Source organism: Bradyrhizobium huanghuaihaiense (assembly GCF_007830635.1).
Classification (GTDB): Bacteria; Pseudomonadota; Alphaproteobacteria; order Rhizobiales; family Xanthobacteraceae; genus Bradyrhizobium; species Bradyrhizobium huanghuaihaiense.
On record NZ_VLLA01000009.1, the window covers coordinates 54,173 to 274,664 of the forward strand.

The 220,492-nt window shown below is 65.0% G+C and carries 193 protein-coding genes and 3 tRNA genes (1 of these 196 only partly in view); 88 read left to right on the forward strand and 108 right to left on the reverse strand.

Features of this window, described 5'->3' with window-relative positions; translation table 11 throughout:
- On the forward strand, window positions 1-401 hold the end of the coding sequence (gene glmU / locus IQ16_RS19515) for a bifunctional UDP-N-acetylglucosamine diphosphorylase/glucosamine-1-phosphate N-acetyltransferase GlmU (RefSeq protein WP_018642071.1). 967 nt of this gene lie to the left of the window's left edge; 401 of the gene's 1,368 nt are visible here — the last part of the coding sequence; its start codon lies beyond the left edge, outside the window; its stop codon occupies window positions 399-401.
- Window positions 402-640: 239 nt separating this feature from the next.
- Here glmU and IQ16_RS19520 read toward each other — a convergent pair whose 3' ends face one another.
- Window positions 641-859 carry a hypothetical protein gene (locus IQ16_RS19520; protein WP_018642070.1) on the reverse strand — a complete coding sequence of 73 codons (219 nt, stop codon included), beginning with the start codon at window positions 857-859 and terminating at the stop codon, window positions 641-643.
- Window positions 860-1,080: 221 nt separating this feature from the next.
- On the opposite strand from IQ16_RS19520, the gene glmS reads away from it, so the two are divergent.
- The 4 genes from glmS to panE all read left to right on the forward strand — a co-directional run bounded on the left by glmS (window position 1,081) and on the right by panE (window position 5,839).
- Window positions 1,081-2,907 carry a glutamine--fructose-6-phosphate transaminase (isomerizing) gene (gene glmS, locus IQ16_RS19525; protein ID WP_018642069.1) on the forward strand — a complete coding sequence of 609 codons (1,827 nt, stop codon included), beginning with the start codon at window positions 1,081-1,083 and terminating at the stop codon, window positions 2,905-2,907.
- Window positions 2,908-2,986: 79 nt separating this feature from the next.
- Window positions 2,987-3,757: a DUF502 domain-containing protein gene (locus tag IQ16_RS19530; protein ID WP_018642068.1), complete on the forward strand. Its 771-nt coding sequence runs from the start codon at window positions 2,987-2,989 to the stop codon at window positions 3,755-3,757.
- 104 nt (window positions 3,758-3,861) lie between these two features.
- Window positions 3,862-4,719 carry an NAD(P)-dependent oxidoreductase gene (locus IQ16_RS19535; RefSeq protein ID WP_018642067.1) on the forward strand — a complete coding sequence of 286 codons (858 nt, stop codon included), beginning with the start codon at window positions 3,862-3,864 and terminating at the stop codon, window positions 4,717-4,719.
- A 187-nt stretch (window positions 4,720-4,906) separates the two neighbouring features.
- The gene (gene panE / locus IQ16_RS19540) at window positions 4,907-5,839 is read left to right on the forward strand and encodes a 2-dehydropantoate 2-reductase (protein ID WP_018642065.1); all 933 of its coding nucleotides are present in this window, start codon (window positions 4,907-4,909) and stop codon (window positions 5,837-5,839) included.
- Here the strand turns inward: panE and recG are convergent.
- Window positions 5,836-7,944, reverse strand: a complete 2,109-nt coding sequence (gene recG / locus IQ16_RS19545; protein WP_018642064.1) for an ATP-dependent DNA helicase RecG — start codon at window positions 7,942-7,944, stop codon at window positions 5,836-5,838. The genes panE and recG overlap by 4 nt on opposite strands.
- Window positions 7,945-8,140: 196 nt before the next feature.
- Between recG and IQ16_RS19550 the strand changes: the two genes are divergently transcribed.
- Window positions 8,141-8,431 carry an FAD assembly factor SdhE gene (locus IQ16_RS19550; RefSeq protein ID WP_018642063.1) on the forward strand — a complete coding sequence of 97 codons (291 nt, stop codon included), beginning with the start codon at window positions 8,141-8,143 and terminating at the stop codon, window positions 8,429-8,431.
- Window positions 8,428-11,946, forward strand: coding sequence for a transcription-repair coupling factor (gene mfd, locus IQ16_RS19555; RefSeq protein ID WP_018642062.1), 3,519 nt, complete (start codon window positions 8,428-8,430; stop codon window positions 11,944-11,946). Before IQ16_RS19550 ends, mfd begins: the two co-directional genes overlap by 4 nt.
- A gap of 122 nt (window positions 11,947-12,068) precedes the next feature.
- On the opposite strand, the gene IQ16_RS19565 is transcribed toward mfd, so the two are convergent.
- The 3 genes from IQ16_RS19565 to IQ16_RS19575 all read right to left on the reverse strand — a co-directional run bounded on the left by IQ16_RS19565 (window position 12,069) and on the right by IQ16_RS19575 (window position 16,741).
- Window positions 12,069-13,292 (reverse strand): hypothetical protein, encoded by a 1,224-nt coding sequence (locus IQ16_RS19565; protein ID WP_018642061.1) that lies wholly within the window; start codon window positions 13,290-13,292, stop codon window positions 12,069-12,071.
- Window positions 13,293-13,377: 85 nt separating this feature from the next.
- Window positions 13,378-14,880 carry a class I adenylate-forming enzyme family protein gene (locus IQ16_RS19570; RefSeq protein WP_026311849.1) on the reverse strand — a complete coding sequence of 501 codons (1,503 nt, stop codon included), beginning with the start codon at window positions 14,878-14,880 and terminating at the stop codon, window positions 13,378-13,380.
- A gap of 4 nt (window positions 14,881-14,884) precedes the next feature.
- The gene (locus IQ16_RS19575) at window positions 14,885-16,741 is read right to left on the reverse strand and encodes an extracellular solute-binding protein (protein ID WP_026311848.1); all 1,857 of its coding nucleotides are present in this window, start codon (window positions 16,739-16,741) and stop codon (window positions 14,885-14,887) included.
- 259 nt (window positions 16,742-17,000) lie between these two features.
- Here IQ16_RS19575 and IQ16_RS19580 point away from each other — a divergent pair, with 259 nt between their 5' ends.
- Window positions 17,001-17,828, forward strand: coding sequence for an invasion associated locus B family protein (locus IQ16_RS19580; protein WP_018642058.1), 828 nt, complete (start codon window positions 17,001-17,003; stop codon window positions 17,826-17,828).
- Window positions 17,829-17,905: 77 nt separating this feature from the next.
- Here IQ16_RS19580 and hspQ read toward each other — a convergent pair whose 3' ends face one another.
- A complete protein-coding gene (gene hspQ, locus IQ16_RS19585; protein WP_018642057.1) occupies window positions 17,906-18,238 on the reverse strand; it encodes a heat shock protein HspQ in 333 nt (110 codons plus the stop codon).
- A gap of 106 nt (window positions 18,239-18,344) precedes the next feature.
- Between hspQ and IQ16_RS19590 the strand changes: the two genes are divergently transcribed.
- Window positions 18,345-19,298 carry an AEC family transporter gene (locus IQ16_RS19590; protein WP_018642056.1) on the forward strand — a complete coding sequence of 318 codons (954 nt, stop codon included), beginning with the start codon at window positions 18,345-18,347 and terminating at the stop codon, window positions 19,296-19,298.
- Window positions 19,299-19,547: 249 nt separating this feature from the next.
- Here IQ16_RS19590 and IQ16_RS19600 read toward each other — a convergent pair whose 3' ends face one another.
- On the reverse strand, window positions 19,548-20,732 hold the full coding sequence (locus tag IQ16_RS19600; protein WP_018642055.1) for a UbiH/UbiF family hydroxylase: 1,185 nt from the start codon (window positions 20,730-20,732) through the stop codon (window positions 19,548-19,550).
- Window positions 20,733-20,819: 87 nt separating this feature from the next.
- On the opposite strand from IQ16_RS19600, the gene pcsA reads away from it, so the two are divergent.
- From pcsA to IQ16_RS19615, 3 genes are all read left to right on the forward strand, one after another.
- Window positions 20,820-21,587 carry a phosphatidylcholine synthase gene (gene pcsA / locus IQ16_RS19605; RefSeq protein ID WP_026311847.1) on the forward strand — a complete coding sequence of 256 codons (768 nt, stop codon included), beginning with the start codon at window positions 20,820-20,822 and terminating at the stop codon, window positions 21,585-21,587.
- Window positions 21,584-22,318, forward strand: a complete 735-nt coding sequence (locus tag IQ16_RS19610; RefSeq protein ID WP_018642053.1) for a TerC family protein — start codon at window positions 21,584-21,586, stop codon at window positions 22,316-22,318. The genes pcsA and IQ16_RS19610 overlap by 4 nt, the downstream gene beginning before the upstream one ends.
- Window positions 22,319-22,394: 76 nt before the next feature.
- Window positions 22,395-23,369, forward strand: a complete 975-nt coding sequence (locus tag IQ16_RS19615) for a quinone oxidoreductase family protein (RefSeq protein WP_018642052.1) — start codon at window positions 22,395-22,397, stop codon at window positions 23,367-23,369.
- Between the two features lie 171 nt (window positions 23,370-23,540).
- On the opposite strand, the gene IQ16_RS19620 is transcribed toward IQ16_RS19615, so the two are convergent.
- Window positions 23,541-24,737 (reverse strand): acetylornithine transaminase, encoded by a 1,197-nt coding sequence (locus tag IQ16_RS19620; protein ID WP_018642051.1) that lies wholly within the window; start codon window positions 24,735-24,737, stop codon window positions 23,541-23,543.
- A 282-nt stretch (window positions 24,738-25,019) separates the two neighbouring features.
- Window positions 25,020-26,168, reverse strand: a complete 1,149-nt coding sequence (locus IQ16_RS19625) for a tetratricopeptide repeat protein (protein ID WP_145831688.1) — start codon at window positions 26,166-26,168, stop codon at window positions 25,020-25,022.
- 124 nt (window positions 26,169-26,292) lie between these two features.
- On the opposite strand from IQ16_RS19625, the gene IQ16_RS19630 reads away from it, so the two are divergent.
- From IQ16_RS19630 to IQ16_RS19640, 3 genes are all read left to right on the forward strand, one after another.
- Window positions 26,293-27,240: a hypothetical protein gene (locus IQ16_RS19630; RefSeq protein WP_018642050.1), complete on the forward strand. Its 948-nt coding sequence runs from the start codon at window positions 26,293-26,295 to the stop codon at window positions 27,238-27,240.
- Window positions 27,241-27,396: 156 nt separating this feature from the next.
- Complete coding sequence (locus IQ16_RS19635; protein ID WP_018642049.1) at window positions 27,397-27,828, forward strand: MerR family transcriptional regulator; 432 nt, start codon at window positions 27,397-27,399, stop codon at window positions 27,826-27,828.
- Window positions 27,761-28,180, forward strand: a complete 420-nt coding sequence (locus IQ16_RS19640) for a carboxymuconolactone decarboxylase family protein (RefSeq protein WP_026311846.1) — start codon at window positions 27,761-27,763, stop codon at window positions 28,178-28,180. The genes IQ16_RS19635 and IQ16_RS19640 overlap by 68 nt, the downstream gene beginning before the upstream one ends.
- A 224-nt stretch (window positions 28,181-28,404) precedes the next feature.
- Here IQ16_RS19640 and rimO read toward each other — a convergent pair whose 3' ends face one another.
- Entirely contained in the window at window positions 28,405-29,724 is a 1,320-nt protein-coding gene (rimO, locus tag IQ16_RS19645) for a 30S ribosomal protein S12 methylthiotransferase RimO (RefSeq protein ID WP_018642047.1), read from the reverse strand.
- Window positions 29,725-29,913: 189 nt separating this feature from the next.
- Between rimO and IQ16_RS19650 the strand changes: the two genes are divergently transcribed.
- The 6 genes from IQ16_RS19650 (at window position 29,914) to IQ16_RS19675 (ending at window position 36,686) form a co-directional block, all read left to right on the forward strand.
- Complete coding sequence (locus IQ16_RS19650) at window positions 29,914-30,477, forward strand: hypothetical protein (protein ID WP_018642046.1); 564 nt, start codon at window positions 29,914-29,916, stop codon at window positions 30,475-30,477.
- Between the two features lie 246 nt (window positions 30,478-30,723).
- Window positions 30,724-31,314, forward strand: a complete 591-nt coding sequence (locus tag IQ16_RS19655) for an ANTAR domain-containing response regulator (RefSeq protein WP_008564898.1) — start codon at window positions 30,724-30,726, stop codon at window positions 31,312-31,314.
- Window positions 31,311-32,474, forward strand: a complete 1,164-nt coding sequence (locus tag IQ16_RS19660) for a CmpA/NrtA family ABC transporter substrate-binding protein (RefSeq protein WP_018642045.1) — start codon at window positions 31,311-31,313, stop codon at window positions 32,472-32,474. Before IQ16_RS19655 ends, IQ16_RS19660 begins: the two co-directional genes overlap by 4 nt.
- Window positions 32,475-32,811: 337 nt before the next feature.
- Complete coding sequence (locus IQ16_RS19665; RefSeq protein WP_018642044.1) at window positions 32,812-34,593, forward strand: NirA family protein; 1,782 nt, start codon at window positions 32,812-32,814, stop codon at window positions 34,591-34,593.
- Complete coding sequence (locus IQ16_RS19670) at window positions 34,590-36,197, forward strand: sulfite reductase subunit alpha (protein WP_018642043.1); 1,608 nt, start codon at window positions 34,590-34,592, stop codon at window positions 36,195-36,197. Before IQ16_RS19665 ends, IQ16_RS19670 begins: the two co-directional genes overlap by 4 nt.
- A gap of 336 nt (window positions 36,198-36,533) precedes the next feature.
- Window positions 36,534-36,686, forward strand: a complete 153-nt coding sequence (locus IQ16_RS19675) for a hypothetical protein (protein ID WP_035666020.1) — start codon at window positions 36,534-36,536, stop codon at window positions 36,684-36,686.
- A gap of 120 nt (window positions 36,687-36,806) precedes the next feature.
- Here the strand turns inward: IQ16_RS19675 and IQ16_RS19680 are convergent, their stop codons facing one another.
- From IQ16_RS19680 to pxpB, 3 genes are read right to left on the reverse strand one after another with little or no spacing between them, the layout of a single operon-like run.
- A complete protein-coding gene (locus IQ16_RS19680; RefSeq protein WP_145831690.1) occupies window positions 36,807-37,577 on the reverse strand; it encodes a LamB/YcsF family protein in 771 nt (256 codons plus the stop codon).
- Between the two features lie 32 nt (window positions 37,578-37,609).
- The gene (locus IQ16_RS19685; protein WP_018642040.1) at window positions 37,610-38,647 is read right to left on the reverse strand and encodes a 5-oxoprolinase subunit C family protein; all 1,038 of its coding nucleotides are present in this window, start codon (window positions 38,645-38,647) and stop codon (window positions 37,610-37,612) included.
- Complete coding sequence (gene pxpB / locus IQ16_RS19690; RefSeq protein WP_018642039.1) at window positions 38,644-39,375, reverse strand: 5-oxoprolinase subunit PxpB; 732 nt, start codon at window positions 39,373-39,375, stop codon at window positions 38,644-38,646. The genes IQ16_RS19685 and pxpB overlap by 4 nt, the downstream gene beginning before the upstream one ends.
- A 259-nt stretch (window positions 39,376-39,634) precedes the next feature.
- On the opposite strand from pxpB, the gene IQ16_RS19695 reads away from it, so the two are divergent.
- On the forward strand, window positions 39,635-40,333 hold the full coding sequence (locus tag IQ16_RS19695; RefSeq protein ID WP_011087336.1) for a ribonuclease activity regulator RraA: 699 nt from the start codon (window positions 39,635-39,637) through the stop codon (window positions 40,331-40,333).
- 17 nt (window positions 40,334-40,350) lie between these two features.
- Window positions 40,351-40,755 carry a (R)-mandelonitrile lyase gene (locus tag IQ16_RS19700; RefSeq protein WP_018642038.1) on the forward strand — a complete coding sequence of 135 codons (405 nt, stop codon included), beginning with the start codon at window positions 40,351-40,353 and terminating at the stop codon, window positions 40,753-40,755.
- 139 nt (window positions 40,756-40,894) lie between these two features.
- Here the strand turns inward: IQ16_RS19700 and IQ16_RS19705 are convergent, their stop codons facing one another.
- The 4 genes from IQ16_RS19705 to IQ16_RS19720 all read right to left on the reverse strand — a co-directional run bounded on the left by IQ16_RS19705 (window position 40,895) and on the right by IQ16_RS19720 (window position 43,848).
- The gene (locus tag IQ16_RS19705) at window positions 40,895-41,254 is read right to left on the reverse strand and encodes a hypothetical protein (RefSeq protein WP_018642037.1); all 360 of its coding nucleotides are present in this window, start codon (window positions 41,252-41,254) and stop codon (window positions 40,895-40,897) included.
- A gap of 181 nt (window positions 41,255-41,435) precedes the next feature.
- Window positions 41,436-42,353, reverse strand: a complete 918-nt coding sequence (locus IQ16_RS19710) for a DUF2147 domain-containing protein (RefSeq protein WP_018642036.1) — start codon at window positions 42,351-42,353, stop codon at window positions 41,436-41,438.
- 198 nt (window positions 42,354-42,551) lie between these two features.
- Window positions 42,552-43,052, reverse strand: coding sequence for a hypothetical protein (locus tag IQ16_RS19715; protein ID WP_063710344.1), 501 nt, complete (start codon window positions 43,050-43,052; stop codon window positions 42,552-42,554).
- Between the two features lies 1 nt (window position 43,053).
- Window positions 43,054-43,848, reverse strand: coding sequence for a transporter substrate-binding domain-containing protein (locus IQ16_RS19720; RefSeq protein WP_018642034.1), 795 nt, complete (start codon window positions 43,846-43,848; stop codon window positions 43,054-43,056).
- Window positions 43,849-43,962: 114 nt separating this feature from the next.
- Here IQ16_RS19720 and IQ16_RS19725 point away from each other — a divergent pair, with 114 nt between their 5' ends.
- On the forward strand, window positions 43,963-44,460 hold the full coding sequence (locus IQ16_RS19725; RefSeq protein ID WP_018642033.1) for a DUF1993 domain-containing protein: 498 nt from the start codon (window positions 43,963-43,965) through the stop codon (window positions 44,458-44,460).
- Window positions 44,461-44,517: 57 nt separating this feature from the next.
- On the opposite strand, the gene IQ16_RS45690 is transcribed toward IQ16_RS19725, so the two are convergent.
- From IQ16_RS45690 to IQ16_RS19755, 6 genes are all read right to left on the reverse strand, one after another.
- Complete coding sequence (locus IQ16_RS45690) at window positions 44,518-45,006, reverse strand: hypothetical protein (protein ID WP_018642032.1); 489 nt, start codon at window positions 45,004-45,006, stop codon at window positions 44,518-44,520.
- A 169-nt stretch (window positions 45,007-45,175) separates the two neighbouring features.
- Complete coding sequence (locus IQ16_RS19735; protein WP_018642031.1) at window positions 45,176-46,165, reverse strand: hydroxyacid dehydrogenase; 990 nt, start codon at window positions 46,163-46,165, stop codon at window positions 45,176-45,178.
- A 36-nt stretch (window positions 46,166-46,201) separates the two neighbouring features.
- Entirely contained in the window at window positions 46,202-47,302 is a 1,101-nt protein-coding gene (locus tag IQ16_RS19740) for an ABC transporter ATP-binding protein (protein WP_018642030.1), read from the reverse strand.
- Between the two features lie 6 nt (window positions 47,303-47,308).
- Complete coding sequence (locus tag IQ16_RS19745; protein WP_018642029.1) at window positions 47,309-48,220, reverse strand: carbohydrate ABC transporter permease; 912 nt, start codon at window positions 48,218-48,220, stop codon at window positions 47,309-47,311.
- Window positions 48,220-49,158, reverse strand: a complete 939-nt coding sequence (locus IQ16_RS19750) for a carbohydrate ABC transporter permease (protein ID WP_018642028.1) — start codon at window positions 49,156-49,158, stop codon at window positions 48,220-48,222. The genes IQ16_RS19745 and IQ16_RS19750 overlap by 1 nt, the downstream gene beginning before the upstream one ends.
- Before the next feature lie 140 nt (window positions 49,159-49,298).
- On the reverse strand, window positions 49,299-50,639 hold the full coding sequence (locus IQ16_RS19755; RefSeq protein WP_018642027.1) for an ABC transporter substrate-binding protein: 1,341 nt from the start codon (window positions 50,637-50,639) through the stop codon (window positions 49,299-49,301).
- 505 nt (window positions 50,640-51,144) lie between these two features.
- Here IQ16_RS19755 and IQ16_RS19760 point away from each other — a divergent pair.
- A complete protein-coding gene (locus tag IQ16_RS19760) occupies window positions 51,145-51,957 on the forward strand; it encodes a Spy/CpxP family protein refolding chaperone (RefSeq protein WP_018642026.1) in 813 nt (270 codons plus the stop codon).
- Window positions 51,958-52,069: 112 nt separating this feature from the next.
- Window positions 52,070-52,447: a response regulator gene (locus tag IQ16_RS19765; RefSeq protein ID WP_018642025.1), complete on the forward strand. Its 378-nt coding sequence runs from the start codon at window positions 52,070-52,072 to the stop codon at window positions 52,445-52,447.
- An 85-nt stretch (window positions 52,448-52,532) separates the two neighbouring features.
- On the opposite strand, the gene IQ16_RS45695 is transcribed toward IQ16_RS19765, so the two are convergent.
- The 3 genes from IQ16_RS45695 to glk all read right to left on the reverse strand — a co-directional run bounded on the left by IQ16_RS45695 (window position 52,533) and on the right by glk (window position 54,164).
- Entirely contained in the window at window positions 52,533-52,688 is a 156-nt protein-coding gene (locus IQ16_RS45695; protein WP_167526338.1) for a hypothetical protein, read from the reverse strand.
- Between the two features lie 144 nt (window positions 52,689-52,832).
- Entirely contained in the window at window positions 52,833-53,036 is a 204-nt protein-coding gene (locus IQ16_RS19770) for a hypothetical protein (protein WP_018642023.1), read from the reverse strand.
- 150 nt (window positions 53,037-53,186) lie between these two features.
- Window positions 53,187-54,164: a glucokinase gene (glk, locus tag IQ16_RS19775; protein ID WP_018642022.1), complete on the reverse strand. Its 978-nt coding sequence runs from the start codon at window positions 54,162-54,164 to the stop codon at window positions 53,187-53,189.
- A gap of 268 nt (window positions 54,165-54,432) precedes the next feature.
- Between glk and pncA the strand changes: the two genes are divergently transcribed.
- The 10 genes from pncA to IQ16_RS19825 all read left to right on the forward strand — a co-directional run bounded on the left by pncA (window position 54,433) and on the right by IQ16_RS19825 (window position 65,480).
- Entirely contained in the window at window positions 54,433-55,059 is a 627-nt protein-coding gene (pncA, locus tag IQ16_RS19780) for a bifunctional nicotinamidase/pyrazinamidase (protein WP_035666130.1), read from the forward strand.
- Between the two features lie 16 nt (window positions 55,060-55,075).
- Window positions 55,076-56,191, forward strand: coding sequence for an alpha/beta fold hydrolase (locus tag IQ16_RS19785; protein ID WP_018642019.1), 1,116 nt, complete (start codon window positions 55,076-55,078; stop codon window positions 56,189-56,191).
- A 137-nt stretch (window positions 56,192-56,328) separates the two neighbouring features.
- On the forward strand, window positions 56,329-58,362 hold the full coding sequence (locus IQ16_RS19790) for an NAD(+) synthase (RefSeq protein ID WP_018642018.1): 2,034 nt from the start codon (window positions 56,329-56,331) through the stop codon (window positions 58,360-58,362).
- A gap of 36 nt (window positions 58,363-58,398) precedes the next feature.
- Window positions 58,399-58,782 (forward strand): GrlR family regulatory protein, encoded by a 384-nt coding sequence (locus IQ16_RS19795; RefSeq protein WP_026311843.1) that lies wholly within the window; start codon window positions 58,399-58,401, stop codon window positions 58,780-58,782.
- A gap of 459 nt (window positions 58,783-59,241) precedes the next feature.
- On the forward strand, window positions 59,242-60,057 hold the full coding sequence (locus IQ16_RS19800; protein ID WP_018642017.1) for a sugar phosphate isomerase/epimerase family protein: 816 nt from the start codon (window positions 59,242-59,244) through the stop codon (window positions 60,055-60,057).
- Between the two features lie 30 nt (window positions 60,058-60,087).
- Window positions 60,088-61,725: an ABC transporter substrate-binding protein gene (locus tag IQ16_RS19805; protein WP_018642016.1), complete on the forward strand. Its 1,638-nt coding sequence runs from the start codon at window positions 60,088-60,090 to the stop codon at window positions 61,723-61,725.
- Window positions 61,726-61,727: 2 nt separating this feature from the next.
- Complete coding sequence (locus IQ16_RS19810; protein ID WP_018642015.1) at window positions 61,728-62,711, forward strand: ABC transporter ATP-binding protein; 984 nt, start codon at window positions 61,728-61,730, stop codon at window positions 62,709-62,711.
- The gene (locus tag IQ16_RS19815; RefSeq protein ID WP_018642014.1) at window positions 62,708-63,694 is read left to right on the forward strand and encodes an ABC transporter ATP-binding protein; all 987 of its coding nucleotides are present in this window, start codon (window positions 62,708-62,710) and stop codon (window positions 63,692-63,694) included. Before IQ16_RS19810 ends, IQ16_RS19815 begins: the two co-directional genes overlap by 4 nt.
- A complete protein-coding gene (locus IQ16_RS19820; RefSeq protein ID WP_018642013.1) occupies window positions 63,694-64,623 on the forward strand; it encodes an ABC transporter permease in 930 nt (309 codons plus the stop codon). Before IQ16_RS19815 ends, IQ16_RS19820 begins: the two co-directional genes overlap by 1 nt.
- On the forward strand, window positions 64,620-65,480 hold the full coding sequence (locus IQ16_RS19825) for an ABC transporter permease (protein ID WP_018642012.1): 861 nt from the start codon (window positions 64,620-64,622) through the stop codon (window positions 65,478-65,480). Before IQ16_RS19820 ends, IQ16_RS19825 begins: the two co-directional genes overlap by 4 nt.
- 61 nt (window positions 65,481-65,541) lie before the next feature.
- Here the strand turns inward: IQ16_RS19825 and IQ16_RS19830 are convergent, their stop codons facing one another.
- A complete protein-coding gene (locus tag IQ16_RS19830; RefSeq protein ID WP_018642011.1) occupies window positions 65,542-66,966 on the reverse strand; it encodes a SagB/ThcOx family dehydrogenase in 1,425 nt (474 codons plus the stop codon).
- 45 nt (window positions 66,967-67,011) lie between these two features.
- Window positions 67,012-68,913 (reverse strand): TOMM precursor leader peptide-binding protein, encoded by a 1,902-nt coding sequence (locus tag IQ16_RS19835; protein ID WP_244635752.1) that lies wholly within the window; start codon window positions 68,911-68,913, stop codon window positions 67,012-67,014.
- On the opposite strand from IQ16_RS19835, the gene IQ16_RS46595 reads away from it, so the two are divergent.
- The 6 genes from IQ16_RS46595 to IQ16_RS19865 all read left to right on the forward strand — a co-directional run bounded on the left by IQ16_RS46595 (window position 68,896) and on the right by IQ16_RS19865 (window position 75,496).
- Entirely contained in the window at window positions 68,896-69,261 is a 366-nt protein-coding gene (locus IQ16_RS46595) for a hypothetical protein (protein WP_244635755.1), read from the forward strand. The genes IQ16_RS19835 and IQ16_RS46595 overlap by 18 nt on opposite strands.
- An 842-nt stretch (window positions 69,262-70,103) precedes the next feature.
- A complete protein-coding gene (locus IQ16_RS19845) occupies window positions 70,104-71,033 on the forward strand; it encodes a VOC family protein (protein WP_018642009.1) in 930 nt (309 codons plus the stop codon).
- A 198-nt stretch (window positions 71,034-71,231) separates the two neighbouring features.
- The gene (gene ilvD / locus IQ16_RS19850; protein WP_018642008.1) at window positions 71,232-73,082 is read left to right on the forward strand and encodes a dihydroxy-acid dehydratase; all 1,851 of its coding nucleotides are present in this window, start codon (window positions 71,232-71,234) and stop codon (window positions 73,080-73,082) included.
- A 220-nt stretch (window positions 73,083-73,302) separates the two neighbouring features.
- Entirely contained in the window at window positions 73,303-73,626 is a 324-nt protein-coding gene (locus tag IQ16_RS19855; protein WP_018642007.1) for a hypothetical protein, read from the forward strand.
- Between the two features lie 525 nt (window positions 73,627-74,151).
- On the forward strand, window positions 74,152-74,337 hold the full coding sequence (locus IQ16_RS19860) for a hypothetical protein (RefSeq protein WP_018642006.1): 186 nt from the start codon (window positions 74,152-74,154) through the stop codon (window positions 74,335-74,337).
- A 376-nt stretch (window positions 74,338-74,713) separates the two neighbouring features.
- Window positions 74,714-75,496 (forward strand): hypothetical protein, encoded by a 783-nt coding sequence (locus tag IQ16_RS19865; RefSeq protein ID WP_018642005.1) that lies wholly within the window; start codon window positions 74,714-74,716, stop codon window positions 75,494-75,496.
- Window positions 75,497-75,542: 46 nt separating this feature from the next.
- Here the strand turns inward: IQ16_RS19865 and IQ16_RS19870 are convergent.
- Both IQ16_RS19870 and IQ16_RS19880 read right to left on the reverse strand, forming a co-directional pair.
- A tRNA-Ser gene (locus IQ16_RS19870) sits at window positions 75,543-75,632 on the reverse strand.
- Between the two features lie 476 nt (window positions 75,633-76,108).
- A complete protein-coding gene (locus IQ16_RS19880; RefSeq protein WP_145831694.1) occupies window positions 76,109-76,615 on the reverse strand; it encodes a hypothetical protein in 507 nt (168 codons plus the stop codon).
- Between the two features lie 448 nt (window positions 76,616-77,063).
- Between IQ16_RS19880 and IQ16_RS19885 the strand changes: the two genes are divergently transcribed.
- Window positions 77,064-77,342, forward strand: coding sequence for a hypothetical protein (locus IQ16_RS19885; protein ID WP_145831695.1), 279 nt, complete (start codon window positions 77,064-77,066; stop codon window positions 77,340-77,342).
- A 2,398-nt stretch (window positions 77,343-79,740) separates the two neighbouring features.
- Entirely contained in the window at window positions 79,741-79,932 is a 192-nt protein-coding gene (locus IQ16_RS19890) for a hypothetical protein (protein WP_018641976.1), read from the forward strand.
- 50 nt (window positions 79,933-79,982) lie between these two features.
- Here the strand turns inward: IQ16_RS19890 and IQ16_RS19895 are convergent, their stop codons facing one another.
- Window positions 79,983-80,207 (reverse strand): hypothetical protein, encoded by a 225-nt coding sequence (locus IQ16_RS19895; protein ID WP_018641975.1) that lies wholly within the window; start codon window positions 80,205-80,207, stop codon window positions 79,983-79,985.
- A 253-nt stretch (window positions 80,208-80,460) separates the two neighbouring features.
- Between IQ16_RS19895 and IQ16_RS19900 the strand changes: the two genes are divergently transcribed.
- Window positions 80,461-80,781: a DUF1476 domain-containing protein gene (locus IQ16_RS19900; RefSeq protein WP_035666119.1), complete on the forward strand. Its 321-nt coding sequence runs from the start codon at window positions 80,461-80,463 to the stop codon at window positions 80,779-80,781.
- Between the two features lie 17 nt (window positions 80,782-80,798).
- On the opposite strand, the gene IQ16_RS19905 is transcribed toward IQ16_RS19900, so the two are convergent.
- Both IQ16_RS19905 and IQ16_RS19910 read right to left on the reverse strand, forming a co-directional pair.
- The gene (locus IQ16_RS19905; RefSeq protein WP_018641973.1) at window positions 80,799-81,269 is read right to left on the reverse strand and encodes a GNAT family N-acetyltransferase; all 471 of its coding nucleotides are present in this window, start codon (window positions 81,267-81,269) and stop codon (window positions 80,799-80,801) included.
- Between the two features lie 42 nt (window positions 81,270-81,311).
- Window positions 81,312-81,890, reverse strand: coding sequence for a TIGR00645 family protein (locus IQ16_RS19910; RefSeq protein ID WP_018641972.1), 579 nt, complete (start codon window positions 81,888-81,890; stop codon window positions 81,312-81,314).
- A 217-nt stretch (window positions 81,891-82,107) separates the two neighbouring features.
- Here IQ16_RS19910 and IQ16_RS19915 point away from each other — a divergent pair, with 217 nt between their 5' ends.
- Together IQ16_RS19915 and IQ16_RS19925 are read left to right on the forward strand one after the other, a co-directional pair.
- Window positions 82,108-82,338 (forward strand): hypothetical protein, encoded by a 231-nt coding sequence (locus tag IQ16_RS19915; RefSeq protein ID WP_145831707.1) that lies wholly within the window; start codon window positions 82,108-82,110, stop codon window positions 82,336-82,338.
- A gap of 963 nt (window positions 82,339-83,301) precedes the next feature.
- Window positions 83,302-84,237, forward strand: coding sequence for a septal ring lytic transglycosylase RlpA family protein (locus tag IQ16_RS19925; RefSeq protein ID WP_051122954.1), 936 nt, complete (start codon window positions 83,302-83,304; stop codon window positions 84,235-84,237).
- Between the two features lie 45 nt (window positions 84,238-84,282).
- On the opposite strand, the gene IQ16_RS19930 is transcribed toward IQ16_RS19925, so the two are convergent.
- Window positions 84,283-88,764 carry a beta strand repeat-containing protein gene (locus IQ16_RS19930; protein ID WP_018641969.1) on the reverse strand — a complete coding sequence of 1,494 codons (4,482 nt, stop codon included), beginning with the start codon at window positions 88,762-88,764 and terminating at the stop codon, window positions 84,283-84,285.
- Between the two features lie 519 nt (window positions 88,765-89,283).
- On the opposite strand from IQ16_RS19930, the gene IQ16_RS19935 reads away from it, so the two are divergent.
- The 4 genes from IQ16_RS19935 to IQ16_RS19950 all read left to right on the forward strand — a co-directional run bounded on the left by IQ16_RS19935 (window position 89,284) and on the right by IQ16_RS19950 (window position 91,580).
- Entirely contained in the window at window positions 89,284-89,826 is a 543-nt protein-coding gene (locus tag IQ16_RS19935; protein ID WP_018641968.1) for a phage tail protein, read from the forward strand.
- A gap of 107 nt (window positions 89,827-89,933) precedes the next feature.
- Window positions 89,934-90,461, forward strand: a complete 528-nt coding sequence (locus IQ16_RS19940) for a phage tail protein (RefSeq protein ID WP_018641967.1) — start codon at window positions 89,934-89,936, stop codon at window positions 90,459-90,461.
- A gap of 36 nt (window positions 90,462-90,497) precedes the next feature.
- Complete coding sequence (locus tag IQ16_RS19945; RefSeq protein ID WP_018641966.1) at window positions 90,498-91,040, forward strand: phage tail protein; 543 nt, start codon at window positions 90,498-90,500, stop codon at window positions 91,038-91,040.
- 21 nt (window positions 91,041-91,061) lie between these two features.
- Window positions 91,062-91,580, forward strand: a complete 519-nt coding sequence (locus tag IQ16_RS19950; protein ID WP_018641965.1) for a GNAT family N-acetyltransferase — start codon at window positions 91,062-91,064, stop codon at window positions 91,578-91,580.
- Between the two features lie 76 nt (window positions 91,581-91,656).
- Here IQ16_RS19950 and IQ16_RS19955 read toward each other — a convergent pair whose 3' ends face one another.
- On the reverse strand, window positions 91,657-92,613 hold the full coding sequence (locus tag IQ16_RS19955; protein ID WP_018641964.1) for an alpha/beta fold hydrolase: 957 nt from the start codon (window positions 92,611-92,613) through the stop codon (window positions 91,657-91,659).
- A 152-nt stretch (window positions 92,614-92,765) separates the two neighbouring features.
- Here IQ16_RS19955 and IQ16_RS19960 point away from each other — a divergent pair, with 152 nt between their 5' ends.
- The 6 genes from IQ16_RS19960 to IQ16_RS19985 all read left to right on the forward strand — a co-directional run bounded on the left by IQ16_RS19960 (window position 92,766) and on the right by IQ16_RS19985 (window position 99,475).
- Entirely contained in the window at window positions 92,766-94,028 is a 1,263-nt protein-coding gene (locus tag IQ16_RS19960) for a D-alanyl-D-alanine carboxypeptidase family protein (protein ID WP_026311835.1), read from the forward strand.
- Between the two features lie 2 nt (window positions 94,029-94,030).
- Window positions 94,031-94,717: a dTMP kinase gene (gene tmk / locus IQ16_RS19965; RefSeq protein ID WP_018641962.1), complete on the forward strand. Its 687-nt coding sequence runs from the start codon at window positions 94,031-94,033 to the stop codon at window positions 94,715-94,717.
- On the forward strand, window positions 94,714-95,760 hold the full coding sequence (locus IQ16_RS19970; protein WP_018641961.1) for a DNA polymerase III subunit delta': 1,047 nt from the start codon (window positions 94,714-94,716) through the stop codon (window positions 95,758-95,760). The genes tmk and IQ16_RS19970 overlap by 4 nt, the downstream gene beginning before the upstream one ends.
- Before the next feature lie 111 nt (window positions 95,761-95,871).
- Window positions 95,872-97,875, forward strand: coding sequence for a methionine--tRNA ligase (gene metG / locus IQ16_RS19975; RefSeq protein WP_020607821.1), 2,004 nt, complete (start codon window positions 95,872-95,874; stop codon window positions 97,873-97,875).
- A 12-nt stretch (window positions 97,876-97,887) separates the two neighbouring features.
- Window positions 97,888-98,664 carry a TatD family hydrolase gene (locus IQ16_RS19980; RefSeq protein WP_018641960.1) on the forward strand — a complete coding sequence of 259 codons (777 nt, stop codon included), beginning with the start codon at window positions 97,888-97,890 and terminating at the stop codon, window positions 98,662-98,664.
- A gap of 13 nt (window positions 98,665-98,677) precedes the next feature.
- On the forward strand, window positions 98,678-99,475 hold the full coding sequence (locus IQ16_RS19985) for an MBL fold metallo-hydrolase (protein WP_018641959.1): 798 nt from the start codon (window positions 98,678-98,680) through the stop codon (window positions 99,473-99,475).
- 66 nt (window positions 99,476-99,541) lie between these two features.
- On the opposite strand, the gene IQ16_RS19990 is transcribed toward IQ16_RS19985, so the two are convergent.
- From IQ16_RS19990 to IQ16_RS20010, 5 genes are all read right to left on the reverse strand, one after another.
- Entirely contained in the window at window positions 99,542-100,915 is a 1,374-nt protein-coding gene (locus IQ16_RS19990; RefSeq protein WP_145831696.1) for an autotransporter outer membrane beta-barrel domain-containing protein, read from the reverse strand.
- Between the two features lie 241 nt (window positions 100,916-101,156).
- On the reverse strand, window positions 101,157-102,806 hold the full coding sequence (locus tag IQ16_RS19995; RefSeq protein WP_167526339.1) for an acyl-CoA synthetase: 1,650 nt from the start codon (window positions 102,804-102,806) through the stop codon (window positions 101,157-101,159).
- 21 nt (window positions 102,807-102,827) lie between these two features.
- Window positions 102,828-104,717 carry a TRAP transporter large permease gene (locus IQ16_RS20000; protein WP_018641956.1) on the reverse strand — a complete coding sequence of 630 codons (1,890 nt, stop codon included), beginning with the start codon at window positions 104,715-104,717 and terminating at the stop codon, window positions 102,828-102,830.
- Window positions 104,718-104,732: 15 nt separating this feature from the next.
- Window positions 104,733-105,764 carry a TRAP transporter substrate-binding protein gene (locus tag IQ16_RS20005; protein ID WP_018641955.1) on the reverse strand — a complete coding sequence of 344 codons (1,032 nt, stop codon included), beginning with the start codon at window positions 105,762-105,764 and terminating at the stop codon, window positions 104,733-104,735.
- A gap of 376 nt (window positions 105,765-106,140) precedes the next feature.
- Complete coding sequence (locus tag IQ16_RS20010) at window positions 106,141-109,041, reverse strand: ATP-dependent Clp protease ATP-binding subunit (protein WP_035666011.1); 2,901 nt, start codon at window positions 109,039-109,041, stop codon at window positions 106,141-106,143.
- Window positions 109,042-109,735: 694 nt separating this feature from the next.
- On the opposite strand from IQ16_RS20010, the gene IQ16_RS20015 reads away from it, so the two are divergent.
- Complete coding sequence (locus IQ16_RS20015; RefSeq protein ID WP_035666110.1) at window positions 109,736-110,218, forward strand: phosphate-starvation-inducible PsiE family protein; 483 nt, start codon at window positions 109,736-109,738, stop codon at window positions 110,216-110,218.
- Window positions 110,219-110,467: 249 nt separating this feature from the next.
- Here IQ16_RS20015 and IQ16_RS47660 read toward each other — a convergent pair whose 3' ends face one another.
- From IQ16_RS47660 to IQ16_RS20035, 4 genes are all read right to left on the reverse strand, one after another.
- The gene (locus IQ16_RS47660) at window positions 110,468-110,725 is read right to left on the reverse strand and encodes a Lar family restriction alleviation protein (RefSeq protein WP_080648031.1); all 258 of its coding nucleotides are present in this window, start codon (window positions 110,723-110,725) and stop codon (window positions 110,468-110,470) included.
- 262 nt (window positions 110,726-110,987) lie between these two features.
- Window positions 110,988-111,527: a 4-hydroxylaminobenzoate lyase gene (locus tag IQ16_RS20025; protein ID WP_018641952.1), complete on the reverse strand. Its 540-nt coding sequence runs from the start codon at window positions 111,525-111,527 to the stop codon at window positions 110,988-110,990.
- Entirely contained in the window at window positions 111,506-112,276 is a 771-nt protein-coding gene (locus IQ16_RS20030; RefSeq protein WP_026311908.1) for a nitroreductase, read from the reverse strand. The genes IQ16_RS20025 and IQ16_RS20030 overlap by 22 nt, the downstream gene beginning before the upstream one ends.
- Window positions 112,252-113,460, reverse strand: a complete 1,209-nt coding sequence (locus IQ16_RS20035) for an ABC transporter substrate-binding protein (RefSeq protein ID WP_018641950.1) — start codon at window positions 113,458-113,460, stop codon at window positions 112,252-112,254. The genes IQ16_RS20030 and IQ16_RS20035 overlap by 25 nt, the downstream gene beginning before the upstream one ends.
- A gap of 222 nt (window positions 113,461-113,682) precedes the next feature.
- Here IQ16_RS20035 and IQ16_RS20040 point away from each other — a divergent pair, with 222 nt between their 5' ends.
- A complete protein-coding gene (locus IQ16_RS20040) occupies window positions 113,683-114,660 on the forward strand; it encodes a LysR family transcriptional regulator (protein ID WP_035666108.1) in 978 nt (325 codons plus the stop codon).
- 29 nt (window positions 114,661-114,689) lie between these two features.
- Here IQ16_RS20040 and IQ16_RS20045 read toward each other — a convergent pair whose 3' ends face one another.
- On the reverse strand, window positions 114,690-115,616 hold the full coding sequence (locus tag IQ16_RS20045) for a helix-turn-helix domain-containing protein (protein WP_018641948.1): 927 nt from the start codon (window positions 115,614-115,616) through the stop codon (window positions 114,690-114,692).
- 201 nt (window positions 115,617-115,817) lie between these two features.
- On the opposite strand from IQ16_RS20045, the gene IQ16_RS20050 reads away from it, so the two are divergent.
- From IQ16_RS20050 to IQ16_RS20070, 5 genes are read left to right on the forward strand one after another with little or no spacing between them, the layout of a single operon-like run.
- Window positions 115,818-117,038 (forward strand): amino acid ABC transporter substrate-binding protein, encoded by a 1,221-nt coding sequence (locus IQ16_RS20050; protein ID WP_026311831.1) that lies wholly within the window; start codon window positions 115,818-115,820, stop codon window positions 117,036-117,038.
- 57 nt (window positions 117,039-117,095) lie between these two features.
- Window positions 117,096-117,971 carry a branched-chain amino acid ABC transporter permease gene (locus tag IQ16_RS20055; protein WP_018641946.1) on the forward strand — a complete coding sequence of 292 codons (876 nt, stop codon included), beginning with the start codon at window positions 117,096-117,098 and terminating at the stop codon, window positions 117,969-117,971.
- Entirely contained in the window at window positions 117,968-119,638 is a 1,671-nt protein-coding gene (locus IQ16_RS20060; protein ID WP_244635757.1) for a branched-chain amino acid ABC transporter ATP-binding protein/permease, read from the forward strand. Before IQ16_RS20055 ends, IQ16_RS20060 begins: the two co-directional genes overlap by 4 nt.
- Entirely contained in the window at window positions 119,631-120,362 is a 732-nt protein-coding gene (locus tag IQ16_RS20065) for an ABC transporter ATP-binding protein (protein WP_018641944.1), read from the forward strand. Before IQ16_RS20060 ends, IQ16_RS20065 begins: the two co-directional genes overlap by 8 nt.
- Before the next feature lie 19 nt (window positions 120,363-120,381).
- Window positions 120,382-121,833 carry an aldehyde dehydrogenase gene (locus tag IQ16_RS20070; protein WP_026311830.1) on the forward strand — a complete coding sequence of 484 codons (1,452 nt, stop codon included), beginning with the start codon at window positions 120,382-120,384 and terminating at the stop codon, window positions 121,831-121,833.
- Between the two features lie 19 nt (window positions 121,834-121,852).
- On the opposite strand, the gene IQ16_RS20075 is transcribed toward IQ16_RS20070, so the two are convergent.
- From IQ16_RS20075 to IQ16_RS20095, 4 genes are all read right to left on the reverse strand, one after another.
- Window positions 121,853-122,668, reverse strand: a complete 816-nt coding sequence (locus IQ16_RS20075) for a hypothetical protein (protein WP_018641942.1) — start codon at window positions 122,666-122,668, stop codon at window positions 121,853-121,855.
- Between the two features lie 221 nt (window positions 122,669-122,889).
- On the reverse strand, window positions 122,890-123,963 hold the full coding sequence (locus tag IQ16_RS45205; protein WP_158646942.1) for a hypothetical protein: 1,074 nt from the start codon (window positions 123,961-123,963) through the stop codon (window positions 122,890-122,892).
- Between the two features lie 132 nt (window positions 123,964-124,095).
- On the reverse strand, window positions 124,096-125,385 hold the full coding sequence (gene fsrB, locus IQ16_RS20090) for a siderophore utilization protein FsrB (protein WP_018641940.1): 1,290 nt from the start codon (window positions 125,383-125,385) through the stop codon (window positions 124,096-124,098).
- 58 nt (window positions 125,386-125,443) lie between these two features.
- Window positions 125,444-127,435 carry a TonB-dependent siderophore receptor gene (locus tag IQ16_RS20095; protein WP_018641939.1) on the reverse strand — a complete coding sequence of 664 codons (1,992 nt, stop codon included), beginning with the start codon at window positions 127,433-127,435 and terminating at the stop codon, window positions 125,444-125,446.
- Window positions 127,436-128,113: 678 nt separating this feature from the next.
- Between IQ16_RS20095 and IQ16_RS20100 the strand changes: the two genes are divergently transcribed.
- The gene (locus tag IQ16_RS20100) at window positions 128,114-128,671 is read left to right on the forward strand and encodes a helix-turn-helix domain-containing protein (protein ID WP_018641938.1); all 558 of its coding nucleotides are present in this window, start codon (window positions 128,114-128,116) and stop codon (window positions 128,669-128,671) included.
- Between the two features lie 11 nt (window positions 128,672-128,682).
- On the opposite strand, the gene IQ16_RS20105 is transcribed toward IQ16_RS20100, so the two are convergent.
- Together IQ16_RS20105 and IQ16_RS20110 are read right to left on the reverse strand one after the other, a co-directional pair.
- On the reverse strand, window positions 128,683-130,671 hold the full coding sequence (locus tag IQ16_RS20105; RefSeq protein WP_035666101.1) for a primary-amine oxidase: 1,989 nt from the start codon (window positions 130,669-130,671) through the stop codon (window positions 128,683-128,685).
- 15 nt (window positions 130,672-130,686) lie between these two features.
- Entirely contained in the window at window positions 130,687-131,877 is a 1,191-nt protein-coding gene (locus IQ16_RS20110) for a serine hydrolase domain-containing protein (protein ID WP_018641936.1), read from the reverse strand.
- Window positions 131,878-132,053: 176 nt separating this feature from the next.
- On the opposite strand from IQ16_RS20110, the gene IQ16_RS20115 reads away from it, so the two are divergent.
- Complete coding sequence (locus tag IQ16_RS20115; RefSeq protein WP_018641935.1) at window positions 132,054-133,046, forward strand: helix-turn-helix domain-containing protein; 993 nt, start codon at window positions 132,054-132,056, stop codon at window positions 133,044-133,046.
- Between the two features lie 12 nt (window positions 133,047-133,058).
- On the opposite strand, the gene IQ16_RS20120 is transcribed toward IQ16_RS20115, so the two are convergent.
- The 5 genes from IQ16_RS20120 to IQ16_RS20140 form a co-directional block, all read right to left on the reverse strand.
- Window positions 133,059-133,832: a MetQ/NlpA family ABC transporter substrate-binding protein gene (locus tag IQ16_RS20120; protein ID WP_018641934.1), complete on the reverse strand. Its 774-nt coding sequence runs from the start codon at window positions 133,830-133,832 to the stop codon at window positions 133,059-133,061.
- Between the two features lie 29 nt (window positions 133,833-133,861).
- Window positions 133,862-134,527: a methionine ABC transporter permease gene (locus IQ16_RS20125; RefSeq protein WP_018641933.1), complete on the reverse strand. Its 666-nt coding sequence runs from the start codon at window positions 134,525-134,527 to the stop codon at window positions 133,862-133,864.
- Window positions 134,517-135,641: a methionine ABC transporter ATP-binding protein gene (locus tag IQ16_RS20130; RefSeq protein ID WP_035666098.1), complete on the reverse strand. Its 1,125-nt coding sequence runs from the start codon at window positions 135,639-135,641 to the stop codon at window positions 134,517-134,519. The genes IQ16_RS20125 and IQ16_RS20130 overlap by 11 nt, the downstream gene beginning before the upstream one ends.
- 243 nt (window positions 135,642-135,884) lie before the next feature.
- Complete coding sequence (locus IQ16_RS20135) at window positions 135,885-137,357, reverse strand: DASS family sodium-coupled anion symporter (RefSeq protein WP_018641931.1); 1,473 nt, start codon at window positions 137,355-137,357, stop codon at window positions 135,885-135,887.
- A gap of 141 nt (window positions 137,358-137,498) precedes the next feature.
- On the reverse strand, window positions 137,499-138,257 hold the full coding sequence (locus IQ16_RS20140; protein ID WP_018641930.1) for a hypothetical protein: 759 nt from the start codon (window positions 138,255-138,257) through the stop codon (window positions 137,499-137,501).
- Between the two features lie 62 nt (window positions 138,258-138,319).
- On the opposite strand from IQ16_RS20140, the gene nthA reads away from it, so the two are divergent.
- The 3 genes from nthA to IQ16_RS20155 are packed head-to-tail and all read left to right on the forward strand — an operon-like array spanning window position 138,320 to window position 139,979.
- Window positions 138,320-138,946 carry a nitrile hydratase subunit alpha gene (nthA, locus tag IQ16_RS20145; protein ID WP_026311828.1) on the forward strand — a complete coding sequence of 209 codons (627 nt, stop codon included), beginning with the start codon at window positions 138,320-138,322 and terminating at the stop codon, window positions 138,944-138,946.
- On the forward strand, window positions 138,943-139,602 hold the full coding sequence (gene nthB / locus IQ16_RS20150) for a nitrile hydratase subunit beta (protein ID WP_018641929.1): 660 nt from the start codon (window positions 138,943-138,945) through the stop codon (window positions 139,600-139,602). The genes nthA and nthB overlap by 4 nt, the downstream gene beginning before the upstream one ends.
- Complete coding sequence (locus IQ16_RS20155) at window positions 139,602-139,979, forward strand: nitrile hydratase accessory protein (protein ID WP_018641928.1); 378 nt, start codon at window positions 139,602-139,604, stop codon at window positions 139,977-139,979. The genes nthB and IQ16_RS20155 overlap by 1 nt, the downstream gene beginning before the upstream one ends.
- A gap of 181 nt (window positions 139,980-140,160) precedes the next feature.
- On the opposite strand, the gene queC is transcribed toward IQ16_RS20155, so the two are convergent.
- Complete coding sequence (gene queC, locus IQ16_RS20160; RefSeq protein ID WP_018641927.1) at window positions 140,161-140,874, reverse strand: 7-cyano-7-deazaguanine synthase QueC; 714 nt, start codon at window positions 140,872-140,874, stop codon at window positions 140,161-140,163.
- Window positions 140,875-141,000: 126 nt separating this feature from the next.
- Here queC and mazG point away from each other — a divergent pair, with 126 nt between their 5' ends.
- Entirely contained in the window at window positions 141,001-141,855 is an 855-nt protein-coding gene (mazG, locus tag IQ16_RS20165; RefSeq protein WP_018641926.1) for a nucleoside triphosphate pyrophosphohydrolase, read from the forward strand.
- A 44-nt stretch (window positions 141,856-141,899) separates the two neighbouring features.
- Here mazG and hflX read toward each other — a convergent pair whose 3' ends face one another.
- The 12 genes from hflX to IQ16_RS20230 form a co-directional block, all read right to left on the reverse strand.
- A complete protein-coding gene (gene hflX / locus IQ16_RS20175; protein ID WP_244635761.1) occupies window positions 141,900-143,384 on the reverse strand; it encodes a GTPase HflX in 1,485 nt (494 codons plus the stop codon).
- 11 nt (window positions 143,385-143,395) lie between these two features.
- A complete protein-coding gene (hfq, locus tag IQ16_RS20180; protein WP_007591126.1) occupies window positions 143,396-143,644 on the reverse strand; it encodes an RNA chaperone Hfq in 249 nt (82 codons plus the stop codon).
- A gap of 289 nt (window positions 143,645-143,933) precedes the next feature.
- Complete coding sequence (gene ntrX, locus IQ16_RS20185) at window positions 143,934-145,304, reverse strand: nitrogen assimilation response regulator NtrX (protein ID WP_018641924.1); 1,371 nt, start codon at window positions 145,302-145,304, stop codon at window positions 143,934-143,936.
- 17 nt (window positions 145,305-145,321) lie between these two features.
- Entirely contained in the window at window positions 145,322-147,766 is a 2,445-nt protein-coding gene (locus tag IQ16_RS20190; protein ID WP_018641923.1) for a sensor histidine kinase NtrY-like, read from the reverse strand.
- Window positions 147,767-147,963: 197 nt separating this feature from the next.
- The gene (locus IQ16_RS20195; RefSeq protein ID WP_018641922.1) at window positions 147,964-148,428 is read right to left on the reverse strand and encodes a hypothetical protein; all 465 of its coding nucleotides are present in this window, start codon (window positions 148,426-148,428) and stop codon (window positions 147,964-147,966) included.
- Entirely contained in the window at window positions 148,412-149,332 is a 921-nt protein-coding gene (locus IQ16_RS20200) for a DUF2950 domain-containing protein (protein WP_018641921.1), read from the reverse strand. Before IQ16_RS20200 ends, IQ16_RS20195 begins: the two co-directional genes overlap by 17 nt.
- Complete coding sequence (locus IQ16_RS20205; protein WP_018641920.1) at window positions 149,329-151,011, reverse strand: DUF3300 domain-containing protein; 1,683 nt, start codon at window positions 151,009-151,011, stop codon at window positions 149,329-149,331. The genes IQ16_RS20200 and IQ16_RS20205 overlap by 4 nt, the downstream gene beginning before the upstream one ends.
- Window positions 151,012-151,126: 115 nt before the next feature.
- The gene (locus IQ16_RS20210) at window positions 151,127-152,122 is read right to left on the reverse strand and encodes an ABC transporter substrate-binding protein (protein ID WP_020607819.1); all 996 of its coding nucleotides are present in this window, start codon (window positions 152,120-152,122) and stop codon (window positions 151,127-151,129) included.
- 109 nt (window positions 152,123-152,231) lie between these two features.
- A complete protein-coding gene (locus IQ16_RS20215; RefSeq protein ID WP_018641918.1) occupies window positions 152,232-154,109 on the reverse strand; it encodes a sensor histidine kinase in 1,878 nt (625 codons plus the stop codon).
- Between the two features lie 237 nt (window positions 154,110-154,346).
- Window positions 154,347-154,757, reverse strand: coding sequence for a hypothetical protein (locus IQ16_RS20220; protein ID WP_018641917.1), 411 nt, complete (start codon window positions 154,755-154,757; stop codon window positions 154,347-154,349).
- Between the two features lie 23 nt (window positions 154,758-154,780).
- Window positions 154,781-156,013 carry an HlyD family secretion protein gene (locus IQ16_RS20225; protein WP_018641916.1) on the reverse strand — a complete coding sequence of 411 codons (1,233 nt, stop codon included), beginning with the start codon at window positions 156,011-156,013 and terminating at the stop codon, window positions 154,781-154,783.
- Window positions 156,006-156,431, reverse strand: a complete 426-nt coding sequence (locus IQ16_RS20230) for a hypothetical protein (protein WP_035666095.1) — start codon at window positions 156,429-156,431, stop codon at window positions 156,006-156,008. Before IQ16_RS20230 ends, IQ16_RS20225 begins: the two co-directional genes overlap by 8 nt.
- A 162-nt stretch (window positions 156,432-156,593) precedes the next feature.
- Here IQ16_RS20230 and IQ16_RS20235 point away from each other — a divergent pair, with 162 nt between their 5' ends.
- Window positions 156,594-157,049, forward strand: coding sequence for a hypothetical protein (locus IQ16_RS20235; RefSeq protein ID WP_018641914.1), 456 nt, complete (start codon window positions 156,594-156,596; stop codon window positions 157,047-157,049).
- Between the two features lie 24 nt (window positions 157,050-157,073).
- Window positions 157,074-157,874 carry a polyphosphate kinase 2 gene (gene ppk2, locus IQ16_RS20240; protein WP_018641913.1) on the forward strand — a complete coding sequence of 267 codons (801 nt, stop codon included), beginning with the start codon at window positions 157,074-157,076 and terminating at the stop codon, window positions 157,872-157,874.
- Between the two features lie 70 nt (window positions 157,875-157,944).
- On the opposite strand, the gene IQ16_RS20245 is transcribed toward ppk2, so the two are convergent.
- The 5 genes from IQ16_RS20245 to IQ16_RS20265 form a co-directional block, all read right to left on the reverse strand.
- Window positions 157,945-158,379, reverse strand: a complete 435-nt coding sequence (locus IQ16_RS20245) for a hypothetical protein (RefSeq protein WP_018641912.1) — start codon at window positions 158,377-158,379, stop codon at window positions 157,945-157,947.
- A 15-nt stretch (window positions 158,380-158,394) separates the two neighbouring features.
- A complete protein-coding gene (locus IQ16_RS20250) occupies window positions 158,395-160,095 on the reverse strand; it encodes an aspartate:alanine exchanger family transporter (RefSeq protein ID WP_145831702.1) in 1,701 nt (566 codons plus the stop codon).
- 18 nt (window positions 160,096-160,113) lie between these two features.
- Window positions 160,114-162,867: a decarboxylase gene (locus tag IQ16_RS20255; RefSeq protein ID WP_018641910.1), complete on the reverse strand. Its 2,754-nt coding sequence runs from the start codon at window positions 162,865-162,867 to the stop codon at window positions 160,114-160,116.
- Window positions 162,868-163,015: 148 nt separating this feature from the next.
- Entirely contained in the window at window positions 163,016-164,719 is a 1,704-nt protein-coding gene (locus tag IQ16_RS20260) for a SulP family inorganic anion transporter (RefSeq protein WP_018641909.1), read from the reverse strand.
- The gene (locus IQ16_RS20265; protein WP_018641908.1) at window positions 164,719-165,396 is read right to left on the reverse strand and encodes a YoaK family protein; all 678 of its coding nucleotides are present in this window, start codon (window positions 165,394-165,396) and stop codon (window positions 164,719-164,721) included. The genes IQ16_RS20260 and IQ16_RS20265 overlap by 1 nt, the downstream gene beginning before the upstream one ends.
- A 136-nt stretch (window positions 165,397-165,532) precedes the next feature.
- Between IQ16_RS20265 and IQ16_RS20270 the strand changes: the two genes are divergently transcribed.
- From IQ16_RS20270 to IQ16_RS20280, 3 genes are read left to right on the forward strand one after another with little or no spacing between them, the layout of a single operon-like run.
- Window positions 165,533-167,221, forward strand: a complete 1,689-nt coding sequence (locus IQ16_RS20270) for an aspartate:alanine exchanger family transporter (protein ID WP_018641907.1) — start codon at window positions 165,533-165,535, stop codon at window positions 167,219-167,221.
- 10 nt (window positions 167,222-167,231) lie between these two features.
- Entirely contained in the window at window positions 167,232-168,119 is an 888-nt protein-coding gene (locus IQ16_RS20275; protein WP_018641906.1) for an alpha/beta hydrolase family protein, read from the forward strand.
- A 22-nt stretch (window positions 168,120-168,141) separates the two neighbouring features.
- The gene (locus IQ16_RS20280; RefSeq protein WP_018641905.1) at window positions 168,142-168,726 is read left to right on the forward strand and encodes an invasion associated locus B family protein; all 585 of its coding nucleotides are present in this window, start codon (window positions 168,142-168,144) and stop codon (window positions 168,724-168,726) included.
- A 14-nt stretch (window positions 168,727-168,740) separates the two neighbouring features.
- On the opposite strand, the gene IQ16_RS20285 is transcribed toward IQ16_RS20280, so the two are convergent.
- Complete coding sequence (locus IQ16_RS20285) at window positions 168,741-169,103, reverse strand: response regulator transcription factor (RefSeq protein WP_035666090.1); 363 nt, start codon at window positions 169,101-169,103, stop codon at window positions 168,741-168,743.
- A gap of 156 nt (window positions 169,104-169,259) precedes the next feature.
- Window positions 169,260-169,883: a response regulator transcription factor gene (locus IQ16_RS20290; RefSeq protein WP_026311825.1), complete on the reverse strand. Its 624-nt coding sequence runs from the start codon at window positions 169,881-169,883 to the stop codon at window positions 169,260-169,262.
- Window positions 169,884-170,188: 305 nt separating this feature from the next.
- On the opposite strand from IQ16_RS20290, the gene IQ16_RS20295 reads away from it, so the two are divergent.
- Window positions 170,189-170,872 (forward strand): helix-turn-helix domain-containing protein, encoded by a 684-nt coding sequence (locus IQ16_RS20295; RefSeq protein WP_018641902.1) that lies wholly within the window; start codon window positions 170,189-170,191, stop codon window positions 170,870-170,872.
- 9 nt (window positions 170,873-170,881) lie between these two features.
- Here IQ16_RS20295 and IQ16_RS20300 read toward each other — a convergent pair whose 3' ends face one another.
- The gene (locus IQ16_RS20300) at window positions 170,882-171,334 is read right to left on the reverse strand and encodes a potassium channel family protein (RefSeq protein ID WP_018641901.1); all 453 of its coding nucleotides are present in this window, start codon (window positions 171,332-171,334) and stop codon (window positions 170,882-170,884) included.
- A complete protein-coding gene (locus tag IQ16_RS20305; RefSeq protein ID WP_051122959.1) occupies window positions 171,334-172,410 on the reverse strand; it encodes an AI-2E family transporter in 1,077 nt (358 codons plus the stop codon). Before IQ16_RS20305 ends, IQ16_RS20300 begins: the two co-directional genes overlap by 1 nt.
- Before the next feature lie 341 nt (window positions 172,411-172,751).
- Here IQ16_RS20305 and IQ16_RS45210 point away from each other — a divergent pair, with 341 nt between their 5' ends.
- Window positions 172,752-172,916 carry a hypothetical protein gene (locus tag IQ16_RS45210; RefSeq protein ID WP_158646943.1) on the forward strand — a complete coding sequence of 55 codons (165 nt, stop codon included), beginning with the start codon at window positions 172,752-172,754 and terminating at the stop codon, window positions 172,914-172,916.
- A gap of 168 nt (window positions 172,917-173,084) precedes the next feature.
- Here the strand turns inward: IQ16_RS45210 and ntrC are convergent, their stop codons facing one another.
- Genes ntrC through dusB form a run of 3 tightly spaced genes read right to left on the reverse strand, consistent with a single transcriptional unit; the run spans window position 173,085 to window position 176,710 of the window.
- Window positions 173,085-174,527 carry a nitrogen regulation protein NR(I) gene (ntrC, locus tag IQ16_RS20310; protein ID WP_018641898.1) on the reverse strand — a complete coding sequence of 481 codons (1,443 nt, stop codon included), beginning with the start codon at window positions 174,525-174,527 and terminating at the stop codon, window positions 173,085-173,087.
- A gap of 9 nt (window positions 174,528-174,536) precedes the next feature.
- Window positions 174,537-175,712 (reverse strand): two-component system sensor histidine kinase NtrB, encoded by a 1,176-nt coding sequence (locus IQ16_RS20315; RefSeq protein ID WP_018641897.1) that lies wholly within the window; start codon window positions 175,710-175,712, stop codon window positions 174,537-174,539.
- Window positions 175,709-176,710, reverse strand: a complete 1,002-nt coding sequence (gene dusB / locus IQ16_RS20320) for a tRNA dihydrouridine synthase DusB (protein ID WP_018641896.1) — start codon at window positions 176,708-176,710, stop codon at window positions 175,709-175,711. Before dusB ends, IQ16_RS20315 begins: the two co-directional genes overlap by 4 nt.
- Before the next feature lie 277 nt (window positions 176,711-176,987).
- Here dusB and IQ16_RS20325 point away from each other — a divergent pair, with 277 nt between their 5' ends.
- Window positions 176,988-178,169, forward strand: coding sequence for a bifunctional 2-C-methyl-D-erythritol 4-phosphate cytidylyltransferase/2-C-methyl-D-erythritol 2,4-cyclodiphosphate synthase (locus tag IQ16_RS20325; protein ID WP_018641895.1), 1,182 nt, complete (start codon window positions 176,988-176,990; stop codon window positions 178,167-178,169).
- 3 nt (window positions 178,170-178,172) lie between these two features.
- On the forward strand, window positions 178,173-178,781 hold the full coding sequence (locus IQ16_RS20330; protein WP_018641894.1) for a CinA family protein: 609 nt from the start codon (window positions 178,173-178,175) through the stop codon (window positions 178,779-178,781).
- A gap of 133 nt (window positions 178,782-178,914) precedes the next feature.
- Here the strand turns inward: IQ16_RS20330 and IQ16_RS20335 are convergent, their stop codons facing one another.
- A complete protein-coding gene (locus IQ16_RS20335; RefSeq protein ID WP_018641893.1) occupies window positions 178,915-179,094 on the reverse strand; it encodes a hypothetical protein in 180 nt (59 codons plus the stop codon).
- Between the two features lie 987 nt (window positions 179,095-180,081).
- Between IQ16_RS20335 and IQ16_RS20350 the strand changes: the two genes are divergently transcribed.
- Genes IQ16_RS20350 through IQ16_RS20370 form a run of 6 tightly spaced genes read left to right on the forward strand, consistent with a single transcriptional unit; the run spans window position 180,082 to window position 185,238 of the window.
- Complete coding sequence (locus tag IQ16_RS20350; protein ID WP_018641892.1) at window positions 180,082-180,789, forward strand: c-type cytochrome; 708 nt, start codon at window positions 180,082-180,084, stop codon at window positions 180,787-180,789.
- A gap of 11 nt (window positions 180,790-180,800) precedes the next feature.
- The gene (locus IQ16_RS20355; RefSeq protein ID WP_167526340.1) at window positions 180,801-182,057 is read left to right on the forward strand and encodes a cytochrome c; all 1,257 of its coding nucleotides are present in this window, start codon (window positions 180,801-180,803) and stop codon (window positions 182,055-182,057) included.
- A gap of 8 nt (window positions 182,058-182,065) precedes the next feature.
- Window positions 182,066-182,242, forward strand: coding sequence for a hypothetical protein (locus tag IQ16_RS45700; RefSeq protein ID WP_018641890.1), 177 nt, complete (start codon window positions 182,066-182,068; stop codon window positions 182,240-182,242).
- On the forward strand, window positions 182,239-182,814 hold the full coding sequence (locus tag IQ16_RS20360) for a cupredoxin domain-containing protein (protein ID WP_018641889.1): 576 nt from the start codon (window positions 182,239-182,241) through the stop codon (window positions 182,812-182,814). The genes IQ16_RS45700 and IQ16_RS20360 overlap by 4 nt, the downstream gene beginning before the upstream one ends.
- The gene (locus tag IQ16_RS20365; RefSeq protein WP_018641888.1) at window positions 182,801-184,423 is read left to right on the forward strand and encodes a b(o/a)3-type cytochrome-c oxidase subunit 1; all 1,623 of its coding nucleotides are present in this window, start codon (window positions 182,801-182,803) and stop codon (window positions 184,421-184,423) included. The genes IQ16_RS20360 and IQ16_RS20365 overlap by 14 nt, the downstream gene beginning before the upstream one ends.
- The gene (locus tag IQ16_RS20370) at window positions 184,423-185,238 is read left to right on the forward strand and encodes a c-type cytochrome (protein ID WP_018641887.1); all 816 of its coding nucleotides are present in this window, start codon (window positions 184,423-184,425) and stop codon (window positions 185,236-185,238) included. The genes IQ16_RS20365 and IQ16_RS20370 overlap by 1 nt, the downstream gene beginning before the upstream one ends.
- Window positions 185,239-185,408: 170 nt before the next feature.
- Here IQ16_RS20370 and IQ16_RS20375 read toward each other — a convergent pair whose 3' ends face one another.
- Window positions 185,409-185,891, reverse strand: coding sequence for a type II toxin-antitoxin system RatA family toxin (locus IQ16_RS20375; protein ID WP_018641886.1), 483 nt, complete (start codon window positions 185,889-185,891; stop codon window positions 185,409-185,411).
- A gap of 6 nt (window positions 185,892-185,897) precedes the next feature.
- Window positions 185,898-186,854, reverse strand: coding sequence for a lipoyl synthase (lipA, locus tag IQ16_RS20380; RefSeq protein WP_018641885.1), 957 nt, complete (start codon window positions 186,852-186,854; stop codon window positions 185,898-185,900).
- A gap of 130 nt (window positions 186,855-186,984) precedes the next feature.
- Between lipA and IQ16_RS20385 the strand changes: the two genes are divergently transcribed.
- Window positions 186,985-187,587 (forward strand): DNA-3-methyladenine glycosylase, encoded by a 603-nt coding sequence (locus tag IQ16_RS20385; RefSeq protein WP_018641884.1) that lies wholly within the window; start codon window positions 186,985-186,987, stop codon window positions 187,585-187,587.
- 131 nt (window positions 187,588-187,718) lie between these two features.
- Here IQ16_RS20385 and IQ16_RS20390 read toward each other — a convergent pair whose 3' ends face one another.
- The 16 genes from IQ16_RS20390 to IQ16_RS20465 form a co-directional block, all read right to left on the reverse strand.
- Window positions 187,719-190,595, reverse strand: a complete 2,877-nt coding sequence (locus tag IQ16_RS20390; RefSeq protein ID WP_018641883.1) for a valine--tRNA ligase — start codon at window positions 190,593-190,595, stop codon at window positions 187,719-187,721.
- 140 nt (window positions 190,596-190,735) lie between these two features.
- A complete protein-coding gene (locus IQ16_RS20395) occupies window positions 190,736-191,512 on the reverse strand; it encodes a PopZ family protein (protein ID WP_026311823.1) in 777 nt (258 codons plus the stop codon).
- A gap of 303 nt (window positions 191,513-191,815) precedes the next feature.
- A complete protein-coding gene (locus IQ16_RS20400; RefSeq protein WP_018641881.1) occupies window positions 191,816-193,201 on the reverse strand; it encodes a TolC family outer membrane protein in 1,386 nt (461 codons plus the stop codon).
- A gap of 207 nt (window positions 193,202-193,408) precedes the next feature.
- Entirely contained in the window at window positions 193,409-194,071 is a 663-nt protein-coding gene (locus tag IQ16_RS20405) for a protein-L-isoaspartate O-methyltransferase family protein (protein WP_026311822.1), read from the reverse strand.
- Between the two features lie 141 nt (window positions 194,072-194,212).
- Entirely contained in the window at window positions 194,213-194,392 is a 180-nt protein-coding gene (locus IQ16_RS20410) for a hypothetical protein (RefSeq protein WP_018641879.1), read from the reverse strand.
- A 224-nt stretch (window positions 194,393-194,616) separates the two neighbouring features.
- Window positions 194,617-194,691: transfer RNA gene (locus tag IQ16_RS20415), tRNA-Asn, on the reverse strand.
- A 133-nt stretch (window positions 194,692-194,824) separates the two neighbouring features.
- On the reverse strand, window positions 194,825-195,193 hold the full coding sequence (locus IQ16_RS20420) for a hypothetical protein (protein WP_018641878.1): 369 nt from the start codon (window positions 195,191-195,193) through the stop codon (window positions 194,825-194,827).
- Window positions 195,194-195,406: 213 nt separating this feature from the next.
- Window positions 195,407-197,101, reverse strand: a complete 1,695-nt coding sequence (locus IQ16_RS20425) for a flotillin family protein (protein WP_018641877.1) — start codon at window positions 197,099-197,101, stop codon at window positions 195,407-195,409.
- A gap of 22 nt (window positions 197,102-197,123) precedes the next feature.
- Window positions 197,124-197,783, reverse strand: a complete 660-nt coding sequence (locus IQ16_RS20430) for an OB-fold-containig protein (RefSeq protein ID WP_018641876.1) — start codon at window positions 197,781-197,783, stop codon at window positions 197,124-197,126.
- Between the two features lie 10 nt (window positions 197,784-197,793).
- Window positions 197,794-198,957 carry a PspA/IM30 family protein gene (locus tag IQ16_RS20435; protein ID WP_018641875.1) on the reverse strand — a complete coding sequence of 388 codons (1,164 nt, stop codon included), beginning with the start codon at window positions 198,955-198,957 and terminating at the stop codon, window positions 197,794-197,796.
- A gap of 401 nt (window positions 198,958-199,358) precedes the next feature.
- Window positions 199,359-199,742 carry a RidA family protein gene (locus IQ16_RS20440; protein ID WP_018641874.1) on the reverse strand — a complete coding sequence of 128 codons (384 nt, stop codon included), beginning with the start codon at window positions 199,740-199,742 and terminating at the stop codon, window positions 199,359-199,361.
- Between the two features lie 14 nt (window positions 199,743-199,756).
- Complete coding sequence (locus tag IQ16_RS20445; RefSeq protein ID WP_026311821.1) at window positions 199,757-202,087, reverse strand: acetamidase/formamidase family protein; 2,331 nt, start codon at window positions 202,085-202,087, stop codon at window positions 199,757-199,759.
- Between the two features lie 262 nt (window positions 202,088-202,349).
- Window positions 202,350-203,591 carry an acetamidase/formamidase family protein gene (locus IQ16_RS20450; RefSeq protein ID WP_018641872.1) on the reverse strand — a complete coding sequence of 414 codons (1,242 nt, stop codon included), beginning with the start codon at window positions 203,589-203,591 and terminating at the stop codon, window positions 202,350-202,352.
- Between the two features lie 43 nt (window positions 203,592-203,634).
- Complete coding sequence (locus IQ16_RS20455) at window positions 203,635-205,257, reverse strand: amino acid ABC transporter permease/ATP-binding protein (RefSeq protein ID WP_145831704.1); 1,623 nt, start codon at window positions 205,255-205,257, stop codon at window positions 203,635-203,637.
- Window positions 205,257-206,171, reverse strand: coding sequence for an ABC transporter substrate-binding protein (locus IQ16_RS20460; protein WP_018641870.1), 915 nt, complete (start codon window positions 206,169-206,171; stop codon window positions 205,257-205,259). The genes IQ16_RS20455 and IQ16_RS20460 overlap by 1 nt, the downstream gene beginning before the upstream one ends.
- Before the next feature lie 444 nt (window positions 206,172-206,615).
- Complete coding sequence (locus tag IQ16_RS20465) at window positions 206,616-206,867, reverse strand: hypothetical protein (RefSeq protein ID WP_026311820.1); 252 nt, start codon at window positions 206,865-206,867, stop codon at window positions 206,616-206,618.
- A gap of 263 nt (window positions 206,868-207,130) precedes the next feature.
- On the opposite strand from IQ16_RS20465, the gene IQ16_RS20470 reads away from it, so the two are divergent.
- Window positions 207,131-207,325, forward strand: a complete 195-nt coding sequence (locus tag IQ16_RS20470; RefSeq protein WP_018641869.1) for a hypothetical protein — start codon at window positions 207,131-207,133, stop codon at window positions 207,323-207,325.
- Window positions 207,326-207,406: 81 nt separating this feature from the next.
- Here IQ16_RS20470 and IQ16_RS45705 read toward each other — a convergent pair whose 3' ends face one another.
- The 7 genes from IQ16_RS45705 to IQ16_RS20505 form a co-directional block, all read right to left on the reverse strand.
- Window positions 207,407-207,553 (reverse strand): hypothetical protein, encoded by a 147-nt coding sequence (locus tag IQ16_RS45705; RefSeq protein ID WP_018641868.1) that lies wholly within the window; start codon window positions 207,551-207,553, stop codon window positions 207,407-207,409.
- 177 nt (window positions 207,554-207,730) lie between these two features.
- A tRNA-Cys gene (locus IQ16_RS20480) sits at window positions 207,731-207,804 on the reverse strand.
- Between the two features lie 93 nt (window positions 207,805-207,897).
- On the reverse strand, window positions 207,898-208,632 hold the full coding sequence (locus IQ16_RS20485; protein WP_018641867.1) for a tRNA-uridine aminocarboxypropyltransferase: 735 nt from the start codon (window positions 208,630-208,632) through the stop codon (window positions 207,898-207,900).
- A gap of 41 nt (window positions 208,633-208,673) precedes the next feature.
- Entirely contained in the window at window positions 208,674-211,781 is a 3,108-nt protein-coding gene (locus tag IQ16_RS20490; RefSeq protein WP_018641866.1) for an efflux RND transporter permease subunit, read from the reverse strand.
- Window positions 211,781-214,930 (reverse strand): efflux RND transporter permease subunit, encoded by a 3,150-nt coding sequence (locus IQ16_RS20495; protein WP_018641865.1) that lies wholly within the window; start codon window positions 214,928-214,930, stop codon window positions 211,781-211,783. The genes IQ16_RS20490 and IQ16_RS20495 overlap by 1 nt, the downstream gene beginning before the upstream one ends.
- 36 nt (window positions 214,931-214,966) lie before the next feature.
- Window positions 214,967-216,358: an efflux RND transporter periplasmic adaptor subunit gene (locus IQ16_RS20500; RefSeq protein ID WP_018641864.1), complete on the reverse strand. Its 1,392-nt coding sequence runs from the start codon at window positions 216,356-216,358 to the stop codon at window positions 214,967-214,969.
- Window positions 216,348-217,832 carry an efflux transporter outer membrane subunit gene (locus tag IQ16_RS20505; RefSeq protein WP_018641863.1) on the reverse strand — a complete coding sequence of 495 codons (1,485 nt, stop codon included), beginning with the start codon at window positions 217,830-217,832 and terminating at the stop codon, window positions 216,348-216,350. The genes IQ16_RS20500 and IQ16_RS20505 overlap by 11 nt, the downstream gene beginning before the upstream one ends.
- Before the next feature lie 766 nt (window positions 217,833-218,598).
- Here IQ16_RS20505 and IQ16_RS20510 point away from each other — a divergent pair.
- Window positions 218,599-219,633, forward strand: coding sequence for a cysteine synthase A (locus IQ16_RS20510; protein WP_018641862.1), 1,035 nt, complete (start codon window positions 218,599-218,601; stop codon window positions 219,631-219,633).
- 13 nt (window positions 219,634-219,646) lie between these two features.
- Here the strand turns inward: IQ16_RS20510 and IQ16_RS20515 are convergent, their stop codons facing one another.
- Window positions 219,647-220,180 carry a DUF805 domain-containing protein gene (locus IQ16_RS20515; RefSeq protein ID WP_018641861.1) on the reverse strand — a complete coding sequence of 178 codons (534 nt, stop codon included), beginning with the start codon at window positions 220,178-220,180 and terminating at the stop codon, window positions 219,647-219,649.
- Between the last annotated feature and the right edge of the window lie 312 nt (window positions 220,181-220,492).

Genomic DNA, 220,492 nt, shown 5'->3' on the forward strand with positions numbered 1-220,492 from the left:
CGCTCGGCGACGGCGCGCGCATCGGCAATTTCGTGGAGACCAAGGCGGCGACGCTGGAGGCCGGCGTCAAGGTCAACCATCTCTCCTACATTGGCGATGCCACGGTCGGTGCCAATTCCAACATCGGCGCCGGCACCATCACCTGCAACTACGACGGCTTCAAGAAGCACAAGACCATCATCGGGCAGGGCGCCTTCGTCGGCACCAATTCCTCGCTGGTCGCGCCGGTCAAGATCGGCAACGGCGCCTATATCGGCTCGGGCTCGGTGATCACGCGCGACGTGCCCGACGATGCCATGGCGCTGGAGCGCAACCAGCAGACCATCCGCGAAGGCGGTGCGGCGCGCTATCGCGAGATGAAGACCGGCGGCAAGAAACTGGAAAAGAAGCCGGAGAAGTGAGCGGCCGAGTGCCGGCGCCCGATCGGTGTTGCCAGGGCTGCGCTCATGGACGACGACCTCGTCGACGATACGATCTCATTCCTCGTCAAGCGCGTCGTCACACCGCCGGGAAGATGGGTGCTGGAACAGGTCGGCGATCCCCGCCCGACCGAGACCGCGTCGCTGGTCACCGGACTGGCGTTCTGGGCGTTCGTCGTTTTCTCGTCTTCGCCCTGGTGCTGGGATGGTGAGGCGCGCCGCTATTCGTCGTCGGCGAATTCCGAGAAGATCGCGCGGGTCAGGCGCCAGCCGCGCGGCTTGGCGCGCTTGGCCGGCTCGCCTTGCTTATGCTTGATGAAGACCGGCTTGCTTTCCTTGCCGCGCTGGGGCGGCGGCCAATGGGCGAGGTGCGTGCCCGAGGTCTCGCTGGCACGCAGATACGACGACGACAGACCTTTGCGGTCGGATGAGCCTTTCATGGCCTTGTTCTCCTACCCCGGAATCGTTGGTCAAACTTGTTGACAACAAGTTAACGTGCGGGGTTAAAGGCCGGCCACATCGACGCAGACAGAGCAATGGTGCCGGCGAATGCTGTCTCAATCAGCAATAATTATTGAGTATATGGTTCCCTCGGAATTTCGCTAAAAACTGAGCGCGTCGTTTTGGCGATTTTTCGACGATTTGGGGGATATTGATCCGCATGTGCGGGATTGTCGGCATTCTCGGGCGCGAGCCGGTTGCAGAGCAATTGGTGGATTCGCTCAAACGTCTTGAATATCGCGGCTACGACTCCGCGGGCGTCGCCACGCTCGAGGGCAAGCATCTCGAGCGCCGCCGCGCCGAGGGCAAGCTGAAGAATCTGGAGAAGCGGCTGGAAGCCGAGCCGCTCAAGGGCACGACCGGCATCGGTCACACCCGCTGGGCCACTCACGGCAAGCCGACCGTCAACAACGCGCACCCGCATGCGACCGAGCGCGTCGCCGTGGTCCACAACGGCATCATCGAGAATTTCCGCGAGCTGCGCGAGGAGCTCGAGAAGAAGGGCACGGTGTTCCACACCGAGACCGACACCGAGATCGTGCTGCATCTCGTCGACGATCTGCTCACCCGCGGCAACAAGCCCGTGGAAGCGGTGAAGCTCGCGCTGGGACGCCTGCGCGGCGCCTTCGCGCTCGGCTTCATCTTCGCCGGCGACGACGACCTCATGATCGGCGCCCGCAACGGCCCGCCGCTCGCGATCGGTTACGGCGACGGCGAGATGTATCTCGGCTCCGATGCCATCGCGCTCGGCCCGTTCACCGACACGATCAGCTATCTCGAGGACGGCGACTGGGTCGTGCTGACCCGCAAGAGCGCCACCATCTTCGACAAGGATGGCAACGCCGTCCAGCGCGAGAAGATCAGGCATGCGGCCTCGACCTCGCTGGTCGACAAGGCCAATTACCGCCACTTCATGGCCAAGGAGATCCACGAGCAGCCGGAAGTGGTCGGCCACACTCTGGCGCGCTATGTCGACATGGCGACCGAGCGGGTCGCGCTGCCGGTCAAGCTGCCGTTCGACTTCAAGACCATTCAGCGCATCAACATCACGGCCTGCGGCACCGCGAGCTATGCCGGCTTCGTCGCAAAGTACTGGTTCGAGCGCTTTGCGCGCGTGCCGGTCGAGGTCGATGTCGCCTCCGAATTCCGCTACCGCGAAGCGCCCTTGCGCAAGGGTGATCTCGCCATCTTCATCTCGCAGTCCGGCGAGACCGCCGACACGCTGGCGGCGCTGCGCTACGCCAAGGGCGAGGGCGTGCACACGATCGCGGTCGTCAACGTGCCGACCTCGACCATCGCGCGCGAGAGCGAGACCGTGCTGCCAACGCTGGCCGGACCCGAGATCGGCGTCGCCTCGACCAAGGCCTTCACCTGCCAGCTCATGGTGCTCGCCAATCTCGCGATCGCGGCCGGCAAGGCCAGAGGCGAATTGTCCGACGAGGACGAGACCAAGCTGGTCCATGGCCTCGTCGAGGTCCCGCGACTGATGTCGGATGCGCTCACCACCGAGCTGCAGATCGAGAAGCTCTCGCGCGAGATCGCGAAATCGCGCGACGTGCTTTATCTCGGCCGCGGCACCAGCTTCCCGCTCGCGCTCGAAGGCGCGCTGAAGTTGAAGGAAATCTCCTACATCCACGCCGAGGGCTATGCCGCCGGCGAGCTCAAGCACGGCCCGATCGCGCTGATCGACGAGACCATGCCGGTCGTCGTCATCGCGCCCTATGACCGGGTGTTCGAGAAGACCGTCTCGAACATGCAGGAGGTCGCCGCGCGCGGCGGCAGGATCATCCTGATGACCGACGCCAAGGGCGCGGAGGAGGCGACTGTCGACTCGCTCGTCACCATCGTCATGCCCGACATGGCGGCGGCGTTCACGCCGATGGTCTATGCCGTCCCGGTGCAGCTGCTCGCCTATCATACGGCTGTCATCATGGGCACCGACGTCGACCAGCCGCGCAATCTCGCGAAATCGGTGACCGTGGAATAGGCAGAAGGGACCGGGCTGCACTCTTCCAAAACCTGCTAGAAGACCCTAGCTTGAGTGCAGCGACTGACCTGGAACCCGAATGACCACCCGCGACGACGTCCCCGCGCCGCTTGATCCCGCTCCGGAACCGCATACCGGCCTGATGGGCCGCTTCCGCAATTACTTCCTGACCGGCCTCGTCGTGACGGGGCCGATCGCAATCACTCTTTATCTCGTCTGGTGGTTCGTCACCTGGGTCGATGGCGTGGTGCGGCCGTTCGTCCCGCTGGCCTATCGGCCCGAGACCTATCTGCCCTACGGCGTTCCCGGCTGGGGACTGATTGTCGCATTCTTCACGCTGACGCTGGTCGGCTTCCTCGCCGCGAACCTGATCGGCCGCACGCTGGTCGACGTCGGCGAGACCTTCCTCGGCCGCATCCCGGCGGTGCGCGCCATCTATCGCGGGCTGAAGCAGGTGTTCGAGACGCTGTTCTCGGGCAAGGGCTCGAGCTTCCGGAAAGTGGGCCTCGTCGAGTTTCCTTCGCCGGGGATGTGGTCGATCGTGCTGATCTCGCAATCGCCGAGCGAGGACATCGCCCGCAGCCTGCCGGGGCAGGAGGAGCACGTCTCGGTGTTCCTGCCGTGCTCGCCGAACCCGACCACCGGCTTCTTCTTCTACGTGCCCAAGAGCAAGATCATCGAGGTCGACCTCAGCGCCGAAGATGCCGCAACCCTGATCATGTCGGCCGGCGTGGTGCAGCCGGGCTCGGCGCCCGACCCGAAGAAGGCGGCTGCGCTCGCGGGCATGGCCAATGCCGCGCGCATCGCCAACGCCTCGACGCTCCAGCCTCAGCCTGCGAAGGTGGAGTAGGGCCATTCCGCTGCGGGATGGCCGCGTTCACGCAAGGACTCGCATCCTCTGCTAGTCTCCGGTCGATCTGAGCGACTCGCTCGGAATTCGACCTGGAGTGCACGATGTCCAAAACGATCGCGATCCTCGCCCCCGGCGCCATGGGCAGCGCCGTGGCCCGCCGCCTCGGCGAAAACGGCGCGCGCGTGCTGACCTCCCTGAAAGGCCGCAGCGAGGCGACGCTGAAACGGGCTGCCGACGCCGGCATGATCGGCGCCGAGGACGATGCGATTGCGGAGGCCGACATCATCCTCTCGATCGTGCCGCCGGGCGAAGCTGTTGCACTCGCCGAACGCCTGGCCGCGCTGATCGTCCGGCGCGCCAAGAAGCCGGTCGTGGTCGACTGCAACGCCGTCAATGTCGACACCGTGCAGCGGATCGAGGAGATCATCGGCTCGGCGCAGGCGCCCTTCGTCGACGGCGGCATCATCGGCTTTCCGCCGCAGCGAGGTGGCAAAAGCCCGGCCTTCTACATGTCCGGCGAGCACGCCGGCGAAGTCGCGGTGCTGAAGGATCTCGGGCTCGACGTGCGGATCGTCGAAGGACCGGTCGGCGCTGCGTCGGCTCTCAAGATGTCCTACGCCGGCATCGTCAAGGGCCTCGCCGGCATCGGCTCGGCCATGGTGATTGCGGCAACGAAAGCGGGCGCGGCGGATGCACTGCGCGACGAGCTCGCACTGAGCCAGCCGGCGATCCTGGCCCGCCTCGAAGTGGCGCTGCCCGACATGATCCCGAAAGCCTATCGCTGGGTCGCGGAGATGCGGGAGATTTCCGGCTTTCTCGGTGACGATCATCCGGCCAGCCAGATCTATGAGGGTTTTGCGCGCTGGTTCGAGCACCTCGCGGAGGATGCGAATGGCGAGGCTGTGGATGCGGAGCTGATGAAGGCATTCGCTGCAAGCGTCGCGCAGAAGAAGACCTAGTCGTCGTCATTGCGAGCCAACGGGTCCGTGCGAAGCGCGGCCCGATGACAGGCTCCGCGAAGCAATCCAGAATCTTTCCACTGAGGCAGTCTGGATTGCTTCGCGGCGCTCGCAACGACGAGGAGAAGACGTCGCGGAGGCTATCTGCTATTGTTCTGCGGACGCAGTCCCTGCAACGGGAGTTCGAATGAGAGTGCTTGTCATCGGTGCGGGGGCGCTCGGGGGCTATTATGGAGCTTGCCTCGTCCGCGCGGGCGGCGACGTGACCTTTCTGGTGCGCGAGAAGCGGGCCGAGCAATTGCGGCGGGATGGACTACAGGTCGTGAGCCCGCACGGCGACTTCGCCGTGCAGCCGAAGCTTCTTGCAGCTGGCGATCTCAGGGAGCCGTTCGACGTCGTCCTCGTCGGCGTGAAAGCCTATTCGCTCGACGATGCCATGAGCCAGTTTGCTCCTGCCGTTGGCGCAGATACGATGATTCTGCCGATCCTCAACGGCTTGAAACACATCGACGCCTTGACCACAAAGTTCGGCGCCGCGCACGTTCTCGGCGGACTCGCGAACGTCAGCGCCGGGCTCGATGCGGATGGCCGTGTCGTCCAGTTCATGGCCAATCAGACTATCGTCTTCGGCGAGACCAACGGGTCGCTAAGCGAGCGTGCGCTCGCGCTGGAGACATTGCTCCAGGTCCCCGGTATCGACGTGCGCGCCAGCGAAGCGATCATGCAGGACATGTGGGAGAAATTCGTTCAGCTCAGCACGCTCGCTGGCATTACCTGCCTGATGCGCGCGAGCATCGGCGACATCCTGGCCGTGCCGAACGGCGAGCAGTCGATTTTCCGGCTGTTTGCGGAATGCTGCACCGTTGCGACGGCTTCAGGTTTCGAGCCACGTGCGCCGTTCATCGAGTTTGACCGGAAGCTGTTCACCACGCTGGATTCGCCGCTAAAAGCCTCGATGCTGCGCGACATCGAGCGCGGCTCGATCACCGAGGCGGAGCATATTCTGGGCGATATGGCCAATCGGGCCCGTACGCTCGGCATCGACACGCCGCTGCTGGATCTGGCCCGCGCGCATGTGGCGGCGTACGAGATCGGGCGGCGAAGGGCAGGGGCTAACTAGCCCGCGCCGATCAGCGGGATCGCCTCGTCCCGCTCATAGAGATACAGCAGGCAGCGGAGCGCCTCGCCGCGCTCGCCCTTGAGCTTGGGATCATCCTTCAGGATTCGCAGTGCTTCGTCGCGGGCCTGGGTGATGAGCTGGCCGTGCACTTCCGAGCGCGCGATGCGGTAGCCGGGCAGGCCGCTCTGGCGGACGCCGAGCACGTCGCCTTCGCCGCGCAGCTTCAGATCCTCCTCGGCGATGCGGAAGCCGTCGGTGGTCTCGCGGATCACTTTCAGCCGTGCCTTCGACATCTCGCCGAGCGGCTCGCCATAGAGCAGGATGCAGGTCGAGGCTTCCGAGCCGCGCCCGATGCGGCCGCGCAGCTGGTGCAGCTGGGCAAGGCCGAAACGCTCGGCATTCTCGATCACCATGATGGTGGCGGCGGGCACGTCGACGCCGACCTCGACGACGGTGGTCGCGACGAGCAGGCCGATCTCGTGGGCGGCGAACTGGCCCATGACACGGTCCTTTTCCGTGCCCTTCATCTGGCCGTGAACGAGGCCGACGCGGTCGCCGAAGCGCTTTTGCAGGCTTTCGAAACGCTTGGTCGCGTTGGTCAGATGCTCGGTGCCCTCGGCCTCGGATTCCTCGACCAGTGGGCAGATCCAGTAGACCAGCTTGCCGGCGTCGAGCGCGCGCCCGACACCTTCCATGACCTCCTCGATCCGACTCATCGGCACCGCCCGGGTGTCGATCGGCTGGCGGCCGGCGGGTTTTTCGCGCAATTCGCTGATGTCCATGTCGCCGAAATAGGTCAGCACCAGCGTGCGCGGGATCGGCGTCGCGCTCAGCACCAGCACGTCGACGGCTTCGCCCTTGGATGTCAGCGCGAGGCGCTCGCGCACGCCAAAGCGGTGCTGCTCGTCGACGATGGCGAGCGCGAGGTCCCTGAAGATCACGTCGTCCTGGATCAGTGCATGGGTGCCGACGAGCAGGTCGATTTCGCCCTCGGCAAGCTGGGCAATGATCTCGCGCCGCTCCTTGCCCTTTTCGCGGCCGGTGAGGATGGCGACCTGCAGGCCGGCGCGCTCGGCGAGCGGGGCGATGGTCTTGATGTGCTGGCGCGCCAGGATTTCGGTCGGCGCCATCAGCGCGGCCTGCTTGCCGACCTCGGCCACAGCCGCGGCCGCGAGCAGCGCCACGACCGTTTTGCCCGAGCCGACGTCGCCCTGGAGCAGCCGCAGCATGCGCACCGGCTGCTTCAGATCCTCGGCGATGGCGGCGACGGCGTTGCGCTGGGAGGGCGTCAGCGCGTAAGGAAGGGCGTCGATGATCTTGTTGCGCAGATGGCCGTCACCGGCATTGCGCACGCCGGCGGGGCGGCGCAGCTGGGCGCGGATCAGCGCGAGTGCAAGCTGGCCGGCCAGGAGCTCATCGAAGGCGAGGCGCGACCAGAACGGCTGGTCCGGCAATATGTCGGTCAGCTCGACCGGCTGGTGCACGCGCGTGAGGGCTTCCGCGATTGGCGGGAAGTGGCAGCGGCGCAGCACCTCGGGGCTGATCCATTCCGGCAGAGCCGGAAGCTTCTGCAGCGCCTGCGCGATCGCGCGGCGCAGCGAGCCGAGCGCGAGCCCCTCGGTCAGCGGATAGACTGGATCGATGCCGGAGAGCTTTGAGATCGCCTCCTCGTCCAGCACGCGATCGGGATGCACGATCTGCGGGATGCCGTCATACATCTGCAGCGTGCCGGAGACGTAGCGCTTCTCCCCCATTGGCAGCAGCTTTTCGACATAGCCGGGTTTTGCCCGGAAGAACGTCAGCACGACGTCGCCGGTATCGTCGCTGGCATAGACCAGGTACGGCGCGCGCGCGTTGCGCGGCGGAGGCGGGCGGTGGCGATCGACGGTGACTTCCAGCGTCACCATGGTTCCAACGGCCGCGTCGCGGATTTTTGGCCGCGCCCGGCGGTCGATGACCTGGCTCGGCAGGTGCAGCAGCAGGTCGACCAGCCGCGGCGTCTCATTGCGGCTGAGCAGGTACTGCAGCAGCTTGTCCTGCTTCGGACCGACGCCGGGCAGGCTGGTCACGGGAGCAAACAGCGGATTGAGCAGGCTGGGGCGCATCAGGCGAATCTAGGATCGTTTCGGCTCGTCATGCCCGGCTTTGTGCCGGGCATCCACGGCTTTTTTCGCGTCCCGATGCGGGCGGAGGGCCAAAACAAATCAGGGCTCAAATCGAGGGCTGACATGGGCACCTCGAGTGGCTATATCACCCCCGCCCGGCACGTCCGGGCTTTCTGCGTTTGACTGGATTTGCAACATGACGGGAACGACACGATCGAGCAGCGGGCTGGATGACCGCCGCAAGCGGCTTCTGTTCCGCTGCTGGCACCGCGGCACGCGCGAGATGGACCTGATCCTCGGCCGCTTTGCGGATGCGGAGATCGGCAACCTGTCCGAGGCCGAGCTCGGTGAGCTCGAGACCCTGCTCGAGGTCAACGATCCCGATCTCTATGCCGCCATCACCGGCGACAAGGTGCTGCCGGCCGATGTCGCCGGCGCGCTGTTCGCCCGCATCAAGGCGTTTCCGATCGCGGACGGCAACGCATGAAGCAGGGGATGAAATCGCCGGCCGAGCTGCTCACGCCCGGCCGCGCGCTGACGCTCGCCAATGTCGCCGAGGGCGCCGAAGGCCTTGTCGTCTCCGATCTCGCCCGCGCCATCGCGGCGCGGCCGAAGAAGCCGGCCGTCAGCCTCGCCGTGGTCTGCCGCGACGGCGGGCGCATGCAGCAGCTCGAGCGCGCGCTCAGATTCTTTGCGCCGGATCTTCCGTTGCTGACCTTTCCGGCCTGGGACTGTCAGCCCTATGACCGGGTCTCGCCGCATGGCGGCATTCTCGCGCAGCGCCTGACCACGCTGGCGCGGCTCGCCTCGCTCACCGGCAGCGACAAGCCGCTGATCGTGCTGACCACGGTGAACGCCGTGGTGCAGCGCGTGCCTGCGCGCGAGCTCGTTGCGGCGCAGGCGCTGTCGGTCGCGCCGGGCAATGTCGTGCCGATGGACGCCGTCGTCGCCTGGCTCGAGCATAACGGCTACAATCGCTCCTCCACCGTGCGCGAGCCCGGCGAATATGCCGTGCGCGGCGGCATCCTGGACCTGTTTCCGGCCGGCCTCGAGCAGCCGGTCCGCTTCGACTTCTTCGGCGACAGCCTGGAATCGATCCGCTCGTTCGACGCGGAGACCCAGCGCACGCTGCTCGACATGCGCTCGCTCGACCTCGTGCCGGTCTCCGAGTTCCAGCTCGTCACCGACACCATCCGTCGTTTCCGTATGGGCTATGTCTCCGAGTTCGGCGCGCCCGAGCGCGACGATGCACTGTACGAGGCCGTCAGCGAGGGCCGCCGCCATCCCGGCATGGAGCACTGGCTGCCGCTGTTCCAGGACCGGATGGACACGCTGTTCGATTATCTGCAAGGGGCAGCCATCGCGATCGAGCCGCAGGCCGAGGACGCCGTCCGCGAGCGCTTCAAGCAGATCCTCGACTACTATCAGGCCCGCCGCGAGGCGATGGAGCATCCCGGCGGCGGCGCCATCTACAAGCCGCTGCCGCCCGATCGGCTGTACCTGACCGATGAGGAATGGGCCAAGCGTCTCGGCGATATCCCGCTGGCGCGTCTGACGCCGTTCTCGGTGCCGACGGACGGAACGAGCGTCGTCGATGCCGGCGCACGCAAGGGCCGCGACTTCGCGCCGGAGCGCAACGACACCACCGTCAACGTGTTCGAGTCCGTCGTCAGCCACGTCATGGCGCTGCAGGCCCAGCGCAAGAAGATCGTGATCGCGCTGTGGACCGAAGGCTCGCGCGACCGCATGACCTCGATGCTGCGCGATCACAAGCTCGCCCATACCACCAGCGTCAACAGCTGGCGCACGGTGCAGGCAACCCCGCGCAACGAGACCATGCTCGCCGTGCTCGGCCTCGAGAGCGGTTTCGAGACCGACGAGATCGCCATCATCAGCGAGCAGGACATTCTTGGCGACCGCTTGGTGCGGCCGCGCAAGGCGAGCCGCAAGCTCGATAATTTCATCTCGGAGGTGACGAGCCTTGCCGCCGGCGACATCGTCGTCCATGTCGAGCACGGCATCGGCCGCTTCATCGGCCTGCAGACCCTGGATGTTGCCGGCGCGCCGCATGACTGCCTCGAGCTGCATTATGCGGCCGAGACCAAGCTGTTCCTGCCCGTCGAGAACATCGAGCTGCTGTCGCGCTACGGCTCGGACCAGACCACGGTCGAGCTGGATCGTCTGGGTGGCTCGGGCTGGCAGACCCGCAAGGCGAAACTCAAGAACCGCATCCGCGAGATCGCGGGTGAGCTGATCAAGATCGCTGCCGCGCGTCATCTGCACGAGGCGCCCAAGCTGCCGGTGCAGCAGGGCCTCTATGACGAGTTCTGCGCGCGCTTCCCCTATGACGAGACCGAGGACCAGTTAGGGGCGATCGAATCGACCCTGAAGGACCTCGAGCTCGGCCGTCCCATGGATCGGCTGATCTGCGGCGACGTCGGCTTCGGCAAGACCGAGGTGGCGTTGCGCGCGGCGTTTGCCGTTGCGCTCGAAGGCAAGCAGGTCGCTGTCGTGGTGCCGACCACGCTGCTGGCGCGCCAGCACGCCAAAACCTTCACCGAGCGTTTCAAGGGCTTTCCGGTGAACGTGGCGCAGGCGTCACGCCTGATCGCGACCAAGGAGCTGAACCAGGTCAAGAAGGGCATCGCCGACGGCTCCGTCGACATCGTCGTCGGCACCCACGCGCTGCTCGGCAAGGCCATCAAATTCCGCGATCTCGGCCTCGTCATCGTCGACGAGGAGCAGCATTTTGGCGTTACCCATAAGGAACGGCTGAAGGCGCTTCGTTCCGAGGTGCACGTGCTGACGCTGTCGGCGACGCCGATCCCGCGCACGCTTCAATTGGCGCTGACCGGCGTCCGCGAGCTCTCGATCATCGCTTCGCCCCCAGTCGATCGCCTCGCGGTCCGCACCTTCGTCGCCCCGCACGATCCGCTGATGATCCGCGAGGCGCTCTTGCGCGAGCGCTACCGCGGCGGCCAGGCGTTCTACGTGGTGCCGCGCATCGACGATCTCGCCGAGGTCAAGGATTTCCTCGACAAGAACGTGCCGGAGATGAAGGTCGCGGTCGCGCACGGGCAGATGCCGCCCGCCGTGATCGAGGACATCATGACCGCGTTCTACGACGGCAAGTTCGACATCCTGCTGTCGACCACGATCGTCGAATCCGGCCTCGACATTCCCAACGCCAACACGCTGATCGTGCATCGCGCCGACATGTTCGGCCTGGCCCAGCTCTATCAGCTTCGCGGCCGCGTCGGCCGCTCCAAGCTGCGGGCGTACGCGCTGTTCACGCTGCCGGCGCAGCAGAAGATCACGGTGCAGGCCGAGCGCCGGCTCACCGTGCTGCAATCGCTGGAGACGCTGGGTGCGGGTTTCCAGCTCGCCTCGCACGATCTCGACATCCGCGGCGCCGGCAATTTGCTCGGCGAAGAGCAGTCCGGCCACATCAAGGAGGTCGGCTTCGAGCTCTACCAATCGATGCTGGAGGAGGCGATCGTCAACCTCAAGGCCGGCGTCTCCGAGCCTGCCGCCGACCGCTGGTCGCCGTCGATCACGATCGGCATGCCCGTGCTCATCCCCGAGGATTACGTCAGCGATCTCTCGGTGCGGCTGTCGCTGTACCGGCGCCTCGCCGATCTCGACACCGAGGAGGAGATCGAGAATTTTGGCGCCGAGATGCGCGACCGCTTCGGCGTGCTGCCGGACGAGGTGCGCTACCTGTTCAAGGTCGCCGCGATCAAGGCGTTCTGCCGCAGGGCCAATGTCGAGAAGATCGACGCCGGCCCGAAGGGCGCCGTCATCGTCTTCCGCGACAATTCCTTCGCCTATCCCGATCGCCTCGTGACCTTCATCCGCAGCTACGGCCAGGCCGCCAAGGTGCGGCCCGACATGAAGGTGGTGTTCCTGCAGGATTGGGAGACGCCGGAAGACCGTCTCGCCGGCACCACCGAGATCATGCGCCAGCTCGCGCAGCTCGCGGAAAGCAAGAAGGCGGCGTAGGCGCGAAGCGAGATCTCGTAGGGTGGGCAAAGCGAAGCGTGCCCACCGCTTCCGTCATGGCGGAGAGATGGTGGGCACGGCGCAAGCGCGCCTTTGCCCACCCTACGGCAGCGAGGTCGTGACTACGACGCCGCCCTCGACGCATCGGCCGACAGCCGCGCCAGCAGCGACCTTGCCGTATCCGACGGCGACAGCGAGTCCACGCTGACCACGGGATCACTGCGCATCTCGTGCTTGCCGTTCGACGTGTGCCGCATCACCGCCGAGAGGCGGCGCGCGATCATATGCGCGGTGCGGAAGTCGGTCTCGGCGAATACGACGATGACCGAGCCGTCCTTCTGGGCCGCACCGAAATCCATCTGCCGCATCAGGCGGCTGAGGATGCGTGCGGCATCGAGCTGGGCGCGGGGATTGTTGGGATCGAAGGCGAAGCGCGCCACCGACAGGCCGCCGCCGCGGGCCAGCGCCTGCTCGACCGCCTTGGCAAAGTCGCGGGCGAAGGCTTCCGTCGTGAGCAGGCCGCTGCGCGGGTCGAGCCAGCCGCCGGCGTCGATCGAGCGCAGCGTGCGGCTCAACTGCGCTTCCATCGCGTGCTGGCGGATCAGCGGCAGCGCGTTGGCGGCGACCTTCGCCGGCTCGCCAGCGATCAGTTCGAGATTGGGCAGGTCGTAGCTTTGCACGAGCTGGTGCGCGGTGACGACTACGGGCAGGGTGCGGAAGCGGGTGTCCTCGGCGAGCACGGTGAGGAAGGCGTCGGTCACGCGCGCGGTAAACCCTTCGGCGAGCACGACGCCGTCGATGTCGCGGGTGTTGAGATGTTTCGCCGCCGCCTCGATCGAGAGCGCGCCGACCACGCCGACGCGCTCGCCGAGTGCGACGGACAGCGCGGGATAGGCCGCTCCGCGGCCGATCAGCAGCACAGTGGCATCGCGCGACGGATCGCCCGCGGGCAGCGCAATCTTCGTCTCGGGCAGTCGGCGCAGCACCGTCGAATGCAACGTGCGGACGCGCAGCGCAGCGCGTAAACGCGCACTCAGGCGATCGGGATGGCCGGCGCGCGAAGCAAAGGGCAGGGCGTTGTGCGGCAGTGTGCCCGCCGCATCGAGGGCCACGAAGGGAAGGTAGGGCGATTGGTCGGCGATCTTCCTGGCGAGCAGTGCCAGATGCGGCTCATGTCCGCTGTGCATCGCGGCGAGGACCGCAGCCGGCTGCACCTGCTCGACCGCCCGCGTCGCGCTGGCCCAGTCGGTGTCGACCACGGGGAAGAGCCGGGCCTCGTCCAGCGCCGCAACGAAGGCGGGGCGCTCGGCATTGGACACAAACAGGATCGGGCCCGCCTGGGACATCGAACAACTCTGATCACGCAACAGCTGCCGCGCAATCTAGTTTGGCCGCCTTAATGCGGCGTCAACGGAAGCACCGAAACTGTGCTCAGCCCGGCCCGGAGCGGTCGCGAAATGCCTCGACCATCAGGGGGTTAAGCCCGAGCTCGCTGAGCGCCTCGCGGGCGCGGGCATTGTCCAGGGCGCGCCCTGCCAGCCGGTGGCCGGAGAGGCGGTCGGGCAGCGCGGTGAGCAGGGCGCCCTGGCCGAGCCGGCGCGCCCATTCCTGGAGGTCGTTGGAGAGGAAGCGGTACCCGCCGACAGCCATGATGCCGGAGGGTGGTGCGGTGATACAGATCGCGCCGCTCGCCCGGTCGAGCCGCGCCGCATAGCCGGTATCGACATAATCGCGCGGCGGCTGCGCGATCAGCGTCTCGCCGACCGGTTGCGGCGGGGCATAGGCCGCGATCGGCACCATCGCCCCGCGCAGGCCGAGCGTGCCCTTCGGCGTCAGCAGGATCTCGCCGGCGATGGAGGAGCCGGCCTGCTCGCGCGGCGCGCCGTGCGGCCCGGGCATCACCGGCACAGGCATGCCGTCCTCGCCGCGGCGGGCGCCGAACAGTCCGGCCTCGCCGAACAGATAGACGTCGGTGAGCGGAGCATGCGGCGCGATCCAGGCATCGCTCGCCGCCACCTGCTCCGGAGCGCGCCACAGGCCGACGACGTTGCGTAACGTCGGCATTCGCGCCGCGAGGTCGGCATCGCCCAGCCGCAGCGCGAGCTGCGCCGGCGCGATCAGCACCTCGCATTCGTGCTCGTTGATCTGCTGCTCCAGCACGTCGTTCTCGAACGGATGATGCAGCGCCAGCGTGCCGCCCGATAACAGCCACACCGCCAGCGAAGAGGCGAGGCCCGCAAACGACATCGGCGTGAACGCCGCCATCACGGTTGCGCCCTGCTTGATGTCGGCTTCGAGCGACATCGCGAGAGCGCCGGCGATCAGGCTGAAATGCGGCCGCGGCACAGGGCGAAAGCCCTCCGCCGTGACGTCGAAGGAGATCATCGCCGCCTTGCGGCCGTCCTGGATCACGGCGCGCGAGGTGCCGGGCGGTCGGGCCAGGACGTCGTCGAGCGAGGCCATGCCTTCGGGCAGGTCGCGTCCGAATCCGTAGACATGACGGATCGAGAACGCCTCGGCGGCGGCGTGCATCGCGAGGTCGGCATAGCCGACGCCGTCGACCGTGCTCATGGTGACGATGGCGCGCGCCGCGGTGCGGTTGAGCGCTGCGGTCAGCTCCGCATGCCGCCACAGCAGCGGCAGCACGGCAACGACGAGGCCGGCGCGATGGGCGGCGAGCACGGTGAGCACGAACTCGACCGTGTTGGGCAACTGGATCGCGATGACGGAATTGGCCGGCAGGCCCGATTCGACGAAATGGGCCGACAGTGCCTCGATGGCGGTGTCGGCCTCGGTGTAGGTCATCCGCCGCGGCTGATGTCCGGTGATGCGCGCCTTGTTGAGCGGATCGAGCAGAGCGGTGGCGTGCGGCTGCCGCATCAGCGTGCGCTGAAACAGCGTGTCGAGCGTCGGCGATACGGCTGGCTGGTTCACGGCGTCACTTCGCTTGCGTCGCTTGAGGCTCACCCTTCGACCACCAGGTTTCCGGCAAATAGCCGGACAGCGCGGTGGCCTTTGGCCGTTCTATCCGATTCCAGCGCGCGATCCATTGCTCGGATACGTTAAACAGCGGGATTGTGTAGCAGCCCGCGATCAGGGCGCGGTCGAGTGCGCGCACCGCCGAGACGAATTCCGTATGTTCACGGGCCTCCAGCAGGGCGCCGATCATGGCGTCGACGGCGGGATCCCTGGCGCCCATGTAGTTGCGGGTGCCCGGATTGTCGGCGGCAGCGCTGCCCCAATAGAAATACTGCTCGTTGCCGGGCGACAGCGACTGGTCCCAGCGGTTCTGGATCATGTCGAACTCGTAAGCGAGCCGGCGCTGGTCGAATTGCACGGGATCGACCGCGCGCACGCTGGCCTCGATGCCCGCGCGCCTGAGGTCGCGCTGGAAGGCGAGCGCGATGCGCTCCTGGTCGCGGGTCGTGACCATGATCTCGAAGGTGAAGGGCGCCCTGGTCGTGCGGTTGCGCAGCACCGTGCCGTCGAGATCGTAGCCGGCTTCCGACAGCAGTTTCAGCGCGGCGCGCAGCGTGGTGCGGTCGCGGCCCGAACCATCGGTCACGGGCAGGCGGTAGCTGCCGTCCATGATCTCGGGCGGGATCTGCGCGGCGAACGGCTTGAGCAGTTCGCGCTCGCGCGCATCCGCAGGCCTGCCATAGGCCGACAGCTCCGAGCCGGCGAAATAGCCGGCGACGCGCGAGTAGAGGCCAAAGAAGTAGTTGCGGTTGACCAGCTCGAAATCGAACAGCAGCGTCAGGGCTCGGCGCACGCGGATGTCGGCAAAGATCGGACGGCGGGTGTTGAAGACCAGGAATTCGGAAGGCTGCGGCACGCCGGGCTTGACGGTGTCGCGGATCACCTCGCCGCTTCTGGCGGCCGGAAAGTCGTAGCCGTCGTGCCAGCGCAGCGGCTCGTTCTCGACGCGGAAATCGTAGAGGCCGCGCTTGAAAGCCTCGAACTGTCCGTTGGCCTCGCGGAAATAATCGAGCCTGATCTCATCGAAATTGTAGAGCCCGCGATTGATGGCGAGGTCGCGGCCCCAATAGTCGGGATTGCGCGTGAGCGTCACGCTGGCGCCGGCTTTCACCGCCGTGACGCGGTAGGGGCCGGAGCCAACCGGCCCCGTTAGCGTCGTCTCCTCGAAGGTCGCGACATCGACCGCATGCTTCGGCAGGATCGGCATCAGGCCGAGGATCAGCGGCAGCTCCCGGTCATTGGCCCCGGTGAGATCGAAGCGGACGGTGAGGGGATCGGTTGCCTCAGCCTTGGTGGCCTTGGCGTAGTATTGCCGCAGGTTCGGGCGGCCGCGGTCGCGCAGCAGCTGCCAGGAGAACAGCACGTCCTCGGCCGTTACCGGCTTGCCGTCGGAGAATCGGGCGCGGGGATCGAGGCGGAACGTCACGAAGGTCCGGTCGTCGTCGGTCTCGACGGACCTGGCGAGGAGGCCGTAGAGCGTGAACGGCTCGTCCTGGCCGCGCGCAAGCAGGCTCTCGACGACGTAGCTACGCATCTGATGCACGGGCAATCCCTTCACGATGAAGGGATTGAGACTGTCGAAGGTTCCGAGAATGCCCCAGGTCAGCCGGCCGCCCTTGCGGGCATCGGGATTGGCGTAGGGCATATGGGTGAAATCGGCGGGCATCGCCGGCTTGCCGTGCATGGCGATGGCATGGGCCTCCTCGGCCCGTACGGCGCCCGCCGACAGGCCCCAAGTGAGCGCCGAACTGAGCGCAAGGGCAAGCATGCAGAGGCGGAGACCGGGGCCCTCGAAGAGGCGCTGGAACATGAACATCGGCACACGTTGATTCGAGGACCGGCAGGCCTGAATCCTATCACAGGGAATTTCACTGGGCGTAGCTGCGGATGTGGTCAAAGACGCTTGTCGGCATTGATCTTTTCGTCGGCCACGCTAAGAAGGCACCCAATCGCGCAAGAGCGCCGAGCCCGTCACGTATCCGCCTCATTTGACGGGGAGAGAGCCGCGCCCAAAGCGGCTTGTTCGGCGCTTCGGAGCGGTTCGGGCGCTTCCCGTTCAGAAAGGGTTTTCTGCAATGAATTTCCGTTATTTGGCCGCGTCCGTCCGGCCGCGCGGGCGACTTCTCGCCTTGTTGACGGCGACGGCATTGGTCGTCCCGTTTGCCGCCGAAGCCCAGACCCCGGCGCCGGCTCCCGGTGCGCCCGCCGCGCCCAAGGCGGCTCCGGCGGCTCCTAAGGCCGCTCCGAAGGCGGCCCCCAAGGCTCCGGCCCCAGCGGCCCAGGCGCCCGCCCAAGCTCCTGCCCAGGGCGCTCCGGCGCAGCAGGGCGCAGCCCAGCCCGCGGACCAGCAGATCCAGCTGATCTATGCCCCCTGGACCAAGTTCTGCCTCAAGGGCCAGGACGCCAACGCCAAGCAGGTCTGCTTCACCGGCAAGGACGGCCGCATCGAATCGGGCCAGCCGGTCATCGCCGCCGTGATCATCGAGCCGGAAGGCGAGCCCAAGAAGATCCTGCGCGTGACGCTGCCGCTCGGCATGCAGCTGGTCCACGGCACCCGGATCATCGTGGATAGCAACGCACCGCTGCAGCAGCCCTATGTGATCTGCTTCCAGAACGGCTGCATGTCCGATTACGAGGCCACGCCCGAGCTCATCGCCAGCATGAAGAAGGGCCAGAATCTGGTTGTCCAGGCGATCAACGCCAACGGCGCGCCGCTGACCCTGCCGCTGCCGCTCGCCGGCGAATTCCAGAAGGCCTATGACGGTCCGCCGACCGATCCGAAGGTGTTCGAGGAAACCCAGAAGAAACTCCAGGAAGAGCTTCAGAAGAAGGCTGACGAGCAGCGCAAGAAGCTCGAGCAGCAGGGTGGCGCGCCCGGCGCTCCTCCGACCGCCCAGAAGTAATTGGGATCAAATCCCGGACATGAAAAAGGCGCTCATTCGAGCGCCTTTTTTGCTGACCCGCCGTGTCCGGGCGAAGATCAGTTCAGCGACGGATTGCGCGGGCGGTAGCCGCCGGTCTTGTCCTTGATGAAGATCTCGGCGACCTGGGAATGCCGGACCGGCTCGCCCGAATCGTCCGGCAGCAGGTTCTGCTCGGAGACATAGGCGACGTATTCGGACTCCGCGTTCTCCGCGAGCAGGTGGTAGAACGGCTGGTCCTTGTGGGGCCGCACCTCCTCGGGAATCGACAGCCACCACTCCTCGGTGTTGTTGAATTCCGGATCGATGTCGAAGATCACGCCCCGGAACGAGAAGATCCGGTGGCGGACGACCTGTCCGATCTGGAATTTGGCGGTCCTCGCTTTAATCATTCCCCGTCGATAGACCAGGATTGTGGCCGATGCTAGTGGCCTTAGCGGGAATTAACCTTCGCGTAAGGGGCGGATAGCCCCCAAGTCCTCAGAAAACACTTCATCAATGGTCGATATCCTCAACCTGGCTCTACCTTATTTTGGCCTGATCTTCGTTGGTTTCGCCTGCGGCAAGGTCAAGGCCTTGCCGGAATCGGGCCTCGCCTGGATGAACTTCTTCCTGCTCTACGTGTCGCTGCCGGCGCTGCTGTTCGCGATCATGTCGAAGACGCCGTTTGCCGAGCTGAACAACCCGCCGTTCCTGATCGCAACCACGCTGTCGACGGTGGCCGCGTTCACGCTCGCGCTGGTCGTCGGCAAGGTGCTGGGACGCCTGACATTGCGCGAGGCGACGCTCGCCGGTCTCTCCGGCGGCTACGGCAACATCGGCTACATGGGACCGGGGCTGGCGCTCGCAGTGCTTGGGACGAAGGCCGCGGCGCCGACCGCGCTGATCTTCTGCTGCGACAGCATCTTCCTGTTCACGATCGTGCCGCTCCTGATCGAGCTCTCCGACCGCGACCATCCCTCCATCGTGCACGCGTTCGGCGTGGTGCTGAAGCAGATCGTGCTCAACCCGCTGATCATGTCGGCCTGCTTCGGCGCGGCGGTGGCGGCGCTCCACATCGAGCTGCCGGTTGCGCTCGACCGCACCATCATCTTCCTCCAGAACGCGGCCGCGCCGACCGCGCTGTTCGTGCTCGGCGTGACCGTGGCGCTCCGCCCGTTCGACCGCGTGCCGTGGGAGGTGCCCGGCGTGATTGCGGTCAAGCTCCTGATTCATCCGCTCGCAGCGTTCGGCCTGATGCTGGCGTTCGGCCCGTTCGCGCAGCCCTGGGCCGCGACCGCCGTGCTGATGGCCTCGCTGCCGCCGGCGTTGAACGTATTCGTCATCGCCCGGCAGAACGATGCCTGGATCGAGTCAGCCTCCGTCGCCGTGCTGCTCGGGACGTTCGCGTCGGTGGTCACGCTGACCAGCGTGATGTGGGCGATCCAGACGGGACGGCTGGCGTTTCCGTGAGGGGCGTGCGCAGCGCGATGGGATTGAGGTTCGTCGCTTGCCGCTCGGCAGGTGCGCTCCCTCTCCCGCTTGCGGGGGAGGGTTGGGGAGGGGGTGTCTCCGCGTCGGGATTGTCAGAGGTCTGCCGAGGAAATCTCTGGGAGGAGAGAGCCCCCACCCGGCGCTCCGCGCCGACCTCCCCCGCAAGCGGGAGAGGTTGCACCGTGCCTGCGGCCAATCCCTCAATTCAAAAATTTTGGCTTCGTAGAGCTACCTTCGCCAGGTCGGCGTCAGACCTTCGCGCATGGCGAAACGCCGGAGCGGGCCGATGGCGCCGAGCAGGTGCATGCCGACGGCGCGGACCGGCTGGAGCGGCAGGAAATCGTTGAGCAGGGAACGGTTGGCGATGTCGATCGCAAAGGTCCGGCTCAGGATGTCGGGCCGCCGGGCGCGATCATAGCGTTTGAGCACGTCGTCCGCGCCGGGATCCTGGCCCGCCGCGAGCGCTTCGCCCGCAAGCCGCGCGATGTCGGCGGCATCGCGCAGGCCGAGATTGAGGCCTTGGGCGCCGATCGGCGGGACCACATGGGCGGCTTCCCCGACCAGCGCGATGCGATCGCGGCCGAAGGATCTTGGACGCTCGATCGCCAGCGGGAACAGGTTGCGCCCGGGCTCGACCGTCATGCGTCCCAGGATCGAATGCGACTGCTTCTCGATCGCGGCGGACAGCTCCTCGTCGCTCAGGCCGCGCAACCGCGCGGCGTCCGCCGGCGCCGAGACCCAGACGATGCTGGAGCGGTCGCCGGGCAGGGGCACGAACACGCAGGGCCCGTGCGGCGTGTGGAACTCGGTCGAGACGTTGCGATGCGGCCGCGTGTGGCCGACGTTGAAGGTCAGCGCGGTCTGCGTCAGCTCGCGCCGCGTCACGGCGATGCCGGCGGCCTCCCGGCACAGCGAATGCCGGCCGTCGGCGCCGACGACGAGCCGGGCCGAGAGGAATTGCGCGGAGGCCGTGCGGATCGCGACATCGTCGGCTTCGATGACGACGCTCTCGGCCTCGTCGTCGAAACGGACGACCCCGGGCAACTCGGCCGCGCGCTCTTCCAGCGCCAGCATCAGCGAGCGGTTGTCGATGTTGTAGCCGAAGGCGTCGAGCTCGATTTCGTGACAGGAGAAACGGACCTCGGGGCTGCGGAACAGCCGGCCGGTGTCGTCGACGAGCCGCATGACTTCGAGCGCTGCCGCCTTGTCCCTGCAGCGCGGCCAGACGTCGAGGCTCTCCAGCAGATCGACGGAGGCCCCCAGCAGCGCGGTGGTGCGGTTGTCGGCATAGGGCAGGCGCCGCGCCACCAGCGCGGTCCGTGCGCCCGCCTGCGCCAGCGCAATGGCCGCGCTAAGGCCGGCCGGTCCGCCGCCGATCACGGCTGCGTCAAAAAGTGTCGATACGTCTGTCATGGAACGACAAATGACACGCCCCGCGGCAAATTCAAGCCCACCTATTTTTCCTAGGTTTTATGGCGAATTGTGTGGTCGGGCGCCGCAATGGCTTATGTGCAAATCGGCCCCATTCTGATAGCAGAAGCCATGGACAGCCGAGAGGATTCCCTGAAGCCGACACCCGCGATCCGTGCCGCGGCGTTCTCGGTGCATATCTTCACCGCCTTCGGTGCGGCGATCGCGCTGCTCGCGATGCTGGAGGCCGTGCGCGAGCACTGGGCGGCGATGTTTCAATGGCTCGGCGTCGCGTTGATCATCGACGCGATCGACGGTCCGATTGCGCGCCGGCTCGACGTCAAGAACGTGCAGCCCAACTGGTCGGGCGACGTGCTCGATCTCGTGGTCGACTTCGTCACCTATGTGTTCGTGCCGGCCTATGCGATCGTGGCGAGCGGGCTGTTGCTGCCGGTCGCGGCGCCCGTGCTCGGCGTCGCCATCATCGTCACCAGCGCATTATATTTCGCCGATCTGCGCATGAAGGCCGACGACAATCACTTCCGCGGTTTCCCGGCGCTATGGAATGCGGCGGCATTCTATCTGTTCCTGCTGCACTGGTCGCCGCTGTGGTCCACGCTGCTGGTCACGGCCCTGGTGGTGCTGACCTTCGTGCCGTTCCATGTGCTGCATCCGGTCCGAGTCGTGCGGCTGCGCTGGCTGACGATGTCGCTGATCGCGATCTGGGCGCTCTTGTCCCTCTACACGCTGGACATGGACTTCCACGTCGGCCCCGTTGTGACGGCTGCACTGTGCGCGATCGCGCTCTGGATCAGCTTCAGCGACGCGTTGATCCGCTTCGCAAGATCCTTCGTATGATGCATCTGATCACCAGCCCCGAGGCGTGGGCCGCGCTGCTCACCCTGACCTCGCTCGAGATCGTGCTCGGCATCGACAACGTCATCTTCCTGTCGGTGATCGTCTCGCGCATCCCGGAACAGCAGGCGAACCGCGCCCGCCAGATCGGGCTGGCGCTGGCGCTGATCTTCCGCATCATCCTGCTCAGCGTGCTGGTCTGGCTGATCGGCCTGACCGCGCCGGTGTTCTCGTTTGCAGCTAACGACTTCTCGTGGCGCGACCTGATCCTGATCGGCGGCGGCCTGTTCCTGATCGCGAAGGCGACGCACGAGATTCACGCCGAGGTCGAGGCCGATGACGACGAGGGCGATGAGCAATCCGGCGGCAGCGCCTTCTTCTGGGTGATCGTCCAGATCGTGATCATCGACATCGTGTTCTCGCTGGACTCGATCATCACCGCGATCGGTATGGCACAGGACATCGAGATCATGATCGCGGCCGTCGTGATCGCCTGCCTGATCATGTACATTTCGTCCGGGCCGGTGTCGCGATTCGTCGCCGAGCATCCGACCACGAAGATGCTGGCGCTGGCCTTCCTGGTGCTGATCGGCGTCGCGCTGGTCGCGGACGGATTCAAATTCCACATCCCGCGCGGCTACATCTATTTCGCAATTGCGTTCTCGGCGGCGGTCGAATTCTTCAACGTGCTGGCCAAGCGCAACCGCAGGAAGGCGCGCAGGGCGTCGGTCTAGCCGTTCCCGTGGGCGTTGAGTTGACAAGGCGGGCGCGATGTCTTTCGCTCAGCCTTGGAGAAGAGGAGGTCAGGCGATGACCAAAGCCGTCCGGGTGCACAAGGTCGGGGGTCCCGAAGCCCTGGTCTATGAGAGCGTCGAGGTGCCGGCGCCTGCTGCCGGCGAGGTGCGCATCCGCCAGCACGCGGTGGGCCTCAACTTCATCGACGTCTATTATCGCACTGGCCTCTACAAGGCGCCGGGGCTGCCCTTCATCGCCGGCAACGAGGCCTCGGGCGAGGTGGTTGCGGTCGGGCCGGGCGTCACGCATTTCCATCCCGGCGACCGCGTCGCCTATTACCACAACCTGGGTGCCTATACCGGCGAGCGCAACCTCCCCTGGGAGAAGCTGGTCAAGCTGCCCGATCACATCACCCACGAGCAGGGCGCCGTGCTGATGCTGAAGGGGCTGACGGTGTGGTATCTCCTGCACAAGACCTTCAAGGTCGAGCCGCACCACCGCGTGCTGATCCACGCCGCCGCCGGCGGTATCGGCCTCTTGGCCTGCCAATGGGCGAGGGCGCTCGGCGCCCATGTCATCGGCACCGTCGGCTCCCGCGAGAAGGCCGAGCTTGCCGAGGCCAATGGCTGCGACCACGTCATCCTCTACAACGAGGAAGACTTCGTCGCCCGCGTCAAGCAGATCAGCCGCAACGAGGGCTGCGACGTCGTCTATGACGGCGTCGGCAAGGCGACCTTCCCGGGCTCGCTGTCCTGCCTGAAGCCGCGCGGCATGTTCGTCTCCTTCGGCAATGCGTCAGGCCCCGTGCCGCCGTTCTCGATCGCCGAGCTCAACAATCACGGCTCGCTGTTCGCGACGCGGCCGAAGCTCAACGACTATATCGGCACGCGCAAGGAACTGCTGGAAGGCGCCGACACGCTGTTCGCCGCCGTCATCAACGGCAAGCTGCACGTGCCGATCAACCATGCCTACGCTCTGAAAGATGCCGCGAAGGCGCACATCGATCTCGAAAGCCGCAAGACCACGGGCGCGTCGATTTTGAAGCCGTAGGTCTCGACGTCGTTCTCCGCTCTCGTGTCCCGGACGCGCTGCAGCGTTCTTACGCTGCTGCGCAGAGCCGGGACCCAGGAGGCGGCACGGGATTCTGCGGAGAGATAGGTCCCGGCTCTGCAGCGCACCGCCGAAGGGGCGCTGCGCTGCGTCCGGGGCACGAGACTGTCGTCACGCCACTCGTCTCGCCGCCCCAGCTTTCGTCAAGATCCCGTCGAGACAATCGATCATCTCGGCGATCTCTCCCTTCGTGACATTCAGCGCCGGCATGAAGCGCAGCGTATCCACCTGCGGCGCGTTCAGCAGCACGCCGGCCTCGAATGCCTGCGCGACGATCCCTGGCGCGATCGGCAGCTTGAGGTCGAGCGCCAGCAGCAGGCCACGTCCCCGCACGCCGCCGAGCCCGTGCCGGGCCGAGACCTTCTGCAGCTCGCTTTCGAGCAGGAGGCCGGTCTCGGTGACCGACTTCAGGAAGTCGGGCTTCTTGACCTCCTCCAGCACCGCAAGCCCCGCCGCGCACATGATCGGGTTGCCGTTGAACGTGCCGCCCTGGTCGCCATGCTCGAAGCACGAGGCGCGCTCGGTCGCGAGCAGGGCCGCGAGCGGCACGCCGCCGCCGATGCCCTTGCCGAGCGTCATGATGTCGGGCGAAATCCCGGCGTGCTCATAGTGGAAGAGCTTTCCGGTCCGGCCCATGCCGGTCTGGATCTCGTCGAAAATGAGCAGCAGGCCGTGCGCTTCGGTCAGCGCGCGCAGCTCCCGCAGGAACGCATCGGTCGCCGGCCACACGCCGGATTCACCCTGGATCGGCTCGAGCATCACGGCGACGGTGTTGGCGTTGATCAGCTTCTCGACCGAGGCGATGTCGTTCAGCTTCGCCTTCTTGAAGCCCGATACTTTCGGCTCGAACAGCGGCTCGAACGCCTTCTTGCCCGAGGCCGACATCGTCGCCAGCGTCCGGCCGTGGAAGCCGCCTTCGAAGCTGATGATCTCGAACGCGCCGTTCCTGTGCAGGCTGCCATATTTGCGCGCGAGCTTGATCGCACCCTCGTTGGCTTCCGCGCCGGAATTGGCGAAGAACACCTGGTCGAACGCGCTGTTCTCGACCAGCGCCTGCGCCAGCTTGAGGCTCGGCTCGTTGTAGAACGCCGGGCTTGGCGTCAAGAGCCGCTTGGCTTGCGCGGCGAGCGCGTCGGCGATCGCCGGCGGGGAGTGACCGAGGCAGTTGACGGCCCAGCCCTGCACGAAATCGAGATAGCGCTTGCGGCCGTCGTCCCAGAGGTAGGAGCCGGCACCGCGGACGAACACGGCCTTGGGCCGTGCGGTGATGTCCATCAGCGCGTCATACGGATGGGTGGCGGTGGTCATGTCGAACTCCTCTGGAGGCGGGTGGAAAAAGGCGCGCGAAAAGCAAGAAGGCCGCACTTTGCGGGTGCGGCCTTCTCGAAAACTATGCTGAATTCAGGTGTTCAGCGGCGTCGTCGGACATGGCGCAACCCATCATCGTCGCGGGTGCGACGACGGAAAGCTGCGCGGCGGTGGGTCCGAGAGTTGATCATGGGGCGCGTCCCTACAGCCGAATGCCAGGACTTGTCAAGCGGGGCGTTTTGCAAGACTCCCGCCCGGCGTGCATCGGCGATGACGAGTTCTTCACTCTACGCCGTATCGGGCGAACACGTCGGCGATGCCGGCGTTGATCGCTTTCGCCGCTGCGATGTCGCGCTCGGAGCCCTCGTTGTCGCCCTTCTTCCGCTTCGCAAGCCCGCGGCCGTAGAGTGAACTGTCGAACTTCGGCCTGGTGCCCAGCGCTGCGTCATAGTCGGCAATCGCCGCGTCGAGGTTGCCGAGCTTGAGATAGGTGAAGGCGCGGCTGTCGAGCGTATCAGGGTCGTTGGGCGCCATTCGCAGCGACTGCTCGCAATCGGCCAGCGCCTCCTGCAAACGTCCGAGGATCGCGCGCGTCATGCAGCGCGAATTGAACACGCCGGCATAGCGCGGATTGGCCTTGATCGCGCGGTCGTAATTCTCCAGGGCCAGCGCATAATCGTGCTGATCGAAATACATGTCCGCGCGGCCGATGAGATCGATGTCGTTGTTCGGGTTGAGCGCGATCGACTTGCCGAAATCGGCCAGCGCCCGCGCCCGGTCGCCCTTGTCGCGATAGATCCGCGCACGATTGCCATAGGCCGGCCCGTAATTCGGGTCGAGCTTGATCGACATGTCGAGATCGGCGAGCGCCCGATCGGTCTCGTCGTGCTCGCGATAGGTCGAGCCGCGGTTGTAATAGGCCAGCGCGAATTTCGGATCGAGCTTGATGGCCTGATCGTAATCGGCGATCGCGCGCTCGTAGTCGTCCTTGCCGGAGTAGGAATTACCGCGGTTGTTGTAGTATTGCGCGTCATTGGGCTCGAGCCGGATCGCGCTCGTATAGTCCGCGATGGCGTGGTCGCGATCGCCGAGATCGTCATAGATAATGCCGCGATTGTACCAGGCGATGGCGTCCCTCGGCTCGAGATCGATGGCGCGATTGAGATCGGCCAAAGCCCGCTCCATGTCGCCCTTGCGCCGGAAGGTTTCGCCGCGGTTGGCAAGCGCCCGCGCATGGGATGGGTTGGTTCTCAGCACCGCCGAGCAGCCGGCGAGGCGCTGCTCGTCGCTGATCTTGTCGGTGGCAAAGCACCATTGCCGCGCCTGCGTGGGTGACTGGGACTGGGCAGCGGCGGGAAGCGCGAGCAGGATCAATGCTGTGCCAATCGCGTACAGCCCGCTCCGGATACCAACCTTGTGATTGTTTTTCATCGATCACCGCATAGAAACCATTGAGCCTCTAGCGCGTTTGTGATCAACGGACGCCAATTGGTTCGAACCGAATGCGACTCGGCTCAGACCAAGGGAGACGGGACCAACCAGACAGTTTTCAGCCTTGTCCGATACCCCTTACCCGATTGATCTCGACAGCATTCGCGGCGCGTTTCCGCCGGGAAGCGAAGCGCCGCCGCTGCTGGTCGACTTTGCCAGCTGGCTCAAGGGGCGCCCCTGGGGCAGTGTCGGCTGCTTCTCCCTGCAGGGCCAGTTCTCCGATTCCGCGCCGATCGTCGACGGCAGTCCGTTGCGCGACAGGTTCTCGCTGTTCATGCGCTTGCCCGACGGCTCGGCTGTCGGCGGCTGGTATGGCGCCGGTCTCGACCGCGACAACCCGCCGATCGTCGGACTGGGATCGGAGGGCGATTACGAGTTGCTCGCACCGAGCCTCGACGGGCTGCTGGCAAAATTGACGTCGCAGCAATTCGACAAGGCCTGGAGCGTTCTCAAGCCGCATGAGGAGGTCGAGTGCCAGACGGTCGAGCTCGCGCAATGGCTCGCCGAACGGCCGACCGGCGAGGCGGCTGCGCCGGACGACGGCACATCCGAGCTGCCCGATTTCCGCGGTTTCGTTGAGAAATGGAGCCGGGATCGCGAGGACTATTGGGCCAACCATCGCCTGATGGCCGAACTCGGCTGGCGGCTTGCCGCCCATCTGCCCAAGGGCAAGAATCCCTGGGACAAGACGCGTTTCGAGATCGCGATCGTCGGGACCCAATACCAGGCCCGCGTGCTGACGCGCGGACCGCAGCCGTTCGAGGAAGCAGGCTCGATCGAATCCCTGCTGCGCGATCTGCGCGAGGGGATGCGCCGCGCGCAGCCCGAGCTTGGCCTGTGGTACGTGATGAATTTCGGACTCTATGCCGATGGCCGCATCATGCCGAGCTTCGAATACGATCTGCGCCCGACCATCGACGGCGAACCGGCGAAGCTGTCCGAGGCGAAAGCCGATCTCGCCCGCGCCCCACGCCCGGAGCGCTGGGTGCCGAAATGGCTGGCGGCATCCTGAAGCTCGGAATCCCGTGATGCTGCCGCCCGCCCGGCGCGCCGAAATCCCTGCTGTCGTGCCAACTTGACCTCGCGGGAACGGCACCTTCGATCCCCCTTGACTTAGAGCGCGCTCGAAGGGGTATCTGTACGTGCGTCAGTACGAGAACAGGCACCCATGAAGATCGGCGACCTCGCAAAACGAACCGGCTTGTCGGCACACACGTTGCGTTACTACGAGCGCATCGGGCTGCTGCCATACGCAGACCGGGATCGTTCCGGCCAGCGTGACTTTGACGCATCGATCCTCACATGGATCACGTTCATCGGTCGGCTCAAGACCACGGGAATGCCGATCCGGGACATGTTGCGTTATGCGGCGCTTCGTGATGAAGGCGAAGCCACCGGGCCAGCCCGGCGGCAGATGCTGGAAATCCACCGGGAACAGGTTCGCACGCAGATTGCCGAACTCCAGGAATGCCTGCTCGTCCTTGATACCAAGATCGCCGGCTATGCCGGCGACGAACAGAGGACGAAGGAAAATGACGCACGCCCAAACACAAGCCGAAAGCCGCTTCGATCGCGGCCAGCGGGCCCTGTCACGCATTGACGGCAGAGCCGGCGAAAAGGTCGTCGCCTCACTCGCCGACATCGCTCCGGATTTCGCACGATACGTGATCGAGTTTCCCTTCGGCGACATTTACAGCCGCCCGGACCTCGGCCTGCGCGATCGAGAGATCGCGACGATCGCAGCGCTGACGGCGCTCGGAAACGCCGCGCCTCAGCTCAAAGTGCATATCGAGGCGGGTCCGAATGTCGGGCTGTCTCGCGACGAGATCGTGGAAATCATCATGCAGATGGCCGTTTATGCGGGCTTCCCGGCGGCGGTGAACGGGTTGTTCGCAGCCAAGGAGGCGTTTTCCGCGCATGACGGACCGCAGGCGCCGGGAGAAGCGACATGACGTCATCGCGAGCGCGGCAAAGGCGATAGTGGACCCGTCATCCTGAGGTGCGAGGCATGGGACGCAAGGCGTCCCATGGGGAGCCTCGAAGGATGAGCGGCCGGTATGGCGCCGGGCCGTCTTCCTTCGAGGCTCGCTCTACGGCGCGGTTGCGCCGCAGAGCGAGCGCCTCAGGATGACGGTGACGGAGCGGTCATCGCTGCGCCAGCAATGAAGGGTTACCCTCAAAACCCCGCGACGCTTCCGTGCAGATCGTACTGGTCTGCGCGCTCGATCTTCGCGGTGACGATCTCGCCGACGCGCAACGGGCGGCGGCTCGACAGATAGACCGCGCCGTCGATCTCCGGCGCATCGGCCTTGGAGCGGCCCTTGGCGACGGTCGGGCCGACCTCGTCGATGATGATCTGCTGGCGCGTGCCGACCTTGCGCTTCAGCCGGCGCGCCGAGATCTTCTGCTGTCGGGCCATCAGCGCGTTGTAGCGCTCCTGCTTGACCTCTTCGGGAACGGGATTCTCGATCGCGTTCGAGGTGGCGCCGGCGACCGGCTCATACTTGAAGCAGCCGACGCGATCGATCTCGGCTTCATCGAGCCAGTCGAGCAGATAGGCGAAGTCGGCATCGGTCTCGCCGGGGAAGCCGACGATGAAGGTGGAGCGCAAAGCGAGATCGGGGCACTCTTCGCGCCAGCGCTTGATCCGCGCCAGCGTCTTGTCCTGCGCCGCCGGACGCTTCATCGCCTTCAGCACCTCGGGGCTCGCGTGCTGGAACGGGATGTCGAGATAGGGCAGCACCTTGCCCTCATTCATCAGCGCGATGACCTCGTCGACATGCGGGTAGGGGTAGACATATTGCAGGCGGACCCAGGCACCTAACTCGCCCAGCTCGCGCGAGAGGTCGAGGAATTTGGCGCGGACCTGGCGGTCCTTCCACGGGCTCTCGGGATATTTCAGATCGACGCCGTAAGCCGAGGTGTCCTGCGAGATCACCAACAGCTCCTTGACGCCGGCGCCGACCAGGCGCTCGGCCTCGCGCAGCACGTCGTCGGCCGGGCGCGAGACCAGATCGCCGCGCAGCTTCGGGATGATGCAGAAGGTGCAGCGATTGTTGCAGCCCTCGGAGATCTTCAAATAGGCGTAGTGGCGCGGCGTCAGCTTGATGCCCTGCGGCGGCACCAGGTCGAGATGCGGATTGTGCGCCGGCGGCAGCGCGCGGTGCACGGCGTCGAGCACGCTCTCATATTGCTGCGGGCCGGTGATGGAGAGCACGCCCGGATAGGCCTGCTCGATCTGCTCGGGTTCCGCGCCCATGCAGCCTGTTACGATCACCTTGCCGTTCTCGGCCATGGCCTCGCCGATCGCCGACAGCGACTCCTGCTTGGCGCTGTCGAGGAAGCCGCAGGTATTGACGATGACGATGTCGGCCCCGTCATGCTTGCGGGCGAGCTCGTAGCCCTCCGCGCGCAGGCGCGTGATGATGCGCTCGGAATCCACCAATGCCTTGGGACAACCGAGTGACGTGAATGAAATGCGGGGCGCTCTGTCCATGGTATCGCCTGGAGCCTAGATCTGAATTGTCCGGATTTAGCGATCCAACTAATTGAACCGATGGCGAAATTCAATAACTAACCTATGGGCCGGTTCCGATCGTGTGAGTGCAGGAGCCGAGATGGATTGCTCAACGTGCACGTTTTCGTTGTTATTCTGTTCTTGCGTATTCCACGGAGCTAAACTGCGATGCGCCGCTTCATCTTCAGCATGGTTTTCGCTGTTATTTCCTGGAGCGCGATGTTTCCGGCGCGGGCTGAAGTCGACAAGATCTTACGTGTTTGCGACGGGCAAAAAGGCCTGTGCCCGGAATTCAGGCCGCGCGTGAAGGCGCCCGACGGGTGGGCGAGGGACGAGGCCGCAAGCCTCAAATACGGCGCCTCCATGTTCGTGCCCAGGGGGAAGGGATTCGGTAACGCCGAAGCAATCATCTATGCCGAAGGCCGCTACAACAAGGATCGGACCGAACTGGTTCAATGGGTCGCAACCAGCGATCAGGATTGGGCGGCGACGTCCGGCAAGAATGCCAAGATCACCTCGCTTCCCTCGGCCAGCCCCGGTGTCATCATCAACCGGTACGACAATCCGTCCCTGAAGGATCAACCGTTCGAAGTGATCGCGCATTACGTTGATGTCGACAAGGACGGCAATTCCTACGTCGTGCGCCTGGCGGTCTCCGGCAAGAACGAGAGGGCGGTGTTGGCCGCCGTGCCACTTCTCGACAAGATGATCGTTGGCGCGAAGATTCCGTGAGGGCACAAGCCCAGATGACAGCCGCCTTCGGGCGGCTTTTTTCTTTGGGAGTGAGAGGCTCCGAAAGTTTACATTCGTTGTCTCAGGCACACCCGAGCGATACGAAGCTGACCTTGGGCGCGGCCGTCTGATCCATATCTGATCGGCCTGATTGACAGGCCTGAGCTAGTCCCAATTGCCCATAATTACAACCCTTTGCATCGCCCCCCGGCGTGCTATGGATGAATCACCTGCCGTGAGTGAGCCATGAGCGCCGAACAGTCGCCCAAAATCGTGATTGTCGACGAGAGCCCGATCCGGGCTGCGATCCTCGAAGAGGGGTTGCGGGAGGCCGGATTCACCCAGGTCGTCCATATCCGCGAGATGCAGAGCCTGCTCGCCCGTATTTATGCGGTGGACCCCGACATCATCCTGATCGATCTCGAAAACCCCAGCCGCGACGTGCTTGAGGCGATGTTCCAGGTCAGCCGCGCCGTGAAGCGGCCGATCGCGATGTTCGTCGACCAGAGCGATTCAGCCTCGATCCAGGCCTCGGTCGAGGCGGGGGTATCGGCCTACATCGTCGACGGGCTGAAGAAGGAGCGCATCAAGCCGATCCTCGACCTCTGCGTGTCCCGTTTCAACGCCTTCGCGAAACTCCAGGAGGAGCTCGAGCGCACCAAGTCGCAGCTCGAGGACCGCAAGATCATCGAACGCGCCAAGGGCATCCTGATGAAGGTGAAGGGCCTCACCGAGGACGAGGCCTATGTGCTGCTGCGCTCGACTGCGATGCGCGAGAAGAAGAAAATCGGCGAGATCGCCCAGTCGATCATCACCGCATCGGAGATGCTGAAATGACTGGACCGCTCCGCATCGGGTTCATCCCGCTGGTCGATGCCGCAGCCCTGATCGTCGCCGTCGACAAGGGTTTTGCCGCCGCCGAAGGGCTCGATGTCGAGCTGGTGCGCGAGGTGTCCTGGTCCAACGTGCGCGACAAGCTCAATATCGGCCTGTTCGACGCCGCCCATCTGCTCGCGCCCGTCGCGATCGCGTCCTCGCTCGGGCTCGGTCATGTCAAGGTACCCATCGCCGCGCCCTTCAATCTCGGCATCAACGGCAATGCGATCACGGTGTCTCCGACGCTGCATGGGGCGCTGATGGAGGAGATCGACGGCGACCGTTTCGATCCGATGGCCACCGCGAAGGCGCTGGCGAAGGTGGTCGCCAAGCGGCGCAAGGCCGGGGTCGATCCGCTGACCTTCGGCATGACCTTCCCGTTCTCGACCCACAATTACCAGCTGCGATTCTGGATGGCGGCGGCCGGCGTCGATCCCGATGAGGACGTCCGCCTCGTGGTGCTGCCGCCGCCCTACATGGTCGACAGCCTCAAGAGCGGCCATGTCGATGCCTTCTGCGTCGGTGCGCCCTGGAATTCGGTCGCGGTCGATCTCGGCATCGGGCATATCCTGCACTTCGTCTCCGATATCCTCGTGCGTGCCGCCGAAAAGGTGCTGGCCGTACGTCAGGTCTGGGCCGACAAGAATCCGGACGTGGTCGCAGCCCTGGTTCGTGCGGCGGTGAAGGGCGCCGAGTTCATCGAGCAGCCTGCGAACCTCGCTGAGGCGGCGCAGATCCTGGCCCAGCCGGAGCGGATCGGTGTCGATGCCGAAGTCATCCAGCGGACCCTTACGGGACGTCTGAAGATATCGCCGGACGGCACCTTCCGCGAAAGCGGCCGCTATCTGCTGGTCGGACGCGAAGGGGCAGGGCGCCCCGAGCCGGTGCAGGCCGCATGGCTCTACGCCCAGATGGTGCGCTGGGGACAGACGGCGCTGACGTCTGACGGCGTCAAGACCGCCATGGCCGTGTTCAGGCCGGATCTCTACGACGCAGCCGTCGGCCGCCAGCCGCCCGCTGAGGCGCCCGCGGCCTTCGGCGCGTTCGCCGGACCCGCCTTCGATCCCGACAACATCCGGGGCCACCTCGAGGCCTTCGAGGTCGGCCGCTGGAAGGCTTGATTCGTCCCCCTGCATCGTTTTTGAGCATCGGGTGGCAGCGGCTAAATTTTAGGCCGAGTGCTCGAATTTCGTGTGAGTTCCGAGACCGGCATTTTCCGGGGTCGCCCATATTCCATTGAAACGTCGAGAGTTTCCCTTTCAGGAAAGCTGGCACGCAACTTGTATGTTGCACTGCGGCCAGCTTGTCATTGGTGCCTGCTGAGCCAAGTCCCACAGCAACGAAGCTGATTGGACCGTCGGGTTGCGAAGCAGGCTCTAGAGCCAGCCGAGTGCCCCGCGGGTCGCGCAATTGTCCGTCGTTACCACCGAGGTGGCCGCAGGAGCTTCGTTACCGACCATGAAAATCGATACGGTCTCAGTCGACTTTACCGACGAGCAGAAACGCTATCTCGAAGGCTTCACGACCGGCCTGCAGATCAGCCGCGTCGGGCGCGGCCTTGGTGGCGGTGGCGGCAAGGCGAATGCCGAGCCGACCGGCCCTGATGCCGTGCACATCAAGGCGCAGGACAAGATCATCGCGTCGGGCAAGAAGCTCGCCGACCAGGAGAAGTTCAAGCGCGACGAGCATCCCTTCGATGCCTATCCGCGCCTTCGCCAACAGGCGCTCGACAACACGCCGCCGAGCCCTGCGGACAATTTCCGCTGGCGCTATTACGGCATCTTCTACGTCGCGCCGACGCAGGACTCCTACATGTGCCGCCTGCGCATCCCGAACGGCATCATGAAGCACTGGCAGCTGTCGGGCCTTGCCGATCTCGCCGACGAGCTCTGCGGTCCCTACAGCCATGTCACCACGCGCGCCAATCTCCAGCTGCGCGAGATCCCGCCGAAGCACGCGATCAGAATGATCGAGGGCATCCAGGATCTCGGCCTGTGCTCGCGCGGCTCCGGCGCCGACAACATCCGCAACGTGACGGGGACGCCGACCGCCGGTATCGATCCGCAGGAAATCATCGACACGCGGCCCTATGCACGCGAGTGGCACTATCACATCCTCAACGACCGCTCGCTCTACGGCCTGCCGCGCAAGTTCAACGTCGCCTTCGACGGCGCCGGCAAGATCGCGGTGCTGGAAGAGACCAACGACATCGCCTTCACGGCCTATGAGGTGAAGGACGGTTTCGGCGTCGAGCCCGGGGTCTGGTTCCGGCTCGGTCTCGGCGGCATCACCGGCCACAAGGACTTTGCGAAATATTCCGGCATCATCGTCAAGCCGGAGCAGGCGACCGCCGTCGCCGACGCGATCGTGCGCGTCTTCATCGACCATGGCGACCGCACCAACCGCAACAAGGCACGGCTGAAATACGTGCTCGACGCGATGGGCCATGACGGCTTCCTCAAGCTGGTCGAGGAGCGGCTGAAGGCGCCGTTCACGCGCGTGCCGGAAGAGGCGTTTGCGCCGCGCCCCGCCGCGGACCGCATGGCCCATGTCGGCGTGCACAAGCAGAAGCAGGACGGCCTCAACTGGATCGGCGTGTCGCTGACGCTCGGCAAGCTCAGCTGCGATCAGATGCGCGGCCTTGCCAAGGTTTCGCGCGACGTCGGCGACGGCGAGATCCGCCTCACAGTTTGGCAGAACCTTCTGATCTCGGGCGTGCGCGACGAGAATGTCGAGCTCGCCATTGCCGCGATCAAGCAGATCGGGCTCGCGGTCGAGGCCTCGCATATCCGCGCCGGCCTGATCGCCTGCACCGGCAATGCCGGCTGCCGCTTCGCGGCGTCCAACACCAAGCGCAACGCGGCCGAGATCGGCGACTGGTGCGAGCCGCGCGTCGCCATGGACAAGCCGGTCAACATCCATCTGACCGGCTGCCACCATTCCTGCGCGCAGCACTACATCAGCGACATCGGCCTGATCGGGGCGCGCGTGCCCGTGAACGAGGAGGACACGGTCGAGGGCTATCACCTCTTCACTGGCGGCGGGTTCGGCCCCGATGCCGATGTCGGGCAGGAGGTCTATCACGACCTCAAGGCCGAGGACGCGCCAAAGACGGTCGAGGCGCTGCTCAAGGCCTATCTCGCCCATCGCGCCTCGCCGGATGAAACCTTCCTCTCCTTTGCGCGCCGCCACGACGGCGAAACGCTGCGCAAGCTTGCCGATGCACAGGTGTCCGCATGAACCAGATCACGCCTCCGCCGAAACTCGACATCATTCCCGCCAGCGCGCCGTTCTCCGACGCGCAGCGGTCCTGGCTGAACGGCTTCTTTGCCGGACTTTTGTCGCCTGACGTCGCAACGCCGCTGTCGGCGGAGCAGGGCGCCGCCGTCATGCAGGCCGGCGACGGCGACGACGGCGAAGCGCCATGGCACGACCAGACCATGCCGATCGCCGACCGGATGAAGCTCGCCGAGGGCCGTCCCCTGCGCCGCAAGATGATGGCGGCGATGGCGCAGCAGGATTGCGGCCAGTGCGGCTACAATTGCCACGATTATTCGGAGGCGATCGCGGGCCGCAGCGAAGCGCGGCTCAATCTGTGCGTTCCCGGCGGCAAGGAAACCGCGCGGATGCTGAAGTCGCTCTACGAGGAGCTCGACAAGGCGCCGGCGACGAAAGCGCCCGAGAAGACGGACGCGGTGGCTGCGCCCGCCGTGACCGTAACCATCGCCGAGCCGGGCCGTTCGCGCGACAATCCGACCGAAGCAACCTTCCTGTCGCGCCGCCTTCTCAACAAGGGCAAGTCGGAGAAGGAGACCTATCACATCGAGTTCGATCTCTCCGCGAGCAAGCTCGACTACGTGGTCGGTGACTCCTTTGGCGTATTCGCGCGCAACGATGTCGGCCTCGTCGACCAGATCATCGCGCTGCTCGGCGCGTCCCACACCACCAAGGTCAACGGCAAGACGCTGCGCGAGGTGCTGATCGACGACGTCTCGCTGTCGCCGGCGCCGGATTCGCTGTTCGAGCTGATCTCCTTCATCACCGGCGGCGCGCAGCGTGAGAAGGCGCGGGCGCTGGCGCAGGGCGAGGATCCCGATGGCGACGCCGCAACCCTCGACGTGATGGCGGCGCTGCAGAAGTTTTCCGGCACGCGTCCGCATCCCGAAGCATTCGTCGAGGCGCTGGAGCCGCTACAGCCGCGGCTCTATTCGATCTCGTCCTCGCACAATGCCACGCCGGGAAAGCTGTCGCTGACGGTCGATTCCGTGCGCTACGTGATCGGCAAGCGCAAGCGTGTCGGCGTCGCCTCGACCTTCCTCGGCGAGCGCATCGCCGATGGCGAGAAGCTCAAGGTCTATGTGCAGAAGGCGCACAATTTCGGTCTGCCGCAGGATCCGAAGACGCCCATCATCATGATCGGCCCCGGCACCGGCATCGCGCCGTTCCGCGCCTTCCTGCTCGATCGCAAGGCGACCGGCGCGGCCGGCAAGAACTGGCTGTTCTTCGGCCACCAGCGCAGCGATTGCGATTTCTTCTACCAGGAAGAGCTCAATGCGATGAAGACCTCGGGCCAATTGACCCGGTTGTCGCTGGCCTGGTCGCGCGACGGCGAGAAGAAGTTTTATGTGCAGGACCGCATGCGCGAGGTCGGCCGCGAGTTGTGGACGTGGCTTGCCGAGGGCGCGCATATCTACATCTGCGGGGATGCCAAGCGCATGGCCAAGGACGTCGAGCGCGCGCTGGTCGACATCGTCGCCCAGTTCGGCGCGCGCTCGACCGATGAGGCCGTCAGCTTCGTCGCCGAGCTCAAGAAGACCGGCCGCTTCCAGGCTGACGTGTACTAAGCCGCCGCGGGATCAGCTTCGGGAAACCCGTCGCCACTTGCTCGGTGCCGTAGGGTGGGCAAAGCGAAGCGTGCCCATCACTTCGTTCTCGTGGGCACGGCGCGCGAAGGGCGCGCCTTTGCCCACCCTACGAGAGCTGTCATCCCGCCGTCATCCGGGCCGGTTCCAACTGGCTCGGATCTTAACGAATAAGATTCTCGGAACCCTGACCTCAGAAGAATTTGCGCCTGCGATCGCGCCCTTTCAGAGAACCATCATCGCTATTTCCGCCGCCATCTTGCCTCCCGCCAGGGTTGATCCTTCATACTCCCGCAAATGGGGCGTTGGAGATCGACCATGCGCGAACTATCGGCGGAAGCCAGACTGCACTTCTACGCGCGCTCGCTCTCGCGTCGGACCGGGGCGAGCGCCCATCATCTGGCGCTCTACAGCGCCTTTGCCGTCATCGCCGCGATCGTGTTCGGCACGCTGTCGGTGCATCCGTTCTGACGTCTCGCTCGGTCTCGTAGGGTGGGCAAAGCGAAGCGTGCCCACCACCTGTCTCAATCAGGCAGAGATCGTGGGCGCGGCGCTGTGCGCCTTTGCCCACCCTACGGCACCTGACGTGCCTCACGCCCCGCGCTTGAACGGCGCGACCTCGATCCCGGCTTCCTTCAACGCCTGACGCAAGGTCCGCGCGATCTCGACCGCGCCGTGCGTATCGCCGTGGATGCAGACCGTATCCGTGCGCATCTTGATGACCTTTCCGGTGACCGATACCACCGCGCCGTCCTGCACCATGCGCACCACGCGGTCGGCGATCATCTTGGCATCATGCAGCACCGCGCCGGGCTTCTTGCGCGAGACGAGGTTGCCGTCGTCCTCATAGGCGCGGTCGGCGAACACCTCGTGCACCATCGGCAGATTGGCCGCTTCGCCGGCCTTCACCAGCTTCGAATTGGCGAGCACGACGAAGATGAGATTGGGGTCGACCGCCCTAATGCCGGCGGCGATCGCCTTCGCGGTCATGTCGTCCTCGCAGGCGACGTTGGAGAGCGCGCCATGCGCCTTCACATGCGTGACCTTGTGGCCGGCCGCGGTTGCGATCGCCTGCAGCGCGCCGATCTGGTAGGCGACGAGGTTCTCGATCTCGGAAGCCTTGAGCCCCGCGATCGGATGCCGGCCGAAGCCGTGCAAATCGCGATAGCCGGGATGGGCACCGACCGAGACGCCGCGCGCTTTCGCAAGCTCCACCGTCCGGCGCATGATGTCGGGGTCGCCGGCGTGGAAGCCGCAGGCGATGTTGACCGAGCTCGCCAGCACGATCATCGCGGCGTCGTTGCCCATCTCCCACGCGCCAAACCCTTCGCCGAGGTCGCAATTGAGGTCGATCGTCTTCATGGGTTGCTCTCCGCCTCTGGTCTTGCTGCCGCTTACGGTTCCGCCGTCACCTGCCAGGTTCCGGCATCGACCGCGCTCACCGCGTAGCCGGCAACGTTAGCATCGCTGAGCGCCTCGATGTTGAGCTCGACCGTGTCGGAGGAGCGCAGGCGGTCGGGCAGGCTGCGGATCAGTTGCGCGAACTTGCGGGCCTCGTCCTGCGCCTCCGCCATGCTGATCTGCTTGAAGCGGAACCCGGTTCCCGCCGAGGTCTGCGCCAGCCGGCCGACATCGGCCGTGATCACGGTTGCGATCTTCGGATAGCCGCCGGAGGTGCCGCGGTCCATCATCAGCGCGATCGGCGAGCCGTTGCCGGGCACCTGAATGCTGCCGTTGACGGTGCCGTCGGAGACGATGTTGTGGCCGTGCAGGTGCTTGATCGCGGGACCTTCGAGCCGGTAGCCCATGCGGTCCGATGTCGCCGAGATCTTCCACTCGCTACCTAAGAACAGTGCCTTGTTGGCGTCGTCGAACTCGTCGTCCTGCGGCCCCAGCAGCACCCGGATCGGACCTGTCGCAGGCTTCGGCAGCTCGATCCGCAATTCAGGCGCGCCGCTCGCGGCATCGACCGTGAACTCGTCGCCGGCCTGGAGCGGGCGCGGGTAGGGGCTGCCGAGGCCGGCGCGGGCATTCACCGCGAGGCTGCCGAACACCGGCTCGCCTTTGATCCCGCCTTCGATCGCCAGATACGTGAACGCGCCGCCGCGGGCAAAGCCGAGCGTCAGCGTCTCGCCGTCCTTCAGCGTCACCGATGTGCCCATCGCGACCGGCCGCCCCGCGACATCGGCGTTGCGTGGCGCGCCGGCAATGGCGACGCGGACGGCGCCGTCACGCGCGGTGAAGGTGGCGCCGAACGGGCCGATCTCGACGGCCGCCGCGAGCGGCTCATTGCCGACCAGCGTGTTCGCCGCCGCGAGCGACAGGCGATCCATCGCGCCACTGACCGTCAGGCCGTAGCGCTGCGCACCGTGGCGTCCGCCGTCCTGGACGGAGCTTGCAGGGCCGATGCTGGCGACGACGAGCCGGCTCATGCAGTCACCTGCTCGGCGACGATTTCGCCGGCTTCGGCGGCGCGGTCCATCTCCTCGAACGTCTTGTGGTCGATGGCGAAAAACGTCACGCGGTCACCGGGTTCGGTGAGGAAGGTCGGATTGCGGTGGAGCTGATAGGTTCTGACAGGCGTGCGGCCGAGGAGGTGCCAGCCGCTCGGGGCGGCCAGGCACTGGATGCCGGCCTGGATGCCGCCGATCGAGATCGTGCCGGCCGGCGTCAGCAGCCGCGGCGACTGCCGCCGCGACATGTGCAGGGATTTGTCGAGGCCGCTGAGATAGGACCAGCCCGGCGTGAAGCCGATCATGGCGACCTTGTAGTCACCGCCCGCGTGCCGGGCGATGATGTCATCGGGCGTCGTGTTCAGCGCCTTGGCGACGTCCTCGAGGTCGATGCCGTGCTCGCCGCCATAGGCCACGGGAATGCGCCAGCGGCGTGCCTTGGTGGCCGGCGGCAGCGGCCGGGTCGCGATCGGGAGGATCCTTTCGCCGAGCGCGTCGAAGTCGATCCTGCCGGGGTCGTAATGCACCAGCAGCGAGCGATAGGTCGGCACGGTCTCGGTGATGCCGTCGATGGGGCTCGCTGCGAGCGCTTTGTCGAGCGCCAGCACGCGCTGGTTGGCGTCGTCATCGATGGTGCGGCTGAACTCGACCGTGACGGCACTGTCGCCACTGGGCAGGAGGCGGGGCGGGGGAAGCGTCGCGGCCATGAGCTGTCGAAGAGCTGTCGAAATCGGGCTTCTCAGGAAACGCGGGCTCAGCGTTGAGTTCCGCGCGTCCCTGCTTCGCGTAAATGCGCCCGCAAGTCCAATAAATTAATGCAGGGGCAAACGATAAACCCTTGTTATCGCGTCGCATAACGGCCTTGCGGCCTTGCATTCTTGTGGGTCTTTTGGCCCTTGACGGAAACCGCTCGGCTCGCAAGATGCGCGCGTTCTTTTCCCGCCTATCCGGAGCTCGTTCTCGTCCATGTCGCTGTCCCCCGAAGCCCGCAAGACCCTCGCCGGCATCACCACTGCCACCATCACCACGGTCCTGTTGAAAAAGGGCCTGCGCAACGTGTGGATGCGCGGTGCGCGTCCGCTGCGCCCGGGCCTGCCGCGCCTGGTGGGACCTGCCTTCACGCTGCGCTTCGTGCCGGCACGCGAGGATCTGGCGACGCCGGAATCCTGGTCGTCGCCGATCTCGACCCGCACCGCGATCGAGGCGATGCCCGAGGGCTGCATCGCCGTGGTCGATGCCATGGGCATCACCGATGCCGGCATCTTCGGCGACATCCTCTGCGCGCGCATGATGAAGCGCGGCGTCACTGCGCTCGTCACCGACGGCGTGGTGCGTGACGTCGAGGGCGTGCTCGGCACCAATTTGCCGGTCTGGTGCGACGGCTATGCCGCGCCGCCGTCGGTCGCGGGCCTGACCTTCGTCGGCTGGGGCGAGCCGATCGGCTGCGGCGGCGTTGCCGTTTTCCCGAACGACATCGTGGTCGCCGACCAGGACGGCTGCGTGCTGATCCCGCAGGCGATGCTCGACCACGTGCTCAATGAGGGCGTCGAGCAGGAGCGCATGGAAGCCTGGATCGTCAACGAGGTGAACAACGGCGCGGTGCTGCCGGGCCTCTATCCCATGAACGCCGAGACCAAGGCACGCTACGCCGCCAGCAAGAAGTAACGGAAGCGAGGACCCCCATGGAGATCACCGTCGCAGGCACGCGGCCGACCCGCCGCGCGCCCAAGGAAAACTTCACCGGCACCGTGTGGCAGGACCCCGTCATCATGGCGCCCGCGCCGGCGCGGCTGAACTGCTCGCGCGTCGCATTCGAGCCGGGCGCACGCACCAACTGGCACCATCATCCGCTCGGGCAGACGCTCTACGTCATCTCCGGCGTCGGCCGTGTCCAGACCAAGGGCGGGCCGATCCGCGAGATCCGCCCCGGCGACACCGTGTGGATCCCGCCGGGTGAATTGCACTGGCATGGGGCATCGCCGACCAACGGCATGTGCCACATCGCGATGCAGGAAGCACTCGACGGCGTCTATTCGACCTGGCTGGAGCCGGTGACGGACGCCGAGTACGGCGCGGCGCTGGGCTAGTCTCGTGCCCCGGACAAGACGCATCGCCCTTGGCGATGCGTCGCCGAGCCGGGGCCCAGAGATTTGCATCACGAAGACTGCTGGGTCCCGGCTCTGCGCAGCAACGCTTCGCGTCGCTGCTTGTCCGGGACACGGCCAGCTACATCCTCTCCGCCGTCCACGTGCCCGTGCACATGGCACCGCGCCAGGTGCCGGAGCCCGAGGTGCCGCTGAGGTGACCGAAGCCGACCGCTCGCTTGATGCCGGTGCTCAAGGTGACGTTGATGTTGCCGGCATCCGCCACCCGGCCGGAGGCGTTCACGGTGGCGCTGCTTGATGCAATCTGACCATTGTTGATGCCGATCGCGACGGTCGCGCCGTTGCCGCAGGTCTCGCTCGATGACGAGATGCGGACATTCCATGTGCCGTCGAAAGTGCTTGTCGCAGCACCGGCCTGCGTCAGCGGGAAGGCGATGGCGACAAGGGTAGCGAAGAAGAGACCTTTGCAAATGCCGTTCATGGCATGCCCCTGTGGTTGACCATGCAGAGGAACGTGGCACGGCGCGCGGAACCGGCGATGTGAGGGGGCTCACGCCTGCGGCCGGCACTGTGAGGTGGCGCACGTCGCTGTGACACCGCGGACAAAGCAAAGGGGCCCGGATCGCGGGCCCCTTGTTTTGGCCAACGTAACGAGGCCGAACTCAGTTCACCCGCGTCCAGGTTTGGCCGCCGCAGAACATGCCGCCGAAGGCGCAGCCCTGCACGCGCAGCCGGTCGGTGCCTTTCATGGCGATCGTCGAATCGTAGGTCGAGCCGGAGTTGGGATCGAGGATGCGGCCTGACCATTTCTGGTCCTTGTTCTGATCCTTGCCGGGCTTCATGTTGATCAGAACCTGCTCGCCGTTCTGGTTCGACTTGCTGTCGACCGAATAGCCGCAGAGATTGCTGCCGCACTGCTCGATGCGGACCTTGCCTTCCTTCTCCTCGGTGAGCCAGACGCCGAGTGGCGAATTGAGATCGCGCGTGGATGCGGCTGCCGGAGCCGGGGGAGCGACGGCGGCGGACTGGAGCGGCGCGGGCGCAGGTGGCGGCGTCGGCGCCGGAGGTGCCGCAGCCACGGCCGGGGCTGGCGGTGGCGCCGGGGCCGCGGGAGGCGCAACAGCCACAGCAGCCGGCGGTGGTGCCGCGGGAGCTGCCTGCTGCTCCACGGGAGCCGGAGGCGGCGCTGGTGGAGGCGCGACAGCCGCAGCGGCCGGCGCAGCAGTGGCGGTCGCCGCCGGTTGTGGTGCAGGGGGCGTGGGAGGCGGCGCCGCCACGACGGGCGCGGGAGCCTGGGTGGCTGCGGGAGGCGCTGCTGCGGCAGCAGGGGGAGGCGCCGGTGCGGCCGGCGACTGCGGATCGGTCTTGGCCTCCTGCGGCGCCTGCTGGCCCGGGCTCGTCTCGTTCTTCTTGGCCTTCTTGGCCTTGCCTTGCCCGGTGTTGTCGTACACGCCGGGAATCTGCACCGTGCCGCGGTCCGGATCGATGCGGATGGTGCGCCCGCCATATTCGAAGGTGTACTGCGCTTGCGCAGCGGTGCTCGCCAAAAGGAATGCGGCCGCGGCCAACAGCTTCTTCATGTCCGTCTCCTGAGCAGGTGGTCCCCGCGTCGACGCTTACGCTCCGGCCCCGCGCGTAGCGTGATCTAGATCACTTTCAAGCTATGAGTCGTCCTCTCACCGATCTTGGTTCAATGGTGCGGAACTCCGCCCGGAATGGGGCGGGGCGGCGCCGGGCCCAATGGCGCGCCTGACCGGCAAAAAATCAGCGCGCCGCGTCTACTTCTGCGGACAACCCGCATTGGCCGCCTGTTGGGCGCGGGCAAGCGCTGCGTCGTTGGCCTTATCGGCATGGACATCGACCGAACCAACGAGGCAGGCATTTGCGCCACTGATCGCGAACACGGAGAGCTCCTGCAGCTCCTTCTCGTCCTCATCGACCCGTCGCCAGGTGCGGATCACCGCGGCCCTTGGTACGCCGGCACGCATGATCCACTGCACCTTTTCGCCGAACGACTTGCCGGCACCGCGCCATTGCGCGGTCGGCCCGGACACCTTCTCAACTCCGCGCCGAGGCGCAATCGTGACCGATACGATGTTGCCCTCGTCGGCAAAGCGCACCACGTAACCGGCCGGACCCGGGCACGTCCAGAGGCCGAGCTCGTCGGTCGACTCGTCCTTGCATGCCGGCCCGGTTGCGGGTGTGAACTTCGTCTGCGCCAACGCACCGTGGACCCCGCTGATCCCGAGCACAATTGCGACCGCTAATTCCCTCCGCATGTCAGTCGAACCAGGCGGCGTAGATCTTCTTGTAGCTGCCGTCTTCCATGGAAATGTGCAGCCACTGGTCGACGAAGTGCTTCAGCGCCATGTCGCGCTGGAGCCAATAGGCCTTCTCGGAGAAGTCGAACGGTTTCTCGGGATGCACCGCGCAGAGCACGCCTTGATGCTGCTTCTGCTGGTAGCGCGTCTCGGAGGCGTCCGTCATCATCAGGTCGGCATTGCCCTTGGCGATCTCGTCGAAGATCACGGTGTTGTCGGCGAAGACGGTGATCTCGGCGTCCTTGATGTTGGCGCGCGCGAAACGCTCGTTGGTGCCGCCGGGATTGACGATGACGCGGGTACCCTTCTTGTCGATATCGGGGAGTGTCTGGTACTTGCCGACATCGGCGCAGCGCGCGATCGGCGTCTTGCCCTCACGCATGATCGGCGCCGAGAAGAAGCCCTTCTTCTGCCGGTCGAGCGTCACCGAGACGCCGCCCATGGCGATGTCGAACTGATCGGCCTCGAAATCCTTCATCAGCTTCGGCCAGGCCGTCGGCACGAACTCGACCTTGACGCCGAGCGCCTTGCCGAGCGCCTCCGCCATGTCGACGTCGAAGCCAGAGAACTGCTGCGTGGCCTTGTCGAGATAAGTGAAGGGCTTGTAGTCGCCGGTCATGCCGACTCGCAATGTGCCGCGCTTCATGATCTCGTCGAGGCGCGAGGGCGCCGCCTGCTGGGCGTGGGCCGAAAGGTTCATCAGCAGCGCCACGGCCAAGGCCGCCAGAACTCGAACGGATATTCGAACGGTCATCTCTTTTCCACCCATGCCCGAGCTGTCATTGTACAGCTCCTCTGACCTGGATTTAGACCAGATGCCCGTCGCTGGCGAGGCGGAATTGAAAGGAAGCTTGGGGTGACGATTTCGATGTACGAGGCCTCGGTCGGCCTCTTCGTGCCGTATCTGCGCAATCTGTCCGCGCTGCTGGACAAGGGCGTCGCCTATGCCGAGGCCCGCAAGTTCAATCCGGAGGTGCTGCTCGGGATGCGGCTTGCGCCGAACATGTACGACCTGGCGCAGCAGGTCGGCGAGGCCTGCCGCCACGCCACGGTCACCTCGGCCTTGCTGGCAGGTCGCGAACCGGTCGCGCTGCCGGCGCTGGAGCACGACATGGCCGGCCTGCAGGCGCGGATCGCGACGTCGCTTGAATTCATCGCGAGCCTGCCGCGCGCCGAGATCGACGCCGCTGCGGAACGAAAGGTCGTCTGGAGGCTGAAGGACGGAACCGAGCTTCCCTTTACCGGGCGGACGCTGGTGCTCGTCAACTGCATTCCGCAGTTCTTCTTTCACGTCACGACGGCCTACGACCTGTTGCGGCACGCAGGCGTCGAGCTCGTGAAGAAGGATTATCTCGGAAGGAAGTAGGGGCTTCGCGTTGACCTCTCCCCAGCGGGGAGAGGTCAACAATATCCGGAGCAGGCTTCAGGCTTCGCCTTTGCGCTCGTAATCGGCGAGCGAGCTGCGGCCGGCGATCTCGCTGCGGAGCAGCTCGAAGCGCTTGTTCGCCTCTTCCTCTTGCGCGTCGACGAAATGCACGGCGGCCTCGCTCGTCATCGGGCCGCTGACCACGGGCGCGGACTGCTCGCCGATGGTCTCGTGGACGTAGTACTGGCCGTCATCGCCGCGATGCACCGCCCATTTGAGACGGATCGCCACCATTGGTCCGGGACCGACCTTGCTGTAGCCGTCGGCATCGGTGTGCTCCGGCACCAGCGGCTGTTCCTCGACCACGGGATGTTCGTGCTCAGCGATCACCGGATGCTCGTCAGCGGCGGCCGGATGTTCGTCGGCGACCGGCTCCTCGTCGGCAGCTGGCGTCTCGGAGTCGCGCACGACGAGAACGGGCTCGGGGTTCTCCAGGATGCTGGCGATGGTCGCCAGCGCATGGTCGGTCGGGTCGATCTCTGACAAGGGTCCATCCTCCAGCTCGACGCGGCCGGCAAGTCTGTCCCACTGCCGCCGCGGCCGGGAACATTAGGCGCGTTTGATTAAGGCTGAGTTGGGGCCCGATCTGCACCAAAATGGGACGCTTTCTGGCGTCCCGAAGGCGGGCCGATGGGCGGCCCGCCTTCGGTTGGACTCAGCCCAGCACGTCCTGATTGATGACGTTCTGCCGGATGGGATCGCCGTCCAGCACGCTCAGGATGTTGCGCGCGGTCTGCTCGCTCATGCGCTGGACCGCCTCGACCGTAACGCCGGCGACGTGCGGAGCCATGATGACGTTGGGCAGCGCGAACAGCGCGTTGCTGACCGGCGGCGGCTCCACCTCGAACACATCGATGCCGGCGCCGGCGAGCTTTCCGGACACCAGCGCGTCATAGAGCGCCGCTTCCTTCACGATGCCGCCGCGCGCGGTGTTGATGAGGTAGGATTTCGGCTTCATGCGTCCGATCCGCGCCGTATCGAACAGGCCGACCGTCTCCGGCGTCTTCGGGCAGTGAATGCTGACGAAGTCGGCGTGAGGCAGCGCGGCGTCGAGGTCGGTGACCGGCTCGCATCCGGCCGCCTTGATATCGGCAGCGGGCTTGTAGGGGTCGTAGACCTGGACCTTCATTTCCAACGCCAGGCAGCGCTTGGCGGTGCGGCTGCCGATGCGGCCGAAGCCGATGACGAGCAGGGTCTTGCCGTAGAGGTCGAACGGCAGCATGCCGAGCCGGTCGGCCCATGTACCGTCCTTGACGCAGGAATGCAGCTCCTGCGCGCGCTTGGCCAAGGTCAGCATCATGAACAGCGCCGCTTCCGCGACCGAGGGCGAGTTCGCGCTGCCCGCCACCATCAGCGGCACTTTGCGGCGGGAGAGGGCGGGCACGTCGACGGCGTCATAACCGACGCCGATGCGGGTCACCACCTTCATGTCTTTTGATGCCTCGAGCTCGGTCTCGCCGAAGGCGGTGGCACCGAGCGCGACGCCGTGGACCGGCGCATGGCTCTTCAGCAGCACCTCGAAGTCCTTGGCGGAGATCAGGTTGGAAAACTCGACGAGCTCGATATCGTCCCGCTGGGTGAGGAGGGCGCGTGCCCCTTGCGACAAAGTTTGTGTAACGAAAATCTTCTTCTTGTTGGTCGCCATCGCTCCCCTGCCTGCCTCGCGTTTCCTAAGCCGGCGTCACAAGACGACGCCGGTCTCTTCGTTTAGCAGGTGCATGTTGTTGAGGTCCATCGCCAAACGCATGGGGGCCCCGTCCTTGGCGCCGGCATTGGGATCGACGCGGCCGCAGACCGGCGTGCCCTCGAGCCCGAAATAGACCAGGGTCTCCATGCCCATCGGTTCGGTGACGTCGAGCACGGTGTCGAAGGTCTCGACCCCTGGACCCAGATGCGCGTGCGACTCCGTGAGATGCTCGGGCCGGAGGCCGAGCAGCAGCTTGTCGGTGCGCGGCAGCGCGTTGTAGCGTGCGGCGCGGGCCGGCGGCAGCGGAAACGCGATGCGGTCGGTGAGGCGGAGCTGAAGCGTGCCGCCGACGTCCTCGAGCCGGCACGGGATGAAGTTCATCGCGGGCGAGCCGATGAAGCCCGCCACGAAGCGCGTCGCCGGCTTGTGGTAGAGCTCGTTCGGCGTGCCGATCTGCTCGATGCGGCCCTTGTTCATCACCACGACGCGATCGGCCAGCGTCATCGCCTCGACCTGGTCGTGGGTGACGTAGACGGTGGTGGTGCGCACCTTCTGGTGCACTTTCTTGATCTCGATACGCATCTGCACGCGCAATTTGGCGTCGAGATTGGAGAGCGGCTCGTCGAACAAGAAGACCTTCGGGTTGCGCACGATGGCACGGCCCATCGCGACGCGCTGGCGCTGGCCGCCGGAGAGCTGCTTCGGCTTGCGGTCGATCAAATCGGTGATGTCGAGCAGGCGGGCGGCTTCAGTCACGCGGGCCTTGATCTCGGCCTTGGGATAGTGCTTCAGCCGCAGCCCGAACGACATGTTCTCGGCGACCGTCATGTGCGGGTAGAGCGCATAGTTCTGGAACACCATCGCGATATCGCGGTCCTTCGGCGGCACGTCGTTGACGACGTCGCCGCCGATCATGATGTCGCCGTCGCTGATGTCCTCGAGCCCGGCGATCATGCGCAGCGTCGTCGACTTGCCGCAGCCGGAGGGGCCAACCAGCACGATGAACTCATGATCGGCGATGTCGAGGTCGATGCCGCGCACGGCTTCGACATCGTCGTAACGCTTGACTACCTTCCGCAAAGCAACCTCAGCCATGAGTCATCAACCCTTTGTCGCACCGGCGGTCAGGCCGGCAATGTAGTAGTCCATCAGGAATGCGTAGATGACCAGCGGTGGCGCGGCGCCGAGCAGCGCGCCGGTCATGATCTGACCCCAGTTGAAGACGTCGCCCTTGATCAGCGTGGTGGTGATGCCGACCGGCAGCACCAACTGATCGACCGACGTCGTGAACACCAGGGGATAGAGGAACTGCGCCCAGGACACGGTGAACGCGAAGATGGTCGCGGCGATCAGCCCGGGCAGCGCGACCGGGATGAAGATCCGCGTCAGGGTCTGCAGCCAGGAAGCGCCGTCGATGAGTGCGGCTTCATCGAGCTCCTTCGGGATCGAGGCGAAATAGCCGATCATGATCCAGGTGCAGAACGGCACCGTCAGCGTCGGATAGATGAACAGCAGCACGTACCATCGGTTCAGCAGCGTGATGCCGGTGTACTCCTGGATCACGCCGAGCATCTTGAACAGCGGGATGAACAGAAGGCTGTCCGGGATCAGATAGGTGAGGAAGACGCCGGTGGCCAAAGTCGCCGAGCCCCAGAACTTCATCCGCGCCAGCGCGAACGCGGCGGGGATGCTGATCAGCATGGTCACGATCACGACGATGATCGAGATCATCGACGAATTCCAGAAGAACCGCAGGAACTGGTTCGAGGTCAGGAGCTCGACATAGTTCGATAGCGTCGGGTGGAACACCCACCACGGATTGGTCGCAGCCGAGATCTCCGCGCTGCTCTTGAGCGAGGTGATCAGCATGTAGATCGGCGGCGTCAGGAAGAAGATCGCAAACAGCACCAGGAAGAAGTAGGACCAGCGCAGTGCCCAGGTGCGGTCCCGGCTCATACTGCCATACTTGACCTTGCGGGACGGTCCGGCCTTGTCGATTGTGAGCGTGCTCATCAGGCTTCGTTCCCGCGTTTGGAGACGTCGCGCAGGATGAAGATCGCTGCGACGGCGAGGATCGGCACCATGAACAAAGAGACGCAGGCGCCGAGCGGAATGTCGCTGCTCTGGATGCCGACCTGGAAGGCCCAGGTGGCGAACAGATGCGTGGTATCCAGCGGGCCGCCCGATGTCAGGATGCGCACGATGTCGAAATTGGCGAAGGTGACGATCAGCGAGAACAAGGTGGTGATCGCGATGATATTGCGCATCATCGGCAAGGTGATATGCCAGATCTTCTGCCACCAATTGGCGCCGTCGATCGCCGCGGCCTCATAGAGCTGATCGGGGACCGACTTCAGCGCGGCGAGATACATGATCAGGAAGAACGGCGCGCCGTACCAGACGTTGACGAGGATGACGGAGAAGCGCGCCCAGAAGGTGTCACCCAGCCATGGGATCGGACCGACGCCGAAGAAGGAGAGCGTGTAGTTGAAGGCGCTGTAGGACGGATCGAACAGCCACAGCCAGGCCAGCGTGCTCATCGCCGGTGGAATGACCCAGGGCACCAGCAGCATGCCGCGCCATTTGCGCTGCTTCTTGCCGGGAATGTTGTGGACGAAATGCGCGACGATGAAGCCGATCAGCGCCTTGAAGATCACGGCGGTGATCGCAAAGATGCAGGACTGCTGCACCACCATCCAGAACGTCTCGCGCTTGAACAGGAAGGTGAAATTGCTGAGGCCGACGAATTTCGTCATCGCCTTGTTCAGCGTCGCCAGATAGAGCGAATAGAAGGCGGGATAGAGCACCAGCATCGCGATCAGGAGGATCAGCGGCAGCGTCAGGAAGAACGCAACCGTCGATTTTCGCCCGAGCGCATTGCGCAGACTCTTTCCCTTGCGCGCGCCTGTCGCACGGGCGACGCGACCTCGCTCAACGACGACATCAGCCATATCAGCTTCCTCAAGTCAGCATTCTTGCAGACGTTCCGACGAGGCCGGCCGGTGGGTCGGCTTCGCGATCATGCGGATCCGGATGACGGGAATGCGGGCGGCCCACGCACACGGCGTGAACCGCCCCGGCACATCCCGGCCTAGCTCCGCATGAAGCCTTCGCACTCGCCCTCGGCCCAGGCGAGCGCCTGCTCCATCGTTTCGCCTCGCGCAAAGCGCAGCGCCATCTTGGTCAGCGTCGCCTGGAAGTAGATCTGCTGCGCGATCTTGGGCGGCGCGGGCGACGCGGCGATCGACAGCGTCTGATGCTTGTAGGGGTCCGGATAGTGGAAGAGCGTTCCCTTCGGCGGCCCTTCTTCCGCCCAGGTCGGGAACTTGCTCATGTTCGCGTAGGCCGGCAGGTCGTAGCCGCCGCTCACTGCAACGAACTTCTCGATCGACGATGGCGAGGACAGGTGAACGAGCAGGCTCTTGGCCGCCTCCTTGTTCTTGCCGAAGCTCCAGACGCCCCAGAAGTAGGGCAGGTACGGTGCGAACCGTCCCTTCGGACCGGACGGGAAGCCGTGCGTCCAGCACTGCTCGGCGACCTGCGGCGCATCGCGCTTGGCAACGGCCCAGGCGCTCGGCGGATTGAGGATCATCGCGCCGCGGCCGGAGATCAGCCATTTGTTGTTGGAAGCGTCGTCCCAGGACGGAGCATCCGGCGGCAGGAAGGCGATCAGCTTCTTGTAGAACTCCATCGCCTGGCGAACCTGATCGGTCTTCACCGTGATGTCGCCCTTGGCATTGACGAGCTCGGCGCCGAACGACTGGAAGATCGCGCCGGCGGTGTCCACGCTGTCGGTGGTCTCGCCCATACCGATGCCGAACGCGAAGCCCGCCTTGTGGCAAGCCTCGGCCGCCTTCAGAAAGGTCTCCATGGTCCAGTTCTCGACCTTGGGCGGGCCGCCGGCCGGATACATCTCCTGCACGTCGATGCCGGCATGCTTCTTCATCAGATCGATGCGCGAGCAGGGGCCCTTGATCTGGCTGCCGGGTGTCGCGGGCGCCGCGAGCCATTTGCCGCCCGACTGTCCCAGATATTTGACGGTGCCGTTCACCTCGCCATTCTGCTTGAGCAGCGGCTCCATGATGTCGTTGAGCGGCTCAAGATTCTCGGAATAGGCCTGCGGCCACCAGCTCGGCATCTGCAGGATGTCATGACCGGACTTGGCCTGCGCTTCGGCCGCCGCGGTCAGCTCGATCTTCTTGTTGTTGCTGGTGATGTAGTCGATGGAGACTTCGACCTTCTCCTTCGCAGCCCATTCATTGACGAGATCGGTCGAGGCCTTGTTGGCGCCGGGCACCCAGTGGTCCCAGAAGCCGATCGAGAGTTTGCCGGCAGCGTAAGCGCCCCGGACGTAGGGCGCCGTGATCAGCGCCGCGGAGGACATTGCAGTGGCAGCCACAAATTGACGTCGCGTCAGTGTCTTGCGTGACATCTCGTTTCCTCGCTTGGGTGTTTTATTGTTCTGGTGTTTCCTCTGAACTCTTCCGAGTTTTGCTTTTGATTTTCTTGTTGGCTTTTCTTGTTGGTCGCTTCTTGTCGGCGCCGTCAGCGTCGATCTGGATCATGCGTCGCACGGCAAAATTGGTAGCGCGATCAGATCATGATTGACCGCGTCTGTCGAGAAAGCCGAAGACGCTTCGTCTAGAACTAACGTTGTGCCTGAAAGCGCGGCAGCGCCTCCTGCATCGCGCGTGGGAGGGGAATCGCACTCGCTCGTTTTTTGCGATGCACACATTGCGTCAGCCGGTCGGGAACGGGCCGTGCGCAATTACGCCGCAGTTCCGAATAAGCCTGCATAACCGCTTCGCGCGAAACACTTTTCGGGCGTGGACAGCAAACGGCTGCGTCTGGACCTCGAAGCCGCGGAAACGATAGAGTTGCAACCAGCGGGTAGCTCCTATCCCGACAGACCAATCAGTTCGATGATGGAGACGAGAATGATCCACCCGGCGCCGCCAGCGCGACATTACTTGCGACGATCGCTCGCGCTGGGGTCAGTGCTCGCGTTGCTGCTCGGCGTCGCCGCAGTCGCGAACGCACAAGGATTGGTGAAAGGCGTCCAGGAAGGGGCGGCTGCCGGGAACAAGGCGGCCGGCCCGGTCGGTGGCGTGCTCGGCGGCGCGATTGGCGGCGTGGTCGGCGTGTTTACCGGCGTGCTCGGTGTCGGCAACAATAACAATGCCAACCAGGCTCCGGCCGCCAAGGACGCTAATAAGGACGCCAGCAAGGATGCGAAGGACGCCAAGCAGCAGGGCGCCGGCAAGGACAAGAGCGCCAAGGAGAACGCCAAGGCGGGCAAGGGCGCCAAGGCGACCAAGGAAGCCAAGAACGCGCCGAATGCGCCGCAGGACAACAAGGACGTTACCGTCCTCACCCAGCCCGGCGCGCCGCAACAAACCGCCGAGCAGATCGTGGCCAACAGCGATTCCTATATCGAGCGGATCAAGACCGAGCTGAACCTCACGCCTGACCAGGAGAAGCACTGGTACGGCTTCTCGAGCGCAATGCACTACTTGGGGCATAATGGCGCTGAACGACTCAACCTGCGGGTTGCGCGCGCCAAGCGCGATCCGCCCGACGACATCATCGAGCAGATGCGCAACGAGGCGCAATTCCTGATCGACCGCGCCGCCGACCAACGCAACGTCGCCGACGCCGCCGAGCCGCTCTATTCGAGCCTCGATGACAAGCAGAGGCAGGTCTTCATCCAGGAGATGGTGCGCCTCAGCCACGAACGCGGACTGGATTGATCAAGTTGAATCGGAATGCGGGCGCCTGAATTAACGGCGCTCGCCACGAATTCGTGAATCCTCTCCGCAATTCGGTTATGATTAGCTTCGCAAGGCTGACTGCGGGGTTGATATGGCGGACGGACTCTCCGTTTTCCTGGTCGAAGACGAGGCGTTGATCCGGATGATGATCGCCGACATGGTGGCAGAGCTCGGCCACCACGTCGTCGCGGAAGCCGACAACGTCCGGGACGCGAGCGCCTTTGCGATGACCGCGCAATACGACTTCGCCATCCTCGACATCAATCTCAAGGGTCTCTACGTCGATCCCGTCGCCGACCTGATCGAGCGCCGCGGCAAGCCGTTCCTGTTCGCCACCGGCTACGGGCCGGAATTGCTGCCGTCCCTGCTCCGGCGCAGGCCGATCCTGCGCAAACCGATTTCGATCGACCAGCTCAAGGGAATGATCGAGACGCTGTTTCCGGAAGCCACAGCGGAGGCGCCACGCTGACGACGGCAAAGTTGCCGCGCTGAAATCGCCAACGAAAATGGCCGCCCGTGGGGGCGGCCATTTCACGAAGAAATCCGTCGCGGCCTCAGATCAGGCCGGCACTGAGATCGATGCCGCGCGCCATCAGGTCGAACGAGGCGAGAAGGCCCACGCAGCAGAACAGCAAGATGGTCTTGAACGAAGAACTGGCGAAACGCGTTTCGGCGACAGCCGGCATCGCGGCGAGCGAAATCATGCTCATGTTCATTCCCCCCTTTGTTGATCCTGAATTGCATCAGGTGAGGGAACTCTTAGAGCAAAAAGTTTGACGTGAGCTTGCGAGGGATCCTTAACGGAATCGCAACCGGCACGCATCAGCGCGCGTGCCGTCCCGGGCTCGCAAGTCTCAGCTGCGGCCGTTCCTCAGGACGGTAGCGATGGTGTGGGCGGTCATGGCGGCGCGATCCGAGGCGCGCTGGGCGGCCAGCCGGTCTCGCGCCTTCTCCTCGATCAGGAGCTCGATCAGGGCGAGCCGCTTGTCCTCGTCGTCCGCCTCGGTCAGCAGGCGGTGATAGCGGTGATAGTCGAACCCAACGTCCTGCTTACGCATGTCACGCCCCCCGCAACCAACGCCACACACTCGGCGGATTGTTTCCCATGGGAAACAATCGGGCAAGCACGATCCTGCGTGGAACCTGGCTTTGGATGCAATCAGCTGTGAATTAGTTAACGGACCGGGACGGTCTCTGCCGGCTGCGCTTCAATCCGGATTGTGATCGGCGAACATCTTCAGGCCGAGGAAGCTCGCATCGGGTCTGGTGACCAGACGGGTCGGAATGTTGCGCAAGTAATCCTGGAAGCGTCCCTTGGCTTCGAAGCGGGCGCGGAAGGCCGAGGCGGCGAGGAACTCGGGAAAGCGCGGGACAATCCCGCCGGCGATATAGACGCCGCCGCGGGCGCCGAAGGTCACCGCGAGATTGCCGGCGACCGAGCCGAGGGTGGCGCAAAACATCTCCAGCGTCGCGCGGCTATGTGCACAACTGCCGTCCAGGGCCGCCTTGGTGATGGCAGCGGCATCGCGCTGCGGCACCTGGGCGCCGTCGACCTCCGCGAGAGCTTCGTAGAGGCTTTGCAAGCCCGAGCCGGACAGCGCGCCGCGCTCGATCGAGACATGGCCGAGGCGTTTGCGCAAGCACGCGATCACGCGCTCCTCGCGCTCGTTCTCGGCCGGCAGCGTCGCATGTCCGGCTTCGGTGACGACGGCCAGGCGCGCCCCGTGGCGCTCGACCAGGCAGGAGACGCCAAAGCCGGTTCCAGGCCCGACCACCAGCAGCGGTTCTCCAGGCAAGCCGTCCTGTCCGCCGAGCGGGATCAGATCGGCCGGCTGCAAGGCGGGCAGGGACCAGGCCACAACCTCGAAATCGTTGAGCACGTGGACGCTGCCGAAGCCGAGCGCCGGCTGGAGCTCGTTGCCGTCGATGACCCAGGGGCTGTTGGTCATGACGCAGCGGTTGTTGGTGACGGGGCCTGCCACGGCCAGCACGGCCCGTCGCGGCGGCTCGCCGCCAGACTTGCGTGCCAGCACATCGGCAATGGCTTCCCGGACGGTCGGGAAGTCGGCGACCTTCACGTAGTCGATCGGCCCGGTTTCGTGGCCATCGCGCTGGCTCAGCGCGAAGCGCGCATTGGTGCCGCCGATATCGGCGAGAAGAATTTGTCCTGTCTTGCCGATACCCATGGCTCTGTGGCTGCCGCGGCCTTGCCGGCCCTCGGGAACCCCTGCCTCCGTTCCTGATCCGATCCGCAACTGCGCGGACGGTCCGAGAATCCTCGCTTGATTGTGCCTAGTCAACACGGACAAGGCCAAACCGTTGCATCCTGGCATGCCTCCTGGTCGTCAGCGCGCTATCGCCCGCGCGGTCAGTGGTTGCGAAGTTGCGCCGGAAGGTCGACATTGGACGCAGCATTCGGCGCTCGGCGAGGGGTGGGTGGAATGGGACCTTGCGATGAAGATTTCTGACCGCGACGTGCTGCTGGTGATCGATGTCCAGAACGATTTCTGCACCGGCGGGGCGCTGGCCGTGCCCGGCGGCGAGAAAGTCGTGCCCGCCATCAATCGCATCGCCCAAAAATTCACCAATGTGGTGCTGACCCAGGACTGGCATCCAGCTGATCACGTCTCCTTCGCGCCAAACCACGCGGGCAGGCAGCCGTTCCAGACCATCGAGCTGAACTATGGCACCCAGGTGCTCTGGCCGTCGCATTGCGTGCAGGGCACGGCCGGCGCCGAATTCCACCGCGAGCTGGATGTCACCAAGGCGAGCCTGGTGGTGCGCAAGGGCTTTCGCCGCGGTATCGATTCCTATTCAGCGCTGTTCGAGAACGACCACAGGACGCCGACGGGCCTGCTCGGCTATTTGCGCGAGCGCGAGCTGAAGACCGTCTTCGTTGCGGGTTTAGCGCTGGATTTCTGTGTCCGTTTTTCGGCGGAGGATGCCCGCAAGGCCGGGTTCGAGGTCGCGGTGATCGAGGATGCCTGCCGCGGCATCGACCTCGACGGCTCCGTGGCGGCGGCCCATCGGAGTTTTGGCGAGCTCGGCATTTCCGTCATCAGCTTCGAGGCGTTCCTGTGAGGGGTGCGAGATAGACGTGGCGCAGAAGACAGGCAAACAGCCGGGTGGACCGGATCACATCCCCGACGACCCGCTGCTGTGGCCGTTTGCAGCGGCGCGGCTCGCCATGGATGCCTGCTTCTGGTGGATGGAGCGTGGGCCGGCAGAGCCGGCCGACACCAGCCTGCCGTCGACGACGCCGAGCAGGGTCGCGCTGGAGCTTGCGACCATGCGCCTGCGCGATTGCACGACGGACCGGTCCGGCCAGCCGGCGCTGGTCTGCGCGCCCTATGCCTTGCATCGCGCCCTGATTGCCGACTTCGCGCCCGGGCACAGCGTGGTGCAGTCGCTGCAAAATGGCGGCATCGACCGGGTCTATCTCACCGACTGGCGGTCGGCGACGTCAGATATGCGCTATCTCTCGATCGACAGCTATCTTTCGGATCTCAACGTCGCCATCGACGAGATCGGCGCGCCGGTCGATCTCGTCGGACTGTGCCAGGGGGGCTGGCTGTCGCTGCTCTATGCGGCGCGCTTTCCCGCCAAGGTGCGGCGGCTGGTCCTGGCGGGCGCCCCAGTCGACCTGTCGATCGACTCGGCAATGTCGCGGCTCGCCCGCAACGCGCCCGGGATGGTCTACGACCAGCTCGTCGCGCGTGGCGGTGGCAATGTCAGCGGCGAGGAGATGCTGCGCTTCTGGTCGAAAACGCCAAGTCGCGAGGATATCGCAGCCGCTTTGCAGAGGGAGCTCTCGGACGAGGAAGGTGCGGCACTGCTCGCGCGCTTCGATCAGTGGAATGTGGAGACCCTCGATCTGCCCGGGACTTATTATCTAGAGATCGTCAACTGGATTTTCCGGGAGAACCGGATCGCCGGCGGCGACTTCGTCGCGCTTGGCCGAAAGGTTCGTCTCAAGGACGTCAAGGCGCCGATCTTCCTGCTGGCCGGGCTCGACGACGAGGTGGTGCCGGCGACGCAGGCGCTCGCCACGGCCCAGCTTGTCGGTACGCCGCCCGCCTTCATCGCGGCGGCGTCCGAGCCGAGCAACCATCTCGGCCTGTTCATGGGCGCGCGGACCCACGCGCATGCCTGGCCCCGGATCGCGGAGTGGCTGCGGAACGATCTGTCCGGCGTCCTGGCCCGCAGCGCCTGATATCGCCAGCGCTGGACCGGCCGGGGCGCAAATCCGTTATGCATGACGGCGGATGGCCTGCACGGGGCCGGATCGATGGGCTACATATGAACTGACGGCGGCGGCCGGCCGGAAGAGATTTAAGGGTACTGCGCTCGATGACTTTCCACTCGATCTACATCCACGGATTTGCGCGCGTGGCAGCCTGCGTGACCACCTCCCATGTGGCCGATCCCGCGACCAATGCGAAGGCGATCCTGGCGGCGGCCAATGCCTGCCACGAACAGTCGGTGGCGGTGGCCGTATTTCCCGAGCTGTGCCTGTCCGGTTATGCGATCGAGGATCTGGTGAAGCAGGACCCGCTGCTCGATGCTGTGGAGCGCGGGCTTGCCAGCATCGTCGAGGCCTCGACCGCTCTGATGACCGTGCTGATTGTCGGTGCGCCACTGCGCTTTGTCCACCGCATCTACAATTGCGCCGTCGTCATCCATCGCGGCAACGTCCTTGGCGTCGTGCCGAAATCTTACCTGCCGACCTACCGCGAGTTCTACGAGGGACGCCATTTCGCCTCCGGCGCCGGCATCGCCGGCGAGACCATTGCCTTTGGCGGTCTGCACGCGCCGTTCGGCGCCGACCTGCTGTTCGCGGCCGAGGACGTCCCGGGCCTGACCATCGGCGTCGAGATCTGCGAGGACATGTGGATCCCGGTGACGCCGGCCTCGGAGCTCGCGCTGGCGGGCGCCAGCGTGCTGATCAATCTCTCGGGCAGCCCGATCACGATCGGCCGCGCCCGCTCGCGCGCGCTGCTGTGCCAGTCGACCTCCGCGCGCTGCCTCGCGGCCTATGTCTATTCCGCCGCGGGCGCGGGGGAATCGACCACGGATCTCGCCTGGGACGGCCAGACCTCGATCTACGAGAGCGGCGTGCTGCTGGCCGAGGGCGAGCGGTTCCGCCAGGGCGGCCAGATCACCTATGCCGATGTCGACCTCGATCTGCTCCGGCAGGAGCGCGCGCTGATGGGCACGTTCGACGACAACCGGCGCCAGCGCGAGGCCTTCTTCCGCAAGGTGACGTTCGCCCTGAAGCCGCCGGCCGCCGATATCGGATTCCTGCGCAAGGTCGAACGCTTTCCCTTCGTGCCGAGCGACGAGAGCCTGCTCGAGCAGGATTGCTACGAGGCCTACAACATCCAGGTCGCCGGCCTCGTGCAGCGCATGCGCGCGACCGGCACCAAGCGCGTCGTGATCGGCGTCTCGGGCGGCCTCGACTCCACGCATGCGCTGATCGTCGCCGCCAAGGCGGTCGACCTGCTCGGCCTGCCGCGTGAGAACATCCTCGCCTACACCATGCCGGGCTTCGCCACCGGCAGCGAGAGCAAGACCAATGCGCTGGCGCTGATGAAGGCGTTGCAGACGAGCTGGCAGGAGCTCGACATCCGCACCACGGCGACGCAGATGCTGAAGGACATCGGCCATCCCTTCGGCAAGGGCGAGAAGGTCTACGACGTCACCTTCGAGAACGTGCAGGCGGGCCTGCGCACGGATTATCTGTTCCGCCTCGCCAATCATCACGGTGGTATCGTCATTGGAACCGGCGATCTCTCCGAGCTCGCGCTGGGCTGGTGCACCTATGGTGTCGGCGACCAGATGGCGCATTACAACGTCAATGCCGGCGTGCCGAAGACGCTGATCCAGCATCTGATCCGTTGGGTGATCGCCTCGAAGCAGTTCAGCGGCGACGTGAACCGGACCTTGGGCTCGATCCTTGCCGCGGAAATCTCGCCCGAGCTGGTGCCCGTGCAGCCCGGCGAGAAGCCGCAGAGCACGGAAGCCTCGGTCGGCCCTTACGAGCTGCAGGATTTCAACCTGTTCTACACGCTTCGCTTCGGCATGCGGCCGTCCAAGATCGCCTTCATGGCGCTCCAGGCGTGGAGGGACGTCGGCAAGGGCGAATGGCCGCCGGCGTTCCCGAACGACAAGCGCAGGGCCTACGATCTTCCCGAGATCCGGCGCTGGTTGGAGGTGTTCCTGCGCCGCTTCTTCGCCTTCAGCCAGTTCAAGCGCTCGGCCATGCCGAACGGTCCGAAGGTGTCGGCCGGCGGTTCATTGTCGCCGCGCGGCGACTGGCGTGCGCCGTCCGATTCGAGCGCCGCGGCCTGGCTCGAGGATCTCGAGCGCAACGTGCCGAACTGATTGGCGCGGCGGATCGATATTGCTGGGAGCGATCTGATGTCGGCCGGTGAAAGCTCGGAAGCGGGTGAAGGGGCCAGCGTCGTCAACGGCCTCTACATCTTCGACATCGAAATGCGCGACGGCAAGCGCGGGCAGGCGAGAGGCGTGGTCGTGCTCTGCGACGGCCGCATCATGGGTGGCGACAGCTATTTCTATTACACCGGCAGCTACACTTTCCGGAACGGCAAGTGGCGCGGTGACATGATCGTCAATCAGCACACCGAGGCAGTCGGCAGGACGCTCGCCTTCGGAGGCAGGGAGGTCACCTGCGGTTTTTCCGGCGACTATTTCCCCGGCGGCGCCGAAGTCGAGGGAATGGCGCTGGTCGGCAAGACCAGCGTGACGTTCACGGCGCGGCTGACGCTGAAGGATGCGATGTGAGCTGACGCTCACCTCGAGCTTCGTCGCGGCAAGCATATGTGGATTCAGGGATATGCTGGCGTGCTCGCGCTGCTGGAAAGTGCGAGGTCCGGAGTGCCTAGGAGTCCGGACCTCGCAACCTTGCCCCAGCCTTCGATCCCCCGCCCCATGTGGTCCCCCAACCCCTTGGTGCGCGATCAGAGGGTGATGCCCCTGGAAGTGGCCGCCGATCGATGTCGCGCGATGTACGCGAGATCGAAATAGGATTCCATTCCGGATCACTACGGACACGATTGAGCTTGCTTCTGCGGCAAACTGCACGTGCCTGCATCGACGGCAGCACGGCTGCACAAGATCGATGCTGGCGATGCGCAGGATGTCCACACCTGCTCGACGCGGCCGAATCTCGGTTTCACGGGCCTGTCATTGAACTGGTCTAGCGCTGCTCCTCGTCATCGCTGACGACCGAAGGAGCAAGCCATGTCGAAGCCGGTGTTGGGCGCCGCATTGTCCATCAGATCGATCCCCGCGCATCGCGACTGGCTCCTCGAGCGGCAGCGCGATCTCGAGATCCAGGATTTTTTCCGCGCCGATCTGCTCGACGGTGACTGGCGTAGCGCGGCCGGCGAGATCAAGCAGATGCTTGCCGGTCACACCGGCCGGCTCGGCATTCATGGGCCTTTCTGGGGCTTCAAGATCGACAGCCACGACCCGATGATCCGCCAGGCCGTGACCAAGCGCCTGCGGCAGGGGCTGGAAGCCGCCGAGTTCCTCGGCGCGACTCAAATGGTGATCCATTCGCCGTTCACGACCTGGGACCACAACAATCTCGATCTGTATCCCGATAACCGCGCAAATATCGTCGAGCGCGTCAAGGCGACGCTCGCCGAAGTGATCGCGCGCGCCGAGACGATCGGCTGCGAGATCGTCATCGAGAACATCGAGGACAAGGATCCGCGCGACCGCGTGCGCCTCGCCAAGGCGCTCGAAAGCAACAAGGTCCGCGTCTCGCTGGACACCGGTCACGCCAACTACGCCCACATCTCCACCGGCGCGCCGCCGGTCGACTATTACGTCGAGACCGCCGGCGACATGCTGACGCATGTGCATCTCCAGGACACCGACGGCTTTGCCGACCGGCACTGGGCGCCGGGCGAAGGCAATATTCCGTGGGTCGCCGTGTTCCGCGCGCTGGGGCGGCTGACCTCCAACCCGCGGCTGATCCTCGAGCTCCGCAACCACGACGACGTCCGCAAGGGCGCTGCGCATCTCGCCGCGCTCGGTCTCGCCGAATAACCGACATCACAGAGGGCAGGGCTTATTGTCATGAGCAAACTCACCCGTCGCACCATCCTGAAGTCCGGCGGCGCTGCCGCGAGCACGCTTCTCCTGCCGCGCTTTGCGATCGGTCAGGCCGACAACCGTCCGTCGGTGACGATCGCCGTGCAGAAGGTGACCAATTCGAACGTGCTCGACGTGCTGCGCGAGCAGTCCAATGTCGGCGAGCGCGTGTTCTTCTCCTCGATCTGGGAAGGCCTGATCTCCAAGAACTGGCGCGGCAGCCTCGAGGCCGTGCCGGGCCTCGCCACCGAGTGGCGCCGCATCGACGACCAGACCGTTGAGGTGAAGCTGCGGCAGGGCGTCAAGTTCCACAACGGCGACGAACTCACGGCCGAAGACGTCGTCTTCACCTTCAGCCGCCAGCGCATGTTCGGCGAGACCGAGGCCAAGAGCCGCTCCACCATCCAGGCCTTCGAGAAGATCCCGACGCCGCGTCCCGGCAAGGAGCTGCCGCCCGATGTGCCGGCCGTCGCCCGCCGCATCTGGCCGGACCTCGTCCGCGTCGACGCCGTCGACAAGTACACGGTGCGCTTCTACAACGCGACGCCCGACGTCACCATCGAGGGTCGGCTGTCGCGCTACGGCTCCGACATCATGAACCGCCGCGCCTGGGAAGAGTCCGCGAGCTATCTCGACTGGGCGCGCAAGCCTGTTACGACGGGGCCGTACAAGGTCGTCGAGCTCAAGCCCGACGTGTCGCTGACGCTGGAAGCACACGACGAATATTGGGGCGGCCGCCCGCCGCTCAAGCGCATCCGCTTCCTCGAAGTCCCTGAAGTCGCGAGCCGCATCAACGGGCTGCTCTCGGGCGAATACCAGTTCGCCTGTGACATCCCGCCGGACCAGATCGCCGGCATCGAGAAGAACGCCGCGTTCGAAGTGCAGGGCGGCACCATCCTCAATCACCGCCTGACCGTGTTCGACAAGAACCACGCCGTGCTCGCCAATCCGCTGGTGCGGCGCGCCTTCACCCATGCGATCGACCGCCAGGCCATCGTCGACAGCCTGTGGGCCGGCCGCACCCGCGTGCCGAAGGGCCTGCAGTGGGAGTTCTACGGCGACATGTTCAACGCCGACTGGAGCGTGCCGGCTTACGATCCGAAGCTCGCGCAGGATCTGCTCAAGCAGGCCAATTACAAGGGCGATCCGATCCCGTACCGGCTGCTCAACAACTACTACACCAACCAGGTCGCAACCGCGCAGGTGCTGGTCGAGATGTGGAAGTCGGTCGGCCTCAACGTGCAGATCGAGACCAAGGAGAACTGGTCGCAGATCATGGAGCGGGCGCCGACCCGCGCCGTGCGCGACTGGTCGAACTCGGCTGCTTTCAACGATCCGGTGTCCTCGCTGGTCGCCCAGCACGGGCCGAACGGCCAGCAGCAGCAGATCGGCGAATGGACCAATGCCGAGCTGAACACGCTCTCGGAATTCCTGGAGACCTCGACCGACCGCGCCGCGCGCAAGAAGGCGTTCCGCCGCATGCTGGAGATCGCCGAGCGCGAGGATCCCGCCTATACGGTGCTGCACCAGAACGCGACCTTCACGGCCAAGCCGAAATCGATCAGGTGGAAGGCCTCGCCCGCCTTCGCGATGGATTTCCGCGCCGGCAATTTCGAGGCCTGAAGGTGTCGCCGCTGGTCAGCATCGAAGGCCTGAGCGTCGCCTTCAATGGCGTGCCGGTCTTGCGTGGTGTCGACCTCGCTCTTGGCAAGGGCGAGGCCCTCGGCCTCGTCGGCGAGTCCGGCTCCGGCAAGTCTGTGACGTGGCTCGCCGCACTCGGCCTGCTGCCGCGGCATGCGAAGATTTCGGGCTCAGTGCGGCTCGACGGGCGCGAGCTGCTGGGCGCGCCGGCCGCCGAGCTCGACCGCGTCAGGGGCGGGCGGGTCGCCATGATCTTCCAGGATCCGGCGAGCGCGCTCAACCCGGTGCTGACCATCCGCAAGCAGCTCTGCGAGGCGCTGGCGCTGCATCGCGATCTCCAGGGCGAGACCGTGAAGGCCGAAGCGAAGCGGCTGCTCGATCTCGTCGGCATCCCCGATGCGGCGCGGCGGCTCGAAGCCTATCCGCACGAATTCTCCGGCGGCCAGGTCCAGCGCATCATGATCGCGATGGCGCTCGCTGGAAATCCCGACCTCTTGATCGCGGACGAGCCGACCACGGCTTTAGATGCCACCATCCAGGCGCAGATTTTGGAGCTGCTCTCCACCATTCGCCGCGAGATGAGCATGGCGATGGTGCTGATCAGCCACGATCTCGGCGTCGTCGCCGAGAACTGCGACCGCGTCGCGGTGATGTATGCCGGCCGCATCGTCGAGCAGGCGCCCAGCAACCAGCTCTTCGCCGATCCCCTGCATCCCTATGCGCAGGGTTTGATCGGCGCGCTGCCGCCGCTCGACGGACCGCGGCGCCGTCTCACCGCCATTCCCGGCACCGTGCCCGATCCGGCGCACATGCCGACCGGTTGTGCCTTTGCGCCGCGCTGTACGCTGGCGACCGATCCGTGCGGTCTTGCGGCACCAACCCTCGCGCCCATTGCCAATGACCGCACCGTCGCCTGCATCCGCGCCGACGCCTCTCGCCGCGCACTGCTCGGGATCGCCGCCGAATGAGCGCGCCGCTCGTCGAGGTCCGCGCGATCTCCCGCAGCTACAGCATGCGCTCCGGAATGTTCGGCCGAGCCACGGCCGTGCATGCCGTCGACGGCGTGTCACTCACGATTCCCAAAGGTGAGACGCTGGGCCTCGTCGGCGAGTCCGGTTCGGGCAAATCCACCACGGGCCGCATCGTGCTCGGCCTCGAGCCTCCCGATTGCGGCGAGGTGCGGTTTGGCGGCAAGCCGATGGCCGCGCTAGGGACGGCCGCGTGGCGCACGCAGCGGGCCCGCATGCAGATGATCTTCCAGGACCCGCTGGGGGCGCTGGACCGGCGGCTGCCGGTCGCCACACAGATCCGCGAGCCGCTCGACATCCACGGCGTCGGCACACCCTCGATGCGCGAGGAGCGGGTGCGCGAATTGCTGCGCGCAGTCGAGCTCACGCCGGCGCATGGCGCGCGCTATCCCGGCGCGCTCTCGGGCGGACAGCGCCAGCGCATCGTGCTGGCGCGGGCGCTGGCGACGAAGCCGGATTTCCTGGTCTGCGACGAGCCGGTCAGCGCGCTCGACGTCTCGATCCAGGCGCAGGTGGTGAACCTGCTTTGCGATCTCCAGGCGCAACTCGGGCTGACTTTGCTGTTCATCAGCCACGATCTGCGCGTCGTCAGGCAGATCAGCAACGTCGTCGCGGTGATGTATCTCGGCCGCATCGTCGAGGTCGGCAGCGCCGACGATCTCTTTGCGCGCCCCGAGCATCCCTACACACAGGCGCTGGTCTCGGCCTCGCCCGCACCAGGCCGTCGCAGTGCCGGCCGCATCGTGCTGGCTGGCGATCCGCCGAACCCGGCCGCGCGCCCGCAAGGCTGCGCCTTCCATCCGCGCTGTCCACGCGCCATCGCGCGCTGTGCGAGCGAGGTGCCGGCGCTCTCGGCTGTGGGCGGTGACAGACAGGTCGCCTGCCATCTCGTCACCGGCGCTCAAACGCGGGACGCGGCGTGATGGGACGCTATTTCGCCATTCGCATCGGGCGCGCAGCTCTGACGATCGTGCTCGTCGTCACCTTTGCCTTCGTCGTGCTGCGGCTGTCGGGCGATCCTGCCCTGATGATTTTGGGACCGGAGGCACCGCCCGAGGTGATCGCCGCCTTCCGCAAGGCCTGGGGCCTCGATGATCCCATCTGGTTCCAGTACCTCGATTACTTCAGCGCCATCGCCAAAGGCGAGCTCGGCCGCTCCATGCGCGACGGGCGGCCCGCGATCGAGCTGGTGCTGGAGCGCATCCCGGCGACGCTGGCGCTGACGCTGCCGGCCTTCTTCTTCAAGGTCGCGCTCGGCGTTCCCGCCGGTATCTACGCGGCGCTGCATCGGGGCTCGGGAATCGATCGCGCGGTGATGATGACGGCGGTCGCCGGCTTCACCGTGCCGAGCTTCGTGCTGGCGCTGCTGCTGGTTCTGGTCTTCGCCGTGCAGCTCGGCTGGCTGCCCTCGGGCGGGCAGGACAGCTGGCGCCACGCCATTCTGCCGATCACAACGCTCAGCCTCGGCGGCGCCGCGGTGCTGGCGCGCTTCACCCGCAGCGCGATGCTGGAGGTGCTCGGCCAGCCCTATATCCGCACGGCCTCCGCCAAGGGCGTGCCGTGGCGCAAGGTCGTGACATCGCACGCGCTGCCGAACGCGGCGATCCCGACCGTCACCATTCTCGGCTTCATGGTGGGCACGCTGATCGCCGGCGCGGTCGTGGTCGAGAGCGTGTTTGCCTGGCCGGGAGTAGGGCGGCTTCTTGTCGTTGCGGTTGCCAATCGCGACCTCGCGGTCGTGCAATGCATCCTGCTGCTGGTCGCGATGACCATGGTCACGTCCAACCTGGTCGTCGATTTCCTCTATGGCTTCCTCGATCCGCGCCTGCGCGCCAAGGGGGCCCACGCATGACCGACGCCACGCTGAAGGACACGGCTGTCCGCCGCCGCATCAGCCTGCCGGCGATTCCGGTCTCAGTCGGTCTCGCGATCACCTGGATCGTCGCGATGCTCCTGATCGCCGCTTTTGCCGAGAAGATCACCCCTTATGGCTTCACCCAGCTCGATTTGCGCAACCGCCTCGCGGCACCCGGCAATGTCGCGCACTGGCTCGGCACGGACGAGCTCGGCCGCGATGTGCTGTCGCGGCTGCTCGTGTCGATCCGCATCTCGCTGCTGATCGCCTTCGGCGCCACCGCAATCTCGGCCATCGTCGGCACAACGCTTGGCTTCCTGGCCGCGCATTTCCGCGGGGCGGTCGAGCAGCTCGTGCTGATGCTGACCGACTTCCAGGCCAGCATGCCCTTCCTGATCATGGCGCTGGCCGTGCTCGCCTTCTTCGGCAATTCGCTGCCGCTGCTGATCGGCCTGATGGGCCTGTTCGGCTGGGAGCGCTATGCCCGCATCGCGCGGGGCCTTGCCATCTCCGCCAATGCGCAGGGCTACGCCGCCGCCGTCCGTCAGCTTGGGGCGACGCCGTCGCGGATTTACCTCCGGCACATCCTGCCCAACATCGCCTCGACCCTGATCGTCTCGACCACGCTGGTCTTCCCCGAGGTGATCCTGATGGAATCCGGCCTGTCCTTTCTCGGCCTCGGCGTGCAGCCGCCGATGACCAGCCTCGGCAACATGGTCGGCTATGGCCGCGAGTACCTGACCCGGGCCCCCTGGATCATGCTGGCTCCGGCGACAACCATCGTCGTGACCACGCTGGCGGTCTCGGTCATCGGCGACTGGCTGCGCGACCGGCTCGATCCGACGCTGCAATAGCGCGACTGGCTGGAGCCGTGGGCCGATTTGCCGCCGCTTCTAGCCTTGGTCTAGCCCTGGTCTAGCCTTGGACCTCCGGCTTCTTGCCGCGCCCGAGCGCGAATTGACCGACCGGGCCCTCGATATGGAATTCCAACTCCGTCATTTTCGCGAACAGATCGATGTTGGTGCTGCCAATGGCGCAGCCGCCGAGGCCCATATCGGTCGCCGCCAGGTAAAGCGTCTGAATCAGGCTGCCGACATCCTTCAGGATCAACGAATATGCGATTGAGCTGTATTTCCAGGAGACCCGCCCAAAACGCGCCGCGATCGTGATGAGGATTTGTGGCTGACCCGGCGCGTCCATGGCGAATTGGGCAGCGGCCAAATGCGCCTGGAGTTGTTGGGGGGAGACGCTGATCGCGACTAGCGCGTGGCTCCCTGCATCATAGTGGTAGAGTCCGCGCGCAAGCCCGTCGCAGTTCGCGACGGTAAGGTACAATTCGAGTTCGTACGCGCTGCCTGCCGACGGATAAGGCCTTGTGCTGTAGGTGACTTCGGAACCGCCCTCGAAATACGGTTCGCTCTTCCATTCGGACACGACGCGTGCGGTGGTGTCGAGAAACTGTGCGAGTTCGCCGAGCGTGACCGGATGCTTGTCGTCGAAATCCCGTGTTGAATGGCGTTCGCGCAACAGCTTCGGGAAGTGGGAGTTTGGCTCCGCGGAGGAGAATTTGCGCAGGTCAATCTTGCTGCCGGCCCAGGGCGGACGCACCGCCGGCGACGGCGGAACGACGCCGGCATAGGTGAAGGCGGCGCCGACCGGGTTGGCTTGCCGACCCTCCGTGCTCCGCGTGTGAAACACCAGATCGTGGAAATCCCAGAGAACGAGATTGCCGTCGCCTTCATTCACCCGCAAGCCGTCGCCGCCTTTCGCATCGAGCTTGAGCAGGATCTGGCTGTCCAGCAACAGTTCGAGCAGATGGAGGGTGGAGGAAGCCATCTTCTGGTTGAGCTTGCCGATCTTCCGAGGCTGCGACAGCGCAGCAAGGGTGGCGGCGATGGCGGGATCGCCAATCCGGAACAACGCGCCGGCGCGTGGCGATTCCAGCACCAACTCGTTGCCGCGCCGGCGCAGAAAGGCAAAGCGCGATAGCACAATGGTGTCACGACTGCCCAGCTTCGCGCGCCGCGGCCAGTATTCGGGGACTTGGGGCTCGATGACCACGAAGTCCTGCGTGCCACGCGAAGAGGAGAGGCGGTATTCCAGAAGCCCTTGCCGGGCCAAGCGATGCACCAGTGCGTCGATTTCCCTGGCGAGGATGCTCTTGCCTGCAAAAGACGCGAGCGGAAGGCCGGTGCTCAGATGTCGCGCACGGTCTATCGCAGCCTCGCTGAATTGCCCGAGGTTGACGGAATAGTCGCCGAGAGAGGCGGCGATGTTTCCGTCCGGCTGCATCTGGAGGGAAAAGCGATGGCTCAATCGGGCAGCAATCTCCGGCGCCATCTTCCTGGTCGGCTTTTTCCGGGGAGCACGCACGACGACAGGCCTTCAGGTGTGTGGAAGGAATGAAGTCAGATCGCTTTCGAGCCGCGGCCGGTCCAACAATCCGAGCCTCACCGGCACATCGTAAAGGCGGCCCGGCGCGAAGCGGCGATAAAAATGACGCAAGCCCGGAACGAGCACTCTGACGACCGGAACCTCGACGTCGGGACGTGTCTGGTCGAGGACGAGGAAATCGTAGCCCGCACGGGCGGCGATCTCGACGCAGGCGATGGCCTGGTCACGCGTATTGCCGTGAAGCTCGAGGCTCGGCGCCGGGGGGACGATCGGGCGATCGCTCGGTGTCAGGAACGGGTAGTCTTCCAGGCGCAGCGGGGTAACACCGTCGAGGGTCGGCTTTTCGCCGCTCGCACCGCCCATCATGCTGACGGACATGAATTGGGTCAGCTCGGTGAGGGAGCGCAGCAGGGCTATGCGGCGGTCGAAATGCGCGCCGGAGCCGAACTCGATATGCTCGTCTCCATTCTGCATCCAGTGCATGATCGCCACGTAAGTCGGAATGCCGAGATCGGTGGTGACATCGAGCACCCACAGCTTGCGCCCGGCTTCCGTAAATTGAGTCCGGAGATCCCGGACGTAGAAATCGTCGAACTGCTCGAGGTCGACCTCGGCGCGCTGCACCCGGTTGTACCACCAGATCGCGTAGGCATCGCGCTCGATCAGTTCGAGGAAGCCCTGGACAATCGCTTCGTCGCGGGTGTTGCCGGCCGCGCAGCCGTTGGAATCCGTATGGAAGCCGCCATAAAAGAAGTACAGGAGGCCCGTCGGCAGATATTTGAAGCGTTTGTCGCGCAACGATGAGACGGGCGACCACTCGGTCCTCGTCGAAGGATCGAACGGCTCTGGAACCGGATGGGGATCGTCCGGTTGCTGGAGAAATCTGTGCTTGAACTGCGTTTCACTGAAGAGCTGGACATCGTTGGGAAGAAGCGCGTCGCCAGGCGCGAAATCGGCAAATCGACGCATCGTCCTGATCTCATCGCCCTGGAAAATGCCCGAATAGCGTTCGATCGATTCCATCAGCGCGCTGGCTTCGCCCTGCTCGGCGGTCGAGCCCTTGCCAAAACTGCCGCCGCTCAATCCGGACCTGAGCTGGTCGATGCTGTGGGCGGGCGCGGAGAAATTATGCTGCGCGAAGTAGTTGGTGTTCATCGGCAGGTCGACGTCGATTCGTTCGAGCCTGGTCACCACCCCTGTCAGTGGGCTCACATGCTTGCGGAAGCGCGACACCGTCGACCGCGACGTCACGGTGCGATAACCACCGCTGGTCATGACGAGCCTCTTGCCCTCGGCAATTTCGACCAGGGCCGGAGATCGGCGCGGGTTGTTCAGCTTCCTGCTGCCGCAGGTCGGACATTGTGGACGTCGCGTCACATAGTGCTTGGCGATGGCGGCGCCGGTGAGGTCGAAACTTGCGATGTGATCGCACAGATCGGTGCGAAAATCCGATGCAATTGCCTTGGCGATTTCGACGGCCGCAAAATGGATTCCAGTCTGGCCGACGCTTTCTCTGACGAGCGGCGATATGGCAACCGCACGCGCCGGTCCCCGATCAAGAAACCCCTTGATCTCCCGGTTGCGGATCATGCGATCGAACAGGCAGGTCCAGCAGGCGCTCTCGCCCGGTTTGAACACGGGCCCGACCAGCGGAAACGCGCCGGATGGCTGCACCAGCAGCCAGGGCGTCTTGCCGGCCACGCGTTCCTGGTTCAGTTCAGCAAGTCGCCGGTCGAGATAGTCGTTCGCCAGCGTGATCGTGAACTTCGGCGCTCGCTTGGCGATTTGAACACCGAGCTTGCTCAGCGCCGCGGTCAGCTCCCTGGCGCCTTTGACGTCAATCGTCTCGATCTGGACGGGGCAATTGCGAAGATTTTGTTCGGCGACCTCCAAAGGGATGCCGAGGCTCGCCAGGAAACCGCCGATGGCGTCGTCGAATGCTTTCGGCTTCCGCGCGACGACATATCGGCGATCGAGGAGCCGCTTGATCGCTTCCTCGATCTTGTTGGCCGGAAAGTGCTTCGAAAGCTGGCTAATGATCTCCGGCCAAGCCTTGCCGTGTTTTCCGATCGCGGTGGCCAAGGTGCAGTAGAGCTCGCCGTGCAGGAAGAACTTGCGGTCCTCAGAATAAAGGCAGACCGCGTCGGGAGGCAGTACGTAAGCGGTGAAGTTCGGTGCAAATCGGAGAATGTCTTTGTGGGTCTGCCGCGCAACGCGGGTCTTGCCAGTTGCAGTCATTGAGTCAGCACGCTGATCCTGTTGCCGTCACGCTAGATCGCCGGCGCAAGATGGATCGTCACGACCGCGCGCCGGCATTTTCCCAGAGAATTGAAGCGAATTCAGCTCTCACCCGCAAGCCGCCGATGCGAGCGTCGTAGCGAAATCAAGCAATTGGCCGGACCCTTTCTTGAGGCCGGCCAATGACCTATCAACCCGCGAATTTGACGTTCGGAACGCGCCAGGGGTCTAGCACCAGCGGCAGCGGCCCCACGATGCGCAGCAACCCGCGCATGATACGGCGCATCCCACCACACCAACGCCACAGCCGACAGCACAACCCGCACATCGGCAACCGACGCCACATCGGCAACCACGGCAACCCCGACAGCCTCTGCAGCCGCGGCAACCGCCGCATCCGCGCCATGCCAGCTGCACGCGGCTACCGGCGTTTTCCTTGTCGAAGAGATGGAAGGTGGCCAGGCTGACGTCAGCCATTTCCTCTTCATCGAGAGTGATTGCCTGACCCGTTCCAAAGTGCGGCAATTGTTGCACGTCGGATGTCGGCACGGCGGACGCCGATGCGCCTCCCGCCAGCGAGAACGTCAACCCTGCCGCTCCGAACGCCGGCACGGCGACTTTGGTTACTCGCTTCTTCCCTTTAGAGGTCTTCTTCGCCTGCCGCATGGTCGACCCTCCGAGCATTGCAAGAAGCATCCCAGCCGCGGTAAGTCTACGCTCAGGAAATAACGCGAGCAACAATTACGCGCACAAAAGCGCGGCGCTGCACGTTCGGATGTATTCATCTTCATGAACGGCAATCAGCACAGCCAGTTGACACAACGCGTCAACGATCCACGCTCTCGGTGCGCGTGCAGCTTGCTGCAGTGCCGCAAGCGCATCGCAGCTTGAACGGAGAGTTCGGGGTGGCAGATCGATCAGGGCGTTTCGCTTGGTATGAACTCCTGACCACGGATGTCGCAGCGGCGAGCGCATTTTATCGCAAGGCCGTCGGCTGGGGCGTGAAGGATGAATCGACCCCGGATCTACCTTACATGGTGCTTCGTAGCGGCGGCGCTCCGCTGGGCGGACTTATGGTTATCCCGGAGGAGGGGCGGAGGTTGGGGGCGACGCCGCGCTGGATGGGATACGTCGCCGTCGACGACCTGGACGCGACCGCCGCGCAGATCAGGCGTCTTCGAGGCACGATCCTTGTGCCGCCGACCGACACCAATATTGGGCGCATAGCAGTCGTTGCCGATCCGCAGGAGGCGACGTTCGGGCTGATCAAAGAACCGACCTATGGCCGACGGAAACCGGGCCGGCTGGACGAGCCGGGGCGTATCGGCTGGCATGAGTTACTGGCTACCGACCGGACCGTGATCTTCGATTTCTACAGAGAACTATTCGGTTGGCAGAAGGCCGATGCTCAAAGCGAACCAGCGGCCTGGTATCAATTGTTTTCGGCGGGTGGCCAGACGGTCGGCGGCATGCTCACCAAACTTCCGAGCGTGACGCAGCCGAGCTGGCTGCATTACTTCAACGTCGACGACATCGGTTCTGCCATGAAACATGTGAACGCTGGCGGAGGCCGGATCCTTCAGGGTCCGATCGAATTGCCTGATGGCTGCTGGATCGCACGATGCGTCGATCCCCAGGGCGCCTTGTTTGCATTGCAGGGGGCCCGGGGTCCGACCAGCATTGAGCCATCCTCGGCTTCGGAAATCGGCTGGTCCGCTAAATGGGGTGGCATTGCCTCCCAGGGGAGAATTGTGCTGCCCAAGCCGAAGCGCTAGCTGCAGCGTCTCCGTCCGGCGCTGACGCGACCCTGCACAGCCCGCGCCGGGAGCAGGGGAGGCCTGCGAAAGGCCGATCCGGCCCTGTCCAAGCCAAGTTCCCGTTGCGCGCGTCCACCCCGTGCGGTATCCGGCCGGAAAGGCCTGAGGCGGCTCCCATTTTCCCGCCCGGCCCCAAACCCGAGGACGGAAACCGCCATGCCAGCCTATCGCTCCCGCACCACCACCCACGGCCGCAACATGGCGGGCGCCCGCGGCCTCTGGCGCGCGACGGGCATGAAGGACGCAGATTTCGGCAAGCCGATCATCGCGGTCGTCAACTCCTTCACCCAGTTCGTGCCCGGCCACATCCACCTCAAGGACCTCGGCCAGCTCGTCGCCCGCGAGATCGAGCAGGCCGGCGGCGTCGCCAAGGAGTTCAACACCATCGCGGTCGACGACGGCATCGCCATGGGCCATGACGGCATGCTCTACAGCCTGCCGTCGCGCGAACTGATCGCCGACAGCGTCGAGTACATGGCCAACGCGCATTGCGCCGACGGCCTCGTCTGCATCTCCAATTGCGACAAGATAACGCCCGGCATGTTGATGGCCGCGCTGCGGCTCAACATTCCCGCCGTGTTCGTCTCCGGCGGGCCGATGGAAGCCGGCAAGGTCAAGCTGCAGGGCAAGACCAAGGCCGTCGATCTCATCGACGCGATGGTGGCCGCGGCGGATTCCAAGGTCAGCGACGAGGACGTCAAGGTGATCGAGCGCTCGGCCTGCCCGACCTGCGGCTCCTGCTCGGGCATGTTCACGGCGAACTCCATGAACTGCCTGACCGAGGCGCTTGGCTTGGCGCTCCCCGGCAACGGCTCGGTGGTCGCGACCCATGCGGACCGCAAGCGCCTGTTCGTCGAGGCCGGCCACACCATCGTCGACCTCGTCCGCCGCTATTACGAGCAGGACGATGCGTCGGTGCTGCCGCGCAACGTCGCCAACTTCAAGGCGTTCGAGAACGCGATGACGCTGGACATCGCCATGGGCGGCTCGACCAACACCGTGCTGCATCTGCTCGCCGCCGCCCATGAAGGGCAGGTCGCGTTCACCATGCAGGACATCGACCGGCTGTCGCGCCGCGTGCCCGTGCTGTGCAAGGTTGCGCCGTCCGTCGCCGACGTGCACGTCGAGGACGTGCATCGCGCCGGCGGCATCATGGGCATTCTGGGCGAGCTCGACCGCGCCGGCCTGATCGACACCTCGGTGTCGACCGTGCACGCGCCGACCATGAACGATGCGCTGGAGCGCTGGGATATCAAGCGCTCCAAGAGCGAGGCGGTGCGCACGTTCTATCGCGCTTCGCCCGGCGGCATCCCGACGCAGGTCGCCTTCAGCCAGGAGCGGCGCTACGACGAGCTCGATGCCGACCGCGAGAAGGGCGTCGTGCGCGATCTCGAGCACGCCTTCAGCAAGGACGGCGGCCTCGCCGTGCTCTACGGCAACCTCGCGCAGGACGGCTGCATCGTGAAGACCGCCGGCGTCGATGCCTCGATCCTGAAGTTCTCCGGACCGGCGCGCGTGTTCGAAAGCCAGGATGCCGCCGTCGAAGGCATTCTGGGCGGCAAGGTCGTGGCCGGCGAGGTCGTGGTCATCATCTACGAAGGCCCGCGCGGCGGCCCCGGCATGCAGGAGATGCTGTATCCGACCAGCTATTTGAAATCGATGGGCCTCGGCAAAGCCTGCGCGCTTGTCACCGACGGCCGCTTCTCGGGCGGCTCCTCGGGCCTGTCGATCGGCCATCTGTCGCCGGAAGCCGCCGAAGGCGGCAACATCGGCCTCGTGCGGACCGGCGACGTCATCGCCATCGACATCCCGAACCGCAGCATCACGCTTGAGGTCTCCGACGAGGAGCTCGCCAAGCGCCGCGCCGCGGAAGAGGCGAAGGGCGATGCTGCCTGGCAGGCGACGGGCCGCAAGCGCAACGTCTCGACCGCGCTGCAGGCTTATGCGGCACTCACCACCAGCGCCGCGCGCGGCGCTGTGCGCGAGGTGAAGCGTCGCTCGAACTGAGCGCTGCATCGCTCGCGCCACACGTGCATGGTCAACAAGTCCTGAACGGCCGGCGAAAGCCGGCCGTTCGCATTAAGGATGCCTCGACGAACTTCAGCACAGCAAGGTATTACGGCGTATACTGCGGCCACCTTCGCAAATCCATTTCGGGCAACTGGGGCACCGCATAATGTCTCGTACTCTTGCTGTCGTTTTCTCAACAGTCGTCGCCGCGATTTCGATGACGGGAGCCGCTTCCGCCGGCTGCTACAATTGCTACACGCCGCCGCCGTGCACGACCTGCTATCAGCAGCAATACGTTCCGCCGCAATACCGCGCCGTCGATGAGACCGTGATGGTGTCGCCCGGCTCCGTCGTCGCGCATCGCACGCCCGCGCAGTACCGCACCGTGATGGTGCCGCAGACCGTGATGGTGGCGCCGCCGGGCGTCCAGTACGAGCGCATCCCGCCGCAATACGCCACGCGCCAGCGCGTCGAGATGGTCTCGCCGGGCTATTCCTACTACGCCCCGGTGCAGATGGGCTGCGCATCCTGCGGCTACTGACGCCGACGCAGCAACGAACGAATTTCGCGCGGCGCTCCCTCGGGCGCCGCGCTTTCTTTTGGCCGCAAGCAACGGGGCCCGGACCTGAAGCAGAAACTCCGGCCGGACCCCGCAACCGGCAACGCCCTGGGCGGTGTCGACGGTCCCGCCTAGGCTAGGGCACCTGGCTGACACTCGCCTGACAGAGCGATTTCCATGGGACGAGGGGAGGCCGCCGCGAGCCCGCCAATTTCGCGTTGGCTTACGCGGTCGGTCATGGGGTTATCGACAGCCACAGGGCGGCCCCGGCTGTGGTGGGGGGCTTTTGAGGTAAGGCCGGGGCCGCTGGAGGTGCTTGGACTCTTGGGGAAGGCCAAGCGATCGATAGCTTACTCTGCGCTCCCGGCGCGGTTCTGTTCGCTTCAGCACATTGCGATGCCATTTCAGAGCGGAACTTTGCCATTTTTTCCCGATCCGATTCACACAGATTAATGCAAGCAGAAGCATGGCCGCCTTTCCTTGCTCGTCGAGCAACCGGGGTCACCAATGACTGACAAAGAGCCGATGCAGAGCAGGTTTTTCATTCGAATGGGAGGCAAAGGTTGGATGGTCTACGATCGAGAGCGCATGGGCCCAGCACTGATCGGGACCGACATGGCGGCCAATTTGACGAAGGAGCGCGCCGAACAGTTGCTACGTATCCTGATGTCCCCGCGCGCGGGGGGCCGCTAAGGAGCGGGCGCAACAACGAGCGCTTGTCGCGTTTTGAGGAAACGGCCCCAACTCAGTGACAGGAGGAGCTGGGGCCAGAGTTGCCGGGCGAGCAAGGCTTACGCTTAGCCCGGACTCAACGTTTGCCATCGAACCAAGGTCGCTCGCGATGGGGCAACCGGCGTACCTCGGATTTGCAGTGCTCTAGATTCCCCTCCGTGTCGGTGCAACCGAAGGGTCCCAGCAGTGTCCGCTTGCCAGGTTCGGCGGAGCTGTTCTAACCCATTGGCGGAACGAAACCGCGCGCCCTTCGAGCTTCTCGGTTGCCGGTTCGCTCGCGTCGATCAGATTTGGGTTCAGCCTTGGTCTTGCGACCCTGACCATTCACAGAGAGAGAATGACCCCTGTGCTTCAGACTGAACGGCATCTCAATCTCGACCCGGACATGTTTTGCAGTGACGACGCACTCGCCTACGAGCGCAGCCGGACGCGTTTCGTCGCCGGTCAAGGCCTGTTGCTCGACGATGCCTACCGTTTGGCGCATCTGCCTCTGGTCGCTCCGCACGATCCTCGCGTGATCGCAGCGAAGGAGGGCACCTCTTACGACAGGGGACGCCACCCCACGGCCTACTCGGTGGTGTTGCCCATCTCGGCCGACGCACTCGAAGCCTCGCCGGCCTATCAGGCGCTTGATGCGGAACTGCGGACGGCTCCGTTTGCGAACAAGGTGGCGTGGCACGTGATGGACAGGCGGCGGGAGCATCTGCACGCCACCATCTGCGGTGGCCTCGGCTCCGAGCCGCCGGCCATCGAGCCCGCCCGTCGCTCGGCCATGGCCGAGCTCGGACCCATCAGGGCCGAGGTCCGGGGGCTGTTCTCCGGGAATGTGAATCGGGGACGGCTCTATCTTCGGGTCTACCCCGAGCAGCGCGATGGCGCGAACCTCTTCCATGCGGTCCAGCGCGTGCTCGGTCGCCCGACGACGGACCTCTACGTGGTCGGACTCTGGAACCTGATGGACGATCTCGATGCCGACGAGGCCGCGATTCTCGCGGCGATGATCGAGCGCTGGTGGTCACGGAGCTTGCTGCGGGTCGAGGCGGACGAGCTTTGGTTGCTCGGCGCACGCGATGACCTCGTGCTGGATGGTGAGATCAGCGCGCGCTTGGCGCTGCGTTGAGGTGCCGTTCGACATCGCTGTGAGGCCGGGCCGGGCGCTTTGATACTGGCGGAAGGGGTGGGATTCGAACCCACGGTACCCTTGCGGGCACGCCGGTTTTCAAGACCGGTGCCTTAAACCACTCGGCCACCCTTCCATCTCAACAATTTCAAGTGCTTAGCGGTAGGTTCTGAGAGAACAAACCACGAAATCGGCACCCGAATGGCACCTAACGTGCCAGCGCCGCATTGATCGCCGCGGCCGCCTTGCCGTCGTCGTTCCTAAACAAGTGGGCGTAGACACGCAAGGTGATGTCTGGCTTCGCATGCCCGAGACGTGCACTGAATCTCCCGCCATGGCACGCGGCGCCGCTTTGGGATGATCTTGAGGGGCCGCCCCCGTATATGGTGGTGGAGGACTGATGATCAATCAGACGCGGCTCGCGGCGCTGGAGATCAGGCGCCACATTCTTCGCGCGAGCGTGAAGGTAGGTTGAGATGGGTGGGACAACCAACAATAACAGTATGAACATCACCATTTCCGGCGATGCCAGCAGAGACGAGGTCGGGAGAACGATGTTCCAGGCCGGCCAGGCCTTGGCCAGGCAGCTAGCGGCGGTGGGTCGATAGATCCCTAGTTGCCCATGGCCCGCATAGCGTTGTCAGTCATCTGACGGCGCCAGGACGCGCGCTCTTTGAAACGCGCCTTGGCTAGCATCGCCACGCTGACGAGCAGGAGAAAAGCCACGGTACCGATGGTAGCCATCGTCGTCTCCACGGTGATCCCTCTTCTGAGAATCTGAATCAACCCGGGGCTGTTTTCAAGGGCAAAGCTGCGGTTGGCAAAAAAGCCGCTAGGGGGCGTTGGCCCGTAGCAGATTAGACAGGCTGCTCTCACCCGAAACCGGATCAACCGGGAAAAAGTGGAAATTGGACCTGGGAAATCAGATTCAGCGGATAGATGAGGTAACTTCTCAGTGAGCGCACAAAAGACGCGCTGCTCTGCGGATGCACCGCCCTCGCTTTTCGCGAGCGAGGGCGAGGCCTTTTCAGGGTGAAGTCTATCGCCGATTTTTGTTTCTCTCACAGAACAGAAGCCCTGCCACTCTTGATTTGGGCGCCGATGCTCCGCCTCCGGCATCTGCAACTGTAAAGCTTGGGCTTACTCCATTTGCGCCCAGCTGGAATGTATTGCCGACCCCGGCAACAAGAGCCCCGGCAGCAGGTGCATACTCCTGCCACCCTTTCGGACAGCTGGGCAGATTGAACGCCAGAACAGTGTGCTCCGGTAAGTCTTGTGCGTCCGCCGGGAAGCAGGAAACGCTCAAGAAGACGATCGACATCACGGCAGCAATTCTCATGATTAAATCCTTTCAGTTAAAAATGCCCCGGAGCAGCATAAATTGAGCGATATTTTTATGCCTGCCTAAACAGGAAGCTGTTGCACAACATTGAGCCAGCGCATGCAGACATCTAGGAGAGATTGGCGCGTAACGCGGGTCGCTGCCTCAGTAGTGGCTTCATAAACATTTAAGAGCATGCATAAATGCTGGTTTGGTGATTTAGATTCGTCGAAAAGGTTTTTCCGAATGGCATTGGCAGCCGACCATCATGATCTGTTTCGTTTAATCCTGGCATTTCAGAAGATCAAAGACCCGGACCTGCGCCGAATGATTCTTCAGCATGTAGAGACGTTGGAACAGCAGCGGACGACGCGGGGAGATCATCAGTCAGCCGACGATCTGGGGATGCCGCCTAAGCGTTTTGCTGATGACGCGGCAACCAAGAGCGGTGTCGCACAGCCGGAGCCGGACCTTGCCGTCAACTGCGCTGGCCTTCAAATGTTAGCCGGTCCAGTTTCAGGATAGAGCGGCCAGATCGAAACACAGCTTGGACCTTCCTTTTGCCTCCGGGACAATCTGGCACAAACTGCATAGCCAGGCCTGAGGTAACTTAGGTTAGGATAGGGCATGGGTAGAGAGCTACTAGTGGGTGTGCTTGCCATTGGCGCTGGTGTTTTCACCGTGGCCGCCGCAACGGCGATAATCTTTAGTCTTTGATTTATCTCAAGTAGCTCACGCGAGCCGCCGGCATCCTCCCATCCGCTGGGAGGCGACAATGACAATGCGGCCTTGGATGTTGCATGGGCTGGCGTGGGGTGCAGCCGCCCTGGGCTTGGCAGCCATCATCTCAATGAGCATGTAGGCGTCGGCTTGGCCCGATCTTCGTTAACGGCACTTGGTCTACGAAATACGTCGGCCTTGCGTCTGCTGGTGATGTCATCGACTTCACCGTTGACCTTGATTCATACCTCGGCGTACTGGTTGCGCTTGCGCCTTTTAGGCGGTTTGGGCGCGCCATCCCGCTTATTCGCAAGGGGCGACCGCGCCGAGCTGGCGGGAGACGTTTACGGGGGGCTGTCGGTAGTGGGGCGGCGTTGCAGGGCTTCGATAGCGTTCCGATAATACTCCGCCACCTTGAGAAGACCCTCGCGCTCAAGGTCGAAGGAAGCAATGGCCGCGTGCTCTCTGCAAGCGCGTTCGAGTCTGCGGAATTCCTCTAATTCCCGGTTCACCGGCAGTTCCTCAGACGAAGGGATGACGACAGCTGGATCATCAGCAGCAGAGGCAACGTACCCAATTGCCGAAAGTTCCCGCATTATCAAATGTCAACCTGCAAGCGAAACCTGACCTTTGGTACAGCATGGCCCGGTCCTGGTGCTACGTGCGCGCGAGCTCGCGAAGTGCGGGGCTCAGGCACCGCAGGCTCTTGGCCGCCCTGGGGAGACGGTCAGGACGATCACGCGAACCGGCAGAAGCTCGCCGATGAGTTCGCGGATCTGCAGCGCAAAGTGGCAGCGCAAGGCGGTGAGCGGAAGCTGTTATCCGATCGGAGCGCTCAGTTGGCGCGTCGACGCCCTGGATTCCGCGAACGCCGCCATCAACAATCCGGGGCAAAAGGCAGGCGGGGGAGAAGTTACGACCCGTGCTCTAGCGCTGCGCGGCTCCAGCCATACCAGATCGACCGCGACTGCCGTCACAGTGCTGCGACACCAAGGGGCGCTCATTGCGTCTTAGCGGGGCGAGAATTCGTACCTCTCCAGTCGCTCAATGGCTGCCTGGCGTTCGTGCTGGCCAAGCCAGACCAGCGCCAAAAGCACCGTGCCGCAAAGCGCCGCAAGCCCGAAAACCAGACGCTTCATTGCCTGTGAATTCGAGTGCGCGGGTAAGGTTCCTGACGAGGAAGGGCATCGACCGGCTCGGTGATGGGTTGTCCTTCTCGAGGACAAATGCGTTGAATGTCTTCGCAGGGGAGGACGCTTTTGTTGGCCTCGTGAACGACGCGCATTGCGGGAAAAAGTGGCAACGACCGATCGGGAATCATGTAAGCTCCACGGTGCGGCCGTGTCCATTGAAGCCCCTATCGGCCGCAAATCTGGGAATGCACGGCCTTGCTTTCTCTGCCCGGAGAGAGCGGGGCCGTTTTTATGATGGAGACCGCTTGGGACTGCGCAGGACGTCAGTCCGGTTGCGACACAGGTCGCCAATTCACAAGATCGAACTTTTGCCCTGCCATGGGTGGACGACCGTTTTGGAGCGGGCGCAGCAGAACCTGCGAGGCTCATGGTCGTGTCTGGAAATCGAGATGAGAGTAGGCCCGGCTGGCGATCCCGAATGATGTCCCCAGAAAACCCGCCGCGGCCCGTTACCAGCGGGTCTTTTTGGTCAGGCGAGGCAGGCCAGGATGGCAAGCACGACGTCGGCGCCGAGTTCGCCTGAGTACATCCAGAAAGCAATTCCAGCACCGAGCGTAAGCGCCATCACCTTGAGAGCAATCATCGTCAGTCTCCCCTTGAAACACCGGGAAAAACTAGCAGCGCTCTGTTTCCGGGATGCTTCGCGCGGGCAGGCAAGTGGTTTCCTTCACCGAACCGTTATCGGCTCGCGTCCCTGGCAGCGGCGACGGATTTTCCGAAGATGCCGGGATGCCACTGTTGTGCCCGACGGGCCAGACGGGCCTTCGTGGGTGCATAAAAAGTCGTTGTGCCAACACGACTTAGCTACTGTGCATGGGGTTGTTTTCGCCATTTTTGCTTGAGCGGCCTTCAGGTGGGATGGACGGCTCCGATTCCGCTGTGGGCGGGCCGGCCGGTCCGGGCGTGAGCTTCTGCCGGTATCACCCTGAAAAGGCAGGCATTTTGGTTTGCCCCGCAGCACGCGGGATCCGACACGCGGAACTCATTCCTCACCTCCGCGTTGTCTCGCCATGACTGAAGACCTTTCCTTCCGACGCAAACCCCTGACCCCCGAACAGCGCCAGGCGCGCGATGCGGCTCGCCGGATCGAGGCCGAAAAGGCCATGCGCGATCACGAAGCGGCGCAGAAGGCGTTTTACGCCAACAAGGAACGGCTGAGGGCCGAGCGGCTCGCACGTGAAGCTGCGGCCGCGAAGGGCTGACGGCGCCCGGCCGCAGCCCGCCGATATCGCCTGGATCGACCGCCCGATGCCTAGTGCCGCTTGGACGTGCTCTTCGCGCTCAAGGCCAGCTTGAGCGCCTGGACGGCTTCTGCGAATGCACCGCGGGGCGATTGTGCCTCGATCGCTTCGGCCGCGACGCGGCAGTCGTTGGCGACCTTGAGCAACCCGCTTCGTGCCAGGTCCATGGTGGAAAGGGCGGCCTGCTCCAGGCAGAGGCGTTCAAGCCGTCGAAACTCCCGCAGCTCTCTGTTCATGCGTCAGCTCTCGATGTCCCCCGGCCATGCGGCGCTGAGTCTGCTTAATAGACGGTTAACACTCTCCAGTAGCTGATCTGGCTGGCACGGAGCTGGCGGCAGCGGTGAACACACGCGCCTGTTGCACGCGGCAGGCTTGACGGCGTTTGGCTTCCGCCGGAAGCTTCAAATGATCCTCAACTGACGCGAAATACGGAGACGTTCGCTTCCGGCCAATCCGATCCCCTTCAGTGACAACGCAATGGAGCTGACCATGACCACGTTCGACAAGCGCGAGCAGGGCTTCGAGGCCAAATTCGCCCATGACGAGGAGCTCATGTTCAAGGTGACGGCCCGGTCCAACAAGCTGCTTGGCCTCTGGGCCGCCAGCCAGCTCGGCCTCAGCGGCGATGCCGCAGCCAGCTACGCGGCGGCGCTGGTGACGGACCATCTGGAGAGCCGGACGATCGACGAGGTCCTGGACAAGGTGTCGGCCGATCTTGCCGGCAAGGGGGTGGCGCGCGAGCAGGTCGCCCAGAAGCTCCAGGAATGCCTGCATCAGGCCATGCAGCAGCTCGAAGCAAAAAAAGAGTGAGCGCCGCGCGCCGTTGCTCATAGCTCCATGTGGATGATCTCGATGGGCTCGCCGCCGAGGCCGTGAGAGAACTGGCCTCGGCCCATTTTTCTGAAGCCGTAACGTCGGTAGAAGGCTTCGGCGTTGATCGTGGCTTCAAGGCGGATCGGCCCGCCATGGCCGAGCCGCGCCCGGGCCACGCCGATGTCGAGCAGCCGTTTCCCGACACCGGAGCCGGCCGCCGCGGGCAGCACGAACAACCGGGTGACCTCGCCGGGGTCGGCATCGACGAAGCCGATGACGACGTCGTTGCGAAGACAGACGGTCATCCGCCCCTTGGCGATGATCTCTTCATAGAACCGGGGCGTCCGTTCGCCCATCCAGTTCTCGATCTGGGCCGGTGAATAGCACCCGCGCGAAAGACCCGCGATCGAGGCCTTGGTGATGTCAAACACGGTCTCCGCGTCGTCCGCGCACGCCGGCCTGAAGGAGATGTCGTCAGCGGGCATGGGGACTCCGGATCCAGACGGTGTATCGCAAACTCGAACGCCTCACTCGGCGTGTCTGCGCATTCCGGAATCGCTGAGCTTGTCGACATAGGCAATTCCGAGCGCCGAGACGATGAAGGTGATGTGGATCAGCACCTGCCACATCACGCCGGTCTCGGTGAAGCCGGCGCGGCTCGAGCCGAGATTGCCGGCCTCGATGAAGGTGCGCAGCAGCGCGATCGAGGAGATGCCGATGATGGCCATGGCGAGCTTGATCTTCAGCACGCTCGCATTGACGTGGCCGAGCCATTCCGGCTCGTCCGGGTGGCCCTGGAGGTCGAGCCGCGAGACGAACGTCTCGTAGCCGCCGACGATGACCATCACCAGCAGGTTGGAGATCATCACGACGTCGATCAGCGCCAGCACGCTCATCATGATCTGTTGCTCGGTGAGATCGATCGCGTGCCAGGAGAGGTGCCAGAGCTCCTTCAGGAACAGCACGATGTAGACGCATTGCGCCACGATCAGCCCGAGATAGAGCGGCAATTGCAGCCAGCGTGAGCCGAAGATGATCATCGGCAGCACGCCAAGGCGCGGCGAGGGCAGGCGGGGTTCGGTCCTTGGCTCAGGCTCAACCGACATTCAGGCAGCATCCTCGCGAGCGGAGACGATCTCGCTTTTCTGTACCCCGACAAGATGGCCGGCGGAAGACGTGCGGTGCGCTTGGCAAGGCTTGCCGGCAATCGCGCCGTTTCGTGCTAGCGTGGACGCGGCCCTCGGGCGACGGCCCGGCTCAAGGAGGAGTGACGTGCCGAACAGCTTTGGCGGCGGGCTCGGGAGAATCGCGCTTGTTGTGGCGATGATGCTCGGTGCAGGCGGGGTGTCGGCGACGCCGCTGACGCCGTTTCGCTACGAGGCGCAGGCGCAGCGCCATTGTCCGCATGATCAGGTGGTCTGGCTGGATTTCAGGAAGGGCGTCTACTACGCCCGGGGCCAGAAGCGCTACGGCCAGGGCTTTGACGGCAGCTTCGTCTGCCGTAACGAGGCCCGCGAGAGCTTCTATAGGCGGTCATTGCTCGGCCTGCGCTGAGCGCGTGACCAGCCCTTCGGAACGCCGTTACTTCTGGCTCGGCAGCTTCACGGGGACGTGCGGGGCGGTGCTGATGATGCGGGGGCTTCCGTCGGGATAGGTGCGGTCGCCGCGGATCAACGATTCTAGAACCAGAAAAAATTTCTCAGCAAGCATTTGCGTCACCTTCGTTGGTGATGGCCTCTTGAAATGAGTCGAGGCGCCAAACGCAGAAATTCAATCAACTAAAAGAGAGCAGGACAATCCGGAACGGACGGCATGCTGCGTCGCGGTGTAGCTGTGGTTAGAAATAAGGAAAGTCGTGGTCGTGCTCAGGCGAAGGCCAGTGCCACCAGGCTCGAGCACAACAGCACCAAGCCGCCTGCGGTCAATGCCAGGAAGCCATCGGATACGAGGTCATGGTTACGCATGGGACACCTGCCGCTCTCGTGTTCGATGCCCGGTCGGATCGATCAAAAACTGTCCGAACGTGCCGCCGTGAAAGAGGTGATGCTTGCCGCCCGCGCGAGTGCCTTCAGGCCCTCGTCCGGTAACCTTCAAACGCATGGGCCAGGAAAATCCCCGCGCTAACCAGACCCATCAGTGCCGAAACCGTCTCGATCATCGTTAAATTCCAAATCCCGCCCTTGCATGCGAGAGAACGCGTGCGGCCTTGCACAGTCAAAAGAATTCCAGTGAGCGGCGCGACAATGGGGGTGGAGTGAGGATTTGGCGCAACAGAATGTCCAGGAGTGGCACAGAGCAGGCGGCCTGCGCTCCGTAGATCAACGGGGACAAACGAACGGGGTGTTTACCATCTCGGCGTGATCGCCGCGGGCTCCCCATTTCCGCCGTGTTCGGGTTGCGTTATCGTTACCACATCCGATGCGGTGGTGGGCCGCTTCGGAGCAAAGGACCGGACAGCGCGTGCCCGTCACCCAAAGCGGGTTGGGTACGCCTCCGGCGGAATGGTATTTGGGGCGAATGGGGATCCGACGGTCAGATTCGGTTTTGCGGGCCGCGCGTGGAATTGCGGCGGCCGCGACCTGCCTCGCGCTCGCCAATTGCGCCTCCTCCAACAAGTTCGCCAGCCGTGTCGATCCGAAATACGGCGTGTCCTCGAGCCCCCGGGTCGTGGCCTGGGGCGACCCGGTCCCGAAGGGCGGCGGCACCTATCGCGTCGGCAAGCCCTATGTGGTGGCCGGCAAGACCTACGTGCCGGAGGAGGACGTCAACTATCGCGCCGAGGGCATGGCGTCCTGGTACGGCGACGATTTCCACGGCCGTCTGACGGCCAATGGCGAAGTGTTCGACATGGGCTCGCTGACGGCGGCGCATCCGACCCTGCCGATGCCGTCCTATGCGCGGGTGACCAACGTGTCGAACGGCAAGTCGCTGATCGTCCGCGTCAATGACCGCGGGCCCTATCACGGCAACCGGCTCATCGACGTCTCGAACAAAGCCGCCGAACTGCTTGAATTCAAAGGAAACGGCGTCGCCAAGGTCCGCGTCGAATATGTCGGCCGGGCGCCGCTCGAAGGTTCCGACGACCGCCAGCTGATGGCCACCCTGCGCACCGGGATCCCGGCGCCGTCGCCCTCGATGGTCCGGGTTGCCTCGGCGAAGCCCTTCGTGCCCGAGCTGCCGTCATCGACCCGCGGCGCCATTCGCGGCGAGGTTCCGATGCCGGAGGGACGGCCCTACAATCTCGGCAATACCTCCGCCGACATGGCCTCGCTGAACGCGACCTCGGAAATGTCGGCCTCGAGCCGCAGCCGGGGCCGGGCGCTCCAGAACGCGCGCGCCGTGTCCTACGACGAGGACGGCCGCTACAGCACCGAGAGCGCTCCGTCTGCCGCCTATGCCTCGGACGGCGCCGCCGAAGCCCGCAGCATCCTCAGCGGCCGCGGCCTCTACTAAGCCCGGAGCATCCGGCGCGCGGCGTCGCCCACTGCCGGCTTGCGCTCAGAACGGGATGCGCGCGCGTCCCGTGAACGTCCAGATCTGCGTGTTGCCGCCGATGCCGCCGAGCTCGGCGCCGAAGCCGACGGTGGCGCCGCTCGCGAGCCTTGCGCCGAGGCCACCGGTGACCCGCGCCGACCAGCCCTGAAGCAATGGTGTCGAAGCCAGCGGGATGCCGCCCGCGGCAATGATTGCGGCGGCATCGTCCTGGGTGAAATAGTAGTCGGCGTAGACACCGGCATAGGGCAACAGCAGCACGCTATCGAGCCAGGGCACGGGGTAGGAGACCCTGCTGCCCGCCGAGGCGCGGCCGCTGGAGAAGGTCCGGGCGGCCTGCGGGGTGCCGAGCGAATCGACATAGGCGTTTTCCCGCTCCCACAGCGCGTAGACCTTGGCCGATGGCTCGATGTTGAAATTGGCCCAGCTGTAGCTGCCGGTGAAGCCGGTCGCGAACATCCAGCGATTGCCGTTGAAATTGCCCTGTGCCGTGCCGGCCGTGCCGTCGTAGCCAATGCCGGAATAGGTCACCGCTGCGTCGTAACGCAGCGTCGGGATGATCTTCCAGCCAAGATAGGCGCCGACGGTCCAGCCGTCGCCCTTCAGCTTTCCGTTGATGTCGGTCTCCGTGTAGCTGAAATTCTCGTAGCCGCCGACCACGCCAACCACGAGATTCGAAGCGGCCCGATAGGTCAGCCCGGACACCAGGTTGATCTGCTGACCGTAGAGCGTCGCCTGGGTTGCGCCCTGACCGATATTGCCCGACGAGCCCCAACGGTCGATGCCGGTGCCGCGGACGTCGATCCAGAACAGCCAGTCCTTCTGCTGCTTGAACCGCGCGGGTGGTGCCTTGGTCGGCGCCGCCCGATCGATTGCGGCGAAGGCGTCATCGATCCGCGAAGACCCGCGGCCGGTCCCGCCGGAGCGTCCGTTGCCGGCATAGGCATTGGAGCTCTGCGGATCGGTTGGGCGACCGGCCGGCGGCTCATCGTCGCCATCGGGCGCGGCGGCGAAGTTGACGCGCACCCCGCCGCCGCCCGGCGTTATGTATTGTCCGCCATTGTTGAAACCTTCGGAGATGGCGGTGTCGATGGCACCGGAGATCGCCTGTCCCGAGCTTTGCGCGACGACCTTGGTGACGTTGAGCTGAAGCGCGCGCAGCCTGGCGCTGTCGGCGGGAATATCGACCGACTGGGTCAGGGCCGGCGAGGTCGAGGCATTGAACGCCGGCGAGCCGCTGTAGGTCGCGGTGATCGTGTGATTGCCGACGGCGAGCGTGGTCGTCGCAAGGGTCGCAACGCCGGCCGACAGTGCCGACGTTCCGATCGCTGCGCCGCCGTCGTTGAAGGTGACCGTTCCGGTCGGCGTTCCGCCCGTGCTGCTTACCTTGGCGGTGAAGGTGACGGACTGGCCGTAGCTGCTCGGATTCTGCGACGACGTCAGCTCGGTCGTCGTCGTGGAGGACAGATAGGTGAACCGGTCTGCGGCCGAGGTGGGCGAGGTGCCGCCGACCGTGGTCACCGTGATGTCGACCGTGCCGGAGCCTGGCGGCGAAGTCGCCGTGATCGACGTTGCCGAGTTCACCGTGAAGCTCGTCGCAGTGTTGGTGCCGAATTTCACCGCCGTGGCGCCGGTAAAGCCGGTCCCGGTGATCGCCACGGAGGTGGCGCCCACCGCAGGGCCGGATGTCGGCGAGATCGAGGTCACCGACGGGGCCGGCGAGTAATTGAATTGATCGGATGCGGATGTGGCGGATGTTCCGCCCGGCGTCGTCACGGTGACGTCAACCGTGCCGGCGCCGGCCGGCGAAGTCGCCGTGATCGAGGTCGCGGAATTGACCGTGAAGCTGGTCGCGTTGGTTCCGCCGAACTTCACGGCGGTCGCGCCGGACAAGGCGGTGCCGGTGATGGTGACCGACGTTCCGCCCGTCGTTGGGCCTGCATTCGGCGAGACCGACGTCACCGTCGGCGCCGCGGCGTAGGTGAACTGATCAGCCGCGGAGGTGACCGACGTTCCGCCTGGCGTTGTGACCGTGAGGTCAACCGTGCCGGTTCCCGCAGGAGCGGTCGCGGTGATCTGGGTCGCCGAGTTGACGGTGAAACCCGTCGTCGTCGTTCCGAACTTGACGGCGGTCGCACCGGTGAAATTGGTGCCGGTGATCGTCACCGACGTGCCGCCGGCCAGCGGTCCGCCCGTCGGCGAAATCGATGTCACCGTCGGCGTGCCGAAATAGGTGAACTGGTCCGCCGCTGACGTCGCCGAGGTGCCGCCAGTGGTCGTCACCCTGACGTCGACGACGCCGGCCCCGGGCGGCGAGGGCACGGTGATCTGGGTCGCGGAATTGACTGTGAAGCCCGTCGCAGCCGCCGCGCCGAACGTCACTGCGGTCGCGCCGGTGAAATTGGTGCCGGTGATGATCACCGACGTGCCACCGGCCTGCGGGCCGAGAGTCGGCGAGATCGAGGTGACGGTTGGCGAGGCCACATAGGTGAACTGGTCGGCGGCCGATGTCGCCGAGGTGCCACCTGGATTGGTCACGCGGAGGTCGACGGTGCCGGTCCCGGCCGGCGAGGTTGCCGTGATCGATGTCGACGAATTGACCGTGAAGCCAGTTGCCGCCGTTGCTCCGAACGTCACGGCCGTCGCGCCGGTGAAATTGGTGCCGGTGACGGTGACGGTGGTGCCGCCCGCACCCGGACCTGACGTCGGCGAGATCAAGGTGACGGTCGGCGCCGGGACGTAGGTGAACTGGTCCGCAGCGGAGGGCGCCGACGTCCCGCCTGCAGTCGTCACAGTGATGTCGACGGTGCCCGTACCCGCGGCTGATGTCGCCGTGATCTGGGTCGCGGAATTGACGGTGAAGCCTGTGGCAGCCGTTGCGCCGAACGTGACTGCGGATGCGCCGGAGAGGTTCGTGCCGGTGATGACCACGGTCGTGCCACCGGTCTGCGGACCTGATGTCGGCGAGATGGAGGTGACGGTCGGCGGAGCAGCATAGGTGAACTGGTCCGCCGCCGAGGTCGCGGAGGTCCCGCCAGGTGTCGTGACCCTGACATCGACCGTTCCGGCGGCGCCTGCCGGCGAGGTCGCGGTGATCGATGTTGCCGAATTGAACGTGAAGCTCGCGGACGTTGCGCCGAACGTCACGGCCGTGACGCCGGTGAAATTGGTGCCGGTGATCGTTACCGAAGTGCCGCCCGCCGTGGGTCCGGCCGTGGGTGAGATCGAGGTGACCGTGGGAGCGGCAATATAGGTGAACTGGTCCGCGGCAGAGGTCGCCGAGGTGCCGCCGGCTGTCGTTACCCTGACATCGACCGTGCCGCTCCCGGCAGGCGAGGTCGCGGTGATCTGGGTGGCGGAATTGACGGTGAAGCCGGTCGCAGCCGTTGCGCCGAACGTCACCGCTGTCGCGCCCGTGAAATTGGTGCCGGTGATGGTCACGGTAGTGCCGCCGCCAGCGGGGCCTGTCGTCGGCGAGATCGAGGTGACGGTGGGCGCGGCGACATAGGTGAACTGGTCGGCGGCAGAATTTGCCGACGTTCCGCCCGCAGTCGTCACCGTGACGTCGACCGTGCCAGTGCCTGGGGGCGATGTCGCTGTAATCTGTGTATTGGAATTGACCGTGTAGCCCGTGGCATTGGTCGCGCCGAACTTAACGCCTGCAGCGCCGGAGGTCGTGCTGAAATTCGTGCCGGTGATGATGACCGTTGTGCCGCCGCCCGTTGGGCCGGTGGTCGGCGAGATCGAGGTCACAGTCGGCGCGGCGACGTAAGTGTACTGGTCGGCCGCGGATGTCGCGGTGGTCACGCCGTTGTTGGTGACCGTGATGTCGACCGTGCCCGCGGCGCCAGCCGGCGCGACCGCCGTGATCTGCGTCGCGGAGTCGACAGTGTAGCTGGTCGCGTTGGTGGCGCCAAACTTCACGCCTCCGGAGCCGGTCGTTCCGGTGAAGTTGGTGCCAGTGATCACGACGCTGTTGCCGCCCGCCAATGGGCCGGACGTCGGTGAAATCGATGTCACCGTGGGCGTAGGCAGGTTGACAGTGATGGTGAAGGATGTGTTGGTGAATTGAGATACGCCACCGCAGGTGGCGGATGGATTTCCGCTGTTGTAGGTACAGCCGCTCGCGTACCAGAGCGTGATCGTGTCCGTGCCTCCCCCGGAGAGGGAGTTGAGCTGGATATCGTACTCGTCGACGTGAAAGGAGTCCGTTCCGGGATTGACGGCCGTGATCGTATAGGTTGCTTTTGTCGACGCATAGGAGAGCGCTGTATACGACAGAGTGGTCCCCTGAACCGGAAGGAAGTTCTGGGCATCCACATTCGGGTTCGAGCCGTTGGATGTACCGTAAAGTCCGACGCGAACCTTTCCGTCGGTGACACAGAGACCGACCGTGTTCCCGGTGGCGTTGATCGTGATGGTCGCAGCGCTTGTCGAGCCGCTCGTAAAGTTACACGTCGCATGCGCCGCCGCCATGGCGCTGATCATCAAGATTGTCGCGAGGCAAATGCGTTGAGCTGCGCGCCAAAGGCGGAGCAAAATGCCCTGTCGACCGGTCCGGCTGCTATGCGCCGATCCTGCCAGCTCCCCGCTCATTTCTGGCACGGCCACCGCAATTGCGTGACTCACCGGCCCCCCTTCGCGGGACCCTTTCGAAGAGCTCCGCCTTGAAATCCCTGATTGTGTAAATTTTCACGTATATCGTTGCGTGCATTTGGCTGAGACGCGGTGCACAACGCAAGCGGGCAGCCGGCCAAATCGTCGAAAGCCCTGCCCGCGACGCAACTTTTCAGCGAACCGTTGCGCTGCGGCAACAAAAGCGTGATCACTCAGCGATACATCACATGATGGCGAGCGCATTTCAGGTTGCGCTGGAGCTTGACTGTTGCCGCGGGCTGTTTAACAATCTTGGCGAGTAGATCGTTTGCCGTTCATTTTTTAATTTAGAAGCTGTCGTCGTCGCCTTGCGACACGACGGGGCGCCTGATCTTTTTTTGGGGAGGGGTCATGCCGTATCAGCCAGTTCTCGGCCAGATCATGCCTTTTGCGGGCGCCATCGTTCCCAGAGGCTGGGCGCAATGCAACGGTGCGTTGCTGGCCATCCCGACCAATCAGGCGCTGTTCTCGCTGCTCGGCACGTATTACGGCGGTGACGGCGTCCGAACCTTTGCACTTCCGGATCTTCGGGGCCGCGCCATTCTCGGCTCGTCCGGCGGCAGCGGCCAATATCCCCTGGGCATGACCAGCGGATCGATGTCGGTCACGCTCACCGTGCCTCAATTGCCTGCTCACAATCATCTGATCCAGGCTGTTGCAACGCAGGGAAGCGGACGTGGTGCTTCGGCCGCCAACAATATCTTCGGTACGAACACGCTGCCATCCGATAATCCGAAGGCGATTTTTGGACCAGCCGGGAGCGCGGACACGCCATTGGCATCCGGCACCAATCTGGTGAACGAAGGCGGAGGCGCGCCGCACAACAACATGCAGCCCTATCTCGCCATCAGCTATCTGATCGCGTTGCAGGGAATTTATCCGAGTCGAAACTAGGCGGCTGCGCAGCGACATTTTCGCAGCCGAGTTCTTCTCATATCAATTTCGAAGATTGGCGCCTCCCCCGATCGGATGGGGACGCCCCGGGCAGAGGATCAGAGGCGATGTCAGATCCGTTTGTTGGCGAGATCAGGTTGTTCGGCTTTCCGCGGGTGCCCACTGGCTGGTTTGCCTGCAATGGTCAGGCGATGTCGATTTCGCAGTATCAGGTGCTCTATACCGTGATCGGCACCACCTATGGCGGCGATGGCGTCAACACCTTCAATCTTCCCGATCTTCGCGGCCGCGTTGCGATCGGACAGGGACAGGGGACCGGCTTCCCGTTCTATGTGCTGGGCCAGATCGGGGGAGAGGAAACGCATACGCTGGTCGAAGGCGAAATGCCGACCCATAGTCACGCGCTGATGTCCTCGACAGGGACGGGAGAGACATCCGAGCCCGGACAGACGGTCCATCTTGCCACCGCATCAACCGGCAATCTCTATGCGCCGACGGCCGACGCAGCACCCTACGCGACGATGGCCGCCTGCGTCACTCCGGCGGGCAACAGCATCGGGCACGACAACATGATGCCGAGCGTGGTTGCCAATTACTGCATCTGCAACGACGGCCTCTTCCCTTCGCCCGGCTAGCCTGCGCCGGTCCGTATCCAGTCTCGAGGAGACACCATGTCAAGTCCGTATGTCGGGGAAATACAGGCCTTTACGTTTCAGTTTGCCACAAACGGCTTCAACTCTGCCTGGCTGCCATGCTTTGGCCAGCTCGTTCCCATTCAGGCTTACACCCCGCTATTCTCGCTCATCGGTACTTATTACGGCGGCAATGGCACGACCAATTTCGCCCTGCCCAATCTGAACGGTTCGGTTGCGATCAGCCAGGGCCAGGGTCTGGGATTGCAGAACTACGTCATCGGCGAGGCCGTCGGCAGTCCGACGGTCAACCTGAGTTCGACCGAGATGGCGATCCACACGCACGCCCTGCAGCTCGGCGCCGGCAACGCCCCGAATGCGGCGCCAGGTCCCGGAACGTCGCAGACCATGGTCGCGATCGATCCCCAGTTCAACGGCTTCATCGCTCCGCCCGGCAACCTCACCTTGGCGGCCAATGCCGTCACGCTGACCGGGCAGGGGCTCCCCCACGACAACATGCAGCCGACCCAGGCCATCATCTGGTGTATCGCTTATGCGGGAATCTTTCCGTCCTTCGGCTGAGCGAACGGGCCGTGTGACGGCATGACCGACGGCATCTCGCTCGACATCGTCCCGGACGATCCGGCTCTGCGGCTTCGGTGCGACGGCCCGATCGACGCGCCGTTCATCCGGCATCTCTTCGAGGAGGTGAGGACAGCCCAATTCACCGCAACGGGCTTGTCCGGACCGATCGTGAGGCAGCTCATCGCGCAACAGTTCCGCAGCCAGTTGGCCGGCTATGCCACGCAATTTCCAGGCGCGATCTCGCTGATCGTCACACGAGACGGGACCGCGATCGGCCGGCTGCTGCTTCATTGCGCGCGCGAACGCTGGCACATTGTCGATATTGCGCTGCTGCCGGCCGATTGCGGTCGAGGCGCCGGGACGAAGATCGTCGAGGCTCTCGGAGCGGACGCGCGGCGGCAGGGCGTCTCGGCGCTGACGCTCACGGTGCTCGCAGGCAACCAGGCCGCACGCCGGTTCTATCAGCGGCATGGATTTGCCGAGACCGGGATGTTGGGGGCAGCGCACCTCGCGATGCGGAAGGATCTTGCGGCCTAAAGCATGATCCGGACCCGGAGGGCCGCGCTAGCGCAAAGTGCGACGCGGTTTTCCGGAAAGATCATGCGTAAACGCTTTAGCGCGCCGATGCCTCGCGCAAGAATTTCACCAGCGCCGCATTCACCTCTTCGGGCCGCTCCTGCTGCACCCAATGGCCGGCGCCCTCGATGATCAGCTTCCGTGTGAGATTGGGCAGCACGCGTTCCAGCTCGTTGACGCGCTTGGCCCCGATCAGCCCGGTGATGACGGCGTCCTTCGAACCGGCAATGAAGAGGGACGGCTGGTGGATCTGCGCATCCTGCCAGGGCGCCGTCAGTTCCCAATTGCGGTCGAGGTTGCGATACCAGTTCAGCCCGCCGCGGAAGCCTGACTTGCGGAAGGCCTCGGTGAAATAGGTGAGGTCAGCCTCGCTGAGCCAGGCGGGCAGCGGCTCTCCGGCGGTCGCGTGGCCGAGAAAGCCCTTCTCTTCCTGCACGAACATGGCGGCGGTGGGATCGGCGAGGCCGCGTCCGCCGAGCACGATGCGCATGGTGCGGGCGACGTCTCGCTCCAGCTCGGCCTCGGCGACCCCTGGCGCCTGGAAATACTGCCAGTAGAAGTTGGTTACGCCGCCCTCGCGCAGCAGGTCGAGCGGCTTGCCGCGGCCGCGAAATGGCGGCGGCACGCTCAGGCCCGCGACCGCCGTGAAGATGTCGGGTCGAAACAGCGCCGCGTGCCAGGCCACCGGCGCACCCCAATCGTGGCCGACCACCATGGCGCTGGTTTCGCCGAGCGCCCGGACGAGGCCGACCACGTCGCCGACGGTGTCGAAGATCGAGTAGGCATTCACCTCGGCCGGCGCTGCGCTCTGGCCGTAGCCGCGCATGTCGGGGGCGACGACGTGAAATCCGGCGTCCGCCAGCGCCGGGATCTGGTGGCGCCAGGAGTAGGAAAGTTCCGGCCAGCCGTGGCAGAGCACGACCAGCGGACCCTGGCCGGCTTCGCGGATGTATAGGTCGATCCCGTTGGCCTTGATCGTGCGGGTGGAGGACATCGCTTTTCCGCCTTGTTTCAGGGGTTTGGTCGATAAATATAAGGTGTCACGATAGGGGCGTGACGAGAATCATGCAAACTCGGGTGCCGGGGCCGGCCTCGTGTTGTTCGTACCGGTTCCAACTGTTAGAACGCCGCTCTCAGGGCTTCGCCATGGCATTTCGTCTTTTTTCGCTCCACCGCCCCCGGTTCACCGCCGGAGCGATGGCGCGCGGGCTGATCGCTGCTGTTCTGGTGGCGGCGATTGGCTGGGGTGGGGCGCTCTATGCGGCCAACCAGAGCGTCCAGGGCGCCAAGAAGACGGAAGACGCCGGCTTCGACGGCGATGCGCCCACCGCGATCCTGATCGAGGCGTCCAGCGGCAGCGTGCTGTTCGAGAAGAATGCCGACGAGCTGCGCGCGCCGTCCAGCATGATGAAGCTGATGACGGCGGAAGTCGTGTTCAACGCCATCAAGAAAGGCGACATCAAGCTCACCGACGAGTACCGGATCAGCGAGAACGCCTGGCGCAGGGGCGGCGCGCCCTCGGGAGGCTCGACCATGTTCGCCGCCATCAACAGCAAGGTCTCGGTCGACGATCTCCTGCATGGCGCGATCATCCAGAGCGGCAATGACGCCTGCATCGCGCTCGCCGAAGCCATGGCAGGCAATGAGCGGATCTTTGCCGCCGACTTCATGACCAAGCGGGCGCGCGAGCTCGGCATGACCAAGTCGACCTTCGGCAACTCCAACGGTCTGCCCGACCCGGCCAACAAGATGACGGTGCGGGAGCTCGGCATCCTCGCCCGGCACATCATCCTGGACTTTCCGGAGTTCTACAAACTGTTCGGCGAGAAGGAGTACACCTGGAACAAGATCCGTCAGCCCAACCGCAATCCGCTGCTGAATTCGATGGAAGGTGCTGACGGCCTCAAGACCGGCTACACCAAGGAGGGTGGCTACGGCATGGTCGGCTCGGCGGTGCAGAACGGCACCCGGCTGATCGTCGTCGTCAACGGCCTGGAAGACCCCGAGGACCGCGCCACCGAAGCCAAGAAGATGCTGGAATGGGGTTTCCGCAACTTCGAGACCCGCACTCTGATCGCGGCCGACCAACCGGTCGGCTACGCAAAAGTGTTTGGCGGCGAGAGCCGCTCGGTGAAGCTGGTCGCCAAGATGCCCGTGAAGGTGATGGTGCACAAGAACGGCAGCGACCAGCTGATCGCGCGCGTGGTTTACAAGGGGCCGGTACGGGCGCCGGTCGAGGCCGGTCAGCAAGTCGGCGTGGTCAAGGTCTGGCGTAGCGGCAACATCGCGGTGGAGACGCCGGTCTATGCAGGTGAAGCGATCGGCACCGGCTCGACCATGCGGCGCGCGATCGACGGTGCCAGCGAGCTCGTGATCGGCATGTTCCGCGCGGGCGCCGAGAAGCTCTGATCATGAGTGAGAGCAAGGTACAGCGACCGTCCGGACGCGGACGCTTCGTCACCTTTGAAGGCGGCGAGGGGACGGGCAAGTCGACCCAGATCAAGAAGCTCGCCGACCGCCTCAAGGCGGCCAGGATGCGCATCCTCGTCACGCGCGAGCCGGGCGGATCGCCGGGCGCCGAGATCATGCGCCATCTGGTGCTGTCGGGGATGGGCAAGCTGCTCGGGCCCGAAGCCGAGACGCTGCTGTTTGCCGCCGCGCGCGACGATCATGTTCGTACCGTGATCCAGCCCGCGCTGAACCAGGGCGCGTGGGTCCTCTGTGATCGCTTTGCAGACTCGACGCGGGCGTATCAGGGCAGCCTCGGCCGCGTCCCGATCGGGCTGATCAACGCGATGCAGCGCGTCACCATCGGCGATCTCAAGCCGGATCTCACCATCATCCTCGACCTGCCGGTCGAGATCGGCTTGCAGCGTGCCGCGGTACGCCGCGGCGCTGGCACGCCCGACCGGTTCGAGAGCGAGCAGCTCAGCTTTCATCAGGGCCTGCGCGAAGCCTATCGCAAGATCGCTGAGGAAGAGCCCGCGCGCTGCGTGCTGATCGACGCCAATTCCGATCCTGACACCGTCGCAGACCGCGTCTGGACCGCGCTGCGCGAGCGTCTCCTTCCCACGACCGCCTCGGTGATCTCAGCATGAGCCCGCGTCAGGCCGAGCGTGAGACCGCCATTCCGCATCCGCGCGAGACGAGCCTTCTGTTCGGCCATCGCGAGGCCGAGACGGCGCTGCTGACGGCCTATCGCAGCGGGCGGATTCCGCACGCCTGGCTGATCGGGGGAGCGCAAGGCATCGGCAAGGCGACGCTGGCCTATCGCATGGCGCGCTTCGTGCTCGCGCACGGTCAGCCGCTTTCGCCGGCCGTGCAGACCGCCGAAAGCCTCGCGATCGATCCCGATGACGCCGTGGCGCGGCAGGTCGCGGCCGGCTCGCATGGCGGGCTGCTGACGCTGGAGCGCACCGCCAATGATCGCGGCGTGATGCGCACGGTGATCACCGTCGACGAGACGCGCGAGACGATCGGCTTCTTCGGCTCGACCGCTGCGGCGGAAGGCTGGCGCGTCTGCATCGTCGACACCGTCGACGAGCTCAATCCGAATGCGGCCAACGCGCTTCTGAAGATCCTTGAGGAACCGCCGCAGCAATCTCTGTTCCTGTTGGTGAGCCACGCGCCCGCGCGCGTGCTCGCCACGATCCAGTCGCGCTGCCGGAAGCTGCGCCTGCGGCCGCTCGGAACGGACGAGGTGATCGGCGCCGCGGCCGCTGCCGCCGACCTTGCTCCGACCGATCTGGCGCTGCGCGAGGCCGCGGAGGCCTCCGAGGGCAGCGTCGCACGCGCCCTGACGTTGCTTGGTGGAGACGCCCTGAAACTGCAGCAGCGCACGGCAGCGCTGCTGGCGCGACTGCCGCAGGTCGATCCGCGCGAACTGCATACGCTCGGCGATTCGCTCGGCACCAGCGACCGCGTTGCGCTCGCGGCCTTCATCGACGGCATCGACCGCTGGATCGCGGAACGTCTGCATGCGGACGAGGCCAACGCCAACCAGAACCTGCCGCGCCTTGCGCGCCTAGCTGAGGTATGGGAAAAGATCGTCCGCGCCGCGCGCGACACCGAAACCTACAATCTGGAGCGAAAGCCCTTGGTTTTCTCGGTGTTCGGCTGGCTGGCGGACGCAACGCGCTAGAGCATGATCCGGAAAAGTGTGGAGCGGTTTTCCGAGAGGATCGTGCTCAAAACAATGACCTAACGCAGGTTCGTTTCCAAATTTTGATACAGCCGGGTAAAGGAATTCGTCGTGGCAACGCGAGCTAAGAAAACCGTCAAAGCCAAGAGCAGCAAGAAGAAGGCTGCCAAGAAGGCCGAAAAGAAAGCCGCGAAAAAGGCCGTGAAGGCGCGTGCGTCCAAGACCGCGAAGAAGGCCAAGAAGGCCGCTGCAAAGAAGGGCGTGAAGAAGAGCGCCGCGAAGACGGCAAAGAAGGCCGGGAAGAAGGCTTCTAAGAAGCAGGTCATCGCCAGGAAGGCCTCGAAGAAGACCGCTGCCAAGAAGCCGGCCAAGGCTCCGGCCAAGACTCCGGCGAAGAAGGTTGCGAAAAAGGCGGCTGCGCCTGCCGCGATATCCGCGCCGGCTCCGGTTGCCGCGCCGACGGCGGCCGTGAAGCCCAAGGTTTCGAAGCCCAAGGTGTCGAAGCCGAAGGCGCCGCCTGCGCCGAAGCCCGTCGCAGCTCCGCAAGCCGCCGCGCCGGTCGCCACTCCGGCGCGCGACAACGTCTTCTACATCACGACCGCGATCGCCTATCCCAACGGCAGCCCGCATATCGGCCACGCCTATGAAGCGATCGCCACCGACGTGCTGGCGCGCTTTGCGCGGCTCGACGGCAAGGACGTGTTCTTCCTGACCGGCACCGACGAGCACGGCTTGAAGATGGTCCAGACTGCGCAGAACGAGGGCCTGACGCCCGCAGCGCTCGCGACCCGCAATGCCGGCCGTTTCAAGGAGATGGACGAGCGGTTGAACGTGTCGTTCGACCGCTTCATCCGCACCACCGAGGAACAGCACCATCGCTCGACCCAGGAGATCTGGCGGCGCATGGAGGCGAACGGCGACATCTATGCCGACACCTATTCCGGCTGGTACTCGGTGCGCGACGAAGCCTATTACGCCGAGGACGAGACGCGCCTGAACGACGACGGCGTGCGCCTCGGTCCGCAGGGCACGCCTGTCGAGTGGGTGGAGGAGAAGAGCTATTTCTTCCGCCTGTCGGCCTATCAGGACAAGCTCCTGAAGCTGTACACGGACAATCCCGACTTCATCGGCCCGGACTCGCGCCGCAACGAGGTGGTGAGCTTCGTCAGGAGCGGCCTGCGCGATCTCTCGATCTCGCGCACCACGTTCGACTGGGGCGTCAAGGTGCCCGGCGACGAGGAGCACGTGATGTATGTCTGGGTCGACGCGCTCACCAACTACATCACCGGCATCGGCTTTCCCGACGAGAGCGACGGGAACTGGCGCTACTGGCCGGCCGATGTGCACATCATCGGCAAGGACATCATCCGCTTCCACGCGGTGTACTGGCCGGCATTCCTGATCTCGGCCGGCATTCCCGTGCCGAAGCGGGTCTATGCCCACGGCTTTCTGTTCAACCGGGGCGAGAAGATGTCGAAGTCGGTCGGCAACGTCGTCGATCCCTTCAACCTCGCCGAGCAGTATGGCGTCGACCAGATGCGCTATTTCTTCCTGCGCGAGGTGCCGTTCGGGCAGGACGGCAACTACAACCACGAGGCCATCGTTGCGCGCATCAATGCCGACCTCGCCAACGATCTCGGCAATCTCGCGCAGCGTTCGCTGTCGATGATCGCCAAACAGCTCGGCGGCGTGCTGCCGGAGCCGGGCGAGTTCAGCGACAATGACAAGGCGATCCTGGCGATGGCCGACGGCATGATCGCTGCATCGCGTGAAGCCATGGCGACGCAGCAGATCCATCACTGGCTCAACGCGGTGTGGGCCGTGGTCGCGGAGGCCAACCGCTATTTCGCGGGCGAGGCGCCGTGGGCGCTCGCCAAGACCGATCCCGCCCGACAGAAGACGGTGCTTTACGTCACCGCCGAAGTGGTGCGTCAGATCGCGATCCTGGCCCAGCCGGCAATGCCGACTGCTTCGGGTTTGCTGCTCGACAGCCTCGGCATTCCCGCGGACGAGCGCAATTTTGCGACACTCGGCGGCGCCAAGCGCATCGCGCCCGGTTCGACGCTGCCGGCGCCGACGCCGGCGTTCCCGCGCTATATCGAGCCGGCGGCCTGAGGCGTTCCGACGATGCTGGTCGACAGTCACTGCCATCTGGATTTTCCGGACTTCGCGGAAGATCTCGACGGGATCGTGTCGCGCGCGCGTGCGGCCGGCATCACCCGCATGGTCACGATCTCGACGCGGGTGAAGAAGCTCAACCAGCTTCTGCCGATCGCCGAGCGCTACGAGGACGTCTATTGCTCGGTCGGCACCCATCCGCACAACGCGGATGAGGAAGACGGCATTTCGCCGGACGAGCTGATCGCGCTGACGCAGCACCCCAAGGTCGTCGCGCTCGGCGAGGCTGGGCTCGACTATTTCTACGACAACGGCTCGCCGGAAGCGCAGGCGAGGGGCTTTCGCGCCCATATCGCCGCGGCTCGCGCGACCGGCCTGCCGCTGGTCATCCATACCCGCGAGGCCGACGCGGATTGCGCCCGCATCCTGGAAGAGGAGGCCGCACGCGGATCGTTTCGCGCCGTGCTGCATTGCTACACCGGCGGGCGCGAGCTGGCGCTGAAGGCGGTGTCGCTCGGACTTTATATCGGCTTCACGGGCATCCTGACGTTCAAGAAGTCGGAGGCCCTGCGCGCGCTTGCGGCGGAGCTGCCCGCTGACCGTATTCTGGTTGAAACGGACTCGCCCTATCTTGCGCCGGGCAAGTTTCGAGGCAAGCGCAACGAGCCGGCCTACGTGGTCGAGGTCGCCAAAGTGCTCGCCGAGACGCGCGGCGTGTCATTCGATGAGATCTCACGCCAAACAAGCGAAAACTTCTTCCGCCTGTTCTCCAAGGTGAAAGCTTGAGACTGGAAGCCGCATGACGTTGACGCTGACGATCCTGGGCTGCGGCTCCTCCGCCGGCGTGCCGCGCCCGGCCCTCGGTTGGGGCGCCTGCGACCCCAGCAATCCGAAGAACCGCCGCCGCCGCTGTTCGCTGCTGGTCGAACGGAAGTCCGAGCACGGCACCACGCGGATCGTGATCGACACCTCGCCGGACCTGCGCGAGCAACTACTCTCGACCAATGTCGATCACATCGACGCGGTATTCCTGACCCATGAGCACGCCGACCAGACGCACGGCATGGACGATCTTCGTTCGGTCGTCATGCACATGCGCCGCCGTATCCCGACCTATTTCAACCTGTCGACCGCCAAGGACATCATGGCGCGGTTCTCGTATTGCTTCATTTCACCTGAGGGCAGCGACTATCCGCCGATCCTGACGCGGCATTCGATCGAGGCGGGCGAAAGCCAGACCATTCTGGGGAAGGGCGGCGCGGTGACGATGACGGCCTTCCTGGTGCAGCACGGCGCCATTCCCGCGCTCGGCTATCGCATCGGGGATGCCGCCTACACGCCCGACCTCAACGACATCCCGCGCGAGAGCTGGGGCGCGCTGGAGAATCTCGACCTCTGGATCGTCGACGGCCTGCGCTACACCAGTCATGTCAGCCATTTCAGCATCAACGATGCGCTGTCCTGGATCGAACGCTTCAAGCCGAAGCGCGCGGTCATCACCAACATGACGGCCGACGTCGATTATGAGGTGATCAGGCAATCGCTGCCTGCTGGCGTGGTGCCGGCCTATGACGGCTTGCAGCTGGAGACGCATTAGAGCGTTTTCGAGCCAAGCGGCTATCGGTTCGCATCAAGAAAACGCGTCAAACCGAAAAGCGCGCGCCTACCAGGCGTAGCGCAGCGCGACCTTGCCCGTGTAGGCACGTACCAGGCTCGACACTTCGCTGTCGAAGTTCGCCGATGCGGACCAGCCGTTCACGGCGCGCAGCTCGAGCGCAATGCCGCTGAGCGCTGCGTTCGGCGCCAGGGCTGCACCGCTCGCGGTCAGGCTCTGACCGGGCAGGGACAGGAGCGCCGCCGGGATCGATTGACCTGCGCTGAAGTCATGCGCCCAGGCAAGCCGCCCGCGCAGGCTCACCACGCTTCCCGGCAACACAAGCTGCGTGCTCATGCGCAGGCCGAGCTCGGTGCGGCTGTCGGTGAAGCTGTCGCTGCCGGGCCCGGTCGAAAATGCGTTGGCCCCCTCGGGCGGCTGCGCCCCGCTCGAGGAGGGCAGGCGGAAGGTGGTCACCTGCGCCGCCGCATAGGGTGTGATGCCGAACCAGGCTGTGGCAAGACGATAGCCGCCTTCGACGCGTCCGGAATAGGCGTTGGCGTTGATCGCCGCGGCGAGCTGTCCGGAGCCGGCCGGCGTCACCGGATGATCGTTGCTGATGGCTTGCCAGCCATAGGCGAGACCGGTGGCGACATAGGCCGATCCGACGCTGTGCCGGACGAAGGCGCCGGCCTGGAACAGATCGGAGCGGCCATTCGAAAAATTGTTGGTGAAGCCGGTGCCGCCTCCAGCCAGCGCAAAGCCCATCCGGGTTTGCGGCGACAGCGAATAATCGGCGCCGGCCACGGTGCCAAAACTGCGGCTGGTCGAACCGGTGCCGCCGGTCGATACCTGCGAGCCGCCGAAACCCGCAGCCCAGACGTTCCAGTGCGGGGCCGCGAGCGCTGGCCTGCCGTAGATCGCCCCATAGGCCTCGCGCCCGATGCCGCCATGCGTCCGGTCGTTTCCGATATCGGCGTAGGCCGCCAGCTCTGCGTCCAGTTCGGCCGGACCGATGCCGCGGCCGTCGATGGCGGGATCGAGCAGGGCGAGCGTGAACTGCCTCATCGCCAGGAAGGTGGCCTGCGCCGTCTCGCCGCGCGGAGCACCATCGGAGCCGCCGCCAAAGGCTTGTCGCATGCCGAACCGTGCCGCGCCGGCAAATCCCGGCGGCTCGCCGTTCCAGCCGTAGTTCGGTGGCATGCCGACGCCATTGCCGTTGCCGAACGGCGCTCCGCCAAAACCTTGGGCTTGCGGGCCGCCGAACATGGGGCCATTCATGCCGCCGAAATTATTGAAACCGTTGCCGGGCGCGTTCGGACCAGGGGGACCGAAATTCTCGGCGCCCCCGAACGCGCCGAACTCGCGCATCACCTGCGCATCCGCCACGCGCGGCAGCAGCAATCCGGCCGTCAATAGCAGCAGCGCCAGACGCGCACGCACGTCTGCGCTCAAGACACAAACCGCATGAAGCGCCCCAACCGCGCCGGACGCCGGCCGCGCAGCCCGCGCGACGAATCAGGTGGAATCGGCGAATCCGACGGAGCTGAATCGTAAATGCGTCTCTAACGTTTTCCAATCTTTTCCTGGTGTGTCCTGATGTCGTCGATCCCGCACAAACGGTTTCTCGACGATGCGGCAATCGCCGTCGAGACGCGGTCAATGTTTCCCAATGTGTCCAGGCTCAGGCCGAGATCGCCTTCACTGATCCCACTTCGTTGCGCAGCAGGAATTTCTGGATCTTGCCCGTGGACGTCTTCGGGATCGGTCCGAACACGACCGCCTTCGGCGTCTTGAAGCCGCTCATCTGCGAACGGCAGAAGGCGATGATCTCGGCCTCGGTCGCGCTGGCGCCGTCCTTCAGCTCGACGAAGGCGCAAGGCACCTCGCCCCATTTCGGATCGGGCTTGGCGACGACCGCGGCGAACAGCACGGCCGGATGCTTGTAGAGGATGTCCTCGACCTCGACTGACGAAATGTTCTCGCCGCCGGAGATGATGATATCCTTCGAGCGGTCCTTGATGATGACATAGCCGTGCTCGTCGAGCACGCCGAGATCGCCGGTGTGAAACCAGCCGCCGGCGAAGGCTTCGGTCGTCGCCTTCTCGTTCTTGAGGTAACCCTTCATCACGATGTTGCCGCGGAACATGACCTCGCCGATGGTCTCGCCGTCGCGCGGCACTTCCTGCATGGTCTGCGGATTGATGACGGTGACGCCTTCCTCGAGCGCGTAGGGCACGCCCTGCCGCCGCTTCATGCGCGCGCGCTCGGGCGCGGGAAGCTCATCCCAGCCGGGTTGCTCGGCACAGACGGAGGCGGGGCCGTAGACCTCGGTCAGACCATAGACATGCGTCAGCTTGATGCCGATGCTCTCTGCGCCTTCCAGCACGGCGACCGGCGGTGCGGCGCCGGCGATCAGGCCGACGACGCGGCGCGCGGCACTGCCTTTCGGCGCGTCGGGCGCATTGATCAGCGTGTTGTAGACGATCGGCGCGCCGCACATGTGGGTGACGCTGTGCGTCTTGATGAGCTCGAAGATTTTCGTCGGCTCGACCTTGCGCAGGCAGACATTGATGCCGGCCGCGGCCGCGATGGTCCAGGGGAAGCACCAGCCGTTGCAGTGGAACATCGGCAGCGTCCAGAGATACACCGGATGCTGGCCGAGATTGCCGGCGAGGATGTTGCTGACGGCATTGAGATAGGCGCCGCGGTGATGGGTGACGACGCCCTTTGGATTGCCCGTGGTGCCCGAGGTGTAGCTCAGCGCGATGGCGTCCCATTCGTCCTGCGGCAGAACAGCGTTGAAGCGGGGATCGCCTTGCGCGACAGCGGCCTCATATTCAATCTCGCCGATCCGCTTGCCGCCCTTGAAGGCGGCATCATCGACATCGATCACGAATGGCTTTGGCCCGCTCATCTGCGCCAGCGCATCGGTGATGACGCCCGAAAATTCGGGATCGACCAGGATGATCTTCGCGCCGCCATGATCGAGCTGGAACGCGATGGAGGGCGCATCGAGGCGGATATTGAGCGCGTTGAGCACGGCGCCGGTCATCGGCACGGCGAAGTGCGCCTCGTTCATCGCAGGAATGTTCGGCAGCATCGCCGCCACGGTGTCGCCGACGCCGATGCCCTTGCCGGCGAGATACGAGGCAAAGCGCCGGCAGCGTTCATAGGTCTGCGCCCAGGTGAAGCTGCGGCCTTCATAGACGGTGCTGACGTGATCGGGATAGACCGCCGCGCTGCGCGCAAGGAAGCTCAGCGGGGTCAGCGGCACATAGTTGGCGGGGGTCTTGTCGAGGCCGATATTGTACGGGTTCTGTCGCTCACTCATCGACACCCTCCTTAAACCGCGTCAAAGAAATCCGATCGAGATCCAGGGGAAGATCGCAACGATGATCAATCCCACGAGCAGCGCCAGCAGATAGCCCCAGATCGGCCTGATGCCTTCGGCCGGATCGACGCGTCCGATGGCGCAGGCGGCATAATAGCCGACCCCGAAGGGCGGGGCGAATAGCCCGATACCCATGGCCAGAATGATCACCATGGCATAGTGCACCTCGTGCACGCCGACGGCGCGGGCGATCGGAAACAGCAGCGGCCCGAACAGCACGATCGCGGGAATTCCCTCCAGCACGCTGCCGAGGATGGTGAAGGCCAGGATGGAGACGGCGATGAAGGTCGCAGCCCCGCCCGGCAATCCCGTCATGGCGGATGCCAGCGAACGCGAGAAGCCGGATTGCGTCAGGCCCCAGGCCATGCCGGTGGCCGTGCCGATGATCAGGAGGATCGCACCCGACAGCGCCGCGGTCTCGACGAGCATCGGAAACAGCCGCCGCCAGTCGAAGCGGCGGTAGACGAGGAGGCCGACCAGCGCGCCATAGACGATGCCGATGGTGGAGACCTCGGTCGCGGTCGCAATGCCCTCGACCACGGCGTAGCGGATCACGAAGGGCAGCGCGAGCGCGGGCAGGGCAATGACGAAGGTCTTGCCGATCTCGCCAGCCGTTGCGCGGCGGACGTGGCTCATGTCCTCGTGGCGGTAGCGCCACCACACCAGCATGCAGAGCGTGATCGCGAGCACGACGCCGGGCAGGAGGCCGCCGGTGAACAGCGCCGCGATCGAGACGCCGGTAACCGAGCCGATGGTGATCAGCACGAGGCTCGGCGGGATGGTCTCGGTCTGGGCGCCGGTTGCAGCCAGAAGCGCGACGAGATCGCCGGGCTTGGCGCCGCGTTGCTTCATCTCCGGGAACAGCACGGGCGCGACCGCGGCCATGTCGGCGGCCTTGGCGCCTGATATGCCTGAGACCAGGTACATGGCGCCGACCAGCACATAATGCAGGCCGCCGCGGACATGGCCGAGCAGGCTGGCCAGGAAGGCCACCATGGCCCGCGCCATGCCGGTCATCTCGATCAGAAGGCCTAAGAACACGAACAGCGGCACCGAGAGCAGGATGAGGTGGCTCATGCCCTCGTCCATCCGCCCGACCAGCACCATCACCGGCGTGCGCGTGGTCAGCGCCAGATAACCGAAGATCGCCAGCCCAAAGCCGAACGCAATGGGAACGCCGGCAAAGACGCAGAAGCCGGCGACGCCGACGAAGAAGATGACGAGGTTGAGATTGCCGAGCGGCCGCAAATATGGCTGCGCCAGCCAGAACAGGCCGACGACGACGGCAACCGAGATTACGGCCGCAAGCACCATCCGGTAGTCCGCGGCGCGCAGCAGCCGCAGCAGCGCGAACGCGGCCATCAGGCAGATGCCGGCCGGCAGCGCCGCAGCGCGCCACATGTTCGAGATCTGGAGCGCCGGCGTGGTGATGAAGCTTTCCTCGTAGGCGTAGTCCCAGGACGGCCAGACGATCAGCGCCAGGAATGCCAGCGCCGCAGAAGTCGCGATCAGGTCGAGATAGGCCCGCATCGCAGGTCCCGCGCTCGCGACGACGGCGGTCATACGCATGTGCTCGGAGCGGCGGAATGCGACCGCCGCGCCCAGCATGGCGAGCCACAGGAACAGGATCGAGGCGAGCTCGTCCGACCAGATCAGCGGCCGGTGCAGGCCATAGCGCGCGACCACGCCGGCGAACAGGATCACGATCTCGGCGACCACCAGAATGGCCGCCGGGATTTCGACCAGGAGGCCGAGGAGGCGCTCCGCCGAGGCCAGCAGAGAAGATCGGCGAGGGGACTGAACAGCCGCCTCGCCCGCCACTTCGGTCACCTGAACCTCGACATGAGCCATGACGGCCCCAACGCGTTACGACAGCTTGCCCACGGCCTTTTCCAGGAGGTCCCAAGCCTGGTCGCCATATTTACCCTTCCACTCGGCATAGAAGCCGGCGGAGCGCAGCTTGTCGCGGAACGGCGCGACAGTGGGCTGGTTGAAGGTCAGGCCCTTGGCCGCGAGCTCCTGCTGCAGATTGGCATTGAGCTTGGCGGTGTCCTCGCGCTCCTTGACGGCGGCGGCGTTGATGTTCTTGGCGACGATGGTGCGCACGTCCTCCGGCAACGCGCTCCAGGCGCGGCGGTTGGCCAGGAACCAGAAGCCGTCCCACATGTGGTTGGTCAGCGAGCAGTACTTCTGCACCTCGTAGAGCTTGGCGGTCGAGATGATCGCCAGCGGGTTCTCCTGGCCCTCGACGATCTTGGTCTGGAGCGCCGAATAGACCTCGCTGAAATTGATCGAGGCGGGCGCGGCATCGAACGCCTTGAACATCGAGGTCCACAGCGGCGACACCGGGACGCGGATCTTGAAGCCCTTGAGGTCGTCGGGACCGGTGATCGGCCTGGTCGAGGACGTGGTCTGGCGGAAGCCGTTGTCCCAGATCTTGTCCATGACCTCGAGGCCGGCCTTCTTGATCTCGCCGCGGACATGGGCGCCGAGGTCGCCGTCCATGGCCTTCCAGACCGTGTCGTAGTCCGGGAATGCGAAGCCGATGCCATTGATGGACGCGGCCGGCACCAGGGTCGACAGGATCAGGCCCGACAGCGTGAAGAACTCGACGCCGCCGGAGCGGATCTGGCTCAGCATGTCGGTGTCGGAGCCGAGCTGGTTGTTCGGGAAGATCTGGAGGTCGAACTTGCCGTTGGTCTCGGCCTTGATCGCCGCGGCCATCTCCTTGGCGCGCACGTTCAGCGGATGGGTGTCCGGCAGGTTGTTGGCGTATTTGTAGGTGAACTCGGCGCTCTGGGCGCGGGCCACATGGGGCGCGCCAATGCCGCCCAGGACCGCGGTCGCGGCGGAGGCCTTGAGAAGCGTGCGTCGGGAAAAGCGCGTTGAAAAGACCATGGGTCTGCTTCCTCGGAAGGATTGTTTTTGTTCTGAGATGCAAACCTATACGGACGTCACGTCAGAAGGTCATCTGCGATCTCGCGAAGCTCGCTTATTGCAGCCGGACAACGTCACGGCAATATCGGCTTTCGCCACATGGGGCCCGACAAAAAAAGTACGAAAACAACCCCATGCACAGTAGCCGTCAAGGGCTGGGACATTGGTCGAGTGCTGGGCCGGAAACGGCGCCGGAGCGAAGGTGCGGTGTCAGAAGTTCTCCCTAAATATCTGATCTAATTGTATATAAAAACATTCCATAATATACCTTATGCGAATTACGGATATGGTGTTGCGGGCTTGGTGCGGCCTGTCACCTCTCACGTTGACCGACGGTCTATGACGCCTTTCTGTGCCGGTGCGAGCCTGCCTGACGTTGGGAGGGCTTGCCGGTCGACGAGGCTCCTTGCGCCGCAAGCCGCTCCGCTTGCTTGGGCGCCACGGAGGTGCTCGGCGCCGGCGGTTTCTTTTCCACGACACGCTGCGGCTTGGGTTGACGCTCGAAAGTGACCTTCTGCTCGTTGCCGTCCCGGCGCACCGTGACGCGGTCGCCGTCCTGAACTTCGCCGGCCAGCATGGCGCGGGCAAGCTCGGTCTCGATTTCGGAGCGAATGAGACGGCGCAGCTCCCGCGCGCCGAATTCGGGCTGGTAACCGACCACGGCCAGATGGTCGACCAGCGTCGGGTCGAATTCCAGGTCGACGCCCTGGCCATGGGCCGTCCGCTTCACCCGCTCGAGCTGCAGATTGACGATGTCGCGGAGCTGCTCGCGCGTGAGCGAGTGGAAGACGATGATCTCGTCGATGCGATTGAGGAACTCCGGCCGGAAGTGGCCTCGCAGGATCTCCATAAGGTCGCGGCGGAGCCGTTCCTGTGCCTCCTTGTCGCTTGCATCCAGGCGCAGCTGCCGGGCGATCACGTCGGCGCCGAGATTGCTGGTCGCTATGATGATCGTGTTGGTGAAATCCACCACGCGGCCCTTGCCGTCGGTCAAGCGCCCGTCGTCGAACACCTGCAGCAGGACATTGTAGACGTCGGTATGCGCCTTCTCGATCTCGTCGAGCAGAATGACGGAATATGGCCGGCGCCGAACGCGCTCGGTCAGCTGCCCGCCTTCTTCATAGCCGACATAGCCGGGCGGCGCGCCGATCAGCCGGGCGACCGTATGGCGTTCCCGGTATTCCGACATGTCGATGCGGATCATGGCGTCCTCGTCGCCATAGACCGCCTCGGCCAACGCTTTGGCCAGCTCGGTCTTGCCCACCCCGGTCGGTCCCAAGAACAGGAAATTGGCGACCGGCCGCCGGCCTTCGCGCAAGCCCGCCCGCGCCAGCCGCACCGCGTCGCTCACCGCCTTGACGGCTTCGTCCTGGCCGATGACGCGATGATGCAGCTTCTCTTCGAGCTTGATCAGCCGCTCGCGCTCTTCGGTTGTGAGCTCGGTAACCGGAATGCCGGTGAGCTTTGAAACGACCTGGGCGATGTGCTCGGTGCGCACCTCGGCCGACGCCGAGCCCAGGCTCCGCTTCCAGCGCTCCGTCGACTGCTGCAATTCCTTTTCCTTCGCCTCGTGCTGGGATTGCAGATCGGATGCGCGGTCGAACTGCTTGCGCGAGGTTGAGTAATCCTGCTCGCGCTTGAGCTGCCGGACTTCGGACTCCAGGTCCTGCACCTCCACCGGCCGCGCCGTCGCCGACATCTTCACGCGCGCCGCCGCCTGGTCGACCAGGTCGATGGCCTTGTCGGGCAGATAACGGCCGGTGACGTAGCGGTCGGAGAGCTCGGCCGCCGCGATCATCGCTTCGTCGGTGATGGCGACCTTATGATGCGCCTCGAGCGTGTCGCGCAGGCCGCGCAGGATCATGATCGTCTGCGCCACGCTGGGCTCGGGGATGAAGACCGGCTGGAACCGCCGCTCCAGGGCGGCATCCTTCTCGATGTGCTTCTGGTATTCGTTGAGCGTCGTCGCGCCGATCAGGTGGAGCTCGCCGCGGGCAAGTGCTGGCTTAAGCACGTTGGCAACGTCGAGGCCGCCCTCACCGCCGGTCGATCCGGCGCCGACGATGGTGTGAATCTCGTCGATGAAAAGGATCAGCTCGTCCTGACGGTCGGTCACTTCCTTGAGAATCTGCTGCACCCGCTCCTCGAACTCGCCGCGATATTTCGAGCCGGCAACAAGCGAGTTGATCGCAAGCTCGACCAGCCGCTTGCCGCGCAATGCTTCCGGGACTTCGCCGGCGACGATGCGCTGAGCCAATCCCTCGACGATCGCCGTCTTGCCGACGCCGGGCTCGCCGATCAGCACCGGATTGTTCTTCTTGCGGCGGGCCAGCACCTCGACGGTGGTCTCGATCTGGCTGGCGCGGCCGATCACCGGATCGAGCTTGCTCTCGCGCGCGAGCTTGGTCAGATCGCGGGAATATTTGTCGAGCGTCGGCGTGTTGGTAGGCGCACCGACTTGTCCTTCCTCGGCGCCGCGGCCGACGACTTTGACCGCCTGCTGGCGGATCGCCTGCGGCGTCAGGCCGTACCGTCGCAACACATCACCCGCAACGCCCTCCTCCTCGGCGAGCCCGATCAGGAAATGCTCGGGCCCGACATAGGAATGACCAAGCTCGCGCGAGACCGCGAAGGCATGCCCCAGCGCGCTCTTGACCCGCGGGGTCACGCCGATCTCGCCACCCTCCTCCATCTTGGTCTTGCCGCGCGGAGCTTCCTGCTCGATCTGCCGGCGCAGATCGTCGACCGAGACCTTGAACTGTCCAAGAATCGTGCGCACCACTTCGCTGTCGAGCAGAGCGAGCAGGAGGTGCTCGGTATCGACCTCGCCGCGGCTGAACTCGACCGTCTTTCGCGCCGCCGTTTGCAAAAGTTCCTGGGCGTGCTCGCTCAGGCGCTCTTCGGCACTGCCGCCTCGCCGGCTGTGGGATGGACGGGACGATTGCGAGGAGCGGATCGGTATGGTGGCGGCGTCCGCGTCCCGATCGGCGCCCGCGGTTTCCGCATCAGGGCCGCGGGATGATCGGCTGCCGAAAAAATCGTCGCCGAAGAAATCCTCAAACAGGCCACCGCGCCCGCGGAACAGCGATTCGAGTGGAGAGCTTTGCCTTTGTTGGCGCGCCAAACGCCGGTAATCGACTTCACAGAGGTCGAGAACCTGTGTGTCGCCGTCGCTGGTGGTCACCTGCGCGCGGACGGTGGCGGGCCGAATCCCACAAATATCGCATCGCTTGGCCATGACCGCCTCTCCCTGACTGAACGATTTCCGTAGTTGTTATGTGCAGTTCCGCGCGTGCGACACCTGCGCGCACAAGCTTCGCGATCAAAAGTCGCCGCGGCCCGCGGGGTCATTGATGGATCGCAAGGGCCGGCATGGAGGCTTCAGGCGGAGAACGCGGCCAGAGTGAAAGAGTTCGGAAACAATTTGGCGCAATCGCGCGAAGGCAGAAAACAGTCGAAATGTGCCGGCTGCGGCATGCCCCCCTATCCCTCCCCCGTCTCCGCACTGCAGGAGATTATGCTTTTTTGCTGAGGTTCGCCGATGGCACTCCGTCATTTCGCTGCTACGCGGCAATTCAGTCGCATTCGGACTGAAGCGGACATTGGGCTGGATTTATGAGTACACGTCCTCTAGCTGGCGGAGGGAGTGCGACTGGGATCCAACGTTCTTCGGCTCTTCATTGAGCTTTTCGACTTTTGGAACCGAAGGCCACCCGAGGACGGGGGAGCGCTTTATCCATGCTTGATCCATACTTGCGTCAGCCTTAGCCCAGAGCCGACATCGTGAGTGCTCCGCTGCAACGAGGGCAAAGCGGAAAATATATGCTCGCACTGAGTTCTTTCAGCTTGACCCATAGCGGGCGTCACGACCGTACGGCATTATCTGTGAAAATCATCCTATGCCTAAAGCCCGCTGGCTGATGGAGCCGACGATGTCCTTGGAAAAGGAATTCTCTGATCTGCGTCTGTCGTTCGAGCCGCTGACGCTCTACCAGAAATTCGAGCAAGTCTGCATCCTGATGCTGACCATGCTGATCGCCATCATCATTGTCCTCGCGCTGTGGAATCTGACGCTGAAAATCCTGCTCAGCATCTGGGCAACCAATTTCGATCCGACCGATTATGGTGTGTTCCAGACGGTGTTCGGTATGATCTTTACCGTCATCATTGCACTTGAATTCAAGCGCTCCCTTCTGGTGGTAGCGGAGCGGCGCGACAGTGTTGTGCAAGTACGCTCTGTCATCCTGATTGCGTTGCTGGCGGTGGTACGCAAATTGATCATTCTCGATCTTTCAAGCACGGATGCCTTCCATCTGCTGGCGCTCGCCGCAGCCATCCTTGCGCTGGGCGCCGTCTATTGGTTGGTGCGCGACCAAGGGCAGCCGCGCGAAATCATCGCGGCGCGAGACGGATGAGATTGCATTGCAAGGCGGTCGCTACAAAAGCTGACAAAACGATTTCAAATTCGAAGTTCCTGGCCTTGTGCGAGGAAACAGGTTGCCAGCAAACCGACCTGCACTTCTGTTGTTGGCCCAAAGGTTGCCGCGGCCCCCGGCCGGAGACGTCGCTCGACAGACGGTTCCAGCAAAAGGAGCTGCCTACCGCTGGGCATTCGCAATGCAAAGCGAAAAACCAGATCGTCCAGCTATTGATTGAGAGCTAGATTAGCCAGAGGTCGCTGCAGCCGTGTTCGTTCCAGGGGGCGTGGCGCGTTTGTTCCAGCGCTCGGCCGCCTGTGTAACGGTCGGCGCACTGGGGCCGAACGCCCAACATTTCCTGCATGCCACGAATTTCGGCACGATGTCGCTGTTGATCCAAACTTCCGAGCCGCCGCAGAAAGGACAGGGCTGCAGCGGTTGCACAGAAACAGGGAATCCGTGCAGTGGATCGATAGCGGCGCTATGAGTGAGTTTCCTAGGCATGCAATTTCTCGTGTTCTCATCGCAAGGCGCAGGGAGGCACGGCGCCCTTGCCAATACACGCTGGACGGCTCGATGGCGAGGGCGAGTTCGAGCCTCGAGGTGCACGTCGTGAATTACTCAGAGCCTATCCCGTTCGATCATGGCGTGCCGCCGTTGCACCCGGGATCATCGCGACGGATGGCCGCTCTGCGGACCCAATGGTGCGTTCTTCAACACGGGTGAAGTTCGCGGATGGCGTCGCCTGTGATCGTCCGGCCGGCCATCAGGACGGCGCCGCGAAGTCGTAGGAGATGCGTCCGGCGGGCAGATAGAACAGTGCGATGACGGCGCCGCCGCGGACCTCGGGATAGTGACGGCTTCCGGGATCGGGCGCGGTCCAGCCGGGCCCCTGCCACCCCTGCAGCCCCTTCAGCTCGGCGCCTTTGTCCAGTGGCACGACCAGGTTCAGTTCCCCGTATGGGTGGCCATGATATTGCCCGCGCAGCACGTCGTGGTCGTCCTCGTCCTTGAAGCGGCGCGGATCGGCGCTGTTCATGTAGACCGCCGTGATGCTGAACTGGAACGTCTCAGGCACCGGTTCCAGAATGCGGCTGCGCCGGTAGTTCGGACCTTCGACCTCCTGGTTGGCTGCCCAGCCTTCCTGGACCCCGAGCCTGATCAGGCGCGCCAGGTCCTGGTAGAGCTGGCTAGGCTCGCCGTATTTTTGATTGAGCCACCGCTCCATTTCCGCGCCGGGTGTCATGTCCTTGACCTCGCGCAGAAACGGAATGCTGCACTGAATCAGCTCGTCTCGGCTTCCCATGGCCTTGTCCTTTCCATTTGGGTTGCACTTTGTTCTTCGAAGCCAGCGAAAGAGGCGAACTCTGCGATGTCGGCGCGTGGCATCAGCCTGCCCTTGGCGACGTCCCTGGCGCGGCCGATCGAGATGCCGCACACCACCATCTGCTCCGCCGGGATCGACAGCAGCGGGCGCAGGATCCGGTGGTATTTCGAGAACGTCTCCTGCGGGCAGGACTGAAGCCCATGGCCTGCCGCGGCCAGCAGCACGTTCTGGACGAACATGCCGAGGTCGAGCCAGCTTCCGACCTGCAGGCGCCGGTCGATGGTGACGATGAGCCCGACGGGCGCGCCGAAGAACGCGTAGTTCTTGGCGGTCTGGCCGCTCCTGGCTTGGAGATCGGTCTGGGCGATGCCGAGCGAGCCATAGAACAGCCGGCCAAACTCCTGGCGTCGCCGCAGGTAGGGTTCGGGCAGGTCGCTGGCGTAATAGCTGTATTCCGATACGTGCGCGTCGCGGGCGGTTTCGTGCGCCTCGCGGAGAGCCACGGACACCGTGTCCTTGACAGTGCCCGCCAGCGCGTAGACATGCCAGGGCTGGATATTGGCGCCACTTGGTGCAAACCGCGCCACGCGCAGGATCTGCTCGATGGTCCCTCGTCCGACTGGCGCGTCCGAGAAATCGCGGCACGCAAAGCGGCCTGCGATGATCTCGTCGATCTGGCTTCGCGTAGCCGCGACCGCGCCGGTCATGGCTTCTTCAGGAGCGGACATCCACCCTGCTCCATCGACCGGAAAGCCTCGTCACCCGGAATCGTTGCCAGCAGCTCGTAATAGTCGAACTTGTATTTCGACTGCTCGGGCGACTTGACGCGGAACAGATACATGTCGCGGACCAGCCGGCCGTCCTCGCGGATCCGGCCATTCTTCGTCATGAAATCGTTCACGGGCGCCTCGCGCATCCTGGCGGCGACGGTCGGTCCATCCAGCGTGCCGGCCGCCTGCACTGCCTTGAGGTAGTGCGTCACCGCGCCATAGGTGCCGGCGTGGATCATGGTCGGGACCTTCTGGGTCTTTGCGATGAAGCGCTTCGACCAGGCGCGGGTGTCATCGTTCAGGTCCCAGTAGAAGGCCGAGCTCAACATCAGGCCCTGGGCGCTCTGCAGCCCGAGGCTGTGAATGTCGGCGATGAAGACGAGCAGCCCGACCAGCTTCTGCCGCTGGGTGATGCCGAATTCGCCGGCCTGCTTGACGGCGTTGATGAAGTCGCCGCCGGAATCGGCGAGCGCGATCACATCCGCCTTCGACGACTGCGCCTGGAGCAGGAAGGACGAGAAATCCGGCGTGTTGATCGGATGCTTCACGGCGCCGCGGATCTTGCCGCCCATGGCGTCGATGACCTGGCGGCTGTCGGCCTCGAGTTGGGCTCCAAGAGAGTAGTCGACCGAAACGAAGAACCAGGAGCTTGCGCCGAGACGCGACATCGCCCGCGTCGTTCCCTGCGACAGCGCGTAGGTGTCGTAGGTCCAGTGAATTCCGGTCGGCGAGCATTCGTCGCCGGTGAGGCGGGACGTCGCGGCGCCCGTGGCGAGGAACAGCTTCTTCTTGTCGCGCGTGATGCCCTGCACCGCCAGCGCGACCGCAGAATTCGGCACGTCGAGAATGACTTCGACGTTTTCATTTTCGAGCCAGCGCCGGGCGATGGTCGATCCCACATCGGCCTTGTTCTGGTGGTCTCCCGCGACGATCTGGATGCTGCGCCCGAGCACCTGGCCGCCGAAGTCGTCGACCGCCATTTGCGCCGCGACCACCGAGCCCTGGCCGCCATTGTCGGCATAGAGCGAGGACATGTCGGTGAGGACGCCGAGCTTCACAGGTCCATCCTGTGCAATCGCCTGCGCCGTGAGAAGCGTCAGTGCTAGTCCGAAAGCTCCGATCGAGATCCCGCAGGATTTCATTGCCCGTCTCCTCCAAATCCGGCGCCGGGATGATGACGGGATCGCGCGATTGCGGAAGTGAAACTCTTGCAGAGTGATCCTGAACCGCCTTCAGTTTGGTGGGGCGAGCGGCCAGGCATCGCGCTCCGGGGCCCTGGTCGGTTGCGTCGGCTGCGTGGTTGGCCTTAACTGCAAGCGATCGCAATGAAGCAACGGGCGCGCGATCCGCCTCGAGACGCGCACGTGGCCGTTTCCTTCAAGACGCTGGACCTGAACCTGCTCAAGGTCTTCGACGCCGTGATGGAGGAGCGGAGCGTGCTGCGGGCGAGCCAGAGGGTCGCCCTCAGTCAATCCGCCGTGAGCCATTCGCTCGCCCGGCTGCGCGAGATGCTCGAAGACGATTTGTTCGTGCGCACGGCGACCGGCATGCAACCGACCGCGCGGGCGCTGACGATGGCTCCGCAGGTTCGCGAAGCGCTGCGATCGCTCGAAGCGGCGGTCGAGCAGCCGCGCTTCGTTCCGGCGGCTTCCACCAGGCGGTTCACCCTCGCCGCCAACGACTTCACCACGATGGTGCTGGCCTCACCGCTCCTGAAGATACTGAAGGCTGAAGCGCCGGCGATCGACCTGATCATCAAGCCGGTGACGCGGATCGACCTCGCGGAGCAGATCGACCTCGGCCGCATCGACGTTGCGATCGGCGTCTTCTCGGATCCGCCGAGCCGCTTCCGCACCTCGCTATTGTTCGAATATGACGACGTGCTGATCGTGGGCGGCAAGCGCAAGCTCGGCCGGATCACCAACGCGACGCTGGCGCGCATGCCGCTGGTCGTCGTCTCCTTCGGCGGCGAGCAGGAGGGCGCGATCGGGGGCTTCATCTCCGAGCGCGGCCTTGCCCGTCGATCGGAGATGTATGACCGCGCAGCGCTCGAACGGGCACTGTCCGAAAGCGACCGGCCGCCGCGAATAGCTGTTTCGCTGCCGCATTTTCTTGCCCTGCCCGCCCTGCTCGCGGACTCCGAGTTGGCGGCCATCGTTCCGCGTCCATTGGCGCGGGCATTCGAACGCGCCCATGCCGTCACCGCGTACGAGCTGCCTTACGCCACAACTCCGGTCGAAGTCCGGCTATTGTGGCACGAACGTATCGAGGGCGAGCCGGCACATGACTGGCTTCACGACGTCCTCAGGCGCACGACTGAGGACCTCCGGCACCGGCGCTAGCTGGAGACGCTCACCTGTCCAGTTGGCGCTTACGGCCAGTCGGCAAAGTTGAGCGTCGGCCGCGATCGGCCGGCGCGCACGCGCGCCGCAACGCGCCGGCGCCAGACGCCCGGCGCCTCGCCGGTGTGCTTGCGGAAGAAGCGGTTGAAGTAGGCGGTGTCCTTGAAGCCCAGCGCAAAGGCGATCTGCTTGACGGCAACGGTGCCGGCCTCGAGCCGTGTCGCGGCTTCCTTGACGAGGCGCTGCTGGATCAGTTCGCTCGGTGAACGCTTCAGCTCGCGGCTGCACAAAGCGTGCAGGCGGTCCGGCGTCATGCCGAGCAGGTTCGCGTAATCGCTCACGCGCAGGTGCTGCTGATAGCGCTCCTCGAGCAGTCGGCGGAAGCGTGTCAGGATTTCGGCACTGCTCCCCTCCTCGTCCCGATCGTCGGTCGCGCCGGCGAACAGGCGCCAGAAGCGCAGAACACACAGCGTCAGCTCGGCCGACATGATCGATGCCGCGCCGCTGCGGGCAGGCGAAGCGATCTCGGCGGCGATCGCCGCGATCGACCGTGACATCGTGGTGACGAGGTCGGGCTCGACCGGCCGCGCCATGATGCCACCGGCGGCTTCGAGCGCGAGATAGGCTGGTTCGGCCGATGGCGGCAGGTAGCGATGCCACACGCCCGCGCGCAGTTGCAGCAGCTCGGCGGTGGCCCCGGCCGGCACCTCGAGCCATTCGGCCGACCCCGCCGGCAGCCAGACAATGGCCGGGCCGGTAAACGCCGTCGTCTTGCCGGGCCGGCCGACCTCGGCGGCGGCTCCAACGTGCAGGCAGAGCAGATGGATGAACGGCCGCGCCGCTTTCGATGTCAGCATCCAGCGCCGCGCAACGTAGTGCGAGGCGATCAGCTCGGCGCCGACGGGCGTAGGGCCGCTCGCGCCTGCTGGAGTGCTGTCCGCGACGCCTCGACGCACCTGGCCGCCCCGACCAGAAACGTCCAATCTTTCGCCGGATCTGTCCATTGTGCGAACAAACCCCTCGGTGCTTGCTAGGTCAAGTCCTGGTCGCGGCCGGCTTCCTGAAGCCGTGCCGAAAAGAAACCGGGACCAAGAGGAACGGCCCACTCACATCGCTAGCGGACAACCGCTGGAGTGAAACAACGAGGGAGGATCGACATGTTTTCGGCGAACCGTCGAACGTTGCTGCGCGTCACTGGCCTTGCGGCTGTCGCCACGGCGCTGGGAAGCTTTGCGTCCGCGGCCGATGCGCAGGAGAAGATCCGGATCGGCTATGCCATTTCCAAGACCGGCCCCTATGCCGGCGGCGCCGGTATCACCACCCTGCCCAATTACGAGCTGTGGGTGAAGGACGTGAACGCGGCCGGCGGCATCAAGCTCGGCGACAAGAAGCTGCCGATCGAGGTGGTCGAATATGACGACCGCAGCAGCTCGGAGGAAGCCGTCAAGGCGATCGAGCGTCTCGCCAACCAGGACAAGGTTGATTTCATCCTTCCGCCCTGGAGCACGGGCCTCAACCTTGCAGTCGGCCCGACGCTGAACCGGCTCGGCTACCCTCACCTTGCGGTGACGTCGGTGACCGACAAGGCGCCGGAGCTGGCCAAGCGCTGGTCGAACGCGACATTCTGGCTCGGGACGTCGGCGCAGATCTCCGAGGGCCTGGCGGATCTGCTCGGCAAGCTGAAGAGCGAGGGCAAGATCGGGGCGAACATCGCGATGGTCAGCATCGCCGATCAGTTCGGCATCGAGCTCTCCGCAGCGGGCCGCGAGGCTTTCAAGAAGCACGGATTTACGCTGACCTATGACAAGACCTATCCGATGGGCGCGCAGGATCTTCAGCCGCTGCTGAAGGACGCGATCGCGTCGAATCCGGATGCGTTCGTCGCCTTCAGCTATCCGCCGGATACGATCGCGCTGACCGAGCAGGCGCAGCTCCTGAAATTCAATCCAAAGGTCTTCTACGTCGGTGTCGGTACCGCCTTCCCGCTCTACAAGGGCAAGTTCGCGGCCAACAGCGAGGGCGTGATGGGGATCGGCGGCTGGAACGCGGACTCGCCGCAGCTGAAGGACTATCTCGCGCGCCACAAGGCCGCGACCGGCAAGGAGCCAGATCGCTGGGCGAGCTCGATCACCTATGCAAGCCTCCAGGTGCTGCAGCAGGCGATCGAAAAGGTCGGCAAGCTCGATCGCGCCGCCGTCGCAGCGGAAATCCGCTCGGGCACGTTCGACACCATCATCGGCAAAGTCAAGCTGAAGGACGGACTGCTCCAGGACGTCTGGAGCGTCGGCCAGTGGCAGAACGGCGAGTTCTACGCGCTTGCGCCGGCCTCGCTGCCGGGCGCGCGTGCGCCGGTCGTGCCCAAGGCACAGTGGCAGTAAGGCCGTTGGCAGGCCTTGCGCTGCGAGGCCTGCCGTCCGCTTAAAGGGCTCGGTTTCATGCTGCTCGTCGACATCATCCTGCCGGGCCTCGTGCTCGGCGGCATGTACGCGCTGATCGCGCTCGGGCTGACGCTGCAATACGGCGTGGCGCGGATCATGAACCTGTCCTACGGGGAGTCGCTGGTCGCGGCTGCCTTCGGCGCGTTCTCGCTCTACAGCGGCCTTGGCCTGGGCCCGCTGGCCGCGCTGCTGCTGGCGGTCCCGGTCGCGATGCTGCTGAACTGGCTGCTCTATCGCTTCCTGCTGGAACGGCTGATGCGGCGGGGCAAGGACCGCGGCGCGCAGGAGATCGACAGCATCCTCGTGACCTTCGGCGCGCTGTTCGTGATCCAGGGCGCCATGCTGGTCGCCTTCGGCGGGCAGTATTACAGCTACAGCTATCTCTCCATTCCGCTTACGATCATGGGCTCGACGCTTGCGGTCAATCGCCTGGTCGCGCTGCTGTTCGCCGCCGTGGTTGGCGGCGCCGTCTATCTCGCCCTTACCCGTACGCGGATCGGCACCGCCGTGCGCGCCATCGCCGTTGACCCGAACGCCGCGCGCCTGGTCGGGATCGACGTGGCCGCGCTGTCAGGATTTGCGTTTGCCTTCGGCGGCGGCCTCGTCGCCGTCGGCGGCGTGCTGGTCAGCATGTTCCTGACCTTCAACGCCGCAATGGGCGTGATCTTCACCATGAAGGCGCTGGTCGTCGTCATCATGGGCGGCGTCGGCAACGTCCTGGGCGCGCTGGTTGCGGGGCTGCTGCTCGGCGTGGTCGAGACCGCGGTGGCACGGCTGGTTGATCCCGGGCTGACGCTGGCCGCGACCTACGCGCTGTTTCTCGGCGTGCTCCTTATCAAACCTACCGGCCTGTTCGGGAGAGCCGCGTCGTGACCGGGCCTCTGCGTGCATTGTTATGGTGTGCCGCGCTTGCCCTGGCTGCGGCCGTTGTCACCTATCCGCGCTATGCCAACGGCTACTATCTCGCGCTCGGCATCAGCGTCCTCTATTTCACGATCCTCGCAACCGCCTGGGCGATGTTCTCGGGTCCCACCCGCTACATCTCGCTTGCAACGGTCGCCTTCTTCGGCCTCGGCGCCTACACCGCTGCGGTGCTGGGTGAGACCATGCCCTGGCCGGTCGTGCTGCTGGCCGCGGCCGGTGTAGGCGTCCTCACCGCCGCCATCACCGGACTCTCGACGCTGCGGCTGTCAGGCATCTATTTCGTGATCTTCTCCTTCGGGCTGGCCGAGCTGATCCGGCAGCTGGTGATCTGGTACGAGGTCAACATCCACAAATCGGTCGGCCGCTATCTCTTCAGCGCGGTGACGCAGGACATTCTCTACTGGCAGCTGCTGGGCCTGACCGCGATCGTCTTCCTGGTGGGCTGGCTGCTCGGGCGCTCGCGCTACGGGCTGGCCTTGCGCGCCATCGGCGCCGACGAGACCGCGGCCAGCCATTCCGGCATCGACGCGACGCGGATCAAGCTCGGCGTCTTCATCCTGAGCGCGACGTTCATGGCGATGACCGGCGCGGTGATGGCGCCGCGCTGGACCTATATCGATCCCGCGATCGCCTTCAATCCGACCATCTCGTTCCAGGTCGTGATCATGGCCCTGCTCGGCGGTGCCGGCTCGCTGTTCGGCCCCGTGCTCGGCGTCGTTCCGCTGGTGCTGCTGTTCGAGGTGCTGACCGCGACGCTGCCCAACCATTTCAGCATCGTGCTCGGCATCATCTTCGTCCTCATCGTCATGGTGCTGCCGAATGGCGTGATCGGCCTGTTCGGGGCGGGCCGCTGGCGTGTCCCGGCAGGTCATCCCGCCACCGCTTCCGCCCGCAAGATGGATGCAACGCTGCTCGCGGTCGACGGCGTCAGCAAATCGTTCAGCGGGCTGCGCGCCGTCGAGGACGTCAGCTTCACGGTCGCGCCGGGCGAGATCATCGGCATCATCGGCCCCAACGGCTCCGGCAAGACGACGCTGCTGAATACGCTGTCGGGCGCCTTGCGCCCCTCGTCGGGCACGATCCGCTTCAGCGGCACCGTCCTCAACGGCCTGCGCGCGCACCAGATCGCGCGGCTGGGGCTTGCGCGTACGTTCCAGCTGGTGCGGGTGATGCCGGACCTGACCGTCGCCGAGAACGTCGCTGCGGCGCGGTTGTTCTCGACGTCGAACGGTTCGGACGCGACGGGACGCGAGCTGCTGGACCTGGTCGGGCTCGGCACCATGCACGAAGCCCCCGCGGGCGAATTGACCTATATCGACCAGAAGCGGCTCGAGCTTGCCCGTGCGCTTGCGCTGCAGCCGCGCCTCGTGCTGCTCGACGAATGGCTGGCGGGCCTCAACCCGAGCGAGCTCGAGACCGGCATCGCCCTGATTGCGAAACTGCGCGAGCGCGGTCTCACCATCATCATGGTCGAACATGTCATGGATGCGATCCGCGCGCTGTGCGGCCATTGCATCGTCATGAACGCCGGCAGCGTGATCGCGCGCGGCACGCCGGACGATGTCCTGGCCGATCCGAAGGTCGTCGCCGCCTATCTCGGAGGTGACGATGCTTGAGGTCGCCGCCCTCTCCCACTTCTATGGCAAGCACCAGGCGCTGGCCGACGTCGGGCTCGGCATCACCAAAGGCGAGATCGTCGCGATCCTCGGCGCCAACGGCGCCGGGAAGTCCACCCTGCTCAAGAGCATCGCCGGGCTGGTCAGGCCCGTTCCGGGCGCAAGGATCACGTTCGAGGGACAGAGCATCGGCGAGCTGCCCGCCCATCTGATCGTGGAGCGCGGCATCGCCCTGGTGCCGGAGGGACGCGGCGTCTTCGGCGAACTGACGGTTGCCGAGAATTTGCAGCTCGGCGCCTATCCCGCCCGCGCCCGTGCCGGCGAGGCGGATCGGCTCGCAAGGATCCTGCAACTGTTCCCGCGCCTTGCCGAGCGCATGACCCAGGCCGTCCGCACCATGAGCGGCGGCGAGCAGCAGATGGTGGCGATCGGCCGGGCGCTGATGTCGAACCCGCTGCTGCTCCTGCTCGATGAGCCCTCGCTCGGCCTGTCGCCCCTCCTCAGCCGCGAGGTGTTTCGCGCGCTGGCGCAGATCCGCGCCGGAGGCGTCGGTGTGCTGCTGGTCGAGCAGAATGCACGCGCCAGCCTCGACATCGCCGATCGTGTCTACCTGATCGAGTCCGGCCGCAACGCCGGCAGCGGACCAGCCGCTGCGATGAGAAACGATCCCGAGATCCAACGCGCCTATCTCGGCAAGGCGCGCGCCGCATCGCCCCCACATTGATCACCCCATGGAGAGCGCCATGAACGCAATCGACCTTCTCATCGGCGGCAAGGACCGGTCGGCCAGCAACCAGCGGACCTTCCAGCGCCGCAACCCGATCTCCGGCGAGGTCGCGACAACAGTGGCCGCGGCCTCGATCGACGATGCGATGCGCGCCGCCGATGCTGCGGCCGCCGCCTTCCCGGCCTGGTCGCAGCTCGGCCCCTCCGAGCGCCGCAAGCGGCTGAGCGCAGCCGCCGACATCCTCGCGCGCCGGGCCGCGGAGTTCACCGCGCTGATGGTCGCCGAGACCGGCGCCACCGCGGGCTGGGCCGGCTTCAACGTGCATCTCGCCGAAGGCATGCTGCGCGAGGCCGCCGCCATGACAACGCAAATTTCGGGCGAGGTCATCCCGTCCGATAAGCCCGACAATCTCGCAATGGCCTTCCGCCAGCCGGTCGGCGTCGTGCTCGGGATTGCGCCGTGGAATGCACCGGTCATCCTCGGCGTGCGGTCGGTCGCGATGCCGCTTGCCTGCGGCAACACGGTGGTGCTGAAGGCCTCCGAGATGAGTCCCGGCGTGCACCGGCTGATCGGAAGCTGCCTGACCGAAGCCGGCCTTGGCGACGGCGTCGTCAATGTCGTGACCAATGCGCCGGAAGATGCGCAGGCCGTGGTCGAGGCGCTGATCGCCCATCCCGCCGTCCGCCGCGTCAACTTCACCGGCTCGACCCGGGTCGGCCGTCTGATCGCGCTCGCTTGCGCCAAGCATCTCAAGCGCGCGCTGCTGGAGCTCGGCGGCAAGGCCCCGCTCGTGATCCTCGACGATGCCGACCTCGATGCGGCCGTGAATGCCGCGGCCTTCGGCGCCTTCATGAACCAGGGCCAGATCTGCATGTCGACGGAACGGATCGTCGTCGACGACAAGGTGGCGGACGCCTTCATCGCCAAGTTCGCGGCCAAGGCGAAGAGCCTGCCCCACGGCGATCCCCGCAAGGGCAATGTCGTGCTCGGCTCGCTCATCAGCGATGCTGCCTGCGACCGCGTACGCGGCCTGATCGACGATGCCGTCGCCAAGGGTGCGGTGCTTGCGGCAGGCGGACACGGCAGCGGCACGATCATGCCGGCCACCATCGTCGATCACGTCACCCCGGCGATGCGCATCTATGGCGAGGAAAGCTTTGGTCCGGTCGTGACCGTTGTGCGGGTCAGCGGGGTGGATGAAGCGGTCCGGGTTGCCAATGACACCGAATACGGCCTGTCCTCCGCCGTGTTCGGCCGCGACATCGCGCGCGCAATTGGCGTCGCCAAGCGGATCGAAGCCGGGATCTGCCACGTCAATGCGCCGACCGTGCATGACGAGCCGCAGATGCCGTTCGGCGGCACCAAGGCATCGGGCTACGGGCGCTTCGGCGGCAAGGCTGCCATCGACGAGTTCACCGAGCTGCGCTGGATCACGGTGCAGACCGGACCTCGCCATTACCCGTTCTGAAGCAAGGCGGCCGTTCGCCTCAGCGCAGCGGCAGCAGGTCGAGCTGACTCTGCGCCTTCTTCACCGCTGCTCCGAACCAGCTTTGGCTCGGAGCCTCCTTGGCGAAGCATTTTGTGTAGGCGTCCATGGCCTGGTCTTCCTTGGCCATGGCGTCCTGCGGGGTCTTCCTGGCCATCATCTGCTTCCAGACTTTCTCACAGGCCGGGATCTCGGCCGTCTTCACGGCGTGGCTTGAAGAGAGGAAAAAGACCTTGTCGCCCTTTATCGCGACCACGCCGATTTCGCCCGGCGAGCCCTTCAGATCGCCGTTGCCGCGCACGCCCAGCACGGCGACCGCGGCGCTCGTGCCTGCGGGTTTTGTAACCGGCAGCTCCGCATATTTGGCGAAGGCGGCGTCCTGGATCGCCTGATAGTAGAAGCGGTCCGACCTGATCGCCGCGCCGATCTCCTGCGGCATGCCGTCCTCGCGGTGCTCGCCCAGCCAGTGCTTCAACAGCCCCGTCGTGGTCACCACGGCCTGCATCTTGTCGCCCTCGGAGGCGAAGCCGAGGCCATCGAGATGACCGAAACCTGAATCGCCCTTGAACAGGGTATCGACGTTCGACTTGCCGTCAGCCGGGAGGCCCTTGATCGTGACCGGGCCCACCAGGCCGCGCAGGACGCGTGCCAACTCCTCGAGCGCCGCGTCATGCTGCTTGAAGGTCTCGTCGTTCTCCTTGGCCTTGGAGAACTTTGCGATGTAGCGGTCGCGCAGGTCGAGATAATTCTGCTCGGGCGCGGCCGCCCGCGCGGGTATGGCCAGGACGAGCAGGCAGAGCAAGGCGAGCGATCTCATGCGATGTCCGAAAGGCTGGAAGCAATCTCCAGTCTTGGTGCCGGTGCCCCGCGTGAAGGTTCACCGGCAGGCAAGGACCTGCACAGGCTAGGACCTGCACAGGCCAAGACTTGCACAACCAAGTCTTGCACAGCCAAGTCTTGCACAGCCAAGTCTTGCACAGGCCAGGACTTGCGGCCCGCCGCCCCTCTCCCCCTGCTCCGTAGGCGTCTACGTGGCGCCTATGCGCGCTTCTTGCTTTTCCTGGCGCGGGTCTTGGCTGTCTTCTTGCCCGCCTTCTTCACAGCCGCGGCTGTCTTGCGCGACTTGGCAGGCGGTTTGGCAGGCGATTTGGCCGGCGACTTCTTCTTTGCGGAGGTCTTTTTCGCGGGCTTCCTGGCGACCGCGACCTTCCTGCGCGGCGCGGCCTTCTTCGCCGTCCTGGTCCGTCCGGCTTTCCGTGGCCTGGTCCGCCGCGCGCGCGGTGCGGTCGGGGCCGCCGCAATTACCGCCACGTCGGCCTCTGCCTGCTCCGCACGGACGCCCGCGAGCGTCGTCTGGAGGGCCGCGTCCCAGGCCGCGAGGTCGAAATGCTGGGGGTCGTCGTGGTCGCCCACGCCCAGATCCAGCACGCAATGGTAGACCGGGACCATCCATTCGCCGCGCCTGACGCCGGCGATGACATATTGCAGCGCGAGCCTGGCATATTGGGCGGGCGTGAATCCGGGGTCGGGCGACTGGAAGTCCTGGGTGCCGGGGCCCATGCGCGGCTGCACCAGTTCGTGATGCAGGAACAGTCCCCTGAAGCGGGTACTCGGCTTTTCGAACTGGGTCGCGCGCCAAGGCGTGCCGTAGGTCCGGTCCGTCCGTGTCTCGCCGAGGCGCGTGATGTAGATGTGGGTCTTGCCGTCAGGCAGACCCGAAAGCTTGTTGCCGGACCAGGCGGCCGTGTTGATGAAATCCGGGTCGAAGTCTTGTCCGGCCCCCAGTTTGAAGCTGGTGTCGTGGATGACGAAATAACGCGCAAGCGGTGCGTTCGGGTCGTCGGAATTGGCGTGGCAGATGCGATCCGTCACCGAGCCGCCCACGGTGCTTTCGGCAATCCCCTGCGTCTGAAGGAAAGATCGCAGCTGCGCCTTGGTCACTCCCAGCGCTGCGGGACTGGCGAGCAGGCTGGACAGCACCGGCGGCAGATCGGCTGGCGCCTCGGCGACGATGCCGTGGGGCTTGACGGTGCGAAGCAGGCACCGGGCCTGATCCAGCGGCGATCCCTCGAATGACAACTGAGCGGAGTTGAAGTGACAAGGCGTGGTCATTGGACGCTCCCGGCGAATGATCACCCGCGCTGCCTGGCAGCGCGTTCACCCTTGCAACCTTACGGAAAGGCGCGGCGCGTCACAACTTTTATTTGAATGCATTGGTGGGCCCGGACAGACTTGCCCGGCGCCCTACTCAGCCGGCGTGAGCTGCCGGTTCAGGCGCAGCGCAGCGGTCTCGCGCACGCGGACACGGGCGCGGCGCTTGCGCCACCAGATCACGACCCCGGTGACCGAGAGCGCGGCCACGACGAGGCCCATGATCGAGATCAGGATGCGGCCGGGCAGCCCGACGATGCGGCCCGAATGCAGCGGAAACTGCGCCTGCACGAAGATGTCGGCGGCGGTGCCGACCCAGGGCAGCCGCTCGCCGATCGGACGGCCGTCCTCGCTGTCGTAATAGAGCTGCGCCGGGCCGACACCGCCGGCGCCGTGATCGTCGCCGGGATGAAAGAAGGCGGCGGCGTAGACGCCATGGGCCGGGCCGTAGCTGAGCGCGCCGACCGGGGTGGTCCAGCCACGCGCCTTGCCGTCGGCGGCCGCGCGGGCCGCGATCTCGGCGAACGTCATCCTGGGCTCGATCGGGTTATCGAGATCGCGATAGGGCCGCTGCTCATAAGGTGTCGGCGTGTAGTTCGACACCATCTTCATCAGCGGCGAGAACACCTCGAAATAGAGGTTCAGCGAGAATGCCGTGAAGGCGATGATGAACAGGACGCCCCAGGTCCACAGGCTGAAGGCGCGGTGGATGTCGAAATTGATCCGGTAGGCGCTGCCGGAGCTCTTGATGGTCCAGGCCGGCGCCCAGCGCGCCCAGAAGCCGCGGTCGAGCTGTCGCGTGACCTCGGGCGCCCGCGCCGCCTTGGCGCGTCGCCGCGAGGGCAGCGTCAGATAGAAGCCGACGAAGCAGTCGATGGTCCAGATGATGGCGATGATGCCGAGCACGCGCATGCCCCAGCGGTCGCTGCCCCAGAATTCCGGGATGTGCATGGTGTAGTGCAGCTTGTAGAGGAACGAGACGAAGTTCTCTCGCGTGACCGGCCACACCGCGCCCCAATAGCGCCGGCCGAGCTCGGCGCCGGTGTTGGGATCGAGGAACACCTGATTGTAGTCGAGCGGATAGCGCTTGCCGGTCGCGGGATCGATCCGCGGCATGATGAAGAACCACAGCGAGTGGCCCTCCTCCGGCGTCATGAAGAGATACACGACGCGCGCACGAGGATCGCGCTGCTCGATCATCTTGGCGAGCTCGATCGACGGGATGGCCGGGCCCTTGGTCGAGACATCGAAGAGATGGTTGTTCAGGACGTCGTCGATCTCATGGTCCCAGGAGATGATCGCGCCCGTGATGCCGGAGAAGAACAGGAATCCGGCCGTGAGCAATCCCGCCCAGCGATGTAGTTTGCCGAATATTGCTCTCATCGTCTTCTCTCATCCAGCAGGTCCGGCTCCCCATTGCCGGACCATCTTCAGTTCGAACTCACCAGCGGTACGTCAGCTTGCCGATCGCTTTACGTCCCTCCGCGTAGAAACAGCCCGACAGGTTGTAGCAGGCGGCGACGTAGCGGGTGTCGGCGAGGTTGGTGACATTCAGCGACAGGCGCCAATTGTCCCTGGTGTAGGCAAGCAGCGCATCCAGCACGGTCGAGGCTCCCACCTTGAACGTGTTGGCGTCATCGCCCCAGGTCGCGCCGACGTAACGAATGCCGCCGCCGAACTGCAGGCCCGCCAGCACCCCGTTCTGGAGCGTGTAGTCGCTCCACAGCGAGGCGCGATTGAGCGGCACGGTGACCGGCGCCTTGCCGACATTCACCGGATCCTGCGTGACCATGGCATCGACATAGGCATAGGCCGCACGCAGGTTCCAGCCGTCGGCGAGCGACATCGTGCCTTCGAGCTCGATGCCGCGCGATTTCACCTGCCCGGTTTGTTCGGCATAGGTCGCTGCAGGCACGTAGGTGACGACATTGTCGCGCGACAGGTCGAAGGCGGCGAAGGTGAACAGCGCGTTCCAGCCGAGTGGCTGGTACTTGACGCCCACTTCGTATTGGACGCCCGTCTCCGGATCGAGCATCTGTCCGCCAAAACCGGTCGCCAGCACCGGCAGGAACGATTCCGAATAGCTGAAGTAAGGCGCGATGCCGTTGTCGAAATTGTACATCACCGCGGCGCGGCCGGTGAAGGCCGAGGCATCCTTTGAGACCGACGTGTTGGCGATTCCGTTGTCGACCTGCGTCGTCACGAAATCCTGGCGGCCACCGAGTTGGAACGACAGCCGGCCGAGCCTGATCTGGTCCTGCGCATAGACGCCGGCCTGCGACTGCTTGACGCCGGTCTTGTCGCTCGCCACGGCGTCCACAGCGTAGTCGTAGCTGTATACCGGGTTGAAGACGTTGACCGTGGGCGCCGACGTCGTGACGCCAAAGGCGGTGTCGCGGAACGTGGTGTTACGGTAGTCGACCCCGACCAGCGTAGTGTGGCTCAGGATTCCGGTCGTGAACTTGCCCTGGAGCTGGTTATCCACCGCAAAGGAGTTGATATAGGAGTTGCTGTAGCTGCCATAGCGCGCCAGCTGCCCCGCGGCCTCGTCGGTATAGCCGCCGCCGTAAAACACCTTCTCCTCATTGTGCTGATAGGCGTAGCGCAGGTTCTGCCGAAACGTGATGTTGTCGGTGAAATCGTGCGAGAGCTGGTAGCCGGCGGTCGCGATCTCGGTGTTGAAGGCGTCGAAGCTCGGCACGCCCGCGAAGAACGAGACCGGAATGGTGCGGCCGTTGTTCGGCCAGACCGTGCCGGAGGCTGGCAGGAACTGGAGGCCCCACCCTGCCCGGTCCCTCTGATAGTTGGCGAGCACGGTGAGGGTCGTGTCCTCGTTCGGCTTGAAGGTGACTGCGGGCGCGATGAAGACGCGATTGTCCTTGCTGAAGTCGACCTGGGTCTCGCCGTCGCGCACGACGCCGGTCAGGCGCCACAGCACGGTGCCTTCCTTGTTGGCCGGGCCGCCCATGTCGAACTGGCCCTGATATCGGTTGAAGCTGCCGCCGGAGATCGAGACCTCGCCGAACTGCTGCGCCGTCGGCAGTTTTGTCACGTAGTTGAGCAGGCCGCCGGTGCCGCTGCCGCCATACATCGCGGAAGACGGTCCTTTGAGAACCTCGAGGCGTTCGGCGCCGTAGGGATCGAGCCCGTTGAAATGCACGTAATTGCTGGAGGGGATTCGCAGGCCGTCGATGTAGAGGCCCGGCATGGTCATGTCGAAGCCGCGGATCTGGAGGCCGCCGAAGCGGGTGTCCGAGCCGCCATTGACGTCGCCGCTGACGCCGGCCGTGTAGCGCAGCGCCTCGCCGATCGAGACCGCGCCCTGGTTTCGGACCTGGTCGGTGGTGACGATGGAGACCGACTGGGGGGTCTCGATCAGCGGCGTGTCGGTCTTGGTGGCGGTGCCGCTGCGCGTGGCGACGAACCCGCGCACAGGTCCGCCGGCGCGTTCACCCGTCGCGCCATTCGACGCCGACTGGGCTGGTGCGGCCTGCTGCGCGGGAGCACGACGATTGGCGCGGGAGGTGCGCGTCGATGCCGATCGTCGCGAGGCCGCGGTCGCCGCAGGACGTGCGCGATGGGCCGGCGCGTCAACGGTGACCGAGGGAATTTGCGTCTGCGCCTGCACCTGCACGGGACCAAGGGGAAGGAGGAGAGCCGCTGAGCTGACGGCTCCGAAGAAGAGCACCTGAAGCTGTCGATGGCGCGTTTGAAAACACGCAGGAAGTTGGAAGTCAGTCACGTCTTAGCAGCCCCACGCACTGCCGGCTTCGCCGGTATCGTTTTTGATGCCTCGCCCTAACGCAGGCGATTTCGGAGCGCGATAGGAACCGGGTTAGAACTTCTCCAGACCTGTGCGCAGCATGTGCGGCGAATGCGCTCAGGCGCAGAGAGAGCGGATTTGGAATCCTTCTAGGCGACTGTGGTCGATGCGACGAGGCGCGAGCACCAGTGACATCGCAAGCGGGCGCGGAGAACGAATCCTTTACCATGGCCTCGGCGCTCGATTGAGCCTGAGGAACCGTGGGGGTAGAATCTGTTGCGGGATATTTCATTTGCATTGCAGACCGTGCCGCAACGTTCTGTGCCGGCGCATCCGGGGGCGACGTCCATGAGCGAATTGCGCGCTGCGACCAGGCAATCGACCGCGAGGACGGGGCTCGTCGAGTTTGACGGCGCCAGGGGCACCGTCAGCATCCCCTGCACGATCGCGGACGTCTCAGGCACCGGAGCAAGGCTGAAGCTCGACTGGTCGCTGGCGTTGCCCAAACAGGCCACGCTGACCTTTGCCGACGGCTTGCGAAAGACCTGTCGTGTCGCCTGGCAGAAGCGGCGGCTGCTCGGCGTCGCCTTCGCGGACGGCGTTGCGAGCCTCGACGAGCAGGCCCTGATGATGACCGAGGAAGAGCAGGCGCTGCACCGGCGGCATATCGGCGCACAGGTCCGCGGCGCACGCGAGGCGCGTGGCTATACCGAGAGCCAGATGGCGAACCTCATTGGTATCTCACCCGAGGATATCTCCCGCGCCGAGTGCGGTGAGATCAGCATCCCCCTCTACCAGCTCACGCACATTGCCGACCTGCTGCTGGTCGACCTCGACAGCCTGGTTGCCGGCCCGGCGTCCATCGCTCTGCCTCCCGTCGGCGACGCCGAACTGGCGGCGGGCTGACTACCGCGCCGCTAGTCCTTGTCGCAGCACGAGGCGGCGCCCTTCCCTTCGCCCGCGAGCACGCTGCGGCTGTTGCGCTCCGGCGGGATGTCGAAGGCCGCATTGGCCGCGAAGAAGCCGGTCGGCTTCAGCATGAAGCCGGCATATTCGACCGGCATGATCGGAAAATCCTCGGGCTTGCAGACATGGGTGTGGCCGAAGGAATGCCACACCACGAGATCTGTATTCTCGATGTTGCGGTTCTGCGCGGCGTAGCGCGGCAGGCCGTCGCCGCCGGCATGGACGTTGGGATAGTCGCCGCTGGCATATTTCTCGTCCCTGTCGAAGGCCGTGACCCAGACGTGTTTGGTGGCGAAGCCGCCGCGCTTGCGCACGTAGCTGCCCTCCTGCGCCAGCATCAGCGGGCTCGGATTGACGACGAGCTTGTAGGCCGGCGCATTGCCGACCGAATTGATCTCGTTGGGATTGCTGATCTTCCAGAACCGGCCGGTCTCGCCATTGGCGACCGCCGCGGCGTCGCGCTCGCGCGACAGCACGCGCGTCGTGGTGTCGAACACGTTGCCGTGGGGATTGTCGTGGCCCCAGGGTCGCGGCACGAAGTCGTGCTCCGTCACCGTGTTGCCGCCGCCATCGAGATCCATGTGCAGGCGCACGTTGAAGAAGTGCTGGTGCGTGGGACCGCCGAGATTGTCGTCGACCATGCCGCCCCATCTGTACGTTTCGCCTGATGGCACGGCCGCGGTCTGGATGATGCCGGTAAGTTTTGTCTCGAGCTGGATCGTGCCGTCCTGGTAGAGGTACCAGTAGAAGCCGTAGTCGTAATTGCCGACGGTGGCGAAGAACGAGATCACGAGGCGGCGCGACCTGCGCACCTCGAACAGGCCATTACGGAATTCGTAGTGTTTCCAGGCAATTCCGTAGTCTTCTTCATGCATGCAGATAGCGTTCTGCATGACGAAGGGCTCGCCCTTGCCGTCGGCGGCGGGCACGTCGAAATAATGGATGTTGCCGATGCAGTCGCAGCCGAGCTCGAGCGCGTTGGCGAGCATGCCGAGCCCGTATTCGCCGGCATCGAAGGCCGACTTCCAGAAATGGTTCGCGGTCGGATCGGCATAAGGCACCACCATCTCGGTGACGCTGGCGCGATGGATCAGCGAGCGCTTGCGCGCGCCGTCCTGATAGGCGAGCTGATGCAGCACCAGCCCCTCGCGCGGGGTGAAGCCGACGCGAAAGCTCCATTTCTGCCAGTCGACCTTCCAGCCATCGACGCGAAAGCTCGCGCCCTCCGGCTGCTCGATATGCAGCGGCTTGATGTCGGTGCGCGGGTTTTGGAGTTCATGCGCGCCGTAATTCCGCTTCTTGCGCGGGATCGGCACGATCGGGTCCTCGTCGGTGAGATCGATGACCTCGCCGCCGATCAGGTCGACCACGGCGACCACGCCCTCGATCGGATGGGCGTAGCCGTTGTCCTGCAGGTGCTCGCGAAAATAGCTGACGGCCCGCACGATGCGGGCGCCGCGCTCGAACTCCTTGTCGAAGAAGCCCGACGAGAACGGATCGACCTGGACCAGCTCGATGTCCTTGTCGCTGAGCCCGCGCCGGACCATCGCCGCGCGCCATCTGGCGTCGGCCTTCACCACGGCCTCACACTTGAAGAACTCTTCCAGCATCACCGGAGGCTGCCCGTAGGGCGCCTCGCGGTTCGGAATGATTTTTCGCGCGACGATCTCGCCACGACTGAGATCGACGATGTGCTCGATCGCCTCGCCCGTGGCCACGTCCAGCGTCAGCACGAAAGCGCGGCGCCCTGCCCCGCCTGCGGCCAGCTCCTGCTTGGTCGGCTCTTCCAGCCGCACCGTCGGGAAGCGGCAGTTCTCCGGTGAGGTCGCGGCGGCACGCACCAGGGTGCAGGCTGCGGTGATCTCTTCAGCCGTCAGCGGATCGAGCGGATGCGGCGCAGCAGCCTGCGCTTGCGGTTTGGCTTTGACGGTATCGAGCATGGGCATGTCCAAAAGTCAGGCGAGATGCGCGGTGATGGCGCTGAAGGCGGCAAACCAGCGCTGATCGATCGGCACGTCCATCGCCTTGGGCTGCGTCGCGAGCTTGACGATGACGGTATCGGAGTCGAGATCGACATAGAGGTGCTGGCCGTGAATGCCGATCGCGGTGAGCGCGTTGCGTGACGGATCGATCGTGAACCATTTGCTGCGGTAGCGCGCGCCTGGGAAGAACTCGGCGAGGTCGCCGTCGGCCCAGGCCTTGGGATCGCCGTTCTCGCGGATGTCGTCGATCCACCAGCCGGGCACCACTTGCCGCCCCTCGACCACGCCGCGGCAGCGGATCATCTCGCCGAAGCGGATGAGGTCGCGTGCGGTGACGGAGATGCCGCCGGCGATGCGGCCCATGCCGTGGCTGTCGAGCGTGAGGGAGCCGTCCTCCTCCGCGCCCAAGGGCTGCCAGAGATATTCGGAGAGGATGCGATGGTATGGCATGCCGCAGGCGCGCTCATAGACCCAGCCGAGCACTTCGGTATTGGTCGAGACGTAGTGGAACACCTTGCCGTGCGGCTTGCCGGTGCCGCGCAGCGTGGTGAGATAGGCGCGCTGATGACTGGGATCGACGCCCGGAGGCGGCACGTCCCAGCCCGAGGAGAAGCGATAGCGCGCGACGTCGCCTGCAGGATCCTCGTAATCCTCCTCGAACTTGATGGCGACGGCCATGTCGAGCAGGTTGCGGACGGTGCAGCCGCCGTAGACTGACGTTTCCAGCTCCGGCACGTAGCGCACCACCCTCGCTTCCGGATCGAGCAGCCCGCGCGCGGCCAGAATGCCGCCGAGCGTACCGGCGATCGCCTTGCTGATCGAGCAGATCAGATGCGGCGTGGTCGCGGTCATGCCGTCGCCGTACCATTCGTGGATCAGGGTGCCCCGGTGCATGACGAGCAGCGTATCGGCGAAGGTCTCGCGCAATGTCGCCTCGATCGTGGTGCGCTTGCCGTCCGGCGCTGTGAAACCGAGCTTTTGCAGCTCGCGGCGGGCGCTTGGCATCGGCGACGGATGCGTGGAGCGGCGGACCTCGGCCGTCGGCAGCACTTCGCGGGTGTGGGTGAAGCCCCAGCGGATCGCGGGAAAGCTGCGCCAGTTGGCGCGGGTCACCTGGGCCTCTGGCGCGGGCGGGCTGCCGCGCATGATATCGGTCGGTCGCATCTCGATCCCTCCGCGAAGCAAAATCCCGACTGCGATGTCGGAACGGGAAGCCTGCACCGCGGCGTGGCCAGGCGTTATCGAAATCCCGCAATATTTTGCTGGACAGGGGCGCCGGGCGTGCCAGTCTTGACGTAGTTCCTGCCGGCTTCTTGGCTGGCAAATTCCGACGTATCGTCATGGTCTTAAGCGCAACTCTTCCGATTCAGGACTCGGCTGCCAGCCTGCTGCAGGTCAGCAGCACGGATGTCGATGAGCATTGCGCCTCGCTCGGCCGCTGGCACCTGAGCTACGACCAGATCAGCGCCGGCGCCTTCCAGGGCAGTTTTACGCAGCTCTCCCTGCCCCGCGTCGAAGTCTTCCGCGAGATCACGAGCCAGCAGGTTCGCCAGTATGGCCAGCTTGGCGCGGACAGTTTTGGGATCGGTCTGCCCTGGGATGGCGACGGCGAGGTCAATTGCAACGGCGCCAGTGTTGCGGGTGCCCAGGTAATCGCCTGCATCGACGCCGAGGTCGATATGTGCACGCCGAAAGCGTTCGAGCTGCGCGGCATCGTCGCCAGCGCAGCGCTGATCGAGGAGCTGGCGGCATGTCTCGACATCGCGCTGCCGCGCAGCGTCTGGCATCAGTTGCGGGTGATCGAGATGGCGGAGGCGCCGGTCGCGCGGCTGCGCGCGCATCTCGCCGCCATTCACGAGACCATCACGACGGCACCCGCGCTATTCGACGATCCCGCGGCACGGCAGGCGCTGGAGGATGCCCTCCTCGTCGAGATCATGGACATGTTGCCGACGGCGCGGCCGAGCGATCCCGGCCGCAGCGCCGCGGCGCGCAAGCGCACCGTCGATCGCGCCCGCGCACTGATGCATGGCAGCGCCGATCGCTCCCTCTCATTGCTCGAGGTCTGCAAGGCGGTCGGCGCCAGCCCGCGCAAGCTCGGCTATTGCTTCCAGGAGGTTTTGGGCACGAGCCCGATGCATTACTGGCGCGCGATGCGGCTGAACCGGGTGCGGCGCGATCTGAAGCGCGCCGGCGGCGCCGCCGAGACGTCCATCTACGACATCGCCGTGCAGCACGGCTTCTGGCACTTCAGCCAGTTCTCGCTGGACTACAAGCGCCACTTCTCCGAAAAGCCCTCGGAGACGCTCCGGCGCGCCAGGCTGGCGGCCTGACGGGCTGCTGCCTTACCACGTCGGCAGATACGTGCCCTTGAAACGCGTCTCCAGAAACGCCTTCACGGGCTCGGAGTGATAGGCCTCAATCAGCTGCTTCACCCAGGGCTTGTCCTTGTCCTCCTCGCGCACGGCGAGGATGTTGACCCAGGGTCCATCGGGGTTTTCGCGGGCGATCGCGTCGGTCGCGGGATTGAGGCCGGCCTGCACCGCATAATTGTTGTTGATCGAGACGACGTCGACGTCCTGCAGCGCGCGCGGAAGCTGGGCGGCATCGAGCTCGACGAAGCGCAGCCTCTTCGGGTTGTCGGTGATGTCGGCGATGGTCGAGGAGACGTTGTTCGGGTCCTTCAGCTTGATCACGCCATGAAGGGCCAGGATCATCAGGCCGCGCGCACCGTTGGAAGGGTCGTTGGCGATGGCGACGCGCGCTCCTTCCGGCAGATCGGCAAGCTTCTTGTATTTCTGCGAGTAGACGCCCTGCGGCGAGCCGATCGTGTTGGCGACCTTGACGATCTTCCAGCCGGTCTTGGAGATCTGGTTCTTCAGGTAGGGCTCGTGCTGGAACGAATTGGCTTCCAGGTCCTTCAGCGCCAGCGCCTGGTTCGGGATCACGTAGTCGGTGAACTCGACCACCTTGATGTCGAGGCCGCGCTCGGCGCCGACCTTCTTCACGACGTCGAGGATCTCGGCATGGGGACCGGCGGTGACGCCGACGCGGATGGTTTCAGCCTGAGCCGAGGTCGCAAGCAAGGCTGCAGCCGCAAGGGTTGCGAGAAAACGCATTGATGTCTCCAGTTTCGAAAAAGTTGGGTTCAGCGATGCCGCAGCCGGCGGTTGACCCGGCGCGCCAGATAGTCGCCCGCGCTCTGGACCAGCTGCACCAGCGCGATCAGCACGACGACGACGGCGAGCATCATCTCCGGCATGAAGCGCTGGTAGCCGTAGCGGATGCCGAGATCGCCGAGGCCGCCGCCGCCGACCGCGCCGACCATGGCGGAATAGCCGAGCAGGCTGACCACCGCGAGCGTCAGCGCCAGCAAGAGGCCCGGCAGCGCCTCGGGGATCAGCACCTTGAGCACGATCTGGATCGGGGATGCCCCGAACGAGGACGCGGTCTCGATCAGCCCGCCATCGACCTCGCGGATCGCGGCCTCGACCAAGCGCGCGATGAACGGCGCCGAGGCGATGGTCAGCGGCACGATCGCCGCGGTCGAGCCGATCGAAGTGCCGGCGATGAGCCGCGTGAACGGGATGATGGCGACGACCAGGATGATGAAGGGCGTCGAGCGCGTCGCGTTGACGACGGCGCCGAGCACGCGATTGACGATTGGGGCCGCGAACAGCTCGCCCTTCCGGCTGGTCGCGAGGAAGACGCCGAGCGGCAGGCCGAAGGCGGTGCCGAGCAGCGCCGCGATGCCGACCATGTACAGGCTCTCGCCCGTGGCCTGGATGATGAGGTTGATGAGTTCAGGCGACATAGCCGAGATGCTCCGCCGAGAATTGATACTGAGAGAGCCAGGCGAGAACCCGCGCCTGCACGTCCTCGCTGCCGGGGACACCGAGAACGAGCGAGCCGACATGCTGGCCGCCGATCTCGTCGATGCGGGCCGACAGCAGCGCCACGTCGAGGCCGAGCTCGCGCGCAAGCCGCGCCACCACCGTGTCACCGGCCCCTGCTCCGCGCACCTGCACGCGGATCACGGCCTGTCCGCCCGCGGGCGGCTCCGCCACGATCCGGCTCGCCAGTGAGACCGGCAGGCTGTCGCCGACCACTTCGGCCAGGAAGGACTGCGTGATCGGATGTTTGGGATGGGTGAAGATGTCGGCGACATGGCCGCTCTCGACGACGTGTCCGGCATCGAGCACGACCACCTCCTTGGCGAGCTGGCGCACCACGGACATTTCGTGGGTGATCAGCACGATGGTGACCCCCAGCTCGCGGTTGATGTTGGCGAGCAGGTCGAGGATCGCGCGCGTGGTCTGCGGATCGAGTGCGGAGGTCGCCTCGTCCGACAGCAGCACGCTCGGCCGCGTGGCGAGGGCTCGCGCGATGCCGACGCGCTGCTTCTGGCCGCCGGACAGTTCCGAGGGGTAACGGTCGTGCTTGTCGGCGATCCCCACGAGGGCGAGCAGCTCGGCCACACGCACGCGGATATCGGCCTTGGACCAGCCGGCGATCTCGAGCGGCAGCGCGATGTTGTCGGCGGCGGTGCGTGACGACAGCAGGTTGAAGTGCTGGAAGATCATGCCGATCGAGCGCTGCGCCAGCCGCAGTTCGCGGCCCGCGAGCGCCGAGATATCGCGGCCGTCCACGATCGCGCGGCCCGTGGTCGGCTTCTCCAGGCCGTTGATGAGCCGCACCAGGCTCGACTTGCCGGCGCCGGACCGGCCGATCACACCGGTGATGGAACCGCGCGGAATGGCGAAGTCGATGTTTTGCAGCGCGTTGACGCCGGGCTTGCCGCGATAGGCTGGATAGGTCTTCGAGATGCTTTCGAAACGGACCATCGCGTCCGGCTCGGTCGCAGCGGGTGAAATCGCTTCAAGCGTTTCGATCGGGTTTCCGATCGCGAGCGATTGGTGGGCATTCATGGAAGCGGCCTTCATGCACAATAGTTCGCTGTCCCGGGGCACGGGAACCGGGTCGCATCGAGCGACGGGGAGTGAAACGTCGGTGAGGGTCCGGAAGGAACGCGCTGCACCGCAGCACGCACCATCGCCTTTTCCGGTCTTTCTTGCAATTTCAGATATTTGCGGGGGGATGGACGAAGATTTCCCAATCCCTCCCCGGAGAAGAATATTCCTCCGCCGGGGGGTATCAGCCTCCCGCCCGGCTCACCGCATCTGCAACCAGGGCAGCACAATCAAGAGCAGGCCGGCGAAATAGAGCAGCCCGAAGATCAGCCCAAAGCCCCAGAACTGGCCCTTCCCGATATAGCCGCTGCCGAAATACATCGGCGCAGGGCCCGTCGCGTAAGGCGAGATCACGCCCATCAGGCCGAGCGAATACATGCAGAGCATGGCCAGCGTCGTGACCGGCAGGTCGGGGATGCCTGATCCGACCGCGAGCACCACCGGCAGCACGGCGGCCGCATGCGAGGTGATGCTCGAGAAGAAATAGTGGATCCAGAAGAACAGCGCGACCAAGAGCAGCATCGCGGTCGACGGCGACAGCCCCGCGAGCGGTTTTGCGTATTCGGTCGCGAACCATTTGATGAAGCCGATCTCGTTGAGACCCGAGGCCAGCGTCAGCAGCGAGGTGAAATAGAAGAACACCTCCCAGGCGCTCTTCTCGCTGACGATGTCGGCAAACTCGATCACGCCGGTGACCAGCATCAAGGAGATCACGATGAACACGACGGTGGTGGCGTTGACGAAGTTCGAGCCGAGCACGGGCACGTGGATGTCAGGGCTCGAGCCCGCGATCCACAGGAACATCGCGAGCACGATCAGCGCCAGCATGATCCATTCGTTGCGCGACATCGGCCCCATGGCCGACAATTCCTTCGCCGCCCATTCGGAGATCTCCGGGCTGCGCTTCACCTCGGGACGGCAGACCAAATAGCTAAGCAGCGGAACGAGCACCATCAGCAGGATGCCGAGCGGCGCGAAGCCGATGAACCACTGGCCCCAGCTCACCTCGACCCCGGCGGTCTTCTTGGCGATCGCCAGCGCCGCCGCGTTGGGCGCGAGCGCGGTGAAGAACAGCGAGCTGGTGATCGCGGTCGCGGCGAAAGCCGTCCACATCACATAGGTGCCGATCTTGCCGGCGGTCGGTCCGGGCTCCGAGCCGTAGATGCGCGGGATGTTGCTGATGATGGGATAGACGATGCCGCCGCTGCGCGCGGTGTTGGAGGGCGTTGCCGGCGCCAGCAGGAAATCCGACATGGCAACCGCGTAGCCGAGGCCGAGCGTGTTGCGGCCGAGCCGCTGCACCAGCACCAGCGCGATGCGCCGGCCGAGCTGGCTCTTGCGGTAACCGATCGAGAACACGAAGGCGCCGACGATCAGCCACACCGTGCTCTCGGCAAAACCCGCCAGCATCCAGCGCAACGATTTGCCGGGATCGGGATCGATATAGCCGGCGACGCCTGCGACCGTCAGGCCGATGAAGCCGACCGCGCCGACCGGCATCGATTCCAGGATGAGCCCAGTGATGACGGCCGCGAAAACGGCAAAATAGTGCCACTGATTGACGTTGAGCCCCGTGGGCACGGGCCACAGATAGATCGCCAGCCACACCACGAGCGGCGCGATCAGCTTCCAGCGAAACCCTTTTGCTTCAGGCGCCTGCGAACCAGCGGCCATGGGCCCTCCCCTCGATTGCCGTCACATCGTGCGCCCGTTGGCCGGGCCGTTTTTGTCCCAGCTCGGCGTATACGAACTGTCCGCAGCGCGATCAATGGCCAGACTCGGGTTCTGTCGCTCCGCGCCCGATTTTCCGTAGGCTCACAAATGCCCGGTGCGCCGATGCTCCGGCTCACTGCCGTGGACCGGAAACCGGATGGTGGTGCCGATGGTGATCCAGTTGGCGTTCTCGCCGGTGATGTTGCGGCCGTAGATCACGTCGACGGAGAATATCTCGTTGGGCCGGTAGCGCACACCGGTCTGGAAGCGCGGTTGCACGACGCTCGCGGTCTCGGCGGTGCCGGCCTGCCCAAACGTCTCGATCGTCCATTCCAACGTGTCCGTGAACTTCCAGTCGAAGCCGATGCCATAGGTGAAATAGTGATGGCTCACCGTGCGGTCCCACAGCCAGCCGGCGTTGACGTTGATACGCGTCGTCTCGGACAGGCGGTAAGTCGCAGGTATGACGGCAAAGGCGGTCAGCGCCTCGCCGGTCGCCACGTCGAATGATCCACCGCCATAGGCCGACAATCCCCAGCGGCCGACGCCGGTCGGGATGAAATTGGTCTTGGCTTTTGGAGCCACCGTCGTGCTCCAGTCGCCATCGCTGCGGCCACGGATGGTCTGCATGCTCAGTTCGATCGGCCTGAAGGGATCGACGACGCAGGAGGGATTTGCGACCGCCAGGAAATCGGTGTTGCTCGCCGCCGACATCCAGCTTTCGACCTTGCAGGAGCCGACCTCGGAGATGTCGGCGGCATCCACCGCATAGGCGCCATTCGCCGCGTGCGCATCCCGTGCCGCAAGTGCGACAAGCGCCGCAATTGCGGCGGTTATTCCGGTTCGTCCAGCCAAGCCCATGGCACGATGTTAGCAGAGTCTTCGCCTCGACAAGGCCCGGATTCTGGGACTATCTTCGCGGCATGAGCGAGCATCATCACGACCACGATCACGACCATTCCGAGTTGTCCGAGACCGAGCTGCGCGTGCGCGCGCTCGAGACGATCCTGACCGAAAAAGGCTATGTCGAGCCGGCCGCGCTCGATGCCATCATCCAGGCCTACGAGACCAAGATCGGCCCGCATAACGGCGCGCGCGTCGTTGCCAAGGCCTGGACCGATCCTGACTTCAAGAAGGCGCTGCTGGAGGATGGCTCCAAGGCGATTGGCACGCTCGGTCATGTCAGCCGCGTCGGCGATCATCTCGTCGTGGTCGAGAATACGCCAGAGCGACACAACATGGTCGTGTGCACGCTGTGCTCCTGCTACCCCTGGGAAATGCTGGGGCTGCCGCCGGTGTGGTACAAGGCTGCGCCCTATCGTTCGCGCGCAGTGAAGGACCCGCGCGGCGTGCTCGCCGATTTCGACGTCAGCCTGCCGAAGGGTATGGAAATCCGGGTCTGGGACTCCACAGCCGAGACCCGCTTCCTGGTGCTGCCGATGCGCCCCGCGGGCACCGAAGGCTGGAGCGAGGAGCAGCTCGCCGAGCTCGTCACGCGCGATTCCATGATCGGGACCGGCTTTCCCAGGACGCCGGGAGCGCCGTCATGAACGGCGTGCACGACATGGGCGGCATGGACGGGTTCGGCAAGGTCGAGCCCGAGCCGAACGAGCCGATGTTTCACGAGGAATGGGAGTCGCGCGTGCTGGCCATGGTGCGCGCGATGGGCGCGGCCGGCGCCTTCAACATCGACACCTCGCGCTTCTATCGCGAGACGCTGCCGCCGCACGTCTATCTGTCGAGCTCCTACTACAAGAAATGGTTTCTCGGGCTCGAGGAGATGCTGATCGAGAAGGGCTACCTCACAAGGGAGGAGGTCGCTGCCGGTCACGCGATGCAACCGGCCAAGGCGCTCAAGCACGGCAAGTTCGATCTCACCCAGGTCGAGCGCATCATGGTGCGCGGCAAGTTCGCCCGCCCTGCTCCGGCGGCGGCAAAATTCAACATCGGCGACCGCGTCCGCGCCAAGAACATCCATCCGGCGACGCACACGCGGCTGCCGCGCTATGTCCGCGGCCATGTCGGCGTGGTCGAATTGAATCACGGCTGCCACGTGTTCCCGGATTCGGCGGCGATGGAGCTCGGCGAGAATCCGCAATGGCTCTACACCGTCGTGTTCGAGGGGCGCGATCTCTGGGGCGAGGACGGCGATCCGACGCTGAAGGTCTCGATCGACGCGTTCGAGCCTTATCTGGATCCGGCGTAATGAGTGGTAGCGCTGCTGCCGCCGCGACGGCGGCCATTCCAAGCATTCCCCGTGACGACGACGGCCCGGTATTCCGCGCGCCATGGGAGGCGCATGCGTTCGCGATGGCGTTGACGCTGCACGAGCGTGGCGTGTTCACCTGGCCGGAATGGGCCGCAGCCTTGGCCTCCGAGATCAAGCGCGCGCAGGCCGCCGGTGATCCTGATACGGGCGAGACCTACTATCTGCACTGGCTCGCCACGCTGGAAGGCCTCGTCGCGCGGAAAGGCGTCGCCTCGATGGACACGCTGCACCGCTATCGCGACGCCTGGGACCACGCCGCGGATCGCACGCCCCACGGCAAGCCGATCGAGCTCAGGGACGAGGATTTTGGGTAGCTGTCGCTGAGTTCGTCATTGCGAATCTCGTGTCCCGGACAAGCTGCAACGCGCAAGCGTTGCGGCGCAGAGCCGGGACCCAGATGGCAACACGATACGTCATGGAAACATGGGCCCCGGCTCTGCAGCGCACCGCTGAAGGAGCGCTGCGCTGCGTCCGGGGCACGAGTACCGTGAGGTCTCACCTCCCCGCCACATACTCCCGCCACCCCTTCGCCCGCAGGCTGCACGCCGGGCACTCCCCGCACCCATATCCCCAGTCGTGCTGCGCGCCGCGTTCGCCGAGATAGCAGGTGTGGGACTGCTCGCGAATGAGGTCGACCAGCCCGTCGCCGCCGAGATCATGCGCCAGATTCCAGGTCGCGGCCTTGTCGATCCACATCAGCGGCGTGTGCAGCTCGAAGGGCCTCGCCATGCCGAGCGAGAGCGCGGCCTGCATGGCGCGGATGGTCTCGTCGCGGCAATCGGGATAGCCGGAATAGTCGGTCTCGCACATGCCGCCGACGATGTGGGTGATGCCGCGCCGGTAAGCCAGGGCGGCGGCGAAGGTGAGGAACACCAGGTTGCGGCCCGGCACGAATGTGTTCGGCAGGCCATCGGCGCCCATCGCGATCGCGACATCGCGGGTCAGCGCCGTCTCGGACACGGCGGCCAGCGTCGGGATCGACAGTGTGTGGCTCTCGCCGAGCTTTGCGGCCCAATCGGCGCGGAGGCCCTTGATGCCGTCGAACAGCCGGTCGCGGCAGGCGAGCTCAATGGCGTGGCGCTGGCCGTACTCGAACCCCAGCGTCTCCACGCGGGCAAAGCGGTTCAGCGCCCAGGCAAGGCAGGTGGTGGAATCCTGGCCGCCGGAAAACAGCACCAGCGCGGTTTGCGAGGAAAATGCGTCAATCATGGCCCGCGCTTTAGCACTGCGCACCTCGCCCGCCAATCGGTGGAAATCGGCCTGTTCCGTATGCCGGCGCTGGGAACGGCGGGCCGCTTTTGGCATAACGCTTGGGACCCAGGAGACCGCCCCGCAATGACCCCTTCCCGCGACATTTCCCGCCTGATCGAGATCATGGCGGCGCTGCGCACGCCGGTGACCGGCTGCCCCTGGGACCTCGAGCAGGATTTTGCGACGATCGCGCCCTATACGATCGAGGAAGCCTATGAGGTGGTGGACGCCATCACCCGCGGCGATCTCGACGATCTCAGGGAGGAGCTTGGCGACCTCCTGCTCCAGGTCGTGTTCCACGCCCAGATGGCTGAGGAGCGGAACGCCTTTGCCTTCGGGGACGTGGTCGAGGCCATCACGCGGAAAATGATCCGCCGTCATCCCCATGTCTTCGCCGACAAGGACGGCAACCTCGCCCCGCACCACGTCAAGGAAGTCTGGGACCGCATCAAGGCGGAGGAGAAGGCCGAGCGCGCCGCACGCCGGCCGCCGGAGGAGACGCCGACGCACAAGTCGCTGCTATCGGGCGTGAAGACCGGCCAGCCCGCCTTGACCCGCGCCATGGAGCTCCAGCGCAAGGCTTCCACCGTCGGCTTCGACTGGAATGACCCGCGCGCGGTGCTGCAAAAGATCCGCGAGGAAGCCGACGAGATCGAGGCCGCGCTCGACCGCAACGACAAGCAGGAGATCGCCGAAGAGACCGGCGATTTGATGTTCGCCCTCGTCAACCTCGCCCGCCACGTCGATGCCGATCCGGAAGCCGCACTGCGCGCGACCAACGCGAAGTTCGAGCGACGGTTTGCGTTCATCGAGCGCGCGCTGGAGGCACAGGGGCGCACACTCGAACAGGCGTCGCTCGAGGAGATGGATGCGCTGTGGAATGCGGCGAAGGGAGACGAGAAACCGGCGTTAGAGGGACACAAGACAGCGCGCCGCTAGCTCCGTCGTCGTCCTGGCGAAAGCCAGGACCCATACCGCGTGATCTATCGAGGTTGTGCGGTCTTCGTAACGACCAACACGTAACTCCGAGTCTTCGCCAAACTGTGCTCTGGGGTAATGGGTCCTGGCTTTCGCCAGGACGACTCTGGGGCCGACAGATGCGGCACGGCGTCGAACCTGTTCACCACGATATCCCGCTTGGTCTCATCCACCCGCACGGTCATGTCGAAGCGGCCGTCGTGCAGCTCCTTGGCCAGCACCTCCGAATTGCGGTGCAGCCAGGAGATGCCGGCGCCGTCGGCGGCGTCGATGGAGAGATCGAGCGTGGTGCGCTTGGCGGCTAACCGCTCCTCGATCGCGGCAAGCAGTACGTCGATGCCCTCGCCCGACACGGCGGAAACGAGCATCGCCGGATGATCCTCCGGCCGGCGCGCGGCGATGTTCAGAAGCTCTTCGCGCTGCTGGACGTCGTAACGGTCGATCTTGTTCCAGACCTCGATGATGCGGCCTGAGTCATCGGGATTGATGCCGAGCTGGCGCAGCACCGCGTCGACGTCGCTTTGCTGGGCCTCGGCATCCTCATGCGAGATATCGCGCACATGCAGGATGACGTCAGCCTCAAGCACCTCCTCCAGCGTGGCGCGGAAGGCGGCGACGAGCTGGGTCGGCAGGTTGGAGATGAAGCCGACGGTGTCGGACAGCATCGCCTTGCCGCCATGCGGCAGGTTGAGCGCGCGCAGCGTCGGGTCGAGGGTTGCGAACAGCATGTCGGCGGCCTGCACGTCGGCGCGGGTCAGGCGGTTGAACAGCGTCGATTTGCCGGCGTTGGTGTAGCCGACCAGTGCCACGACGCGATACGGCACGCGCTGGCGGCCGGCGCGATGCAGCCGCCGCGTCGCCTGCACCTTCTTCAGCTCGCTCTCGAGCTTGGTGATGCGCTCCTGGATCAGGCGGCGGTCGGCCTCGATCTGGGTCTCGCCCGGACCGCCCATGAAGCCGAAGCCACCGCGCTGGCGTTCGAGATGGGTCCAGGATCGCACCAGGCGCGAGCGCTGGTAGTTGAGATGCGCGAGCTCGACCTGGAGCGAGCCCTCCTTGGTCTTGGCGCGGCGGCCGAAGATTTCCAGGATGAGACCGGTGCGGTCGAGCACCTTGGCGTGCAGCTCCTTCTCGAGATTGCGCTGCTGGATCGGCGCCAGCGCGCAATCCATCACCACGAGCTCGACGTCGAGGCTCTTGGCCAGCGCGGCGATCTCCTCGACCTTGCCCTTGCCGATATAGGTGGCGGGCCTGATCTGGCTGATCGGCGCGATGATCGCATCGGCAATGACGAGGTCGATCGCGCGCGCGAGGCCCGCGGCTTCATCAAGCCGGGCCTCGGCGTCGCGTTGGACATGACTTTCCGATTGCGCGTCGGCACTTCCCGCGCGCACTCGCAAATAGGGACCGATGACAAGCACCCGCCCCGTCTGCTTAGCCCCTGCCGACCGCGGACGGTCGGCGTCCCCGTCGAAATTCCGGGGTTCCAATCAGATCACTCTCAAGCCGGCTGATCCTCGCCGCCTTCGAACAACTGGATGGGCGCGCCCGGCATGATGGTCGAGATCGCATGCTTGTAGACAAGCTGCGAGTGACCGTCGCGACGAAGCAGCAAACAGAAATTGTCGAACCAGGTCACGATGCCCTGGAGCTTCACTCCGTTGACCAGAAAGATCGTCAGTGGCGTCTTGGTTTTGCGAACGTGATTAAGGAAGGTGTCCTGCAGGTTTTGTGCGCGGTCTGCCGCCATTGTTTTTTTCTCGCTTTGAGTTTCTTTTTATTGCGCCGGATGCGGCCCTCTTTGTGAAATTCGGGGCCTCCTCCGGTTGCCGCTCCTCATGAGATCCCCCTCGGAGGAACAGCGGTTCGATTAGAGGACAGGTCGGGTTATTAGGCAAGCCGCTTCACGCGGCAGCCCGCGCTCTATTGCCCCGAAAAACTACGGAAATCGATGATTTTCCTCGTTTATCCCTGACGAGCGGCCGCGATGTCGCGGCGTTTTCTGTATGCCGACCGGTATCCACCTCACTCGGAACGTTTCAGCCGACGCCGAGCGCCTTCAGCTTGCGATGCAGTGCCGACCGTTCCATGCCAACGAACTCAGCCGTTCGAGAAATATTTCCTGAAAAACGGCTGATCTGTGCAATCAAATAGTCGCGCTCGAACACTTCGCGCGCCTCGCGCAGCGGCAGGCCCATGATGTGCTCGCCATTGTTGCTGGTCGGCATCGCCGGCACCATCGAGCCGACGTCCTGCGGCAGCATGTCGGCCGTGATGATGACCTCCGGGCCGCCGGCGGCCAGAATCATGACTCGTTCAACATTGTTGCGGAGCTGGCGCACATTGCCGGGCCAGACGTGCGATTGCAGCACCGCCATCGCGTCCTGCCCGATCTGGCGCTTCGGCAGGCCGCTGCCGGCCGAGATCTGCTCCATGAAGTAGTCGATCAACTCCGGAATGTCCTCGCGCCGTTCCGACAGCGCGGGCACGCGGATCGGGACCACCGAGAGGCGGTGATAGAGATCCTCGCGGAAAGTGCCCGCGGCAATCTCCTCCTCGAGGTTGCGGGCGGTGGAGGAGATGATGCGGACGTCGACCTGCACCTTGCCGGTGCCGCCGACGCGCTGGAACGACTGCTCGACCAGCACGCGCAGGATCTTGTTCTGGGTCTCGCGCGGCATGTCCGCGATCTCGTCGATGAACAGCGTGCCGCCATGCGCCTCTTCGAGCGCGCCCGGCTTGCGCGGCTGCTCGCCGTTGGACTGCTCGATGCCGAACAGCTCGTGCTCCATCCGCTCGGGCGTGATCGCGGCGGCGTTGATGACGACGAAGGGACCGTCGGCGCGGCCCGAGGCCGCATGCAGCGTGCGTGCGGTCAGCTCCTTGCCGGCGCCGGCGGGGCCGACGATCAGGATGCGGCTGTTGGCCTTGGCGGCGCGCTCGATGGTCTGGCGCAGCTGGTTCATGCTGGGCGAGCGGCCGACGAGCTGGCTGGCGCTCGGGGCGAGCTGCTTCAGCTCCTTGACCTCGCGCTTGAGCCGCGAGTTCTCCAGCGCGCGATTGGCGACCAGGATCAGGCGGTCGGCCTTGAACGGCTTCTCGATGAAGTCGTAGGCGCCGCGCTTGATCGCGGCCACCGCGGTCTCGATGTTGCCGTGGCCCGAGATCATCACGACCGGCAGGTCGGCATTGTCCTTCTTGACCTGCTCCAAGAGCTGCAGGCCGTCGAGCTTGGAGCCCTGCAGCCAGATGTCGAGGAACACCAGGTGCGGCCTGCGATTGGCGATCTCGGCGAGCGCCGAGTCGCTGTCGCGTGCGGTCCTTGTGACGAACCCCTCGTCTTCGAGAATGCCCGCGACGAGATCCCGAATATCGGCCTCGTCATCGACAATCAGAATTTCACTAGCCATGGGTCGCGCCTGTCTTGTCAGCTGCCTGTAGAGGCTTCGATTTTCGTTGAATCATTGGTCTTTTCAGCCGCCTCTTTGGTTTCGGCGGCCGGCTCTTTTGTTTCCTGCGCCTTGATGGAATCCGCAGGCGTTTCCTTGATATCCGGGGCGGTTGCGTCCTTGACGGGTGCCTCGGCCGCGTCCTTCGCGCCTTCCTTCATCCCTTCCTTGGCCACAGGCGCCTGCTCGGCTCCCTCGGCCTTCTTGGCCTGGCCGGAAATCGCAAAGCGCATGCGCATCCAGGCCCCGCGCTGGCCTTCACGGAAGTCGGAGGCGTCCTTCAGCTCGATGCGCCCGCCATGGTCTTCCAGCACGCGGCCGACGATCGCAAGGCCAAGGCCGGTGCCCTTGGCGCGCGTGGTCACATAGGGCTCGAGCAGCCGCGAGCGCGCGACCTTGGGCAGGCCGATGCCGTTGTCGATCACGTCGATCAGCACGTCGTCGCCGTCGCGCGACACCACGACGTCGATGCGGCCTTTGCCGAGCTCCTCCGGCGGGACCTGCTCGATCGCCTCGGTGGCGTTCTTGACGATGTTGGTGACCGCCTGCGAGATCAGCCGCCGGTCGAACTGGGCCCGGAGCGGATCCTCCTTGAACTCGGCTTCGATATCGAGCTCGGGATGAGCGACCTTCATCAGGAACACCGCCTGCCGCACGGTGTCGGCGACATCCTCGCCCTCCATCACGGGCTTCGGCATCCGCGCAAAGCGCGAGAACTCGTCGACCATTCGCCTGATGTCGTCGACCTGGCGCACGATGGTGTCGGTGCACTGGTCGAATATCTGCTTGTCCTTGGCCTCGGTGATGTCCTTGCCGAACTTGCGGCGGATGCGCTCGGCGGAGAGCTGGATCGGCGTCAACGGGTTCTTGATCTCGTGGGCGATGCGGCGCGCCACGTCGCCCCAGGCCGAGGTACGCTGTGCCGAGACCAGCTCGGTGATGTCGTCGAGCGTGATGATGTAGCTGTCGTGCGGCTGGTTCTTCTCGGCGCTGACGCGGACCGAGAGGTTGCGCTCGGCGCCGTCGCGGGTGATCGTGATCTGGCCCTGCACCAGGCGCTGGGTCCCTTCCCGCGCCGTCTTCATCATCTCGTCGAGCTCGGGCAGGACGTCCGAGAGCGGATGGCCGAGCGTCTCGGCTTCGGAGTGCCCGATCAGCTTCTCGGCGGAGCGGTTGAGAATGCCGACGCTGCCCGAGGTATCGACGCCGATGATGCCGGCGCTCGCCGAGGACAGCACGGCCTCGATGAAGCGGCGACGGCTGTCGATGAGATCGCTGGCATTGACGAGCTCGTCGCGCTGGCTGCGCAATTCCTGCGTCATCTTGTTGAAGGTCTCGCCCAGCTGGGCGAGGTCGCCTTCCGACTGGTCTACCGGCACCTTCACATGGAGATCGCCGGTCGAAACCGTATGGGCCGCGTTCATCAGCCGCCGGATCGGCGCCACCAGCGAGTTGGCGAAGTTCAGCCCGATCAGCACCGAGGCCATCAGGATGGTCAGCGCGATCACCGCGAACATCAGTGCGAAGGCGACCTGGATGCCGAGCCGTCGCGACTCGATCTGGGCATATTCGGCGACACTGACCTCGGTCTGCTTGAGCTGGTTCACCACATTCGGGTCGAGCGGCCGCGCGACGTAGAGGAAGGTGTCGTTGAAGGCACGCAGGCGAATCACCGCGGCGACGAAGCTCGCATCGGGCAGCACCGCGATCTCGGGCTCGTTCTCGTTGACGTTGCTGAGGAAGTCCGGTGCCGGCGGCGAATAGGCCAGCCGCATGCCGGTGTCGGCGGATTCCAGGATGTTGGTGTTCTTGTCGATGATCATCGCGCCCGGCAGATTGCGGGAGCTGGCGCTGGCGGTCAGCATCTCGCGGAACGAGCGCCGGTCCTGGTCGTAGAGCGGCCTCGCGTGGGCGATGTCGTTGGCCATGCCGAGAATGTCGCCGCGGATCAGCTGCGCATGGTCCTGCATGTAGGCGCGCGCGATGTTCAGCGAGTTCTGGATGACCTCCTTGGTCGGCCCCGAGAACAGCCGGTCGAGGCCGCGCTCGAGGGTGACATTGGCGACCACGGAGACCAGCACCGCCGGCAGCACCGCCACGATCGAGAACAGGCTGACGATCTGGACATGCAGGCGCGCCGCCGCCCTGCCCCGCCGCCGCGCCAGGATGAGCTGCCAGAGCTCGCGGACGATAATCCCGACCAGCAGCAGGATCGTGCCGGCATTGATCAGGTAGAACGAGCGGACCACCTCCGGCGTCGGGTCGATCCGCGTCAGGCCGGTCAGGACCAGGAAGGTCAGCAGGCCCGACAGCAGTGCGAGCGCCACGGCAAAGGGCGCCAGCCAGCGTCGCGGCGACCAGCGTCGCGGCTCTTCGGCTGGGGCCGTGTCAAAGGATGCGGCCGAGGTATCTGCGCTGGTCATTCCGACAATGGTGCTGAAAACGGGTCCGCGGCGGGCGGAGACTGATGTATTCGTACCACATTGTTGCCGAGACACTACAGTGTCAATTAGCCACGTAATCTCAGTAGCTTACCGAATTCAACTTCTTCTTTTGGCCACGATTTACCAAAATGGAGCAGTCGGGATTCGACAGTCGTCGATGAGGTCGGGCGACTGTCTCACTTCAGCGAAATCGTGATCTGGCTGATGTTGGCCGCGAGCTCCAGGCCCGCCTTCGGACCCTGCAGCACGAGGGTCACGCCCTTTTCGTTGCGCAGCTGAACGCCATTGACGCCGCCAACCAGAGCGAAGCCGCCGCCGACGGAACTGTACGTCCCGGCAAAGTCGGCGACGTCCCGGATCCCCGACGCCCGTCCCTCGAACCGGCCAACGCTCGCGCCGGCAGTGATGCCCAAGCTCAGGCCGCCGACGGTGAAGGGATAGTTCCGGCCGCGATAGTTCAACACGCCGCTGCCTGCGCCGCCGCCGACCAGAAGGCCTGCCTTGACGAACTTGACGCGGACGTGCCCGCTCGCCTGCGCGAAGGATGGCGTGACCGGCATCGCAAGCAGGACCAGCACCAGCGCCGCGAGGCCGGCTGCGATGGCGCGCAGGACGCGGACCGGCCTAGGGCTTCTCGGCATCGACTTTCTTCCACGTCTGGTCGGGATCGAACAGCGTCATGCGCGGCGCGACGAAATCGGTCCGCGTGCCGAGATCCTTCTGGTAGACGGTGCCGGCATGGTTGACCAGAAAGGTCATCACGCCGGAATTGCCGTACTCCGCGGGCCAGGCGATCAGCGCATAGCCGCCGATCATCTTGCCCTTGACGACGTAGTTGAGCGCTCCGCCGGGCGCGTTGGGGCCCTGGCCCTTCAGAATGTGGAAGTAGTAACCGTGATAGGGCGCCGGCTCGTCGCCCGCGCCTTGCTTGTAGCCCTCGGCCGCAGCCTCCGCGACCAGCGCGCCGAGTGGACTGGGATCGGCATCATCACGCCAGAACAGGCCGTCCTTCTTGCCGGCCGTGGAGAGGAAGCGCTGCGCGTAGACGCCTGCGCCCTCGCCGCGATCCTTGTCGGCATATTCGTTCTGCGCGTCGACATAGGCCAGCGCGGTCTGGATCGCATCGAGCTCGTTACGGCCGATGCGGCGGCGAAGCACCTCGATGCGGCCTTCGTCGGTGTCGAACTCCCAGCCGGTTTTGGTGTTGACCAGCGGAATCGGGAACGGGAAGTCGTCCGGTCCGAGCAGCAGCGTGGCCGTCTTGTTGCCTTCGGCCTTGATTGCGTGCTTGGCCTCATACATCGAGACGAACCGCGCGCGGATGTCGGCGTCGGCGACCTCGTCGCCGGACGAGACGATGTCGTCCGCCGCCCTGCCCAGCACTTTCAGGAGGTCGCGCGGACCGCTCTTGGCCGCAGCAGCGAGTGCAGCGGCCGCGTCCTCCGGCGTCTTGTAGGATTCCTGCGCCTGCGACACAGATCCCAGAAGCGCCAGCACCATGATGCCCGGCAGTACCGCGCGACAAAGCGACATCAGACCGATCATGGCGCGACCTCCGCAGGAATCTTCGCGCCACCGGCGAGCCAGTCGCTGTAGGTGCGGAATTTCAGCCCAAGCTTTTCGTAATGCACGCGCAGATAGCCGTCGCTGCCGCGGGTCACCGCATCAGGCACGACGCTTTCGACCTCCTGCGCCATGACGCCGACATAGGCCCTGTCGCTGCCGATATAGCTGAAGCGATAATAGCCGAGGCCGTTGCCGAGATGGCCAAGCAGCGCGATGTCGTGCTTCAGCGCGATATCCGAGCGCCGGCCACCGCCGCCGCCGCGTCCGCCTCCTCCAAAGCCGCCACCTCCGCCACCACGCATTGCCATTCCGCCCCCGCCACCGCGTCCGGCAAAGCTCGGCCCACCGCCGCCACCGCGCGGCATGCTCGCCATGCTGGCGCGACCGCGCGCCGACGCTGCAGCCGCCGACCGACCGGAGGAAACGTTCATCGCGCCGCCGCGATTGCCGCCGCCGCCGCGATTGGCCGCACCGCCGCCGGCTCGGTTCGCAGCCTTTGCACGATCTCCGCCACCCTTGGCGCGGTCACCCCCGCCTTTGGCGCGGTCACCGGCACCGGCACGATCGCCGCCGCCGGGCCGGTCGCGCGTCCCTGCACTGGGGCGATCCCCGGCGCCAGGACGATCGCCGCGATTGCCGGCGCGATCACCGGGGCCGCCACGATCGCCTGCACGATCGCCCGCGCGGTCTCCGGCACCCTGGTTCGGACGGAGCACCTGGTTGCCGTCACGACCGCGGAAATCCATCCGGTCCGATACGCCGGCCTTCAGATTGTTGTTGCCGAAGCGCTGCTGAACATTGGTGTTGTTGTAGCGCACACCCTGGCGATGCGTCGGATTGTGCTGCCAGCCGTTGGCGATGTTGGTGGTGCGATGATTGACGTAGACGTTGCGGTTGCCCCAGTTGCAGCCGCCGCCCCAGTAATTGCCCCAGCGTCCGATCGCCCAGGCCGTGCCGAAGGCGAGGCCGGCGGCAACCACGCCGGCGCCGATATAGGAGGGATAGCCCCAGTAATACGGGGGATATTCCGCGTAGGGCCAGGTGCCGTAGACCGTCGCCGGGTCGTAGTATGGCACGTACATCTCTGCAGGATCGGCCTGCTGGATGACGACGACCTGCTTGCCTTCCTGCGACTGGACGCTGACCTTCTGCTGCTTGGTGGTCACCAGCTTCTTGTTGTCATAGGCCTTGTTGCGCAGGCGCTGGATCGCATCCATCACGTCGGGCTGCTGGGCGAGAAAGGCATCACCCAGCTTCTGGGTCCAGTCGAGCTTGTCGCTCATCATGGAAAGAACTTCGGCCGTGCTCGCGAGCGCCTTGACGCTGTCGTCCCAGCCCTGCTTGTCGACCTCGGTCTTCAGCGCATCGCCCTTCAGCGTCTTGCGTTCCTTCAGCCAGCGGTCGGCCTGCACCACTTCGAGCGGATAGGTCGAAGCGGCCAAAACGTTGGCGAGCAGCTCGTCGGGATAGAGCGCGATCGGTGCAACCAGGGCCTCGAGCTGTTCCGGCTTCAACAGCTCGGCAGCCGGTGCTTGCGCGGTTGCAGGCTGCGCCTGCGTGCTCGGCGTCGCCGGCTTGTCCGCCGTCTGGGCAATTGCCGCAGCCGGCATCGCCAGCATCAGCGCAATTGCCATCAGGGTCTTGCCGCAGCGAGACATTCCACCCTCCATCCAACATTCCGACCGCGAAGATCGGGGCCACGGCATGGGCGTTTGTTGATCGAGATCAACGAAACGGGAGCCGCCGCATCTGTTGCAACGCGAGACCAAGGCCTCACTCGATCAGCTCGGCCTCCATCAGGAGCCGGTTCGGTACCGTCAACCCAAGCGCATTGGCGGCCTTCATGTTGATGACGAGGTCGAACTTGCTGGCGAATTGCACCGGAAGCGTGCGGATGTCCGCGCCTCGCAGGATGCGATCGACATAACCGGCACCATCGCGAAACTGCTGGGTCAGATCGGCACCGTATGACATCAGGCCGCCATTGGCGGCGTAGAAGCGGACCGCGAAGATGGCCGGCACCCGGCGCTGTGCCAGCAAGGGAATCGTCATCGCGCTCTGTGCGCCGAAGAAGCCGCCGTCCGGCAACACGACAAGGCCGGCTCCATTGCGCGCCGCCGCCTCGATCACCCCCGCGATGTCGGCTCCGCTCCGAACGCTCGCGCCGGCGATCTTCATGCCGAGACGGCCTTCCATCTGGTGCGCGGCATCGATGTAGAATGGCGCATAAGGTGCCGAGTCCGGATTGAACAGAACCGCGGCGTGAGTCATGCCGGGCACCATGTCCTTGAGCAGGCTGAGCCACTTCCCGCTCATCGAGTGCTCGTAGAGCGAGAAGCCGGTCAGATTTCCGGTCGGTCGCGCCAGATTGGCAACCAGACCGGTCCCGACCGGATCGGAGAGCCCGACGAAGACGATCGGAATTCTCTGGGTCGCATCGCGCAGTGCCCGGGTCGTGCCCGTGCTGGTCGCAAACAGGACGTCCGGCATGGTGGCGACGAGCTCGAGTGCCTCCAGTTTCTGCCGCGCCGGATTGGGACCCGGCCAGCGTATTTCGAGCCGATAGTTCTGGTTGGCAATCCAGCCGCGATCGGCCAGCCCCTGCTGGAACGCATCGACCCGCATCTGGGCACCGGGATCGCCCGCAACATTTCCGGTCAGCACGCCCACCGAAGGCATCGACTGCCACGGTGCCCTCTCCTGCCCTCGCGCGGAGACCGGAAACACAGCCGCAGCGCCAAGCAGAGCCATGAACTCGCGGCGTCTCATGATCAAACCACCACCCCCACCATGCCCGCGTCCAGCCCGGCCATGACGCAACCGCGAAAGGAAACGGCCTCAGCGGGCTGAAGGTTTGATCGAGATCAACATACCGCTGTCAGCGAATGAGCGGCAGCCTGATCGTGAACAGGGCTCCGCCCGACGGCTGGTTCTCAGCGGCGATCGCGCCGTGATGGGCCTCGATGATGGTCTTCACGATCGCAAGTCCCATTCCCATTCCTTGCGGCTTGGTCGTGAAGAACGGATTGAAGACGTTTGCGAGATCCGCGGAAGCAATGCCTGGACCGGTGTCGGAAATCCTGATCTCGGCCTGGCTGCCGGCCCGCATGGTCGACACGGCGATGTCGCGCTTTTTCATGTCGGCGTCCGAGACTGCATCCATCGCATTGATGATCAAATTGAGCACGACCTGCTGAAGCTGCACGGGATCGCCCTTGACGTGCAGATCCGCGAGCACGGGCATGTAGGCCAGCGCGATGCGGCGTCCATCGGCGACGGCGCTCACCAGCCCGATCGCCTCCCGCACCGTGTCGTTCAGCTCGATATCCCTGACCTCGAACGGGGTCTTCTTCAGGACGCTGCGCAGCCTGCGGATCACCTCGCTCGCCCGCTGGTCATCCCGTCTGATGTCGGCGAGGATCTGCCGGATCTCGTCGATATCGGGCGGGGCGGCCCTGAGCATGAGCTCCGCGGTCTCGGCGTTGGTCAGGATGGATCCGAGCGGCTGGTTCAATTCATGCGCGATCGAGGTCGTCAGCTCGCCAACGGCCGAGTACCGGGTCACGTGGGCGAGCTCCGCCAGCCGCTGGCGCGATTCCACTTCGGCGAGCCGGCGGCGGCGGCGCTCATGCAGCAGCCCGCTGATGAGTCCGGCCTGCACCAGGAACACGGCCGAGATCATCAGCATCTGCCAGCGATAGCGCTCCCAGATGTTCGGTTCGCGAAACAGGATTTCGCTGCCGGGAGGCAAGCGGCTCTCGCTGATGCCCCAGCGCTGCAATTCGCGCCAATCATAGCGCGGCGCCGCGAAGCCGAGCGGCTCATAGGTGATGCTCGAAGGTTTTGCGCCTCCGAGAACGCGGAGAGCGACGCTGACGGTCCTCGAACTCGTTTCCGCGACCGAATGCATGGGGCCGCCGACGGTGCTGCCGCCGAAGAACGGGTCCTGGTAGGAAAAGATCGGCGCATTCGCAACCGCGTGCAGGCTGCGCAGGGCGATGTCGCTCTCGTGGACGATCCCGGCTGCGTCAACCGACATCAGGCCCCAGAACAGCACCGTGTGCGGGGGAAGACTCGATGCACGTTTCAGGATCTCCTCGAATGACAGGTCCGAATACCAGATCAGCTCCAGCCGCTCGCCCATGGGCTTCAGCTCGCGTTTCACCTCCTCCATCCAGAACTTCTCGAGCGGCGAGGCGCCGATCACGATTGCGACCGCCCTGGTATCCGGCAGCAGCTGAAGGATGTTGGCGAATGCAGCCGTGAAATCGTTGCGGATCGCCACGACGACGTCGTTGTCGGTAAGATCGGCACGGTCGATCAGCCGGTACTCGACCGCGGAAAGAATCAACGGCGTGTTGGGGAACAATCTTGCGCGGTATCTCTGCGCAAACCGGGCGGCAGGCGCACCAATGGTCAACACGATATCGGGCAACGATCCCTGGTAGAGCGATTGCAGATATTCGACGAAGGGCGCCTCGGGACCAGGATTATTGAACCGCGCCGTCAGCAGCGCATGCTCCTGTATGTCGAGTGGCCACGGCGATTGCCGCTCGAGCTCGGCCTTGATGTCGCGTGCGTATTCGCTCCACGGCCGAAACTCGCGGCCAAAGGAATGCAGCAAGAGCACACGCTTGAGCTCACCGCGCAGGCTCCGCTCGACACCACGGGCCTGGTCGGGCGACAGGCACGCGGCGACGAACAAGCCCAGGCAGAACAGCACGGCCGGCCATGACCTGACCGAGTCAGAGGACATGCGTCCGCTCAGCTCCAATCCTTGCAGCTTCCGGTGGCTGCTTTCCGGACAATTCTAGCGGTAATCGTCGCGCACGGACAGCCCGTGAGAGCACGTCTCGGCAGCGTGTGGTGATGCGTCCGTAGGCATAGCTCCTCGGCGTGAACCGACGTCCCGACGTCGTCTGCGCCTCTGCGAGGAAGCCGAGGCGGGGCGTGCCATTCCAGGACAATCTCGCGGCAAAGGCACAATCTGTCGCTAGGAGGCCGGGCAACGATGATAGCGGATCTCCATGTCCTCCATGCCCGGGAACAGCCGGATGATGCTGTTTGCGTCCAGCTCCTTCAGGCTCAACTGAATGCTGGAGAGCATTATGTCGGTCGCGCAGGCTGCAATCAGATTGACGTTCGGACCGTTGTCCTTTCTTGCCTTGATCCGGCAGCGCGCGAATTTTCCGACGATCTGATCTCCGTCGACGATGAAGCCGCCGCCATAGACGTCCGACATGTCGGTGAAGCCGAGCTGCGCGCCGTTGCGCGCGAACACCTTGCTGCAATTGTCGGCATCGCCGGCCCAGGCGCCGTTGAGGTCGAGAGCCTCGGCGCTGGCGGCCGCAAAGACCAGCGAGATCAACGTCGCGCCGAGTGTCACCAATTTCCGTGAAGCCATGTGATCCGTCCTTTTCTCACCGTTCAATGGCCACTCAGCACGAGTGTCTGGATCGGCAGCAACAGCGCCTGGATTCGCAGCAACATCGCGTGCACGAGGCCAACGCCGTCCACGACGTGAAGTGCGATCTTCCGGCTGGTCGGCGTGTCCTTGGCCGAGATCTCCTCGTGGTTGCTGGTGTAGGCATTGACGACGCAGCTCGAGCCGGGCGTCACGCCCTCGAGCCCGCCTTTGTAGAGCGGCTCGAGGTATACGAGGATCGTGCCGGGACGGACGGCATTCTGCGCTTCCAGCAATTGCTCGCCGGACCGGAATTGCCCGGCTGCGATGTAGTCCTGGACGGTCGTGATCACCATCGGGATGATCACCCAGGGTCTGGATACGCAGGTCGCCTCCGCCACCATGCCGGTCTTCATCACCTGCGCCTCTATCTGGCCGAAGCCGGCCTGAAGAACCTTTCGGCCGGCCTCTTCCGGAATCAGGACGCCGGCCGGGCGCATCAGCTGGTTGACGACGTCACCGGGACGAACCAGGAATTGCTCGACCCGCCCGTCAACACCGGCGTGTATGATGGTCTTGTCGAGATCGACCTGGGCCTGGTCTAGCGCGGCCTCAGCGCTGGCCTTTTGCGCCGGCAACAGGGTGGAGACCTGCAAGGATGCTGATTGCTTCGCAGCCGTCGCCGCGTCGACACCGGACTGGCGCTGATCGACCAGGACCTGCAGCTTTTCGATATCTCGCTGCGGCACGATGCCGGGGTTGCGGCGCTGGAGCTCTGTCTTGACGTCGAGCTCGTCCTTGGCCTGCTGGTAGTTGGCTTTCGCCTCCCCGATCTGCGCCTCGGCTTTGACCACGTCGGCCTGCGCCGTCTGCATGGCGGCATCGACCTCCGCAACCTTTCGCTTGGCGGTTTCGACCGCAGCCTGCTGCTTGGAGCTGTCGAGCGTGAACAGCACATCGCCCTTCTTGACCGGCGCGCTGAAGCCGACCTTGACCTCGGCAACACGGCCCGAGCCTTCGGGAAGGATGGGCACCGTGCGGAAATACAGCGTCGCCGACGACGTCGACGGGTGGAAGTAGAAAATCATCGTGATCAGCGACACCGTCAGCATCAGGCAACCGGTGATGCCCCAGCGCAGTTCGTACCAGACGGAGAAGAAGGTGATCTCCTTGCCGAAGCGTTTGCCCTGGACGTAACGGCGGTAGAGATAGTCGGGTAAGATCGTCAGCAGCGAGCAGAACATCAGCTCAAACATGGCTGCGCTCCTTCTCCTTGACGGGTCCCGGCTTGTCTGCCGGAGGCGCCGCCGCCACAGCCTCGGCCGGGACGTCGCCGCCATCGGCCGCCGGCGTCGCGTCGGCAATCTTCTCGACGGACCCGGCTATGCTGCGCAATGGCGTGCCGAAGTCGGGCAGATCGATCAACGCGAGCAGGAGACCCGCGACCCAGAAAATGTGCATGTGCGTGAACAGCGAGATCAGGCCAAGCACGGCGACGAGCTCGAACTGCAGCTTCTGCGACTTGTGCGCCATCCGCTCCGGCAAGCTATGCAGCTTCCAATAGAGCGTGCCGACCCAGAACAGGGTGCCGATCAGGAACACGCCCATCACCACCATGAGCGGATCGGTGCCGCTTCCCGGCGCGAGATAGAATGGCAGATGGTGCGGAGCCATCGGATGAAGCTGGTCGCTCAAACGTCTCTCCCGTCAGCGGAAGGTCCACTTGCGGCACTGTGTTCGGGCCGCTTCCAATTTGCTTGATTTGAATCAAGAGAACGCCCGTTGCCGGACATAGCGTCCCAGGAACAGAATACACAATCCAGGGGAGCCGCCGCCATGCCCGGCCTCGACGAACTCATTCCCAGTGCCACACAGATCCGCAAAGAGGCCGCGCTCAAGGAGGCCGAGAAGGCGGAAGAATATGTCCGTCTCGCCGCGGCCGCCGAAGCCGAGAAGCGCGCCCTGATCGAGCGACTGAGCAAACCTTCCGGCAAGACCGAGGAGGAGAAGATCAAGCTCGCCTCGACGATCATCCAGCGTGCGGTGCGAAACGGAATGTCCGAGGTCATGGTCTATCGCTTCCCCAACACGCTCTGCACCGACAAGGGACGCGCCATCAACCAGATGGAAAAGGGCTGGGAGAATACGCTGACCGGCATCCCCAAGGAGATCTTTCAGCTCTGGACCGACTATCTGAAGCCGCGCGGCTATCGCATCGCCTATCAGATCATCGAATTTCCTGGCGGCGTGCCCGGCGACATCGGCGTGACCATTTCATGGGGCGACGAGTAGCGCCGTAGCAGCGGAAGGACGGGCATGGCCAAGGACGATTCTGCCGGGCGAATGAAGCGGAAGGACTACGAAAAGGAGCTCGAAAAGCTCCAGGTCGAGCTATGCCATCTCCAGGACTGGGTCAGAGCCCAGAAACTGAAGGTGATCATCATCTTCGAGGGGCGCGATGCCGCCGGCAAGGGCGGCACCATCAAGGCCTTGACCGAAAAGGTGAGCCCGCGCGTCTTCCGTGTCTGCGCCCTGCCCGCACCCTCGGACCGGCAGAAATCCCAACTGTTCCTGCAGCGCTATATCGAGCAATTCCCGGCTGGCGGCGAAATCGTGATCTTCGACCGCAGCTGGTACAACCGCGCCGGCGTCGAATATGTGATGGGCTTCTGCTCGCCGGCCGACCACAAGCGCTTCCTGGAATTGTGCCCGCTGGTCGAGAAATTCGCCGTCGACGCCGGCATCATCCTGATCAAGCTCTGGCTCGAGGTCGGGATGGAGGAGCAGGAACGCCGCTTCACGGCGCGCATCGAGGACCCGCTGCGGCAGTGGAAGCTGAGCCCGATGGACACCGAGTCGTTCGGGCGCTGGTACGATTACTCGCGCGCGCGGGACATGATGTTCGAGGCGACCGACACCAAACATGCGCCATGGCGGCTGATCCGCTCCGACGACAAGCGGCGCGCGCGGCTCAACGTCATCTCGCACATCCTGGGAACCATCCCTTACAAGAAGGTCAAGCGGGACAAGGTCAAGCTGCCGCCGCGATCGAACAAGGGACGCTACAACGACCAGGCCAGCCTGCGCGGACTGAAGTTCGTCGAGGAACGGTACTGAACCGCGCGATATTGAAAAGCGAAACGGGCTGCGGTGACGCAGCCCGTTTGCCGTGAGGCCCTTGTCGGGCCTATTTCAGCCGGATCGTCACGCCGCCGACCGCGGCCGACACTTCTGCGCCGACCCTGGGACCGGTGAGCTGTAGGATCACGCCATTGCCGTTCTGCAACTGCACGGCACCGGCGCCAGCTGCGACCGCACCGCCGGCTCCGCCCACCGCATAGGACCCTTCGATCGACGCGGGCCCCTTCAGATTGATGGCCTTGCCCACGAACTTGCTGGTCGATGCGCCGATGGTGAAGCCGACACTCATGCCTGATACGGTGAAGGGATATTTCTTGCCCCTCAGAAGCAGCACGCCCTCCCCGCCGCCGACGCCGATGACGAACCCGCCCTTCGTGAAGACGACCGCAACGTCGCCGGTCTCGGCACGCGACGGCGTGCTGAAACCGGCAATGGCTGCGAGCGAGGCGACAAGGACGGCGCCGATGGTGAACTTTCTCATGACGTTTTCTTCCCCCTATTGAGCCAGGATCATGGCGAAGTAGCCAAACACGGTGAGCAGGATGCCCGAGACGGCATAGCCGACCGGGAATCCGATCCAGGGCACCGAGCTCTGGATTTCGACGGCCGCCTCGCGGCACGGACCGGAATGCGAGCGCGCGCCGGCGACGCCGCCCATCAGCACCGCCGGATTGATCTTGAAGACGTGGTAGCCGATCGCCCAGACGATGAAGGGCGGGATCGTGCAGGCGATGAAGCCGGCGATGAATATCTTCAAGGCAACCGCGCCGGTGAGCTGCGCCAGCAGTCCCGCGCCGGCATTGATGCCGACGATGGCCACGAACACGACGAGGCCGAGATCCTCCAGCACATTCCGCGCCGCATTCGGCGTGTTGCCGAAGAAGCGCAGGCGCGACACGACCGAGGACACGATCACGCCCGACAGCAGGAGGCCACCGGCGTTGCCGAGCCCGATCTTGGCGCCGAACGCCGGGAATTCGATCATGCCGATCAGGAAGCCGACGATCATGCCGACCGCCAGCGTCAGCAGATCGGTCGAGGTGTTGGCCCGCGCAATGCGACCCCACATCTCGCCGAGCTCGTTGACGGCGGACTTGAGGCCAACCACCGAGACGATGTCCATCCGCTCCAGCTTGGTCTTGAGACCGGCCGGAATCTGCACGCCGCCGCGCTCGACCTTGGTGACCTGCAGCTGGCCGGCGATCGCGGTATCGCGGAAGGACTCGAAAGTGCGCCCCACCATCTCCTTGTTGGTGATGAGGATCTCCGCCTGGTCCATGGGAATGCCGAGTGTCTTGGCATCGGCGACCTCCGGACCGATCAGGCCCATCTTCTCGGTGAGATGCTCGGTCGAGCCGCCGAGCGCGACGATGTCGCCCTTCTGCAGCACGAGTTCGGGATCGGCCCCTTGCGGCTCGCCGTTCCGTCCCACATTGACGATGCGGTATTCCGGATTGACCGCGCGGAATTTCGCGATGCTCATGCCGACCGTCGCCGGATTTTCCAGCCGGTAGGCGCGCAGGCCGAACTGGCGAAAGCCGGTCAGGCCGCCGCCCTCGAGATCCTTGACGCCGAATTCCGTCTCATACTGCTTGGCGGCGGCCTTGGCATCGACGCCCCACCACCGCGGCAGATATTTGCAGATCAGGATGATGCCGACGGTGCCCCAGATATAGGTGATGCCGTAGGACAGCGCGATCATGCCCGAGGCTTCCTCGGGCTTCATGCCTTCAGGCAGCTTGACGACGCCGGAGGTGATGGCCTGCTCGGCCGAACCGATCGCCGCCGACATGGTCTGCGACCCCGCGAGCATGCCGCCGGCCGCACCGGGCGGCAGCGAGAACATCTTGGCGCCGATCACGACAAGTGCGAGGCCAATGACGCTCGACACCACGGCCAGGAGACAGAATTTGAGGCCGTCGCCCCTCAGGCTGTTGATGAAGGACGGTCCGACCCGCAGGCCCACGCCGTACATGAAGAGATAGTAGAACAGGCTCTTGGCAAAATTGTTCAGCTCGAGCTTCACGCCGTAGGTGGAGGCCCACACCGACAGACCCGCGCCGACCACGATGGCGCCGGCGACCATGCCGAGGCCATAGCCCTTGATGCTGGCCCGCCCGATATAGACGGCGAGACCGACGACGAAGAACAGCAGCAGATACGGGTTCTGCTGCAGGAACGCGAAGAACGCCTGCATGTTGGTCCCCTCCAAGCCTTATGACGCGGCCTTCAGCTTCGGCTGAGCACCGGGCTTCGGCCGGCCGAGTTTCGCCAGGGCCTCCGCGCGCACGAGCTTCAATCCCTCCTTGGCGTCGTAGCCATGGATCTCCTTCACATCGAGCTTGCGCATGAAGTCGATGGTTTCCTGGGTGATGACCTGGCCGGGCACCATGATCGGGAAGCCCGGCGGATACGGGATCACGAAATTGGCCGAGACCAGCTCCGGTCCGGCCTTCAGACGCCGGTCGATCTCGGGATCGTTGAGGCGGATGTGCTCACAGCCGGCGACGTCATAGGCGGCGTAGAAGCCGCTGCGGATGTCGCCTTCGTTGGTCTTGGCGCCGGCATCGCCGCGGAAGCTCGGGTGGAAATGCGAGAAGTTCGGCAGATCGGGCACGTCCTTCATCAGGCTCGTCACCCGCGCCTCGAAGGTCTTCCTGGCATTGGCTCCGCCCTGGGCAAGGCCGCGGTCGAGCTCGCCCGCGATCTCGGCGAGCACGCGGATCAGATGCGCAACGTCGCTGCGGGTGTTGTTGATGTTGGACTGGACCAGCACCGAATTGCGCGAGGTCTTGTTGACCTGGATGTTGTACTCGTTGGCCAAAATGCTCTTGAACTGCGTGCCGTCAAAGCCGGCCATGCCGCACACCAGCGTCATGCGGGTCGGGTCGAGGCAGAACTCGTCCTCGTCCAGGCTCTTGAGTGTGTTGGCCCAGTTGACGCCGGCGGCGAGGAAGTCGGTGAAGCCGCTCTGGCGATATTGCGCCGGCACCATGGCGTCGGCGCCGAGGATGCGGAAATATTTCGAGATCAGCGGATTGTTGTTGACCGCCTGGCGAATGGCGAATGCGATCTCGATCGCATTGGCGACGAGGCCATATCCCTCCAGCTCCATCTGCCGCCGCGAGATATCGAGGCTGGCGATGAGCTGCTGGTTCGGACTGGTCGAGGCATGAGTAAACACCGCCTCCTTGAATTGCTGCTCGACCGTGTGGAATTCGACGTCCTTGACCGAAAGCATCGAGCCCTGGCGGATCGCCGACATCGACTTGTGGGTCGAGTTGGTCTGGTAGACGCGCAAGCGAATCTGTCTGGGATCAGGGATCAGCCGGGTCTTGAGCAGCAGCTCTTCCGACGGGTTCTTGCCGAGTTCGGCCTGCTGCTTCTCATAGGCCGCGACCGACTTGGGATCGCGCATCCACGCCTCGATCTCGTTGGCGGCGCCAAGGCCGGTGCGGCGGCGCAGGAACGGCGAGAAACGCGCGAAGCCGAACCAGGCTTCGTCCCACAGGAAGATCAGGTCGGGCTTGATGGCGAGGCATTCCTCCATCACCCGGCGTGTGTTGTAGATGTGGCCGTCGAAGGTGCAGTTGGTCAGGTCGATCAACTTGACGCGGTCGAGCCGGCCGTCGGCCTTGGCGTTCAAAAGCGCCTGCTTGATCGTCTTCAGCGGCACGGCGCCATACATCGAATATTCCGTCATCGGGAAGGCTTCGACGTAGAGCGGCTGGGCACCGGCGAGCACCATTCCGTAGTGGTGCGACTTGTGACAGTTGCGGTCGACGATCGCGATGTCGCCGGGTGCGAGCAGCGCCTGAACCGCCATCTTGTTCGATGTCGACGTGCCGTTGGTGACGAAGAAGACGCGATCGGCGCCGAGCGCCCTCGCCGCCTTCTCCTGCGCCTTCTTGATGTTGCCGGTCGGCTCCAGCATGCTGTCGAGGCCGCCGGTGGTGGCGCTGCTCTCGGCCAGGAACAGGTTCGGGCCATAGAACTCGCCCATGTCGCGGATCCAGTCGGACTTGAAGATCGACTTGCCGCGGGCGATCGGCAGCGCGTGGAACGTGCCGATCGGACGCTGGGCGTATTTCTTGAGATTGTCGAAGAACGGCGTGTCGTAGCGATCCTGGATACCTTCGAGGATCGACAGATGCAGCTCCAGCAGCTCCTCGACCGAATAGAAGATGCGGCGGACGACGTTGGCCTCGGGATTGCCGGCGAGCTCCTCCACGTCGCGGTTCGAGATCATGTAAAGGTCGAGCTCGGGCCTGACCCGCTTGATGATCTGTGCGAGCCGCAGGGCTGACGCGTCGGTCTCGTCGCTGAGGCCGGCCGCGGCCATGATCGAGCGGAGCACCGGCGCATTGTGCCGCGAACGCAGACCAAAGCCCTCGTTGATGACGACGGCGCCGATGTTCGGATTGAGTAACGTCGCGCAGAAGGCATCCTCCAGGCTGCCGACGATGACGGACTCATAAATGAACGCATCGACCGGCCGCCGCAGCTTGCGCCATTCCGCGGCCAGTGCCGGCCATTGGCTGGATGATACGCCGGTGACGATCAGGGTCTCGAAATAGGGCCGGCGCGCCGCATGTACGCCGAAGCTCGGCGGTGCCAGCTCGGGCGCATCGCCATTGCCGTCGTCCTTTGCGCTCCAGTCGCTCGCATGCTGACGGAAGGATCGCGTCGCCAGCGCCTGGGCAATTCTCGTCGCGAGGGCGAACGATGTCGCACCGTCCCCGGCGACTGCTGCTTCCCGCAACGCCTCCATCAGTTGCGGACCGGGATAACCGTGATACTCCTCCGTGACCGAAAGCTCGGCCAACGCCGTGTCATAGGCGGCGCGATTGCCGACGCGAGCCCAGACTTTCGCAGCCTCCACCAGGTCACGCCAATCGTCTGCGCGGGCGCCGGGGCCCGAGAAGAACTTGTCGATGCGCTTCTGTGCGGGGGTGGTGTCCTTGGACATGTCTCTCTCCCGATCGGTGCGGGCCATTGGGCGAAGGTGATGGCGGACAGTGAGTGCGGCGCGGGGGGCTCCATTGATCCAAGTCAACGGTCGCGCGTTATGATGGGACGAGCCGGATCCGACGCTCTTTGCAACGCAGCACGTCGTGTCAGGCGGTGCGTTGCGCCGTTCCGGCGCGATCCTCGCCGAGGACGCTGTCGAGCGAGCGCAGCCACTGGCTGCTGTCGGTCCTTTCCGCCAATCCCTCGGCGCGCAGGAGATCGCGCAATTGCGCGTGCGCGCCCACGATGCAGAAGGAGATCCGGCGCGCGGCAAGCTCATCGCTCAGATCGCGCAGCATGCGCGCGCCGGCGAGATCGATATAGGGCGATGCCGAAAGGTCGCAGGCGACCAGTCTGATGCCGGCGGAGCCCCGCAGCGCGACCAGCGCAGCATCGAGGATCGTCTCGGCATTGATGTAAAGCAGCGAGGCTTCGGGTCGGAACGCGATGACGCCGACAAGCGGCTCGACGTCCTCATGCCTGGCGCTGTCGGAATAGCGGCCGCTGCCCGGCAGCCGGCCGAGAAACGCCACGTTCGGCCGCGAGGCACGGGCCAGGAGCAGGAAGATCGAGGCAATCGATGCCAAGAGGACGCCCTGGAGAATGCCGAGCAGCAGCACCGAGACCAGCGCGATGGACGCGGCAAGGAAGTCGATCCGGCTGACCTGCCACATTCGCACGAGTGCGCCGATATCCACGAGCTTGTAGACCGCGGCAAAGACGATGGCTGCGAGCACCGCCTTGGGCAAATTGGTCAATAGTCCTGTAAAGAACAGCAGGCAGAGCCCAAGGGTCACCGAGCAGATCACCAGCGCCAGCGGCGTTCGCGCGCCGGCGCTGTCGTTGACGGCGGATTGCGACAGGCCGCCGGCGACGGGATAGCCGTGGCCGAAGGCCGCAGCCAGGTTCGCCGCGCCCAGCCCCAGAAATTCCTGGCGCACGTCGAGCGCATAGCCGTGCTTGGCGGCAAAGCTGCGCGCGGCGGAGACACCTTCGATATAGGCCAGCAGCACGCAGCCGGCGGCGAGCGGAAACAGATCGTCGAACTCCAGCAGGCCGAAGGTCGGCATCCCCACCGCCGGCAGCCCCTCCGGTATCTTCCCGGTAACGGGCACACCCATCGCTGCAAAGCCGAAGATCGTCGCGACCAGGATCGCCAGCGCGACGACGGTGATGCCGACCGGCTTGCCCGGCAGCCGCCGTTCCCCGAGCAGCAGGAGCAGCAGCGCGACCACGCCGATCGCCAGCACCATCGGATGGATCTGGCCGAGCTGTCCGATCAGCTTGATGGCCCGGTCGAAGAAATTGTGACCGCCACCGGCGACGCCGAGGAGGCTCGGCAGCTGGCTCATGATGATGGTGAGCCCTGCCCCGGCCTTGAAGCCGACCAGGATGCTGTCGCTGACAAGGCGAACCAGCACGCTGAGCTTGAACAGCCAGGCGATGAAGCACAGCACAGCGACCGCGAACGCCGCAAGGCTCGCGATTTGCGCATAGCGCACGGCGTCGCCGCCGGCGAGCGCGCCGACGGTGCTGGCGATCATCAGCGAGATCGCCGAGGTCGGGCCGATCGCAAGCTGGCGTGACGAGCCGAGCAAGGCATAGCCGAGGCCGCCCAGCAGATAGCCGTAGACGCCGACCTGAGGCGGCAGGCCGGCGAGCGCCGCATAGGCCAGGGACACCGGGATCGCATAAGCAGCGAGCGTGATGCCCGCGACGGCGTCGGAGGGCAGCCATTCACGCTGGTAGGCGGCGAGCCAGCCGGCCGGCGGAAAGAACCGCGTCCAGTGTGCGTCAGGCGGCGCTTTCATCACATCACCTCACGTGGTGTCGCTTCGCAGCGCAAGAGGACGATCAGCAGCGCGACCACGGGGATGCCGAGCGCGAGGTCGGGAAAGACCTTGGTGGCGAAGGCGCCGGCAGCCGCGCCGCAGCCGAACACCGCGCACAACGCAAAGAAGATGACCGATTTGCGCAGTGTCCCGAGCGGCGCCCCTCCGTAGATGACCGCAAAAATGGTTTCGACCGACTGACGCATGTTGCCGGTGATCATCACCGTGCTGCACACGGAGCCCTCGACCTTGACGAACATGGCCGCCTGCATCGCCGCGACCACGGAAATGCCGAGTGTGCCGGCCAGATTCGGGAGCCGGTTGTGCAGGATGCCGATCGTGATCAAGAACACGATCTCGACGAGGATCGTGAGAGCGCTGGCCCGGTCGCCGGCAGCACGGCGCAGCCAGGCCGCGATCACGATGCCGACGGTGAAGGCCAGGATCGGCGGTGCGAAGTGAAGTGCCTGCATCCAATCGCCGGCCATCGCGTAGACCCAGAGGAGGATCACATTGGCAGTCTGGGCATTGGCCATCACGCCATGGATGATCCAGGTATAGGCGTCGATATAGCCGCCGGCGAAAGCGAGCAGCATCACGATTTCGACGGTCTCATCGCGGCGGATCGCGCCGGCTGCGACGTCCAGCGTACTCATGTCGGCAATGGCCGCTGTCGCGAACTCTTCATGACGGCATTGGCGGCGGCTTGCCGCCGGCAAGGCTTGATCTGGATCAAGCAACCTTCCCGCGCGCCCACTCAAATCCGCCGCAATATGCCGGGGAAATGCGACCATGGATACCGTCAGGTGGATCATCACCACCGCACCGGAAATCTTCCTGCTGCTGGCGATGGCGATCGGCACCCTCCTCGGCCGCATCAAGATCCGTGGATTCTCGATCGGGACCACGGCCTGCATCCTGATCGTCGCGGTGCTGATCGGACAACTCGGGCACTTCACGTTCCCGCCGATCCTCAGGGCGATCCTGTTCAGCCTGTTCGTCTTCACCATCGGCTATCGCTCGGGGCCGGAATTCTTCGCCTCCTTGAGCGTTCGAACTCTGGCGCAGGTCGTGCTGGCGCTGGTGATCGGGGCCACCGGGCTCGTCCTGGTGCTCGCCTTCGCCCATGCGTTCAAGCTTGATGCAGGCACTGCGGCGGGGCTGACCGCCGGTGCGCTGACCCAGTCCTCCGTGATCGGCACGGCCTCGGGCGCGCTGGCGCAGCTTGGGCTTCCGAGTGACGTGCTGAAGCAGCAGGAAGCCAACATCGCGGCCGGCTATGCCGTGACCTATGTGCTCGGCTACATCCTGACGCTGCTGTTCGTGCCGTTCGTGGCGCCGCGGCTGATGCGCATCGATCTGAAGGCGGAGGCGAAGAAGCTCGAGGCCGAGCTCGCCGGCGGCGCGCCGCCGAAGACGGAAAACCTGTCCTATCGCAAATTCCAGGCCCGCGCCTATCGTGTGTCGGCCGGCGCAGGCCGGACCGTAGCGGCGATCGAGGCCGAGATCGGCAGCCGCACGGTGGTGGAACGGATCGTGCGCGGCGGAGCCGACATCAAGCTGCAGCATGACATCGTGCTCGAGGCCGGCGACGACATCGTCATCGCCGGTCCGACCGCCGCGATCGTTGCGGCCAAGCCCATCCTCGGGGCCGAGATCGATGCGGGAGAGCTGCTGCGCAATCTTCCTGGCAACGTGATCGAGGTGCTGGTCGAAAACCGCGAACTGCATGGCCGCTCGCTCCGCGAGATCGTCGATCGGCTGGGTGACAATGCGCGCGGCGTGTTCCTGCGGGCGCTCACCCGCATGGGCCGGGAGGTGCCGCTCGGTCCCGACACGCGGGTCTACATCGGTGACGTCATGACGCTGGTCGGCAGCACCGGCAATATCGCGCGGGCCACGGCGCAGGTCGGACATGCCCTCAATACGAGCGACCGGACCGACATCGCCTTCCTTGCGGTCGGTATCGCTGCCGGTCTTCTGGCCGGTCTTGCCAGCTTCAAGGTCGGCACTGTCGCGCTGACGCTCGGCGGCGGTGGCGGCGCGCTGATCGCCGGGCTCGTCTGCGGCTGGCTGCGAACGCGCAAGCCTGGTATCGGCGCGATGCCGCCGGCCGCGCAACAGACACTGAGCGATCTCGGGCTCGGCGGCTTCATCGCGGCCGTCGGACTCGGCAACGGGCTTGCTGCCTGGTCGGCGATTCAGACGCAGGGTCTCCTGCTGGTCGGCATGGGCATCGTCGTCACGCTGATTCCGATGACGGTCGGAACGCTCGTTGCCTATTATTTGCTGCGGATGAACCCGGTCGTGACCTGCGGTGCGCTCGCCGGCGCAATGACGGTCGATGCCGCCGTCACCGGTGCCTGCGACGTGGCCGAGAGCCAGACCCCGGTGCTCGGCGTCGCCGTCCCCTACGCGGTCGGCAATGTCGTCCTCACCGTGCTCGGTCCAATCGTGGTGGCCGCCACGTTCAGCGGTTGAGGAGGCCAGGATGTGCTTTGATCTCCCTGCAATCCGTCGCTTCCTTGCAACCGTCCTGCTCCTTCTCGTCGGGCTCATGGCGCCCGCCCGCGCCGAGGACGAAATCCGCATCCAGGAGGAGATCTGGGGGCTGTCGCTGCCCCTGCCGATGTTCGCCTATGTGGTGCGCCCGGTCGGCGACGGCCCCTTTCCGCTCGTGATCATGAACCACGGCGTCTCGCTCAACCCTCCCGACCGCGGCTTCTTTCCGCTGGTGGAATTCCGCGACGCCGCACAATGGTTCGCCAGGCGCGGCTATCTCGTGGTTGCACCCGTCGGCACCGGCTATGGCGCAGCCGCCATCGACATTCCCGAGCGTGCGCTCTATGGGCCGTTCTTCTCCAAGGTCGGCAAGTGCACCAATCCGAACTTCCGTGATGCCGCCCTTGCAGTCGCGCAGGTCGATCTCTGGATCATCGATCACATGGCGGCTCAGAAGCGCATCATCCCCAAGGATGTGATCGTGGTCGGGCAGTCCGCCGGAGGCTGGGCCTCGATCGGCCTGTCGAGCGTCAATCCACCGCAGGTGAAGGCCATCATCACCTTCGCCGCCGGCCGTGGTGGCCGGGTCGGCGGCAAGCCCAACAATAATTGCGCGCCCGACAGGCTAGTCGAGGCCACCGCGGATTTCGGCCGCACCTCGCGGGTGCCCATGCTGTGGATCTACATCGAGAACGACACGTTCTTCGGGCCCGACCTGTCGAAGCGGATGCATGAAGCCTTCACGGCCGCCGGCGGCCGCGCCGAATATCATCTGATGCCGCCGTTCGGCAACGAGGGGCATTTCTTCATCGGCTCGCCGGATGCGATCCCGCTCTGGTCACCGCTGGTGGCAAAATTTCTCGATGCACAGAAGTAGAGCCTGGCCTGGAGGCGTAACCATGTTCACCATCCGTGATCATCTCTGTGGCGTCCTGGTTGGCGCCCTCGTCGGGCTTGCGACATATCCTGCTGTCGCGTCGCCGAAAGCCGCACCGGCCGATAAACCTCCCGAGGTGGCCACGCGCGGTCAGCGCGAAGCCAAGGACATCAGCTACGGTGACTGGCAGAAGTTCTGCTTCAAGGCCGGCGGCGCGCCGATGCTGTGCCGGACGACCATCACCGGGACATTCCCGACCGGCCAGGTAGCTGTGCGCGTCGACCTGATCGAACGCGAGGGCACCCCGACGGCCCGGCTGCAACTCTTCGTGCCCGTTGGAATGTACCTGCAGCGGCAGCCCAAGCTGTCCCTCGACCCCGGCAGCAGCTTCAGCGTCCCCTACAGCTGGTGCCTGACCAATATCTGCATCGCGGCTGACGTCGTCCCGTCCGGGATCGTCGAGGAAATGGAGTCGGCAAAGACAATGGCGCTCGAGGTTGTCGATTCGAACCTGCTGGCGCTGACGACCCTGGTGCCGCTGGCGCAGTTCGGCACGGTCCACAAAGGTGCGCCCACGAAAATGCTGGAGCAGTATGTCGACGAATGATCGGCGTTTCCGCGCTAAGCCGCAGCCGCACGCGTGACCGAGTCGATCAATGACTGCGCCGTGAACGGCTTCGTCAGATAGGCGACGCAACCCGACGCAACCGCGGCACTACGGTTCACCGGGCTGTCATTGCCGGTAACGTAGATCACTGGCGCCGTGACGCCTTCCTCCGCCAGCTTGCGGCGCAGCTCGACGCCCGACTTGCCGTCGAGATTGATGTCGATGACGATGCAGATCGCCTTGTCGAAACCACCGTGATCAAGCAGGGCCTCCGCGGAATCGAACAGCGTCACGGCGAATCCGTGTGCGCGCAGCAGCCTGTTCATGCTGACTCGCATGGATGGATCGTCGTCGACGATGAACACTGATCCGCGCATCGGCAAGAAGCGACCTTTCGGACTCGCCACGATGGTCCTGCAGAAGCCGCAACCAGTGCGGGTGGCGCAGTTGCATGGCAGCACCACGTCAATGCGCTTCATATTGTCCTTTGGGGCAGTGACATGGCGGGAACTGGATTCGAAGCGACGGAATAGTTAACCGCTATTCGAATCCAGCATTCCAAGCCGCTCCGCAATCGAAACGAGCTCGGCAAGCGAATGAACCCGCATCTTCTCCATCACCTGATGGCGATGGGCTTTCACGGTCCGCTCGGTCGTCCCGAGCTCGTACGCGATCTGCTTGTTGATCTTGCCGCGGACGATGAGATCGAACACCTGCCGTTCGCGCTGCGTCAGCGTTGCAAGGTGCACGCGAAATGCTTCGAGCTTGCCGCGTTGGCTGCGCGCGGCATCTTGCCTCGCCAGTGCACGCGCGATCGCATCGAGCAACAGCTCCGACGAAACCGGTTTGGTCAGGAAGTCTTCCGCTCCCGCCTTGATGGCCTGCACGGTCGTCGGCGTGTCGGCGTGCCCCGTCAGGAATATGATCGGCAACGTCGAGCCCGCGGCGATAAGACGACTTTGCAGTTCAGGACCGCTCAAGCCAGGTATGCGCACGTCGAGCAGGATGCATCCCGGCTGCTCATCGTCTGGCGCTGCGTCCAGAAGATCCTGCGCCGATGCGTAGGTTTTGACGTCATAACCCGCAAGTTTCAGCCGGCGCTCGATCGCCGTCCGGAACGATGCGTCGTCATCGACCACGTGGACAAGGCCGGGCACCATTTACCTCGCGTAAAATTCAGTAAAGCAATCTTTTAACCGAGGCCGCGTGGTTGCCAACGGTTCAAAAACCGAAACATATGCTTCGCAACAGAATACTTTTCGGCCTCCATCGAGGTCTTTCTCAGTCCGCGCAGCGAACGCCCCCCGCTGTCCCTTGGGACATTGACCCTTGGGACAATGGATTGGAATACCTCGTTAGTCGTAAATCAACCTCGGCGGGAGTGCGATTGCGCGGCGTATTCCGGTGCAAGAGATTTTTTGTCTCAAAGACCAAATTCGACGGCAAGCTGAGGAGCTGGCCCATGTTCGTTCGCATCACCACTGATTCCGCGCTGCGCCCCAACTCTCTTCGCGACCTCGGCATGACAAGCGATTCAAATGCGCTTGTCAGTTTAATCGAGTTTTCCTACAAGAAGGGCACCGAGATCTATGGCGAGAAAGAACCCGCCGAGTATGTCTACCAGGTCAAGTCTGGTGCGGTGCGGAGCTACAAGCTGCTGTCGGACGGCCGCAGGCAGATCGGCGCGTTTCACCTGACCAGCGATATTTTCGGGTTGGAGAACGGGTACGAGCACCGCTTCACCACGGAGGCGATCGTCGACACCACAGTGCGCCTCGTGAGGCGGGAGAGCCTCGAGATGGTGGCCGAGAGCGATGCCATGGTCGCGAAAAACCTGCTCAGCATGACCACGAACAATCTTCAGCATGCGGAAGATCACATGCTGCTGCTCGGCCGCAAGACCTCGCTGGAGCGGGTCGCGGCTTTCCTGCTGGAAATGGACAAGAGGCTGACCGCTGCGGGCGTCCTCGCGCTGCCGATGTCGCGGCGCGATATCGCCGACTATCTCGGCCTGACGCTGGAAACCGTCTCGCGCGCGCTCTCGCGGCTGCATGAGCTCGGCATCCTCGGCTTCATCGGCAACACCCAGCGCCAGATCGTGCTCCTGAACCGCGACCAGCTCGCGAGCCTCGATCTTCAGCCCTGAGCGGCAGGCTCACTGTCCTGTCCTGCCCGGAAGCCGCGCGATCGCTTCGAGATGCTCGATCGTCTTGCGCAGGACCTCGAACAGGATGGCCGCCGACCAGCCGAACAGCAGGATGCCGTTCATGGCCGTCAGCGGCCCGATCAGCCGCCATTCGGGCACCGGCGTGATGTCGCCATAGCCGAGCGTGGTGTAGTTCACGAAGGCGAAATACAAGAGGTCACTTCCCGGCGGCGCCGCCTGGACGAACCAATAGGTGCAGACCCAGACCAGGACCTCCAGGGTGTGCGCGACGCTCAGCGCTGCCGCCGTTGCGACCATCACGCCCATCAAATGCAGTCGCGGACCCTTGGTGTGTCGCAGGCCGGCCGTTCGCGCGATCGACACGGCAACGACGGTCGCCAGCGCGTGGATTCCGATATTGATCGCGCTGACCAGCGCGCCGACGAGGACTTGAAGCAGCATCAGGGGTGCCCATGCGATTGGACGGCAGTGGAAATCCCGGACTGTTCCTGCTCCCGTAGCGCTGCGGAACGGTCGATCTGGATCCAGGCCGCTGCGAGCTCCCAGGCGACCGCCAGAATGATCGGGCCGATGAAGAGACCGATGATGCCGTGCGCCAATGTGCCGCCGATGACCCCGATCAGGATGACGAGCGTCGGCGTGCTCAGGCCGCGGCCCATGACCAATGGCTTGAGGATATTGTCGAGCAGACCGACGACGACGAGGAAGATCGTCAGTGGCACCGCCGTCGCGACGTCCTTGTCCATCCAGATCCAGATCACAACGGGCACGAGGACGATCGCGGCACCGATCTGCACGATCGACAGCAGCAGAACGAGGATGGCGAGCAAGCCGGCGCTCGGGATGCCCGCAAGCTTGAGGCCGATGCCGGCCAGCAGCGCCTGGATGATCGCAACGCCGATCACGCCCTGCGATACCGCCCGGATCGTCGCGCCCGCCAGTTCGAGAAAATGCTCGCTCTGCTCCGGCACGATGCGGAACAGGAAACCGCGGACCGCGTCAACGAGCTGCGGTCCGTACGGAAACAGGAAGCCGGCGACCAGCACCGAGAGCAGGAACTGCAGCGTGCCGACACCGGCGCTGCCGGCGAATGACAGCATCACCCCCGCCAGCGGTTTCAGATAAGGCGCCACCTCGCGCAGAACGGCGCGAATGTTGGTATAGGCCAGTGTCCAGAGATCGAATAGCTGGGGGCCGATCAGGGGCCAGTCCTTGAGCCATTCCGGCGCCGCCTGGAGCATGAGATCGCCGGTGCCGATCTGGGTCGCGAGATCCTTGATGCCCTCGGCCGCGCTCAGCCCGAGCCATGCCGCCGGACCGATGATGATGCCAAGCATCATCAGCGTGAGGATGACCGCAGCCGTCCGGGGGCGACCGCCGAGGCGTTTGGCGAGCCAGCTGAAGGCGGGATAGAACGCGACCGCGAGCACCGCGCTCCAGGTCAGGATGGGCACGAAGGGGTGGATGATCAGAAACGTCCATGCGATCAACAGCGCGAGCAATCCGAGACGGATCACGAGCTGGACGATCTGCTCCGCGGAGAGAAGCTTGCGAAGTGTGGTCAAGACGACCGTCCTTCCGGGAGTGCGGATACCCGATGGACGTAGCGGCCTCCGCCGCACGGCATTCTTGATCCAGATCAAGCGGGCGCGGGAGACGCGTCCTTCGTTCCCGATCTCATGCGGCCTGAGCGCGATCATACCGATCGCTGTGCCAGCCGGTCTGCCGGGACATGCCGCGCCGGCGAACGAAGCCTTTGTAAGATATTGTAATTGCTAGGAAACTCTTGGTGGCGTCCGGATGGCGAAATCCACAGGAGTTTGCTGATCGGCACTCTCTCCCGGGAACGGATTCCCTCATGTCCGGATTGACCGAGATGGATAGAGTCTTTCTCGCGACGATGGTTTCAGCCGTGCTGCTGCTGATTGTGGCCGCCGACCTCTTGGTCAACGGCGTCGGCCTGCAGCCGCCGCCGACGCAACTGGCCAATGTGGTGCCGGTGCCTGCACGCCCGGTCAGATAGTACGACGCCGCGTCTTGCGGCCGAATGACCAATTTGAACGGTTCCCACGGAACATTTCGGCCCCATCGGGACTTCTGCTCACCGCGCCAGCCACAAGGGCCAGCGCGATCCGGACAGGCTCAGCTCCGCTGTGGTAGGGGGAGCTGAGCCACCGTCGGCTCGTGAAGCCTACCCCCCGCTCCGATACACCTGGATATCGAGATCCCGGATCTTTTTCCGCAGCGTGTTGCGGTTGAGACCGAGCAGGTCGGCGGCCCGGATCTGGTTGCCGCGGGTGGCGGCGAGCGCCGCCGTGAGCAGCGGCACCTCGATCTCCTTGAGGATGCGGTGATAGAGGCCCGGCGGCGGCATGCCGTTCGGAAAGCCTTGGAAGTGCGAGGACAGATAGGCCTCGACCGCGCCGCCGAGATTGTCGACGCCTTGCTGGACCGCGGCCCCCGGACTGACCGAGGGCGGCGCCAGTTCGCCGTCGATGACGGAGGCCGTGATCACGTCCTGCGGATAGAGCGCGGCAAGGCGCCGGGCGAGGTTCTCGAGCTCGCGGACGTTGCCGGGCCAGCGGTGCTGCTTCAGCCGCTCCAGCGCCAGCGTGTCGAGCTTCTTCGGCGGCAGACCGTCCTTCTCGGCCAGCGAGAAGAAGTGACGCACGAGATCCGGCAGGTCCTCGATGCGCTCGCGCAGCGGCGGCAGCCGCAGCGGCACCACGTTGAGGCGGAAGAACAGATCTTCGCGGAACAGGCCCTGCTGGATCAGGACGCGCAGATCCTTGTTGGAGGCCGCGACGATGCGCACGTCGGTCTTGATCGGGGTGCGGCCGCCGACGGTGGTGTATTCGCCCTGCTGCAACACGCGCAGCAAGCGGGTCTGCGCCTCCATCGGCATGTCGCCGATCTCGTCGAGGAACAGCGTGCCGCCCTCGGCCTGCTCGAACCGGCCCGAGGCGCGGGTGTTGGCGCCGGTGAAGGCACCGCGCTCATGGCCGAACAGCTCGGATTCGATGAGGTCGCGCGGGATCGCCGCCATGTTGACGGCGACGAACGGGCCGTTGCGGCGCTTGCCGTAATCGTGCAGCGCGCGCGCCACCAGCTCCTTGCCGGTGCCGGACTCGCCCGTGATCATCACGGTGAGATCGGTCTGCATCAGGCGCGCCAGCACGCGGTAGATTTCCTGCATCGCCGGCGAGCGGCCGACCAGCGGGATCGCCTCCATCTCCGCGTCCTCGTCCGGCGTCGAGACCCGCTCCTTGGGCTCGGCCAGCGCGCGGCCGACGATGGCGATCAGCTCCTTCAGGTCGAAGGGTTTTGGTAGATATTCATACGCCCCGCGCTCGGAGGCGCGGATCGCCGTCATGAAGGTGTTTTGCGCGCTCATGACGATGACAGGCAAATTCGGCCGCATCTTCTTGATCCGCGGCAACAGGTCGAAGGCGTTCTCGTCCGGCATCACCACGTCGGTGATGACGAGATCGCCCTCCCCCTGGCTGACCCAGCGCCACAGCGTTGCGGCGTTGCCGGTGAGCCTGACTTCATAGCCGGCGCGGGAAAGTGCCTGATTGAGAACCGTGCGGATGGCGGTGTCGTCATCAGCGACGAGAATGCTACCTGCGGGCATCGTTAATCCTCATTTTGCCCCCTGTGACGCAGACGACGACTTCCCGGCAGAGCCGTCGCGACTGCTTTGATCGGCATGTTTCACCGATGTGGAATACATCGGCATCAGCACGCGGAAGGTGGTCTTGCGCGGCTGAGATTCGCATTCGATGATGCCCCCGTGATCGCCGACGATTTTTGCGACCAGCGCCAAGCCGAGACCAGAACCGGTCTGCTTGGTGGTCACGAAGGGATCGAACAGGTTGGGCAGAAGATCATCGGGCACGCCCGGTCCATTGTCCCTCACGCAGAATTCGAGCGGCAGGGATACCCGGGATTTTTGACCGGGGACTGACAGGCGCACGCCGGGGCGGAACGCGGTGGTGAGCTGGATCTCGGCGTCGGGCACGTCGATCAGCGCTTCGGCGGCATTCTTCACGAGGTTGAGGAACACCTGGATCAGCTGGTCCTGGTTCGCCAGCACCGGCGGCAGCGATGGATCGTAATCCTCGATGAAGCGGATGTTGCGGGCAAATCCCGACTGCGCCAGCCGCTTCACGTGGTCGAGCACCGAATGGATGTTGACGGGGCCGCGCACCACGGGACGCTCGTCGCCGAACACCTCCATGCGGTCGACCAGCGTCACGATGCGGTCGGCCTCGTCGCAGATCAGCCGCGTCAGCATGCGGTCCTCGGACGAGGCCTGCTGCTCCAGGAGCTGCGCCGCGCCGCGAATGCCCGAAAGCGGATTCTTGATCTCGTGCGCGAGCATGGCTGCTAGCGCTATCACCGAGCGCGCCGCGCTGCGATGGGTGAGCTGCCGATCCATCTTGTCGGCGATGGTGCGCTCCTGGAGCATCACCACGATGTGGCCGGGCCGCTCGGTGAGCGGAGCGACATGCAGATCGACCTGGCGGTCACCGCCCATGCGCGGCGTGCCGAGATCGACCTTGTATTCGTTGACCGGCGAATTCGAGGAGCGCACCTGGTCGATCAGCGCCAGCAAGGGGCTGCCGAACGGCACCAGCTCTTTCAGCGACTGCCGCTTCAGAAACTGCGTCGAGATCTCGAAAAAGGCTTCGGTTGCGATGTTGGCGGCGACGATCTTGCCGTCCGGCCCGATCATGAGCACGGGATTGGGAAGCGCATCCAGGATCGCATCGCTGTCGGACGGAAGCGGCCGACGATGTTCAGCGGCTGAGCTCATGCAGCAGCGCTCCATGCGAAGTCGTCGAAGGCGTCTTGCAGTGAACTGTGAACGAGGCGCGGATCCTCGGAGGTGAGGATCTTCTGGCGCCAGGATTTCAGCTTCGCAGCCGGCGCGCGGCTCGCATCGGCCGCGACGTCCAGCGCCCAGCCCAGATGCTTGCGCGCGTGTCTGAGGCCGACGCGCATTCCATAGAGTGCGCAGACGCCATCATAGAGCGTGCGGACATAATGGAGCTGCGTCTGCAGCGACGGCGCGGCTTCTGCCGCCTCGCCCATGAGGCGGCGACCGATCTGGCCCGGCAGCCAGGGCTGGCCCTGCGCGCCGCGGCCGATCATCACGGCATCGGCGCCGGAGGCCTGAAGCGCCGCGCGCGCTTTTTCGTACGACGTGATGTCGCCATTGACGATGAGCGGGAGAGAGATCGCCTCGCGCACGGCGCGGATCGCATCCCAATCGGCCTCGCCCTTGTAGAACTGGCACCGGGTGCGGCCGTGAACGGTGACCAGCTTGACGCCGGCAGCTTCCGCGCGGCGTGCCAGCTCCGGCGCATTGCGGCTGCGGTCGTCCCAGCCGAGCCGCATCTTCAGCGTCACCGGCACCTTCACCGCCGCAATCGTCGCATCGATCAGGCTGACGGCGTGGTCGAGATCGCGCATCAGGGCGGAGCCGGACTGGCCGCCGGTGACGTGGCGGGCCGGACAGCCCATGTTGATATCGATGATGTCGGCGCCTTCGGCTTCCGCGATCCGGGCGCCTTCGGCCATCCAGTGCGCTTCGCAGCCGGCGAGCTGGACCACGTGCGGACCGATTCCCGTCGCTTCGCAACGCAACCGCGACATCCGATGGCCATTGGCAAGCTCATCGCTCGCGGTCATCTCGGACACGACCAGACCGGCCCCGAGCTCGGCCACCAACCGCCGAACGGGCGAGTCAGTCACCCCCGACATCGGCGCCAGGAAGACCGGGGTGGCGACTTCAATATCGCCTATTTTCAACGGCTTAGAGCCGGATACTGCCGGGCCTGTCACAGGGGTCTCGTCAACTCAGCAGCGCCTCATCGCGCTGGCCATGACCTATCTTGCGCACAATTCTTGTGCAGTCAAGCGTCATGCCTACAGTTTAGACAGTTCTGCAGATCTTTCAAGTGCAGTGCAGCAAAATGCTGTTTCCCACAATCCGGGGAAACCCCCTTTTTTTGCGGGCCTGCCGTGCTAGAGGCATGCCGGCAAATCACCCCCTGCTCTTTCATTAGCAACTGAGTATTTGAGTCCTATGGCGAAATCACAACGTACCGCTATCGTCCTCGTGGCGGCCGGACGCGGCCTGCGCGCCGGCGCCGGCGGGCCGAAGCAATATCGCGAGATCGGCGGCGTGCCTGTGATCTATCGCGCCATGGAAGCCTTCAGCCGCCATGCTGATGTGTTTGCGGTGCAGCCGGTGGTGAACCCCGACGACAGCGCCATGTTCACGGCGGCGGTCACAGGATTGAAACACGAGCCGCCGGCCGATGGCGGCGCCACCCGTCAGGCTTCGGTGCTCGCCGGTCTCGAGGCGCTGGCCAAGCACAAGCCGGACATCGTGCTGATCCATGACGCCGCGCGCCCGTTCGTCTCCGAAGGCGTGATCTCGCGCGCGATCGAGGCGGCGAGCCGCACCGGCGCTGCGATTCCCGTCGTTGCCGTCACCGATACCATCAAGCTCACCGGCGAGAGCGGCAATGTCGAGGACACGCCGGACCGGTCGCGCCTGCGGATCGCGCAGACGCCGCAATCCTTTCGTTTCGATGTCATCCTCGAGGCGCATCGTCGCGCCGCGAAGGACGGACGCTCCGATTTCACCGACGATGCCGCGATTGCCGAATGGGCGGGATTGACGGTTGCAACCTTTGAAGGCGATGTTGCCAACATGAAGCTCACCACCCCCGAGGATTTCGTGCGCGAGGAAGCGCGCCTGGCTGCCCAGCTCGGCGACATCAGGACCGGCACCGGCTACGACGTGCACGCCTTCGGCGAAGGCGACCATGTCATGATCTGTGGCGTGCGCGTGCCGCACAGCAAGGGTTTCCTGGCGCATTCCGACGGCGATGTCGGCCTGCATGCGCTGGTCGATGCCATCCTCGGCGCGCTCGCCGACGGCGACATCGGCTCGCACTTCCCGCCGAGCGACGCCAAATGGAAGGGCGCCTCCTCCGACCAGTTCCTGAAATACGCCATCGAGCGCGTCGCCCAGCGCGGCGGCCGCGTTGCCAATCTCGAGGTCACCATGATCTGCGAGCGGCCGAAGATCGGCCCGTTGCGCGATACCATGCGCGCGCGCATCGCCGAGATCTCCGGCGTCGACATCTCCCGCGTCGCGGTGAAGGCGACGACCAGCGAGCGGCTCGGCTTCACCGGCCGCGAGGAAGGCATCGCGGCCACCGCGAGCGCCACCATCCGCCTTCCCTGGAGCGTCTAGGTCATGGGCGGCAGCGACGCACGCGCCCTCTCCCGCTCGCTGCTGGATTTGTGCCGGATGCGCAAGCTGACGATCGCGACGGCGGAGTCCTGTACCGGCGGCCTCGTCGCGGGCGCGCTGACCGACATCCCCGGCTCCTCCGACGTCATCGACCGCGGCTTCGTCACCTATTCCAATGACGCCAAGCGCGCGATGCTTGGCGTCGAAGCCGGCACGCTGACGAATTTCGGCGCGGTCAGCAAGGAGACCGCAACGGCCATGGCGATCGGCGCGCTCGAGCGTGCCGATGTCGATCTCGCCGTCGCCATCACCGGCATCGCCGGCCCCGGCGGCGCCACGCCGGGCAAGCCGGTCGGTCTCGTCCACTTTGCCGCTGCCGCGCGCGACGGCCGCATCATTCACCGCGAGCACCGTTTCGGCGCCATCGGCCGCAGCGCCGTGCGCGCCCGCTCGGTGGTCGAGGCGCTGCGGATGCTGATGGACCTCGCCCGCGGCCCGCAAGTCGCCGCCAAGCCGCAACGCACCGCCGCCAGCCGCCTGCGCCCGCGCGTCACCCGCTCGCCGCGCCGGCATGCGGTGAAGCGCCGGCCGCCACGCTCGCCAAGGGGCTGAGCCCGTAGCCCGGATGGAGCGCAGCGCAATCCGGGATTTGCATCCGCGGGCGCAGGGGTCCCGGATTACGCTGCGCTCCATCCGGGCTGCGCACGGCGAAGCATCTCACGCCGCTGCAAGCAGCACGCGCCTGTCATTGCGCCGTTCGCTCGGTCCGATAGATGACGGGGAGCTTTTGTTCGATCGCCTTCGCGAGCACCGTTCCCGTGGTTCGTCCGAGCTCTTTCGCGATCGTCGTGATTGGCTTGGTACCTGCGAGCTTCCTGAGCCGGTTGAGATCGTCCTCGCTCCACGATTGCTTCCAGCGCGCCATATCTCCAGTCCCACTCCACAAGCCCCTGCGCCCGACTCAGACTTTAGTTGAACATCTTAGGAAATACAGCCCTTGCAGGTGTACCGCCTGCGGCAAGGGGTGTTCCGTTATGGCCCTGCGTTTTGGCACAAACTGCACTTGTCACCTTCATTCGCACGACATCTGAATCCCTGATTGCGTGCCCGGGCTTGCGGGTGTCCGCCCGCCCTACAAGGCCTTGTGCTGCCCTTCGGCCAAAACACCCGCCGGCGGGTCAATGACCGCACGTGAAAATATTCTACTTTACCGAAATTCGGCTTTGGCGTATTCCTGCGCCACCTCATCCCGGTCAGAGGGGCGTATCGCGATCGTCACGACATGCGGGGTGAGCGGCGGTGGACGCTGGTCACATCGGCGCGACAGGCATCGCAGGGCGGGCAACCGTGAGCGAAGGCCATCGCGCACACGACCGATGTGATTCCAGCGTACGGCAAAACCGTGTCGTCCTGGCGCCCGGGGTCTGTGCGCCAAGTCTTGCAGTGATGCGGCGGCCCGACCGGGTACGTACATCAGCCATCTGCAAGGCGACGGGGGCAATAGTGCATCGCTCCCCGGGGAGAGCACGGCATAAGCCGTCAAGCCACTGCGCAGGGAAGGCCGTGTGTTGGGCTTCACCTGTATGCCGCTGTGCAGCTTCTTGTAGCGCAACCTTCGCACAGTGGACCGTGGGTGCCCGGCCGGCACCCGGCCTTCCCTGCGCCCTCTGACAAAGTGAGCGCGATACGACGAAGCAAAGCTCGGACGAAACGCGTCGCGAGATCAAAGTGTCATGTCTGCTTTCCAAAAAGCACGCAATTTTTGTCGAAAACGATCGGGATCATAAATGTGCAGGCGCGACCAAACGTCGTCACACGTGCCTGATCTTGCGCAGGAAAATATTGGCGCAATAATGCCGCTCTACCTTGTGATCCGGAATCAACCGGACCAGTCTTGTGGAGGGCGACGCAAGTGTTCGCTCGCACCGCGGCCTCGGCCGCCGTCATTGTCACTTTGGCCGCGTTTGATGGTGCGGCCGCACAGACCGCCAACCAGCCGCCGGATACGATGGCGGCGCGGGTGGAAGCCTGCACGCCCTGTCACGGCAACAAGGGCGAAGGCACCAGCGACGTCTATTTCCCGCGGCTGGCCGGCAAGCCCGCCGGCTATCTCTACAACCAGCTCCTCGCCTTCCGCAGCGGCCGGCGCAAATATCCGCCGATGAACTATCTCTTGGAGTTTCTGCCCGATCCGTATCTGGAAGCGATGGCGGAGTATTTCGCCAGCGAGCATCCGCCGCTGCCGCAGCCGGCGCCGAGCGAGGTCAGCAAGGATGTCCTCGCGCAGGGCGAATTGCTCGCGACCAGCGGCGACGCCGGTCGTAACATACCGGCGTGCGTGAGCTGTCATGGCCCGGGCCTTACGGGCATGCAGCCCGGCATTCCCGGCCTGCTCGGCCTGCGCGCCGCCTATATCAGCGCGCAGCTCGGCGCCTGGCGATACGGCACGCGCACGGCGAAGTCGCCCGACTGCATGCAGCTCGTCGCCGGACACCTGACGGAAGCAGATGTTACCGCCGTCGCAGCCTGGCTCGCGGCGCGTCCTGCGCCTGCCAACCCGGCTCCCGTGCCGAAAGGCACCTACGCGCTGCCGTTCGGCTGCGGCAGCCAGCCCAACTGACGAGGCGGATGATGGGCTCGAAACTGTCGATCGCAATCCTCGCCTTCACCGCGCTCACGACGGTTGCGCAGGCGCAGGCGCAGGACAAGACAAGCGACAAACCCGGCGACATCATCGCGCGCGGCGAATATCTCGCGCGCGCCGGCGATTGCACCGCCTGCCACACCGCGCCGGAGGGCCGCCTGTTCGCCGGCGGCCGCGCCATGCCGACCCCGTTCGGCACGCTCTACACCTCCAACATCACGCCCGATGCCGAAACCGGGATCGGCAAATGGAGCGCCGACGACTTCTACAAGACCATGCACAGCGGCCGCTTCCCCGATGGCGGGCTGATCTATCCGGCGATGCCGTTCGCCTCCTACACCAAGGTCACGCGCGCCGACAGCGACGCGATCTTCGCCTATTTGCGCTCGATCCCGCCGGTGAACCAGAGGAACAGGCCGCACGACCTCCGCTTCCCCTATGACAACCGCCAGCTCATCCTCGGCTGGCGCACGCTGTATTTCCGCGAAGGCGAGTTCAAGCCCGACCCGGCCAAGTCGGCAGAATGGAATCGCGGCGCCTATCTCGTCGAAGGCCTCGGCCATTGCAGCATGTGCCATTCGCCGATCAACGCGCTCGGCGGCACTTCGAAATCGGACGCCTTCAAGGGCGGCCTGATCCCGATGCAGAACTGGTACGCGCCGTCCCTGACCTCCAACCGCGAGGCGGGACTCGGCGACTGGAGCATCAAGGACATCACCGACCTGCTCCAGACCGGCGTTTCGGCACGGGGCGTGGTCTACGGCCCGATGGCCGAGGTCGTGCACAACAGCCTGCAATATCTCAGCGACGAGGATACGCGCGCGATGGCGGTGTACCTCAAGGGCATCTCGGAGCCCTCCCCGCCGCCGCCGGCAAGCTCGGCGTTGCCGACCACCGAGAGCAGCCTGCTGATCAGCCTCGGCAAGACCGTCTACGACAAGAACTGTGCGAGCTGCCATGGCACGCAGGGCGAAGGCAAGCCGCCGCATTGGCCGCCGCTCGCCAACAACCAGTCGATCGAGATGGAGTCGGCGGTCAACCCGATCCGCATGGTGCTCAATGGCGGTTATCCGCCGGGCACAAAAGGCAACCCGATGCCTTACGGCATGCCGCCCTTCGCAGGGCTCCTCTCCGACAACGAGGTCGCTGCCGTCGTTTCCTACATCCGCACCGCCTGGGGCAATCGCGGCACGCCGGTCTCGGCGCGCGAGGCCAACGAGCTGCGCTCCGCGCCGCTGAATTGAGAGACGTCATGATCAATTCCGATCCGCCGACCAGCCCAGCCGCCGCCGACCAGGCCGTCGAAGAGGTCGTGGCGCAAGGCCCCTCCGGAGCGATCGTGCTCGCCGGCATCGCGACGGCCTGCGTCGTCGCGATGTGGCTTGCCTTCTATCTGTTCGTCTTCCTGCCGCGCGGGCCGCTGCAATGAGCACTGAGGAAACCCATGGAAACGGCAGCGCCAGCGCCGAGGTCGCGGCCCGCGTGGAGCGGCGCTGGGCCACCATCGCCGTGATCATCATCGTGATGATGGCGCTGCTCGCGGCCTTCGCCGGCATCCACCGCGCGACCATGCCGCAGCCGCGCGTCGAGACCACCGATCCCTCGCGGATTCATCTGTCCGGCGAATTCGTCGAGAGCAATCTCGGCAGCGTGCTGGAGGCCAATGGCAACGTCACCGTGCGCGCAATCGGCCAGCAGTATTCCTTCACGCCGGCCTGCATCGTGGTGCCCGTGGACACGCCGATCACGCTGCGTGCCACCAGCGCCGACGTCGTGCACGGCATCCTGATCCAGGGCACCAATATCAACACCATGCTGGTGCCGGGCTACATCTCCGAGCAGCTCATGCGCTTTGCGAGGACCGGCGACTATCTGATGCCCTGCCAGGAGTTCTGCTCCTTCGGCCATGAGGGCATGTGGGGCAAGGTCAAGGTGATCGACAAGACCGACTTCGCGGGTCGTGCGAAGGGCGGCGGGAGGCTGAGCTGTGTTGGTCAATAGAAAGCTCATCCTCGCCCATTTCTGGCTCGCCTTTGCGGTGTTCGGCATCGCGCTGACGCTCGGCGCCTGGCAGATGTTCATCCGCAGTCCGATCGGCACTTGGCTGTCCAACCCAGAGCTCTATTACCGCTCGCTGACCGCGCACGGCACGGTGATGGGCTATGTCTTCCCGACGCTGGTGGCGATGGGCTTTGGCTATGCCATCAGCGAGTCCGCGCTGGAGCAGCGCCTGGTCGGCGTGCGCTGGGCCTGGACCGGCTTCTGGCTGATCGTCATCGGCAGCGTCATGGCGGTGATTCCGGTCGCGTTGGGGCGCGCTTCGGTGCTCTACACCTTCTATCCGCCGCTGATCGGCAACGTGTTCTACTATCTCGGCGTCGTGCTGGTCGTGGTCGGCTCCTGGATCTGGGTCGCGCTGATGTCAATCAATTTGCGCGTCTGGCGCAAGGCCCATCCCGGCGCGCCGGTGCCGCTCGCGATGTTCGCCAATGTCGCGGGTGCTTACCTCTGGGCCTGGACCGCCGTTGGCGCCGCGCTCGAGCTGCTGCTTCAAATCATTCCCGTCGCGGCGGGACTGAAGGCCACGATCGACGCTGGCCTCGCCCGCGTCTTTTTCTCCTGGACGCTGCACGCCATCGTCTATTTCTGGCTGATGCCGACCTACATCGCCTACTACACCATCGTGCCGCGGGCGATCGGCGGCCGCGTCTATTCCGACAGCATGGCGCGGATCTCCTTCATCCTGTTCCTGGTGGTGGCGATGCCGATCGGCATGCACCACACCTTTGCCGATCCGATGGTCGGCGCCGGCTTCAAGTTCATCCATTCGGCGTTCACCGCACTGGTCGCGCTGCCGACGCTGCTGACGGTGTTCACGATCTGCGCCTCGGTCGAGATCGCGGCGCGGTTGCGTGGCGGTCGCGGGATGTTCGGCTGGATCAGGGCCCTGCCCTGGGACAATCCGATGATGCTGGCGCTGGCCTTCTCCTTCGTCATGCTCGGCTTCGGCGGCGCCGGCGGACTCATCAACATGAGCTATCAGCTCGATGCGTCGATCCACAACACGCAGTGGATCACCGGCCATTTTCACCTGATCTTCGGCGGCGCCATCGTGATCATGTATTTCGCGATCGCCTATGATCTGTGGCCGCATCTGACCGGGCGCGAGCTCATCGACCTCCGCCTGATCCGCACCCAGCTCTGGCTGTGGTTCATCGGCATGATCGTCACCACGTTCCCGTGGCACTGGGTCGGCATCCTCGGCATGCCGCGCCGCATGGCCTATTTCGACTTCGGCGATCCCGCGATCGCGCCGCAGGCGCTCTCGGTCACCTTCTCCGCAATCGGCGGCTTCATCCTGCTGGCCTCGGGCATCCTGTTCCTGGTCATCCTCGCCCGCGGCATGCGCGCACCTCAGGCGGAGGCCGGACCCTATCGCTTTGCGCTGGCCGTGCACCAGCCCGCGACCGTGCCGATCGCGCTCAACACCCACGCGCTCTGGGTGGCGCTGATGATCGCGCTGACCCTCACCAATTACGGCTACCCGATCCTGACGCTGGCGATGACCGAGGGCACGTCGGTGCCGGCCGTCTATGTGGGAGCGCAGTGATGAGCGCGCGCGACCTCTTCACCTTCAGCAATCCGCATTTCACACGCGGCGTCGGCATCACCGCTGCGATTCTGATCGTGACCGCGATTGTGGGCTTCATCGTGCTGCCCTTCGCCCAGCCCTGGGTCCAGTTCGCCAATGTCTGGGACGCGATCTGCAGCGCCGCCGGCGTGCCGCAGCGCGCGCCGGTCGTTGCGGCACCTGGACACGAGAAACGCCTGTCCGAGGTCGTGCTCACGTCGAACACGCTGGCCCGTCCGAGCCAGGAGGCGATCGGCCGCGGCGCCACGCTGGCGCAGCGCTGCGCGATCTGCCACGGCCCGACCGGCATCAGCCGCGCGGATTCACCGAACCTCGCCGGCCAATATGCGGCCGTGATCTACAAGGAGCTGCACGATTTCCGCTCCGGCGCACGCACCAATGCCGTGATGTCGCCGTTCGCCGTCAATCTGACCGATCAGGAGATCGCCGATCTCTCGCTCTACTACGCCTACCTGCCGCGGCTGCCCGCGTATCACCCGACGCCGCAGCTTCCCAAACCCAACATCGTTATCTACGGCGCGCCGATGCGCGGGATCGCGCCCTGCGGCTCATGTCACGGCAGCCTCGACAACAAGACCGGCAGCCCGTGGCTGGAAGGCCAGTCCGAGGCCTATATGAAGGCGCAGCTCCAGGCCTTCGCCTCCGGCGAGCGCCGCAACGACATCAGCCAGCAGATGCGCAACATCGCGCGCGCGATGACGCCGCAGGAGATCGAGCAGGCCGCGGCGTATTACGCCTCGCAGCCGCCTGATGTGGTGAAGGCGGTGGATTGAGGATGGCTCTCGTGCCCCGGACGCAGCGCAGCGCTCCTTCAGCGGTGCGCTGCAGAGCCGGGGCCCATCTATCGAGTGAGGAGTCTCTGGCTATGGGTCCCGGCTCTGCGCAGCAACGCTAAGGGCGTTGCAGCGCGTCCGGGACACGAGAGCGTGCCCGATCGTAAAGACTACGTCGACGCCAGCTTCGGCCGCCCGTAGATCACATCCGCCCGTTTCTCGAACGCGGCCGAGAACCGCGCGAAGGCGGCGTCGAACATCGAGCCCATCAGCATCGCCAGCATGCGGCTCCTGAACTCGTAGGCGAGGAAGAAACCGACGTCGCAGACGCCCTCACCCCCCTCTTGGCCTTTGGGCTCGAACGTCCAGCGATTTTCGAGCTTACTGAACGGACCTTGCAGATATTCGACGAGGATTTTCAAATTGCCGCGGTCGAGCGTCACGCGGCTGGTGAAGGATTCCTTGACCAGCTTGAACGACACCGTCATGTCCGCGACCAGCACCTCGGTGCCATCGGGCTTCACCATGCGCTGACGCACCTTCAGTGCGCTGCACAGCGGCACGAACTCCGGGTAGCGCTCGACGTCGGCGACCAGATCAAACATCTCGGATGCGCTGTGATTGACACGGCGCTTGCTCGAAAATTTGGGCATATCGGTTCAGCGGGCGCTAGCTGCCCGCGCGGCCTTCAGTCTCGCAAAATCCTCGCCGGCATGATGCGAGGAACGGGTGAGCGGGCTCGCCGACACCATCAGGAAGCCCTTGGTGTAGGCGATCTTCTCATAGGACGAAAACTCGTCCGGCGGCACATAACGCATCACCGCGTGATGCTTGCGGGTCGGCTGCAGATATTGCCCGATCGTCAGGAAGTCGACGTCGGCCGAGCGCAGATCGTCCATCACCTGCTGCACCTCGTGGCGCTCCTCGCCGAGGCCGACCATGATGCCGGACTTGGTGAAGATGGTGGGATCGAGCTCCTTGACCCGCTGCAACAGGCGGATCGAATGGAAGTAGCGCGCGCCGGGCCGCACCGTGAGATAGCGCGACGGCACGGTTTCGAGATTGTGGTTGAACACGTCGGGCCGCGCCGCGACCACCACCTCCAGCGCACCTTCCTTGCGCAGGAAGTCGGGCGTCAGGATCTCGATCGTGGTCGAGGGGCACGCGGCGCGGATGGCGCCGATGGTCTGGGCAAAATGCTCGGCGCCGCCGTCAGTGAGGTCGTCACGGTCGACCGAGGTGATGACGACGTGGGCGAGACCCAGCTTGGCGACGGCCTCCGCGACGTTCTGCGGCTCGGCCGCATCCAGCGCGTTGGGCAAGCCGGTCTTGACGTTGCAGAAGGCGCAGGCCCGGGTGCAGGTGTCACCCATGATCATGAAGGTCGCGTGCTTCTTGTCCCAGCACTCGCCGATGTTCGGGCAGCCCGCCTCCTCGCACACCGTGTGCAGGCCGTTGGCGCGCACGATATTGCGGGTGTCGGCATAGCCGCGGGTATTGGGCGCGCGTACGCGGATCCAGTCCGGCTTCGGCGGCGAAGCGGAATCAGGACGATTCACCTTTTCAGGGTGGCGCGGGCGCAGCGGGTTCGAGATGGTATCGACAATAACGACCATGGGGTATCCGGTCTGTTCAGGTCCTACCTAGTCGGTCTGGCCCGGCATCGCAACCCGGCTCGCACCACCTCAGGGAACATGGCAGATATGGGCAATATCCTGCTCTGTTCTCAGGCGATTCTCACCTCGAATGGCTCCAGTCTCGAAACCTTCCACACCTCGGCTTGGCAAGGCCCTGAAGCGTGCCTTTTTCGCGCGCAACGTCCGCGAGGTCGCCCACGACCTGATCGGTGCGACCATGCTGGTCGACGGCGTCGGCGGGATCATTGTCGAGGTCGAGGCCTATCATCATACCGAGCCGGCAGCGCACTCCTACAACGGCCCGACGCCGCGGAACCAGGTGATGTTCGGCGCGCCCGGCTATGCCTATGTCTACCGCTCCTACGGCATCCACTGGTGCGTGAACTTCGTCTGCGAGGAGGAAGGCTCGGCCAGCGCCGTCCTGATCCGCGCACTGGAGCCGACACATGGCTTGGCTGCGATGCGCCGCCGTCGCCATCTCCAGGATCTACACGCGCTGTGCTCGGGCCCGGGCAAGCTGACCGAGGCGCTCGGCATCACCATCGCGCACAACACGCTGCCCTTGGACCGGCCGCCAATCGCGCTGCACGCGCGCACCGAGGAGATGGAAGTCGCAACCGGCATCCGGATCGGCATCACCAAGGCCGTCGAGCTGCCCTGGCGCTATGGCGTCAGGGGCTCGAAGTTTTTGAGCAAGCCGTTTCCCCGCTGATGGTCATTCCGGGGCGGCTCGAAGAGCCGAACTACGGCGCGCAATTGCGCGCCTGAGAATCTCGAGATTCCCCGGTGCGCAATTGCGCACCTGAGGTCTGGTCCTTCGGACATCCCGGAATGACGGACGTCTCACGACGCCTGCTTCAGCCGCTCCAGCGCCTCCAGCAGCTTGGCCTTGCGGGCCAGCGCCGCCTCGCGCTTCTCGCGCTCCTCCTCGACGACCTCCTCGGCCGCGTTGGCGACGAACTTTTCGTTCGCCAGCTTGGATTCGGCGCGCTTGATGTCGGCGTCGGCCTTGCCGATCTCCTTGTCGAGACGCGTGCGCTCGGCGGCGACGTCGATCACGCCCTTCAGCGGCAGCGCAGCCACTTCGCCGCGCACAAGCAGCTGAACGGCACCGTCAGGTGCACGGTCGGCGAAGGAGATGTCGGACAGCCGCGCCATGCGCTTGATGACGTCGGTCCAGCGCGGCGCGCGCTCCTTCGTTTCAGTCGAGGCGCCCGCGAGCACCAGCGCCGTCAGCGTCGCCGGCGCGATGTTCATCTCTGCGCGCACGGAGCGGATTTGCGTCACCAGGTCGATGACCCAGCCGATCTCGGCTTCCGCCTTGGGATCGGTGAAGTCGGCATGGTCGAAGATCGGTAAGACCAGGGCCGGCGAGATCAGCGGATCGGTCGGGCCGGCCGCCGCGGCGAGCATCGCGAGTTGCTCCGGCGTAGGCTCAGCCGGCTTCAGCGGCCACGGCGCCAGCGCGAGCAGACCGTCGCGCTTGGCCGTCACCTCCCACAGCTCTTCGGTGATGAAGGGCATGAAGGGATGCAGCAGCTTCAGGATCTCGTCGCGCGCCCAGGCCACCATGGCGCGGGTTTCGTCCTTGGCGGGGCTGTCCGGGCCGAGCAGCACGGGCTTGGCGAGCTCGACATACCAGTCGCAATAGACGTTCCAGACGAAGCGGTAGATCGCACCGGCGGCATCGTTGAAGCGATAGGCCTCGATCGCCTCGGTCACCTCGCGCGTGGTGTGCGCGCTCTCATGCGCGATCCAGCGGTTCAGCGTCTCCTTCGCCTTGGCCGGCTCGAAGCCGTCGGGCACGGCGCAATGGTTCATCTCGGCAAAGCGGGACGCATTCCAGAGCTTGGTCGCGAAGTTGCGGTAGCCCTCGACGCGGCTGGTTGCGAGCTTGATGTCGCGTCCCTGCGCCGCCATCGCGGCCAGCGTGAAGCGCAGCGCGTCCGCGCCATATTCGTCGATCAGGTTGAGCGGATCGATGACGTTGCCCTTCGACTTCGACATCTTAGCGCCCTTCTCGTCGCGGACGAGGGCGTGGATGTAGATCGTCGAGAACGGGATCTCCTTCATGAAGTGCATGCCCATCATCATCATGCGGGCAACCCAGAAGAAGATGATGTCGAAGCCGGTGACCAGCGCATTGGTCGGGTAATAGCGCTGCACCTCGGGCGTATCGTCGGGCCAGCCGAGCGTCGAGAACGGCCACAGCGCCGAGGAGAACCAGGTGTCGAGCACGTCCTCGTCACGCGTGATGAAGCCTTCGCGCTTGTTGCGATCGAGCGCCATCTCGCGGCCCTGCTCGACCGTGATGACCTCCTGCTCGACGTAATAGCCGAGCGCGTGGCTGATCGCCTCTTCCTCGGTCTCGGCGACGAACACCTTGCCGTCGGGCCCATACCAGGCCGGGATCTGATGGCCCCACCACAGCTGGCGCGAGATGCACCAGGGCTGGATGTTCTCCATCCACTCGAAATAGGTCTTCTCCCAGTTCTTCGGCACGAAGGTCGTTTCGCCCGAGCGCACCGCCGCGATCGCCGGCTTTGCCAGCGTCTTCGCGTCGACATACCACTGGTCGGTCAGGTACGGCTCGATCACGCTGTTGGAGCGGTCGCCGTGGGGCACCATGTGGGTGTGCGGCTCGATCCGCTCGACGAAGCCGAACGACTCCAAACGCTCGACAATGCGCTTGCGCGCCGCGAAGCGATCGACCTTGTTGAACTCCTCGGCGAATTGCGCGGCGCCTTCCGGCAGGTCGCGCAGGTAATCCTCGTTGTCGAGGAGATCGAGGCAGCCTTCCTTGTCGAGCACGCTGATGCGGCGCAGGCCGTGGCGATTGCCGACCTCGAAATCGTTGAAGTCGTGCGCCGGCGTCACCTTGACCGCGCCCGAGCCCTTCTCGGGATCGGAGTATTCGTCGGCGACGATTTTGATCTTGCGGCCGACCAGCGGCAGGATCACGTTCTTGCCGATCAGCTTCTGGTAGCGCTCGTCCTCCGGGTGTACGGCAACGCCGGTGTCGCCGAGCATCGTCTCAGGACGCGTGGTGGCGACCACGATGAAGGTCGTGGGATCCTCGGGGCTGAAGGACTTGCCCTCGATCGGATAGCGCAGATACCAGAGGCTGCCCTTGACCTCGGTCTGCTGCACTTCGAGATCGGAGATCGCGGTCAGGAGCTTGGTGTCCCAGTTCACCAGCCGCTTGTCCTTGTAGATCAGGCCCTCGCGGTGCAGCTCGACGAACACCTTGACGACCGCCTTGGACAGGCCCTCGTCCATGGTGAAGCGCTCGCGCGACCAGTCACAGGACGCGCCGAGCCGCTTGAGCTGGTTGATGATGGTGTCGCCGCTCTCGGCCTTCCACTGCCAGACCCGTTCCAGAAACTTCTCGCGGCCCATCTCGCGGCGGCCGGGCTGCTGGCGCTCCATCAGCTGCCGCTCGACCACCATCTGGGTGGCGATGCCGGCATGGTCGGTGCCGGGCTGCCACAGCACGTCGCGGCCGCGCATGCGCTCGAACCGGCACAGGATGTCCTGGAGCGTGTTGTTGAGGGCGTGGCCCATGTGCAGCGAGCCCGTCACGTTCGGCGGCGGGATCACGATGGTGAAGGGCACCGCGTCGCGGCGGTCGGGACGGCCGGCCTTGAAGGCAAGGCTGTCCTCCCAAACGACGGACATGCGGGCTTCGATATCGGCGGGCTGGTAATTTTTCTCGATCATGGGGCTGCTAGAAAGCCGCGCGCGGGGGCCAAGTCAACGAAAAGGTCAGCGGAAAGCGAGGCGGCAACAGCGCTTTCTGGCCCGGTCCGGAGCCGAATATGACCTGTAAGCCGGGCTTTATGAGGGCCCTGCGGCCGGCTTTACCTGCCGCCGCGCGAGACACGCTCGATTTCGGCCTTCACGATGCGTTCAACCAGGCCCGGCAGGTTGTCGTCGAGCCAGGACTTCAGCATCGGACGCAGCATCTCCTTGACCAGATCCTCCAGCGTCCGCGCATTGCTGCTGAGGACCGTATGGGCCAGGGAGTTGAAGGCGGATTCGACTGCGGAGACGGTCGATTGCGCCAGGATCGGCTGTTGCGGCGGCAGCGGCGGTGCATCGAAGTCCACCGGCGCGTAGGACGGCGGAGGTGCCGGACGCGGCGGCGGCGATTCGGCGAATTCGAGATCGTCGCGCGGCTCGACCTTGCGGAAGCTTGGCGGAGGCGGTGTCGGCGCCGGGTCCATCGCCATTTCGTCGGTCAATTCGAGCACGTCGGGTTCAGGCTCAGGCTCAGGCTCAGGCTCCGGAGCACGGACCTCGGGCGCAGGCGTGGCCGCGTCGAGCCCGGCCAGCAGCGCGTCGATATCGTCCTGGCTGTTCGGTCCGGCATCCGCAGCGGGCGCGGGCGGCGGCGGCGCGGGAGCCGGCTTTGGGGCCGACGGCGGTGCGGGCTTTTCGGCGGCAGGTTTGGGCGGAGCGACCTTGGATGGCGGAATGTCGTTCATCGGCTTCGGCGGCGCGGCGGGCGTCGCAGCCTTCTCGGGCTTCGCAGCTTCAGCCGGCGGCGGCTTGGCCTCGTCGTCGGCAATGATGCGCCGGATCGAGGCCAGAATCTCCTCCATGGAGGGTTCTGTGACCTTTGCAGGCTGCGTCATCTCCGACTCCACATCATCAACGCCCTCGCATGCGTTGTTTTACACCAAGCACGACAGGATTGGCCGGTTCCGCAACGAGCGCCCCGACATTTTCGCCGCGGCAGCCCGACTTGTCCCCAGATCACGGCTCAACGTGCGGCGGCGTGCCCTGCCCTCGGCACTCGAGCTCTACGCATACGACATCGGTTGCGGAGCGAATCGATCCGCATCTTCTTGGCAAGGCTATGTCAGGGATTTTGATGATTGCAAGCAAAGCACCGGTCGGCCGCAATTGTTCGCGAGGCCGACCGGATGACTACGGGATCAGCGCCCGTCAGGCGTGCGTACGCCGCCCCAGCTGTCGCGGACCTGATGGTAGTGAACGCTGGCATCGTAGACCGTGGTCGAAAGACCAAGCACCTGGGGCGCCAGACGGCCGACGGCGGCAAGGACGTTATACGATGCCACCACGCGGTCGTGCTGCGCGGTCACCAGCGCGACGCGCGCATTGACCAGCGCCTGCTGCGCGTTGAGCACGTCGAGCGTGGTGCGCTGACCGGCCTTGGCTTCCTCGCGCACACCGTTGAGTGCGATCTCGGACGCCGTCACCTGCGCCTGCGCAGACTGCACCTGCGCCTTGCCGGCCTGCAACGTCCCCCAGAACTGCACCACGTTCGCACGAGTCTGGTCGCGCGTGGTTTCGAGGTTGAGACGCTGCTGCGCCAGGTTTTCCTTGGATTGGCGGATCAGCGAATATTCGCTACCGCCCTGATAAATCGGCACCGAGACCTGCGCGATCGCGGATGCGTTGAACGAGCGCAACTGAATCAAGGACTGTTCGTTGGACTGCGTGGCCGCTGCCTGGACCGTAACCGTCGGCAGCAACGCACCTTCGGCAACTTTGACCTGCAGGAAATTGACGTCGATGCCATACATTGCGGCCGTGACGTTGGGATGCTCGATCAGGCCGAGCTCGACCGCCGAAGCGAGCGTTGACGGCAGGAACCGGTCGACCGGCGAGCCCGGTGCGAGGTTCGTCGGCTCGTTGCCGATGATGCGGCGGAAGTTCGCCCGCGTCGTGGTGAGGTTCGCCTCCGCGGTGAGCGCCTGCGTTTTGCCGGCCGCCAGTTGCGCTTCCGATTGCGCAACGTCGGTGCGCGTCACTTCGCCGACGTTGAAACGATCACGGGTCTGCTTCAGCGTCTGCTCGAGCACGCGCACGTTGCTGCGCTGGACTTCCAGCGTCGCGGCATCGCGCAGATAATCCATGTAGGTCGTCGCGGCCTGGAGCAGCACGGTTTGATCGAGGCTGCGCAGCGCTTCGCGTGCGCCCGACACCTGACTCTCCGCCGCCCTCGTTCGGTTGGCGGTCTGGTTGCCATTGTAGAGCGTCTGCGTAGCGGTAACGCCAACGCTGCGAGGCAACACCGACCCGTGGATTGCGTTACTCCCCACGCCGCTCTGCAAATCCGTATATTGATAGCCGCCGCTCGCGGTCAGTGCGACCTTGGGGCGATACCCGGACAAAGCCTGCGGCACGTTCTCGTCGGTCGAGCGCACCTGCGCGCGCTGTGCGTTGAGCTGCGGATTGTTCTGATAGGCGCGCACCAAGGCGGCCTCGATCGTGTCCGCCAAGGCAGGCGTCGGCCCGGCCAGCGCCAGCAGCAGGACCGAAACCGCAGCTCCGGTGAAGAGCTTCACCCCATGCATCCCAAAATTTCCGTTTCATTTTAACGCCCGGCTCGTGCCCGCGAGCCGGGTTACCGTCTACCGAGTGGAGTCGTTGCCCCGCCGCAACATAGGACGCGGATGGCCGCGACGGAACTACCCCAAGGTAGTTCTCGGTGGAAACTCTTCACGTGCAGCATCCCGGCCACACTTCTGATTCAGAACGGGATTTTAACGGGCTTTGGGCCGTCAGAAGACGAAGGCGGCGGCCCGTTCCAGCCCGGGAAGGACCGGAGCTGTGGCGTCGAACAGCGCCCGATGGCCGAATTCGCCGTGGGTCCGGGTCACGATCACCGCCCGCGGCGGCCTTGATTCGGCTGATACGCCCACTAGGCGCCCGCCTTCCTTGAGCTGCCCGAGCAGCCCTTCCGGGGTCACCTCGGCGGCGCCATTGAGGATGATCACATCATAGGGTGCGGCAGACGGATCGCCTTCGGTGCAGGCAGCGGCCTTGCAGGTGACGTTGGCGAGGCCGAGGGTGGCAAAGGCCTCCCTGGCCTTCGCGGCCAGAGCCGAATCGCACTCCGTCGCGGTGACCTGACGCGCCAGCTTGGCCGCCAGCGCGGCGAGGTAGCCCGTCGCGCAGCCGACGACCAGGACGCTGTCGCCCTCGTCAATCTCGGCGTCCTGGAGCAGCTTGCCGGTCAGCTGCGGCTTGATCAGGAACCGCTTGGCAGGGCCCTCGCTCACATCGAGGTCGAGGTCGAGATAGGCCAAGGCCTGCCGGCTCGCCGGCACGAAGGCCTCACGCGGAACCGTGAGCATGGCATCGAGAATACGACGATCGGTGACGTCATTGGTGCGCACCTGGCCATCGACCATTTTGAGGCGCGCGGTCGAGAAACCGGACATTTGCGGACCCTGAGATGCGGACGATGCCGCGGACGGAAGTTGGCGGCATCTTTGGAACATGCTCGGCGAAAACGCAACATGGCCGTTGGCGCTAGCCGGCCAAGGCTCCCGCAACTCACCCGCATCAGGGAACAGGACGGATTATTCGATCGTCACCGCGAGGCGGCCGATCAGGGCGGCCACCTCATCCAGCCGCGCCGAATCGGGGGTCTCGACCGCACGCGCCAGGCAGGCGAGGCATTCATCGTCGCTGAGCTCGGGAACGTCGGCCGGCAGAATCGAGGGAGCCAGTTGGGCGCGGTCGATCTGGATGTCGGGCATGGGAATCAGCTCCGTAAGAGTCCGGCTCAGCGAAGCTCGATTTGAATTAAGTCGATTTGGTGCCATCCCGGCGGCTGCGGTGGCGTTGCCGGACACAACTGCTTGAACGCGATTCTGCGTGGATCGGGCCGCCACGTGTTGAGACAAGTGTTGAAAGATGACTCGAGCAGCATCACGCGTCGCATCAGTGACGGCTCACAAGTCAATGAATTTACAGCGGAATTTGGCTCCCCGGGCTGGATTCGAACCAGCGACCATCCGATTAACAGTCGGATGCTCTACCGCTGAGCTACCGAGGAAAAGGGCGAACTGTCGTCCGCGCGCGGTGCGTATAACAAAGCCGGTTGCGCTTGCAAAGGACGAATTCGTCATCTTCCGCAACGCATCCGAGGAAGGGGCCGGGCCGGCCCCCTCCCCATCTGTCAGGCGAAACTACTCCGCGACGAACGAGGTGGTCTTGGTGCCGGAGTCGTAGCGCAGCCGGAGCGCGGTGAACTTGCAGAGGTTGACGTTCTTCCAGAGCACGGCCTCGTCATAGTTCTGCCAGTCGACGCGGATGTTCCAGACACACCCCTCGTCATCCTCGTCGAACTCGACATAGGTGCTCGCCTGGTTCTGCAAGACCTTGTCGAGCTCGTTCTCCCATTCGTCCAGGCCGTCGTCCGGCGCATTGAAGCCGAGGAATTTGATGGCATAGCCGGTCTCGTTGACGACGGTGACGTTGCGGGCATCGGCAGCGAACGACCCCGTGGCCGCGATCGAAAGACTGATCGCGATCAGTCCGGACAGAAAATACTTCATGTGAAATGCTCCCGATCGAAACAGGCTGTAAGCGCCTGACGTCGATCGGCGCAGGCGCCGCGGCAACAAATGGCGTTGCCTCGAAGAGTCGTCCGGAGTGCGATCGACGGATTCAATACGCGATCGATCCGCACTCCGGCGCGCTGCGCGACGCGAGACGCGCAACGGGCCTGTTCTTATCGTTTCGAATTCTCAGCAGCAATGAACCGGCATTCATAGATCGGCGCTGTTTGTTTTCTCAGGCGCGGGAGCCGGCACAGCGGCGCCGTTGCTCTTGCCGGTCACGGCGCCGACCAGCGCCTTCACGGGATCGTCGCCCGGCGCAAAGCCGCTCTGGCGCAGGATCTCGTCGATCATCGGACGCAGCGCGTGCACCTTGAGCAGCTCGCCGGCAAGGCCTTCACCGAAACCGACGTTGCCGCTACCTGCGCCATTGCCGCCGAACGCACCGCCGGTGTGCAGGATGCGGACATCCTTGAGGTTCGCGATCGGCTTCACCATCTCGGCCAGCGCCGAGGGCATGGTCTCGATCCGCTTCTTGGCGATCTCGAAATCGATGACGTTGCTGCCGAGCTTGTTCTGCGCCTCGTTCTTCATGGTGATGACGGCAGCTTCGGCTTCACCGATGTTGCGGACACCGACCGCCTTGATCTTGTTGGATTCGGCTTCGGCTGTCGCCAGCGTCTTGACGGCTTCGGCGCGGTCGAGCGAGGCCTTCTTCTCGGCTTCGGCCGCGACGATCAGCTCGGTCGACTTGCGCTCGGCCTCGGTGCGCGCGGCCAGCACCTGGGTGAGACGGGCGCGATCGGCGACCTCGACCGCGCGTGCGGTCAGAACCTTTTCCTCCGCCGAGACGGCGACTGCTTCAGCCGTCTTGGCTTCGGCCACGGCTTCGGAGGTCTGCTTGCTCTTGGCCGCGATCTGGATCTCGTTCTCCTGCGTCGCGATCTGGATCTCGCGCTGGGCGTCGGTCTTGCGCTTGTTGATCGCCAGATCCGACTCGATGACAGCGGTTTCCTTGACCTGCTTGGCACCAGCCTCCTTCTCGGCAACGGCCCGGTCGGTGTCGATGCGGGCGTTCTCCTCGGTGAGGCGCGCGGTCTGGGTCGCGGTCGCGACCTCGGCGCGGGTGCTGGCGGTCTTGTTGGCGATGTCGCGCTCCTGCGACAGCTCGGCCTCCTTCTTGGTCCGCTCGATGCCGAGGGTCTGCTGCCGCGCCTCGAGGTCCTTTTGCGCGATCGCCACCTCGTTGTCGCGCACGATGGCGTTGCGGTCGCGCCGGCGGGTCTCGGTGACGGTCTTGAGCTGGGTGAGACCTTCGGCGTCGAAGAAATTCTCGGGGTTGAAAAACTTGACGTCGGTCTGGTCCAGCTTGGTCAGGGACACCGATTCAAGCTCGAGCCCGTTCGATTTCACGTCGGATTCAACTGTTGACTGCACGTGCTTGACGAAGTCCGAGCGCTTCTCCTGAAGCTCCAGGATGCTCATGGTCGCGGCAACCGAACGGAGGCCGTCGACGAATTTCGCCTCGACCTGGTTGCGCAGCGCCTCGGCATCGTTGGTCAGCGCGCCCAGCGTCTGGCTCGCCAACGCAATGCTTTCCTCGTCGGGGCGAACGCGCACGTAGAATTCGGCGACGATGTCGACGCGCAGGCGATCCTTGGTGATCAGGGATTCCCGCTCCTTGCGCTCCACGGTGAGCCGCAGCGTCTTCAGGTTGACGCTGGCATAGGAGTGGAAGATCGGCAGGATCATGGCACCGCCGTCGAGCACGACCTTCTTGCCGCCGAGGCCGGTGCGCACGAACGCCTCGTCACGCGTGGCGCGCTTGTAGAGAATGGTGAAGACGATCCCGAGGACGACGATCAGCGCGACGCCGATCATGGCCGGGACTGCGATGTCGAACATGATTTTCTCCGATAATGACTTGCTAGCTGCTTAGAGTGGGCTTGGACGGTTTGAGTTCATCCTCGGCCTTGACCGCCACGAAGCGGGTGCCATCGCGATCGACCAGCAGGACCAGGGTTCCCTGCGGCAGAGGCGACGACGAAGGTGCCGCGACCGCCAGGACGAAGTGACGGTTGCCGTGGACGTCGGCGACGCTGACCCGGCCAGGCGGCCCCTGGTCGAGCGGACCGACGACGACCTCACCGACACGGCCGACGAGATCGCCGAGGCCGACGACATAGCTCTCGTCCTTGGGAATGATCCGCGCGATGGCGCCGCTGGCGGCGCGCACCAGCGGGACCGACACCGCGACGGCCCCGAGCGAGGCGACCGTCGCCGGCAAGGGACCGGCGACCATCCGTGCGACGTCCTGGATCAGGAAGCCGGTGATGGAGAAGGCGCCGAGCGCCAGCAACAGGAAGATCAAGAGCGGCACGCCGCCGACATTGATCCAGGAGATGGCGTTGAGGACGCCGTTGTCGCTGGGGTGGCTGAAATCGATGCTGGTGCCAAGCATCTCGCTGAGGGAAGCCCCGACCAGCATCGTGATCACCTCGAGCGTGCCGACGATGACGATCATGGCCGCCGCGATCGCAAACGGCCTGACCTCGGGCGACATGACGTGTTCGAGCAATGCGCTCATGACACGGCACTCAGGAGCGCGACTTCAACCGTGCGAGCCTCGCCGCAATCTCCTTGTCGCGATGAAGCGCGCTCAGTTCATCGATGTCGCTGGAATACGGAATGCCCTGCGGCACGCCGGTCGCGCGTGCCACCGCCCTGCCCGCCCGCAAGGCCTTGGCCGTAGCGGACGCCCCGCCGGACTTCCGGGGCGACGTCGCGGCCTGGTGGCTGGCATGTGCCTCGCTCTTTTCGAGATCGGCGCGGCGCTGCTCGGCATCCTGGAGCGCCGACAGCACTGCGCGCAGCGAGGTCACGCATTGCTCGATCTTCTCGTTGTTCTCGTCGATGGCGCGGGAGAGCACCTCGAACTGTGCTTCCAGATCCATCTGCCGGGCGATGCCGGCGCGGGCGAGATCGTCGCGGCCGTCAGTGATCGCGCCTTCGATCTTGGGCGCAAGATCGGTCATCTCGCGCTCGATCTCGGTACGGCGCGCGTTGAGGCGGTATTCCTCGGCGCGAGCGGCCGCGAGCGCGTCGCGCGCCTCGCTTTCGGCGCGCTCGATCTCGCGGATGGCCTGTCCAACTACCTTGAGCTTGTTCTTGCCCTCCGCCTGCTCGATTGCGTCATAGGCGATCCCGGCAATCAGACGCCCGACCCGGGACAGGAAGTTGTCGGGGGCGGCAGCAATGGTATCCATGGCGTTCTCCTCCTCTGGCAGGCTGTTCGGCGTGACGCCGTAGTGAACTTCAAAGCCGTCGTCTGTGCGGATGAGGTGCGCGGGCACGCTCTGCCCCCAGCCCTCGGCATAGCCGGCGTAGTCGAAGGGCACGCTGAAGCGCCCTTGCACGGTCGCAATCGAAATGGTGGCGGGGCCCTTGATCTTGGCGAGCTTGTCGTCGAGCGGCAGGCGGCGGCCTTGCGCCGCGCGATACTCGTTGCGGTCGCGCAGGCCCAGCGTCACCAGGCGCGAGGGCAGCGCGGTCTCTTTGCGGATCGGCTCATAGGCGTGGGCGTGGAGCAGGACGACGTTGGACCCCACATTGTGGGTCCGGGCCACCTCGTCGAGAATCTCCATCATGCGGTCATAGGCCTGGAATGTCGCCTCGATGGCGGCCTTGGCGGCCGGGTCAGGGGCAAGCCTGTAACGCAGCGCGGACGGCGCGTTTCGGGGCGACTGGCTCATGGAAAGCACTAAAGCACCATTTTGGTGCTTTAGGAAGGGGAGATGCGATCACGTTCCACTGATCCTTGTGCACTCTAGGGGTTAGTCGCTGTCGCCCGGGGCCGCGTTCAAGGCGGGCCATCACCTCTAGATCACCGCCGATCAAGACTTCTTGCACGCGCGGGTTGCAATTTGAGGCGAAATGCACCAAGCGTCTCGGTCGTCATTGCGAGGAGCCCTTGCGACGAAGCAATCCAGAGTCTTTCCGCGGAGGGATTCTGGATTGCTTCGCTGCGCTCGCAATGACGGAGTCTGACGCGCCACCTCTCCTCGTCAACTCTCACTTCAGAGCGCAGACACACTTCCGCATCCTCGCGGCCTATCTCGCCCGAGCTTTGCTTTGTCACATCGCTACGAAACGAGGCGGCCTGTCACGGCCGCCGGCACACCAGGTCGATCTCGATCAACGCGTCATAGGCGAGGCCGGTGACGCCAACGCAAGTGCGGGCCGGCAAGCGATCCGGCGCGAAGAAGCTGCGATACGTCTCGTTCATCGCGGCGTAGTCTTCCTTGAAGCGCGTCAGGTAGACGCGCGCCATCACGACGTGCTCGAGCCCGAGATCGAGGCCGGCCAGAACGACCTTCAGGTTCTCCATCACCGCGCGGGTCTGCGCGACGATGCCGTCGGGCAGCACGCCCGGCGTCTGCGGCGTGTCGGGCATCTGGCCGGTGACGAAGACAAAGCCGTCGGTCTCGACGGCGTGGCTGAAAGGCGCGACCGGCTTCGGGCCGTCGCTGATCATGTGGAATTTCACTTGAGCTGTCCTTGTTACGATGCGTCCTGGAACAGGCGCTTGCTGAGGATGGCGTGCACGCCCCAATTGCCGTCGACGACTTGGGTGACGCCGAAATCGACGGCGGCTGACATCAGCGCAATCGCTTCATCCTCGCTGAGGCCCTTGGTATTCATCAGGAAGCGCCGCATCTTGCGGAACGCATCCTTCATGGCGAGGTCGAGCGAGGACTTTGCATAGACCTCGCTCTGTCCTTGCGCGCCGAACTCCGCGAGGTAGTTGGGATGGCTGAAGCCGGTCAGCACCCAATCGGTGGCGGTTTCAATCAGAGGATACGAGAGATCGGCGAAGGGACGAGCGGCGAGATCGGCCTTCTTGTGCAGGATCACCTCGAAGGTGCCGGTCATCGAGCACTCGATCGCGGTACCGCTGAGCTCGCCGTCGCCCTGGGCGGCGTGGGGATCGCCAACCGACAGCAGCGCGCCGGGCACCGAGACCGGAAGATAGACGGCCGCGCCCTTCCCCAGCCGCCAATTGTCGAGATTGCCGCCGAAATAGGACGGCGGCACGGAATCGACGAAATCGACCTCGCGCGGCGCCACCGCGATCACGCCGAAATGCGGCCGCAAGGGAATGCGGATGCCGTCGAGCACGGCGTGCCGGCGCTTGATCGTGCCGGGCGGGACGGGAACGCCGGGATAGTCGTAGGTCGTATGCACCACGCCAAAGGGATCGGTCTGCGGCTCCCAGCGATAGGAATAGAGCGCGCGGGCATGCGGCGCGTCCACATCGTCGAAGATCTCGTAAATGGTCACGGCCTCGCGCGGCTTGGGACCGCCGAGAAACTCGTTGTAGTGATAGCCCCACCAGGCCGCCACCGAGGAGCCGAACACGCGCCCTGCATGGTTCGGGCTGCGACTTGCGCGCGGCACGATGTCGAGGATGCGCACCTCGAGCACGTCGCCGGGCTGCGCGTCCTTCACCGCTACGGGCCCCGTGCAGATGTGCACACCAAACCCCTCGCCGGCGCCGCGGCCGAACACGCTGGCATCCATGGGTCCGGCGCCGCGGCGGTCGACGTTCTTCTTGTTCCGCGTCCAACCGAACACGCTTTCGGCGCCGGGATCGCCCGCGATCATCATCTCCGGTGCGTCGGAGGCGTGCTGGGTCAGCGTCTCGATGGTGATGGTGTCGCCCGATGCGATCTCGATTTGCGGCGGCAGCGAGCGGCTGAAATAGCCCCAATGAACGCGGCTGGCCTCGACCGGAAGATGATGATGCCTGCGCTCCGTGGTCGCGCGCTCCTCGGCGCCGGCACGGGCGACGTTGCTGCGTGCCTCGACGCTCTGATGTGCGCGGAGCTGTGCCAGCGCCTCCTGTGGCCAGCCGCGCTGGCCGGCGACGCCATGCTGCGAGGTCGCCCGCTCCGCCTCCTGCTGGCGAAACTCGCGCGGCGGCAGGCCGAAGCGATGACGGAAGGCGCGACTGAAATGCGCGGAGTCGCCGAAGCCATAGGCGTAGGCGATCTCCGAGATCGAGCGATGGGCCTCGGTCGGGTTGGAGAGATCGGCCCAGGCGCGCTGGAGCCGACGCTCGCGAACGTAGTGGGTAAAATTGTCGCCGACCGTTTCGAACAGCTTTTGCAAGTAGCGCTCGGAAATGCCCTCGGCTTGCGCAACACGCGCCGGCACAAGATCGGGATCGTCGAGCCGGCGCTCGATGGTCTGGCAGATCCGGTGCAGCAGCGCCGCCTGCGTCGCGCTCGACCCGGCGTCGGACGTCGACGCCGCCAGTTGATGCGCGAGCGTCAGCAGCAGGTCGACCAGCGACTGCGCGAGCGAATTCCATTCGGCATCGCTCAAGGTGTCGAGCGTGCGCGCGGTCGCGTCCATGAGGCGCGAGAACACCTCGGCGAACCCGCTGGGCGGAACGACTCGGGGCTCGCCTAGCCGCGGCTTGCCCGAGAGGCGTCTGTGCAACGCCTCCGACGTCACCGACAGCACGATGGCGCGCATGTCGCGCTGGAACACGATGCTCCAATCCCCGCTGCGCGGCAGCAGCACGAGATGGCCGACGGGAACGATGCGGTGCCCGCCGGCGCTTCTGAGCACCATGCCGTCCTCGACAGGCATCAGCGCGATGGGGAGGTCTTCGTTGGCTTGCGAGAGGGGCGCGATGCTCTGCGCGCCCGCGGCCATGCGCGTCAGCGCGACACCTGCGGCCTGGCGATGCGAGGCGGTTGCGTGCCCGTCGAAGAAGGAATGACTACCTGCGGGCTGCAGGCCGACCGCCGCCAGCACGTCCCGCCAGGCTTCGGGGCGGTCGTCTTGCGCGTAGGACTCGCTCGTGAACGGCCGGAAGCTCATCGGATCGACCCAGATTGCGGTCGATCGAAGCAACCTCTGTGCCAGTCGAACGCCGTCATCCGTCGTAGCGACGGGCCGCAGATGGGCTTCGTTGGTCACCTGTTCATCCAGAAAACGCGCTGTTCTTCAATGTGTTGGAGCCTGATATCAGCATGAGGTTGCGTAGCCCGGATGGAGCGAAGCGTAATCCGGGATTCGGGCCGCCATTGACGCTGTCCCGGATTGCGCTTCGCTCCATCCGGGCTACGGGACTGAACACGCATCAGTCGCATCGAAACATGTTCTTGCGGATCGTGCCGTGGACGCCCCAATTGGCATCGACCACCTGGGTCACGCCGAAATCGGCGCCGACCGACATCAGCGAGATCGCCTCGTCCTCGCTGAGGCCGTGCACGGTCATGAGGAACCGGCGGAGTTTTCTGAACGCATCGCGCATCGCACGGTCGAGGCTCGAGTGATTGGCGATCTCGGTTTGCGCGTCAGCGCCGAGCGTTGCGAGATAGTTCGGATAGGTGAAGCCGTAGAACGACCAGGCGTGATCGGTCTCAAGCATCGGATGGTCGAGACCTTCGAGGTTGGTGCCGGCCAGATCGGCCTTCTTGTGCAGGATGAATTCGAAATCGCCGGTCAGCGAGGTCTCGATCGCGGTGCCGCCGAGCTCGCTATCGCCCTGCGCGGCATGGGGATCGCCGACCGAGAAGTAGGCGCCCGGCACGGCGACCGGATAGAACATCCGCGCGCCCTTGCCGATGCGCCAGTCGTCGATATTGCCGCCGGTATAGCCCGGCGGGATCGAGCTGACGAAATCGGCTTCCGACGGCGCAAGGCCCATGGTGCCGAAATGCAATCGTGCCGGCACCTTGACGCTGGAGAGGATGTTCTCGCGCTTCCTGATGGTGGCGTGATCGACGCGGACACCGGGATAGTCGATGGTCGGATGCACGATGCCGTCGGGGTCGGTCTGCGGCGTCCAGACATAGTTGTAGACCGCCTTCGCATAGGGCTCGCCTGACGTGTCGAGCTCGAAGATGGTGACGACCTCGCGCGGCTTCGGCTCCTCGATCAGGTCGTGATAGTGAAAGCCCCAGTTGGCGGCGACATTGGAGCCGAAGCAGCGGCCGGCATGGCAGGCGCTGCAGCTCGGCCGCGGCCGGATATCTAGGATGCGCACTTCGAGAATATCGCCGGGCTCGGCGCCTTCGATCGCCACGGGGCCGGTGAGAAGGTGCACGCCGATCCCCTCGCCTGCGCCGCGGATGAAGGGGCCTTCGACCGGGCCCGAGCCGCGGCGCGCTACGGCCTTGTGCTCGCGCGTCCACTGGAACACGCTCTCGGCGCCGGGATCGCCCTGGATCATACGTTCATAGTCGTCGTTGGCATGATGCGTCAGCGTCTCGATGGTGGCGCGATCCCCGGAGCGCAGCGTCAGGGCTGGGGTGACCTTCTTGGAGAAATAGCCCCAGTGGACGGTTTTCGGCGAAACCGGCAGCGTGACATGCTTCATGAGATGGCCTCTTCGGGAGTCTTGAACCTTGTGGATGCGCCGCTCATCGCACCGCCTCCGGAGTCTTGTCGGCTTCCATCACGCTGAGGAAACGCGCCGTCAGCGCATTGCGCGGGCTCGAGAGCACCTCGTGCGCCGGCCCCTCCTCGATGATCGCGCCACCGCTCAGGAAAGCGACGCGGTCGGCGACCTCGTCGGCGAAGCGGATCTGGTGGGTCGAGATGATCATGGTGAGCCCGTCGTCGATGGCGAGACGCCGGATCACCTCCAGCACCTCGTTGACGAGTTCAGGATCGAGCGCCGAGGTCGGCTCGTCCAGCAGCAGCACGCTCGGGTTCGGCGCAAGCGCGCGGGCGATGGCGACGCGCTGCTGCTGGCCGCCGGAGAGGTGCCGCGGCAGCGCATCGGCACGATGCGAGAGGCCAACGCGGTCGAGCAGCTCGCCGGCGCGGCGGTCGGCGTCGATGCGGGTCATGCCGTGGACCCAGCGCAAGGGACCGGCGATGTTCTCCTTCGCCGAGAGATGGGCGAACAGATTGAACTGCTGGAACACCATGCCGACGCCGACGCTGGCGCGTTCGTTGGCGATGGCGCGCGGCGACAGCGGCTTGCCGTCCTCGCCAAAGCCGAGGCGCCGGCCGCCGACGCGCACGGTGCCAGCATCCCAGTTTTCGAGATGGTTAATGCAGCGGAGCAGCGTGCTCTTGCCCGAGCCACTCGGACCGAGCAGCGCCACCACCTCGCCCACACGGACCGTGAGGTCGAGGCCGTCGAGCACCTTCTGCGGACCGTAGCTCTTGGTGAGATCCTTCACCTCGACCGCGATGTTGTTGCGCGCGATCGTCGCGGCGCGGCGGGCGCGTTCCTCGCGGGTCAGGGCCAGCGGCGGCGTATCCGCGAGCTCTGCTTGCGCGGGCTCGGGATCGATCGCGGTGGCATCGGCTGGCTCCAGCCTGGCGACGAGGTCGACACGGCGCCAGGGCAGATAATCGGCGAGCTTGCGCTCACGCCCTTTCGCGCGGTCGAGATCGAGCAGCCATTCGACGAACAGCTGAATGCCGCTGATGGTCGCGGTCAGCACGAGGTAGAGCAGGCCCGAAGCGAAGAAGATCGAGAAGAAGTCGAATGTGGAGGACGCCAGCTGGGTCGAGCGCAGCGTCAGCTCCTGGACCGCGACGACGGAGGCGAGCGAGGAATTTTTCAGTGCACTCACCGCCTCGTTGCCGAAGGCCGGGATCATGGTGCGGATCGCCTGCGGCGCGATCACCCGCCACATCAGGATCCGGGGCGTCATGCCGAGCGCCTGCCCCGCCGTCACCTGCCCGCGGTCGACGCCGAGCACGCCCGCGCGCAGCATCTCCGCGATGAACGGTGCCTCGTTGCAGGCAAGCGCAAGACCGGCGGCCAGCACCGCCGGCAGCTTGATGCCGATATGCGGCAGCGCGTCGTAGGCGAACACCATTTGCAGGATCAGCGGCGTGCCGCGGAAGATCACGGTGTAGGCCCTGGCGATCGCCGCCAGGAGCCAGAAGCGCGAGAGCTGCATGCCGGCGAGGATCAGTCCGAGGATCAATCCGCCGCCGAGCCCGAGGGCGGTCACCTCGAGGGTGAGCTCGATGCCCTCGAGCAGGTACGGCATGCTCAGGTAGTGGAGGAACAGCGACATCAGTCGGCCGTCAGAATGTCCGGCTCCTTGAAGTTGTTCACATCGAGCCCATGCTTCTTCAGGAGCTCCATGTGCGTACCGGCCTTCTGCACCTCGATCAGCGCAGCGAGCACGGCGTCGCGGAATTTCGGCTTGTCCCTGGGAACGGCGATGCCGACCGAGTATGGGATCGTCACCGCGATCGCCTTCTCCAGCTTGTCCGGATAGGCTTTCACCGCGCTGTCGACCGTGTTGACGTCGTTGACATAGGTGTCGGCGCGGCCGGCGAGGATCGCCTGGATGCAGTTGGCGTTGTTGTCGTAGAGCTGGATGGTCGGCTCCGCCTTGCCGGCCTTCTTGCATTCGGGGATCAGCGCCTGGATCAGGGGCACCTCGACATAGCCGGTGTTCTCGGCGGCAGCCGCGCCGCACATCGACATGTTGATGCCGTTGATGCCCTTCGGATTGCCCTTGGCGACCAGCACGCCGTCGAACACCTTCGAATAGGTGATGAAGTCGGCGGCCTTGGCGCGCTCCTTGGTGGCGTAGATGTCGGAGATGACGATGTCGGCTTGTCCCGCCGCGAGCGTGGTCAGGAGGGCTGCGAACGTCACCGGCTTGTAGGTCAGCTTGAAGCCGAGGCATTCGCCGATGGCTTCGCCGAGATCGATGTCGAAGCCGATATATTTGCTGGGATCCTTGGGATCGATGGTCTCATAGCCCGGCGTGTGCGGGTTGATGGCGTTGACGAGCGTCTTGCCCTTCCAGTCCGGATATTTCTCCTGGAGCGCGGCGCAGGCGGCGGGCGCTGCGGCCTGTGCGCTCAGCGGTGCGGCGGCGACGAGGCCGAAAGCGATGGCTGCGCCGAGCGCGGCCTTGCGCCACGGCAATGCGCGCGACATCCCCCGCGCCTGGGGCAATACCCGTGTCTCCATCTCCAACTCCCTCGAATTGCCATGGCATCAGCCATGTTCCAGATCTCGGGAGCGAGCCTAGGTGGGATGCGAACCGGAAAGCTTGTCCGCGGGCGTACAAAAAATTGGACGGAGGCGGCCCGCGATTTGGGCAAGCGGCTGCACAAAAACTGTTCGCTGGTCGCAACTCGACGCGGGTGCGGGATTCCGAATTCGGGAGAACCAAATGATCCTGGATGCCGCAGCGATCAGCACGATCCCGGAATCATCTGGTGAGGCTATTTGACAGAGATATGACGCCTGCTGACGGAAATGCGGCCCGGGGCGAACGGATCTGCGGCCGATATCCACAGCACTTCACAGCCTGTCCGCAGCATATCCACAGCCTCACTATGTCGGATTCGCGAGACCGCACGAGCCACTTGCTGCGCACAAACTCACAGGGCTGGCATGTCAGCCGCCGGCCTAATCGAACACGGTGCGGCAAGCCTCGCTCAAGCTTGATCGGTTACGGCGCAGGCACGCGGTGATGGCGCGGACGTTGGGAATCTCGCCGGCGCAGAGCCGGTAGACGTCGGGGGTGCAGGCCCGGCGCTGTTCGGGTGTCCCCTGCTGCGCCTGAGCGGCGGAGGCAAACAGCGTCAGGAACAGCCCGACGGTCGAGGCGCGGCGCGCCCGGCTCTTCACGCCCGCAAACCGCAAGAACCTCGTCTTCATGACCAAGTCTCCCGTTCTGCCCGCCCGCTCCCGGCCCGCGTTGGCCGGTCGTTGCGAAGGGGTAGGAGAAATAAATCGCCGAGAATGTGATCTCTTTCACACTGGCGGCGGGCCACGGACGCCTAGGTTCCCGCGGGGATTTTTTCAGGAATCGCTAACCAATCGGGACTCGATCGCCGGATCGTTAAAATGCGAACGATCGGCTCAATCGGGTAACAAACCGGCTTTGCGACATTGCGCCATCCGCGTTCTGCGAGGGTGTGATGAGCGAAGCCGAATTCAACTTGCTGCTGGATGCCGTCCGGGACGCCATGATCAACGAAGATTTCGCGCCTGAGCCGGAGGAGAATTTCGTGCCCCGCTCTTGGTCGTACGCCGCAACACCCAAAGCCGCCAACGACAATGAGGGCGCCTGGCCCCTGCTGCCGTTTCCGGACGGCTGGTACGCGGCCTGCTGAGGCCCGCCTTGCCGTGACCTGATGCGCCGCTCTTGCAGGCGGTTCGGCATCACCGAGCGCCGGGGACCGGCGCAGCCCCGATCAAGTCTTGACGCGCTCCTCGCCGTCCTGCGGCGCCCGGTCGGGTGCAGCCGGCGGAAAGATGCTGTCATAGATTGCGCGCGCCTCGGCAATGAGGCGGGCCCGCTCCAGCTCGGATTTCGGGACAAATCGAACGACGTCGCCCACGTGCTCTCCAGCTCCAGGGTTGGGAATGCGTCCCTTCGCAGATGCGAAGTCTATGCCAGAGGGCCTGAATCGCAGCTTTCCGCCAAGCCCCGGGCAAACCCGGTGGCGCGAAGGCGCGCGCAGCCCGGCGGAACCGCGCAGAAATCAGATTTTTGCTGGAAGATCAGAGATTTGTGATGGAGGCCACGACCAGAATTGAACTGGTGTACACGGTTTTGCAGACCGTTGCGTAACCACTCCGCCACGTGGCCCCGTAAGGGCGGACCAATATAGGGGATCAATGGCTTAGGCAACCGCCTTCGTCCGACTTTGGCGGCGATCACCTCTTCCGATGTGGACCAAGCTCAGGCGCGCTTGCCGCGCCGGAAGTCGCGCCGGCGGCCCTTTGCGGCGGGCTTTGGCGCCAGCTCCGGCATCTCGGCCTGGACCTCGCGGTAGCGGGTCAGCATCCGTTCGAAACTGGCATGCAGGGTCTCGGCGATGTCGGGGCGCCGCTCGAGGCTGGACAGGATCGACGCGGCCGCCTCGATGGTCGAGAGACCGTCCTTGCGCGGCTCCTTGCGCAGCCGTCCGTAGCGCGAAGGGCGCGATGGGTTGAGGATCACGCGCTGGCATTTCAGCATCCAGGGATTGCGCCACCACAGCGCCTTGGCCTGGCTCCAGGTGCCGTCAAGCAGCACCACGCCTTCGAGCTTGCCAAGGAGCGCGCGTTGGTTGTCCGCAACCTCCCCTTTGCGGTTCAGCGCCACGATCTCGGCCTCGGCCTCGAGATCGGCCGCGCGCGCCGAGCCGAGATAGAGCACGGCCCAGTGCGAAGCGTTCTCGATCGGCCTCCCCAGCGCCTTGGACAGGCTCGGCCAGGACAAGCCGACGCGCACCGTTGCATCGGCAAAATGCTTCGCCAGCAGCCGCGCGGTGCCGAGCGCCCTGTCCTGCTCCTGCGGATGCTGCAGGATCAGCAGCGAGAGGCGGTTTTCAATCGGCGTGACGCTGTCGCAGATGCACAGCGGCATCGGCTTCTGGCAGTGTGGGCATTCGGGGATCGGCTCGGCCGGCGCGGCGGCGGTGGGGTTCGACATGGTCGCCGCTATACGCCCGAAGCGGCTCCTCAACAACCGGCCTATTCCGCCGGCGCAGGGACCGGGCGCGGCCCGGAGCGGCGCCGCAGGCGGTCGATCAGCAGGTAGATCACTGGCGTGGTGTAGAGCGTCAGGATCTGCGAGACGAACAGGCCGCCGATGATGGTGATGCCGAGCGGTCGCCGCAGCTCGGTGCCGGGACCGGTGGCGACCACCAGCGGAATGCCGGCGAACAGCGCCGCCATGGTCGTCATCAGGATAGGCCGGAAGCGCGCCTGGCAGGCCTCGAAGATCGCCTCCGCCGAGGACAGGCCGCGCTGGCGTTCGGCATCGAGCGCGAAGTCGACCATCATGATGCCGTTCTTCTTGACGATGCCGATCAAGAGGATGATGCCGACAAAGGCGATCACCGTCAGCGGTGTGTTGGTGACCTGCAGGGCCAGCAGCGCGCCGAGGCCGGCCGAGGGCAGCGTCGAGATGATGGTGAGCGGATGGGCGAGGCTCTCATAGAGCACCCCGAGCACGATATACATCGCCACCAGCGCGCCGAGGATCAAGAGCGGCTGGCGGCCGCTGGTCCTGGCGAAATCGCCGGCATTGCCATCAAAGCTGCCGCGGATGCCTTCGGGCATGTGCAGCTCCTCGACCGCCCGCTGGATGTTTTGCGTGGCGGCCTGCAGCGGCACGTCCGGCAGCAGGTTGAACGACACCGTGGTCGAGGGGAACGACTGCGAATGATAGACCGCGAGCGCGGCCAGCCCGCGCGTCGCGCGCACGACCGCCGACAGCGGCACCTGCGTATCGCCGGCGCCGGCGACGTAGATGCGATCGAGGTTTGACGGATCGACCTGGAATTTCGGGTCGATCTCCAGCACCGTCATGTACTGGTTGCGCTGGGTGTAGATGATCGAGATCTGCCGCTGCGAGAAGGCGTTGTTGAGGGCGTTGTCGATGTCCTGGACGCGGACGCCGAGCGCCGAGGCCTTCTGGCGGTCGATCGACAAGGTCAGTTGAAGCCCGCCGGGATCGCGGTCGCTCGAGATGTCGGTGATGCCTTCGACGCTCTCCATGCGCTTGGCGACGATCGGCGCCCATTTCTGCAACAGGTCGAGGTCGGTCGAGGAGAGCGTGTACTGGTAGTCGGAATCGCTCTGCCGTCCGCCGGCGCGCACGTCCTGGGCGGCGAACATGAAGAGGCGGATGCCGGGCACCGGATACAACGCACGCCGGAGCCGGTCGATCACCACCTGCGTCGAGACGTGGTCGCGCTCCTCCGGCGGCTTCAGGCTGATGAACATGGTGCCGCGGTTCGAGGTCGCCGCCCCCGGGCCCCCGCCTCCGCTGCCGACGGTCGAGCCGATGCCGGCCACGGCCGGATCCTGCATCACGATGTCGGCGAGGCGCTGCTGCAGGCCGAGCATCGACTGGAACGAGATGTCGGCCGAGGCGCGCGTCGCGCCGATGACGAAGCCGGAATCATCGGTCGGAAAGTAACCCTTGGGAACCTTGATGTAGAGCGTCACCGTGAGACCGATGGTGGCGAAGAACACCAGCAGCGTCAGCATCGGATATTCCAGCACGGTCCGTAAGGACCGCGCGTAGAAGGCGACGATGCGCGACAGCGAGCCCTCGATGATCCGGTCGAACAGCGTCGCGGTGCCGGAGGTGGTCTGCCGGATGTAATGCGCGCAGATCATCGGCGTCACCGTCAGCGACACCAGCGTCGAGACCAGGATCGCGAAGGTCAGCGTCAGCGAGAATTCGCGCAAAAGCCGGCCGACGATGCCGTCCATGAAGATCAGCGGCGTGAACGCCGCGATCAGCGACAGGCTGATCGAGACCACGGTGAAGCCGATTTGCTTTGCCCCCTCCTGGGCTGCCTGGAACGGCCGCATGCCGTGCTCGAGGTTGCGGAACATGTTCTCGATCATGACGATGGCATCGTCGACCACGAAGCCGACGGAGATGGCGAGCGCCATCAGCGACAGATTGTCGATCGAGAAGCCCGCGACCCACATGCCCGCACAGGTGCCGGCCAGCGCCAGCGGCACCGAGATGCCGGCCGCGATCGTCGGCGTCAGCCGCCGCAGGAACACGAACACGACGACCATCACCAGGAACGCAGTCGCCAGCAGGGTCCATTGCATGTCCAGCACGCTGGCGCGGATCGTACCGGTGCGGTCGACCAGGGTCGAGATCTCGACGCCAGCCGGAATCCACTGCTTCAGCTGGGGGATCAGCGCCTTCACCCGGTCGACGGTGTCGATGACGTTGGCATCGCCCTGCTTGGTGATCTGGATCAGCACCGCCGGCTGCTTGTTGAACCAGGCGATCGAGCGGGCGTTGCGGACGGAATCCTCGATGTCGGCGACGTCGGAAAGCCGGACGAAATTGCCGTTCGAGCTCTTGATGACGATGTCGCGGAATTCCTTTGCCGTGCGCATCTGCTTGTTCAGCGACAGCGTCTCGCTCTGGCGTTCGCCGTTGAAGATGCCGACGGGGCCGAGCGGATTGGCGTTGATGATCGCAGTCCGGACGTCGTCGGTGGCAATGCCGGCATTCGACAGCGCCACAGGATTGAGCTGCACGCGCACCGCCGGCTGGTCGGCGCCTGAGACCGTCACGTCGCCCACACCCGGGACCTGGGAGATGCGCTGCGCCAGCACCGTATCGGCGACGTCGTAGATCGCGCTCGCCGACAGTGTCTTCGAGGTCAGTGCCAGCACGAAGACAGGCGCGCCGGCCGTATTCGCTTTCCGGAAGCGCGGCAGGGTCGGCAGATCGCTCGGCAGGTCAACCAGCGAGGCGTTGATGGCCGCCTGCACGTCGCGCGCGGCCTTGTCGATGTTGCGGCCGATGTCGAACTGGAGCTGGATATTGGAAACGCCGAGCGAGCTCGTCGAGGTGATCTGGTTGATGCCCGATATCTCACCTAACCGCCGCTCCAGCGGCGAGGCTACAGTCGCCGCCATCACGGAAGGATCGGCGCCTGGCCGGCTGGCCGAGACGAAGATGGCGGGGAAGTCGACGTTCGGGACCGAGGCGACGGGCAGGAACTCGTAGGCGACGACACCCAGCAGGAACAACCCGATCGACAGCAAGGTGGTCGCGACCGGGCGGCGGATGAACGGCTCCGAGATCGATGCCATCACTGCATCCCCTCGGTCGCGCCGGCGACCGGCGGGCCGCCGGATTCGGCCGGCGGCAGCGCCTGTTCGAGGCGGCGGTTGATGCGGTCGAGCGCGAGATAGATCACGGGGGTGGTGTAGAGCGTCAGCAGCTGGCTCAGCAGCAGGCCGCCGATGATGGAGATGCCGAGCGGAAAGCGCAGCTCGGCGCCGGTGCCGCTCTCGATCGCCAGCGGCAGCGCGCCGAACAGCGCCGCCAGCGTCGTCATCATGATCGGGCGGAAGCGCAAGAGACACGCCTGCACGATCGCCTCGTTGGGCGACATCCCCTGCCCGCGCTCGGCCTCGAGCGCGAAGTCGATCATCATGATCGCGTTCTTCTTGACGATGCCCATCAACAGGATGATGCCGATCAGGCCGATGACGGAGAGGTCCTGCCCGCACAGCACCAGCGCCAGGATGGCGCCGACGCCGGCCGAGGGCAGCGTCGACAGGATCGTGATCGGGTGGATGTAGCTCTCATAGAGCACGCCCAGCACGATGTAGATCGTGATGACCGCAGCAAGCAGCAGCCAGGGCTGTCCCGCGAGCGCCTTGGCGAATTCGGCGGCGTCGCCCGCATAGACGCCGACGATGCTGTTGGGCATGCCGATCCGGGTCTCGATCGTCTTCACGGCTTCGACGGCATCGCCGAGGGCCGCGCCCGGTGCGAGGTTGAAGCTGAGCGAGATCGACGGGAATTGCGCCTGGTGCGAGATCGCGAGCGGCGCCGTGGTCCGCTTCAGCGTCGCCACGGCCGACAGCGGCACCTGGGCGCTCGGCGCGCCGACGATCGTGCTCGCCGCACCCGGCAGATAGAGCTTTGACAGGATCGAGGGATCGCGCTGATACATCGGCAGCGCCTCCAGCACCACGCGGTACTGGTTGGCCTGGCCGTAGATGGTCGATATCTGCCGCTGCGCAAAGGCGTCGTTCAGCGTATCGGTGATGGCCTGGAGGCTGACACCGAGCTGTCCGGCCCGAGTGCGGTCGACATCGAGCTGTGCCCGCAGGCCGCCTTCCTGCGCCTCCGAGGAGACGTCGCGGAACAAGGGATCGCGCCGCATCTCCGCAACCAGCTTGCGCGCCCATTCCGAGACCAGCGCCGCATCGGTGCCGGTCAGCGTGTACTGGTATTGCGAGCGGCTCGACTGGGTCGAGATCTGCACGTCCTGCACCGGCTGGAAATAGACGGTCATGCCGGGGATGCCCGACACCCGCTCCTTCAGCCGGGTCACGACCACGCCGACATCGTCGCGCCGCTCGCCGCGCGGCTTCAGGGTCATGACGAGCCGGCCGACATTGGTGGTCGGGTTGACCGAGCCTGCGCCGATCACCGAGACCACGCCGACCACGTCAGGATCGGCCTTGATGGCGTCGGCCGCCTCGGCCTGCCGCTTCTGCATCTCAGCGAACGAGACGTCGGGTCCCGCCTCCGTCACCGCCGTGATCGAGGCGGTGTCCTGGAGCGGCAGGAAGCCCTTTGGCGCGACGACGTAGAGAACGAGGGTTGCAATCAGCGTTACGATGGTCACGACCAGCGTGAGGCGCTGGTGTTGCAGAACCACAAGCAGCGTGCGGTGGTAGAACTCGACGGTGCGGTCGATGAAACGGCTGATGGCGGCAAGGCCCGGTACCGCCAGTTCCTCATGGGCGTGTTTCAGCAGCCGCGAGCACATCATCGGCGTCAGCGTCAGCGAGACCACGGCGGAGGTCACGACCGCAATGGTCAGCGTCAGCGCGAATTCGCGGAACATGCGCCCGACGAGGCCCGACATGAACAGCAGCGGGATGAACACCGCGATCAGCGACACCGTCAGCGAGATCACCGTGAAGCCGATTTCGCTGGCGCCCTTGAGCGAGGCTTCCATCGGCCCGTCGCCGTTCTCCATGTGACGGACGATGTTCTCGATCATGACGATGGCGTCGTCGACCACGAAGCCGGTGCCGATTGTCAGCGCCATCAGCGACAGATTGTCGAGGCTGAAGCCGGCAAAGTACATGATGCCGAAGCTGGTGATCAGCGACAGCGGCAGCGCGACGCCCGCGATCAGCGTGGCCCTGAGCGAGCGCAGGAACAGCAGCACCACCAGGGTCACCAGCACCACGCTGAGGATCAGCGTGAACTGCACGTCGCGCACCGAGGCGCGGATGGTGACGGTGCGGTCGGAGACGATGGTGAGGTTGACGCCGGCCGGAATGGCGCGCTGGACCTTCGGGATCTCGGCGCGGATCTGGCTGACGACGTCGATGACGTTGGCGCCCGGCTGGCGCTGGATGTCGATGATGACGGCCGGCGTGCCCTGGTACCAGCCGCCGGTGCGGTCGTTCTCGAGGCCGTCGACGATCTGCGCGACGTCGGCGATCGTGACCGGCGAGCCGTTGCGGTAGGCAATGATAACGGGCTTGTAGGCCTCGGCCGCGGCGATCTGGTCGTTGGCGGCGATGATGTAGGATTGCTGCGCGCCGTCGAGCGAGCCCTTCGGCCCTGATACGTTGGCATTGGCGATCGCGGTGCGCAGATCTTCCATGGCGATGCCGTAGGCCGCGAGCCGCGCAAGATCGGCCTGGATGCGCACGGCCGGCTTCAGCCCGCCGAGCACGGAGACGCGCCCCACCCCTGAAATCTGGCTCAAGCGTTGCGCCAGAATGGTGTCGGCGATGTCGCTCATCACCCGCAACGATATCGTGTCCGAGCGCAGCGCCAGCGTCATGACCGGCGCATCGGCCGGGTTCACCTTGGCGTAGGTCGGCGGGTAAGGCAGCGTCTTGGGCAGCACGCCGGCAGCCGCGTTGATCGCGGCCTGGACGTCCTGCGTGGCGCCGTCGATATCGCGGTTGAGGTCGAACTGCAGCGAGATCTGGCTGACGCCGTACGAGCTCGTCGAGTTCATCGCCGACAGCGACGGGATCTGGCCGAGCTGCCGCTCCAGCGGCGCCGTGATCAGCGAGGCGATCACGTCGGGGCTCGCGCCCGGCAGCTGCGTCGTCACCTGCACGGTCGGGAAGTCGACCTGCGGCAGCGCCGAGACCGGCAGCGAGAAATAGCCGAGCAGCCCGCCGATCAGTAGCGCGATACCGAGCAGCGAGGTCGCGATGGGCCGGCGGATGAAAGGTTCGGAGACTCCCATGGATTACGCCTGCCGCCTAGGCGGCTGTTGTCGGGATCATGGCTGCTTGGCTCCAGATCCCGATGCCCCAGGCCCCGGTGCCGGACCGGTCTGTCCTTTCTGGTCGCCTTCGCTGCTGTTTCGCTTGGCGCGGAACTCGCCGTCCTTACCTTGCGAATCCTTCTGGCCTTCCTTGACGCCATCCTTCTTCTGGGCGTCCGGTCCGCGCGAGCGCTTGCGCGGGGCGAGATCAGCCGACGGGGTCTGGTCGTCGCGGCCGACGATCACCTTGGAGCCGTCGGACAGATTGGCAAAGCCCGTGGTGACGACCTTGTCGTTCGCCGACAGGCCGCTGGCAATGACGGCGTCATGCTCGTTCTGCTGGGTCACGGTCACGGGCTTGGCGGAGACGATATTGTCCTCGCCGATGACATAGCTGAAGGTGCCGATCGGGCCGCGCTGCACGGCAGAGGTCGGCACCACCAGCGCCTGCGTCAAGGTCTCGACCTTGAGGCGGACATTGACGAACTGACCCGGCCAGAGCTGGTAATTGGCGTTGGGGAATTCCGCCTTGAGCCTGAGCGTGCCGGTCGTTTGATCGACTTGGTTGTCGATGCCGGTCAGCTTGCCGGTGTCGATCACGGTGACGCCGTCATTGCCGAACACGTCGACCGCAAGCGTGCCTTTTGCCGCAGCCGCGTTGACCCGCATGATCTGCTGCTGCGGCAGGCTGAACCACACCGCGATCGGCTGCAATTGCGTGATCACCACGAGGCCGGTGGTGTCGGCGGCGTGGATGATGTTGCCCTGGTCGACCTGGCGCAGGCCGGCGCGGCCCGAGAGCGGCGCCACGATCTTGGTGTAGCTGAGCGTCGCCGCCGCATTGTCGATCGCAGCCTGGTCGGCCTTGACCAGCGCCTCGGTCTGCGCGACCAGCGCGCGCTGGGTGTCGGCCTGCTGCTTGGAGCCGGCATTGGAGGCGGCGAGCTGCTCGTAGCGCGTAAGGTCGATGCGCTGGTTGGCGAGCTGGGCCAGATCCTGCGCCTTCTTGGCGACCGCCTGATCGTACGTCGCCTGGTAGAGCGCCGGATCGATCTCGCCGAGCACGTCGCCCTTCTTGACGTCCTGGCCTTCGGTGAAGTTGACCGCGATCAGCTTGCCGTCGACCTGCGAGCGCACGGTCACGGTGTTGAGCGCGCGGATCGCGCCGACGCCGTCGAGATAGACCGGCACGTCCTGGATGCGCGGGGTCGCTGCCAGCACGGGCACCGGCAGATCAGGCCGCTGGTTGCGGTTGTTCGCCTGCTGCTGGTGCATGACGGTCCAGCCGATGTAACCAAGGCCGCCGAGGATCGCGAGCGTGATCAGGGTCATGACGAAGCCGCGGCCGCGCGACCTGGTCGCCTTGCCCTCCTTCGCGTCTTGCTTGGTATCCGGCTTAAAGAGCATTGACCGGTTTCTCCATTCGCGGCTCCCAGCCGCCGCCGAGCGCCTGATACAGGCTGACGATGGCGAGAAGCCGTGCGAGTTGGGCCTGCCACAACGCGTCTTCGGCCTGAAATAGTGTCTGCTGGACGTTCAGCACGGTCACGATGTCGGCCGTGCCGGCGCGCAATTGCTGCTCGGCGAGATCGAAGGCGCGCTTCGACGAGGTAACGACATCGCGCTGCAATTGTAGCTTGATCGTGGTCTGCTTGATCGAATACAGCGCGTTGTCGACGTCGGCAAACGACTGGATGATGGTCTTGCGGTAGGTCTGGAGCAACTCGTCCTGCCGCGCCTTGGCGAATTCGAAATTGCCGAGGATTTTGCCGCCGTCGAAGATCGGCTGCGTGGCGCTGCCGACGAGCTGGAAGAAGGCCGCATGCGGCTGGAACAGCGAGACCAGCGCCGAGCTCTGATAGCCGCCATTGCCGGTGAGCTGGATGGTCGGGAAGAACTGCGCGCGGGCATTGCCGATGTTCGCGGTCGCTGAGGCGAGCTGCGCTTCCTGCCGGCGAATGTCCGGCCGCTGCGTCAGGATCTCCGACGGCAGGCCGGGCGTGACGCGCGGGATCGCGATGCTGTTCAGCGAACCACCGGCGACGCGCACGCTTTCCGGCGGGCGAGACACCAGCACGGCGAGCGCATTTCGGTTCTGGTCCAGCGTCTGCCGCAGCGGCGGCACCAGCGCCTTCTGGTTCGCGAGCACGCTTTCCTGCTGGGCGACATCGAGGTCGGTCCCGGTGCCGGCCTTGCGGCGCTCGCGGATCGCATCGAGGATGCGCTGCGCGCTGGCGATGTTGCTCTGGGCGGTACGCAGGCGGTCCTGCGAGGCCAGCACCTGGAAATAGGCGTTGGCGACGCCGGCGAGCGTCGTCAGGGCGACGACGTCACGATCGAAACGGTTGGCATTCGCCGTCTCTTCCGCCGTCTGCAGCGCATCGCGGTTCTGGCCCCAGAAATCGAGCTGGTAGCTCGCGCTGAGCGAAGCCTGATAGTTGACGACCTCACGGCCGCCATTGGTGAGCCCCGAGGCCGAGGAGCCGGAGGTGCGCGAATAGGTTTCTTGGCCGGTGCCAGACAGACTCGGCAACAACGCCGCGCCGGCCTGCCGCGCCTGGGCGTCAGCCTGGACGATGCGCGCGACGGCGGCAGCGATATCGAGATTGACGGTCTGCGCCTCCTCCATCAGCTGCGTCAGCTCGGCGGAACGGAAGCCCCGCCACCAGTCCAGCGATGGCGGCGCATCGCCCTTCCCGGCATATTTGTACTGCGTGGGAACATCGAGCGCGGGATCCGGAAGATCCTGCGTCAGCACGCATGCTCCAGAACTTGCGGCGAGGCACGCGACAGCAAGCCAGCGCGCTGCACGGCGCGTCCGGGACGCAGACCCTAGAGACCGCCAGACGGCGATCACCGGAACAAGCTGTGTCACATCCACCCCCCGCCGGGCAGATCAAGCCGCCACCGCGAAGCCGGATTAACCGATTCGCGGCCGGACGGTCGGGGGGCTTTTGGCAACTCGTTCACAGCTGATGCTTTCTGCGGAACCTTGAGCTTCATACTAGCCGGGCGGGGAACAGCGGGACAGTCCCGCAGATGCGAGATGGCTGGCCCCGCGCCTTCCCAACGCGATCAAGCAAATACAAAATATGCCTGTCTTGCAGAGACTTTTCGACTTTTCACAGCATCGGAAAGAGCGTTCAAGCTTACCAAGATTTCATGTGATATTGGCGCCACACCCAATGGGACTGGCTTGATCCGGCTGCATCGGTCAGCAACGAGCTGCACCCGGCCCTCAGCTCCGTCTCAAGCAGCAGCCGGCCACTCGCGCGAGACCGCCGGCGATCGAGCAAGAAAACCCGGCCACCGCGGCTTCATGTCCGCGTTCCGCATGTTCAGGAACCGCGTGCGGCCAAGCCGCTTGCACCCAATCACGGTCCGGCTCGCACGCGATAGAGATTGGCTATCAGAGCTGCTTGCGACGACTGATCTCTCCCATCCCCCGACGGTCACCGGGCATATTCGTTCCGCCGATATCCGGGATCGCATCCCGGCATCATTCGCGCGGTTCTTTGCGCGGGATTATCGCCGCTCCGCGAGCCGCGTCGGGACTTTCGCCGCAGCGCAAAAGCCTTCCCCTTTGGCCTCCCAGGCACTAGGTTCTGGCCAATCAGATCAACCCTTTGCCAGTGATTTCCCCCGACATGACCTTTCGAACCAACGTTGTCGAAGCCATCGGCAACACCCCGCTGATCAAGCTCAAGCGCGCCTCGGAATTGACCGGCTGCACCATCCTGGGCAAGGCGGAGTTCATGAATCCCGGCCAGTCGGTGAAGGATCGGGCCGGCAAATGGATGATCCTGGAGGCGGAGAAGCGCGGTGAGCTCAAGCCCGGCGGCCTCGTGGTGGAAGCGACCGCCGGCAACACCGGCATTGGCCTGGCGGTCGTCGCCAGCGCCCGCGGCTACCGCACGCTGATCGTGATCCCGGAGACCCAAAGCCAGGAGAAGAAGGACTTCCTGAAGCTGTGCGGCGCCGAGCTGATCGAGGTCCCGGCCCTTCCATTCGCCAATCCCAACAATTACCAGCATGTCGGCCGCAGGCTCGCTGACGAGTTGCGCAAGACCGAGCCGAACGGCGTGCTGTTCGCCGACCAGTGGAACAACCTCGACAACGCCAAGGCGCATTACGAGTCGACAGGACCCGAGATCTGGGAGCAGACCGGCGGCAAGATCGACGGCTTCATCTGCTCGGTCGGCACGGGCGGCACGCTGGCCGGCACCAGCCGCTATCTCAAGGAGAAGCACCCCGGCATCGTCAACGCCTGCGCGGATCCGCAAGGGTTTGCGATGTACGAGCTGTTCAAGAACGGCCAGGCCAAATCGACCCCGGGCGACTCCATCACCGAGGGTATCGGCCTCGGCCGCGTCACGCCCGTGATCGAGACCGCCAAGGTCGACGATGCCTTCCTGATTCCGGACACCGAAGCCGTGTCGGTGATCTACGACCTGCTCCTGCACGAAGGCCTGTGCCTCGGCGGCTCCACCGGCATCAACATTGCGGGCGCGATGCGCCTCGCCAAGCAGCTCGGGCCGGGCAAGACCATCGTCACCGTGCTGTGCGATTCCGGCAGCCGCTATCAGTCCAAGCTGTTCAACGCGGATTTCATGCGCGCCAAGAACCTTCCGGTGCCGGAATGGCTGGAGAAGCGCAGCAACATCAAGCCGCCGTTCGTTTAGCTCTCGAGCTGCATCAACGCCAGGTCGGGCGCGACGCGCCCTGCGACACGCGCACCAGGCGCTCGTTCGTCAGTGACGGCGAGGCCGCGTGCGTGCGCGATTGGAAAGGTCCGGCATAAGAACCTTCACTGTCGGCGCTCGGCCAGAACGTCAGCGCGAGCATCAGCACGAGATTGACCAGCGCGCCGACGGCCGTGCCCTGGTGCTCCTGGCCGATCGCCCAGGCCTGAAACCGACCCGCAACGACGTGATCGACGACCATCAGCGCGATCCAGGCGGGGACCACACAGACCGGGTCCCAGCCGATGTCGCGGATGCGCATCGATTGCAGCGTGAAGGTGGCGGCTCCGAACAACACCATCGCAGCGATGATCGCCCGGTTCCTCACGAGCTCGTCCGGCCGGATCATGCCAGGCGAGGTGTCGCGGAGGACGGCCATCGCGATCGCAAAGCAGATCGCGGTCATCAGGACCGCAAGCGCGACCGTCGCCAGGAAGAAATGCAAGCGCCCGAGACGGGCATTGAAGCCGAACAGGAAACCGAGCATTGGCGCACCTTTTTGGCGCAATATGCGCAGCGATAGCTTTCGGAGCGGTGAAGCGGCGCGACCGCGCGGCGGTCCATGGTTTCCCGAGAACTAGTCGTCCGTGAAGAAGGACTAAGCCACTGATCGGGAATCTCGATTTGGGCTAAGGGGCATTTCCAGATTGCAAGGTTTTGATGCTTTGGGCGTCAGAACCTTGCGATTTGGTTTTCGTGGATTCCCTCGAAGCGGGAAGCATGATTCCTTGTCTGCATCGGAGGGAACGATGCGGCCGAAGAAGCACAAGACGACGGGATCGAACGATCTGTTCCGGGC

What these genes read in the sequence shown, in the direction of transcription:
- IQ16_RS19520 (WP_018642070.1), bottom strand. Translation starts at nt 859, where the DNA reads ATGAAAGGCTCATCCGACCGCAAAGGTCTGTCGTCGTCGTATCTGCGT.
- glmS (WP_018642069.1), top strand. Translation starts at nt 1,081, where the DNA reads ATGTGCGGGATTGTCGGCATTCTCGGGCGCGAGCCGGTTGCAGAGCAA.
- IQ16_RS19530 (WP_018642068.1), top strand. Translation starts at nt 2,987, where the DNA reads ATGACCACCCGCGACGACGTCCCCGCGCCGCTTGATCCCGCTCCGGAA.
- IQ16_RS19535 (WP_018642067.1), top strand. Translation starts at nt 3,862, where the DNA reads ATGTCCAAAACGATCGCGATCCTCGCCCCCGGCGCCATGGGCAGCGCC.
- panE (WP_018642065.1), top strand. Translation starts at nt 4,907, where the DNA reads ATGAGAGTGCTTGTCATCGGTGCGGGGGCGCTCGGGGGCTATTATGGA.
- recG (WP_018642064.1), bottom strand. Translation starts at nt 7,944, where the DNA reads ATGCGCCCCAGCCTGCTCAATCCGCTGTTTGCTCCCGTGACCAGCCTG.
- IQ16_RS19550 (WP_018642063.1), top strand. Translation starts at nt 8,141, where the DNA reads ATGACGGGAACGACACGATCGAGCAGCGGGCTGGATGACCGCCGCAAG.
- mfd (WP_018642062.1), top strand. Translation starts at nt 8,428, where the DNA reads ATGAAGCAGGGGATGAAATCGCCGGCCGAGCTGCTCACGCCCGGCCGC.
- IQ16_RS19565 (WP_018642061.1), bottom strand. Translation starts at nt 13,292, where the DNA reads ATGTCCCAGGCGGGCCCGATCCTGTTTGTGTCCAATGCCGAGCGCCCC.
- IQ16_RS19575 (WP_026311848.1), bottom strand. Translation starts at nt 16,741, where the DNA reads ATGTTCATGTTCCAGCGCCTCTTCGAGGGCCCCGGTCTCCGCCTCTGC.
- IQ16_RS19580 (WP_018642058.1), top strand. Translation starts at nt 17,001, where the DNA reads ATGAATTTCCGTTATTTGGCCGCGTCCGTCCGGCCGCGCGGGCGACTT.
- hspQ (WP_018642057.1), bottom strand. Translation starts at nt 18,238, where the DNA reads ATGATTAAAGCGAGGACCGCCAAATTCCAGATCGGACAGGTCGTCCGC.
- IQ16_RS19590 (WP_018642056.1), top strand. Translation starts at nt 18,345, where the DNA reads ATGGTCGATATCCTCAACCTGGCTCTACCTTATTTTGGCCTGATCTTC.
- IQ16_RS19600 (WP_018642055.1), bottom strand. Translation starts at nt 20,732, where the DNA reads ATGACAGACGTATCGACACTTTTTGACGCAGCCGTGATCGGCGGCGGA.
- pcsA (WP_026311847.1), top strand. Translation starts at nt 20,820, where the DNA reads ATGGCTTATGTGCAAATCGGCCCCATTCTGATAGCAGAAGCCATGGAC.
- IQ16_RS19610 (WP_018642053.1), top strand. Translation starts at nt 21,584, where the DNA reads ATGATGCATCTGATCACCAGCCCCGAGGCGTGGGCCGCGCTGCTCACC.
- IQ16_RS19615 (WP_018642052.1), top strand. Translation starts at nt 22,395, where the DNA reads ATGACCAAAGCCGTCCGGGTGCACAAGGTCGGGGGTCCCGAAGCCCTG.
- IQ16_RS19620 (WP_018642051.1), bottom strand. Translation starts at nt 24,737, where the DNA reads ATGACCACCGCCACCCATCCGTATGACGCGCTGATGGACATCACCGCA.
- IQ16_RS19625 (WP_145831688.1), bottom strand. Translation starts at nt 26,168, where the DNA reads ATGAAAAACAATCACAAGGTTGGTATCCGGAGCGGGCTGTACGCGATT.
- IQ16_RS19635 (WP_018642049.1), top strand. Translation starts at nt 27,397, where the DNA reads ATGAAGATCGGCGACCTCGCAAAACGAACCGGCTTGTCGGCACACACG.
- IQ16_RS19640 (WP_026311846.1), top strand. Translation starts at nt 27,761, where the DNA reads ATGACGCACGCCCAAACACAAGCCGAAAGCCGCTTCGATCGCGGCCAG.
- rimO (WP_018642047.1), bottom strand. Translation starts at nt 29,724, where the DNA reads ATGGACAGAGCGCCCCGCATTTCATTCACGTCACTCGGTTGTCCCAAG.
- IQ16_RS19650 (WP_018642046.1), top strand. Translation starts at nt 29,914, where the DNA reads ATGCGCCGCTTCATCTTCAGCATGGTTTTCGCTGTTATTTCCTGGAGC.
- IQ16_RS19655 (WP_008564898.1), top strand. Translation starts at nt 30,724, where the DNA reads ATGAGCGCCGAACAGTCGCCCAAAATCGTGATTGTCGACGAGAGCCCG.
- IQ16_RS19660 (WP_018642045.1), top strand. Translation starts at nt 31,311, where the DNA reads ATGACTGGACCGCTCCGCATCGGGTTCATCCCGCTGGTCGATGCCGCA.
- IQ16_RS19665 (WP_018642044.1), top strand. Translation starts at nt 32,812, where the DNA reads ATGAAAATCGATACGGTCTCAGTCGACTTTACCGACGAGCAGAAACGC.
- IQ16_RS19670 (WP_018642043.1), top strand. Translation starts at nt 34,590, where the DNA reads ATGAACCAGATCACGCCTCCGCCGAAACTCGACATCATTCCCGCCAGC.
- IQ16_RS19675 (WP_035666020.1), top strand. Translation starts at nt 36,534, where the DNA reads ATGCGCGAACTATCGGCGGAAGCCAGACTGCACTTCTACGCGCGCTCG.
- IQ16_RS19680 (WP_145831690.1), bottom strand. Translation starts at nt 37,577, where the DNA reads ATGAAGACGATCGACCTCAATTGCGACCTCGGCGAAGGGTTTGGCGCG.
- IQ16_RS19685 (WP_018642040.1), bottom strand. Translation starts at nt 38,647, where the DNA reads ATGAGCCGGCTCGTCGTCGCCAGCATCGGCCCTGCAAGCTCCGTCCAG.
- pxpB (WP_018642039.1), bottom strand. Translation starts at nt 39,375, where the DNA reads ATGGCCGCGACGCTTCCCCCGCCCCGCCTCCTGCCCAGTGGCGACAGT.
- IQ16_RS19695 (WP_011087336.1), top strand. Translation starts at nt 39,635, where the DNA reads ATGTCGCTGTCCCCCGAAGCCCGCAAGACCCTCGCCGGCATCACCACT.
- IQ16_RS19700 (WP_018642038.1), top strand. Translation starts at nt 40,351, where the DNA reads ATGGAGATCACCGTCGCAGGCACGCGGCCGACCCGCCGCGCGCCCAAG.
- IQ16_RS19705 (WP_018642037.1), bottom strand. Translation starts at nt 41,254, where the DNA reads ATGAACGGCATTTGCAAAGGTCTCTTCTTCGCTACCCTTGTCGCCATC.
- IQ16_RS19710 (WP_018642036.1), bottom strand. Translation starts at nt 42,353, where the DNA reads ATGAAGAAGCTGTTGGCCGCGGCCGCATTCCTTTTGGCGAGCACCGCT.
- IQ16_RS19715 (WP_063710344.1), bottom strand. Translation starts at nt 43,052, where the DNA reads ATGCGGAGGGAATTAGCGGTCGCAATTGTGCTCGGGATCAGCGGGGTC.
- IQ16_RS19720 (WP_018642034.1), bottom strand. Translation starts at nt 43,848, where the DNA reads ATGACCGTTCGAATATCCGTTCGAGTTCTGGCGGCCTTGGCCGTGGCG.
- IQ16_RS19725 (WP_018642033.1), top strand. Translation starts at nt 43,963, where the DNA reads ATGTACGAGGCCTCGGTCGGCCTCTTCGTGCCGTATCTGCGCAATCTG.
- IQ16_RS19735 (WP_018642031.1), bottom strand. Translation starts at nt 46,165, where the DNA reads ATGGCGACCAACAAGAAGAAGATTTTCGTTACACAAACTTTGTCGCAA.
- IQ16_RS19740 (WP_018642030.1), bottom strand. Translation starts at nt 47,302, where the DNA reads ATGGCTGAGGTTGCTTTGCGGAAGGTAGTCAAGCGTTACGACGATGTC.
- IQ16_RS19745 (WP_018642029.1), bottom strand. Translation starts at nt 48,220, where the DNA reads ATGAGCACGCTCACAATCGACAAGGCCGGACCGTCCCGCAAGGTCAAG.
- IQ16_RS19750 (WP_018642028.1), bottom strand. Translation starts at nt 49,158, where the DNA reads ATGGCTGATGTCGTCGTTGAGCGAGGTCGCGTCGCCCGTGCGACAGGC.
- IQ16_RS19755 (WP_018642027.1), bottom strand. Translation starts at nt 50,639, where the DNA reads ATGTCACGCAAGACACTGACGCGACGTCAATTTGTGGCTGCCACTGCA.
- IQ16_RS19760 (WP_018642026.1), top strand. Translation starts at nt 51,145, where the DNA reads ATGATCCACCCGGCGCCGCCAGCGCGACATTACTTGCGACGATCGCTC.
- IQ16_RS19765 (WP_018642025.1), top strand. Translation starts at nt 52,070, where the DNA reads ATGGCGGACGGACTCTCCGTTTTCCTGGTCGAAGACGAGGCGTTGATC.
- IQ16_RS45695 (WP_167526338.1), bottom strand. Translation starts at nt 52,688, where the DNA reads ATGAGCATGATTTCGCTCGCCGCGATGCCGGCTGTCGCCGAAACGCGT.
- IQ16_RS19770 (WP_018642023.1), bottom strand. Translation starts at nt 53,036, where the DNA reads ATGCGTAAGCAGGACGTTGGGTTCGACTATCACCGCTATCACCGCCTG.
- glk (WP_018642022.1), bottom strand. Translation starts at nt 54,164, where the DNA reads ATGGGTATCGGCAAGACAGGACAAATTCTTCTCGCCGATATCGGCGGC.
- pncA (WP_035666130.1), top strand. Translation starts at nt 54,433, where the DNA reads ATGAAGATTTCTGACCGCGACGTGCTGCTGGTGATCGATGTCCAGAAC.
- IQ16_RS19790 (WP_018642018.1), top strand. Translation starts at nt 56,329, where the DNA reads ATGACTTTCCACTCGATCTACATCCACGGATTTGCGCGCGTGGCAGCC.
- IQ16_RS19795 (WP_026311843.1), top strand. Translation starts at nt 58,399, where the DNA reads ATGTCGGCCGGTGAAAGCTCGGAAGCGGGTGAAGGGGCCAGCGTCGTC.
- IQ16_RS19800 (WP_018642017.1), top strand. Translation starts at nt 59,242, where the DNA reads ATGTCGAAGCCGGTGTTGGGCGCCGCATTGTCCATCAGATCGATCCCC.
- IQ16_RS19805 (WP_018642016.1), top strand. Translation starts at nt 60,088, where the DNA reads ATGAGCAAACTCACCCGTCGCACCATCCTGAAGTCCGGCGGCGCTGCC.
- IQ16_RS19815 (WP_018642014.1), top strand. Translation starts at nt 62,708, where the DNA reads ATGAGCGCGCCGCTCGTCGAGGTCCGCGCGATCTCCCGCAGCTACAGC.
- IQ16_RS19820 (WP_018642013.1), top strand. Translation starts at nt 63,694, where the DNA reads ATGGGACGCTATTTCGCCATTCGCATCGGGCGCGCAGCTCTGACGATC.
- IQ16_RS19825 (WP_018642012.1), top strand. Translation starts at nt 64,620, where the DNA reads ATGACCGACGCCACGCTGAAGGACACGGCTGTCCGCCGCCGCATCAGC.
- IQ16_RS19830 (WP_018642011.1), bottom strand. Translation starts at nt 66,966, where the DNA reads ATGGCGCCGGAGATTGCTGCCCGATTGAGCCATCGCTTTTCCCTCCAG.
- ilvD (WP_018642008.1), top strand. Translation starts at nt 71,232, where the DNA reads ATGCCAGCCTATCGCTCCCGCACCACCACCCACGGCCGCAACATGGCG.
- IQ16_RS19855 (WP_018642007.1), top strand. Translation starts at nt 73,303, where the DNA reads ATGACGGGAGCCGCTTCCGCCGGCTGCTACAATTGCTACACGCCGCCG.
- IQ16_RS19860 (WP_018642006.1), top strand. Translation starts at nt 74,152, where the DNA reads ATGACTGACAAAGAGCCGATGCAGAGCAGGTTTTTCATTCGAATGGGA.
- IQ16_RS19865 (WP_018642005.1), top strand. Translation starts at nt 74,714, where the DNA reads ATGACCCCTGTGCTTCAGACTGAACGGCATCTCAATCTCGACCCGGAC.
- IQ16_RS19880 (WP_145831694.1), bottom strand. Translation starts at nt 76,615, where the DNA reads ATGCCGGAGGCGGAGCATCGGCGCCCAAATCAAGAGTGGCAGGGCTTC.
- IQ16_RS19885 (WP_145831695.1), top strand. Translation starts at nt 77,064, where the DNA reads ATGGCATTGGCAGCCGACCATCATGATCTGTTTCGTTTAATCCTGGCA.
- IQ16_RS19890 (WP_018641976.1), top strand. Translation starts at nt 79,741, where the DNA reads ATGACTGAAGACCTTTCCTTCCGACGCAAACCCCTGACCCCCGAACAG.
- IQ16_RS19895 (WP_018641975.1), bottom strand. Translation starts at nt 80,207, where the DNA reads ATGAACAGAGAGCTGCGGGAGTTTCGACGGCTTGAACGCCTCTGCCTG.
- IQ16_RS19900 (WP_035666119.1), top strand. Translation starts at nt 80,461, where the DNA reads ATGACCACGTTCGACAAGCGCGAGCAGGGCTTCGAGGCCAAATTCGCC.
- IQ16_RS19905 (WP_018641973.1), bottom strand. Translation starts at nt 81,269, where the DNA reads ATGCCCGCTGACGACATCTCCTTCAGGCCGGCGTGCGCGGACGACGCG.
- IQ16_RS19910 (WP_018641972.1), bottom strand. Translation starts at nt 81,890, where the DNA reads ATGTCGGTTGAGCCTGAGCCAAGGACCGAACCCCGCCTGCCCTCGCCG.
- IQ16_RS19915 (WP_145831707.1), top strand. Translation starts at nt 82,108, where the DNA reads ATGATGCTCGGTGCAGGCGGGGTGTCGGCGACGCCGCTGACGCCGTTT.
- IQ16_RS19925 (WP_051122954.1), top strand. Translation starts at nt 83,302, where the DNA reads ATGGGGATCCGACGGTCAGATTCGGTTTTGCGGGCCGCGCGTGGAATT.
- IQ16_RS19930 (WP_018641969.1), bottom strand. Translation starts at nt 88,764, where the DNA reads ATGATCAGCGCCATGGCGGCGGCGCATGCGACGTGTAACTTTACGAGC.
- IQ16_RS19935 (WP_018641968.1), top strand. Translation starts at nt 89,284, where the DNA reads ATGCCGTATCAGCCAGTTCTCGGCCAGATCATGCCTTTTGCGGGCGCC.
- IQ16_RS19940 (WP_018641967.1), top strand. Translation starts at nt 89,934, where the DNA reads ATGTCAGATCCGTTTGTTGGCGAGATCAGGTTGTTCGGCTTTCCGCGG.
- IQ16_RS19945 (WP_018641966.1), top strand. Translation starts at nt 90,498, where the DNA reads ATGTCAAGTCCGTATGTCGGGGAAATACAGGCCTTTACGTTTCAGTTT.
- IQ16_RS19950 (WP_018641965.1), top strand. Translation starts at nt 91,062, where the DNA reads ATGACCGACGGCATCTCGCTCGACATCGTCCCGGACGATCCGGCTCTG.
- IQ16_RS19955 (WP_018641964.1), bottom strand. Translation starts at nt 92,613, where the DNA reads ATGTCCTCCACCCGCACGATCAAGGCCAACGGGATCGACCTATACATC.
- IQ16_RS19960 (WP_026311835.1), top strand. Translation starts at nt 92,766, where the DNA reads ATGGCATTTCGTCTTTTTTCGCTCCACCGCCCCCGGTTCACCGCCGGA.
- tmk (WP_018641962.1), top strand. Translation starts at nt 94,031, where the DNA reads ATGAGTGAGAGCAAGGTACAGCGACCGTCCGGACGCGGACGCTTCGTC.
- IQ16_RS19970 (WP_018641961.1), top strand. Translation starts at nt 94,714, where the DNA reads ATGAGCCCGCGTCAGGCCGAGCGTGAGACCGCCATTCCGCATCCGCGC.
- IQ16_RS19980 (WP_018641960.1), top strand. Translation starts at nt 97,888, where the DNA reads ATGCTGGTCGACAGTCACTGCCATCTGGATTTTCCGGACTTCGCGGAA.
- IQ16_RS19985 (WP_018641959.1), top strand. Translation starts at nt 98,678, where the DNA reads ATGACGTTGACGCTGACGATCCTGGGCTGCGGCTCCTCCGCCGGCGTG.
- IQ16_RS19995 (WP_167526339.1), bottom strand. Translation starts at nt 102,806, where the DNA reads ATGAGTGAGCGACAGAACCCGTACAATATCGGCCTCGACAAGACCCCC.
- IQ16_RS20000 (WP_018641956.1), bottom strand. Translation starts at nt 104,717, where the DNA reads ATGGCTCATGTCGAGGTTCAGGTGACCGAAGTGGCGGGCGAGGCGGCT.
- IQ16_RS20005 (WP_018641955.1), bottom strand. Translation starts at nt 105,764, where the DNA reads ATGGTCTTTTCAACGCGCTTTTCCCGACGCACGCTTCTCAAGGCCTCC.
- IQ16_RS20010 (WP_035666011.1), bottom strand. Translation starts at nt 109,041, where the DNA reads ATGGCCAAGCGATGCGATATTTGTGGGATTCGGCCCGCCACCGTCCGC.
- IQ16_RS20015 (WP_035666110.1), top strand. Translation starts at nt 109,736, where the DNA reads ATGTCCTTGGAAAAGGAATTCTCTGATCTGCGTCTGTCGTTCGAGCCG.
- IQ16_RS47660 (WP_080648031.1), bottom strand. Translation starts at nt 110,725, where the DNA reads ATGCCTAGGAAACTCACTCATAGCGCCGCTATCGATCCACTGCACGGA.
- IQ16_RS20025 (WP_018641952.1), bottom strand. Translation starts at nt 111,527, where the DNA reads ATGGGAAGCCGAGACGAGCTGATTCAGTGCAGCATTCCGTTTCTGCGC.
- IQ16_RS20030 (WP_026311908.1), bottom strand. Translation starts at nt 112,276, where the DNA reads ATGTCCGCTCCTGAAGAAGCCATGACCGGCGCGGTCGCGGCTACGCGA.
- IQ16_RS20035 (WP_018641950.1), bottom strand. Translation starts at nt 113,460, where the DNA reads ATGAAATCCTGCGGGATCTCGATCGGAGCTTTCGGACTAGCACTGACG.
- IQ16_RS20050 (WP_026311831.1), top strand. Translation starts at nt 115,818, where the DNA reads ATGTTTTCGGCGAACCGTCGAACGTTGCTGCGCGTCACTGGCCTTGCG.
- IQ16_RS20055 (WP_018641946.1), top strand. Translation starts at nt 117,096, where the DNA reads ATGCTGCTCGTCGACATCATCCTGCCGGGCCTCGTGCTCGGCGGCATG.
- IQ16_RS20065 (WP_018641944.1), top strand. Translation starts at nt 119,631, where the DNA reads ATGCTTGAGGTCGCCGCCCTCTCCCACTTCTATGGCAAGCACCAGGCG.
- IQ16_RS20070 (WP_026311830.1), top strand. Translation starts at nt 120,382, where the DNA reads ATGAACGCAATCGACCTTCTCATCGGCGGCAAGGACCGGTCGGCCAGC.
- IQ16_RS20075 (WP_018641942.1), bottom strand. Translation starts at nt 122,668, where the DNA reads ATGAGATCGCTCGCCTTGCTCTGCCTGCTCGTCCTGGCCATACCCGCG.
- IQ16_RS45205 (WP_158646942.1), bottom strand. Translation starts at nt 123,963, where the DNA reads ATGACCACGCCTTGTCACTTCAACTCCGCTCAGTTGTCATTCGAGGGA.
- fsrB (WP_018641940.1), bottom strand. Translation starts at nt 125,385, where the DNA reads ATGAGAGCAATATTCGGCAAACTACATCGCTGGGCGGGATTGCTCACG.
- IQ16_RS20100 (WP_018641938.1), top strand. Translation starts at nt 128,114, where the DNA reads ATGAGCGAATTGCGCGCTGCGACCAGGCAATCGACCGCGAGGACGGGG.
- IQ16_RS20105 (WP_035666101.1), bottom strand. Translation starts at nt 130,671, where the DNA reads ATGCTCGATACCGTCAAAGCCAAACCGCAAGCGCAGGCTGCTGCGCCG.
- IQ16_RS20110 (WP_018641936.1), bottom strand. Translation starts at nt 131,877, where the DNA reads ATGCGACCGACCGATATCATGCGCGGCAGCCCGCCCGCGCCAGAGGCC.
- IQ16_RS20115 (WP_018641935.1), top strand. Translation starts at nt 132,054, where the DNA reads ATGGTCTTAAGCGCAACTCTTCCGATTCAGGACTCGGCTGCCAGCCTG.
- IQ16_RS20120 (WP_018641934.1), bottom strand. Translation starts at nt 133,832, where the DNA reads ATGCGTTTTCTCGCAACCCTTGCGGCTGCAGCCTTGCTTGCGACCTCG.
- IQ16_RS20125 (WP_018641933.1), bottom strand. Translation starts at nt 134,527, where the DNA reads ATGTCGCCTGAACTCATCAACCTCATCATCCAGGCCACGGGCGAGAGC.
- IQ16_RS20130 (WP_035666098.1), bottom strand. Translation starts at nt 135,641, where the DNA reads ATGAATGCCCACCAATCGCTCGCGATCGGAAACCCGATCGAAACGCTT.
- IQ16_RS20135 (WP_018641931.1), bottom strand. Translation starts at nt 137,357, where the DNA reads ATGGCCGCTGGTTCGCAGGCGCCTGAAGCAAAAGGGTTTCGCTGGAAG.
- IQ16_RS20140 (WP_018641930.1), bottom strand. Translation starts at nt 138,257, where the DNA reads ATGGGCTTGGCTGGACGAACCGGAATAACCGCCGCAATTGCGGCGCTT.
- nthA (WP_026311828.1), top strand. Translation starts at nt 138,320, where the DNA reads ATGAGCGAGCATCATCACGACCACGATCACGACCATTCCGAGTTGTCC.
- nthB (WP_018641929.1), top strand. Translation starts at nt 138,943, where the DNA reads ATGAACGGCGTGCACGACATGGGCGGCATGGACGGGTTCGGCAAGGTC.
- IQ16_RS20155 (WP_018641928.1), top strand. Translation starts at nt 139,602, where the DNA reads ATGAGTGGTAGCGCTGCTGCCGCCGCGACGGCGGCCATTCCAAGCATT.
- queC (WP_018641927.1), bottom strand. Translation starts at nt 140,874, where the DNA reads ATGATTGACGCATTTTCCTCGCAAACCGCGCTGGTGCTGTTTTCCGGC.
- mazG (WP_018641926.1), top strand. Translation starts at nt 141,001, where the DNA reads ATGACCCCTTCCCGCGACATTTCCCGCCTGATCGAGATCATGGCGGCG.
- hfq (WP_007591126.1), bottom strand. Translation starts at nt 143,644, where the DNA reads ATGGCGGCAGACCGCGCACAAAACCTGCAGGACACCTTCCTTAATCAC.
- ntrX (WP_018641924.1), bottom strand. Translation starts at nt 145,304, where the DNA reads ATGGCTAGTGAAATTCTGATTGTCGATGACGAGGCCGATATTCGGGAT.
- IQ16_RS20190 (WP_018641923.1), bottom strand. Translation starts at nt 147,766, where the DNA reads ATGACCAGCGCAGATACCTCGGCCGCATCCTTTGACACGGCCCCAGCC.
- IQ16_RS20195 (WP_018641922.1), bottom strand. Translation starts at nt 148,428, where the DNA reads ATGCCGAGAAGCCCTAGGCCGGTCCGCGTCCTGCGCGCCATCGCAGCC.
- IQ16_RS20200 (WP_018641921.1), bottom strand. Translation starts at nt 149,332, where the DNA reads ATGATCGGTCTGATGTCGCTTTGTCGCGCGGTACTGCCGGGCATCATG.
- IQ16_RS20205 (WP_018641920.1), bottom strand. Translation starts at nt 151,011, where the DNA reads ATGTCTCGCTGCGGCAAGACCCTGATGGCAATTGCGCTGATGCTGGCG.
- IQ16_RS20210 (WP_020607819.1), bottom strand. Translation starts at nt 152,122, where the DNA reads ATGAGACGCCGCGAGTTCATGGCTCTGCTTGGCGCTGCGGCTGTGTTT.
- IQ16_RS20215 (WP_018641918.1), bottom strand. Translation starts at nt 154,109, where the DNA reads ATGTCCTCTGACTCGGTCAGGTCATGGCCGGCCGTGCTGTTCTGCCTG.
- IQ16_RS20220 (WP_018641917.1), bottom strand. Translation starts at nt 154,757, where the DNA reads ATGGCTTCACGGAAATTGGTGACACTCGGCGCGACGTTGATCTCGCTG.
- IQ16_RS20225 (WP_018641916.1), bottom strand. Translation starts at nt 156,013, where the DNA reads ATGTTTGAGCTGATGTTCTGCTCGCTGCTGACGATCTTACCCGACTAT.
- IQ16_RS20230 (WP_035666095.1), bottom strand. Translation starts at nt 156,431, where the DNA reads ATGGCTCCGCACCATCTGCCATTCTATCTCGCGCCGGGAAGCGGCACC.
- IQ16_RS20235 (WP_018641914.1), top strand. Translation starts at nt 156,594, where the DNA reads ATGCCCGGCCTCGACGAACTCATTCCCAGTGCCACACAGATCCGCAAA.
- ppk2 (WP_018641913.1), top strand. Translation starts at nt 157,074, where the DNA reads ATGGCCAAGGACGATTCTGCCGGGCGAATGAAGCGGAAGGACTACGAA.
- IQ16_RS20245 (WP_018641912.1), bottom strand. Translation starts at nt 158,379, where the DNA reads ATGAGAAAGTTCACCATCGGCGCCGTCCTTGTCGCCTCGCTCGCAGCC.
- IQ16_RS20250 (WP_145831702.1), bottom strand. Translation starts at nt 160,095, where the DNA reads ATGCAGGCGTTCTTCGCGTTCCTGCAGCAGAACCCGTATCTGCTGCTG.
- IQ16_RS20255 (WP_018641910.1), bottom strand. Translation starts at nt 162,867, where the DNA reads ATGTCCAAGGACACCACCCCCGCACAGAAGCGCATCGACAAGTTCTTC.
- IQ16_RS20260 (WP_018641909.1), bottom strand. Translation starts at nt 164,719, where the DNA reads ATGAAAGCGCCGCCTGACGCACACTGGACGCGGTTCTTTCCGCCGGCC.
- IQ16_RS20265 (WP_018641908.1), bottom strand. Translation starts at nt 165,396, where the DNA reads ATGAGTACGCTGGACGTCGCAGCCGGCGCGATCCGCCGCGATGAGACC.
- IQ16_RS20270 (WP_018641907.1), top strand. Translation starts at nt 165,533, where the DNA reads ATGGATACCGTCAGGTGGATCATCACCACCGCACCGGAAATCTTCCTG.
- IQ16_RS20275 (WP_018641906.1), top strand. Translation starts at nt 167,232, where the DNA reads ATGTGCTTTGATCTCCCTGCAATCCGTCGCTTCCTTGCAACCGTCCTG.
- IQ16_RS20280 (WP_018641905.1), top strand. Translation starts at nt 168,142, where the DNA reads ATGTTCACCATCCGTGATCATCTCTGTGGCGTCCTGGTTGGCGCCCTC.
- IQ16_RS20285 (WP_035666090.1), bottom strand. Translation starts at nt 169,103, where the DNA reads ATGCGCGGATCAGTGTTCATCGTCGACGACGATCCATCCATGCGAGTC.
- IQ16_RS20295 (WP_018641902.1), top strand. Translation starts at nt 170,189, where the DNA reads ATGTTCGTTCGCATCACCACTGATTCCGCGCTGCGCCCCAACTCTCTT.
- IQ16_RS20300 (WP_018641901.1), bottom strand. Translation starts at nt 171,334, where the DNA reads ATGCTGCTTCAAGTCCTCGTCGGCGCGCTGGTCAGCGCGATCAATATC.
- IQ16_RS45210 (WP_158646943.1), top strand. Translation starts at nt 172,752, where the DNA reads ATGTCCGGATTGACCGAGATGGATAGAGTCTTTCTCGCGACGATGGTT.
- ntrC (WP_018641898.1), bottom strand. Translation starts at nt 174,527, where the DNA reads ATGCCCGCAGGTAGCATTCTCGTCGCTGATGACGACACCGCCATCCGC.
- IQ16_RS20315 (WP_018641897.1), bottom strand. Translation starts at nt 175,712, where the DNA reads ATGAGCTCAGCCGCTGAACATCGTCGGCCGCTTCCGTCCGACAGCGAT.
- IQ16_RS20325 (WP_018641895.1), top strand. Translation starts at nt 176,988, where the DNA reads ATGGCGAAATCACAACGTACCGCTATCGTCCTCGTGGCGGCCGGACGC.
- IQ16_RS20330 (WP_018641894.1), top strand. Translation starts at nt 178,173, where the DNA reads ATGGGCGGCAGCGACGCACGCGCCCTCTCCCGCTCGCTGCTGGATTTG.
- IQ16_RS20335 (WP_018641893.1), bottom strand. Translation starts at nt 179,094, where the DNA reads ATGGCGCGCTGGAAGCAATCGTGGAGCGAGGACGATCTCAACCGGCTC.
- IQ16_RS20355 (WP_167526340.1), top strand. Translation starts at nt 180,801, where the DNA reads ATGGGCTCGAAACTGTCGATCGCAATCCTCGCCTTCACCGCGCTCACG.
- IQ16_RS45700 (WP_018641890.1), top strand. Translation starts at nt 182,066, where the DNA reads ATGATCAATTCCGATCCGCCGACCAGCCCAGCCGCCGCCGACCAGGCC.
- IQ16_RS20360 (WP_018641889.1), top strand. Translation starts at nt 182,239, where the DNA reads ATGAGCACTGAGGAAACCCATGGAAACGGCAGCGCCAGCGCCGAGGTC.
- IQ16_RS20370 (WP_018641887.1), top strand. Translation starts at nt 184,423, where the DNA reads ATGAGCGCGCGCGACCTCTTCACCTTCAGCAATCCGCATTTCACACGC.
- IQ16_RS20375 (WP_018641886.1), bottom strand. Translation starts at nt 185,891, where the DNA reads ATGCCCAAATTTTCGAGCAAGCGCCGTGTCAATCACAGCGCATCCGAG.
- lipA (WP_018641885.1), bottom strand. Translation starts at nt 186,854, where the DNA reads ATGGTCGTTATTGTCGATACCATCTCGAACCCGCTGCGCCCGCGCCAC.
- IQ16_RS20385 (WP_018641884.1), top strand. Translation starts at nt 186,985, where the DNA reads ATGGCTCCAGTCTCGAAACCTTCCACACCTCGGCTTGGCAAGGCCCTG.
- IQ16_RS20390 (WP_018641883.1), bottom strand. Translation starts at nt 190,595, where the DNA reads ATGATCGAGAAAAATTACCAGCCCGCCGATATCGAAGCCCGCATGTCC.
- IQ16_RS20395 (WP_026311823.1), bottom strand. Translation starts at nt 191,512, where the DNA reads ATGACGCAGCCTGCAAAGGTCACAGAACCCTCCATGGAGGAGATTCTG.
- IQ16_RS20400 (WP_018641881.1), bottom strand. Translation starts at nt 193,201, where the DNA reads ATGCATGGGGTGAAGCTCTTCACCGGAGCTGCGGTTTCGGTCCTGCTG.
- IQ16_RS20405 (WP_026311822.1), bottom strand. Translation starts at nt 194,071, where the DNA reads ATGTCCGGTTTCTCGACCGCGCGCCTCAAAATGGTCGATGGCCAGGTG.
- IQ16_RS20410 (WP_018641879.1), bottom strand. Translation starts at nt 194,392, where the DNA reads ATGCCCGACATCCAGATCGACCGCGCCCAACTGGCTCCCTCGATTCTG.
- IQ16_RS20420 (WP_018641878.1), bottom strand. Translation starts at nt 195,193, where the DNA reads ATGAAGTATTTTCTGTCCGGACTGATCGCGATCAGTCTTTCGATCGCG.
- IQ16_RS20425 (WP_018641877.1), bottom strand. Translation starts at nt 197,101, where the DNA reads ATGTTCGACATCGCAGTCCCGGCCATGATCGGCGTCGCGCTGATCGTC.
- IQ16_RS20430 (WP_018641876.1), bottom strand. Translation starts at nt 197,783, where the DNA reads ATGAGCGCATTGCTCGAACACGTCATGTCGCCCGAGGTCAGGCCGTTT.
- IQ16_RS20445 (WP_026311821.1), bottom strand. Translation starts at nt 202,087, where the DNA reads ATGAGCTTCCGGCCGTTCACGAGCGAGTCCTACGCGCAAGACGACCGC.
- IQ16_RS20450 (WP_018641872.1), bottom strand. Translation starts at nt 203,591, where the DNA reads ATGAAGCATGTCACGCTGCCGGTTTCGCCGAAAACCGTCCACTGGGGC.
- IQ16_RS20455 (WP_145831704.1), bottom strand. Translation starts at nt 205,257, where the DNA reads ATGTCGCTGTTCCTCCACTACCTGAGCATGCCGTACCTGCTCGAGGGC.
- IQ16_RS20460 (WP_018641870.1), bottom strand. Translation starts at nt 206,171, where the DNA reads ATGGAGACACGGGTATTGCCCCAGGCGCGGGGGATGTCGCGCGCATTG.
- IQ16_RS20465 (WP_026311820.1), bottom strand. Translation starts at nt 206,867, where the DNA reads ATGAAGACGAGGTTCTTGCGGTTTGCGGGCGTGAAGAGCCGGGCGCGC.
- IQ16_RS20470 (WP_018641869.1), top strand. Translation starts at nt 207,131, where the DNA reads ATGAGCGAAGCCGAATTCAACTTGCTGCTGGATGCCGTCCGGGACGCC.
- IQ16_RS20485 (WP_018641867.1), bottom strand. Translation starts at nt 208,632, where the DNA reads ATGTCGAACCCCACCGCCGCCGCGCCGGCCGAGCCGATCCCCGAATGC.
- IQ16_RS20490 (WP_018641866.1), bottom strand. Translation starts at nt 211,781, where the DNA reads ATGGCATCGATCTCGGAGCCGTTCATCCGCCGCCCGGTCGCGACCACC.
- IQ16_RS20495 (WP_018641865.1), bottom strand. Translation starts at nt 214,930, where the DNA reads ATGGGAGTCTCCGAACCTTTCATCCGCCGGCCCATCGCGACCTCGCTG.
- IQ16_RS20500 (WP_018641864.1), bottom strand. Translation starts at nt 216,358, where the DNA reads ATGCTCTTTAAGCCGGATACCAAGCAAGACGCGAAGGAGGGCAAGGCG.
- IQ16_RS20510 (WP_018641862.1), top strand. Translation starts at nt 218,599, where the DNA reads ATGACCTTTCGAACCAACGTTGTCGAAGCCATCGGCAACACCCCGCTG.
- IQ16_RS20515 (WP_018641861.1), bottom strand. Translation starts at nt 220,180, where the DNA reads ATGCTCGGTTTCCTGTTCGGCTTCAATGCCCGTCTCGGGCGCTTGCAT.